Source organism: Thermomonospora sp. CIF 1, from assembly GCF_001896795.1.
GTDB lineage: Bacteria > Actinomycetota > Actinomycetes > Streptosporangiales > Streptosporangiaceae > Thermomonospora > Thermomonospora curvata.
Map to the genome: position 1 here is coordinate 115344 of NZ_MOYN02000007.1, position 227740 is coordinate 343083.

Consider the following 227740-nt stretch of genomic DNA (forward strand, 5'->3'; position numbering starts at 1 on the left):
TACGGCATGGAGCTGCAGCTCGATGTCGAGCGGGCCCGGGAGGTGCTGGGCGAGGATCACGTGCTGCTGATCCGCGGCCACATCAACGTGGTGGGGAACTTCTGCCCGCCCGATGACGACTTCGTCCGCAACGTGAGCACCTACCCCGACATCGCCGAGCTCTACCTGGTGTCCGACGTGCTGGTCACCGACTACTCGTCGGCGATGTTCGACTACGCCTGCACCGCCCGGCCGATCCTGTTCTTCACCTACGACCTGGAGCACTACCGCGACGAGCTGCGCGGCTTCTACTTCGATTTCGAGGCCGAGGCGCCCGGCCCCATGTGCATGACCTCCGATGAGCTGATCGATGCGCTTCGGGACGTCGGGAGCGTCTCCGCCCAGTACGAGCACCGCTATGAGGCTTTCCGGGAGAAGTTCTGCCCCTGGGACGACGGCGGCGCGGCGGCCCGCGCCGTGGACTGGCTGCTGCAGCAGTGAGCCCTTTCCCCTGGTGAGGTTTCCGCAGGGGATCTAAAAGCGCCTGGGGGACGCGGCGACCTCGGAGAGAACGATCTTGGAGCTCGCCGAGGTCGCCGCGTCCAGAGCCCGAGGCCGCGCACCGGAGAAGACTTCTGTGGGCTTTCTCGTTTCGTGGTTTCGGGGAGTCGGCGGGGTGCGCGCCTGCCGTGCCGGGCTTTGAGTCGCTGGCCGGAACCGGACACGGCTCAGCGGATGATCTTCGGTGAACCCTGACAACGGGTGGCTGGCGTCAGACGTCCCACATGCGGCGAGACCGGCTTATGTGAGCATTCAACTATTTGAAAACTGCCGGAGAAGGCCGCCGGGGTTCTCTTGAGGGGCATTCTCCGGGGCCTGCGAGAGGAGTTGCCCGAACTCGGCTCATCTGTGATGACCTGCCTCTTCGGCTCGGTCGGCGGACGATGCCGCGGCTTCGGCCTTGAAACGGCGGCGGGCGTGAGCCGGAGGTGATTTGCGTCCGCGAGGCGGGCGAGGTGCGTCCGTGTCACGAGAGCGTCTCGCACCCCTGCGCACCTTGTGACAAGTGAGGCTTATTCATATCCTCGCTCCGAAATTGGACACGGTGCGGCTCGGGTCGATCGGATCGGGACGCGCGCGTCCAGGCTGCTCGACTGAAAGTGGAAGATGTCGACCCCATCCATCGAGGAGACCCTCCGGCGTCCGGCCCCCGCTCAGGTCACCGGGGAGGCCGCACCCAGACGGCCGCGGGAAGGCCACCGGCCCGAGATCCAGGGGCTGCGCGCGGTCGCCGTGCTGCTGGTGGCGATCTACCACATCTGGCTGGGCCGGGTGTCCGGCGGGGTGGACGTCTTCTTGATGCTCACCGGTTTCCTCATCACCGGCTCCCTGCTGCGCATGGTGGAGCGGCGGGGACGGGTGGAGTACCGGGCCTTCTTCGCCCGGCTGGCGCGGCGGCTCTTCCCGCCCGCGGCGATCGCGCTGGCGGGGGTGCTGGCCGGGACATGGCTGTGGCTGCCGCAGGACCGCTGGCGCGACACCCTCGCCGAAGTGGCCGCCTCGGCGCTCTACTACGAGAACTGGCGGCTGGCGGTCACCGCCGTCGACTACCTGGCCGGCGGTGAGGGCGCCAGCCCCGTCCAGCACTTTTGGTCGCTGGCGATCCAGGGGCAGTTCTACCTCATCTGGGCGCTGCTGCTGACCGGCACGGTGGCGGCGGCGCTGGTCCGGCGGAGCCCGCGGGCGATCTTCACCGGCGTGCTGGTGGCCGTCTTCGCCGCCTCGCTGACCTACTCGGTGATCCGCACCGCCGTCGAGCAGCGCTGGGCCTACTTCGACACCGGGGCGCGGCTGTGGGAGCTGGCGCTGGGCGGCCTGCTGGCGCTCGCGCTCGCCCGCTGGGACAGCGCGCGGCTGCCGGTGCCGCTGCGGGTGGCGCTGGGCTGGGGCGGGCTGGCCGCCCTGGTGGCCTGCGGCCTGGTCCTGCAGGTCTCCACGGTGTTCCCCGGCTATGCCGCGCTGTGGCCGACCGGCGCGGCCGTCTTGGTCATCGTGGCGGGGACGACGGGCAGCCGGCTGGGCGCCGACCGGCTGCTGTCGGCCAGGCCGCTGACCTACGTCGGCGACATCTCCTATGCGCTGTACCTGTGGCACTGGCCGCTGTTCGTCTTCTACCTGGCCAAGACCGGCAACACCACCGCGAGCCTGGCCGCCGGATGCGCGATCCTGGCCGTCTCGTTCGTGCTGGCGGCCGCCACCACCTGGGTGTCGGACCGCTCGGTGGAGTGGGTGACGGCGCGGCGCGCCACCCGCACCTGGTCGCTGGTGCTGGGCGTGGTCTGCCTGACCCCGGTGGTCGGCGTCTCCTGGAGCGGGGTGGCCCACCTGGACGAGCAGGCCCGCATCCGCCAGGCGCAGGCCGCCGACCCGGCGAACTATCCGGGCGCGGCCGTGATGGTCGGGGCGCCGCCGCCGCCGAAGCTGCCGTACCGGCCCGACCTGCGGGACGCCAAGGAGGACCTTCCGCTGATTCACACCAACGGGTGCGTGGCGCCCTACAAGGCGACCGAGGTGAAGGTCTGTCAGTTCGGCGATCCGAACGGGCGCCGCACCATCGCGCTGGTGGGCAACTCGCACGCGGCCCACTGGTTCCCGGCCCTGCACAAGGTCGTCGACGAGACGGGCTGGCGGCTGATCACGATGGTCAAGTCCGGGTGCCCGCTGCTGGCGGGCGGGGCCCGCTACCCCGACACCGGGGCGCCGTACCCGGCCTGCGACGCCTGGGGGCGCGGCGTCATGCTGCAGTTGCGCGCCCTGCGCCCGGATCTGGTGATCACGATCGGCACCCGGACCGACCCCAAGGGGCGGCCGGAGGAGCTGGAGCGTCTGGCCGTTCCGCGCTGGCGGCAGCTGGGAGCCTACGGGATACGGGTGATGGCGATCCGGGACACCCCCCGCCTGACCTTCCCGCCGGCCGACTGCTTCACGCGGGTGAGCCTGCAGCAGTGCGCCGAGGCGCGCTACCGGAGCCTGGCCCCGGTCGCCCCCTACCGCAACCGCCGGGACCTGCCGCGCAACGTGCGCTTTGTGGATTTCACCCGCTATGTGTGCACGCCCGGAAGCTGCCCGATGATCATTGGGAACGTCCTGGTCACCCGGGACCGGGGGCACTTCACCGAGACCTATGCGCGCACGCTGGCCCCCATGATGGAGAGCGCGATCCGGCGGGTGACGGGCTGGCGGTGACCGGAACCGGTCACTTCGGGCGATAACGGATGTCCGGTCTTGGGGTTTGACAAGTGAGCTGACCGAATTGTCGCTCTTGGTGCCGCATTGGATGTGGTGTTCGGTTGAATGGTGGGCGAATCGGGCCGTTCATCCCTAGTCTGTACGGGTAAGAACCCCGACCGACGAGTGCTCATGCCACCCCGCCGAAGCAACGCACCGAACCTTCTTCGGCCCGCGGGCCGCCGCGCCGCCGGGCGCCCCGGACGGGCCGGAGCGGGTTCGCCGCTGAACCCCCTGGGGCTGTGACGTGACGGACGTGACCAGCGGGTCTGCGACGACGCGGTTAATACAACCGGACCGCGTGTACGTGGGCTGGCGCTATGCCCAGGTCCACCCCGACCCGGGGCCGCCGCCGCCACGTCCCGAGCCGATCGACGATCCCCCCGACGACCCGCTGCGCGATGTGCACGTGCGGGTGCGCAGCCCGATGCTCGACCGGCCGGTCAAGATCATCGCCACGGGCACCGGAGTGTTCGGCGGCCTGGTGCTCGCCTGCGGCCTGCTGGGCGTGCTGCCGTGGAAGTTCGCCGGGGTGGGGCTGCTGGCCTGCCTGGTCGTCCTGGGCATCACCGGCTACCAGAGCTGGCAGAGCGAACGGGCGCTGCGCGCCCGGCTGCGCCAGGAATGGGAGCGGATCGACCGCGAGCGCCAGGCCCGCGAACGCCGCCTGCTGGCCGCCCAGGCCGAGCACGCCGCCGCCTACCGGGAATGGGAGCGGCGCCGCCGCGCCTATGAGAACCAACGCGAGTGGTACCCGGTCGCGGTGCCGCCCGAGGCCGACCGGGTGGACATCGTCGGCGGCACGCTGGCCGGCTGGTCGGCGGCCGTCACCACGATGGGCGCGGCCCGCCTGGCGGCCGGCGCCCGGGTGACCGTGCTGGACTTCTCCGAGGGCGCGGTCGCCGGCGACCTGGTGCGGCTGGCCACCGCCCGGGGCGACGACCCGCTGGTGTGGGTGCTGCCGGGCGACCTGCCCCGGCTGGACCTGTCCAGCGGGCTGAGCGCCGATGCGCTGGCCGACGTGCTGTCCCTGGTCGTGGGGGCCGGCGAGGAGGAGACCTCCACCGGCGACCTGTCGCTGGACAACTCCATCCTGGAGCGCGTCATCTCCGGGGTGTTCGGCGGCAGCGCCACCATCCCCCAGCTCACCGCCGCGCTGCGCGCCCTGGCCCAGGTCGGCGACCCCCGCGACGACCTGCGGCGGGGCCTGATCACCGAAGAGCAGCTGGCGCGCGTCACCACCATGTACGGCCGCGGCGCCACCGACCGGATCGTCATCCGCCGCGCCTGGGCGCTGGAGGCCCAGCTGCGCAAGCTGGAACGCCTGGGCACCGAACCGGTGCTGCTGCCCCCGTCCCGGCTGCGCGTGGTGTCGCTGGACCGCGGGGCCGGGGTGCTGACCAACCGCATCCTGGGCACCTACGTGGCCACCGCGCTGACCCACCGGATCCGCAACTCCCCCTCGGCCACCCGCTGGGAGCACACCGTGTTCCTGTGCGGCGCCGAGAAACTGCGCGGAGACGTGCTGGACCGGCTGATCGACGCCTGCGAGGCCACCGGCACCGGCCTGGTGCTGCTCTACCGCTCCATCCCCCCGCACGTCCGCGAACGCCTGGGCCGCCGCGGACACGCCGCCGTCGGCTTCATGCGGCTGGGCAACGCCGAGGACGCCAAGATCGCCGCCGAGCACATCGGCACCGGCCGCCGCCTGCAGGTCGCCGAGCTCACCGACACCGCCGGAGCGGCGATCTCCACCGGCCCGTCCGGCTCCGCCGAGGCCTGCTACGCCAGCACCATCGCCTACGCCCGCGTCCGCGGCGACGCCCTCACCGACCCGGTGTGGGCCCCGCTGCCCGCCCCCGCCGCCGACGACTCCGTCCTGGTCGCCGGCATCAGCTCCGCCACCGCCTGGGGACGCACCCTGCCGGCCACCGGCAAGGCGGGCGGCTCCCGCGAACTGCTGGTCGAACCGCACGAGCTGCAGGAGCTGCCGCCCACCGCGATGATCTTCACCCACTCGGCCGCCACCGGCCGCCGCGTGCTGCTGGTGGACGCCAACCCGGGCATCATCACCCTGCCCACCACCCACTCCCAGCAACTGGAGGAAGTCCTCCAGCAGTGCCACCCGCCGGCGGAGGGCGGCCGGGACGCCCTGCCGCCCGGCGGCACCGAGAGCCCCTCCCCGGAGCGCGAGCCGTCCCCCGGACGCACGGACTTTCGCTCTGGAAGACCCTGACTGCGCGCGTGACGCCGTTCTCACCGGCCGCGCCGCAGAACGCGGTGACATGGCGCCGACCCGGTTGATAGGGATGGGCAGGTGACCAACTACCCCCCGGAAAGACCCGCCGTTCACTCCCTCGAAAGGCCGGTGGGCGACCCGCTGGCCGGCCCCTGGTACCGGATCGCGGCGATCCCGGCCGCGGACCGGGAACCGTCGGCCGAATGGGACTTTGTGACCGTGCTGCCGGCGGTGCTGTCGGCCCGGCAGCAGCAGCGGCCGTTCGTGGTGGGGTGGCTGTCGCGGGGCGGCGGCGCGCCCCTGGAACTGATCACCAACGCCGGGCCGATCGGGCCGGGCCAGGGGGCGCTGCTGTTCCCCAACGGGGCGCGCGGGGTGCCCATCGGCGACGAGTGGCTGCGCCTGGCCGGGCAGATGGTGTGGACGCGCTGCCCGGGCCGGCCGGCCCCGCCGGTGCACCGGGCCGGCCCGGCGGGCGGAGCCGGCCTGTTCGAGTCGACCCTGGTGACGCTGATGGACCGGCCGTTCGGCTGGCTGGTGATCGCCGACCCGGCCGACGAGCGGCTGATCGACGCCGAGATCGGCAACCTGCACCACGAGCTGCGGATGCTGCGCCGCGGCGAGGACGCCCAGTCCCGGCTGGAAGTGGCCCGGGCCGAGCAGCGCCTGGCCGAACTGGACACCTTCTACCAGGCGGGACTGTGGCAGGTGCGGGTGCTGGCCGGGGCCGCCTCCCCCGAGGAGCTGAGCCGGATCGCACCGGTGCTGGTGGGCTCCATGGAACTGAACCACCACCCCTACCGGCTGCGCGCCGGGTACGGCGCAGAGAGCCTGGCCGAGGCGCTTCACCCGATCGCCCCGCCGGCCCGGCTGCGGCAAAGCGGCGGGAACGACTCCAGCTTCCCCTTCCCGGCCACCGCGGGCGCCCTGGCGGCGCTGGCCGGGCTGCCGCGCCGGGAGGTGCCCGGGCTGCGGGTGCTGGAGGCCGGCTACTTCGACGTCACCTCCGAGACCGCCGCCGAACCGGCCGCCGAACCCGCCATCGAACTCGGCGCGATCCTGGACGGCCAGGACCGCCGGGTGGGCACGCTGGCCGTGCCGCGCTCGACCATCAACCGGCACGTGTTCGTCACCGGCGCCACCGGGGCGGGCAAGTCGCAGACCGTCCGGCACCTGCTGGAGCAGCTCACCCGGGCGGGCGTGCCATGGCTGGCGATCGAACCGGCCAAGTCCGAGTACGCCGCCATGGCCGGGCGCATCGAGGACCTGGGCGCCCGGGTCACCGTGATCAACCCCTCCGACCCCAAGTCGGTGCCGCTGTCGGTGAACCCGCTGGCGCCCGAACCCGGCTACCCCGTCCAGGCCCACATCGACATGGTGCGGGCGCTTTTCCAGGCCGCCTTCGACGCCGAAGAGCCGTTCCCGCAGATCATGTCGCAGGCGCTGCAGCGGGTCTATGAGGACAACGGCTGGGACGTGGTCACCGGCGCCGGCCGGCCCGGCTCGCTGGTGGAGCCGTCGGTGCCCACCCTGGAGCAGCTGCAGCGGGCCGCGCTGGCGGTGATCGGCGAGATCGGCTACGGCCGGGAGCTGATGGCCGACGTCAAGGGCTTTGTGGACGTGCGGCTGCGGTCGCTGCGCACCGGGTCGGCGGGCCGGTTCTTCGAAGGCGGGCACCCGGCCGACATCGGCGGGATGCTGCGCGAGAACGTTGTGCTGGCCATCGAGGACGTCGCCAACGACGAGGACAAGGCGTTCCTGATGGGAACGCTGATCATCCGGATCGTGGAGCATCTGCGGATGCGGGCCCGCAGCCGCACCCCCACCGACGGGCCCGGCGGGCTGCGGCATGTGATCGTCATCGAGGAGGCGCACCGGCTGCTGCGCAACCGCGGCCCCGAGCGCACCAGCTCGCACGCGGTGGAGCTGTTCGCCGGGATGCTGGCGGAGATCCGCGCCTACGGCGAGGGCATCATCGTGGCCGAGCAGATCCCCACCAAGCTGGTGCCGGACGTGGTCAAGAACACCGCGCTCAAGGTCGTCCACCGGCTGCCGGCCTTCGACGACCGCCAGCAGGTGGGCGCGGCGATGAACCTCGATGAGGACCAGTCCCGCGAGGTGGTGTCGCTGCGGCCCGGGGTGGCCGCGGTGTTCGCCGACGGGATGGACCGGCCGCTGCGGGTGCGCATCCCCTACGGGGAGGGGCAGGAGGGGGTGCGGCCCAGCCCGCCCCCGCCCATCGACGGCCGCCGCTCGGTCGCCTGCGGCCCCCAGTGCCGCTCCGGACGCGCCTGCACCCTCTATGAGCTGCGCGAGGCCGACCTGCAGGCCGGGCACGCCGACTGGGCCTGGCTGCGGGTGTGGGCCGATGTGCTGGTGCTGGCCCACGTGGTGGACCGGCCGCTGCCGGCGGTGCCGCCGGAGCTGGGCCGCGCCTGGTCCCGCCTGCCCGTGCGGCTGCGCGAGTGCATGCTGGCCACCGTGGTGGAACGCTGCGTGGCCCGGCGGGCCTGGGCGCTGCGGACGGCGTACGCGCCCGAAAGCCTCACCACCACCGTCGCCGAGGTCGCCCGGCGCCTGCTGGACGGCGAGCACGCCCTGGCCGGGACGCGACCGGGGCCGAACTGGGTGATCGGCCAGGTGCGCTGGCTGCACGAGATGGAGCGGATCTTCCCCTTCGGCCGGCCGCTGCCCGACAAGCACGCCCCGGTCCCGCCGCTGGAGTACCACCTGCCGGGGCTGCGCCAGGCACCCGGCGCCAAGGTCGGGCACCGGCTGCGGGCGCTGCGCCGCCACCCGCTGTCGATGGAGCTGCCGGCCAACCGGCCGATCGCGCTGACCGCCCTGTTCGGGGAGGACGACCATGCGGCCTTCGCCGACGATCTGGCGTTGGTGGCCATCGGGCTGGAGGCCGACGCCCAGTTCGCCGAGGTCGCCGAGGTCACGCGGACGGCCTCCTGGCTGGAGGCGGTGCTGAACTGGCCCGAGCGCTTCGTGCTGCCCTTTGAGGACCCCGACGCCGTGCTGCCGTTTCCCGCCCAGGAATAAGGGTCAGATGCTGCCGGAGTCGCGGGAGGGCAGGCCGTACTCGGAGGCGATCGCGTTCCAGTAGCCGACCACCTCGGACTTGGCCCGCGTGGCGCGGTTGTTGACCTCCTCGGCGGCCGAATCGCTCGGGCAGCCGGGGGCGTATCTCAGGTACAGCTCGTTGGACTCGATCGAGGCCCGCAGCGCCTCGGTCAGGGCGTTCTTGAGCGCATCCCCGTCGGGGAGGGCGTCGACCTGCAGCGTCTCGGCGGTGGCCAGCTGCTCCCGCCGCTGGTCCCGGACGCGTTCCAGGCCGGAGACATCGCACCCGGCCGACACCACCGCGCCCAGCTCGCTGCGGGTGCCGGCCATGTCGCGCAGCAGCGCGTCGATCTGCTCGGCCTGCCGCCGGCCGGCGTCGTCATCGGCGTCGGGGGTGGGGCTCTGCTCCTCGGCGCCGGTGGGCGGCGCCGACTGCCCGCCCTGCGTCTGCTCGAGGGCCTGCTGGCTCTGCTGGGGGAGGGTGTCGGGCTCCTGCTCCGGCTGCGGCCAGTAGATGATGGCCAGGGCGACTGCGGCCAGGACCCAGGCCGCCACCCCCGCCAGCACATACGGCAGCACCTTGTTGCGCTTCCGGGGCGGCGGGGGCTGCCACATGGGCGGGGAGCCGCTCCAGGCCTGCGGGTCGTTCCAGGGCTCGGGAGACAGCGAGGTGATCTCCTCGGTAGAGGAGCCGGGGGCGGCCTCCCGGCCGTGCTGCACGGTCCACGGCCCCGGCGACCAGGAGGCCGGGTCACCGGGGGGACTCGCCTCCGGCGCGGGCCGCCCCTGCCACGGCTGGTCCTGCCGGGTCAGGTCCTGCCGGGTCAGGTCCTGCCGGGTCAGGTCTCCTTGGGGCTGATCCTGCCGGGTCTGCTCTTCCTGCGGCGGCGCTGCGGGAGGAGAGGCCTGGGGAGTGGACGCAGAGTCCACGGCGGTGGCCTGATCGAGCTGCGCGTTGCAGTGCGAGCAGCGGGGCAGGTCGGGAGAGGTCTCACCGAGACACACCGGACACTGCATAGGCCCCCGCCTTATCCCGTGAATATTCCTTTACCAGGATAGAGACAGGCTCGGCGGGGCCGCGAGGTCGTGACCGTGTCGGAATGAACTTTGTTTCAGCGCGTGTCCTCAGGGCCTGGAAAAAGCCGCCGATGATGTGTGATCTGAGTCATATCAGCGGCTTTGACCTGCGGAAACGATCCTGCTGAAAAGGCGGGCGGGAACCGCTTTGTCAAAACTGGCTCTCGGTTCGGGTGGGCAGTCCCGTGCTCTGGGCGATCGGGTTCCACAACACGGTGAAGCGCCTCTTGGCCACCGTCGCCTGCGCCGACAAGGCGTTGCCCCGCGCGTAGTTGTCGTCCGGGCGGGGCCGCCCCTTGCACCCCTGCGCCGCCTGCGCCCAGGCCAAGAACGCCTGGTCGGTCTGCAGCGACAGCTGGAACGACTGCAGCAGCGCGGCCCGCAGCTGCTCGCCGTTCTTCAGCTTGTCGACCTTGAGGGCGTTGGTCCGCCTGATCTGGTTGTTGCGCCGCTGCGCCACCCGCTGGAACCCCTGGATGGCCACCGGCAGGTTCCGGCACTTGCTCGCGGCGTGCAGCGCCTGGCCGAGCTGGCCGCGCGTCTCGGCGCTGGCGGTCAGCAGCTTGTCGATCGCCCGCGCCTGCCGCCGGGCCGCCGGGCCGGGGCCGGGGGCCTTCTCGGGCGGCTTTTGCTGCGAGGCGTTGCGCGGGGTGGCCGAGGCGGTGGCACCGGCCACGGCCTGCTCGCCGCCGTCCGGCCGCAGCACCACCACGACGGCCGCCACCGCCACCATGACCAGCACCCCGACCGCGATGGCCAGCGACTTGTTGGACCGCCCGCTGGAGCGGGGGCTCGCCGGCGCGTACGCCCCATCGGGCGCCGGGTAGCCGCCATCGGCCGCATACGGGTCGACCGGCCCCGGGTACCCGGCGTTCGGGGGGTATCCGCCGGGCATCATCCCCGGGCCTTGCTGCATCTGCCACGCCTGGTCGCCGTAGCCGCCGGGCTGGGCCGCGGGGTATGCCGGCGCGCCCCATTCGGCCCCCGGCACCGCTCCCGGCTCAGGCGGCAGCTGCCGGGTCTGCTCGGCGGCGCTCTCGCCGGACGGCGAGCGCGGCTCGGCGAACCAGGAGTCCGGGACGATCGGCTCCGGCTTGCTCTCCGCCCGGGCCGGGGGCGCGGGAGGCCGCTCGGCGGCCGCGGCGGCCGGGGCCTTAGGCTCCTCCTCGTCTTCCGGCGGCATCGTCCACGCCTGCGTGGCCTCGGGATCGTCGTCCCTGGAGGCCGGTGCCGCCGGCGCCGGGGAATCAGCCGATGACGCGGACGCCGGGAACTGGGGGTCGGCGGCCGAGGGCGCCGCAGCCTGCGGGGAGACGGCCGGCGAGAACGGCGGGGGCGTCGACGGGCCGGAGGAGGCGGCCGGTGAGAACGGCGGCGGCGCCGGCAGCACGGACGGTGAGGAGTCCGCAGGCGAAGGCGCCGAGAACGGCGGCGTCGCAGGCCCCGGCGGGGAAGAGCCGTCCGTGGCGGCGGACGCGGCGAGCGGCGAGGAGTCCGAGGAACCGGCGAACGAGGAGGGCGGCGGACCCTCGGCGGACTGCGGCGATGCAAAGGCGCCGCCCTGCGACGCGGGCAGCCCCATGAAGTCCGCCCCGCCCAGCGACTCGGGCGAGGGCGTCTGCGTCGCCCAGGGCGCCGGGGGCGGCGCCGGCAGCGGAACGCCACCCGTCGGGGTGGAGGAGGGCACCGGCGAAAAGGCGTCGAGCATGGTGGCGTCAAGCACGCCCTGGCCCGCGCCGCCGTGCTGCCGACCCGGCGGAGCCTGCGGGTCTGGCCGCCGGTCCAGCGGCGCGCCGCAGCGCGCGCATCCGCTCGGCGTCCCAGGCGTGTACTCGCCGCACCGTGGGCACTGCATCGCTACTCGGACCTCGCCTTGTCACAGTTTTCCGACAACGTACTGGGAAACGCCGTCGGTGTGGGCGGGATCGGCGGTTATGAGCCGTCCGTCCCGGCCCGGCATGCCGCTCCAGGATGGCAGAATGCGCGGTTTCCCTCCGAATGTGACGCTGATCGCATCCCCCGTGCCTGCGGATGCCGAAAAGATCTTCGCAGGGGACGCGCCGACTCTCACGTCGGGGTGTCCTGCCCGGAATGAAACGCCAAGTCCCCTGCTGAGGCACTAGGCTCGCTTCAACGCCCCTTGTCAGCTGGCCGCGTCCAAGTTCCAGGCCAAACCGGAAGAGCAGGAGTCCATGAGCGATCTTCCGCTGCGCGCGCAGATGGCCGTAGCGCTCGGCCGCACCGCCGCGAAGGTGTCGCGGCTGACGGGCCGAGGCGACGGTTCGGTGATCGGAGGCCGGATCGGGCTCAAGCTCGACCCCGAGCTGCTGACCAGGCTGTCGAAGGACCGCAAGATCGTCCTGGTCAGCGCCACCAACGGCAAGACCACCACCACCCGGCTGATCGCCTCGGCGATGACGCCGCTCGGTGAGATCGCCACCAACGCCTTCGGCGCCAACATGCCGACCGGGCACGTCTCGGCGCTGGCCGCCGCCCCCAACGCCAAGTACGGCGTGCTGGAGTGCGACGAAAAGTACGTGCCGGCGGTGCTCAAGGAGACCAGGGCCGGCGTGGTGGCCCTGATGAACCTCAGCCGCGACCAGATGGACCGGGCCGCCGAGATCTGGCTGCTGGCCGGCAAGTGGCGGCGCGCCCTGGAGGAGGCGCCCGACACCCATGTGGTCGCCAACTGCGACGACCCGCTGGTCACCTGGGGCGCCTCCACCGCCAAGAGCGTGACCTGGGTGGCGGCCGGGCAGCACTGGCGCGAGGACTCCTGGTCGTGTCCCGAATGCGGCGGCCCGCTGGACCGCGAGGGCGTCAACTGGGGCTGCCGGGAGTGCTCCTTCGCCCGTCCCAAGCCCGAGTGGATCCTGCACGGGGAGCGGGTGACCACGCCCAGCGGCCAGACCTATGAGCTGACCGGGCTGCAGCTGCCGGGCCGGGCCAACCGCTCCAACGCCGCGATCGCGCTGGCGGTGGTCTCCCGCTTCGGGATCGAGCCGGAGACCGCGCTGCCGCTGCTGGCCCAGGTCAAGTCGGTGGCCGGCCGCTACACCACGGTCGAGCACGAGGGCCGCACCATCCGGCTGCTGCTGGCCAAGAACCCGGCCGGCTGGCTGGAGGCCTTCGATGTGCTGCAGCCGGCTCCCGGGCCGGTGGCGCTGTCGATCAACGCCCAGGTCCCCGACGGCCGGGACACCTCCTGGCTGTGGGATGTGGACTACCGCATCCTGCGCGGCCGCCCGGTGTGGGCGACCGGGGAGCGCCGGCTGGACCTGGCCGCCCGGCTGGAGGCCGCCGAGCTGGACTTCACCGTCGTGGACGACATCGACCAGGCGGTGATGGCGGTGCCGCCGGGCCACCTGGACGTGATCGCCAACTACACCGCCTTCCAGCAGATCCGAGCGAGGTACGGACGTGTCGTCTAGCGCCAGCATCAAGATCGTCTGGGTCTACCCCGACCTGCTCAGCACCTACGGCGACCAGGGCAACTGCATCGTTTTGGAGCGCCGGGCGGCGCTGCGCGGCATCCACACCCGTACCGTGCACGTGCGTTCGGACGAGACGGTCCCGGTGGACGGCGACATCTACCTGCTGGGCGGCGGCGAGGACCGGCCGCAGATCCTGGCCGCGCGGCGGCTGCGCAACGACGGCGGGCTGCACAAGGCCCGCGAGTTCGGGGCGGTGATCTTCGCGGTCTGCGCCGGCTACCAGCTGCTGGGCACCGAGTTCGGCGGTGAGGAGGGCCAGCCGGTCCAGGGGCTGGGCCTGCTGGACATCCGCAGCGGCCGGGGCGAGCGGCGGGCGGTCGGCGAGATCGTCGGTGACGTGGACCCGGCGCTGGGAGTGCCCCGCATCACCGGTTTCGAAAACCACCAGGGCGTCACCTATCTGGGGCCGGGCGCCAAGCCGCTGGCGCGCGTGGTGCACGGGGTCGGCAACGGCGACGGGACCGAGGGCGCCTACGCCGACCATGTGATCGGCACCTACATGCACGGCCCGGCCCTGGTCCGCAACCCCGGCCTGGCCGACCTGCTGCTGCGCTGGGCGATCAAGGACGAGCTGCCGCCGCTTCCGGAGTCCTGGGCGGACCGCCTGCGCGAGGAGCGCCTCAAGGCCGTCCTCGGCTGAAGGCCGGCCGGTCGGGAACGCGTGCCGAGGGGCGGGATTCCGCCCCTCGGCGTCCATCGGGCGGCCCGCCTGCCGGGACGGGCCGGTCGCGGTCGGCCACGCCGCGCAGCGCATCCTGTCGTTCGCGACCGCCTTGCGGCCCTGGGACGGCGAGGGGCGCGTGGCGGTCTTCTCAGCGCCTGGACAGGAGCGCCGCCCGCGCCCGGCCGGGCTGGTTTCGGCTACGTCCCCTGGTACGACGGCGTGTGGGTCTGCCCCGCCGGGCGGCCGAAGGAGCGCGGCAGATGGCCCCTCCCGCACCGCTCGTCCGGCACCGCTCCCACCGGGCGCCGCCCCGACGGCCGCTCACGGGCCGGACGTGCTGTCGCTCCGGCGGGCGGCCTCCTTCTGCTCGTCCCGCGGCTCCTTGCGGGGACGGACGGTGACGGCGACGGCGTGGGCCCGCTCCTCGGGGTGGGCGCGGACGCGCAGCAGGCTGGCCACCGTGGTGACGACCAGGACGCCCAGGATGACCAGCAGCGACAGCGGGGTGGGCACCTGCGGCACCGCGTGGGAGACGTCCTCGTGGGCGAAGTGCAGCAGCAGCTTGACGCCGATGAACGCCAAGATCGCCGACAGCCCGATCGCCAGGTAGACCAGCCGCTCCAGCAGCCCTTCGACCAGGAAGTACAGCGCCCGCAGGCCCAGCAGGGCGAAGGCGTTGGCGGTGAAGACGATGAACGGCTCGCTGGTGACCCCGAAGACCGCGGGGATGGAGTCCAGCGCGAACATCAGGTCGGTGCTGCCGATGGCGATGAACACCAGCAGCAGCGGGGTCACCACCGTGCGGCCCGCCTCCTTGGTCACCAGCCGCCCGCCGTGCAGGTCGTCGGTGACCGGCAGCACCTTGCGGGAGTGGCGGACCAGGAAGTTGTCGTCGACATCGGGTTCCTTGTCGCGGTTGCGGATCAGCTGCACCGCCGTCCACAGCAGGATCAGCCCGAAGAACAGGAACGTCCAGGAGAACATGCTGACGGCCGCCGCGCCGACCGCGATCAGCACGCTGCGCAGCAGCAGCGCCGCCCCGATCCCGAACAGCAGCGTCTTTTGCTGGTACTCCTCGGGCACCGCGAACCGCGCGAAAATGATCACGAAGACGAACAGGTTGTCCACCGACAGGCTTTTTTCGACCACCCAGCCGGCGAAGTACTCGGTGCCGGCCGTCGGGCCGGACACCGCCCACAGCACGAACCCGAACCCGACCGCGAGCGCCACGTAGAAGACCGACCAGAAGGTCGCCTCCCGCAAGTGCACCGCGTGCGGCCGGCGCACCGCCACCAGCAGGTCGAACACGAAAAGCGCGACGATGAAAACGATCGTCGCCGCCCACAGCCAGCCGGGGATCTCGATCATGTCGTGCACTCCCTCTGCCGCATGGGATCGGTATCTCCGCTCCGCAGGCGATCAACCCGGCGGTCCGGCGCGAGGCCGGTGAACCTTTCAGCACCCGCCCTCAGGCGTTTCGACCTGTGAAGACGGTGCTGAAAAGGGTCAGTAGACCAGCGCCTGGGCGCCCTCTGCCATGACCTCTTCGACGAACGTGGGGGCGCCGGCGATCCGCACCCCGGGGATCACATCGTCTGGGCCGATGTCGCGGCGGGCCGCGCACTGGCTGCACACCGTCACCGTTCCCCCGGCCAGCACGACCTCCAGCAGGTCCCGCAGCGGCGTGGCGTGCGGCAGCTCGAACTCCTCGGCCCTGCCCGGCAGGGCGTACCAGGCGGCCTCACCGGTCAGCCACAGCGACACCTTCGCGCCGGCCGCCACCCCCGCCGCGGCCACCGTGAACGCCTGGTTGCAGCGCTCCTTGGCGTCCGCGCCCGAGGTCGCCTTGATCACCAGTGATCTTCCCATGACCGGCACACTACCGCGCGCCGCGGAGCGTGCGCGGTGAAGTCGATCTCCCCCGCCCGCTACGCTCGGCCCATGGCCATGGTGAACGTGGTGGTCCTGGTCGCCGCGCTGGCGGTGACGGCGGTGCTGTCGCTGCTGCTGGTGGTCGCCCTGGCCCGGCTGCGCTGAGCGTCCTTGGCAGGGCGCGGCGGGCACTACGCTGACCGAGCATGAAGCCCGAGCTGCATCCCGACCTCAAGCCGCTGGAGTTCCTGCTGGGCGAGTGGGAGGGCGCCGGAGTCGGCGGTTACCCCACCATCGACAGCTTCCGTTTCGGACAGGAGATCTCCTTCACCCACAATGGCAAACCCTTTTTGATCTACTCCAGCCGCACCTGGCTGCTGGACGAGGACGGAAACCTGGGGCAGCCGCTGGCCGTCGAGACGGGCTACTGGCGGCCACAGCCCAACAATGAGGTGGAGGTGACGCTGGCGCACCCCACCGGGGTCGTGGAGATCTACATCGGCACCGTCGCCTTCAACCGGGTCGAGCTGCGCACCGACGTGGTCGCCCGCACCTCCAGCGCCAAGGAGGTCGCCGCCGGCCACCGGCTGTACGGGCTGATCGGGGAGGACCTCGGCTGGGCCTACGACATGGCGGCCATGGGACAGTCGCTGCAGTCCCACGTCTCCGCCCAGCTCAAGCGGGTCCGTTAGGAAAAAGAACGATCCCCGGGCCCTCCGCGCACGGCGGCGATGGACGGGACTTGATCCATCGGCCCGGGGATCGGGTGATTGCCTGGTATTCGCCAGCCGCCATCACGGCTGGAGAGTTCCCCGCGCGTGCGGGGAGTTCCAAGGCGGGACGGCGACTAGCGGACAGTCACCTCGCGAGTCCCAGAATCATGCATGTTCCGGACCACCTCCTTTCCCGCGTACCCGCACGCTATGCGACCGGTCCGGGACCGGGCAAGTGGATATTCGTCCGGTTCCCGCGGGCCGTCCCGCGGTGATCGGCGGACATAGACTCATGGCATGGCCGACACGTGGCAGGAGGAGCTGCGGGCCCGCGGGTACCGGGTCACCCCCCAGCGCCAGCTCGTGCTCGAGGCGGTCACCGAGCTTGAGCACGGCACCCCCGAGGAGATCTGCGCCCAGGTGCAGCGCACCGCACGCGGCGTCAACATCTCCACCGTCTACCGGACGCTGGAACTGCTGGAGGAACTCGGGCTGGTCAAGCACACCCACCTCGGCCACGGGCCGCCCACCTACCACCTGGCCGCCGAGGCCGAGCACCTGCACCTGGTGTGCCGGCACTGCGGCACGGCCCGCGACATCAGCCCCAAGGTCGCCGACGAGCTGGTGGAGACGCTGGCCCGCGACTACGGCTTCACCACGGACGTGCACCACCTGACCGTCTACGGGCGCTGCCGGGACTGCCGCTGAAAACTCATCCCCGGCAGGGCCGCATAGGCTGGGGACCATGAAGAGCCCGCTGCTGAGCCTGCCCGGCGCCGTCGCCGCCGACCGGCCCGACCAGGATGTCGCCGCCCACTACGGTGAGCCCGTCCACGAGCAACGCGCCCTGGAGGCCGGCACCGCCTTCGTGGACCGCGGCAACCGGGGCGTGATCCGGGTGTCCGGGCCCGACCGGCTCAAGTGGCTGCACAGCCTGCTCAGCCAGCACCTGGAGCACCTGGAGCCGCACCGGCCCACCCAGGCGCTGCTGCTGAGCCCGCACGGCCGCGTCGAACACCACCTGCACCTGGTGGACGACGGGGAGGCGGTATGGGCTCACGTGGAGGTGGGCACCGCGCCCGCGCTGGTGGAGTTCCTGGACCGCATGCGTTTTCTGCTGCGCGTGGAGGTCGCCGACCTCACCGACCGGTACGCGGTGGTGACCGGCGCGGTGGACGTCCCCGGCGCCCTGGAGTTCCCGGACGTGGCCGGCTCCAGCTGGATCATCGAACGCTCCGCCCTGCCGCGGTTGCCCGAGGCGGCGCGTCCGGCCGGGTTGTGGGCCTATGAGGCGCTGCGCATCGCCGCCCACCGGCCCAGGCTGGGACTGGACACCGACGAGCGCACCATTCCCCATGAGGCCGGCTGGATCGATGAGGCCGTCCACCTGAACAAGGGCTGCTACCGGGGCCAGGAGACCGTCGCCCGGGTGCACAACCTGGGCCGCCCGCCCCGCCGGCTGGTCATGCTGCACCTGGACGGCAGCGTCGACCACCTGCCCGCCCACGGCGACCCGGTGGAGCTGGGCGGCCGCCGCGTCGGGTTCGTCGGCACCGCCGCCCGCCACCACGAACTCGGCCCGATCGCGCTGGCCATGGTCAAGCGGACCGTCCCGGTGGACGCCGAGCTGCTGGCCGGGGGAGTGGCCGCCGCCCAGGAGGTGGTGGTCTCCCCGGACACCGGCGCCAACGCGCAGATCGCGCTGCGCCGCCGCCCGGCCGCCGGCCGCTGAGCGGGCGTCGAAACCACCCGAAGGCGGGCGCAGCGGGAAAGGATCACCCATCCTCGGAAACCGCGTGAAGCCTTGCCGGGGCGGGCACAATCGTCTGTCGTGGCCGCGCGCCCGGCCACCCATGAGCTCACAGTCGGTCCCGGCGGGAAAAGGTGGTCGCGAGGATGGTGGCGAATCCGGGCAGTCAGCCAGAAGAGGCGGGCTTCCCCGCAGCACCGCGCCTGGATCCGAACCAGACGGTCCCGGACATGCCGCGGCCGGACGGCGGCCGGCCCGCCCCGCGCCGCAGCGGCCCCGGGCGCCGGCGGCGGCCGGGACGGGAATCGGCGCTGGTGTGGTGGGCGGCCTTCGCGCTGCTGCTGGGCGCGGCCTGGTGGCTGCGCTCCTGGCGGCTGGCGCTGCTGACCCTGCTGCTGTGGTGCGGCTATGAGTTCCTGCTGGTGCCGACGATCTGCCGGGTCAGCACCCGGCAGGGCTTTTCCTGCCGGGAGCCGGTGCGCGGCCGGCTGTTCGCCTGCACCCCCGCCCACCAGGAGGTCAAGACCGACGCCCTGTGGCGCCTGGTGGGGCTGAGCAACCCGTTCCGCAAAAAGCGCGCACCCGACCCCAACCGCACCACCGGCAAGGTGGTCTTCAGCCCCAAGGTCCGCGGCCGGCTGGCCCAGGCCGACCGGGCGGTCATCCTGCTGGCCTGCGCGGGCACACTGGTCACCGTGGTCGGCATGGTCTACGGCTTCGGCCGCTGAAGCGGCCGGTCACACCTCCACGATCACGGTGACCGGGCCGTCGTTGACCAGCTCCACCTTCATGTCCGCGCCGAACACCCCGGTCTGCACCCGGGCGCCCAGCCGGCGCAGCTCGGCCACCACCTCCTCCACCAGCGGCTCGGCCACCGGGCCGGGGGCGGCCGCGATCCAGCTCGGGCGGCGCCCCTTGCGGGTGTCCCCGTACAGCGTGAACTGACTGACCACCAGCAGCGGGGCGGCCACGTCCGAGCAGGACTTCTCCCCGTCCAAGATCCGCAGCCCCCACAGCTTGCCGGCCAGCTTGCGGGCCCGCTCGACGGTGTCGTCGTGGGTCACCCCCACCAGGGCCAGCAGCCCCGGCTCCTCGATCGCGCCCACCACCGCGCCGTCCACGGTGACGCTCGCCCGGCTCACCCGCTGCACCACCGACCGCATGATCGCCTTTCCCCGGGGACCTTGTGACCCGCCTATTGTGCCGTCCCCGGCTCGCGGGCGAGGATGCCCTCATGGGAGCAACGACGCTCATCACCGTGGCCCCCACCGGGGCCGAGGCCGACAAGGCGAAGGTGCCGCAACTGCCGGTCACGCTCGAGGAACTCGTGCAGACCGCCAAGGACTGCGAGGCCGCCGGCGCGGGCGTGATCCACGTCCACATCCGCGACGAGCAGGCCCGGCCCACCTTGGACCCGGTCCGGCTGCGCGACACCGTCCAGGCGCTGCGGGAGAGCACCGGGCTGGTGATCCAGCTGTCCACCGGCGGCGCCGTCACCGACTCCTTCGACGACCGGCTGCGGGTGCTGGAGGCCGACCCGGACGCCTGCTCGCTGACCTGCGGCACGGTCAACTTCGGCGACGAGATCTTCGCCAACCCCTGGCCGTTCATGGCCGACCTGTACCAGCGCACCCAGGAGCTGCAGATCGTCCCGGAGTTCGAGCTGTTCGACCTGGGGCACATCGCCGCGCTGCACCGGCTGCTGGACGCCTACGGGGAGCCCTACGGCGGCCGCGTCCACTGCGACCTGGTCATGGGGGTGCCCGGCGGGATGCCCGGGGACACCCGCACCCTGGTCGCCGCGGTGCAGGCCCTGCCGGAGGGGGCCACCTGGTCGGCCACCGGCATCGGCCGCAGCGCGCTGCCGGTGATGTTCGCGGCGCTGTCGGCCGGCGGGCACCTGCGCGTCGGCATGGAGGACACCCTCAGCTACGCCAAAGGCGTGCCGGTCACCTCCAACACCGTCCTGGTCGAACGGGCCGCCGCGCTGGCCCGCTTCGCCCAGCGCCCGCCGATGACCGCTGAGGAGGCCCGCGCCTTCCTGGGAGTGCGTCCCCGCGCCTGAACCCCGCATGGGCGGGCCCGCCCGCCGGGTATGGGGGCGGGGGAGGATCCGTCGAGACCGGGTGGGGGAGTCCGTGGAGGCCAATCCGGTACTGATCGAGGTGGTGCGGTCGGGGTTCGTGGAGTCACGGCACCGCGGGGCGGCGGTGGGGCTGGGCGCCGACGGCGGTGCGGCGGTGCGGTTCGGCGCCGTCGAAGAGCCGATCTTCCCCCGGTCGGCCGTCAAGCCCATCCAGGCGGTGGCCATGCTGCGGCACGGGCTGGAGCTGGCCGATGAGCTGCTGGCACTGGCCGCCGCCAGCCACTCCGGGGAGGACTTCCACGTCGAGGGCACCGAGAAGATCCTGGCCGGGGCCGGCCTGAGCGCGCGGGCGCTGCGCTGCCCGGCGTCCTGGCCGCTGGAGCAGCCGGTCATGGTCGAGGTGGCCAGGTCCGGCGGCGCCCGCTCCCGGCTGCGGATGAACTGTTCGGGCAAGCACGCGGCGATGCTGGCCACCTGCGCGGTCAACGGCTGGCCGCTCGACTCCTACCGGGACTTCGACCACCCGCTGCAGCGGGCCGTGCGGGACACCCTGGCCGAGCTGGCCGGTGAGACTCCCGCCGCCGCCGGGGTGGACGGCTGCGGGGTGCCGACGTTCGCGATCTCCCTGAGCGGGCTGGCGCGGGCGGTGCGGGCGCTGACGCTGGCCCCGCCCGGCAGCCCGGAGCGGCGGGTGGCCGACGCGATGCGGGCCCACCCGGAGTGGACCTCCGGCATCCGCCGCCCGGAGCGCCGCCTGATGCAGGCGGTGCCGGGCCTGCTGGTCAAGTGCGGGGCCGAGGGCGTGGACGCGTTCGCGCTGCCGGACGGCCGGGCCGGAGCGGTCAAGATCGACGATGGGGCGGCGCGGGCGCGCACCCCGGTCACCGTGGCGTTGCTGCGCGCCCTGGGGGTGGCGGACTCGCCGCGGCTTCGGGAGCTGGCCACCGCCCCGGTGCACGGCGGTGAGGAGACGGTCGGCCAGGTCCGCCCGGCCCCTGCGCTCTGGGCCGCGCTGCCGTGCGGATGACCCTCACGAACGGGGTTCGAAGCTCTTTTCGTTGGCGTTGCGCTGGCCCGGGTCGCCCTCCATGATCCCGCCTTGGATGGGACCGCGATGCGGGGTGGACCCCTGCAGCTGCTCGGGATGCTGCGGCCGATGACGCGCCGCGCGCAAGGTCAGCATCAGCCAGATGATGAGCCCGAGGGCGATCAGCGCCGGGCCCAGCAGCAGCCAGTAGCCCGCCCCCAGCTGGACGGTCATGGTCGTCATGTCGATCCACCTCCGCTCCGGCCCCTACCCGGTGAAAGCGGATCGACTCCGGCGTTTGCCTGCATATCGCCCGATGCGGGCTCACAGGCTGCGGAACTGCCTGGTCTGGGAGATCGCGCCGGAGGCGGCCAGCGTGAAGGTGCGCATCGACTCGGCGAACTTCGACAGGTCCCACTCGGCCGGGCCCTCATACCAGTAGAGGTTGTCGGCGCCCTTGGCCTGCACGCCGGCGTCCTCGACGGTCTTGGCCCACTTGCCGACCACGTCGAACACCACCGCGTACGGCAGGTAGCGGGAGAACAGGGCGATGCGCTGCGGCCCCTCGACGCCCTCGGGGGCCTGGCCGCGCTCCAGGAACGCCCGGAAACCGATGGTGTGCGCCAGCACGGTGGAGCCGCGGGCGGTCTTGGCGGGCATGTACTGGCCGCCCACCGCCAGCGCCGCCCCACCGATGATCACCGACAGCCCGACCAGCGCCAGATCGGTGTAGATCGCCAAGATCACGGTGCCGAGCAGGCCCAGCACCGAGATCGCGATGCCCGCGGTGGTCCAGCGGCTGCGCACGGTGTCGGGGCGGCGGGCGAACCAGCCCTGGCGGACCACGTCGTCGTACATCGCCGAGCGGACCTTGGCCAGCTCGGCGGCGAAGGTGCCGCCCAGCTCCGACAGCTTGATCTCCTCGCGGTCCTTGAACAGGGCCTCCAGGAGCAGCCGCTCATACGGCAGCAGGTCGTCGACGGGACGCTGCAGCCGCCGCAGCGTCCAGTCGGTGCGGCCGGTGACCGCCCGGTCCTCCTCCTCGATCAGCAGGTAGGACCGCACCGCCAGATCGACGATGGTGGCGGTGACGTCGATGACGTCGGCCTGCTCGTCGATCAGGGTGCCGATCTGGCCGGGACGCACCCCGTCCGGCGGGGCGAACTCGGTGCCGACCACGGCCGGCCGGTCGCCCTCGGCGGCGTGCTTGCCGACGGCGCGCGCGTCCCGGCCGCGCAGCAGGTACAGCACGCCGAACCCGCCCAGCAGCAGCGCCAGCAGCACGCCCAGGGCGCTGAGGGTGACGGTGTTGACCGAGAACGCGGTGACCAGCGTGCGGCGCTGGGCGTACAGCGGCTGGGCGCCGGTGGCGCCCGCGGGGTAGCCCACCACCACGGTCAGGTGCTCGCCCGGCAGCAGGTTCTGCTGCTCGAACATGCCCCTGTCCTGGGTGTGGCTGGTGTAGAAGCGGCTGCAGCCGATCGCGCTGTGCAGCGGCCCGGCGAAGCAGTTGACGTTGCGGACCGGGGCCGTGCCGGCCACGGTGACCTTGGCCGAGTCGACCGGCACCCGCCAGCCGCCGATCGCCGGCCAGCGCAGCTCCTCCAGCTGCCCCAGCGGGGTGATCGTGCCGCGCACGTCGTATTCCAGCGTCACGGTGCGCCGGCCGCTCAGCGGCGCGTCCCCGCTGACGCGGATGTGCATCCGGTCGCCGCTGGTGGAGGCGCTCACGGCGGTCGGCCCGCCGTCGGGGCTGCCGGCCCGCACGCCGGTGACCTCGTAGATGCGGTCATGGGTGTCGCTGTCGCGGGTGCGGGTGACCAGGTAGCGGTCAAAGCCCCGCTCGCCGGCGAACTCGTAGACGATCGTCTCCCGGGCGTGCGCCACGCCGTCGCGGTCGATCGTCAAGGTGACCTCGTCGCTGATCACCCGGCCGGAGGCCGGTCCGTCGCTCCCGGGAGCGGCGTGCGCGGTCGCGGCCGGCAGCGCACCGGTCAGCGCCGCGACGAGCACAGACGTGACCAGCAGCCGCGAACGTCCCCACATGGGCGCAAATCGTAGCGCTTGCCGCTGCAAGCGGCCGTGACGTTGTGCTAACGGTGGGGCGCCAAGTGTCTGTCGCCCGGTCCTTTGCGGCATATCCGGGGCGTTTTCGCCATGAGTCCGGCATGAGATGATCCCGGCCATGGTGCGCCGAACCCCTGCCCCCGAGGTGCGGCGGCACGCGGCCGGATACCCGCAAGGACCGCCCCCCGCCCAGCGATACGCGCTGCCGCCGCGCAACCGGCGGCCGCGGCGGAGCGCGGGCGGCACGGCGGCGGGGATCCTCGGCGGGATCGCCGCGCTGCTGACGCTGGCGGCGCTGGGCATGGCGGCGTTCGCCGAGCCGGGGACGATGCCGGTGCGGATCGGCCGGGCCCCGGAGGTCCCCAGGCAGACGGCGACCGACAACCCCCTGTACCGGACCGGGCCGCTGACCCCCACCGGTTGCCGGCTGCCCCGCATCCAGGAGGGGGTGGACGAGTCCATGCGGCACTTCATGGAGACGCTCACCCAGTGCCTGGATCGTTCCTGGCAGCGGCAGTTCGCCGCGGCCGGAATGCCCTTCCGCAGGCCCGAGCGGGTCTTTTGGGACTCGCCCGGCCGCGGCCCCTGCGGCAGCTACCCCAGCCCCGGCACCGCCGCGTTCTACTGCCCGGAGAACAACACCATGTACGTGGGGCTGCGGCACATCGTGGAGACCGCCGGCGGCGAGCCGGTCTCGCACTATGCGGTGTACGCCCGGGTGATCGCCCACGAGTACGGCCATCACGTGCAGGAGCAGGCGGGCATCCTGGCCTACGGGCACCAGCGGATGGAGGCCGCCTCCGACGCCGACCGCGCCGAGATCAGCCGCCGCATCGAGCTGCAGGCCCAATGCCTGGCCGGCCTGTTCCTGGGGGCCGAGCGTCGCACGCTGCCCATGACGAGGGCCCAGTACGCGGCCATGATCGCCGATGTGCGGGGACGCGGCGACGACCGGCAAAGCGACGGCCAGCGCGACCACGGCTCCGGCCGCAACTACGCCGGCTGGGTCGTCAAGGGCTACCGCGGCGGTTCGGTGAGTGCTTGCAACACCTGGACCGTCCCCTCTGCCGACGTGGATTGAAACCGGGGGTCAAAGCCCGCGCGCCGGGAGTTCAAAACCCCCTTCTACCAGGGAGAACGCGCTTTTTCGCCATGGGCGTGCAGCGGGTGCGCGGTGTGTCCGAAGTCACGGTCAAGTGCTAGCAATAGTGCTTGCAATTGCAAGCACCCTGGCGCACCCTGAGGGTATGGCAGGTTCGAAGGTCGGCTCGATCGGCGAGTACATCCGGGAGCAGCGGCAGCGGGCGAAGATCTCGCTGCGGCAGCTGGCCGATGTGTCGGGCATCTCCAACCCGTACCTCAGCCAGATCGAGCGCGGGTTGCGCAAGCCGAGCGCGGAGATCCTCCAGCAGATCGCCAAGGGGCTGCGGATCTCCGCCGAGGCGCTGTACGTGCAGGCGGGGATCCTCGAGGACCGCGAGGCCGACACCGATGTGCAGACCGCCATCCGGGCCGACCTCAACCTGACGGAACGGCAAAAGCAGGTCCTGCTGGACATCTACGAGTCGTTCCGCAGGGAGAACGAGGCCGCCGCCACGGCGGCGGGCGGCCGTGCCCGCCCGAAGACCTCGGGCGCCGCCAAGAAGACGAAGCAGGCGAAACAGGCCGACCAGGACGAGACGTAGGGAAGAAGGAAAACGCCATGACGCTCGCCGCCAGACTCCGCGACAACCTCCGGGACAATCTCCGGGACAACAAGGCCCTCTACACCGTCGCCGGCGCCGGGGACCTGGCCGTGGAGAAGCTCCGCGAAGTGCCCGAGCAGGTCAGCCGGCTGCGCGAGAACGTGACCCGCTACCAGGACGAGGTCCGCGAGAACGTCACCCGCTACCAGGGGGAGGTCCGCCAGAACCTGACCAAGCTGCAGGGGGACTTCCGGGAGAACGTGCTGCGGCTGCAGGAGGAGGTGCGCGGCAACGTCACCCGGCTGCAGGAGCGGATCGAGGTCAGGGACCTGCCGGGGGCGGCACGGGCGTACATGGCCCACTTCAGCAGCCGCACCGCCGAGGTCCTCGACGAGCTGGCCGAGCGGGGCAGGAAGGTCGTGGCCCGGATCGAGCAGCAGGACTCCACCCGGGAGCTGCAGGCCGCCGCCAAGACCACCCGGCGCCGCGCCCGCTCCACCGTGACCGAGGCCAAGAAGACCGCCCGCGCCGCCTCCCGCGCCACCGGCGGGGCGAGCAAGAAGGTGGGCGACTGACCGCGCCTTCCGCAGCACCGCGAGCGGCAGGCCCGGCCGAACCGTCGGCCGGGCCTGCGCGCTTTTATCGTGGGGTCCGCGGCTTGAATAAGGTGGGGACGATCCTCTCGAGCGTCGGGCACGGTGCCGACCGGCTCAACGAAAGTGGTGGTCTGCGGTGGTGCAGGGACTGAACTACTTCTTCTGGCTCCTGGCGATCGTCGCCTTCGGGTTCGAGCTGTGGGCGCTGTTCGACGCGCTGCGGACCCCGGCGGGCGCCTATGCCGCCGCCGACAAGCAGAACAAGAACCTGTGGGTGATCCTCCTGGTGGTGGCCAACGTGGTGGGACTGGGCGGTGCGGTCAACTTCCTGCACCTGCTGTCCATCCTGCCCATCGCCGCGTTCCTGGTCGCCGCGATCTACCTGGCCGACGTGCGGCCGGCGGTGCAGCCCTACCGCGGCAAGCGCGGCGGCTCCTCCGGCGGGCCGTACGGCCCCTGGTGATCAGGGCCGTTTCGGATCGTCCCGCCCGGCGGGCGCGCCGGCCTCGGCGTGCTGCGGGGTCGGCCGCCGGGCGGGCACTCCCTGCATGGGGTGGTCCAGCCCGCGGGCGCGCAGGGCGGTGACGAGCCGGTCGGCGATGTAGCGGTTGCCCGCCGCGGTGGGGTGCGTGCCGTCCGGCAGGATGTACCGCTTGGCGTTGCCGGTTCCCTTGTGGACGTTCCCGGTGATCCAGCGCTCGGCCAGCGGGTCGATGAACGGCACCTTCAGCGTCGTCGCGGTGGTGCGCAGGGCGTCGCGCACCCGCAGCGCCCGCGGCGGGGGGTCGCCGCCCCACATCGGGCCCACCAGCACCACGTGGGTCTTGGGCCAGCGCACCGTGATCTCGGTGAGCAGCCGGTTGGCCGCCAGCGCCACCTGGTCCGGGGGGTGGCGGTCGTTGTGCCCGCCGGAGACCACGATCATGTCCGGGGCGGGCCGCCAGGCCAGCTGGGCGTCGTACAGGTCGGCGAAGTTCTTGCCGATCTTGCCGCGGGCCATGAAGCCGGTTCCGGCGTACCCGGCGATGACCACCTGCCAGCCCAGCCGGCGGGCGGTCTCGGCCGCGTAGGTCTTCTCCGGCGGCACGCTCTTGATCCCCGCGGTGTAGCTGTCGCCCAGCATGAACACCACCGGGACGTGCAGCCGGGGCGGCGCGGCGGAGGCCGGGTCCCCGGCGGGCTCGGCCGCCTGCGAGGTGCTGCAGCCGCACAGGAGCAACGCCACGAGGGCACACCAGACGAGTCGGGGCACCGCCGAACGCCCTCCATAGGTCGACCGCGAGTCATCGGGCCGGGCGGTGACCCGGCCTTGGGGTGACGAGTATGAGCACGCATCGCCGCGGGCGTACCGGCGACTCGGACTCGATGACCGATCGTCAATCCGACCGGACCTCCGGTGTCCTCGGGATGGGCCCGCAGGGATCATCCTCGACAGGTCGGCATTTTATCCACGGGCCGGCGAACGTCCGCCCGATCGCGTCATGTCGCAGAAAACCGCCGATCGGGTGATCGGCGGAAAGCGCCGGCCGTTCCGGGCGCTCAGGGGGCGGCCTTGTGCAGGGCCGGAATGGAGCCCAGGCCGCGCTCCATGATCATCAGGGCGCGGTCCAGGGCGGCGCGGGTGGTGCCGGGGTCCATGCCGTGCCGCCGGCAGTGGGTGAGCACCGCCTGCATGCAGCCGATCGCCAGCCCGGAGACGGCCATCGCGTCGATCTCGTCGATGTCCGGGCACAGCTCGCGCAGCCGGCCGGCCACCTCCAGCTGCGCCTCGTGCAGCCGCTGCAGGGCGCGGGCCTGCAGCGCGGGCCGCTCCAGCACCAGCCGCACCTGCACCGCCCCGTACTCGCCGTGCTCGGTGACCAGCGCCTCCAGCACGTTCAGCACGCTGTCGCGGATCGTCTCCAGCGGGGTCTCCCCGGGCGGGCGGCGGGCCAGCCGCTCGCGCACCTCGGCCAGCCGGTCGTCGATCTCGGCGAAGACCACGTCCTCCTTGCTGGGGAAGTAGGCGAAGAAGGTGCGGGGGGACACCTCGGCCGCGGCGGCGATGTCGGCGATGGTGGTCTCCTCATACCCCTGTTCGGCGAACAGCCGGAGGGCGGCGGTGGCGAGCGCCTGCCGGGTGCGCTGTTTCTTGCGTTCGCGCAGTCCCGCGGACTGGACGTGATGCATGTCACGGAGATTAACATGACTGCGAATTTGCACTAGTTGCAATTTTGCACCCGCACGATGTTTCATGACCGGCATGGCGGCTTTTCTGGACGCGCTCGGGCGCTGGTGCGTGCGGCGCCGGCGGACGGTCTTCGAGGTGTGGATCGTCGCGATCCTCGCCATCGGCGTGCTGGGCCTCACCCAGGGCGGGGTGTTCGTCCAGCAGTCCAGCCTGCCCGGCACCGAGACCCAGCGCGCCCTGGACCTGCTGCGGGAGGACTTCCCGGCCATGACCGGGCCCGCCACCACGGTGGTGTTCACCGCGCGGCAGGAGCCCGGCGCGCCCTCCCCCGGTGACTGGCGGGTGTCCCTGGCGGTCGGGGAGGCCATCGACAACATCGCCAAGCTGGACCGGGTCGGCTACATCGAGAACCCCTACGTCCAGGGCATGGGCGGGCTCAAGAACGACCGGGCCGTGGTCGTGCGCGTCTTCCTCAAGGGGACGATGGGCGACATCAGCACCGCCGACCTGGACAAGCTCGACCGCGCCGTGGAACCGGCCCGCATGGCCGGGCTGGAGGTGAAGTTCGGCGGCATCGTCGCCATGCTGCTCAACCAGCCCAAGGGCGGCCCCCAGGAGGCCGTCGGGCTGGTCATGGCCATGCTGGTGCTGCTGCTGGCGTTCGGCTCCTACCTGGCCGCCTGCATACCGATCGTGGTGTCGCTGTGCGCCCTGGCCGTCTCCTACTCCCTGATCCACTACGGGGCCTCGATCCTGGAGATCCACCCCACCGCGCCCATGGCCGCCGCCATGCTCGGGCTGGGAGCGGGAATCGACTACGCCCTGTTCATCGTCACCCGCTACCGGCAGCAGATCGCCCAAGGCGACGACGTGGAGACCGCGGTGGGCCGGGCGATGGCCCACTCCGGGCACGCGGTGCTCTTCGCCGGCGGCACCGTGGTGTTCGCCATCTGCGGGCTGTTCTTGTCGGGCATCGCCTTCGTCGGCCGCATCGGCATCGCCTCGGCGCTGGCGGTGATGGTCATGGTGGTGGCGGCGCTGACGCTGCTGCCGGCCGTCCTCGGCGCGGTCGGCCCCCGCATCGACCGCTACCGGCTGCCGCGGGTCCGCCCCGACAAGGCCAGCGACCGCTGGATGCGGTGGGGACGGCACGTGGACCGGCACGCCTGGCCGTATGCGATCATCGCCACCCTGGTGCTGCTGGTGTGCTCGGTGCCCACGCTGGATTTGAAGTTCGGCGTGATGGCCGACAGCACCGCCGCCTCCTCGATGTCCTCCCGGCAGGCCTACGACGTGGTGGCCCGCGAGTTCGGCGAGGGCCACTACAGCCCGTGGGTGATCGTCGCCAAGGCGCCCGCCCGTTCTTCCGGCGAGGAGGCCGACGCGAACTCCCGGACCGGTGACCAGGCCCCCGAAGTGGACGGCCCGGCCGGGCTGACCGGGCTGACCGTCCCGCAGGCCCCGCCGCAGGCCACCGCCGAGCCCCGGCGGGAGCAGGCCGTCGCCCCGGTGGTGCGCGGCGCCCCCGACCTGAGCAAGGAGCCCAACCCGCAGGCCGTGCTGCTGGGCCAGGAGATCAAGCGGGTCGTCGGCGAGGTCCCCGGCGTGGCGCACGTGGCCGACCCGATCGTGGCCGGCGACACCGCGGTGGTGTCGGTGATCCCCACCACCGCCCCGCACGTGGAGGCCACCACCGACCTGGTGCACCGGCTGCGCGCCCAGGAGATCCCCCAGGTGGCCGCCGCCCACCCCGGCTCCCAGATCTACCTGGGCGGGGAGAACCCGGCGATCATCGATCTGGCCGACACGGTGGGCGAGCGCATGCCGATCGTGGTGATCGCCGTGGTGCTCGTCGCCCTGCTGCTGCTGGTGATCGCCTTCCGCGCCATCGTGGTGCCGGTCAAGGCCGCGCTGATGAACCTGCTGTCCATCGGCGCCTCCTACGGCGTGGTCACCGCGGTCTTCCAGTGGGGCTGGGGGGTGAAGCTGTTCGGCATGGAGCAGGCCGTGCCGATCATCTCCTTCGTCCCGCTGTTCATGTTCGCCCTGATCTTCGGGCTGTCCATGGACTATGAGGTCTTCCTGCTGTCGCGGATCAAGGAGGAGTACGACCGCAGCGGCGACCCGCACGAGAGCGTGGTGATCGGCATCGGCGCCACCGCCCGGCTGATCACCTCGGCGGCGCTGATCATGATCTTCGTCTTCCTGAGCTTCGTGCCCCAGCCCGACCCCACCATCAAGATGATGGCGCTGGGCCTGGCGGTGGCCGTCGCCGTGGACGCCACCATCGTGCGCATGGTCCTGGTCCCCGCCCTGATGAGCCTGCTCGGCCACGCCAACTGGTGGTTTCCCGGCCAGGGCCGCCGCACTCCGCCGTCCCCGCCGGCGGACGGCCCGGAGTCCGGCGAGGTCTCCCCGGCCGAGAAGGAGCCCCGCACGCTCGCCCCAGTGGGGTGAGCGTGCCGCCTCACAGGCGGGTGGTGATCTGCAGGCTGTGGCCGGCGGGGTCGTCCAGGTACAGGCCCCGCCCGCCGCCCTGGGTGTCCAGCTCCCCGGCGCGGCGGCGATACGGGTCGGCCCAGTAGGTCAGGCCCTGCCGGCGGATCCGGGCGAAGATCGCATCGAAGTCGTCCTCGCCGACCAAGAAGGTGTAGCGCTGCCGGGGGAAGTCGCCGCCCGGCTGGGCGTAGTGCAGCGTGACCTCGCCCAGGTGCACGGCGGTGAAGACCCCGGCGGGCTCCGGCTCGTCCAACTCGAACAGGTCGGCGATGAAGCGGGCCGACTCGCGTCTGTCCCGGGCGAAGACGACGATACGGCGAAGCTGAATCGGCATGAACGTCCCCGCAGGTCAGGGCGCCGCGGGCGCTGCGGGCGGCGCGCTCGTGCTCCTCGGTCGGGAAGGTCCCTCGACCAGATCAACCTGCTCACTTGCGCCCGGAGTGAAACCCGCCCGCCCGGCCTCCGGCGGGAGGCTAGATGTGCTCGGAGACGATCACCGCGGTGGTGTCCGGCTCCAGGGCCTGGAAGATGTGCGGGATGTCGCCCGGGTAGGCGATGTAGTCGCCCGGGGCCAGCTCCACGGGTTCTGTGGTGGGCCCGGCCAGGGCCCGGCCGGTGCTGAGCACCAGGTGCTCGGTGGTGCCGGGCACGTGCGGGTCCGACAGGCGGGGCTCGCCGGGGCGGGCCTCGATGCGGTAGATGTCCCGCCGGGCGCCGGGCGGGCAGGACGCCAGCAGCGTGGCGATGTACCCGGCCTTCTCCGAGTGCACGGCCGGGCCTTCGCCGGCGCGGATGACGCGCACCCGGGGACGCGGCGGGTCCACCAGCCGGCTGAAGGGGACGCCCAGCGCGACGGCCAGCGCCCACAGCGTCTCCACGCTCGGGTTGCCGGAGCCCGACTCCAGCTGCGACAGCGTGGACTTGGCGATGCCCGCCCGTTTGGCCAGTTCGCTCAGTGACAGGCCGGCGCGCTCGCGTTCCCGGCGGATCGACGCGGCGATCTGCGCCAGCAGGGGTGCGGTGGGACGGCCCTCTGCCATCTGTTCACTCCAACGGTCGAATTGTTCGCCTTGACGAACAGAAAGCCTCATGTTCATTATGACAGACATGTGTTCGTTTTGGCGAACGATCGATCCGGGGACCCTCCGCGCCATCGGCCTGGTCTGCCTGGCCGACGCGATCGTCGGGGCCTCCTTCGGCGCGCTCGCGGTCTCCGGCGGGCTGGATCCCTGGCTGCCGGTCGCCATGTCCGTGCTGATCTTCGGCGGCGGCGCGCAGTTCGCCGCGGTCGGCGTGGTGCTCGCCGGCGGCGGCGCGCTCGCCGCGGTGGCCGCCGGCCTGGTGCTCAACGCCCGCCTGCTGCCGTTCGGATTCGCGGTGGCGGACGCGGCGGGGCGCTCGTGGCGGACGCGGCTGCCGGGCGCCCACCTGATCACCGACGAGACGGTGGCCTTCACGATGCGGCACCGCGACCCGCGGCTGCGGCGCGCCGTGTTCTGGACCTGCGGCCTGGCCCTGTTCACCTGCTGGAACGTCGCGGTCGCGGTCGGCGCGCTGGCCGGGCGAATCGTCGGCGACACCGGCGCCATCGGCCTGGACGCCGCCTTCCCCGCCGTGCTGCTGGCCCTGGTGCTGCCCTCGCTCACCGACCGCCGCCTGCGCGGCGCCGCGCTCTCCGGCGCCGCCGTGGCGGTGGCGACCACCCCGTTCCTGCCCCCCGGCCTGCCGGTGCTGCTGGCGTTGACCGGTCTCCTCCTGCCCGGGACCGGGCGCGGCGGCCCGGCCGAGGAGGCGCGCTGATGCCCTGGCTCGCCGTCGCGGCGCTGGCCGCCGGAACCTATCTCTTCCGCGTGACCGGCCCGGTGCTGGGGAACCGCGTGCGCCTCGCCGACGGGCTGCAGCGATCACTGACCGCCGCGGCCACCGTGCTGCTGGTCGCCTTGGCGGCCGTCGCCGCACTGACCGAGGGAACGGGCTGGGCGGGCTGGGCCAGGCCCGCCGGGGTGCTGGCCGGCGCGGCCCTGGCGCTCCGCCGCGCCCCGTTTCCGGTGGTGGTCATCGCCGCCGCGGCGACCACGGCGCTGCTGCGGCTGTGCGGGGTGCCGTGACCGGACCCGGAAGGGGCCGGGTGACGCCCGGTCGCGCCCTCTTGGGCCGTCCGCGGAGGAGCAGGAGACCGGGCGGCTGCTACCGCGCGGCGACGGTCTTGACGAACGCGGTCGCCGTGCGCGGCACCGCCGGGCCGGAGCGGACGCTTTCCAGGTGGGACGCGCCGACGATGCCGGCGGCGGCCGTGAGCAGGATGAAAGCGGCAAGGAGCAGGATGTTGCGTGGCAGCACGTGCTTCTCCTTTGGCGGGGGAAGGGAGGCCGTGGATGCCCGGTCGCCCGGCGGCGCCGCAAGCCTCCTCCGGCACGCCGGTTCCGCAGGTCGCATGCGGGGCCGTCACGGCCGGGGCCGTCCGCTCCCAAAGCCGTGGGGCCGCGTGCCGGGGAACGTGCCGGGGAAGGTTCGCCGACGTCGGGGAAGGGTCCGCCCTGCTACCCGGTGTTGACGGGGTTCGCCGCGCCTGCGGTCGTTTCAACGCAGACGCGATTCGCAGCGGGGTTCTCCACAGGTTGTGGGTATCTCAGGAGCCCTGTCAATGGGGAATCGAGCGTCCCGATTGGGAATCGGCACACTTTGAGTGCGGCAACAAAACCGTTCGGGCCGCAGAGTGCGCTCTCACAGAATCTGCGAACGGAGAGGGCTTGCCCGGCACTGAAAGCGTCCCGGCGATCCACGGCAAAGGACCGCCCTCGCAGGACGGCCCTTTGCCGGAAGCGGCCCGCCCGATGTGCGGGCCTGAGCGTGCCGGACTCTCAGTCTCGCACGCCGAGAATTTCCGGATTCAGGAAACTCTCCGCGACGGACGTTGCTGAAAGCGCATTGCGCACGCTTTTTGCGGCTGCCTCCCTACCACCTGTGCCACTTGTAGTAGTGCCGGTAGTGGTGCCTCTGGTGGTGCTTGCGGTGATGGTACTTACGGTGGTGGTACTTGCGGTGGTGGTGGCCCTTGTAGTGCCTCTTGTGGTGCCTCTTGTGCTTGCCGTGCTTGCCAGGAGGAGGATCGGAGACGTCCATAACCGAGACGGCGGTGCTGGGACTGGCCGGTTCCGCCAGGGCGGGCGGAGCCCCCAGCAGCGAGCCCGTCAGGGCGAAGGACGCGACGCCGATCGTGAACAGTCGTTTCCTCATCAGAGTCTCCTGTTCCGGGGTGGGGGAGCGCTCGTGATTACATAAGCCGCGGCGCATCGGGAACAGTGCGCGCTTTACGCGGCTTGCACGACCGGCGGCGAATGAAGTTGAACGTTCGCGGGGTGATGTCGCCTGTCGGCCGCTACAGTGCAAACGTGCGGGACATCTCGTTCGAGAATAGTCGAAATCGGCGTTCCGGGCGGGCGGAGCCGTTCAAAGTTCGTGACGCAGTTGGTCAGTTCCGGGCAATCTGTTCCCGGTGCGTCCCGCAGCGCCCCGGCGGCAAGGGATGAGGAGGTCCGGCCGCTCTCCGGGAGGACGGCGGCAGCGGTGTTTCCCCCCGCGATGCCCGGCGGTCGCGTCCCTGATCGGCGGGTGAGTCAAGTCAGATTCAGCAGAAAGTTGCAGGCCGGCTTTGTCAGCCTGCGACAGGCCCCGGCCCGGAGATTTTTGGAACGATATTCGGATTCTCGTCCGGGCGCTGGAGCCTTGGGGAGGGTGGAGGCATGGACGCTGAGGTGTCGCTGCGGGACGTCTCGGACACCGCGCTGGTGGCGGCGGTGGTGCGCGCCCGTGAGTCCGCGCGGCGCAGGCCGCTGTTCCGCGACCCGTACGCCGAGGCGCTGGCCGGTGAACGCGGCAAGCGCCTGGCCACCGGGATGCAGTTGCGGATCATCTCCTCCGGCGTGATCGCCCGGACCGCCGTCTACGACGAGCTGATCACCCGCCTGGTCCGCGACGAGGGGATCGGCTGCGTGCTGAACCTGGGCGCCGGCCTGGACACCCGCCCCTACCGGCTGGACCTGCCCCCCGACCTGCGGTGGGTCGAGGCCGACCTGCCCGGCATCCTGGACCACAAAGAGCGCGTGCTGGCGGGCGCCCGGCCCCGCTGCGCGCTGACGCGCACCCGGCTGGACCTGTCCGACCCCATCGCCCGCCGCAAGCTGCTGGATGAGCTCGAGCCGGACCGTCCCACCCTGGTGGTCTGCGAAGGGCTGATCGCCTACCTGACCGAAGAGGACGTCACCGGCCTGGCCCGCGACCTGGCCGAACGGCCGCAGCTGCGGTGGTGGGCGCTGGACATGATCGGCCCGCTGTTCGTCCAGGTCGCCAAGAAGATCGCCGGCCGCCGCATGGAGCGGGCCGATGCGACCTTGCGCTTTGTGCCCGCCGAGGGCGCGGAATTCTTCCGTCCCCTGGGCTGGGAACCTTGTGACGTGCGCTCTTCGTGGGTGGAACGCCGCCGGCTGCGCCGCGAACCCCCGTTGATGCGCCTGATCTGGACCTTCAGCCCGCCCCGCACCCGCGAGTTCTTCCGCCAGCAGGGCATGTTCGTCCTGCTCCGCCGCGGAGAGGAGGCCTAGCGCACCCGGCGCGGCCGCGGTGCGCAGCACTGGGTTGCGTAGTACTACCCACAGTGGTGACCTGCCGGCCCCCCGGTTACCCTGGATGCGTGAAAGGTCTGGGAGAGCTTGAACGCACGGTCATGGAGGTTCTGTGGGCCCGTCAGGAAGCCGGTGACGGGGCGGCCACCGCCCGCGACGTCAGCCGGGCCCTGGCCGGTGACCGGGACCTGGCCCACACCACCGTGATGACGGTCCTGGACCGGCTGACCAAGAAGGGCTTCCTGGTGCGCGAGCGCGACGGCCGCGCCTGGCGCTACCAGCCCGCCGCCAGCCGGGAAAGCTACGTCGCCGAGCTGATGCTGGGCGCGCTCAACCAGACCGGCGACCGGGACGCGGCGCTGACCCACTTCGTGCGCTCGGTGTCCCAGGACGAGATCGCCGTGCTCCGCCAGGCGCTGGAGGAGCTGACCGCGCAGGAGGCGCACGCCAGAGTGGAGCCGGGCGGATGACCGGCACCGCGCTGCTCGCACTGATCGCCCTGGGCACGGTCGGCGGCGCGCACCTGCTTTCCAAGGCACGCTGGACCTGGACGATGCCGCGGGCGGGCATCGCGCTGTGGCAGGCGCTCGGCCTGGCCTGGGGAGTGGCGACCATCGGGGCGCTGCTCGGCTACGCCCTGCTCCCCTACGGCCAGGGCATCACCGGCGGGATCCCGGCGGCCCTCGCCGACGGCGCCGCCCGCATGGAGGTCCACCACCTGGCCGCGCTGCTGTCCGGGGTGGGGCTGACCGTGGTGCTGCTGGCCGTGCTGGTGTACGCGCTGGTGCGCATGGAACGTGCCCGCCGCCGGCACCGCGCCCTGCTGGAACTGGTGGCCGGGCAGAACGCGGCGGTGCCCGGCACCCTGGTGCTGGACCACCCCGCGGCCGCCGCCTACTGCGTGCCGGGCGTGCGCTCGTCCAAGGTGGTGGTCAGCGCCGGGACGCTGGAGCTGCTGGACGCCGATGAGCTGGCCGCGGTGCTGGCCCACGAGCGCGCCCACGCCCGCGAGCGCCACGATTTGGTGCTGCTGCCGTTCGCCTCGCTGCGCCATGCGTTCCCGCAGATCCGGCTGGTGGACCGCTGCCTGGACGCGGTGGAGCTGCTGATCGAGATGGCCGCCGACGACCGCGCCCGCCGCCACCGCTCGCCCCGCGAGCTGGCCACCGCCCTGCTGCGGTTCGCCGCCGCCCGCCCGGTGGCCGCCCCCTCCGGCGCCCTGTCGGTCGCCGGCGACCAGCCCGCCGTGCTGGCCCGGGTGGACCGCCTGCTGCGCCCCACCCCGCCGCACCGCGGCATCCGCGCCGCCACCCTGATCGCCATCCCGCTGCTGGCGGTGGTCCCGTTCCTGCTCTACCACCTGCCCGTCTGACCTTCTGCTGCGCTTTCCCTTCGGGCCGGGCCCGTCCGGGACGCGCGAGGGCGCAAAGGCACGCCCCTCGCTTCCTGCTCCGGGGCCGGCCCGCCGGGCGTTTTTCAGGACTTTCAGGACGGGCCGAAGATGTCGGCGGCCTCGCCCGCGGTGTCGAGGGCGGGCAGCACGGCGCGCAGGATCTCCCGCAGCTGCAGCACCTGTTCCCGGGTGAGCCGGTCGAACAGGTGACGCCGCACGGCCGCGACGTGGCCGGGGGCGGCCTCCCGCAGCACGGTGAAGCCCTTGTCGGTCAGCACGGCCAGCGTGGTGCGGCGGTCGGTGGGGTGCGGGACGCGGCGGACGTGGCCGAGCCGCTCCAGCTTGGTGACGGCGTGGGAGAGCCGGCTGGGGGAGGAGCGGACGATGCGGGCCAGCTCGCTCATGGTCAGGCGGCGCTCGGGGGTCTCAGAGAGCATGGCCAAGATGACGTAGTAGGTGTGCGGCATCCCCGAGTCACGCTGGAGCTGACGGTCCAGTGCCTCGTTCAGCAAGCGGGAGGTCCACAGGAAGGCCCGCCAGGTCTGCTGTTCTTCCTCGTCCAGCCAGCGCGTCATGACGGCAGTCTAGTCATCATTGAATGTTCAATACTTGAAAGTTAAACTATACGTGCCTAGAATGCCCGGTATGAACCGGATGCCTGCGCTTTACCTCAGTCACGGCGCCCCGCCGCTGGCCGACGACCCGCTGTGGAGCCGCCAGCTGGCGGACTGGGCGGCGGCGCTGCCCCGGCCACGGGCGGTCCTCATGATTTCTGCGCACTGGGAGGAGGCCCCGCTGACGGTGGGGGCCACCGAAACGGTGCCGCTGGTGTACGACTTCTGGGGGTTTCCCCGGCGCTACTACCAGGTCACCTACGAGGCGCCCGGGGCCCCCTGGCTCGCCGAGCAGGTGCGCGCGCTGCTGGCCGGCGGCAAGTGGCCCGTCCGCCACGACCCGGCGCGGGGGCTGGACCACGGGGCGTACGTGCCACTGGCGGAGATGTACCCCGCGGCCGACGTCCCGGTGCTGCAGATCTCCCTGCCCACGCTGGACCCGGCGGAGCTGCTGGAGATCGGCCGGCGGCTGGCACCGCTGCGCGACCAGGGGGTGCTCATCGTCGGCAGCGGCTTCACCACGCACAACCTGAGCGCGTTCGACCCCAGCCGGGGCCCCGACGGCCCGCCGCCGAGCTGGTCGGCGGAGTTCGACCAGTGGGCCGACCAGACGGTGGCCGCCCGCGACATCGACGCCCTGCTGGACTTCCGCCGCAAGGCGCCGGCCGCCCTGATCGCCCACCCGCGCACCGAGCACTTCGCGCCGCTGTTCGTGGCGCTGGGCACGGACGTGGACCGGCCGGGGGAGACCCAGGCTGTGATCGACGGCTACTGGTACGGCCTGGCCAAGCGCTCCTTCCAGTTCGGCTGACCGGCCCTACAGGTGGGAAAAACCGGTGCGCCAGCTGGCGAACTTGGGCTTCCAGCCCAGCGCCCGGGCCTTGGCGTTGGAGATGGGACGCCCCGTGGCGGCGGCATGCCGGGGCAGTGACGGCACCGGCACGCCGATGGCCTCGCAGTACACCGGCATCCACTCGGTGGCCTGGGCCGGCTCGTCGTCGACGATGTTGACCGCCCCGGCCTCCCACTCCAGGGCGTCCACCGCGGCCGCCGCCGCGTCGTCGATGTGGACGAACGACGTCCAGGCCGGGGTCGGCTTCAGGTCGCCCGAGCGCACCCGCATGGCGATGGCGCCGTCGGGGGCGTACCAGGTGCCCGGGCCGTAGAACGCGCCATAGCGCAGCACCACCCCGTGCGGCATGCCGCCCACGGCCTCCTCCAGCGCCGCCACCCCCGGGTACGGCGGGGCCTTCGGGTCGAGCGGGTCGCTCTCCACGGCGGGAGTCTGGCCGGCCACGTACACCCAGGCGATGCTCTGGGCGATCATCTTCTCCACCCCGGCGGCCTTGGCGGCCTCCACCAGGTTGCGGGTGCCCTCGATGCGCAGCCGGTTGTTGGCGGCGAAGTTCTCCTCGGCCAGGTCGGTGAGCTGGTGGATGACCACGTCGGGACGCTCGGCCTCCAGCGCCCGGTGCAGCGCCTCGGCGTCCATGACGTCGACCAGCACCGGCCGTGCCCCCGCCTCCCGCAGGAACTGCGCTCGTTCGGCGCGCCGGGTGGTGCCCGCGACGTCGTGCCCGGCGGCCACCAGCAGGGGGACCAGGCGGCGTCCGATGACGCCGGCGGCTCCGGCGACGAAGATCTTCACAGTGGACCTCCAGGAAGAGCGGGGGATCCCTCTGTCACGTTAGGGCCTGTTCACCCCGTGTGCTGGTGCAACGCGCGGTGATTTAACGCCTATCACGATGTGGGTACTCATCGGGTTGCCGACCGCGGAGGCGGAAAGGCAGGCTGAAGTGATGGATATCACACTTGTGCACGGTGACATCACCGAGCAAGAGGTGGACGCGATCGTTAATGCGGCCAACTCCTCTTTGATGGGCGGCGGGGGTGTGGACGGCGCCATTCACCGGCGCGGCGGCCCCGCCATTTTGGACGAATGCCGCAAGCTGCGGGCCACGCGTTTCGGCGGCGGGCTCCCGACAGGATACGCGGTCGCCACCACCGCCGGGAATCTGCCGGCCCGCTGGGTGATCCACACCGTGGGCCCGGTCTACTCCCCCACCGAAGAGCGCTCGGGCCTGCTGGCCTCCTGCTACCGCGAGTCGCTGCGGGTGGCCGACGAGCTGGGTGCGCAGACGGTGGCGTTCCCGGCGGTGTCGGCCGGCATCTACGGCTGGCCGGCGCACGATGCGGCGCGGATCGCCATCGGCACGGTGCTGTCCACCCCCACCCAGGTGGCCGAGGCCCGGTTCGTGCTGTTCACCAAGGAGGTCTACGCGGCCTTCGAACAGGCGCTGGCCGCGGTCTGAGCGATCCGCGGCGGGCTCACGCCCGCTTCGCCGCGGGCGGACGGCCCGGGCCGGGCGGCCCCGCGAACGCCTGCATGATGTCCAGCCAGCGGTCGGCGTCGGGGCCCTCGGCGACCAGCGCCAGGTCCGCGCGGTGCCGTCGCCGCACCGCCAGCAGGCAGAAGTCCAGGGCCGGGCCGGACACCGACTGCCGCGCCTCGGGCGGGCCCCAGCTCCACTCCCGCCCGTCCGGCCCGGTCAGCTCGACGCGGAACTCCTCGGCGGGCGGGACGAGCCCGTTGACCTTGAAGGCGTAGTCGCGGGTCCGGACGCCCAGGTGCGCCACATGCCGCAACCTGGCGGTGGGCTCGACGGGCACCCCGAGGGCGTCGGCCACGTCCAGCCCGTGCGCCCAGGTCTCCATCAGCCGGGCGGTGGCCATGGACGCGGCGCCCATCGGCGGGCCGAACCAGGGGATCTTCGTCCCGGCGGGCACGCCCGACAGCGCCTCGGCCAGGCGGCGCCGGCCCGTCCGCCAGCGTTCCAGCAGCGCGGCGGGGTCCTCGCCGGCTCCCTCGGCCGCGCCCGCGTCCACCGCGTCCGGCGACATCTCCTCGCGGGCCGCGACGAAGGCGGCGGGGTCGGTGACGGCCAGCAGCGCCTGCCGGTCGGTCCAGGCCAGGTGGGAGATCTGGTGGGCGATGGTCCACCCCTCGGCGGGCGTCGGGGCCGCCCAGGCGGGCGGGTCGAGCCGGGCCACCAGGGCGTCCAGCACCGCCCCCTCGGCCTGGAGGTCGGCGATCAGGCTGTGCAGGTCCGGCATGGGCGTCCTCCTTTGGGCGCGTTTTGCGGTGATGCCGCCCGGTGTTCGGAATGCTCCCGAAAAAATAATTTTCGCCGTTCGGTTTTCGTACGCCTTTTTGTGCGGTCCCGGACGCCGAAAACCGGAGCGGGGCGCCCTCGGCCTCGGGGGCGTTGAGCGGGGCGGACGACCCGCGCGAAGCGAGGCTCGTCCGCCCCGAGGAGACCGCGGTCGCCTGCTCGACGATGGGGACCGTCAGCGCTCGGCCGCGACCGGCCGCCCCGCGGAGGCGGCCACGATGGCGCGGGCGGTGGCGTAGTCGGCCTTGCCGTTGGGCAGGCGCAGGCTCTCGGTGGTGCGCAGGAACGCCTTGGGGATCTTGTAGCCGGCCAGGTGGGCGGCGCAGCCGGCGCGCAGCTCGGCGTCGGTGGGCTCGGGGGTGACCGCCGGGTCCATCCGGATGACCGCGACCACCTCCTGGCCCCAGCGCTCGCTGGGCCGGCCCAGCACCAGCGCCTCGGCCACCCCGGGCAGGCCGCGCAGCACCACCTCCACCTCCTCGGCGTAGACCTTCTCCCCGCCGGAGTTGATGGTGGTGGCCTCCCGCCCGTAGACCTCGATGCGGCCGTCGGCCAGCAGCCGGGCCCGGTCCCCGGCCACCACCAGGCGGCGACCGTCGATGGTCACGAAGGTCTGCGCGGTCTTGTCGGGGTCGCCCAGGTAGGCCAGCGGGATGGCGCCGCCCTTGGCCAGCCAGCCGACCTCGTCCTCGCCGGGCGTCAGGATCCGGGTGCGGTCGTCGCTGACCACGGCGGTGCCCGGGGAGGGCAGGAACGGCTCGCTGCCGGCGGCCTGCCGGGCGACCTGGAAACCGGACTCCGAAGAGCCCAGCAGGTCCACGATCCGGGTGTGCGGCAGCTGCCGGAGCATCCGCTCCCGCACCCCGGGGCTGATCGCGGCGGCGGAGTTGATGATGGTGCGCAGCGCCGACAGGTCGTAGGTCCCCGGCTCGGCCCGCTCCAGCTCCTCCACCAGGGGGCGGGCGAAGGCGTCGCCGACCAGCGGCATCCGGGTGACGCGCTCGCGGGCGGCGCAGGCCAGCAGGCTGGGCGGGTCCAGCCGGTCCACCCGGTCGGGGATGACCACCACGCCGCCGCCGCACCAGGTGCTCAGCGACGTCCAGGTGCCGCCGCCGTGCATCAGCGGCGGCGCCACCAGCGCCCGCACCGGGGGCCGGGTGCGGGCGGACTCCACGGCCTCCTCGATGCTCGCAAAGGGCCTGCCGTCGCGGCGCAGCACGCCCAGCGGGCCGGTCATCAGGTCGCCGATGCGCCACAGCACGCCCTTGGGCATGCCGGTCGTCCCGCCGGTGTAGAGGATGTGCAGGTCGCTCGGGTCCGGTTGCACCGGCAGCGGGTCGGGGGAGGCGGCGGCCAGCGCGGCCTCATAATCCAGCGCACCCGGCAGCAGCTCGGCCCCGGACCCGTCGTCCACCTGCAGCAGCAGGGGGGTGCGGCCCATGCGCTCGACCACCGGTCCCAGCGTTTCGGCGAACCGGGCGTGGTAGATGATCGCGGCCGGCTTGGCGTCGCCGAACAGGTAGGCCAGCTCGTCGCCGACGTAGCGGTAGTTGACGTTGAACGGCGCGACGCGGGCCTTGTGGGCCGCCAGCAGCCCCTCCAGGTACTCCGGGCCGTTGTACAGGTACAGCGCCAGGTGGTCGTGCGGGGACTCCCACGGCTCGGTGGCCACGTCACGGCGTCCCAGCCCGTGGTCGTGCAGCACCCGGGCCAGGCGCCGGGTGCGGTCGGTGACCTGCTGCCAGGTGTACCTGCGGTCCCGCCAGACCAGGCACTCCCGGTCGGGCATGGCCGCCGCGATGGCCTCGTGCAGGGACGCAAGGTCGAGCGGGCTCATCGGCTCTCCTCGAGGATGCGGGAAGCGGTGATCGCGTGACCAGTTGTACCGAATCACATTCGGTATCAGTTGGACAAGTATCGTCACCACAGCTCACCCGCTTCACCGGCCCCCTCGGAAAACCGGGACAATCGACGGCATGGCCGTGCGCAAGGCGCCGGGCAAACCGGTGGGAGAGGTGACCCGGGGCACCACCGCCCCCAATCGGCTGCGCCGGGTGGACCTGTGGATCGCCGTCACCCAGACTCGGGCGCTGCGCGCCACCGACCGGCCGCTGGCCGTGGACCTGGGGTACGGCGCCTCACCCGTCACCACCGTCGAGATGTACAACCGGCTGCGCGTGGTCTCCCCCCGGCTCCAGGTCGTCGGCATCGAGATCGACCCGGAACGGGTGCGGGCCGGACAGGCCTTCCTGGAGGCGGTGCGCCCCGCCGGCGACTATGCGGACCTGTCGTTCCGGCACGGCGGATTCGAGCTTCCGGTGGACCGGCCGCCGGTGCTGGTGCGGGCCTTCAACGTGCTGCGCCAATACGACGAGGCGGCGGCCTGGCGGGCCTGGGAGGACCTGTGCCCCCGGCTGGACCCCCACGGCGTCCTGGTCGAGGGGACCTGCAGCGAGACCGGGCGGCGCGCGGTATGGGTGACGCTGGGTCCCGAAGGACCCCGCACCATCACCTTCGCCGCGCACCTGCCGTCCCTGCCGCGCCCCTCACAGCTGGCCGAGCGGCTGCCCAAGACGCTCATCCACCGCAACGTCCCCGGCGAACCGGTGCACCGGCTGCTGGCCGACTTCGACCGCTGCTGGGCGGTGGCCGCCCCGCAGTCGGTGTTCGGGCCCCGCGCCCGCTGGATCGAGGCGGTGCGGCTGCTGGCCCGCGACCACCCGGTGGTGACCCGCCCGCCGCTGGGCGGACGGGGCCGCTGGCGGCTGGGCGAGGTCACCTTGGACTGGTCGGCCGTCAGCGGTAGCGCTCGATGAGCGGGGTCTTGCGGCTCTTGCCCTGCAGCGCGCCCACGCTCAGCAGCGAGGTGGTCTTGGGCAGCCGGTCCAGGTCACCGAGCTGGACGTTGCCGGACCGGGCCGGGCCGTACACCTTGCGCCAGGCGCGGCCGTTCCAGTGCAGGTAGTAGGACTTGCGGATGCGCCGGCTGGCGTTGTTGTAGGGGATCACCCACGCGCCGCCCTTGCCGTCGTCCGACAGCGACAGCGCGATGTGCCCGGACGGCAGCGCCTTCTGGATCCAGCGCTTGCCGTTCCAGCGCAGCAGGGCCGGCGCCGTCGGGCCGCGCAGCGCCAGCACGTTGGTGGCCGACACCGGGTGGATGCGCACCACGCCCGAGGAGTCCCGCCCGGGGCCGCCGATGGCCGGCGGCAGCGCGATCTGCTTCCAGGTCTTGCCGTTCCAGCGCATGACCAGCGACCGGCCGCCGACCGCGCCCGCCACCCACACGTCCTTCTTGGTGCGGGCGCCGACGGCCGCCAGCGCGGCGCCCGCCGGCAGCGGGACCTTCACCTTCCGCCACCGCCCCGACCGCCAGCGCAGCACGGTGGAGCCCGTGGCGGACCCGCCGGCGGCCACCGCCCAGGCCGAGCCGTCGGAGCCGGCGGCCAGCGCGTTGATCGCCCCCGCCCCGGCGGGGATCGGCACCTTGCGCCAGGCACGGCCGTTCCAGTGCAGCGCCACCGGGCCGGACTTGGCCACGCCCGCCGTCCAGGCGGCCTTCGGCCCGGCGACGGCCACGTCGGTGGGCGCGAAGACCACCGGCGAGCGGTGCCGCAGCCAGCGGCTGCCGTTCCACCGGTAGAGCGCGGGAACCTGCTTGCCGTTCCTGCGCTCTGCGCCCACCGCCCAGGCCGCCTTCGCACTGGCCGCGTCCACCTGGCTCAGCGCGCCCGGGGCCGTCGGCGTGGGCGGGGCCAGCTTGCGCCAGCGCGCCGCGGCGGCGGTCTCGGCGGACGTCCGCTCCGCCGAGACGGGCCTGTCCTGAGTCACCACGACCGCCCCGGTCAAGGCGGCGCCGCACGCGGTCACTGCGAGCAGTGCGGTCACGGTTCGCCGGTTCACCATCGCACTTCCCGTCTGCCATGGCAGGTGCCCGCCACCGGGCACCGGCACAGTGCGGAGCGCCCGCCCGCCGTCGGGGCCGAAGGAGGACTCACCAAACGCACGCGCCCGAACGGCGGGTCAGGCCCGGACCGGCCCCACCGTATTGGATCCTGTGTCCAACGCGGAACCCGGATCGCTGAAATCGGCCTTTTTCCGCCCCTTCCCGGGACGGCCGGTCACACCCGGTGGATCTTGTAGGGGGTGGCCTGCACCCTGGGCTGGACGTCGATGCGGTCGATGTTGACGTGCGAGGGACGGGTCACCGCCCAGGCCACGCAGTCGGCCACGTCCTCGGCCACCAGCGGCTCGGGCACCCCCTCGTAGACCTTGGCCGCCCGCTCGGCGTCCCCCCGGAAGCGCACCAGGCTGAACTCCTCGGTGTGCACCATGCCGGGGGCGATCTCGGTGACCCGCACCGGCTTGTCCACCAGCTCCAGCCGCATCACCTCGTTGACCGCCACCGCCGCGTGCTTGGCCGCGTTGTAGCCGGCGCCCCCCTCATAGGGCACGTGCCCGGCCAGCGAGGTGATGTTGACCACATGCCCGTCCCCGCTGTCGATCAGCTTCGGCAGCAACGCCTTGGTGACCCGCAGCAGCCCCAGCACGTTGGTGTCGTACATCACCCGCCAGTCCTCGGGGTCGGCCTCGGCGACCGGCTCCATCCCGATCGCCCCGCCGGCGTTGTTGACCAGCACATGGCAGGCCGGCAGCCCCGCCGCCAGCGCGTCCACCGAATCCTGGGAGGTCACATCCAGCGTCACCGCGGCCAGCCGCCCGGCCCCGGGAACCTCCTTGCCGATCTGCTCGACCAGCGCATCCAGCCGCTCCCGCCGCCGCGCCGCCAGCACCACGTTGAAACCCTCGGCCGCCAGGCGGCGGGCCGTGGCCGCGCCGATCCCGCTGCTCGCTCCGGTCACTACCGCCGTCTTACGCACGCCGCCCATTGTCCCCGAGCCCGTCGCGCCCCCTCGGCGGGCCCGCCGATCTTCACGGGAGGTACAAGCGGGAACAGACCGGACGGTCGATAGGTTCTGCTAACGGAGGTGGTGCCCGTGTCGCTCCCAATAGCCCGGATTGCGACGATCAGTGTGCACACCTCGCCGCTCGACCAGCCGGGGACGGGCGACGCAGGTGGCATGAACGTCTACATCGTCGAGATCGCCAAGCGGCTGGCCGCCCGGGGCGTGGAGGTCGACATCTTCACCCGGGCGACCTCGCGGGAACTGCCGCCGGTGGCCGAGCTGGTTTCGGGCGTGCAGGTGCGGCACGTGGTCTCCGGTCCCTTCGAGGAGCTGGACAAGACCGAGCTGGCCGGCGAGCTGTGCGCCTTCACCTCCGGGGTGCTGCGCGCCGAGGCCGCCCACGACCCCGGCCACTATGACCTGCTGCACACCCACTACTGGCTGTCCGGCCAGGTCGGCTGGGTCGCCAAGCAGCGCTGGGGCGTCCCGCTGGTGCACTCCATGCACACCATGGCCAAGGTCAAGAACGCCGCGCTCGCCGAGGGCGACACCCCCGAACCCGCCATCCGGGTGCTGGGAGAGGAACAGGTCACCGCGGGCGCCGACCGGCTGGTGGCCAACACCGCCGAAGAGGCCCGCCAGCTCGTCGAGCTGTACGGCGCCGATCCGGACCGGGTCGGCGTCGTCACTCCCGGGGTGGACCTGTCGCTGTTCCGGCCGCGCAACGGGCTGCTGCGCGGCGGCGCCGACCAGGCCCGCCGCCGCCTCGGCCTGCCCCGCGACGCCTACCTGCTGCTGTTCGTCGGGCGCATCCAGCCGCTGAAGGCCCCCGACGTGCTGCTGCGCGCCGCCGCGCTGATGGTCGAGGCCGACCCGGCGCTGCGCGAGCACCTGGTGGTGGCCGTGGTGGGCGGCCCCAGCGGCAGCGGCCGGGCCCGCCCCGAAGGGCTGCAGAAACTCGCCACCGAACTGGGCATCGCCGACCTGGTCCGCTTCGAGCCGCCCTGCCCCCAGCCGCTGCTGGCCGAGTGGTACCGGGCCGCCGACGTCACCGTCGTCCCCTCCCACAACGAGTCCTTCGGCCTGGTGGCCGCCGAGTCCCAGGCCTGCGGCACCCCGGTGGTGGCCGCCGCGGTGGGCGGGCTGCGCACCGCCGTCCGCGACGGCGAATCCGGCGTGCTGATCGACGGCCACGACCCGGCCGACTACGCCGCGGTGCTGACCCGGCTGAGGGACGAGCCGCGCCGGCGCGAGCGCCTGGCCGCCGGCGCCGTCCGACACGCCCGCACACTCGGCTGGGACGCCACCGTGGACCGGCTGCTGGAGGTGTATACCGGGGCGAAGGACACCGTGAACGCCACCGCTGCGGGAGTGCTGCCCCGATGACCCCTGTCGAGATCATCGAACAGGCCCTCAAGGACGCCGAACTGGAGTACGAGCGGCCCAGCCAGAACGCCTTCTTCGTCAAGCTGCCCGGCGAACGCAAGCTCGCCACCATGACCTGGCTGATCGTCGGCGACCACAGCCTGCACGTCGAGGCGTTCTTCTGCCGCCGCCCCGATGAGAACCACGCCGAGTTCTACCGGTGGCTGCTGGAGAAGAACGGCCGCATGTACGGGGTCTCCTTCGCCCTGGACTCCATCGGCGACGTCTACCTGGTCGGCCGGCTGCCGCTGGCGTCGGTGTCGGCCGAGGAGATCGACCGGCTGCTGGGCTGCGTGCTCAGTTATTCGGACGAGAATTTCAACAAGGCCCTGGAACTGGGATTCAAGACCTCCATCCAGCGGGAATGGGCCTGGCGGGTCAAGCGCGGCGAGAGCCTTGCCAACCTGCGGGCCTTTGCGAAGTTCGCAGACCCCTCCCGGTAGGCTGGCCCCCATGGCGACGCTGGTTTTGCTGCGGCATGGCGAAAGCGTGTGGAACGCGGAGGGCCTGTTCACCGGGTGGGTGGACGTGGACCTGTCCGCCAAGGGCGAAAGCGAGGCGACCAACGGCGGCGACCTGCTGCTGGACGCCGACATCACCCCCGACGTGGTGCACACCTCGGTGCTCAAGCGGGCGATCCGCACCGCCAACATCGCCCTGGACGTCGCCGACCTGCTGTGGATCCCGGTGCGCCGGTCCTGGCGGCTCAACGAGCGGCACTACGGCGCCCTGCAGGGCAAGAACAAGGCCCAGACCCGCGAGAAGTACGGCGAGGAGCAGTTCAAGATCTGGCGGCGCTCCTATGACACCCCGCCCCCGCCGATCCCCGACGACGACCCGCTCTCGCAGGTCAACGACCTCAAGTACGCCCACCTGCCCTCGGAGCTGATCCCGCGCACCGAGTGCCTGGCCGACGTGGTGGACCGGCTGCTGCCCTACTGGTACGACGCGATCGTGCCGGACCTGGCCGCCGGCAAGACCGTGCTGGTCGTCGCGCACGGCAACTCGCTGCGCGCCCTGGTCAAGCACCTGGACGACATCTCCGACACCGACATCGCCGAGCTGAACATCCCCACCGGCATCCCGCTGGTCTACGAGCTCGACGACGACTTCGCCCCGCTCAAGCGCGGCGGCGAGTACCTGGACCCGGCCGCCGCCAAGGCCGCCATCGAGGCCGTCAAGAACCAGGGCGCCGCCCCCGCCGGCGACGGCGCCAAGGCCGACAAGAAGAACGACAAGAAGGCCGATAAGAAGGACGACAAGAAGGCCGGCCGCAGCGGCAAGAAGTAACGGCGCCCGCAGGCGGGCATGAGACGATCGAACGCCCGGCGGCCCTTCACCGGAGGGCCGCCGGGCGTTCGCGCTGCATCGCACGCCTAGGCGATCTCTTCTGGGCGCTGCCCGGTGACCAGGTAGACCATGTTCTCGGCGACGTGCACCGCATGGTCGGCGAAGCGCTCGAAGTAACGCCCCGCCAGCGTGATGTCCACCGCCGGCTCGACCCCGTGCCGCCACTTGGGCGACAGCAGGACGTCGAACAGCTTGCGGTGCAGCCGGTCCATGGCGTCGTCGTCGCCGTCCAGCTCCAGGGCCATCGCCACGTCCCGGGAGGCGATCACGCTGCCGGCCTTGGCGGCCATGCGCTCGGCGACATGCCCCATCTCCAGCACGATCACCGACACCTGCGGCGGCACCGCCGGGTCGGGGTGCCTTCGGCGGGCGGTCTTGGCGAGGTGCACCGCCAGATCGCCCATCCGCTCCAGGTCGCCGCTCATCCGCAGCGAGGTGATCAACGTCCGCAGATCGCCCGCCACCGGCTGCTGGCGGGCCATCAGATCGAAGACGGTCTCCTCGATCTCGGCGTCGAGCTGGTTGATCTGCTCGTCCCCGCTGATCACCTGTTCCGCCAGGGGCAGATCGGCGTCCAGCAGCGCCGTGGTCGCCCGGGTCATGGCCGAGCGGACCAGCCGGGTCATCTCCACCAGCTTGTCGGAGATGCCGTCGAGTTCTTCGTGGTAGACATCGCGCAATTGAGTAAGGTCCCCGCTTGCTGTCAAGAGGCGGAAAGGTCCAGCGCACAGGATGGGCGGCGGCGGTGAACGGTCCCGGATGAAGAGGTGAACTTTGGGCGAACGTGCCCTCCCATGACGGGCACCTGGTGCAAGAACGCCCCGATCGGGACCTACGATCCCAAATGTGGAGCTGGAATTCGTCGCCGCGGCGCTGGCCGCCCTGGCCGGCCTTGCGGTCGGCCTGGCCGCCGGGCTGGCCGTGCGGGCGAGCGAACGCGCCCGGCAGGCCGCGCCGCCGGCCGCCACACCGGGCCGGACGCTGCCGGCGGGCGTGGCCTCGGTGCTCAGCGTGCTGCGCTCGTCGGCGGTGGTGCTCGACGCCGAGGACCGGGTGCTGCGCGCCAGCTCCGCGGCCCGCGCCTTCGGCCTGGTCAGCGGCGACCGCCTGGAGGTGGAGGAGCTGCTGACGATGGCCCGCCTGGTGCGCCGGGACGGGGAGATCCGCGAGACCGAGATCCAGGTGCGTCCCTCACGCGGCCGGGCCCGCGCCGAGGGACGCTGGTTCGCCGTCCGGGTCGCCCCGCTGGGCACCCACGGGCTGGTGCTGGTGCTGGCCGAGGACCTCACCGAGGTGCGCCGGGTGGAGGCCATCCGCCGCGACTTCGTCGCCAACGTCAGCCACGAGCTGAAGACCCCCGTCGGCGCGCTGTCGCTGCTGGCCGAGACCGTGGAGAGCGCCGCCGACGACCCGGAGGCGGTGCGCCGCTTCTCGATCCGCATGCAGCACGAGTCGATGCGGCTGAGCAACCTGGTGCAGGACCTGATGACGCTGTCGCGGGTGCAGGGCGATGAGCCGCTGAGCGAGCTGCACCGGGTGGCGGTGGACGACGTGGTCGCCGAGGCCGTGGACCGCTGCCAGATCAAGGCCGAGGCCAAGGGCATCGAGCTGACCGTGGCCGGCCCCAGCGGGCTCAAGGTCCGCGGCGACGAGGAACTGCTGATCACCGCGCTGCGCAACCTCATCGACAACGCGGTGGCCTACAGCCCCGAGCGCACCCGGGTGGTGATCGCCACCCGCCAGGCCGACCCCGACCATGTCGAGATCAGCGTGACCGACCAGGGCATCGGCATCCCGCAGGCCGAGATCGAGCGGATCTTCGAACGCTTCTACCGGGTCGATCCGGCCCGCTCCCGGCAGACCGGGGGAACCGGACTGGGGCTGGCCATCGTCAAGCATGTGACCACCAAGCACGGCGGCGAGATCACCGTATGGAGCAAGGAGGGGTCCGGATCGACCTTCACACTGCGGCTGCCGCTGCTGCGCGGCGACAGCCGTCCCGACCAGTCCTCGATCGCCCCGCGCGATACCGCGGAGCCCGCAGCCGATTCACAGCGAAGCAACGCCCGGGAGGCCGCACCGTGACTCGTGTGCTCGTCGTGGAAGACGAAGAGTCGTTCAGCGACGCGCTGTCCTACAACCTCCGCAAGGAGGGCTTTGAGGTGGCGGTCGCCTCCACCGGCCCGGACGCGCTGGAGATCTTCGACCGCAACGGCGCCGACCTGGTGCTGCTGGACCTGATGCTGCCGGGCCTGCCGGGCACCGAGGTGTGCCGGGAGCTGCGCGCCCGCTCCAACGTGCCGGTGATCATGCTGACCGCCAAGGACAGCGAGGTGGACAAGGTGGTCGGCCTGGAGCTGGGCGCCGACGACTATGTCACCAAGCCCTTTTCCACCCGCGAGCTGATCGCCCGCATGCGCGCCGTGCTGCGCCGCCGCGGCGACGCCGAAGAGCCCCCGCCGTCCGTCCTGGAGGCCGGCCCCGTCCGCATGGACGTCGAGCGGCACGTGGTCACCGTCGACGGCGAGGCCGTCCAGCTGCCGTTGAAGGAGTTCGAGCTGCTGGAGGTCCTGCTGCGCAACGCCGGGCGGGTGCTGACCCGGATGCAGCTGATCGACCGGGTGTGGGGCGCCGACTACGTGGGCGACACCAAGACGCTGGACGTCCACATCAAGCGCCTGCGCGCCAAGATCGAGCCGGTTCCGTCCTCGCCGCGCTACATCGTCACCGTGCGCGGCCTGGGCTACAAGTTCGAGCCCTGAAAAAGCCTCAGCTCACCGAAAAGGCCGGTCACCGGCGAGGTGACCGGCCTTTTTCGAGGCTTGCGGCGTGCGCTCGCCCGTCAGCTCGGCGAGGCGCTCGGCACGGTCGGGGTCGCCTCCGGAGTCTCGGTGTCCGCCGTCGGCGACGCGGTGGCGGTCTCGGCCCCGGTGGGGGAGGGAGCGGGCGCGGTCGGCACGGGGGAGTAGGTGGCGAACTCCTGCTGCCAGGGCACCACCGGCACCGGCACCGTGATCGAGCCGGCCTGCTCAAAGCGCAACGTCAGCCGGATGGTCTCCCCGCCGATCAGCGGGCTGGTCAGCCCCTGCAGCACGACCGGCGGCATCTGCTGGCCCTCGGCGATCAACCGCACGGCCGTGCCGCCCTCGGGACCGGCGGCCGGCAGCGCGATGCCGCCACCGGCGATCTGGGCCTGGCGGAAGGCCGGCGAGCTCACCTCCACCAGCCGGTCGGCCTTCCCCTGCACCTGGTTGATCAAGGTGGCGTACAGCGGGACCGCCGAGCCCGCGGCCGCGGTCGAACCCGGCGCCGGGCCGAGCACGAACATGTTGCGGATATCGATCTGCGCCACCTTGGCGTCCTGGGGAACCGACACGTTCACGCCCTCGGTCAGCTGGGTGGGCATGGCCGTCTGCGGCGTGTGACCGGCCGCGCAGCCGGACAGCACCGGTGCAAGGGCGATGGCACCCGCGACGGTGAGCGCGAACACGCGGCGGCTGTTGCGGATCACAGCAACGATCTCCTTGCCAAAGGAACAGTGGAACGATGCGCGGGCTCTGGTCGGGCCTTGCCGCTCAAGGCGCGCGTCTTTCGCCAGAGGAAGAGTAGCGAGGGGGAGCCCAGGGCTGCCCACGGGGGTGCACCGAACCCCTTCCGGCGGCGTGGCCGGGGCTTGGCGCGGACCGCTCAGCGGTGTCGCGGTGGAGCCGGACGCGCCCGGCTCAGCCGGTGGGCGTGCGCCCGCCCGGGGAGGTGAGCCGGCCGATCCGGTCCATCAGCGCGGCGTCGGGCACCGGGTCGTGGATGACCTCCCCCACCACCCCGTCGGTGTGCACCAGCACCGCCGTCAGGCGTCCGCCGTCGGTGCCGGGGGGCGGGCCGTAGGCGGTGGCGAGCACCTGCTGGGGATCTTCGATCAGCTCCGGCGTGCCGTCGTGGGACTTGCCGGCCAGCTCCCGCAACTGCCGGAGGGACTGCGGGGCGGGGACGGTCGCCCGCCGCCGGTCGGCGACCAGCCAGAACCGGACCATGTGGGCGCGGGCGGCCCTGGCCAGCCCGGCCACCACCGCGCCGCAGTCGCACCCGGGCGGGACGATGCCGATCACCCCCGAGCGCAGCTGCAGCACCGGGATCTGCCGGCGCTCGGCCCCGGCGATCACGGTGACCGTGCCGGACGGCAGCACCCCGCCGACCCGGCCGGGCGCGGCGGAGGGGGCGGTGGCCACCGGGCCCACGGACGCCCGCGGCACGGGCCGGGGACCCAGGGTGGTCAGCAGGACCACGCTGAGCAGCGCCACGACCAGCGCCCCGGCCAGCAGGGGCGCGGCGATCCCGAAACGCCCCAGCGGCCCCAGCAGCCGGCGCAGCCTCTCCTGACGGCGTTTGCGGCGCATCTCCCGGCGGTAGGCGATCAGGTCGCGTTCCAGTTCCCGGGCGTCGTCGGGAATCACCACATCGATCCGGGGCAGGCCGTAATCGTCGTGCTCGGGATCGCCGTCTGGCCTCACGCCGCACCTCGCATTCCGCACCGCCGAGCACCGGGTCGGGGGTTGACGGGGGGTTCACCCGGCGGTCAGGCGGGCTCACCTTCCAGTATGACCCTGTACGTCCTGGAAAGGGATCCGCCCATCGCCGTGCGTTCGAAGTCGAGTGTCCCCGGGGCGTCCGGGAGTATGAGCTCCTGCCCCGGTATGGCGCGACACGCCCGTGATGGGGATCTGCTATGGGCTTGGAAGGGTTCGTTCCCGGCTTCGCTACCTGCCGAAAGAGCGCCTCCGACCCGGGAAAACGCGCTCCAAGAGGCTGTTCGGGGCGTTTGTCAAGACCCCAATTAGTGGGTTGACCTGCGGATTTGTCCGGAAGGTCGCTGCGCCCACCGCCGGTACCGTGATATCCTTGGGGATAGCGGAAGGGGTACTTGTCACATGACTTTCACGGTCGGCGACACCGTCGTCTACCCCCACCATGGGGCTGCTCGGATCGAAGCCATCGAGACTCGCACCATCAAAGGTGAGGATAAGACCTACCTGGTCTTGAAGGTCGACAAGGGCGACCTGACAGTGCGGGTGCCCGTCGAGAACGTCGAGGAAGTCGGCGTCCGCGACGTCGTGGGCCAGGAGGGTCTTGAGAAGGTGTTCGAGGTGCTGCGTGCACCCTACACCGAAGAGCCCACCAACTGGTCGCGGCGGTACAAGGCCAACCTTGAGAAGCTCGCCTCCGGCGACGTCAACAAGGTCGCCGAGGTGGTCCGCGACCTGTGGCGCCGCGACAAGGAACGCGGTCTGTCGGCGGGTGAGAAGCGGATGCTGGCCAAGGCCCGGCAGATCCTGGTCAGCGAGCTCGCCCTGGCCGAGAAGACCAACGAGGACAAGGCCGAGGCCCTCCTCGACGAGGTTCTCGCCGGCTGACTTTGGGCGTACGGCTACCACGGGTGGGCGTCGGGACCGACGTCCACCCGTTCGGTTCGGGACGTCCGCTGTGGGTGGCCGGTCTGCTCTGGCCCGATGAGGGCGATGGGCTGACCGGCCACTCCGACGGCGACGTGGCCGCGCACGCGGCCTGTGACGCCCTGCTGTCGGCCGCCGGGCTCGGTGACCTCGGCGCGGTCTTCGGCACCGCCGACCCGCGCTGGCGCGGCGCCTCGGGCACCGAGCTGCTCGCCGAGGTGGCGCGCCTGCTCACCGAACACGGCTACGCCATCGGCAACGTGGCCATCCAGGTGATCGGCAACCGCCCGAAGATCGGCCGCCGTCGCGCCGAGGCCGAGAAGGTCCTCAGCGAGGCCCTGGGCGGCGCCCCGGTCAGCCTGTCGGCCACCACCACCGACGGCCTCGGCCTGACCGGCCGCGGCGAGGGCCTGGCCGCCATCGCCACGGCCCTTGTCGTGCCCACCACCGCCTGACGCCTGCCCGGCACAAGGCGGTCCCGCCCGCGGTTCGTCGTGCCCTTGAGCAGGAATCCCGAGTAGACGAGGCGCGATAAGGCCTGCCCGGTGTGCCCACCGGCGGGCCTTTGACCCCTTCGGGCACGCGAACCGGCCTGTGCCGGGCCTGAATTGTCACGCCCGGCACCGGAGAGGGCGGCTCCCCTTGAGGCGGGCGGCTCAGCTCATCCACGTCTCCAGGGCGAGCAGGTCGCGCATCGACACCATGCCGACCATGCGGCCGCCCTCCCGCACCGGCAGGTGACGGATGCCCGCCTCCAGCATCCGCCGGGCCACCTGCTGGGAGTCCTCGTTGACGTCGGCGGTCTGCACCGTGTCGGTGGCGTACGAGGCGACGTCGGTGGCGTCCGGGTCGACGGCGTCGGCCATCGCGGTCACCAGGTCTCGTTCGGTGATGATCCCGATGACCCGGTCGCCGTCGAGCAGCGGCAGCGCCCCGACCTTCTCCTCGGCCATCCGCCGGGCCGCATCGGCCAGCCGCTCACCCGGCCGGCAGCCGATGACGGTCGGGCGGTAGATGTTGCCGATGCGCATGTGCCCTCCCCCTGTCCCTCGACCGGATCGGATCACCGAGGATCCTCCCCGGTCGAGGGGGAACTACTCCGCTTCGCTCCGTCCTGGGAGGGATGTCACGTCTCAGGCGTCCCGGCGGAACCCAGGATCGCCCCGGGGACCTCGGACGGGAAGGCCGGGGAGGGATGCACCGTCCCCGTCACCTCCCCCAGCGACAGCCGGCCGCCGCCGGCGGTGGGGGCGAAGGCGCGGATGGTGACGGTGTCCCCGTCCTCCAGGAAGGTGCGGCGGGTGCCGTCGGCCAGCTCGATCGGCTCGGTGCCGCCCCAGGTCAGCTCCAGCAGGCAGCCCCGCTGGTCGCGTTCGGGGCCGGACACCGTGCCGGAGGCGAACAGGTCACCGGTGCGCAGCGGAGCCCCGCCCACCGTGGCGTGCGCCAGCTGCTGGGGCGAGGTCCAGTACATCGACGCGAACGGCGGACGGGAGATCACCTGCCCGTTCAGCAGGATCTCCACGGTCACATCCAGCCCCCACGGCTCGTCGCAGCGCAGGTAGGGCAGCACCGGCGGGTCCTGGGTGGGCGGGGCGACGCGAGCGGCCTCCAGCGCGGCCACCGGCACCACCCAGGGAGAGATCGAGGTGGCGAACGACTTGCTCAAAAACGGCCCCAGCGGCTGGGACTCCCAGGCCTGGATGTCGCGGGCGCTCCAGTCGTTCACCAGGACGAACCCGAAGATGTGGTCCCGGAAGGCCGAGGTGGGCAGCGGGTGGCCGGGCGCGGACGGCATCCCGGCCACGAAACCGATCTCGGCCTCGAAGTCCAGCCGCCGCGAAGGACCATAGGAGGGCTCCTGCTCGGGCGTCTCCCGCCGCTGGCCCCAGGGCCGGTAGACCGGGGTGCCCGACACCTGCACCGTCCCGGCGCGGCCGTGGTAGCCGACCGGCAGGTGCCGCCAGTTGGGCGGCAGCGGGTCGGCGTGCGGCCGGAAGATCCGGCCGACGTTGGCCGCGTGGTGAATGGAGGAGTAGAAGTCCACATAGTCGGCCACGTCGAATGGCCGGGCCAGCTCGACCTGGTCGAGCGGGATCAGGTGGGGCTCCACCCGCTCCCGGTAGGTCTCGATGGTGAGCAGCTCGATGATCCGGGCGCGGTTGGCCTCCCAGGCGGCGCGGCCGGCGGCCATGAACCCGTTGAGCGACCCGGAGGCGAACCAGCGCCGGTCGTCCACCAGCCCTTCCGCGGCGAGCCCGGCCAGGTCCAGGACGTGGTTGCCGATGGCGACCCCCACCCGGGGAAGCTCTCCCGGCAGGGAGAACACCCCGTAGGGGAGGTTCTCGATGCCGAAACCGCTGCCGGCGGGGATCGAGACCCAGGGAACGTCGGTCATGCCACGGTATCTTCCCCCACCGGCCCGAATTTGATCAGCTCTGCGCGGGGCGTGTCGATGTCGCAGCAGCCGAAGGCGACAAACAGCCTCCGGACGGCACGCCCGTCCGCGCCCGCCGCCTCCGCCGCCAGCGCGGCCCTATCGGCCGAGGCCACCGCCTCGGCGACCGCGGTGGGATCGGACGGGTCACTGCGGGCCCGGCAGGCCGCCACCAGGAGGTTGAGGAACCCGTGACGGGCCGCCCCGGTCGCGGGATCCACCCGCCGGACGGTGTGATACTCCCCGGCCATGCACGTGAACGGCAGTCCCCGTTCGGCGCAGGCCGTCATGAACGCCGCCACCTGGGCCGGGGACGGCGCGTATTCTCCGTCGGCCTCCCCGCCGCCCGGGACGTCATCGCCCCATGGGCCGCCGACGCGGAACTCGGCGGCCAGGCGGGCGCCGCTGCCGCGGGCGGCGGCCAGCCGGTCCAGCGCCTCCCGCCAGCCGGGGGTCTGCCTGATCTGCACGATCAGGCAGGGCAGGTCGGCGGGCAGCCGGGCGACCGCCACCGCCGCGGCCCGCGCCTGGTCGGCGCCGGGGGCCAGGCCGACCCGCACCGACCGCAACCGCACCCGCGGCTCCCTTCTGGCGGCCTCCAGTGCCGCCGGCAGGTCTTCCAGGGCGGTGTCGGCGACGAGCCCCAGATCGAGCAGGTCTTCGGGGATCAGCAGCCGGCGCAGCTCCGCTATCCGGGACGCCGGGCACAGGAACCGTCCCACCACCGGGTGCCCGGCCGCCTCGCGGTAGGCCGCAAGCGCCGGCTCCATCGGTTTGCGGGCGGGTGGGAACAACGCCGCATCGTCGACGATCCGCTCAAGCAGGGGCCTCACACCCCGGTGCCTACCCGCTCCGGGACCGCCCCCACGCACCGCCGTTCACGCCTCTTCCCGGAGGAGCCGTCGCGAGCGCGCGTCCGGTCACTCCCGCGGCGGGGTCGGCGAGCTGCGGAGGTTGCCGGACGGCGGGGACGGTTCGGCATCGCCGCCGTCGGGGTCCTCGGCCCGGTCGGCCGGTGCGGACCCGGCCTCCTCACCGGTCTCGGCGGCGGCGGCCGCCAGCTCCTCCGCCGAGGGCATGACGATGTCGGGACGGGTGGTCGGGGCGGGCTTGACCTCCGGCTTCGGCCGGTTCCCGGAGCCGACCAGCTCCACGTCCGTGGGCAGCAGAGCGGGGGCGGGCTGCTCGCCGGGCGGAGTCGGGTCGTCGTCCACGTCCACCTCCCCGCCCTGCTCGGGCAGCGGCGGCCGCCAGTCCGGCTCGTCGTCGAAGGGCGGCGGCGAGTACAGGGGCGGGGCGTCTGCGGGGAACGATGCGGCGGGTTTGTCCAGGTTCAGCGGCGGGGCGGACTGCCGGGCCGGCTGGAAGGAGTCCGGCGCCGCATCGCCCTCGAAGTTCTGCGGAGTGTCCTGCGGCAGGGGGTGAGGGGCGGTGTGCTCCTCGTCCGCCCGCCGGTCGTCGTCGGCGCCGCCGAACAGCCAGGCCTCGTCGGAGCGGGCCGCCGCAAGCGCGAGCGGGGGAGCCGCCGCCTCCACCGGGGCGGTCTCCACCTCGGCGGTCTGCGTGGGAGCGGCCTCCACCGGCCCGGTGACCGGCTCGGCCGGCGGCGGGGCCGGGGCGGGCGGGGCCGTCCGGTGGATCTGCCGGAACATGGCCAGCCACAGCCAGACCACGACGATGAGCATCACGTAGGGGGCGACGGCCACTCCCGCTTTGAGCGCATCGTCCGGCAGCGGCTCATACCCCTTGACCGCCCGCTGCACGGCGGCCGCCGCCGCGCCCGCCACCACCGCCAGCAGCAGCGCCCACCGGATCCAGCGCGTCCACCAGCGGGCGTGCCGCGCCACCACCAGCGCCAGCACGGTGACCGTGATCAGCACGTCCACCAGCACCGGGTACAGCGGGGCCCAGCGCGGGGCGGCCCCGCCGGCCAGCGCCAGCACGCGCAGGTCGTCATAGGTGAGCACGAACGCCCCGCCGAGTGAGGCGATCACTCCCAGCCCGGCCAGCGCGGTCAGCACCCGTTGCGGTGTTCGCCCGCCGGGGGCGTTCGCTGGAGGGGACCCGGCTGCGCCGGAGGACGGAGCCGCGCTGCTGTGATCGGGGGCCATGGAACTCTTTTCAGGGTCTGTCGGGGTAACGGGCGGTCACTTTGGGCAATCATGACCTCATCTAGAGAAGGTCATTCCTATCTTGCTGGTGATCGTCGCCCCTACCTCCACGACACGCGAACTCCGGGCGGCGAAGGCCGTCTGCGATCGCCCCGGCCCGGGGCCTGCGGCGGGAGAGCGGGCGGAGGGCACGAGATCTGCGAGCGCCGCACCGGGAACACAACCGTGGACAGGCGTAACGTGGGTCACACACCCCAAAAGGGCGTTCCTGGCCAGGAGGCGACGATGCCGTATTACCGGGTCGTGGGGGAGATCCCCCGCAAGCGTCACGTGCAGTTCCGCAGGCCGGACGGCGGCCTGTACGCAGAGGAACTGATGGGGGAGGAGGGCTTCTCCTCGCACTCCTCCCTGCTGTACCACCGGCACGCTCCCACGGCGATCCTCAAGAGCGAAGAGATGCCCGAGGGCGCCGGCGAGGGGCCGCTGGAGCCGAACCATCCGCTGCGTCCCCGCGCCTACCGCACCCAGGACCTGCCGGTCGGCGGCGATCTGCTGCTGGGGCGGCAGCTGCTGGCGGGCAACGAGGACGTGCGGATCTCCTTCGCCGCGGTGGACCCGGCGAGCGGGCCCGGCGAGCTGTACCGCAACTCGGTGGGCGACGAGGTGGTCTACGTGCAGACCGGCGCGGCCCGGCTGGAGTCCACCTACGGGGCGCTGGAGGTCACCTCCGGCGACTACGTGGTCATCCCCACCGGCACCATTCACCGCTGGGTCCCCACCGGCGAGGAGACCTTGCGCGCCCTGGTGATCGAGGCGCGCGGGCACGTGCGGCCGCCCCGGCGCTACCTGTCGCAGTACGGGCAGTTCCTGGAGCACGCCCCCTACAGCGAACGGGACCTGCGCGCCCCCACCGAACCGCTGCTGGCCGACGGCGAGGAGGTCCCGGTGATCGTGCGCACCCGCGCCGGGCTCAGCCGCCTGACCTACCTGCACCACCCGTTCGACGTGGTGGGCTGGGACGGCTACCTGTACCCGTACGCCTTCAACATCGCCGACTTCGAACCGGTGGTGAAGAGCATCCACGCGCCGCCGCCGGTGCACCAGACCTTCGAAGGGCCGAACTTTGTGATCTGCTCGTTCTGCCCGCGTCCCCTGGACTTCCACGAGCAGGCGGTGCCGATCCCTTACAACCACCACAACGTCGACTCCGACGAGCTGATGTTCTATGTGGGCGGCGACTACTCGGCCCGCCGCGGCACGGGCATCGGCATCGGCTCGATCTCCCTGCACCCGGCCGGCTTCACCCACGGTCCGGCGCCCGGCGCGGTGGAGGCGGTCATCGAGGCGATGCGGGCCGGGCACACCGCCACCAGCGAGACCGCCGTCATGGTCGACACCTTCCGCCCCCTGCTGCTGGGCCCGGCGGCGGCCCGCTGCGAGGACCCCGAGTACGCCTGGAGCTGGGCGCGGCTGTCGTGACCGGCTGAACCCCGCCGGGCGGCGGTCTGGGGCGGGCCGTGCCCGAACCGCCGCCCGGTGACTGCGGTCACCACAGATCGAAAAGGGCCTGGTGGGGGATTCGTTCCAGACGGGCGGGGTAGGCGTTTTCCCGTGGCGTCTGCGCAGTTTCCCCGGCCTGTGCTCGATCTGGCCGAATCGCGGCGGCTGGGCGAGCCGGTCCGGTCGTTCGACGCCCGCCCGGAGTTCCGGAGGGCGGTCATCTGGCTGGCGCTGCTGGCGCCGCCGGGCGTGCTGCTGGTGCTGTCGGCCCTGTTCTACCTGGTCGAAGGGCCGCGCTGGATGGGCGTGGGCGGGGCGCTGCTGGCGGCCGCCTACCTGAGCGGCCTGTGGTGGATCGTGCGCGACGGCGCGCTGCGCGGCCGCGGGCAGGCGGTCTTCGTGTTCGAAGACGGCCTGGTGCGCCTGGCGCCGCGCCGCACCTGCGTCCACCGCTTCGACGAGCTGCGCAGCGTGACCGCGACGGCGCGGCCGGGCCGGGACGGGCGCCCCCGCTGGAGCTTCACCGTCGCCGACGGCGACGGCGAGTTCGTCTTGAGCGAGGTGCTGCCGGGAGTGCGCGAGCTCGGCGAGGTGATCATGGCCGAGATCGCCCAGCGGGAACTGCCCAGGGCCCGGGCCGAGTTCCAGGCGGGACGCCCGGTGCGGTTCGGCCCGTTCACCGTGGACCGGACCGGCGTGAGCAAGAACGGCAAGACGGCGCCGTGGGAGGCGATCGGGCAGGCCGGGCTCGGCCACGGCATGGTGTACGTGCAGCGCCTGGACACCGGCACGCGGCTGACCGCCGAGACCGGGCTCGTCCCCAACGCCCTGGTGTTCGTGGAGCTGTGCCGGTGGGCCAAGACCGCCCCCAAGGCCCCGCAGGGACGGTGAAACGCGCCGGGAGCACCCGGCCATCCAATAACCTTGACTGCGTGAGCCTGCACCTGTACGACACCGGCACCCGTACCGTCCGCCCGTTCGAGCCCCTGCACGAGGGCCGGGTGGGGATGTACGTGTGCGGCGCGACCCCGCAGGCCGAACCGCACATCGGGCACTTGCGCTCGGGCGTGATCTACGACGTGCTGCTGCGCTGGCTGCGGCACCTGGGCTATGAGGTGACGTTCGTCCGCAACGTCACCGACGTGGACGACAAGATCATCGCAGCGGCGGCCGAACGCGGCGTGCCCTGGTTCGCGCTGGCCGAGGCCAACCAGCGGATCTTCACCCGCGGCTATGAGCTGCTGGGCTGCCTGCCGCCCACCGTCGAGCCGCGCGCCACCGGCCACGTGCCGGAGATGATCGTGCTGATCCGCCGGCTGCTGGAGGCCGGGCACGCCTACACCGCCGCCGGGGACGTCTACTTCGACGTCAACTCCTGGGCCGAGCATTACGGCGAGCTGTCCCACCAGCGGCTGGAGCACATGCGCCCGGCCGGCGACACCCCCAACGAGGACGCCAAACGCGACCCCCGCGACTTCGCGCTGTGGAAGGGCGCCAAGCCCGGCGAGCCGAGCTGGGAGACCCCCTGGGGGGAGGGCCGGCCCGGCTGGCACCTGGAGTGCTCGGTGATGTCCACCAAGTACCTGGGGCCGACCTTCGACATCCACGGCGGCGGAGTGGACCTGATCTTCCCGCACCACGAGAACGAGCGGGCCCAGTCCCAGGCGGCCGGTGACGGTTTCGCCCGCTACTGGCTGCACAACGGGCTGCTCACCGTGGACGGGGTGAAGATGAGCAAGTCGATCGGCAACGTGGTGCTGCTGACCGACCTGCTGGAGAAGGCCCGTCCGGTGGAGGTGCGCTACTACCTGGCCTCGGCGCACTACCGGTCGCTGATGGACTACACCGACGGCTCCCTGGCCGAGGCCGTCACCGCCTACCAGCGCATCGAGGGCTTCGTCACCCGCGCCGCCGAGCTGGTGGGGGCCGGGGAGCCGGCCGCCGAGCTGCCGGAGGCGTTCACCGCCGCGATGAACGACGACCTGGGCGTGCCGCAGGCCCTGGCGGTGCTGCACGAGACCGTCCGGGACGGCAACAGCGCCCTGGCCTCCGGGGACCGGGCCGAGGTGGCCCGGCGCCTGGCGTCGGTGCGGGGGATGATGGGCGTGCTGGGGCTGGACCCGCTGGCCGAGCCGTGGGCCGACGACCGCGGCTCCGACCTGCGCCCGGTGGTGGACGCCCTGGTCAAGGTGGCGTTGGAGCAGCGTCAGGCGGCCCGCGCCCGCAAGGACTACGCCGCCGCCGACGAGATCCGCGACAGCCTGGCCGCCGCCGGCATCGTGGTGGAGGACACCCCGCACGGCCCGCGCTGGGAACTCAAGCGCGACTGACGTCTTGTCGCCCGGACGGGCGGAAGCCGTCCGGAGGGCGACGTTCGGGGCGGGCCGCATCGGTTCACCGTGGTGTGGCGGGAGGCCGTGCCGCTCGGCCGCGGCCGGAGCGATCGCCGAGGCCGCCTAGAATGAGGAGTTCGTTGCGGGGGCCGGGCCGCCAGTCGCCGCCCCGGGATTCCAGGGGATTTTCGGAGGATTTTCGGCATGGCCAAGCGCCGTAAGAAGGGGCCCAGCTTCACTCCCAAGGCCGAGGACCGGCACTGGTACGCCCGCCGGCAGGCCGCCCGGGCCGCCAAGAACGCCGCCCGCACCGGCACCCGCACCCTCGGGCCGCGCGCCCTGGCCCAGGGCGCCGAAAGCCCGGCCCGTCCGGCGGGCACCCGGCGGGCGAACGGGCCCGACGCCCCCGAACTGGTGGTGGGCCGCAACCCGGTGGTGGAGGCGCTGCGCGCGGGCGTGCCCGGCAAGGCGCTGTATGTGGTGTCCGACACCGACGAGCGGATCCGCGAGGCGGTCAAGATCGCCGGTGACCGGGGCATTCCCCTGCTGCAGGCCGGGCGCAGCGAACTGGACCGCCTCACCGACGGCGCCGTCCACCAGGGCATCGCCCTGCAGGTCCGCCCCTACCGGTACGCCGACCCCGAGGAGCTGCTTCAGCGCGGCACCCCGCCGCTGATCGTGGCCTGCGACGGCATCACCGACCCGCGCAACCTGGGCGCCATCGTGCGCTCGGCCGCGGCGTTCGGCGCCAACGGCGTGGTGATCCCCGAGCGCCGCTCGGCCGGGGTGACGGCCGGCACCTGGAAGTCCTCGGCGGGCACGTTGGCCAATCTGCCGGTCGCCCAGACCACCAACCTGACCCGCCAGCTGAAGGCCTACCAGCAGGCCGGCTGCTTCGTGGCCGGGTTGGACTCCCGCGGCGCCATCACCGTCGCCGACCTGGAGATCGCCGACGGCCCCCTGGTGCTGGTGGTGGGCTCCGAGGGCAAGGGCCTCAGCCGCCTGGTCGCCGAGACCTGCGACATGCTGGCCACCATCCCCATGCCCGGCCGGGCCGAGTCCCTCAACGCCGGCGTCGCCGCCGGCATCGCCCTCTACGAGATCGCCCGCCGCCGCGCCGCCTGACCGCCCGTCCTCAACGGCCGCGCCCGGTCTCGATCTCACACCACACGCTCAGGTGGTCCTGTAGCAGGACGCGGTATCCCCAGGCCCGGGCCAGGGCGTCCAGGATCGGCAGGCCACGACCGTGCTCGGCATCGGCGTCGTGGACGAAATGCGGCAGGGTGGCCCCGGCCCGGTTGGTGACCTCGATGTGAAGGGCGTCCGGCAACAGCGCCACGCTGCAGGTGACGGTGGGGCCGCTGCCGTAGCGGACGGCGTTGGTCAGCGTCTCCGACAGCAACAGCACCGCATCGTCGGTGATCTCACGAACGCAGGGGGAACGCCCGGCCAGCAAACCCGCCAGCCAGCGGCGAACCGGACGAACACACGCGGGATCCGCCGGAACGGTACGAGCCCCCAACGGAATCCAGCTCATTTGACGCCCACCAGCCGGGCGATGCGGGCCGCGGCGGCACGCAGGTCATCGGCACCGGTGACGCACGGCCCGAAGGCGAACATCCACGCCCCCCGGCATTCGACCGCCGCCACGCTCAGCCACCTGCCGGACTGCCCCGGGTAGAGCACCCGCAACACGGCCTCCCCCGGGATCGGCCACAGCAGCACGGACTCACATCCGCACTCCTGCAGCCGATAACACAGCCCGCACAGCAACCGAAACCGCACGACCTGCGGTGATGTCGCCTGCGGCATCGCTTGGCCCCTTCCCGACCTGACGAACCCACGACGAGGTTCTGCAATCACTCGAACACACCGCGTGATTGGCGCTATGTTCGCAGTGTGCATGAGCGAGCTCGTTCTGTAAACGCCATGAAGTGAACTCGCTCAAAAACTGTCCGTTCAGAAACGGATATTTCGTTCGGACGGGAGGTCGGAGTGACAAGACGGACCAGCCCCACGGTGCGCAGGAGGCGGCTTGCCGCAGAGATGCGCAAGCTGCGCAAGGAAGCCGGGAAGACCCGCGAGGAGGCGGCAAGATACGCCGATATCGCTCCGGCCACCGTCAGCCGAATCGAGGCGGCCGCTCACGCCCCGAAGGTCGCCGACATCATGGCGCTATGCCGGTTCTATGGACTTGATGAGGCGCACACCGAGATGCTGGTAACCCTCGCCCGGCAGAGCCGCCAGCGCGGCTGGTGGCAGAAAGTCGGAGAGGACGCCATCCCCACCTGGTTCGAAACCTATGTCGGCCTTGAAGAAGAGGTCGCCGAGATCCGCAGCTACCAGCCAGAAGTGATCTTCGGCTTGCTGCAGACCGAAGACTATGCCCGCGCCGTCCTCACGGCCGACGACACGGTCGGCCCCGCGGAAGGCGAACGCCGCCTAGAGGTCCGCATGCGGCGACAAAAGCTCCTGGAGGAGCCGGACCGCCCCAAACTGTGGATCATCCAGAACGAAGGCGCGCTGCGCCGCCACGTCGGCGGCGTCGCCACAATGCAACAGCAACTGAAACACCTGATCGACCTGTCCCGGCAACCCGGCATCACCATCCAGGTGCTCCCCTTCTCGGCGGGCGCCCATCCGTCGATGCACGGCGCCTTCGAGATTCTGTCCTTCCCGGAGCGCTACGACCCGGACGTCGTGTACATCGATTACCGGCGGGGCAGTATCTACTTGGAAAACCTTGATGAGGTCGATGACTACACCCAGCTCTTTGATCAACTGAGGGCAAGAGCCATCAGCCCTGACGAGTCACGGGCCCTGATCGGTCGCATAATTCAAGAAATGGATGCTTCGTAAGAAGCGGAGGTGGCCACGTGGACCTCTTCAACCTCCCCTGGCGCAAGGCGAGCGCCAGCGCCAACAACGGTTCGTGCGTCGAGGTCGCCCCAAGCGAGGCGATGGTGCTGGCCCGCGATTCCAAGAACCCCCACGGCCCGGTCCTCGCCTTCAGCCGGAATGAGTGGCGGGCATTCCTGTCCTCGATCAAGTCCGGACGACACGACCTGCGCTGATACGTCGGCGGCGGGCGCATCCCCCTCACTGACATCGCCTTCGGGGAGGACGCCCGCCGCCGCACTGCACCCTCCCGGCTCGCTATCGCCCGTCCTGCACGCGACAGATGCGCTGCACATCTTCATTCAGGGAGGGCTCGTGGCGGTGATTCGGTATCGAGAAATCGCCGACAACTTGCGCAAACGCATCCAGAACGGCGAATGGGCACCGGGCGAGAGGCTGCCCCGGCACGCCGACCTCGCCAGGGAGTACGGGGTCTCCCGCAACGCCGTGGCGCGAGCCATCAGCGTTCTGGAGGACGAAGGACGGCTGTGGGCGGTGCCGCGGCGTGGAACGGTCGTCCGGCCGGCCAAGCGCCGGGTGATCCTGCGCACCAACATCGTGCGCCGCAACACCCGGCATGTCGTGGACGGCAAGCCCGCCGCCGGCGGCTACAGCTTCCCGGCCGCGCAGGGCGACGAGCTGTGGATCCATCACATCGAGCCCACCGTCACCGAAGAGCCCCTGACGGACGCCCGGCTCGCCCACATGCTCAACGTCGAGGTCGGCGCCACCATCTGCTGCCGTCGCCGGGTCACCGGCCCGCCGGGCGAACCGCCCTTCCAGATCAGCACTACCTGGATCCATCCCCGAGGGGTTGCAGATGCCCCGCTGGTGAAGGACCCCTATGGCACCGGCCCGGGCGCCTGGATCGACCGCCTGGAAGAGGCCGGGCACGGCCCGATCGAGTGGCTGGAGCGCCGCCGCGCCCGGATGCCCGACCAGCAGGAGGCCGCCTTGCTGCAGATCCCGGTCTCCCTGCCGGTCTGGGAGATCGTCCGCATCGGCTATTCGGCCAAGGACGGAAACGCTCTGGAAGTCACCCAGGTGATCATCCCGTCCGACCGTATGGAAGAGGTCTCCCGCCTGGAACGCGACGAGTCGGCCAAGTGGCCCCACCCCGACCATGGACCCGACGGCCCGCCTGTAGCAGGCCGCCGCCGGGACGATCACTAACGGAAAGGGGGGCGGTATGAGTGAGGGGCGCGGGTCCGTAGTGGACTTCTCCCGCATTCAGTGGCGCAAGAGCAGCCGCAGCACCCAAGAAGGCAACTGCGTGGAGGTCGCCTCGGGCCGGGCGGTGGTGCCGGCGCGGGACTTCAGGAACCCGGACGGCCCGGTCCTCGGGTTCGGCCCGGACGAGTGGCGGGCGTTCATCTCCTCAGTCAAGACGGGACGGCACGACCTGCACTGATACGGGTCGGCAGGCGGCGTCCCTCTCCGGCGTTGCCTTTGGAGAGGTCGCTGCCGCCGTGCTGCGCTCTCCCGAATCAATCCCGTTCATCAGGCGTGCAACGGAAGCACCGCGCATGATCAGGGAGAGTTCGAGGCGGTGACCCGGTGTTGGGAGACCGCCCGCCGCCAGGCGCCGGGGTAAGGCGGTTCGAACACGTCAAGGGCTGCCGCTCTTCACCGGAGCGGCAGAGACTTCGTCCATGGACTTGAGGACGCTTCGCGATATGGCCGCCATCGCAGACCCGATTGAGAGGGCGCGGGCGATCACTCGGGCGATGACCGAGCAGCAGGGAATCGCCGAAGAGGCCGCACGGATCCGGCGCGGCGCCATCGCCGAGGCCAGGGAGGCCGGCTACACCCTCGAAGAGATCGCCAAGGCGCTCGGCGTCACGCCGGGCCGGGTTTCCCAGATGCGCAAGGGGCCGGCGGCCAAGGCTCCGGCGCCGCCGGTCGGTCAGCGACCGCCGGTGATCGTGCAGCGGGCGCTGCCCACCGATCCGGCCACCCGCGGTTCGGCCTCGTTGTTCCTGACGGAGGCCGAGAGGCAGGGCATCACGGCCGGACGCAAGATGCTTTATGTCGGCCTTGAGGAGGCCACCGAGCACGTCGCCGCCTGCCTGCGCATTCAGCCGGGGGACGAGGTCATCGCCCGCCGCAAGATGATGACCGCCAACGACGTGCCCGTCCGCATCGCCACGTCCTTCTTCCGCAACGACCTCTTCGGAGGGACTCGCATCGCCGAACCGGACTTCATCAAGCCCTCCTTGCAGTCGGCGATCCAGGCACTCGGCTATACCTTCGGGCACGCAGAGGAGACCCTGACCGCCCGTCCGGCCACCCGTTTTGAGGCCGACACTTTGCAACTCGATCCCGGCGAGTGGGTCGTCCAGATCCTCCGTGCGTCCTACTCCAGTGAGGGAACGCCGATCCACACCCTTGAGACGATCTGCTCGGCCAACCGCCACATCTTCACCATCGGCCAGGTCGGCGGCCTCGACGAGTTCTGAAACCGTTGATGGGCGAGGACGTGAGTGGCGCGGCGGACGGTCCGGGCAGTCCATCGCCAGTACCGTGGACGCGATACGGGCAGGTGGGGCTGCCTGTGGATCTCGGGCTGTGGACGTCCGGGGCGAGCCGCGCGGGGTGCAGATGCCGGTGCCCGCCTCCGCCTCCAGTGGCATAAGAGCGGCCGTTGAGGCAGCGATCGGGTGCGAACTCTTCTCCCCACCGACCCGGTACGTGTCGGCAGGTCGCTGGTGGCTCACAGGCAGTGAGAGGAAGCCCGCGATGGCCGTGCGACCGGATGGCTTCATCTCTGGCCACGGCCGTGCACCTGGGCCGGAGAAGAATCTGCGCGCCATCCGGGCCGCCTTGACGGTGCCCGAGGACCGCGAAGCGTTCGACGCCGGGCTCAAGGCGGTGCTCGGCGAGGTCCGCGTCGGCCTCGACCTCGGGGTGCTGGACGGCTTCGTGCGCCGCTGGTGGATCTCCGCTTGCGACTCGGTGCGAGATCCCGAAGGACGCCGGCAGATGCATGCCCGCGCCCGCCGGGTCACAGCCGAGGGGACCTCAGCCTCCCAGGGGAGACCCTGGCGAGAGGTCCTCGCCGAACGACGATCAGACCGCCCGGGGAGGCAGACGGTCAGGGGTGGTCGAGCAGGGCTGTGGCCATCTGCTGGATGGAGCGGGTGAAGCGGCGGGGATCCTCGGGGCGGGTTATGTGGCGGATCAGGTTGCCGTCGAAGGCGGCCAGGAGGGCGTGGGCCAGGAAGTCGGCGTCGCAGCCGGGGCGGCCTTCGGCGAGCAGGGTGCTCAGGTGGCGGTGCCAGAAGCGGTAGCTGGGGTCGTTGTATTTGTCCTCGGCGCAGGCCTGTTCGTGGGCGGACAGCAGGACGGCGTTGTGTTCGGCGATTTCGCCGAGGCGGTCCAGGAAGGCCAGCAGCCGTTGCCGGGCGGGGGCGCCGGGGCCCAGTGGGGGAGGGCCGCTGGTGATCGCTTCGCGCAGCTCGCGGGATTTCTCCTCCAACAGGGCCTGGAGCAGGCCGGCGCGGCTGCCGAAGCGGCGGAACACGGTGCCCTTGCCGACGCCGGCGAGGGCGGCGACGCGGTCCAGTGAGATGTGGTCGCCGCCGCCTTCGGCCAGGAGCCGTTCGGTGGCCTGCAGCACCGCGCGGCGGTTGCGGGCGGCGTCGGCGCGTTCGGTGCGCCGGACGGCCGTCATGAGCGCCTCCAAGAATGCGGACTGTTGGTCCGGATATGTTACCGTGCGCTATACGGACCGGCGGTCCGGATAGTTGCTCCGAGTACGGAGGAGTTCGCATGACCATGCGCGCGCTCATCGTCGATCCCGACGCCCCGACCGCCCTGCGCTTCGGCACGGTTCCCGAACCCGACCCCGCCCCCGGCCAGTTGGTGCTCGAAGTCCGGCACATCTCGCTCAACCGCGGTGAGGTGACCTTCGCCGCGCAGCGTCCGGCCGGAACCGTGCACGGCTACGACGCCGCCGGAATCGTCGTGCGGGCCGCGGCGGACGGCACCGGGCCGTCCGTGGGCGCCAGGGTCGCGGCGCTGGGCACCGGAGCGTGGGCCCAGCGGATGGCCGTGGACACCACCGCCGTCGCCGAGGTCCCCGATGGGGTCGATCTCGCCGACGCCGCCGCGCTGCCGGTGGCCGGCGTCACCGCGCTGCGGGCGCTGCGCACCCGCCCCATCCTGGGACGGCGGGTGCTGGTCACCGGCGCGGCCGGCGGGGTGGGGCGCTATGCGGTCCAGCTGGCGGCCCTGGGCGGCGCCCACGTCATCGCCTCGGTGGGCTCGGCGGCCCGCACCGCCGACCTGGCCGACCTGGGCGCCCGCCAGGTGGTGATCGGCCTGGACGGCATCGACCGTCCGGTCGACCTCATCCTCGACACCGTGGGCGGCCCGCAACTGGCCGCCGCCTGGCGGCTCCTCGCCCCGGGCGGGGACGTCCAGAGCATCGGCTGGGCGTCCGGTGAACCGGCGGTGTTCGAGCCGTACTCGCTGTACTCTCCCGGTCCGGCCAAGCACGTTCGGCGACGCCGACGAGCCCGGCCCCGACCTGGCCGTCCTGCTCGGCTTCGTCGCAGACGGCGGGCTTTCTCCGGAGATCGGCTGGCGGGGCTCCTGGGAGCGCTTCGACGAGGCGATCCAAGCCCTGCTGGAGCGGCGGGTGCCGGGCAAGGCCGTCCTGGATGTGGAACCGGACTCTCAGGACCGCTCGGCGTGAACGTGGGCGAGGCACCCGGTGCAGGCGGTCGCGCCTGGGCAACGGCAGCGGCTTCTCATGGCGGCCACCCCATCTCGTCCGGCAGGACGAACGGAGCGGCTCCCACGCCCTCGACGGTGATGGGGCCGCGGTATCTCATCGGCTCATCCTCCCCGCCGGTCCGGCGTGTTTCGGGACCGCTGCCCGGCCGGGTCTCGCCGGGACGCCAGCAGCTCGGCCAGGTGGACGCCGCGCCGATCGGCCAGTGCGGCGAGCTGGGTGCGGCAGGAGAAACCGTCGGCCAGCACGACGGCCTCCTCCCCGGCCCGGCGGACGGCGGGCAGCAGCGCGGTCTCGGCGACGGCCACGCTGACCTCGTAGTGGCCGCGTTCGACGCCGAAGTTGCCGGCCAGGCCGCAGCAGCCGCCGACCGCCTCGACCGCCGCCCCGGCCCGTTCCAGCAGCGCCCGGTCGGCGTCCCAGCCCATCACGGCATGGTGGTGGCAGTGCGGTTGCGCCACCGCGCGCACGCCCTCCAGCGACGGCGGCTCCCAGCCTTCCCGCTCCATCAGCAGCTCGGCCAGGGTCAGCACATGCGGCACGGCGACCGGCGACCGCCGGACGGCGCCGACGGACCGCGGGTCCTTCGGCCCCGAACCGGTGGACGCGCCCTGGCCCGGCGCCCCGGACGAATCACCGGGCACACGGGAGGATTCCGGGGCGTCCGGCCCGGCGGGCACGGAAGCAGAACCCGCCGTCGATGGGAGCCGCCGCAAAGGTTCGGGAGGCGTCTGACGGGCCGGAGCGCGCCCGCCGCCCAGCAGGTCGCGGGCGTCGGAGCGGAAGACGGCGACACAGGACGGCTCCAAGCCCACGATCGGGACACCCGCCTCGGCATGGGGAGCCAGGACGTCCACCGCGCGGCGCAGTAGACGGCGGGCCGTATCCAAGCGTCCGGTGGAGATATAGGTCAGGCCGCAGCACAGCCGCTTGTCGGGGATGCGCACCGAGAACCCGGCGTCCTCCAGCACCCGCACCGCCGCGATCCCGACCTGCGGAGTGAAGTGGTCGGTGAAGGTGTCCACCCACAGCAGCACCGGATCCCCGGGCGCGACCGGATGCCTGCGGAACCAGCTGCGGAACGTGCGGGGCGCGAACGACGGCAGGTCACGGCGGGCGTCCACCCCGGCCAGCCGCTTGCCCGGCCCCGCCAGCGGGCTGCCGAGCAGCCGGTTGGCCAGGCCGGGGGCCAGGGACGCCATCCGCGCCAGGCGGGGCAGGCCGCCCAGCACATAGTGCGAGAGGGGACGCGGGCGCCGCCGGTACGACTGGTAGAGCACCTCGGCCTTATACGTGGCCATGTCCACCCCGGTCGGGCAGTCGGAGGCGCACCCCTTGCAGGCCAGGCACAGCTCCAGCACCTGGTGCACCTCGGGGGCCCGCCAGCCGCGCACCAGCGACCCGTTGGCCATCTCCTGCAGCACCCTGGCCCGGCCCCGCGTGGAGTCCTTCTCATCCCGGGTGGCCAGATAGGACGGGCACATCACGCCGCCGGAGCCGGTCAGGTCGGCGCGGCACTTGCCCACCCCGGTGCAGCGGTGCACGGCGTTGGTGAAGTCCCCGCCGTCGTCGTCATAGGCGAACCCCAGCCCGCGCCGCAGCGGGACGGCGGCCGGCACCCGCAGGTCGGCGTCCAGCGGCCGGGGCCGCACCACCACCCCCGGGTTGAGCACGTCATCGGGGTCGAAGACCCCTTTGACCTCCTCGAACGCCCGCAGCGCCGCGGGGGAGTACATCAGCGGCAGCAGCTCGCTCCTGGCCCGTCCATCGCCGTGCTCCCCCGACATCGACCCACCGTAGGAGGCCACCAGGCGGGCCGCGTCGGTGAGGAAGTCGCGGAAGACCTTCACCCCGCCCGGCCGGTGCAGCGGGAAGTCGATGCGCACGTGCACGCACCCGTCGCCGAAATGCCCGTACGGCACCCCCGACAGGCCCCGCTCGGCCAGCAGCGCCTCGAACTCACGCAGGTAGGCGCCGAGCCGCTCGGGCGGCACGGCGGCGTCCTCCCAGCCGGCGTGCGACATGTGCCCGCCGACGGACCGGGCCGCCAGCCCCGCCCCGTCCTCGCGGATGCGCCACAGCATCGCCGCCTCCGCCGGATCGGTGACGACCCGGTGGTCCAGTGCGCCGGCGTCCCGGATCACCCCGGCCGGGTCGCTCTCGCCGGGCAGCTCCACCAGCAGCCAGCCGCCGCCCGAAGGCAACTGCGGCACGGCCGCCTCGCCGCGCAGCCGCCGCACCACGTCCACGATCCGCGCGTCCAGCCCCTCGGCGGCGATCGGGCGGTGCGGCAGGACGCCCGTCACCGCGTCGGCCGCATCGGCCATGTCGGGGTAGCCCAGCACCACCAGCACCGGACGGTCCGGCACCGGGACCAGCTCGACGGTGGCGCTCAGCAGCACCCCCCAGGTGCCCTCGCTGCCCACGAACGCCCGCGCCGTATCGAACCCCCGCTCCGGCAGCAGGTGCTCCAGCGAGTAACCGGAGATCTGCCGTCCGAACCGGCCCAGCTCGGTGCGGATCACCGCCAGGTGCGCGCCGACCGCCTTCTCCAGCGCGGCCAGCGTCGCCGAAGAGCCCGGACCGGCCCCCCGCCGCAGCACCAGATGCTCGCCGGTGCCGGTCAGCACCTCCAGCGCGGCGACGTTGTCGCTGGTGCGGCCGAACCCCAGGGCCCGCGACCCGCAGGCGTTGTTGCCGATCATCCCGCCGATCGTGCAGCGGTTGTGCGTGGACGGGTCGGGCCCGAACCGCAGCCCGTGCCCGGCGGCCGCCCGCTGCAGCTCATCCAGCACCACCCCGGGCTCGACCTCGGCGATGCGCGCGGCCGGGTCGATGCCGCGGATGCGGCGCAGGTGCCGGGAGAAGTCCAGCACCACGCCCGCGCCCACGGCGTTCCCGGCGATCGAGGTGCCCGCCCCGCGCGCCGTCAGCGGCACCCCCAGCGACCGGCACACCTCCAGCGCCGCCGCCACCTCCTCAGCGGCCCGGGGGAAGGCCACCACGCTCGGCACCACCCGGTACAGCGAGGCGTCGCTGGAGTACTCGGCCCGGCGGCGGGTGGAGACGTCCACCTCGGCAAGGCCCGCCCGGCGCAGCGCCGCGGCGATCTGTTCGGGTCTGGCAGAAGTCGGCATCCGGTTCCCGTCGTTCGCATCGGCCGGCCGCCACGCGCTGAAGACGGCCTCGTCGGGCCCTTCTTTAGCGCCCGTCCCGTCCGTCCGCCGTGGCGGAGATCACCACAGCGACAGCGAGCGGGTGAAGATCTGCTCCAGATCCTCCCCGCTCACCGGGCGCGGGGCGGTGGACAGCAGCCGTTGCTGCTTCAGCGCCCCGTCCACCAGGTCCGGCACGTCCGAGGCGGCGAAACCGACCGCGCCGACCCCGTTGGGGATGCCGATGTCCTGCATCACGCGCAGCAGCGCCGCCGGCAGGTACTCGGCCGGGTCGTCCGGGCGCTCCAGGCCGGGGTCGAGCAGCTCGGCGGCCCGCACGTGCCGGTCGGGGGCGGCGGGGAAGGTGAAGCGGAACGCCTCCGGCGCGGTCAGCGACACCGACATGCCGTGCGGCACCAGCGGCTCGTCGCCCGGGTAGCCGGGGGCGTGGTAGTCGCGCACCCGCCCGGCGATCGGGTAGGCGTTGGCGTGCGGGATGTGCACCCCGGCGTTGCCGAAGCCCAGCCCGGCCATGGTGGCCGCCAGCGCCATCTCGGTGCGCGCCTGCAGGTTCTCCGGGTCGCGCACGGCGGTGCGGAACGACCGCGACAGCAGCCGCAGCGCCTGCTCGGACCACATGTCGGAGATCGGGTTGGACCCGCAGTAAGGCACCCGCTGCTCGGGCGTCTTGCGCTCATAAGAGGTGTAGTGGCGGGCGGTGTAGCTCTCCAGTGCGTGGCAGAGGATGTCCATCCCGGCCGAGGCGGTCACCTCCGGCGGCTGGGTGACCGTCAGCAGCGGGTCCACCACCGCCATGGTGGGGCGCAGCCAGGCGTGGCTGATGCCGGTCTTGACCTTCAGCGACAGCACGTCCAGCACGCAGATGGTGGTGCTCTCGGCGCCGGTGCCGGTGGTGGTGGGCACCGCGACCAGCGGTTTGAGCGGCTTGGACGGCGGTTTGGCGGCGCCCACGGGGGCGTTGATGTAGTCCATCAGCTCCCCGGGGTTGGTGGTGAGCAGGTTGACGGCCTTGGCAGTGTCGATGCTGGAGCCGCCGCCGACCGCCACGAAGGCGTCCCAGGGGCCGCTGCCTTGGGCGTACTCGATCGCCTTGGTCATGCTGGTGTCGGTGGGCTCGATGTGGACGCCGTCGAAGACGTGGGCCTCGATGCCGTAGGCGGCCATCCGGTCGGCGATCCGCTGGGGGTGCCCGGTGGCGGCGATCTGGGGATCGGTTATCACCAGCACGCGGCGGACGCCGAGCCGGGACAGGTCGAAACCGATCTCCTCGGCGGCTCCGGCGCCGAACTTCAACGCCGGCGACCCGTAGGTGAAGACCGTCTCGGCGTGGGTGGGTTGGGTGTGCACTTTCCGGCCCTCCTCGATTGTCGTCCGCGGCCGGGACGGCTCGGCCGGGGACGGGAGCACGGTCCTGTCGCCGTCGAACTGTTTCCGGTGGCGGGCACCTGGGAGCCCTGCCCGTGCAAATCAGGGCCCTTCGGTGTGTACCCACCTAGAATCCGCCTATGACGGAGCTCCGCACGCGCGACGGGACGTGGACGTTCGACGGCGAAGTGCTGCGGATCCTCCCGGCGCTGGACCGCAAGGTGCACAGGGTGCGCAAGGCGCTGGGGGAGATCACGGTTCCGTTGGCGGCGATCTCCACCCTCACCTTCGAGGCCGGGCGCAAACGCGGCCGGCTGCGGCTGTGGCTGCGCAGCGGCGCCGACCCCTTCACCCAGGCGGTCGGGGGGAGACTGCCCGACGACGCCGACCCCTACCGGCTCACCGTGGACCCCGACGCGTCCGTCCTCGCCGAACTGCTCGTCGAGGAGGTGCACCGCAGCCGCGCGGTGGAGCAGATCCCCGCCGGACCCACCGACCGCTACCTGATGCCCGGACCGACCGTCCCGCTGAGCGCCTCGGTGGGGGACGGGACGGTGAGCTTCGACGGCGAGCAGGTGCACCTGGAGTGGGCTGCCACGGCCGACGGCGCCAAGCGGAGCGCCGGGCCGCGCCTGTTCCACATCTGGGAGCTGACGGGCGTGGAGTGGGAGCGCTCCACCTTCACCACCTACGGCTACCTGACTCGTCCGCAGTGCTCCGGCCTTCAGGCCGGGGGTGAAGCGGACCGTCCTGCGGTTCATCACCGGCGGTGCGCCTCAGGGGAGGCCCCCGGAGAAAGACCCCTCTTGCCTGGCCTGGCCCTTCGGCGACGGCGGAACCACCCCGCTGGTGGCGGCCGCGGTGACCGCCCGGCTGCCCCACCCTCATGCTCCGGCCGACGCCGGCACGCGCTCAAAGGCCGGTGGGGAGGCGGCCGGGCGGGATGTGGACGCGCTGCTGCGCCGCCTGCGGGAACTGGGTGAACTGCACCGCAGCGGGGTCTTGACCGACGAGGAGTTCGCCTTCGCCAAACAGGCCGTGCTGCGCCGCTTTTGACGCCGGCGGACGCCCGCCTTGGGAGAAGGCAAGGCGTTCGGCCGCCGACGTGAAGGGCCGAGCCGCCGGCCGCACGGAGCCTCTAGGGGCGAGAACACTCGGGAAACGCCGCCGGAACGCTTTCATGGCCCGGCCGGCGGGGTCTGGCGCTGTGCTCGTCGTGAACGGTTTTCCCCAGAAACCGCTTCGGACGCGCAGACCGCCCACGTCCTCATAAGGTGGGCGGGTGGCTGTCCCCGAGACCGACTCCGCGGTGAGCGAAGCGTCGCGAGTGCTCTCGCGCGTCTTCGGCTACGACTCCTTCCGCCCCGGCCAGCAGGAGATCATCGAGCATGTGATCGCCGGTGGGGATGCGCTGGTGCTGATGCCCACCGGCGGCGGCAAGTCGCTGTGCTACCAGATCCCCGCGCTGGTGCGCCGGGGAGTCGGCGTGGTGATCTCCCCGCTGATCGCGCTGATGCAGGACCAGGTGGACGCCCTGAACGCCACCGGGGTGCGGGCCGGGTTCCTCAACTCCACCCAGGACTACGACGAACGCCGCACCGTCGAGGCCGCCTTCCTGGCCGGCGAGCTGGACCTGCTGTACCTGGCGCCGGAGCGGCTGCGGGTGGAGTCCACCCTGCGGCTGCTGGACCGGGGCGAGATCGCGTTGTTCGCCATCGACGAGGCGCACTGCGTCTCCCAGTGGGGGCACGACTTCCGGCCCGACTACCTGGAGCTGTCCCAGCTGCACGAGCGCTGGCCCGACGTGCCGCGCATCGCGCTCACGGCCACCGCCACCAAGGCCACCCACGCCGAGATCGCCGAGCGGCTGAAACTGCAGGACGCCCGCCATTTCGTCGCCAGTTTCGACCGCCCCAACATCCAGTACCGGATCGTCCCCAAGGACAACCCCAAACGCCAGCTGCTGCAGTTCCTGTGCACCGAGCACCCGGGCGACTCCGGCATCGTCTACCGCCTGTCCCGGGCCGCGGTGGAGGAGACCGCCGCCTGGCTGGTCGAGCAGGGCATCGAGGCGCTGCCCTACCACGCGGGGATGGACGCCGCCACCCGCGCCGCCCACCAGGCCCGCTTCCTGCGCGAAGACGGCCTGGTCATGGTGGCGACCATCGCCTTCGGCATGGGCATCGACAAACCGGACGTGCGCTTCGTGGCCCACCTGGACCTGCCCAAGTCCATCGAGGGCTACTACCAGGAGACCGGCCGCGCCGGCCGCGACGGGCTGCCGTCCACCGCCTGGATGACCTACGGGCTGGCCGACGTCGTCCAGCAGCGGCGGCTGATCGACACCTCCGAAGGGGACGAGGCCCACCGCCGCCGCCTGAGCATCCACCTGGACGCCATGCTGGCGCTGTGCGAGACGGTCCAGTGCCGCCGGGTGCAGCTGCTGAACTACTTCGGTGAACGGGCCGAACCCTGCGGCAACTGCGACACCTGCCTGTCACCGCCGCAGGCCTGGGACGGGACGATCGCCGCGCAGAAGGTGCTCTCGGTCGTCCACAGGCTGTGGAGAGAGCGCGGCCAGCGGTTCGGCGCCGGTCACATCGTCGACATCCTGCTGGGCAGGACCACCCCCAAGGTCGCCCAATACCGGCACGACTCGCTCAAGTCGTTCGGGGTGGGGACCGAGCTCAAGGCGGGCGAGTGGCGCGGCGTCATCCGCCAGCTCCTCGCCCAGGGCCTGCTGTCGGTGGAGTCCGACTACGGCACCCTCGGCCTCACCCCCGCCAGCGCCGAGGTGCTGTTCCAAGGCCGCACGGTCCGGCTGCGCCGCGACCCCGAACGCGTCAAGACCGCCAAGGCCACGGCGGCCAAGGAACGCCGCGCCCCCGCCGAGCTCCCCGACCACGCCCGGCCGGTCTTCGAACGCCTCCGCGCCTGGCGCGCCGCCACCGCCAGGGAGCAGGGCGTGCCCGCCTATGTGGTCTTCCACGACGCCACGCTGCGCGACATCGCCCTGCGCCTCCCCGCCACCCTCCAGGAGCTCGGCGCCGTCTCCGGGGTGGGGGAGAGCAAGCTCGCCAGATACGGCCGGCAGGTCCTGGAGGTCCTCGCCGCCGGCGAAGGACCCGCCCCGGAGGCCGCTTCGAACACGCCGACGTGATCGTGCGGCGGGCCGCAGGGGGATGCGGGCGGCGCCCACCGGGCCGTGGAAGGAACGGGTCCTGAGCATGATCCCGGCCTGGTGGGCGCCGCGGCTCGTGGGCCCGACGCGTGCGGTCAGGCGCTCTCGGCGGCGGCGAAGCGGGTCGCGACGTCGGCCCAGTCGACCAGGTCCCACAGCTTGGCGACGTAGTCGGGGCGGACGTTGCGGTACTGCAGGTAGTAGGCGTGCTCCCAGGCGTCGAAGACCAGCAGCGGAACCGAGCCGACGCCGACGTTGCCGTGGTGGTCGTAGACCTGCTGCACGATCAGCTTCCGGCCGACCGGCTCCCAGGCCAGCACGCCCCAGCCGGAGCCCTGCACGGTGGTGGTGGCGGTGGTGAGCTGCCTCTTGAACGCTTCGAAGGAGCCGAAGTGCTCGTCGATGGCGGCGGCCAGCTCCCCGTCGGGACGGTCTCCGCCGTCGGGGGAGAGGTTCTTCCAGAAGATCGAGTGCAGGATGTGGCCGGAGAGGTTGAACGCCAGCGTCTTCTCCAGCCCGACCAGGCCCTCGTACTGCTCCTTGGCGCGGGCCTCCTCCAGCTTCTCCAGGGTCTCGTTGGCGCCCTTGACGTAGGCGGCGTGGTGCTTGGAGTGGTGCAGCTCCAGGATCTCCCCGGTGATCGCGGGCTCCAGGGCGGCGTAGTCGTAGGGCAGGTCCGGCAGTGAGTACGTCGTCATGCGGTCACTATTGCAAATAACTCGCAACTGCATCAACAATGCGATTGCATGCTGGACGCTCCCGGTGGAGGCGCAGAGGTGCGGATCGAGGTGGACCGGCTGGACGGACGGCGCGTCATGGCGATCGCCGACCGGATCGCCGCCCTGTACCGCTCGTGCTATCGCCGCCCGCCGTGGTCGGAGACCCCGGAGCAGATGGCCTCCTACGACGGCAAACTGGCCGAGGCCGCCGCCCGCCCCGGCTTCACCGCCCTGACCGCCGCCGCCGGGAACGGCCGGCGACGACTGCTGGGCGTCTGCTACGGCTGGCCCACGCCCGCTCTCTCCGAAGGCGACCGCGTCCATGACGCCGTGACCCGGGCGTTCGGAGCCGCCCGGGCCGCCGAGCTCATCGGCGGGGCCTTCGCCGTCGCCGAACTGTTCGTCCACCCCGACGCCCAGGGGCAGGGCATCGGCCGGCGGCTGGTGCAGGCCGTCGTGCGCGACCGCCCGGCCGCCTGGCTGATCACCTATGCCCGATCACCCGCCGCGCGCCTGTACCGCTCCCTGGGCTGGCGCGACCAGGGCCCGCTGCCGGCGGACCTGTATCCCCGGCTGCGCCTGTCGTTGTTCACCCTGCGCGCGCCCGCGGAGGCGTCCTCGACGCCCCCCTGAGGCGCCCCTCGGTGCAGGGGCGCCCGGTCGCCGGCCGCGGACCGGAGCGCCCCGGGCGCGAGGAGGCCGTCAGCGGTCGGGGCGGTTCTGGCTCTGCGCGGTGTGCCGGCCGGCCGGTGCGGGCTGGCGCCGCGGAGGCAGCAACAGGCCGAGCAGGACCATGCCGACGCCGAGCCCCAGATGCAGCCAGTTGTCGGCGTGGTTGACCGGGATGAAGTTGGCGCCGCTGCCGTGGTCGATGAACAGCCCGTACAGCCACAGCAGCAGATAGATCAGACCGCCGCCGACCAGGAAGGCGCGGGCTCCGGTGACCGTGCGCGCCAGCGCCAGCCCGATGATCCCGAACGCCCCGTGGACCAGGTTGTGCAGGACGGAGACCTGGAACAGGCCGAGCAGTTTCGCCCCCGACTCATGCCCGGCGAACTCCATCGAGCCGTAGTTGGTGGTGATGCCCGGGATGAATCCCAAGATCGCTATCAGCAGGAAAACAGCCCCGAGGATGTAGGCCGCCATCTGCACCGGCGTGGACTTCTTCACGGTCTGTGTCAAGTCGGATGGGGAGACGTGGGACATGACACCTCCTATTTGTCCTGCATTGAGCAGGTGAAGGCGCCTTACCCAGCAAAGTGAGACCTATCCACACCCGTGGCACGTCCCTAGGGCTCCCGCCCGGAGAGCCGGCCGTGCAGAGCCCGGTCCGGATGCCCGTGGCATTCGATGCCTTGTTCTAATCACAGAACGCATCCTTCCCTGCACGGGCGCGCCCGCCACGGCCCGGCGAACTCGGTTACGGAGACGGCGGCCATGACGACAGGTGATCTCCCCGCCGATCGGGCGGGAGCATGCCGCCGCGTGCCGAGATCGACCGTACCGTCGGCGGCCATGGCGAGCCGGTGCTGGTGACCGGGGAGGCGGGCTATCGGCGAGACCGCCCTGGTCACCGAGGCGGCCGTGGCGGCCTGCCGCGGCGCGCTGGTGCTGAGCGGATCGTGCCGGCAGTTCGGCGGTGCACCGGGTATCGGCCGTGAGCTCAGGCCGTCCGCGGGCTGCGCAGGTCCTGCACCGCCCGCGGAATGGGCCGAGGTCGGCGCGCTGATGGCCCGCACGGTCGGCCGCCGCCCCGATGACGCCCTGGTCGCCGAGGTGCATCGGCGCACCGGCGGCAATCCGTTCTTTGTGGAGCAGGCCGCCCGGCTGTGGCAGAGCGGCGGCCCGGTGGAGGCCATCGCCCCCGGGGTGCGCGATGCCGTGCAGCAGCGCCTGTCGTTGCTGCCGGAGGCGGCGGTGCCGGGCCGACGGTTCCACCGCCGACTGCCGGCGGCCGTCACCGCCGAACCGGTCTCCGGCGTGGACCGGCCGGCCGGGGAAGTGACCGTGCTCGCAGCCGCCCGGCCGGGAACGAACGCGACTCCTTGCCCTGCATCGAGTAGGTGAGGGCGCTCTGCCCGGCGGCAGACGACCCATCCCACATCCGCGCGTCCCTGCTTCCGCCTGCAGGTGAGGGAGCTGTGGCAGTTTCCTGCCGGGTCTCTCGCCGGCCGGTGCCGTCGAGGGTGCGGAGATCCAGGGAGCCTGCTGCGGGGAAACGCCGACGACACCGCAGGCGAGAAGATCTCCTGCCGCCATCGGAGGGACCAACGCCGATCGTGGAACCGCCGCCCTCATCGCTGTTGTTGCTCGATGCGCGCTGGAAAGGGCTGCGTGCCTACGCTGGTCTTGAAGCGAGCAGTCACTCCGACCCGAACCTCAAAGCAGGTGTTCCATTGACCTTGCACAAGAGCAACCCAGGTGGTGAGCAGGATTACCAGGCCATCGACCGCCATCTGCGAGGCTTCTGGCCCGGCGCCCACTTCCATGACTTCTCCTGGACCAAGGGCCCTATCCAGCAGGTTCTGCCGAGGTTCCGAGTGCGCCGGATCACTCCTGCCTCCGCGCAAGACGCCTGGGTGTATGTGACCAAGGGGGCGTTCGAGGCCGACGGCGGACAGCGTCTTGAGTTCATCATCGAGGCGCCGGCGGAGGATCCCATCCATGTGGAGTCGCTGGCGATGGTCACCTACCGCCACCTGACCGGACCTCCACTGGACCTCGGCCAGACCGTTGCCATCGGCCGCCCCTGGATCACCGGCTCGCCCCAAGACCACTTCATGGTGGACCTGCCGTACCCCTTCGGGCCGAAGTTGGAGTGGGCGGAGCTTCCCAACGGAGAGCCGGTGCGCTTCCTGTGGCTGGTCCCCATCACCGCCAGTGAAGCCGAATACGCGCGCACTCACGGTGCGGATGCCCTGGGAGACCTGCTCGAGCAGAACCAGGCCGACGTCCTCGACCCGCAACGCAGGTCAGTGGTCTGACCAGCAAAGACACTTCACGGCTCCGTCGCCCGGCGATGGAGCCGTTTCTGTTGTTTACAGAACAAAATAGATTAAGTCAGCCAACTTAGTTGAAGCCGGGCAAGATGGTCACTAAGCTATGCACTCGATCTTCGGGGTGACCGCCGGGGTGGACAGTGGGAAACGGCGAGCTCAGAGTCGATTCAGGCACGCTTCGACGCGCGGCCAGGGACTTGGATCAGGCCGTTGATCAGCTCGATGCGCATCTGACCGCATTGGAGAACGAGCTGGCGGGGTTCGGTGCGCCATGGGGCAGTGATGAGATCGGCATGCTGATCCAGGATGCTTACGAAAGCATCGTCGATATTGCGATGAACTGCTTCAACAGCAATATCGAGGAGCTGGAGTCCGTCCTGGCAGGGCTGGAGAACATGGCTGCTCAGTACGAAGCAGCTGAGCGGAATTCCGTTGTCGAGGTCAACCGGGTCCGGGAATTTCTCTGATGGGGCTCCAGCTTCCTGGGGAGCTGATCTCCCTTCTGGGCATGCTCGGCTTCACCTGGCCCGAGGCCGATGAGACCAAGCTGTTTGAGATGGGGCAGCGCTGGGTGTCCTTCTCGGGAACGCTGGAGTCGGACATTTCTGCGGCTGATGCGGCTGTCCAGCAAGTCTGGAGCGGTCACTCGGGACAGGGCATCGAGGCCTTTCAGAACGCGTGGTCCGGCAGCGATTCCGCTTCGGCGAACCTGCACACCGCGTCAGAGGGTGCAGTCCTCATCGGGGCGGGGCTGTTCGTCATGGGGGCGGTCGTACTCGCCCTCAAGATCAATGTGATCATTCAGTTGACCATACTCGCCTTCCAGATAGCTCAGGCCATCGCGACTGCCCCGGCGACCTTCGGAGCCTCTCTGCTGGAGATTCCCATCTTCAAAGAGATCACAAAAATGATCATCGATTTCCTGATCGACCAGGCCATACAGGTGCTGCTCGGTGGGTAAGGGAGATCGCCGCCGGCGGTCGGCGGAACGGCGTAGGGCAAAGAGCCGTAAGGGATCTCAAGGAGCTAAAGGCGTCTATCGGCTCTCCCGAACCGACAAGAGATTTAACGAGTCCCTTAAACGGTGGGGGCTCAGCCCCAACTATCCGGGCACTAATAAACCTCGTCCGACCAGGCCGACTGAGCCATACGACCGTACCAAGCACTACGGCGGTTCGCAGACCGACCATCCGGTCGGCGATAGGATTCGCCGTGAATTTGCGAATAAGCCGTGCCCATCGTGTAGAAGTAAGATGGTGCCCGGCAGTGATCATAGGCCGGTTCCTGAACATGATCCGCCGCTTGTCGTCCACTACTATGATCATGGCGGATTTGCCATGACTGACGAGGAGCGCCGCACCTACGCGCGTAGCGAGGAAGCATTCAACGGGGCATTTTGCCTGCAGTGTCAAAGAAAGCAGGGCCACGAGATGGCCAAGCTGTCACAGCGGTATAAGAAGAAATATGGCCTCTAAAAGCAACCCTGGCGGCGAGCACGACTACCATGCCATCGATCTGCATCTGCGCAATTTTTGGCCTGACCGCCCATTTGAGGAGTTCTCCTGGAATCTGGGCCCCATCCGGGATGTGCTGCCGAACTTCCGGGTGCGTCGAATCTCGCCGATAGCTGTAAATCAGCCCTGGATTTACGTGTCTGTGGGGGCGTTTGAGGTGGACTCCTTCCAGCGGGTTGAGTTCGTCCTTGAGGCTCCGGCGAAAAGTCCGATTCATGTGGAGTCGCTGGCGATGATCGCCCACTATCATGCGGTCGGAGACCACCCCTTCCACTTGGGGCGCACTGTCAACCTCGGCCGGCCATGGATAGATGGCGCTACCGCCACTGGGTTCATGCTGAACCTGCCTTATCCTTTCGGCCCTGACCTGGAGTGGATGGAACTCCCCAACGGTGAGCCGGTTCAATTCCTATGGCTGGTGCCGATCACTCGACGTGAGGCAATATATGCGATGGGCAATGGCACGGCGGCGTTGGAGGACCTCTTCGAGGAGAAGCAGGTTGACGTGCTGGATCCGTTCCGTAAGTCCGTGATCTAGATCCTGGAGAGATGGACTTATCCGCTTCTGTCGGCGCGCTGGCCCAGCTGCGTCATGGCATCCCGCAGTCCTTCGACGAACATGGTCATCTGCCTGAGTCCCTGGTCCTGCACTTCGGCGAGCCGCTGCGCCAAGACCTCTGGAGCGATCGCCGTCTCCGCTGTGGTCACTTGAGCGCGTAGCTCGCGCAAGGCTTGGTTGACCGCCTCGACAAGGTGTTCGGCCAGCTCTTGGGAGGACATCCGCATGACACGCGGGTCCAGTTCGATCGAGGTGATCTCACCTCCGGCGCCCGCCACGACCCTGATCCGGCCGTCTGCCGCCGAGCCCTGTCCCTCTACCGCTTCCTGGGAAGCACCGCCCTTCCCGGACCTCACCTGACTGAGCAGGCCCCTGGTTTCGGTGAGCATCCGGTCGAGCTCAGTCAGATTGACCACAACACCCCTTCTTTCCGATGGCGCACAGACTTCCTATGCAATCAGGATCTTGGATTTTGCTGCAGCAGGCAACCCATCGTGTGGGGTATGAATGATCACATGGGGACTACTGCAACGGACTACCTCTGGTTCGATGAGCAGTTCAGGGGCGACCTGGCCGAGGCTTATTGCTTCACCGTCGCCCTCAGGCTGACTCCCGAGGAGTATCTGCGTCGGTTGAGTGCGGAGATCACCGAACGGCGCCGGGGCGTCACCGGCCTTTACGATCTCGCCCTCAATCTGGAGGGCGATATAGACGACAACACGGACGGAAAGTTCAGTAGTACTCGGCTGCTCGTCGCCGCTACCTACTGCGAGGGAGCTGACGGTTCGGCGGTGCTGGCCGTGGAGCCCAACGGTTACCTGGGTGTGAGGGAGGATGTCATGTCCTCGGTGTCGAAAGGCACCAGGACGGTTTCCTGGTATCGCAACATCGAATGGCTCAGCGACTTCCTGTGGATGGAGGACGGCCAGAAGCAGCTCGGGTTCGATCCCTATCGGCCCTACGAACGTTGGGGCACGACGCCGGACGCCCTGGTCGCTCAGATGGAGGAAGTGGGCTTCGACCTCAACTCACAGGGCAAGGACGATGAAGAACGAGGGCCCTACAATGCGGCCGCTTTCGCTCTCGCCGAGCGTCTCACCGGTGTCCGCGTGACCCCCGAGCTCCTGAACGAATCCACCTTCCTGTGCGGAATCGCCCCCATCCCCTGAGCTCCCTGCCGAGGGTGGGGGCAGGAGTCTTCGAAGCGCACCCGCCCCTTTCCGGGTTCTCTCAACGTCCGTCGAGAGGGGCCGGGAGGGGGCTGTCGTCGTTGGACGGGTCCGTCCGGGGATGTGGATCTTCCTCGTTCGCATCGAAGCGGGAAGGTTCCACATCGGGGCGGGGAGAGCCGTCGACGCAGGTAAGGGCGGTCTGTGTCAAGTCGGATGGGGAGAGATGGGACATGACACCTCCTATTCGTCCTGCATTGAGCAGGTGAAGGTGCCTTGCCTGGCAAAGTGGGACCTACCCACGCCCGTGGCGCGTCCATAGGAGTCCTGCCCGGGAAACCGGCCGTGCAGAGCTCGGTCGAGATGTCGGTGGCATTCGATACCTTGTTCTAATCGCGGAACGCATCCTTCCCCCACACGGGCGCGCTCGCCACGGACCAGCGGGCTCGACGACGGAGACGGCGGCCATGACAACGGTGACCTCCCCGCTGATCGGGCGTGAACACGCCATCGAGACGCTGCACGCCGAGCTCTCCCGCGCCATCGACGGCCACGGCGGGCTGGTGCTGGTGACCGGGGAGGCCGGCATCGGCAAGACCGCCCTGGTCACCGAGGCGGCCGTGGCGGCCCGCCGGCGCGGCGCGCTGGTGCTGAGCGGGTCGTGCTGGCAGTCCGGCGGCGCACCGGGCTACTGGCCGTGGGTTCAGGTCGTCCGCGGGCTGCGCAGGTCCTGCACCGCCGGGGAATGGGCCGAGGTCGAGGACGCCGCCGGGGGCGTGCCGGCGGCACTGCTCGGCGAACGCCCGGAGGAACCCGGGGAGATCGGGGATTTCGTCCTCTACGACGGGGTGACCACCGCGCTGGTCACCGCGGCCCAGCGCCGCCCGCTCATGATCGTCCTGGACGATCTGCACTGGGCCGACCCCGCCTCGGTGCGGCTGCTGGAGTTCGCCGCCCGGCACACCTGGTTCGAGCGGCTGCTGCTGGTGGGCACCTACCGGGACGTGGAGGTCGAGCTGCCCGGCCATCCGCTGCGCCCGCTGATGTCGTCCCTGGCGATCCGGGCGACCACGGTGACGCTGACCGGGCTCGGCCGCGCCGAGGTCGGCGCGCTGATGGCCCGCACGGTCGGCCGCCGCCCCGATGACGCCCTGGTCGCCGAGGTGCATCGGCGCACCGGCGGCAATCCGTTCTTTGTGGAGCAGGCCGCCCGGCTGTGGCAGAGCGGCGGCCCGGTGGAGGCCATCGCCCCCGGGGTGCGCGATGCCGTGCAGCAGCGCCTGTCGTTGCTGCCGGAGGCGGCGGTGCGGCTGCTGACCGTGGCGGCGGTGCTGGGGCGGGAGTTCCACCGCCGGCTGCTGGCGGCCGTCGCCGCCGAACCGGCCGCCGCCGTGGACCGGCTGCTGGAGCAGGCGGTGGCCGCCCGGCTGGCGGTGACGCTCGGCGGGGGCCGTTTCGCCTTCGTGCACGACCTGGTCCGCGAGACCCTCTACGGCACGCTCACCGAAACACAGGCCGCGCAAAAACATGCGGCGGTCGTGCGCGCCCTGGAGCGCTTCCCCGATCTGGCCGAACACCTGCTGCCCGCCGAACTGGCCGCCCACGCCCATCGCGGACGCGGCGAGCTGGACCCGGCCGTGGTGGTCGACCACCTCATCGCGGCGGCCCGTCACGCCGGCGCCAGGATGGCCATCGACGAAAAACTCCAGCACCGCCGCCGCGCCCTGGACGTGGCCGCCGCGCTGGAGCCGCGGCGGCGGGCTCTGATCGCCTTGGACCTGGGCCGCGACCTGTACCACTACGGCGAGATCGGCCAGGCGCGGGCGATGCTGACGGACGCCGCCGCATGCGCCCGTCGGGCCGGCGACCCGGTGGTGACGGCACGGGTGGCGCTCACCCTGCACATCTACGCGGGGACCGGCGACGGCCCGTCCGATCCGGCGGAGGAGCTGCTGCGGGAGACCCACCGGGCGCTGGCCGGCGACATCGCGGGCCCGGTGCCGCTGGACCGGCTGGCCAGGGAGGTGACCGTGCTCGCGGCCGCCCGGGCCCGGGACGAACGCGACGACGACGCGCTGGCGTTCTTCCTGTGGACGCTGCACGACCTGATCTGGGGGCCCGGCACCGCCGCCGAGCGGGAGCGTCTCGCCCAGGAACTCTCGGAGCTGGGACGCCGCCTGTCCGACCCCGACATGACCTACTACGCCCTCTCGCTGCGCTGGGTGACGCTGCTGGAGCAGGGCGACCCCCGCTACCTGGACGCCCACGCGGAAATGCTCGCCATGAGCGAGCGCGAAGGGCTGCCCGGCCTGCGGATCGGCTCCCTGATCGACCGGAGCGTCATCGCGGGCATGCAGGGCCGGTTCGCCGAGGCCGAGGAACTGATCGCCGAGGCCGCCCGGCTCAGCGAGGCCCACGGCGGCGACCACTTCGGTTCGCTCCGCCACCTGCGGTGGATGCTGCACCACCTGCGGGGCCGCCCGGAGGAGGTGAAAGAGGCCGCCGCCTCGTGCCTGCCGGACGACGGCACGTACACCCGGCTGCTGAAAGCCCTCACGGCGGTGCAGCGGGAGGACCTGCCCACCGCGCGGCGCCACCTGGCGGAGCTCACCGCCCCCGGCAGGCAGGTCCAGGGCATGTTCATGCCGCTGCTGCTGCGGCTGCAGGCACAGGTCGCGGCGGCCACCGGCGATGCGGACCTGTGCGAGCGGACCCGCGCCGCGATCACCCCCCATCTCGGGCAGTGGGCGGTGGCCGTGTACGGGTGCGACGTCGGCGGCCCCTACCACCTGTGGCTGGCGATGGTGGACGCCGCCCAGCGGCGCTGGGAGGAGGCGATCGCCGGTTTCACCGCCGCCGTTTCCGCCGCCGACCGCCTCGGCGCCCGCCCCTGGTCGCTGCAGGCCCGCGTCGGCCTGGCCGAGACGCTGCTGGCCCGCGCCCACGCCACCGGCGACCGGGACGAGGAGGCCGAAAAACTCCTGGAGCAGGCCGAACGCGAGGCCGCCGAACTGGGCATGCGGCACCTGCTGCGCCGGATCCACCGCGCCCGCCGGACCCGCGGGCATCCCGCGGCGAAGACCGCCACCGGCGAGTTCCGCTTCGACGGACGGGTCTGGGCACTGGCCTACGCGGGCCGCCGCGTCCACATGCCCGACGCCAAGGGCCTGCGCGACCTGCACACGCTGCTGTCGTCCCCCGGCGCGGACGTCCCCGCCACCCGCCTGGCCAACCCCGAGGGCGGCCCGGCCGTGGCGGCCGCCCGCGCCCTGGGCGGCGATCCCGTCCTCGACGAGGAGGCCAAGGCCCGCTACAGACGCCGCCTGGCCCACCTGGACGAGGAGATCGAACGCGCCACCGCCGTCGGCGACGACGACCGCGCCGCCGCCTACGACCGCGAACGCGCCGCCCTGCTGGCCGAGCTGCACGCCGCCACCGCCCTGGCCGGCCGTCCCCGCCGTCTGGGCGATGAGGCCGAACGCGCCCGCAAGACCGTCACCGCCCGCATCCGCGACACCCTGCGCCGCCTGGACCGGCACCACCCCGAACTGGCCGCCCACCTGCGCCGCTCCGTCTCCACCGGCACCGCCTGCGCCTACCGCCCCGACCAGCAGGTCACCTGGCGCCTGTAGCGGATGCGGGCGGCGCAAGCCACCAGTCCGGCGGCATTCGGGGCACGCCGATTCGAGAGGTCCGTAGGGGGCCGGTCCTGGAAGCGGTCACGCGGGGTTCACCGAGGCACGGTGACGCTCGCAGTGCGCGGACCGCCCGGCAGGACGTCGCCGGATGCGGCCGGGCCGGCCGTTTCAGCTTGGCCGTCCGGATGTTTTCAGCGGACTTTGCCGGCCTGTTCTCGGCGGCTTGACTTGGAGTGCGCTCTAAGCGGAAGGCTGGACGCATGGACGAGGGGCTGACCATCGCCGAGGTCGCCGCGCGGACCGGTCTGAGCGCGCACACGCTGCGCTACTACGAGCGGGTGGGGCTGCTGAAGGCGCCGGCCCGCTCGGTCAACGGGCATCGCCGTTACCAGGCACGCGACCTGGAACGCATCCACCTGATCACCCGGTTGCGCGCCACCGGGATGCCGATCGCCGACATGCGGCGCTACTTCGCGCTGGTGGACATCGGCCCGCACACCGTGTCCGAGCGCAAGAGGCTGCTGCTGGAGCACCGGGCTCGGGTGGTGGAACAGATCAGGCAGCTGGACGCGGACCTCGCCCTCATCGATCAGAAGATCTCCAAGTACGAGCGACGCGAGGACGGCATGATGACGAGCACGCGCACGCTGGGCCGGGGGCTGGTCAGTTCGTCGCTGGGCCTGGGCTGCATGGGCATGAGCGACTTCTATGGGCCCGGCGACGAGAGCGAGGCGGTGGCGACCATCCACCGGGCGCTGGACCTGGGCATCACCCACCTGGACACCTCCGACATGTACGGGCCGTTCACCAACGAGCAACTGGTGGGCAAGGCCATCAAGGGACGCCGGGAGGAGGTGCTGCTGGCCACCAAGTTCGGCATCGAACGCCTGCCGGACGGCACGCGGGTCGGCGTCAACGGCCGTCCCGAATACGTGCGCAAATGCTGCGACGCCTCACTGCAGCGGCTGGGCGTGGACCACATCGACCTGTACTACCAGCACCGGGTGGACCCGTCGGTGCCCATCGAGGAGACCTGGGGCGCGCTGGCCGAACTGGTGCAGGCGGGCAAGGTGCGGCACCTGGGGATCTCCGAGGCGACCCCGCAGACGCTGCGCCGCGCCCACGCGGTGCACCCCATCACCGCCGGCCAGTACGAGTACTCGCTGTTCACCCGGGATCTGGAACAGGACGTCCTGCCGACGCTGCGGGAGCTGGGCATCGGCCTGGTGGCCTACAGCCCGCTGGGACGGGGCCTGCTGACCGGTGCGATCACCAGCCGGGACCAGCTGGCCGACGGCGACTTCCGCGCCGGCAACCCGCGCTTCCAGGAGGGCAACTTCGAACGGAACCTGGCGCTGGCCCAGCGGGTCCGGCAGATGGCCGAGGCCAAGGGCGTCACGGCGGCCCAGCTGGCGCTGGCGTGGGTGCTGGCCCGGGGCGAGGACATCGTCCCGATCCCCGGCACCAAGCGCCGCAGCCGCCTGGAGGAGAACGCCGCCGCCCGCGACATCGAACTGACCCGCGAGGACCTGGCCGCCCTGGAGGAGGCCGTCCCCGCCGACGCGGTGGCCGGCGACCGCTACCCCGACATGCGCACCGTCCGCCACTGACCGGCGGAGCCGTGGACGGCCACAGCAAAGAACGCCCGGCGTCCCCGCGGACGCCGGGCGTTCTCCGATCGGGCTACCTGCGGTTGTACAGCCGCATGGTCAGCGTCCCGAAGACCGCGGTCAGCACCCCGCCGGCGGCCAGGGTCCAGACGATCTCACCGCCGTCCACCCGGCCCGCCATCAGGCCGCGGACCGCCGCGACCAGGTGGGTGATGGGGTTGACGTCCACGAAGACCTGCAGCCAGCCGGGCATGGTCTGCGGGTCGACCAGGATGTTGGACAAAAAGGTCAGCGGGAACAGCACCAGCATGCTGACGCCCATCACCGCCTTGTCGGTGCGCAGCAGCAGCCCGAACATCGTCCACATCCACGACAGGGCGAAGGAGAAGGCCACCAGCAGCGCCATCCCGGCCAGCACCCCGGCGGGGCCGCCGCCGGGCCGGAAGCCCAGGATCAGCCCGAGCACGAGGATCACCGCCGCGCCCATGGAGTAGCGGAACATGTCGCCCAGCAGGTAGCCGACCATGGGCGCCGGGCGCCACATGGGGATGCTGCGGAAGCGGTCGAAGACGCCCTTGGAGACGTCGAGGTTGAGCGAGGTCCCGGTGTACATGGAGGTCATGACCACGCTCATCACCATGATCCCCGGCAGCAGGTACTGCAGGTACTCCCGCGGGGAGCCGGCCAGCGCGCCCCCGAACAGGTAGGTGAACATCAGCGTCATCATGATCGGGAACGCGGTGACGTCGAACAGCTGCTCGGGCACGTGCTTGATCTTCAGCATGGCCCGCCAGCCGAAGGTCAGCGAGGACGACAGCGCGCTGGGCCGGGGCGGGCGCGCGCCCCGCGACAGCACGGCGGCGATGGTCTCCGGCGCGGGGGAGTAATCCGGGGTCACGGCGGTGCCGGCGGTCACTCGGCCACCTCCTTGTCGGTCTGCTCGGCGGTGTCGGCGGGATGGCCGGTGAGGGCCAGGAACACCTCGTCCAGGCTGGGCTGGCCGAGGGAGAAGTCGTCCACGACGACGCCGGCGGCGTCCAGTTCCGCCAGCGCGCGGGACGCCTGCACCGAGGCGCGGGCGTCGCCGTTCATGATCCGGGCGGTCAGCGCCACCGGGTCGGCCTCCAGCTGCACCTCGGTCTCCAGCGCCCGCGCCAGCACCCGGCGGGCCTGCTCGCGCTGCCGGCGGTCGCGCAGCCGGACGTGCACCGAGCCGGCGCCCACCGACGACTTCAGCTCGCCCGGGGTGCCCTCGGCGATCACCTTGCCGCGGTCGATCACCGCGATCCGGTCGGCCAGCCGGTCGGCCTCCTCCAGGTACTGGGTGGTCAGCAGCACGGTGGTGCCGTGCGCCACCACCGCGCGCACGATGTCCCAGACCTGGTTGCGGCTGCGCGGGTCCAGCCCGGTGGTGGGCTCGTCCAAAAACAGCAGGTCGGGGGTGTTGAGGATGCTGGCGGCGATGTCCAGGCGGCGGCGCATCCCGCCGGAGTAGTGCTTGACCTGCCGGTCGGCGGCCTCGGTCAGCCCGAACGCCTCCAGCAGCGATGCCGCCCGCTCCCGCGCCGCCGCCTTGCGGTACCCCAGCAGCCGGCCCAGCAGCACCAGGTTCTCGGTGCCGGTCAGATCCTCGTCCACCGAGGCGTACTGGCCGGTCAGGCTGACGCGGGAGCGCACCGCGTCGGCCTCGCGCACCACGTCGTGGCCGAACACCCGGGCCGTTCCGCCGTCCGGGCGCAGCAGCGTGGCCAGCATCCGCACCGTGGTGGTCTTGCCCGCGCCGTTGGGCCCCAGCACGCCGTAGACGGTGCCGGCGGGCACCACCAGGTCGATGCCGTCCACCGCGCGGGTGCCGCCGAACGTCTTGACCAGGCGTGAGGTCTCGATCGCCGGCACGGCGGACCGCTCGCCCGCGGCCGTGGCGCCCTCCTGATGGGTGCTAGTCGTCATCGGGTCTTCCTCGTCTCGGGTTCAGCAGACATAGGGGCGCGCGGCCCGGGCCTCGCGCAGCGCCAGGCCCCACCACACGAGCTGGTCGAGCATGGCCGCGGCGTCGTGCTCCGGGCCGTTTCGAGCGGGATCGCCGCCGCGCAGGTCGATGTGCACGGCGCTGCACATCGACACCATGTGCAGCCCGGTGAAGACCGAACGCAGCTGTTCGGCGGCGTGCAGCCCGGCGGACCGGTAGCCGTAGGAGACCAGGCCGACCGGTTTGGCCAGCCACTCGTCGTACACGCAGTCGATCGCCTGTTTGAGGGAGGCGGGAAAACTGCGGTTGTACTCCGGTGTCACCACCACGAACCCCTCGGCCCGTCCGATCAGCTCGGCGAAGCCGGTCATCTGCGGGGTGGCCGCCCCGGGCAGGCGGGCGGGCAGATCGTGCTCGGCCAGATCGACCACCTGCACCGCGATGTCGGCGCGTCGCTCGGCCAGGCCGGTGAACCAGCGCCGGATGCCGTCCCCGATCCGGCCCTCCCGGGTGCTGCCCACGATGACCGCGACCCGCAGCGGACCGCCGCCTTCGTCCAGGACCATCGGGCTCGCCTCCTCACCGCTCGGGCCCCTCACCCCGAAGGCGCGAGATCCGGCCGCCCTCCCGCTAGATGCGATCTAGCGGCCCCTGCCCGCCCGCCGGATGCCGCCGTCCCGGGTTTGAGGACGCCATGCCCCGTACGGGGCGATGCACCCGGCTCTTCCCAGGCTTAAGGCCGCGCGGCGAGAAGCTCATTCGGCGCGCTGCCCGGGAACGACCGGCTCCTGGGCCTGGGCACCGGTCCCCCGATAGCGGACGACACCCACGAGATCGTCCGGCCCGAGTCGATGCCGCACGCGGTTCTGTCAGGTCGCCTCGGCGGCGGGGCGGAGGGTGTTGTCCGGTGCGTCCAGCCAGATCGCCTGGCCTTTGGGGGTGACGGTGATGCCGAAGCGGTCTCGGCCGGGGCGTCCCCACTCCAGCCAGCGGAAGAAGATGTCCTCGACCTCGCTCCACAGGGCGCGGGGGCCGTACTGCAGGACGGTCGTCTCTCCGCTGCGCTCACGGGTGATCTGCGCCCCGCAGTCGGTCGTCCACAGCCATGCCTTGAAGTCGCCCTCGGCCGTGGTGACCCTGCTCGCCCCAAGATCGGGAAGCAGCCCGGCGATGGCGATGTCCAGGCCGGCGGAGGCGTGGAAGATCCTGCGGGGGTCGACCTGCGCGGTGCCCTCTTGGATCTCGCTCTGCGGACCGCCGTCGTCGGGCGGTCGCTGTGACCGCAGCCGCATGTAGGCGCACCCGCCGTGGAAACGGCCGATCGCGGTGCCGTCACGTCCCACCGTCAACCGCACCTGGTGACCGCCCTCGTACCACGGCATCCAGGGGAAGACGATGACACCGCCCGGACGGGTCTGCCGCACCCATGCGTGCGGGACGGTGACCACTCCGCAGGTGACGTGGACGCAGTCGAAGGGAGCACCGTCCGGATCTCCCTCGGCGCCATCGCCGACCAGCACCCGCACGTCGCGTCCGGTGGCCTTCAGGTTCGCCGCCGCCCGCTCGGCGATCTGGGCGTCCACCTCGATCGTGGTGACCTGCACACCGGGACGGGAGGCCAGCAGCGCCGCGGTCCACCCCGTCCCGGTGCCGATCTCCAGGACGCGGTCACCGTCGAACGGGTCCAGCAGCTCCAGGAACGTGGTGACGATGCCGGGCGCCGACAACGACGAGGACGCGCTGCCCCGGCCCGTGCCCGGATCGGTGGCCCCGTCATCGGCCTGGGTGATGATCGGCTGGTCGGCATAGGCGGCCTCCCACCAGCCGTCCGGGTCGGCGGCCAGGTCGATGCGGCGGCCGGACCCGTCCGGACCCTGTGCCCATGCGACCGGCGGGACGAACAGGTGCCGCGGCACCGCGTGCAGAGCCTGCCGCCATACCGGGTCGCTGAGCTGCCCGGTCGCCTCGAGCAGATCGGCCAGCCGGTCGATCCGTTCGGCGAAGTCGATCATTTCTCCCGCTTCCCGCCGCCCTGGGTCTGGGCGTCCCCCTGTTCTCTGGTGGGAGGCTTCGGCTCGAAGGGCTTGTCCTTCTTCGGTCCGCCCTCATGCTTGCCCATCGTCTGTGCTCCCTTCGATGTATTCGGTCGGAGTCCTGCCGAGCACGGCCCACCGGCGCACTTGCCGGGGCGACCGCTCCGCGACCGGCACGTCCCAGTGGACGGGCTCTGCTTCGGCGGCGGCAATGCGCTGTGCGATCACGCCGTCCCCAGCGAGAACAGGACTTCGATCCGCCGCCGGATGCCGCGTCCGTCCCGGGCCGCCGCTCGCCGGGGAGGAGGGCTCGCCCACCGGCTGGAGCCGGGCGGCATGAGTCGAAGGCCTTCTTGCCGGCCGGGACCTCTGAGGGCGAATGGCGTGGAGTGCTCCCGTCGGTTGGACCGGGCGGTCGCATACCGGGGAGCCGGTGGGCCGCTCTCTCGTCCAGGGCTTCGAGAAGGGGAGACGACGGCGCAGGGTGGGGACGTCCACTCGGCCGCTGCACCGGCCCCGGCCTCATCCGGCACAGTGCGCAGGGGAGGCGGCGGCACCGCGTGGGAGATCATCTGCGGGCATCGGTCGGCGCCTTGGCGGACGAGCCCGTCCGCCGAGGCGCTTTGGAGCAGTTCGACGGCTCGCGCACCGCCCGGCATGGCCCACCAGTGCCCCGTCCTGCTGCCGTACCAGATCGTCACCCCGGGGAACCGGGCCTGCAGCGCCCGGAGCGGTTCTCGCACCGCCTCCGGAATCCGCGCAGGGTCCGATAGGTTCGTCATCAGCCACGCTCCGGTCGTGGTCAGGCCTCGGAGCACGGTGCGTCACCACCGTCCGGGGCCGCTTCATCTACAGATGCCATCTGCCGGGGCCATCGCGGGGAATCTTGCTGTCACCGCCCCGGCACTTTCAGTGAATCAATGCCGTATGGCACACCCCAGGGGCATCATGAAAAGCACATGGGAGCAGACCGGAGCAGGTCCCCCGGAGGTGTGCCATGCCCCAGGCCCGTCATCGGACGCTGGGTGCCCGGCTGCGGGCGGAGCGGGAGCGCCGCCGGTGGACCAAACCGGAGATGGCCCGCCGTTTGCGCGAGGCCATCCCCGATCAGCAGCGGCCCGACCTCGACACGGTGCTCTCCTACGTCAAGCGCTGGGAGGCGGGCAAGGTCAGCGTCAGCGAGCGCTACCGCTTCGCCTACGCCACCGCCTTCGACATGGACCTAGACGAGCTGTTCGGCCCCGGGCAGGGTGCTCGACCGGCCGTGCCGGGCGTTCCGGTCGATCCATTCGGCGTGATCTGCCTGCCCGCCGGGAGCAGACGGCCGGTCGACGCCCGCTATGTCGAGTCGCTCCGGCAGGCCAACCAGGCGCTGGTACGGCTCGACACGCTGCACGGCGGCAGCACCCTGCTCCCACATGCCGTCCGTGTCTTCCGAGAGGCGCACCACAAAGTCGGCGTCGGCGCCCGCGATTCCCGGATTGAGCGCGACCTGCTGGCGGCCGCCGGGGAGACCGGCGAGATCGCGGCGTGGATCGCCTACGACGCCGGCCGGCAGACGACCTCACGGCAGCTCATCAACGAGGCGCTGCTGCTGTCCCGCCAGGCCGGCGACCGCGCCATGGAGCTGTTCGAGCTGGGCCATCTGAGCATGCTGTCGCTGCGTGCACGCCGCCCCGCCGAGGCGCTGAGAATCGCCGATGACCTCGCTGATGACGGCCGCCTGCCCCCTCGCGTGGCGGCGCTTTTCGAGATCCGCCGCGGCCGGGCGCTGGCGCAGATGGGCCAGGAGCACCGCGCGATGGCCGCCCTCGACAAGGCCCAGACGATGATCTCGGCCGGGATCGGCGCCCGCGATCCTCGCTGGACCTGGTGGGTCGACGACATGGAGATCCTCCGGCAACGGGGCGCGGCCCTGGCCCAGTTGGGCCGGTGGCGGCAGGTGCTTCCCCTCCGCGAAGAGGTCGTCGCACGAATGCGCGAAGGCCCCACCTACGCCAGGCTCGACCTGGCCGAACTGCTGGAGGCCCTGGTCCACGTCCGCGACTGGCCGCGGACGGAGGAAATCATCGGCGAGGCCACCGACCTCGCGGCCGCCCTCAGCCCCTGCCGCACCACCAGCCTGCTGCAAGAGACCGCCACGAGGATCATCCGCTCCCCAGGCGCGCCGTCCACCGTCACCGACGCCGCCGAGCACATCCGGCACCTCCTCGGCGACGCCCGGCAGCGCCATCCCCTGTGACCACGCCGAAAGACGTGACGGCCGAAACCCACCGTCGACCGCACCGCTCGTCTGGCGCCCTACCGTGACGTGCCCGCCGTCCGGGACTTCCAGCGGCGTCACCCGGTGCGGTGACGGCTACTTGCGCTTGGCCTTGGGTTGTTTGGCCATGACGGGGACCATGCGCAGGGCCAGGGCGGGGCACATGGCGACGGCGCGTTGGGCGTCGGTCTCCATCCAGCCGGGGATTTCGGCGTCCAGGACGACGGGGAAGCCGTAGCGGTCGAGCTGGATGAGTTCGGGGACCAGGTAGGCGCACAGGCCGTGGCCCTCGCAGCGGCTCCAGTCGATGGCGAACTTCGACTCGCCGCCGCCGGGGACCGGCAGCGGCAGCACACCGAAGCACGGCTGGCCGCAGGTGCCGTTGAGCTGGTGGATCTCGATGTCGCGGGCGAAGGTGTTCAGCGCCGACAGCGCGAAACGGGCGGTGCCGTCGGGATGGGAGCAGGCGCCGCGGCCGCGGCCGATGCCGGCGGCGCGGCGCACCAGTTCGGGGCTGCCGGAGCCGTCCACCAGCGCCTCGAGGGAGCGGTACAGGTCGGGCAGGCCCAGCCGGCAGGGGCCGCACTGCCCGGCGGACTGGCCGGCCATGTAGGAGGCGATGCGGGCGACCTCCCGCAGCGGGCAGGTGCCCTCCGGCAGCGGCAGGATGATCCCGGCGCCCAGCGACCCGCCGACCGCCTGGAAACCGGCGCGGGAGACGATGGCGGTGCGGGCGGCCTCGGGGGTGATCCACTCGCCGTGGTAGCCGCCGACCAGGACGCCCTGGCCCGGCTGGACGCCGCACTGGGCGAAGACGCTCGCCAGCGGGGTGCCCAGCGGGCACTCCACGACGGTGGTGCCGCCGACGGTCAGCAAGGTGGTGCCCGGCTCGGAGTCGGTGCCGACCGAGGCGTACAGGTCGGGGCCGAGGGAGACCAGCACCGCAAGCTGGGCGAAGGTCTCGGTGTTGGACAGCAGGGTGGGACGGCCGTCCACGCCCGATTCGGCCGCCCGCACCTTGCGGCCCGGGGGGATGGGGGTCTCCCCGTTGATGGCGCGGATCACCGCGCCGCTCTCCCCGGAAATGAAGCGTTCGGGCAGCCGGACGACCTCGGCGGGCATCCGGCGTTCGGCGATGGCGGCGCGCATCGAGCGGGCGGCGGTCTCGTCCTCGATCGCGATCACGATGTCGCGGGTGCCCAGCGCGGTCGCGGCGATCTGCGCGCCGTCCAGCACCAGGTGGGGGTTGCGGGTCAGCAGCACCTTGTCCTTTTTGCTGCCGGGTTCGCCTTCGGAGCCGTTGACCACGACCACCGCCCGCTTCTGGCGCCGGCCGCGGTGGTCGTCCTCCTCGCCGGGCAGCAGGAAGTCATCGACGTCGCCGGGACGGCCGACCTGCTTGGCCACGGCCATCAGCTTGCGGGCGAACGGGAAGGCCGCCCCGCCCCGGCCCCGGATGTCCACCGCTTCGGTGATCTTCAGCAGCTCCTCCAGGGTCGGCACCGCCAAGGCGCCGTGCAGCGCCCGGTGCCGGTCCAGATCGATCCGGTCGAACCTGTCAAAGCCCATGGTCAGCCGGGGGCTGCCGATGGTCGCGATGCTCACGGCGGTCATGCCCGTCCTCCGATCGTCCCGCCCGTCCCGGGAGTCTGCGGTGGTGTCGAGGTCGGGCCGGTCACGAGCCCGTGCCGCTGCAGGAACTGCACCAGGCGCTGCCCCAGCGGGGTCAGCACCAGGCCGCCGCCCGCGCACGTCCGGCACGTCACGTACTCGGCCTCCAGCGGCCGGGCCCGTTCGTGCTCGTCGATCGCGCGTTCGATGGCCGCCATCACGGTGGGGGCGTCGCCGCCCGAATGCCCCGTTGCGTAGGCGCGGCGGCGGCGCGGCAGGTCGTCCGGCGCCCGCACCACGGCGCCGCTCGCATCCAGCCGCATGCCGGAGGCCCGCTGGGCGGCCAGCGCCACCCTGCCCAGTTCCTCGGCGCGCTCGTGCCAGGCCTGCCAGGCCTCGCTGCGCACCTGCCCGGTGCCCGAGCAGGCCGGGCAGGTGGTCTCCAGCGCGGCCAGGAAACCGAACCACTGATCGGCCGGCCCGTCCGGCATCGTCATCGGATCCGTGACCTCACCTCTGCCGCCATCGCCCCTCGGTCGTGCCGACCCGTCGGGGGGTGGTACGCGGCCCGGCCCGGTGCGAGTTCAACGCCGACCGGTCACCGGGGGCTTTTCCGAGAACGCTTGACCCTTCCGGGCCGTGTGCTGCGTACCTCCTGGCGGATCACCCACCGCCTGCGGCCACTGTGAAGGAGCCGAGATGTACCAGGACCCGTTTCCCGGCGCCTGCACCGGACGTCACGCCCGCGGCCGGGACCATGAAGCGCTTGGGACCGGCTGGACGGCCGGCGCCCGTGACGGGGCGGGTTCTGCGGGCATGAGGCCCGGCGACGGCCGCGCCGCCTGGGGCGGCGGTTCGTGGGCCAACGACGGCCGCACCGCCACCTTGCGGGTCGCCGGCGGCTCGTGGGGCGATGACGCCCGTACCGCCGCTTTTTGGACCGGCACGTCGCAGGTGGTGGACGCGCGTACCTGCGGGGCGTGGGCGGACGGCCCCCAGGGCCGGTCGCGGGCGTCCCGGCGGCGCAGGAGGCGCAGGTGGCCGCGGGTGATGGCGGGGACGCTGGCGGTCGCGCTGGCCGCCGGGGCGGGGGCGGCCGGGATGCATCTGGCGGACGGGCGGTCGGCGAGGCCCTCGCCGCGGGCCGTCCCGGCGGCGGCCGACGCGCCCGGCGATCTGGCCGCCACCGTCTCGCGGGTGCAGCGCAGCGTGGTGTCCCTGCAGGTGCGCCGGGCCGGGTCCCGCGCCACCGGGTCGGGCTTCGTGTTCGACCGCCAAGGGCATGTGCTCACCAACGCCCATGTGGTCGCCGGCGGCGTGAGCGTCGTGGTGGAGATGCCCGACCGGCGGCAGCGGCGGGCCCGGGTGGTCGGCGTGGACGACGCCAACGACATCGCCGTCTTGTCGATCGGCGCGGCGGGGCTGCCGCCGCTGCCGGTGGGGCGCGTCGACCAGGTGCGGGTGGGCGAGCCGGTGCTGGCGTTCGGCTCGCCGCTGGGGCTGGCCGGGACGGTCACCTCCGGCATCGTCAGCGCCCTGGACCGCCGGGTGAGCATCGGCGGCGGGCGGACGCTGCGGGTGCTGCAGACCGACGCCTCCATCAACCCCGGCAACTCCGGCGGCCCGCTGGTGAACGCCCGCGGCCAGGTCATCGGCGTCAACACCGCCATCGCCACGCTGGGCCAGGGCCGCGCCGGCTCGATCGGCATCGGTTTCGCCATCCCCATCGACCGGGCGATGGCCCTGGCCGCGCGGCTGCTGAACTGAGGCGTCCGCCCCTGGAAGGGGCCGGGGATATCGTCGCGGTCATGGGTTTGGGCCGCGCCGACGCCGGCGGGACGCCGCGCGATGAACGGAACCCGGTGGTTTTGACGCCGAAGGACTCCCCGGTCACGCTCTTTGAGATCGCCGTCGATCCCACGTCCTGGGACGATCGGGAGAAGACGGCCACGGCGATCCGGCATCTGGCCCGGGAGGACCCGTCCCTCCAGGTGCGCATCGACCACGAGACCGGCCGGGCCGTCATCGGCGGCGAAGACGCGCCGCGCCTGCAAGCCCTCATCGACCGGATGAGGAGAGAACACCGGGTCGACGCGGCGATCAGCGGGCCTCAGGTCGCCTACCGGCAGACCATCCGCCGCAAGGCCGGGCCGGTGGAGGTCACCTACAGCAAACAGACCGGAGGCGCGGCCCATTACGCCAGGGTGTGGCTCTCGGTGGAGCCGATCACGGACGGGACGGTCTATGAGTTCATCGACCGCCTCCCCGCCGGATGCGTCCCCGCCGAGTACGTCTCCGCGGTGGACGCCGGCTGCCGGGAGGCCATGCGGTTCAGCCCCCCGACCGGCCACCCGATGATCGGGGTGCGCGTCGCGCTGCTGGACGCCCGGGAGCATGAGATCGACTCCTGGGAGGGCTCCTTCCGGATCGCCGGGGCCCTGGCGTTCCGGAAGGCGGTGCGGCAGGCGGCCCCCGTGCTGCTCGAACCGGTGATGGCCGTCGAGCTCACCGTCCCCGCCGGACGCCTGGACGGCGTCACCGCCGGCATCGAGGGCCGCCGCGGCGAAGTCCGCGCCGTGCGGGAACGCCCCGGCGCCCGGGTCGTGGACGCCCTGGTGCCGCTGGCGGAGATGGGCGGCCGCCCCGCACCGGCCGGCGGCGCGATGCGCTTCGACCACTACGCCGAGGTCCCCGCCCGCATCGCCGAGAAGCTCACGGAGCAGGGCGCCGCCGGGTGACCCCGGCCGTGGCCCGGTGCGGGCCCCGGCCGGGGTCAGGCCGCTCAGCCGGCCTTGATCTGGTACTCCTTGGCCAGGTCCGAGACCTGGGGCTCGCGGACGATCTTCAGCCCGCCGACGGTCTCCTTGTCCGGCTTGAGGATGTGGGTCTCGCGGGACGGGGGCTCGTTGACGTCGGTGAAGTCCATCTTGGTGCCGAAGCCGCCGTCCCAGCCGGAGGTGGAGCGGTGGGCGGAGATGATGCCCTCGCGGGTCAGGTCCTTGGCCGCGCACGCCTTCTTCAGCGCGTCACTGGTGATCATCGCGGTGACGAACCCGGCCATCACCCCGTTGTCCAGGGTGTCCTTGGGGTACTTGGCCTTGTAGTCGGCGATCAGCTTCTTCATCACCGGCAGGTCGGCGCTCAGCGGGCTGGAGGCCTGCATGACGTAGAAGTCCTTCAGCAGCGCCGGGGCGGCCGGGGTGGCCAGCAGCTGCGGGGCGAAGGAGGAGTTGCTGCCGATGAACGGCACGTCCAGGCCCTGGGAGAGCGCGACGCCCACGAACGAGGCGGTCTGCTTGGGGCTGACCGACAGCACCACGGCCTTGACGCCGGCCTCCTTCATCACCGCGACCTGGGAGCTCATGTCGGCGTCGGTGGCCTTGACCTTCTGCTCGACGACCTGCAGGCCCAGCTTCCCGGCGGCGAACTTGGAGCCGGCCAGGGAGTCCTCGCCGTACTCGCCCTCGACATAGACGTGGCCGATCTTGGCGCCGGACTTCAGGCCCTTCTCCTTGACCAGGAAGTCCACCCCGTTGATCACGTCCACGGCGTAGGTGGTGCCGGTCATCTGGATGGCCTTGCTGCCCAGCAGGTTCGGCGCCCAGGCCAGCACCAGCGTCAGCGGGCCGCCGGCGTCCAGCCGCTGCCGCACCGCGCTGACCGTGGCCGACCCGATGAAGTGCGGCAGCGCCGCGACCTTCGACTCCAGCTCGGTGTAGGCGGCCACGCTCTTTTGCACGTCGTAGCCCATGTCGCGCACCAGCGGCTCGACCGTGCGGCCGCAGATGCCGCCGGCGGCGTTGAGCTGCTCGAAGTGCAGCTGGGCGCCCTGGGAGATGCTCTTGCCGAGCGCCGCGTACGGGCCGGTCAGGTCGGTGATCATCCCGACGGTGATCTTGTCGTCGGTCACGCCCGGGCCGTACTTGACGCCGTCGGGGCCGGTCTTGGCGTCCCCGCCGCCGGCTTTGTCGCTGGCGCAGGACGTGGCGGTCAGCGCCAGCAGCGCCGCCGCGGCCACGCCGATCCGGGTTCGGAACCTGCTCATCGAGCACTCCTTGACTTGGAGGGGTGGGGGAGCCTGCCGGACAGCGCGCGCCGTGCCCGCGCGGCGAGCCCCAGCAGGCCGCCCGGCAGGAACAGGACCACGGCGACGACCGCGATGCCGTACAGCACCCGGGACGCCTCCGCGGGAGAGAAACCGCCGCTGCCGGGCGCGGCCACCAGCGGCAGCGCTTCGCTGTAGCGGCCCAGCACCTCCGGCAGCAGCGAGACGAAGGCCGCGCCGATCACGGCCCCGCCGACCGACCCCAGACCGCCGATGACGATCATCGCCAGGTAGTCCAGGGAGCGCAGCATGTCGAAGTAGCTCGGCACGGTCTGCTGGAAGGTCAGCGCCAGCAGCACCCCGGCCAGCCCGCCGTACATCGACGACAGCACGAACACCCCGGCCCGGTAGCGGGCCACCGGCACGCCCATCACCCCGGCGGCGGTCTCGTGGTCGCGGATGGTGTTCATGGCCCGGCCGGGCCGGTCGGCCAGCACGCCGCGGGCGAACCAGGCGGCCAGTGCCAGCAGCGCGGCGGCCAGCAGCCACAGCTTCTCGGCGGCGCCGAACGGCACGCCCAGCAGCACCACCTGCGGGTCGTCGGCGAAGACGAACCCGAAGATCTCCAGCGGCGGCACCGGCCGTCCGTTGTAGCCGCCGGTGACCGGGCCGGCGTTGAACAGCACGTGCTGGCCCAGGAAGATCAGCGCCAGGGTGGCGATGCCCAGGTAGGCGCCTTTGAGCCGCCCGGCGATCGGGCTGAACAGCCCGCCGGCCGCCCCGGCCAGCGCGACCGCCAGCACCGCCGCCAGCGGGGTGGGCAGGCCCAGCCCGCCCAGCCCGCCCTCCGGTTCGGCGGCCAGGTAGACGTAGCCGTAGGCGCCGACCGCCAGGAAGAAGGCGTGCCCCATCGACAGCTGCCCGGTCGCGCCGGTCAGCAGGTTGATGCCGATGGCGCCGATGGCGGCGGCCATGGCGAACACCCCGGCGGTCAGCCAGAAGCTCTCCAGGTAGAAGGGCGCCACCACGGCGGCCACCGCCACGGCCGCCCAGACGATCGCTTTGAACGCGGGCATCTCAGACACGGGTCAGCTCCCGGGTGCCCAGCAGCCCGGCCGGGCGGACGAGCAGGATGACGATCATGACGAGGAAGGGCGCGACGTCCCCGATCCCGCGGCCCAGGAAGGACAGCTCGCTCTGGTAGCCGGTGGCCAGCGACTCGGTGACGCCCACGATCAGCCCGCCCACCAGGGCCCCGGTGGTGGAGTCCAGCCCGCCCAGGATCGCCGCGGGGAACGCCTTCATGGCGGCGGAGGCGGTGGTCCGGTCCAGTCCCGGGGTGGGGAAGACCGCCAGGAACAGCGCGGCGACCGCGGCCAGCGCCCCGGCGACCGCCCAGGCGCTCAGCGACACCCGGCTCAGCCGCACCCCCATCAGCGCGGCGGTCTCCCCGTCCTCGGCGGCGGCCCGCATGGCCACGCCCCAGCCGGTGTACTTGAACGCCAGCAGGAACGCGGTGATCAGCGCGGCCGCCACCACCAGGGCCACCACCCTGGTCTGCGCGATGGACACCGGCCCCAGGTGCACCACCCGGCTGCCCCACGGGTCGCCCATCGCCAGCACGTCGGTGCCGATCCGCCGGGTCAGCTCGGTGACCAGGACGATGTCGACGCCGATGGTGACGATCGCCAGCACGCTGTGCGAGGCGGCCTTGGAACGGCGGATCACGCAGAACTCGATCAGCGCGCCCAGCAGCGCCGCCGCGGCGATGCCCGCCGCCAGCGCCGCCCAGAACCCGATCCGCGGGTGCAGCTCGGCCACGATGAAGCCGCCGGCCAGCAGCAGCGAGGCGTGCGCGAAGTTCACCACCTCACTGGCCTTGAAGATGATCACGAACCCCAGGGCGATCAGCGCGTACACCGCCCCGATGGACACGCCGTTCAGCAGCAGTTCGGCGAAGGTTGTCACGTCCCCTCCTTGCGGAGCGCGGCGCCTTCGTCGCCGGCGGCGCCCAGGTAGGCGCGGATGACCTCGGGGTCGCGCTGGACCTCGGCGGGGGTGCCGTCGGCGATGCGGCGGCCGAAGTCCAGCACGGTGACCGCGTCGGCCAGCCGCATGACCATGCCCATGTCGTGCTCGACCAGCAGCACCGAGATGCCCAGGTCGCGCCGGACGGCGGAGATCAGCGCGGCCATCTTTCGCCGCTCGCCGCCGTTCATCCCGGCCACCGGCTCGTCCAGCAGCAGCAGCTTGGGCTCCATGCACAGGGCGCGGGCCAGCTCCACCCGCTTTTGCACCCCGTACGGCAGCAGCCCCACCGGCATCGGCAGGTATTCGCTCAGCCCGACGAAGGCGGCGATCTCGGCGACCCGGGCCGAGTGGGCGGCGGCCTCGCGGCGGGCGCGCGGCAGGCGCAGCCCGGCCGACAGGAACCCGGTGCGGGTCAGCCGGTGCCGGCCCAGCATCAGGTTGTCGGCCACCGACAGCAGCGGCGACAGCGCGATGTTCTGGAAGGTGCGGGCCACGCCGAGCGCGGCGATCTTGTGCGGGGGCAGCCCGGTCAGTTCGGTGCCGCCGAACTTCACGCTGCCAAAGGTGGCCTTGTAGACGCCCGACAGCACGTTGAAGCAGGTGGACTTGCCCGCTCCGTTGGGCCCGATGAGGGCGTGGATGCTGCCCGGACGCACGGTGAAGCTCACCGAGTCCAGGGCCACCAGCCCGGAGAACCGGACGGTGACGTCCCTGACCTGCAGCTCGGCAGGCGCGCTCATGGCGTCCACCTGCTCAGCGCCGGACGGGCGCTCTCCTCGGCCCGCTCCTCCTCGCCGGGGCCCGTCTCGCCCAGGTAGCGGCGGCGCACTTCGTCGCTGGCGGCCAGCTTTGCGGCCGGGCCGGACATGGTCACCTCGCCGACCTCCAGCACGTAGGCGTGGGAGGCCAGCGACAGCGCCAGCGCGGCGTTCTGCTCCACCAGCAGCACGGTGGTGCCCTGGGCGTTGATCTCGCGGATGGTGTCGGCGATGCGGGCGGCCATCAGCGGGGCCAGCCCGAGGGTGGGCTCGTCCAGCAGCAGCAGGGAGGGCCGGGCCATCAGCGCCCGCCCGATGGCGAGCATCTGCTGCTCACCGCCCGACAGCAGCCCGGCGCGCTGCCCGGCCCGCTCGGCCAGCACCGGGAACAGCTCCAGCACCCGCCTGCGGGCGGCGGCCGCCGCCTTGCGCCCGCGCACGCCCAGCGCCCCGGCGCGCAGGTTCTCCGCCACGGTCATCCGGGTGAAGATCCGCCGGCCCTCGGGCACCTGGGTCACGCCGCGGGCCACCACCGCCGCCGGGCTCAGCCCCGACAGCCGGCGGCCGGCGTATTCGATCTCGCCGGCGCTGATGGTGCCGCGGTGAAAGCGCAGGGTTCCCGAGATCGCGCGCAGCAGCGTCGATTTGCCCGCTCCGTTGGCGCCCAGCACGGCCACCACCGAGCCGGGCGGGGCCTGCAGCGACACTCCGCGCAGCGCCCGGACCGGCCCGTAGCCGACGTGCAGGCCGCTGATGCGCAGGCCGCCGGCGCCGTCGGGGGGCAGGGGCTCCTCGGCGTCCATCCAAGATCCTCCGTGGGGTGTGTGGTACGACACACAAACCCGCGGCCGAAAGGGGCGTCCAGACTCCGGCGGCAACTGGAGACCGATGCACATCCGCACGTCGGGAGGGGTTGCGGGGGACTGTGCGGATGCACAACGCTGGGATAACTTTTTCGGCCGAACGACATTCGGTTTGGGAGGGCCTCGTGCCGAGTCCGGTACTGACCCGAGCAGAGATCCGCACGGTGATGCGGACGGTGGCCGCCCGGCTGCTGGAGCAGGTTCCCCAACTGGCCGACCGGCTGCTGACCGAGCTGCGCTCCACCGAGAACGCCTACCGCCGGATCCCCGAGGCCGAGCACCGCCGGGACCTGGAGCAGGGGTTCCGCGCCGGCATCGGCGCGGTCATGCAGGCCTGGCCGGAGCGGCGCGACCTGTCCCACGCCATGGAGGTCGGCGCCCGCCGCGCCGAACAGGGCGTCCCGCTGGACTCACTGCTGCGCGGCTACCGGCTGGCCACCCAGATCACCTGGGAGGCCATGGTGGACGTGGTGACCGCCGAATACCCCGAGGCCGCCGCCGCGCTGCTGCGCGGGGCGGGACGGCTGTGGCACGGCGTCGACCGGCAGGCGGTGGTCGCCGCCGACGCCTACCGGCGCCGGGAGAGCGAGCTGCGCAGCCGCCGCGCCGAACGCGCCCAGGCCCTGCTGGACGCGCTGCTGGAGGGCCGCGCCGACACCGCGGTGGTGCGGGACGCCGCGGCCGCCCTGCAGGTGCCGCAGTTCGGCCGCTACCTGGTGGTGGCCACCCGCGCCGACGGCTGCGCCCGCCCCGAACTGTCCCGCCGTCCCGCCGAGGCGGCCGGGCTGCGGCTGCTGTGGCGCACCCGCCCCGACTGCGAGCTGGTGGTCGTCGCCCTGGCCGACCGGGACCCCGACAAGGCGCTGGCCGCGCTGCGGCCGGCGCTGCCCGGCCGGGCCGGGGTCAGCCCCGTGGTGGAGGGCCTGCCGGAGCTGAGCGAGGCCCGCCGCTACGCCGTCCTGGCGCTGCGCACCTGCCGGGAGGGCGAAGTCGTCCACCTGGACGAACGGCTCCCGGCGGTGCTCTCGGTCACCCAGCCCGACCTGGCCGAACGCCTGGTGAACGCGGTGCTGCGGCCCATCTTGGAACTCGACCCCCACGACCGGGACACCCTGCTGGCCACCCTGTCGTGCTGGCTGGAGTGCGAAGGGTCGGTGGCCCGCACCGCCGCGACCCTCTACTGCCACCGCAACACGGTCTTCAACCGCCTCCGCCGCATCGAGACGCTGACCGGCCGCTCCCCGGACCGCCCCCGCCAGGTGATGGAACTGACCCTCGCCCTCGACGCCTACCACATCCTCTCCACCCCTGAACGAGAGGCCGGCTGACACGGCCCCCGTTCGAACCGGCCCTCCGCAGGGAACAAGCCGTCAACGGCGTCCATGACCGCACAGCGGCGGCGGGACTTTCGAAACCGGTGCCTCGAAAGTCCCGCCGCCCCGTGACCTACGGCCCTACCGGGGCGGCGTCGGCGGTGATGACCTGGAATCGGGACGGCTCACTCAGGGGGCGAGATGAAACCTAAGCCGGTGAACGACACCCGCGGCGATACCGGACGGTTCGCCGAGGACGCCCGCTTCGCCGTCGAGGCCGCCCGGTGGGCCCCGTCGGTCTACAACACCCAGCCCTGGACGTTCGGGATCGGGGAGGGGCGCATCAGCCTGCGCGCCGACGCCGACCGCAGGCTGGATGTGGCCGACCCCGACGGCCGGGAGATGCTGATCAGCTGCGGCGCGGCGCTGTTCAACCTGGTCTTGGCGCTGCGCTACCGGGGGTATGCGCCGCGCGTGCGGCTGCTGCCCGAACCCGACCGGCCCCACCTGCTGGCCGATGTGGACGTGACCGAGCCCGCCGAAGGCCCCGCCGGCCCCGACGTGGTCCGGCTGTATGAGCAGGTGCGGGAGCGGCGCACCCACCGCGGCCCGTTCCGCCCCCACCAGGTGCCCGCCGGGCTGCTGGCCACGCTGCGGGAGGAGGCGCGGCGGGAGGGCGCTGCGCTGCACGTGATCACCGACGAGCACGCCCGGGCGGCGCTGGCCGCGCTGACCGGGGCGGCCGAGCACCTGGGCCGGGCCGACCCGGCCCGCAACGCCGAGATCATCCGGTGGGCGCCCCCGCCGCACAGCAGCCGGCCGGACGGCGTCCACGCCGAGGCCTACCCCCGCGAGCCCGAACGGGCCCGGCCGGACTTCCCCGGCCGGGACTTCGCCCGCGGACAGGGCTGGGGGAGCGATGCGCCCTCCGGCGACGCCGCCCGGGGAGCGGCCACCGGCGTGGTCGTCCTGCTCACCACGGCCGCAGACACCCCCGCGGACTGGCTGCGCGCCGGCCAGGCGATGCAGCGCGTCCTGCTGCGGGCCCACGCCGAGGAGGGCCTGTCGGCCGCCTTCCACACCCAGGCGCTGGAGTTCCCGGAGCTGCGGGAGGTCATCCGCACCCGGTTGTGCGACGGGGCGAACCCGCAGATGCTGCTGCGGCTGGGAGTGACCGACACCCGCTACCGGACCGTGCGCCGTCCCCTCGGCGAACTGCTCCACCAAGAGTGAGGAGCAGCGCGCGAGCCGCCGGAGGAGGGTCAGCGGGTCCGGCGGGGATTAAGCCTGGCCAAGGCGGCGTCCCACTCGGCGGCGCGCAGCCGGTCGGTGTGCTGGCGGACCAGCATGTAGGCGATCAGCAGCAGCAGCCCGGAGGCCAGCACGGCGCCGGCGGCCGTGGCGGCGGTTTCGAAGACGGTGCGCCGGTGCGAGCGGGGCGGATCGGCGGGCCGGCCCGAGTCGTCCACCCACACCCGCCTGGTCTCACCGGGGCGGATCTGCGGGCTCCACGCCGCGGCCGTCCCGGTGCGGGCCGAGCCGTCCGGCTCGGTCCAGCGCACCCGCACCACATACCGGGCCACGGCGTCGGGGCCGCCGGCTTCCGGGCGGCTCAGCGCGGTCGCCACGACCTGGTGCCGCACGGCCCGCTCCTGCCGCTCGGCCCGCACGCCGTCCTGGTAGACCGGCCCGGCGGCCAGCACCGCCACCGTGCTGCCGAGCACCACGAACAGCACCGTCAGCAGCAGCCCGGCCGACCACTGGAGCCGGTCGACGCCGCGCCGCAGCTCATTGCGATCGAAACCCAGCCGCCTGCGCAGGCGGTGCAGCCGTTCGATCGCGCCGGAAGCCCTCATGCTCTTCCTCCCCGCGTCCCCGCGCCCTCCTTGGCGTCCCCCCGACGCTAGGGCCGCAAGGACCTTCCAGGTCAGGGCCGGGTTTCCCGACACCAAGGGACCAAAGTCCCTTTGCCCCGTCTCGGGGACGGCTCACCGAAGACGCGAAAACGGCGTGCAAGTGATCTCGGCTCGGCTGCGCGCGGCGGCCCGTCCCCGCGCCCCGGCGATCTCCTCCTGCGCCGGCAGCGGCGTGACCAGCGGCGAGTCGAGCCCGGCGGTGACCGCCCGGCGCAGCGCCCCGGTGAAAGGCGGCCGGCCGTCCGGGCCGGGCCTGCGGCACCTCGGCGAGCATCTGGTCGTCGGCGGGGCGCGGCCGCCCGGTCGGGAACTCCCGCTCGCGGGGCTGCGGCCCGCCGCGCACCGGCTCGTGCAGCGGTGCGATCCCCTGCGCACCGGGCGCCGCCGTCCGCACCTGCCCGGCGATCGACAAGGCGGTGGACCGGGGCGACTTCGACGAGATCGCCGTGCACGGGCTGCCCGCCCACGACCTGTTCATCCAGGCGCTGCTGGACCTGGGATTCCGGTTCGAGAAGTCCGACACCGAGTTCGCCGAGTTCGAGCTCACCAAAGGGATGCACACCCTGCCGTGCTCCCAGCAGCTGGAATTCTTCTTCCCCGCGGGGTACGGCGGGTGGAGCCACCAGAACCTGGAAATAGGCGTCCTCACCGGAGCCGACTCATTCCACCTGATCATCGGCCCCTACGGTCCCTACCGGTTCGAGTACGAGGGACTGACCGAGGAATTCTTCCCCCAGTGGCTGGAGGAGCACTTCCGTTCCCAGTGGGGAGTGGGCGGGTAGCAGCCGCTGCGGCTTTTGAGCACGTCCACGAGGCCGACGACGACCTCGCCGGGAGCAAGACCGAAGCCACACGGCGGCCTTCTGGGCCGCGCCGGGGGCGGTGAGCCTTTTCAACACGCCGTCCCACAGGTTGCGTGCGGGGCGGTGAGGTCAGGGGCGACGCTGTGACCTGTATGTCATGACTTCGGACGCCGCCTGGGTCTCCGTCCCGGCCCGCACGTGTTGAAAAGGTTCACTGCCAGTAGTCGCGGCGGGGGAGCCGCAGCCACACATCGGGTGGGCCGGTGACCGCGCGGGCGTCGGTCAGCCGCAGGCCCGCGTAGGCGCACGCGTACCCCACCGCATCGTCCTGATAGAGGAAGGACAGCAGGACCTCCCGAGAGGAGGCGTCAGGGCCGGGAGGGGCGCCGGGAATCAGATCCCAGTCCTCCAGCACGCCGTCCCGGCAGATGCTGCCCTGATCGCCGCTCTTGGGATTGGCGTACATCCCGTAGCAGACGGTGCCCGCCGACAGCGCCTTCAGCACCCCGGGCATCTGCGGGGCGTACCCCCACGGCTGGGTGATGACGCACCCGCCGGACACGTCGGTGGCGCCCACGATGGTCAGGCCGTCCTCCCCGTCCAGCCGGTGGGACCACGGATCGGCCAGGAAGGAACCGGGACCGGTGTCGGTGATCGGCGTGGCCTGCAGCCGCCGCGCGGCCTCGGCCGCGTCGATACCGGCCACGCACGCCACGCCCATGCCGATGTAGTCGGAGACATCGCCCAGCACGGCGACCATGCGCCGGGCCTCGGCCACCGCGGCGGACTCGGCGGGCGACAGGCCGCTTCGCCCTTCCGGCAGGGGGAACAGGTCGGGGTTCGGGCCGGCCAGGGCGAGCCGTCCGGGCGGCCAGCCGGCCATCATCGGCCGCCACGGGTCGGCGCCCGCCTCGGCCAGCACGCGGGCGTTGCCGTAGCAGCGGGCGAAGACGGCCTCCCACAGCGCCGTGCGCCCCATGTACTCGGCGTCGATGTCACGGGCCCGCGCGGCCAGCTCGGCGACCGCCTCCGGGGACCCCAGCTCGGCCGCCACGTGCAGCACCGGCCGGCCGCCCCAGATCCGGGCGTCGGGATCGGCCCCCGCCTCCAGCCGGGCGCGGATGGTGTCCGGATCCTCCCAGTCCCACCGGGCCACTCCCGTCCAGTCGTTCTTCTCAGCGGCCATGGCGCCCCCTGGGGTCCACGCACCCGACAGCATGATCATTTTCAACCTACCGTTTCTTTGTGGCGGCGCGCGAGCACCTCACGGCCAGGGCTGCGGTGTTTCCTGAGGGGGCCTTAGGGAGACGGAAAAAGAACCCTTCGCGCATCGGGGCGGACCCCGGCGCTATTAATTCCGCCGACGTTCACCCGATGGATGGAGAATTCTGTCCAACACCCGTCCTCAAAACTCTGGGAGCAGAAGTCTTGAAAGCACGTCCTACCCGTAGGTGACCTGAGGAAACAGGGTGGTGAACGAGTTCGGCGGCGGAGAAGCGGCATGAGCGCCCGAAAGGAGGGGCCGCGGCGGGAAGGACGCGGCACGCGACGCCGCCGGACCGGGCCTGCGCTGCAGCATCAGTGAACCTTTTTCAACACGTGGTCTTGGGCGCCGCAGACGGGAGCCCTTGCGGCATCCAAGGTCACGACGTTGCAGGTCACGGCATTGCCGCCGGCTCCATCTGCGGGAACGTCGTGTTGAAAGAGGTTTGGTGACGACCGGCACCGGCTCGCCTTGGACGGCCTCCCCGCCGCCGCGTGAGGATCCCAGGGCGCGGCGGTCAGCGCTCGCGGACCAGCAGCGGCTGGGTGACCTCGCCGAGATAGCCGGTGAGGTCGCTCATGGTGGCGTGCGCGACGCCCAGCCCGTCGTCGGACAGGCGGGTGCGGGCGGCCATGTGCACCCACTCGCCCTCGGGAAGGCGCCCCAACGTGGCGGTCATGGTCGGCGGGATGGACAGCCACTGCCGCATCGGCAGCGCCAGGGATATCCCGTTGGCCGAGTCGGCGACGATCAGCGCCCGCGCCAGGCCGGTCGGCTTCTCCCCGGCGATCAGGGGGATGCGCACCCGCGTCCACACCTCCGCATGGCCGGAGGTCTCGCCGAGGCCGTGGGTGTGCCGCCACTCGATGGCCTGGCCATAGCCCCAGCCGTCCAGGTCGGGGTCGTGCCAGTCCTCCTGGGCCTCAGGCAGCGGCGGCGGCGGGTCGAACGGGGCGCCGGCGGCCGGGGGCGTCGGGCCGGTGGCGATGTGCCAGGCGCGGGCGATCACCGCCGGCCGGTCGTCGACGATCATCGTCGCCTCCGCCAGCGCGATCTGCCGTCCCGGACGCAGCGTGGACACCTCGATGCGCAGCCGGCGGCGCGGGATGGGGCCGAGGAAGTCCACCGAGATCCGGGCCAGCCGCATGCCGGGTGCGGCGGCGGCGTCCAGCTCGTGCGCCAGCAGCGCCGTGGGCGGCCCGCCGTGCTGGGCGTCGGGCGACCACGGGCTTTCGGTGGCGCGGGTGGGCTCGTAGCGGCCGTCCCCGAGGGGCAGATAGAAGGCTTCCGGCAGATCGCTCATGGGACGATTTTTGTGCATGCCGGAATCTGCGTTGACCGGCGGCCCCTCCTCGCGCCGTCCACGAAGGGCGCAGGTCAGCGCACCGCCGGGACGAGGGCGCGCTCCTTCAGCAGGGCCAGCGCCCCCTCCACGGCCTGCCGGACCCGCACCGGGTCGGTCTCGGTGACCACCACCCCGTAGACCATGCGCTGGGCCAGCAGCACGTCGTCGGCGGTGAGCGCGGGGTCCACCAGCCCGGCCGCCCGGGCGCGCGGCAGCGTCGCCTCCACCAGCGCCAGCAGCCGCCGGTCGTCCCCCCGGTCGGGCAGGGCGCGCCGGGCGTCCACGACCATCTCCACGAACGCCGACTCGGCGATGGTCATCTCCAGCAGCCGCGACCACAGCCGCCCGAAGGCCCCCTCGCCCGGGTCGGCGGCGATGGCCTCCAGCTCGGCGAAGTTCTCCTCGAACACCGCGAACGCCAGGTCCAGCCGGGTGGGGAAGTGCCGGTACAGCACCCCCTGGCCGACCCCGGCCTCCCGGGCGATCGTGCTCAGCGGCACCCGGTAGCCGCGTTCGGTGAACAGACGGCGGGCGGCGTCCAAGATCGCGCGGCGGTTGCCGGCGGCGGCGGCCGGACCTCGATTGCCCCTGCGTGACGTGGCGGGCACATCCGCAGCATACTCTTCCGGACAAAGGTGTCCGGTTAGGTGAAGGAGCGGCCGATGTCCCAACCCGGCAACCAGTCCTTTGATCACACCTATGACGTCGTGGTGGTCGGCAGCGGCGGCGCCGGATTCGCCACCGCCCTGGGCGCCGCCGACGAGGGCCTGAGCGTGGTGATCCTGGAGGGCACCGACAAATGGGGCGGCAGCACGGCGATGTCCGGCGGCGGCCTGTGGATGCCCAACAACCCCCTCATGCGGCGGGCCGGCGTCGCCGACTCCCGCGAAGAGGCCCTGGCCTACATGGAGGCCACGATCGGCGACGTGGGCCGCGCCACCTCCCGGGAACGCAAGGAGGCCTTCGTCGACGGGGTGGACGACTTCGTCACCACGGCCGAAAAGTACGGCATGCGCTTTGTGCGCGCCACCGACTACCCCGACTACTACCCCGAGCTGCCCGGCGGCAAGATCGGCCGTTCCATCGAGGTCGAGCCGTTCGACTCCAAGCGGATCGGCCACTGGTGGGACAGCTGCCGCGCGGCCCTCCCGGTGCCGATCAAGACCGATGACGTGTGGCTGCTGTCGCGGGCCTGGTCCACCCCGGGCGGCTTCGCACGCGGCGCCCGTTTCGTGTTCCGGGCGCTGGGCGGCGTGGCGCGCGGCCGGCGCCTGGTCGGCATCGGCGCCGGGCTGGCCTGCTCGTTCCTGGAGGCGGTGGTGCTGCGCCAGAGCGTGCCGCTGTGGCTGAACGCGCCGCTGGAGGAACTGCTGGTCGACGGCGACCGCGTGGTCGGCGTCCGCACCCGGCGGCACGGCCGCCAGATCACCGTCGGCGCCCGGCGCGGCGTCATGCTCGCCGCCGGCGGTTTTGAGCACAACGCCAAGTGGCGGCGCAAGTACCAGGGCATCGACGGCTCCCCCTCCGGCAACCCCGGCAACCTCGGCCGCGCCATCGAGCTGGCCCAGTCCGTCGGCGCCGCCCTGGAACTGATGGACGAGGCCTGGTGGGGCGCCTCGGTGGCCCCCGTCCCCGGCGGCACCCCCGCCTTCATCGTCGGCGAGCGCTCCCTGCCGTACTCGATCATGGTGGACGCCAAGGGCGACCGCTTCGCCAACGAGTCCGAGTCGTACGTCGATTTGGGCCACCACATGCTCGAACACGACAAGGACGGCCCCTACTGGCTCATCGCCGACGCCCGGCACGCCCGCCGCTACATGCGCAGCTTCGCCATGGACCCCCGGGTCAACAAGGCCATGGCCGAGGCCGGGATCATGGTGAAGGCCGCCACGCTGGGCGAGCTGGCCGTCCGGATCGGCGTGGAACCGGCCCGCCTGCAGGCCACCGTCGAACGCTTCAACGGCTTCGCCCGCTGCGGCATCGACGGCGACTTCGGCCGCGGCAACTCCGCCTACGACCGCTACTACGGCGACCCCACCGTCCGCCCCAACCCGTGCCTGGGGCCGCTGGAGAAGCCCCCGTTCACCGCGTTCAAGGTCGTCATCGGCGACCTGGGCACCAAGGGCGGCGTGGTCACCGACGCCGACGCCCGCGCCCTGCGCGAAGACGGCTCGGTCATCGAGGGCCTGTACGCGGCGGGCAACACCTCCGCCTCGGTCATGGGCCGCACCTACCCCGGCCCGGGCTCCACCATCGGCCCCGCCACCGTCTTCGGCCTCCGCGCCGCCCGCCACATGGCCCGCAACCGCACCTGACGAACCGCCCGCAAAGGCCATGAGTCTTTTTCAGCATGCCGTCCCCGCAGGTCACATGCGGGGACAGCGCAGTCAGGACGGAGCCGTGACCTGCGATGTCATGACCTTGAGGACCGCTTGGGCCTCCGTCCCGGCCCGCTGAGAGCGCATGTTGACAAGGCTCGCTGGACGGCCCCTCCCGTTCTCGGGGAGGGGCCGTCCAGCGTATGGGCTGGGAGAAGCACCTCGTTCGGAGCGCGGCGTCCTCGGCCGGCTGTCCGGGCTTCCGGCCTTCATGAGCCTTCCAGTACGGATGGGGGCACCTTGCCGGCGTAAAAGCGGATCTTGTTGCTGCGCGGCCGGTAGACCGTGACGGTCAGCCGGAAGGGCTTGCCGTCCTGGTCGTAGGCGGTGCGGGAGTGCTCGATCACGGCCAGGCTGTCGCGGGAGAGACCGAAGAACTCCGCCTCATCGCGGTGCGGGGGCCGGGCGTCGAACTCATCCAGGTAGCCGACCTGCACGAAACCGAGCTCGGCCAGGTAGGCCACATGCCCTTGCTCGATGTCCTCCCCGTTCAGCAGCAGGGGAGCTTTGAGGGCCAGTTCCAGGGTGAAGTAGGAGTACTGCAGGGAGTTGGGCTCCCCGTCGATGAAGCGCCGCTGCTTGCGCTGCACGATCTGCACCCGCTGGTCCGGGGGGAGCCCGAAGGCCTCCAGCTGCCAGGGCTCGGCCGGGCCGACGGTGACCTCCGGCAGGTCCCAGGTGGCCTGAAAGCCCTGGCGTTCGGCCTCCTGCCGAAACGCCCGGCCCTCCCCGCCGCCCATCCGGGATTCGGCCGGCACCTGCGGCATGTCCAGTTCCCGGTCGTTGAGGGTGATGGTCAGCGGTCTGCGGCGGGGCAGCACGAAGGTGCCCTCCCGGGGGCGGGTCTGGACCCGGCCGCTTTTGCGCAGCTCGCTGAGGGCGTCTTTGACCGTGCTCGTGGAGACCTTCCACCTGGCCGCCAGTTCGCTTTCGGTGGGCAGCCGGTCACCGGCCTTGAGCGTGCCTTCCTCGATCTGCCGTTGCAGGTCTTTGGCGATCTGGAGGTACTTGGGCAGGGCGTCCGCCATGATCGACTCTCATTCCCATCAGAGGCGCGGAACCCATCAGAGGGGTTGGTTCCTCTGTCGGGTTTTACCGCTCTTGCTTGGGAGGCATTCCTCGTCAAAAGACCTGAAGGGAAGTCCACAGGAGAGCTCGTGGAGAGGCGGGCCGGTGTGCTCACTCAATGCCCCGTGCCCTGCTCGGGCGACCCCACGCTGCCCAGGTCGGGAACCGGCTTCGGAGCACGCCCGTGAACTGCGGAAACGGTCTTCTGAAGAAGAGCGGGACCTTCTTTCCGAGTGCGGTGATCAGCCTTCGCCCCCGAGCGTCGGGGAGTCTTTTCAACAGGTGGCCCTGGAGGGCCGGGACGGGGCTTCGGCGGTGTCCGAGGCCACGGCATCGTCCCTGACTGCGATGTCTCCGTATGCGTCCTGCGGGAACGGTGCGTTGGAAACCAGCGCACACCGACAGTGGACGCTGTCCAGGGGAGGAGCAGGCCTGGGGAAGCGACACGCCCATCCGCTTGGAACCGCTGGATCTTGATCGGTGCGCAACAGGGTTTCACGACGGGACGGGGCACGCACCCATGTCGCACGGCCTTCCGGAGGCCTCTCGGCCCTGGCGGGCCGCCACCAGGGCTTCTGTTTTCCAGCGGCGCCGATCGCCGGGAAACGCCAACGTGCCGTGCGCGATGCCGAACTCGCCGGCATCACGCTGTGGTGAATGTTTCGCGGTGTTTTTGGCGGAGGAGTTCTTTTTGGACTTTGCCCATCGCATTGCGGGGGAGTTCCGCCTCGATGAAAACGCGCTTGGGCTGCTTGTAGCGGGCCAGTCTCCCGTTGAGGGCGTCGATGATCGAGTTCGGGTCGAGTTCGGCTCCCGGCAGGGGGGTGACGATCGCGATGACCCCTTCGCCGAAGTCGGGGTGCGGGACGCCGACCACGGCGCTCTCCTTGACGCCCGGCAGGGAGTCGATCTCTGTTTCGACCTCTTTGGGGTAGACGTTGTAGCCGCCGGAAATGATGAGGTCCTTGCTCCGGCCGACTATGTGGATCTGGCCTTCGGCGTCCAGCATGCCCAGGTCGCCGGTGATGAAGAAGCCGTCCGGGCGCATGTCCTGCGCGGTCTTGTCCGGGGCCCGCCAGTAGCCGTCGAAAAGGTTGGGGCCGCGCACCTCGATGACGCCGATCTCGCCGGCCGGCAGCACCTCGCCCGTCGCCGGGTCGGCTATCCGCACCTGGACGTCCGGCAGAGGGAAACCGACCGAACCGGGACGGCGCTCCCCGTGGTAAGGGTGCGAAGAGATCACCAGGGTCTCGGTCATGCCGTAGCGTTCCAGAATGGCGTGACCGGTCCGCTCTTTGAAACGCCGGTGGGTTTCGGGCAGCAAGGGCGCCGAACCCGACACGAACAGCCGCACGCCCTTCACCGCGGCCCGGTCCAGCTCCCGCCGTTCGAGAAGCCGCGTGTAAAAGGTCGGCACCCCCATCATCACCGTGCAGCGGGGCAGCCAGGCCATGACCTGGGCCGCGTCGAACTTCTTCAAAAAGACCATGGAGGCGCCCGCGGCGAGCACCGTGTTGGTCGAGATGAACAGGCCGTGGGCGTGGAAGATCGGCAGAGCGTGCAGCAGCACGTCCTCAGGGCCGAATTCCCAGATCCGGGCGAGGGCCGCCGCGTTCGAGGCGAGCACCCGGCGGCTGAGCACGGCCCCCTTCGGCCGTCCGGTGGTCCCGGAGGTGTACAGCATCGCGGCGGGGGCGTCCAGGTCGAACCGGGCCTGCTCGCGGTGGGGCGGGGCCGTGCGCGCGGCGGCCGAAAGCGTGCCGCCGTCCCCCAGCGTCTCGACCGGCACCCCGGGCGCCACGGCCTTGGGACGGTCGGCCTCCTGGTCCAGGACGAGCAGGGCGGGGTCTGCGTCCTGGAGGAAGTACTCCAGCTCGGCCGGGGTGTAGGCGGTGTTCAGCGGGGTGTAGATCGCGCCGATCCGCAGGCACGCCAGGCACAGCGCCAGCGCCTCGGGCGACTTGCCGGCCTGCACGACCACCCGGTCGGCCGCCTTGACGCCGGCCTGCCGCAGCGCCCCGCCGTAGCCGGCCACCAGCTCGTCGAAGTGGCCGTAGGTCAGGGCCGAGCCGTCCTCCAGCAGCAGGAACCTTCGGTCCGGGCTGCGATCGGCGTGCGTTGAGAGCCACTCGTCGGGCCCTTTGAGCATCGTGCTTCCTCCATCGCGCCCGTCATGACCTGGTCGGCTCCTATGATGATGGCTCGCCGATCAAGTCAACGAGAGGGAGTGCATGGCCACCAAGGTCGTCCTGGTCGACGACATCGACGGGCACGAAGGGGAGGACGTCGCCAAGCGGGATTTCGAGGTAGCCGGCGCCCAGTTCACCATCGACCTGGGGGACGCCAACTACAAGAAGCTCACCGAGGTGCTTGAGGCGCTCGCCCCCTACCTGGAGAAGGCGACCACCGTCAAGCGCGCCACCCGCGCCCGCAAGAGCGCCGACGCCGCTCCTCGGCTCCGGGGTTACTCCAACACCGATGTCCGCCAGTGGGCCCAGGCCCAGGGCATCGAGCTCAGCGAGCGGGGCAAGATCCCCGACGAGGTCTACGAGCAGTTCATCGCTGCTCACCCGGACGCCAAGCCCGAAGGGTGAATCTCACCGCCCGTTCCTGATCCGGCGGCCCTCTCTTCCTGACGCGCGGATCACGGGCACCCGCTGACGTCCTCCCCCGCCGTGGGGAGGACGTCAGCGGCGGCCGGTGCCGAGAGCGCCCGGCCGCGACGACGATCGACACGACCCGGCTGACGGAAAACCCACCCGGCCCCTTTTCGGTTTGAACGGACGTTCAGCACCGGCGGTGGTGCGCTCACCGGGCCGGACACAGCCGCATCCCCGGGACGGCAGGGCCTGGGACTGCTTCGGACGTCTCGTACCGAATCCGGCGATGCAGATCTGGCCCGGGCGGCCGGGACCGCCGCATGCGAAGGGGATGCATCCCACCGAACCTTTCCGCCGCACCGTCTCCGCAGGTCGAGACGGGGACGTCGCAGCGCCGGACACCTGCAAGACCCCGTCCGCGGCGTCTTGGGCCATGCGTTAAAAGGGGCCAGTGAACCTTTTTCAACACGTGGTCCAAGGCACCGGGGACGGGAGCCCCGATGGCCTCCACTGCCGCGACGTTGCAGGTCACGGCATCGTCCCAGACTGCGATGCCCCCGTCCCGACCTGCGGAGACGGCGTGTTGAAAAAGGTTCAGTGAAAAGGCTCACCGCAAGGCGCATGTCGGCCGGGCTTTCGGTGGACCCCGTATATGTTGAGCGGGTGTTCAAGGCGACCATAGACTGAGGCGCGAGCATGGAGGCGGTGGTGGAGTCGACCGGGAAACGACGGCGGTCCGCGGCCGCCTCATCGGGCAACAGCGTGGTGCTGCCCGGCGACGACCCCACCGCGGCCGCGATCCTGCAGGCGGCCGTGGAGGTGATGGCCCGGCACGGCTACCACGGCACCTCGGTGCGCGACCTGGCCGAGGCCGCCGGGGTCAGCCCGGGGCTGATCTACCACCACTTCGGCTCCAAGCACGACCTGCTGGTCACCATCCTGGACCGCTGCATGGACCGCCTGGTGGAGAGCACCGAGGAGGCCCTGTTCCACGCCGGGGACGACCCCGCCGACCGGCTGCGCGCCATCGTCGGCCAGCACGTGCTGGCCCACACCCGTTTCCGCCGCGAGAGCCTGCTGGGCAACACCGAGCTGCGCAGCCTCTCCCCCCAGGCCCGCCGCCTGATCGTCGCCAAACGCGACACCCAGCAGCGCATGTTCGACCGCGTCGTCCGCGACGGCGTCGTGCGCGGCGTGTTCACCACGCCCCACCCCAAGGAGGCCTCCCGCATGATCGTCACCGCCTGCACGGCCGTGGCGACCTGGTTCCGGGAGACCGGCCCCCAGACGCCGGAGGAGATCGCCGCCATCTACCAGCGCATGGCCCTCGATACGGTCGGCTACCGGGAGCCCCACGCCCTCTCCTGAACCGCCGACACGGGGCTTTTGAACGGCTGCCGTTCAAGCGGGGAGCAACGTTCACCGTCCGGCGAAGCGGGCCGGGAAACCCCCCTAGGGCCGGTGTGCGGCCTTCGAGGTGGGTGGCTGGAGGGGGCCGGAGTTTTCTGGGCTGCTGGCGCGGGGCCGCTGGACCGGCATGCGGCCGCCCCTGGGACCGGGAGCGGCGTTCAGCGTCCGGTGAAGCGGGGCTTGCGGCGCTCCAAGAACGCGGCGACGCCCTCGGCGCGCTCTTCGGGGGCGAAGCGCTCCTCCAGTGCCGCCCGTGTGGCCTGCAGGTGCTCGCGCAGGCCGGTCGCCGTCCCCTCCAGCACCAGCCGCTCGATCCGCCTCAGCGCGAACGCAGAGGATCCGGTGATCGCGGCGGCCAGTTCCCGGGCCGCCCGGGGCAGCTCCTCGGGCTCGACGACCCCGGTGACGAAGCCGGGCTCCAGCGCCTCCCGCACCTGCAGGTCGGCGCCGGTGTCCAGCAGCCGCAGAACCCGATCTGCCGGGGCGTCGGCCAAGTGCCCGCCCCGGTGTCGGACACCGGGCCGCGGTGGGCGAAGTTCCACCGGGAGCGCGCCCGGGTCGAGGCGATGCGCAGATCGGCCTGAGCGGCGAACTCGGTGCCCATGCCGTCCACGGCGGTGGTCACCGACTTCGGGCAGCCCATCAGCAGCGGCACCCCGGAGCGCCTCGATGCGTCCCCGGTCCGCGTGGGAGCGGGAGGCCAGGTCGATCCCGGTGCAGAAAGCGCCCGGCACACCCGTGACCAGCACGACGGCGACCTCGGGGGCGGCGCCGGCGCGGGCGATGCGGCCGCAGAACTCCTCCGGCATCGCATGCGTCATGGCGCCGGGCTGTCCGGACGGTCGATGGTCACGGCGGCGATGCGGTCGGCCGCCTCGTGGCGGATCCCTCTCCAGGGGCCCCTGCCCTCTTCCCCGGCGTCGGCGGCGGTGCCATGCTAACTGAACGATCGTTCAGGAGGGATTGTGGATTTCGAGCTTCCCGAGCGGCTGGTCCGGCTGCTGGCCGATCTCGACGACTTCATTGAGCGGGAGATCAAACCGCTGCAGGAACAGGACGACAACGAGCGCTTCTTCGACCATCGCCGCGAGTACGCCCGCACCGACTTCGACAACGGCGGCGTGCCGCGCCGGGAGTGGGAGGAGCTGCTGGAGGAGATGTTCCGGCGCGCCGACGCGGCCGGCTGGCTGCGCTACGGCCTGCCCAAGGAGGCCGGCGGCTCCGGCGGCAGCAACCTGGACATGGCGGTGATCCGCGAGCACCTGGCGCGCAAGGGCCTGGGCCTGCACAACGACCTGCAGAACGAGGCCTCGGTGGTGGGCAACTTCCCGTTCGCCCACATGCTGCTGGAGTTCGGCACGCCCGAGCAGATCGAGGAATTCCTGGAGCCGATGCTGGCCCGCAAAAAGCGCATCGGCTTCGGCCTCACCGAGCCCGACCACGGCAGCGACGCCACCTGGATGGAGACCACCGCGGTCCGCGACGGCGACGACTGGATCATCAACGGGGTCAAGCGCTTCAACTCCGGCATGCACTCGGCCACCCACGATGTGGTCTTCGCCAGGACCTCCGGCAAGCCCGGCGACGCCGGCGGCATCACCGCCTTCATCGTCCCCACCGACGCCCCCGGCCTGACCGTGGACTTCCACTGGTGGACGCTCAACATGCCCACCGACCACGCCGAGGTGACCTTGCGGGACGTGCGCGTGCCGAACTCGGCGATCCTCGGCGAAGAGGGCGAGGGCCTGGCGGTGGCCCAGGCGTTCGTGCACGAGAACCGCATCCGCCAGGCCGCCTCCAGCCTGGGCGCCGGCCAGTACTGCATCGACCGCAGCGTCGAGTACGCCCTGCAGCGCAAGACCTTCGGGCAGCCGCTGGCCACCCGGCAGGCCATCCAGTGGCCGCTGGTGGAGCTGCAGACCGAGGCGGAGATGCTGCGCTGGCTGATCCGCAAGACCGCCTGGGACCTGGACCGGGTGCCGCACCTGGAGATCAGCGACAAGGTCTCGATGTGCAACTACCGAGCCAACCGCTTCGTCTGCGAGGCGGCCGACCGCGCCATGCAGATCCACGGCGGGCTCGGCTACACCCGCCACACCCCCTTCGAGCACATCTACCGCCACCACCGCCGCTACCGGATCACCGAGGGCGCCGAGGAGATCCAGATGCGCAAGGTCGCCGGCTACCTGTTCGGCTTCGCCGGCCCGCGCAAGAGGGCCCGCTGAGCGCCGCCCGGCCCGGACGGGAGGTTCGCCCGTCCGGGCCGTTGTGAACGCTCCGGAGGATTTTTCCGCATTACGGGTGGGTATAGAGAGCAGAATGCGGGCCGAAAGAAACGGCACGGCCGAGTATTGACCGCGCCGCCCGGCGCGACTTAGTGTCGAACGACCGTTCAACCGGGAGATTTTCCCAGTCTCCGGAAGGGCTGAACCATGGTCAGTGCCGTTCCCACCCCCACCGCCCCGGCGGCGTGCCCCCGCGACCTCGGCAAGGAGCGGTCGGCATGACGACCGCAGAGCACCGGACCGCCGGCGGGCTGCGCGCAGAACTGATGGCCCGCCTCACCGCCCCGGGCGCGCCCTTCGAGATCGTCGAGCGGGAGATCAGAGGCGTCCCCATGCGGGTCTACTCCGGCGGCCCGCAGACCTGGCGGGACGTGCTGCTGGCCGGCCGGGGCTTCGCCGACCGGGACTGCCTGGTCTACGGCGACCAGCGCTGGACCTATGCCGAGCACCTGCGGCAGGTGGCCGGCCTGTCCCGCCTCCTGCTGGAGGAATACGGCCTGCGCAAGGGCGACCGGGTGGCGATCGCCATGCGCAACTACCCCGAATGGTCGGTGATCTTCTACGCCGTCCAGGCCGCGGGCCTGGTGGCGGTGCCGCTGAACGCCTGGTGGACCGGTGGCGAGCTGCACCACGCGCTGGAGGACTGCGGCGCCCGGCTCATCGTCGCCGACGCCGAACGCGCCGCACTGATCGCCCCCTACCTGGCCGGCCTCGGCGACGTCCCGCTGATCGAGGTGCGCGGCGGGGCCGAACCCGCGCCCGGAGCCCGGCGCTGGGAGGACGTGCTGGCCTCCCTCGACCCGGACGCCGCCCTGCCCGAGGTGGACATAGCGCCCGAGGACGACTCCACCATCCTCTACACCTCCGGCACCACCGGATGGCCCAAGGGCGCGGTGGGCACCCACCGCAACCACTGCACCAACCTGTTCAACATGCTGCTGGCGGTCACCGTCGGCGCGATGGTCGCCAACGGCGGGCAGCCCCCGGCGCTCGACCCTGACGCCCCTCAGCCCGGCACCCTGTGCACCTTCCCGTTCTTCCACATCGCCGGCATCAGCGTGCTGGGCTTTGCGTCCCTGACCGGCGCCAAGCTGGCCTCCCAGTACAAGTGGGACCTGGCGGAGGCGCGGGAGCTGATCCGCCGCGAGCAGCTCACCTCCGTGGCGGGCGTGCCCACCGTGATGCGCCAGATCGTCGAGGACGCCGCCGCCGACCCCGCCCCCTACACCACGCTGTCGGGCGTGACCATGGGCGGCACGTCGATCCCGCCCGACCTGATCAACCGCATCGACGCCAACTTCGCCTCCGCGGTCTCCCCGGGCGCCGGCTACGGCCTCACCGAGACCACCTCGACCGTGGTGTCCAACAGCGGCGCCGACTACGTGGCGCGTCCCGACAGCGTCGGACGCTGCATGCCCGGCACCGACGTGCGGGTGGTCGACCCGGAGACCGGGCGGGACCTGCCCGACGGGCGGATCGGGGAGCTGTGGTTCCGCGGCCCCAACATCGTCCGCGGCTACTGGAACAACCCCAAGGCCACGGCCGAGGCGTTCGTCGACGGCTGGTTCCGCAGCGGCGACCTGGGCAAGGTCGAGGACGGCTGGGTGTATGTGGTCGACCGCCTCAAGGACGTGATCATCCGCGGCGGGGAGAACATCTACTGCGCCGAGGTGGAGGCGGCGCTGTTCGAGCACCCCGACGTCAGCGACGCGGCCCTGGTGGGCGTGCCGCACGAGACGCTCGGCGAGGAGGCGGTGGCGGTCGTCCAGCTGCGCCCCGGCGTCCAGCCGGGCCCGCAGGCCGCCGAGGACCTGCGCCGCCATGTCGCCGCCCGGCTCGCCGCCTTCAAGGTGCCCGCGCACGTGGTCTTCCGGGACGAGCCCTTGCCGCGCACCCCCAGCGGGAAGGTCCTCAAACGCGACCTGCGCGGCCCGGTGGCCGAACAGGTCCGCTCGGGGAAGGCGAACTAGGGCGTGTCGCCGAAGTAGCCGCACGGAGCCCGGCGGGACGCCGTCGGACACGGCCGGGCCGGGCCGGTGCTTGCGGGACCTCGGCGACAGGTCGCAAAGCGGGCCCGCGGGAACGGGAAGCCGTGCCCGCGCCGGCCGTTCCACGTGGCCGGCCCGTCCCCGCTGCGGACGGGCCGGCCACGTCCGCCCGGGCGCATGGCCGGCGGCGGCCGTTGGGACCATGAGCACGCCGGGTACGGCCACCGGGCCCGACGACTGTGAGGAGATGGATGAGCACGTCTTTGTTCGACCTGTCCGGCCACACCGCCCTGATCACCGGGGGCAACTCCGGGATCGGCCTGGGCATGGCCCACGGCCTGGCCCAGTGCGGCGCCAACGTCTGCATCTGGGGCACCAACGTCGAACGCAACGAGGCCGCGGTCCGGGAATTGTCCAAGCACGGCACCCAGGTGGCGGCGATCCGCTGCGACGTCGGCGATGAGGACTCCGTCAACGCGGCCTTCGCCGAGACGCTGGAACGCTTCGGCCGGGTCGACTCCTGCTTCGCCAACGCGGGCGTGAGCGGCATCGGCACCCCGTTCATCAAGACCTCGCTGGAGGAGTTCCGCAGGGTCTTGCGCGTCAATCTGGACGGCGCCTTCCTCACCCTGCGCGCCGCCGCGGCCCACATGGTCGAACGCGGCGGCGGTGGCGTGCTGGTGGGCACCTCCAGCGTCTCCGCCATCCACGGCGCCCCCGCCAACCAGGCCTATGCCGCCAGCAAGGCCGGCCTGGCCGCGCTGATCAGGGGATGCGCGGTGGAGCTGGCCCGCTACGGCATCAACGCCCACGCGATCGTCGCGGGCTGGACCGAGACCCCCATGGCCGCTCCCGTCCTGCACAACCCCAAGTTCGAAAGCAACGTCATGAAGCGGATGCCGCAGCGCCGCTGGGGCCGTCCCGACGACTTCGCCCGCCTGGCGGTCTACCTGGCCGGCGGCGTCGGCGGCTTCCACACCGGCGACACCATCGTGGTGGACGGCGCCTACTCCATCTTCTGACGGGCGCGGCGCTCCCTGCGGCCGAAAAACGAGCGGCCCGGGTCAGGGGCGGGGACCCGGGCCGGGGCGAGACGGCTCAAGCGTAGAGGGACCTGCCGGTCTCCAGCAGGGACTTCAGGTCGCTGAGGACCTGGCTCCAGCCGCCGCCGGCGTCCGGGGCCGCGCCGGAGACCTGGGCGGCGGTCTTCGGCGCGCCGGTGACGTCGTGGGTGACGGTCAGCCGGCAGACGCCGCTGCCGTCGTCTTCGATCTCGTAGGTCAGCCGCGTGTAGTCCTCGCCGAGGAACAGCGGCCGCCAGGTCTGCACCAGCTTGCGCGGCGGGTCGGCCTCGATGACCTCCCCGTCGATGATCACCTCGGGGGCGCCGCCGGCCTTCATCTCCTCGCTGGCCAGCCCGCGGAACGCCCCGCCGGGCCGCAGCTCGTACTCCACGGGCGCGCGGTAGCCGAACCGCACGGCCCACTCGGGCTTGGTGATGGCCTCCCAGATGGCCTCCGCGGTGGCCCGGATGTACACCCGGTACACCTGCACGGTCCTGTCGGCGGTGTCGGTCGCGGTCATGTGCTGGGCCTCCAGTTCGTGCTTGAGGTCGGCGAGCGCGGACGCCCTCCGCTCGGTGTACTTGCCGATCCACCGGTCGTGGATCAGCCGGATCGGCACCGGGTTGAGGAAGTGGAGCTTCTCCCGGCCCGACCGCCGGGTGACCACCAGCCCCGCCTCCTCCAGCACCCGCAGGTGCTTGGCCACGCCGAACCGGCTCATGTCCACCTCCGACTCCAGCTCCGTGAGCGTCCGCCCGTCCCGCTGAAACAGCAGGTCGAGCAGGAACCGCCGGGTCGGATCGGCCAGCGCCTTGAACGTCGGCTCGTCGTCGGTCACACCCCCAGAATATGAGACCTTTTGGTCACATATCAACCGTGCTTGAGCCCGGCTTCACGTGAATGGCACGTAGTAGGCCCCAAGGCCCATGGGCCGCGATGCCTGTCCCACAGGTCCCACAGGTGAGCAGGCCCTGTCGTGGGCGGCAGCCGCAGTCAGGGGCGAGGCTGGGACCTGGAAGGCCCCGGAGACCGTCGAGCAGAAGGGCCGGCCGTGAGATCGCGCCGGCTCCTCATCGCACGCTGTCCCTGCTCGCCGATATCATCCCTGGTCACCGCCGATTGTCCGGAGATCGGTGGTGAACGGGTGGCGGATGGTGAGATGGAGGGGTCGTCCTGGACGCGCCTGCTTCCCGCGCGGAACTTGTCGCCGCATGGCGTAACAAACGCAACGCCAGGATTGCGGCGATCAAGTCCGGCAAAGGGGGTGGTGACCCCGTCACTCAGGGATGGGCCGCGCTGGGGGTCCGGGGTGAGGACACCATCAAAGAGCTGCGCCGGGTGCTCTCGGAGGTGCTCGAGCACAAGTCTCTTCCTCCCAACGCGCAGACCGTGGTCAAGCAGTCTCTCGACGGTGCGCCTGAGCCGGCCCTCCCCGAAGCCGTCAAGACGGTGCTCGCAGCTCTCGCCCCCGAGCACATCGTCCGCTACCTCGACGAGCTGCTCCAAGCCGGAATGCCCTGGATGACCGATGTGGGGCGCCGCCGGGTCCAGCTGCTCTCTCTTGAGCATCCGAAGGCCGGCAGCATCCGCCTGCCCGGTGAGGACGTGCTCGACGGCTCCGTCGACTGGCGGATCTATCTGGCGGCCCTCGGGCATCCAACACCTGTTTCCACGGCCGAAATCCTGCAGGTGGTACCGGATGTGCCGCTGTCGGTCGTGGACGATTTCATTGAGCTGGGGCTGCTCGGCAGCGACGACCGGCCCTGGCGCCTCCGCGATGACAAGAGCGAGCGCACCTACCTCAAGGCCCGCCTGGCCCCGAAGAAGATCGGGAGAGCGGACGCGGTTGCGCTCGGCTGGGACGAGATGGAGCGCCGCCACCGCTTCCTGGAAGGGGAGGACCTGGACGACGGGGACGACTTGTTCTCCCTCCTCGCCTCCTTCTGGCGCGGCGAACCGGACATCTCCCTGCGCACTCGCCTGCCTGTGGAGGCGCGTGTCATATACGACCAGATCATCGTCGGGGCGCAGGTCGGCAGGTGGCCCGAGCACATCACCACCGACCGGGGACTGTGGGCGCTGCTGGCAGCGCTCTGGGTACCAGGCGGCATCGTCAACCCCGAAAACAGCGAGTTTCATGTATGGCGAGCGCTCTATAACAGCTACCGCTGGATTCTGATGGGCTGGCTCGACAAGGCCCGGGTGCAGGTCCAGCACTTGCTGAAGGCCGCTGACAAGTCCGCCTCCGGAGAGGGGATCAAGATATCCGCCGACCTCTGTGCGGAGGCCTACAACATGGGCGCCTATCTGGCTCTGGAGAATGAGGAGCTGGAACTGGCGGTCAAGTTGCTGAGGCGGATACGGAAACAGAGCCCCGCCCTTACGGAGAATTTGAAGTACCTGCGCCGTCGCCGCGCCACCCTGATCAACGATCGTGACCATTGGGAGAATCCCTACCTCATGCTGGGGGTCCCGCACGGCGACCCCGACTGGGAGGACCAATGGCGTGCGCTGCGCAAGCAGTTGAATGGCGACATCGACAGGCTGACCCGGATCAACTCCGCCAAGCGGAGGCTGAGCCATGCCAAGCGGAATGGCGGCCAGTTCTATGTCCTCCCACTCGATGAGCGCGTACTGCTGACTCCCCGGAAACGTTCGGCGGTGCTGCTGCCGGAAGCCGAACCCCTGCAGCGCCGCACTCCACAAAGCGGCCCAGAGGAGCTGGCCGGGCTGCGGGCCGGGGCGATCCGGGCGCTGCTGGACGAATTCACCTCTCACCCCTCCATAGCCGAAGAAAGCAACTAATGAACCACCAGGACAAGGGAACCGGAAAGTCTGACCGCAAACAGCAGGGTTCCCGGCGGAAGCATGGGGCGAAGCCAGGGGGAATCGAAGACCACCGGGTGGCCATAGAGATCACCGAACAGCTGGATCGCGAGGTGGAACGCCGCCTCCTCGAATTGAGCAAGGAGCTGAAGAAGTTCATACGCAGTGAAGTGCGCAGCCGGCTCGAGCGCCTCGCCGTGCAGCCGAAGGAAGACGAGCCGGTTGAGCGAGAGGATTTGCGCCGGGAGCGAGCCGAGCTCGAGAAACGGCTGCGCAGTGAAATGGAGTCCCGCCTTCAAGTCATTGCCGAGCAGCGGGTTCAGCTCGACCTTAATCTCGTATTGCAGAGATTCGCCCAACGTGCTGCCGAACTCCTGGCCGAGGTCGATCCATCGGCTTCAAGAGGGCTGAGCGGGCAGGTGAGCGGTGTACTTCGCCAGGCCGTCCTAGAGGCATTTCGTAATCGCAAACAGCACCTGTCTCACCTGACAAAGATTGAACGCGTGGTTCGCGAAGGGGATTTGGATCGGCTTCCCCAGTTGCTTGACGAGTTCTTTGTCGAAGCGGGTGTGAAGAAAATCTCTGACCCCAAGCACGGCGCTCACTTCTTCAAGGCGGAAAACAGCCCCGAAGGCAAGCTCTACCTACAGGTCACAGAACCGGCCTATGTCGATGAGTTCACCGGGAAGATCATCCGAGCGGGACGCCTGAAGCACGTGGCCGAGCCGCCGTTCCTTGTGGGAAGTGGTGGTGAAGCGGGCGAGAGGAGCACTGAATCGTGACCACCGGAATCGACTTCGGCACCACCAACTCCGTGGTCGCGCAGTGGAACGGCGACGATGTCGAGGTGCTGGCACTCGACAGTGAGCATCTCGAGGACGAGTGGTTCTACCCCTCCTTTGAGTACCTCTTTCCCACCATCGCCGGGGAGAGTTCTCTTCGGCTGGGCACTCTGTTCGGCTGGGAGGCCAAGCTCCGGTCGAACCGGGTGATCGAGGCGTGCAAGCGGATGCTCGCCAGTGACGGCGGGGTCCAGTTGCGGGATAGGCGAGTGTCGGCGACCACGGTCGCGGCCGGTGTCTTCCGTGCCATGCGGGAGCGGGCCGTAAGCAACCTCACCACGATCGACAGCGCCGTCATCACGGTTCCGGCCAACGCCAAGGGAGGCGCCCGCTACCGCACGCGGGCCGCGGCCCGGGCCGCCGGGATCGCGGTCAAGACACTGCTCAATGAACCCACCGCCGCCGCGCTCTCCTACATGCACGACATCCAGGAAGAGGGCACCATCATGGTGTTCGACTGGGGCGGCGGCACCATCGACGTCACCGTCTTGGAGCACAAGGACGGCGTTTTCGAAGAACGGGCCTCACGCGGCGTCACCCAGCTGGGCGGGCTGGAGATCGATAAGAAACTCCGTGAGCTCATCGTCAGGAAGATCGGCAAAGAGCCGGAACTGTCGGCGGAGGAGAACCGGCAGTTCGAGCTCGCAGTGGAGCGGACCAAGATCCGGCTCTCCACGGAGGAGAGCGTCCTGACCAGGATTCCCGGCAGCAGCAAATTGATCGAGGTGACGCGGCCCGAGCTGGAGGAACAGATCAGGCACCTGGTCGAGGCCGCCCTGCAGCCGGCCCGCATGTGCCTCAATGACCTGGGCATGGACCCGACCGGAATCACCGACATCCTCATGATCGGTGGCACCAGCCAGATGCCGTGCGTGCGCCGCGCCGTGGAGCGGATGATGGACACCGAGACGGTGCCTGCCGAGATCTGCCACCCCATGACCGCCGTCGCCAGGGGCGCGGCCATCGCCGCTGCGATTATGGACGGGGAGCTCGACAGCATCCTGCAGGTGTCCTCCATGTACGCGCTGGGCACGACCGCCAAGCGGAACTCAGACGGGCGGAGGGTCTTCAGCGAGATCATCAAGCCGCGTTCCCCGCTGCCCACCCGCGAACACAAGAACTACACCCCTCTCAAGGACTACCAGCCCGAGCTGAAGATCGAGATCTGGGAAGCGGACCCGGCCAAGGAGCTCCACGATCCGGAGAACTTCCAACTGACCACCTTGCATGTGCGTTACCCGGAGCTGCTCCCCCGCAATGAGGCGTCCTTCACCCTGGAGTACACCTACAAGGACGACGGTTTGCTTCACGTGAAGGCGACCCTCGACCGGGACGGACGGGTCCTGGTCGACCAGGAGATCTCCGACTTCACCCACGGCCAGACGCTGAGCATCAAAGAGATCAAGCGGGAAATGGCGATACTGGACGGTCTTTCCCGCACTGCCTCTTCACCTGGCGTCCAGCCCAAACCCCCGGTGCCCAAACCCCCGAAAAGCAGGCCGCCGGCACCTGCCGCTGCTCCGGCGAAAGCCGTCGGCAGCGGTCGGCGGTTCGTGGTCGACGGCTCTAACATCGCCTGGCTCGGCAGGGATGCGAGAGCCGGCGACATGCCGAGTTTCGCCCGGCTTCTCAGCGCGGTCGAGGCGCTCAAGGCGCAGTACCCCGGTTCTCAGGTCGATGTGATCGTGGATGCCGCACTGGCCCACCAGGTCAGCCAGTCCGACCGCCGGGAGCTGGAAAAGAGCATCCGTGCGGGAGTCGTGGCCCAAGTTCCCGCCGGAACCGAGGGAAAGGCCGACCGTCTGGTGGTGATGCTCGCAGAGCGAAAGAACGCGATCATCGTCAGCAACGACAGCTTCAAGGAGCTTCAGTCCGAGTTCCCGTGGCTCCTCACCCCCGGTCGTATGCTCGGAGTCTCGAACGCAGGAGGCGAGTGGATCTTCTTGCAGCGAAAGCCCGTCCGGCCGCGAAGGCGGATATCCGGCAACACTTGATCAATCCTGAAGCGGGGTGCTGCGCCGCCACCACGTCGCCTCCCACCCACGGGCACTGAACCTTTTTCAACACGTGGCCTTGGAAGCCTGGGACGGGAGCCCGCACGCTGTCTGGGGGCATGACGTTGCAGGTCACGGCATCGCCCCGACTGTGACGTCCCTGCCTGCGGCCTGCGGAAACGGCGTGTCGAAAAAGGTTCGCTGAAGTACGGCCGTCAAGTTGAAGGCCTGGTGCGTCCTGCACAGGCGGCGTTGCCGCCCGTACATGGGCGGAGACCGCCGCAGAAGGGCGGCCGGGTGTTTCCGGCATCCGCCTGTGAAGGGACCATCCCTGACAGCGCGTCCGGCGGTGCTCAGGCGAGATCGGGGGCGGGCACGGGGACGGCCGACAGTCCGACCACGGGGCGGAAGGCACGGGCTCGGACGGCCTCCGCCGGGCCGCGGGGGCGGGGAGCCGGCCAAGACCCGGGAGACACTGGCTTCCATTGTCGGGGAACCGAGGCCGCCGAAGGGGGAGAGCCGATATCGCCGATCACCGCCATGGAGCTCAGGTGAGAGCTGCACAGGGCATCGGAGCCCGCACGGCGCGCAGTTGACCGAGCATGCGCAGCGCAGCAGCCCGCCGAGGTCCCCGGCGGGCCTGCCCGTGCTCGCCGCTGATCAACGTCCCACACGCCCGGTGCGGTTCCTCGCAGTCGTCCCACGCTGGGGACCGCGATGTCCGCCCACAGGTGAGCGGCATCCCGTCCCGCCCGGGGAGGCAGGTGCGCAACGGCCCTCAGGGCATGGCTCTGGGGGCGCGGGCCGGCTCGTCAGGGGCGCGCGGCGGCCGAACAGGGAACCCTTCGCCGCTGAGAAGCGCTCAGGAAGGAAGCCGGGGCAGCCGGTCGAGGCGGATGCCCAGTGCGCAAACCCCGTGCGGGCCGCCGGCGAACAGGGTGCCGTCACCGGCCAGGGCCAGGGCGTTCACCGGAAAGCCGAGGCGGACGATCAGTACCTGGTCGGTGGACGGGCGCCACAGCGCCAGAAAACCGTCCGCCCACCCGGCGGCGATCAGCGCGCCGTTCGCCCCGGGCGCGGCGGCGACGGCCGTGACCGGGCAGTCGCGCTGCAGCAGCGCGTCGCCGTCGACCCCTTCCTCGCCCGGGCTCCACAGCCGGACCGCCCCATCGGCGCCCCCGCTGATCACCAGATGCCCGCCCGGCCGCGTCCTGAGGCAGGTCACCGCGGTGACGGGACCGAGGTGGGGGGCCCAGGTGAGCGGTCCGGGATCGCCGGCGCCCGGACGCCACAGATGCAAAGTCCCGGAACGGTCGCCGGCCACGACGTGCCCGCGTCCACTCTCGTCGGCGGCCAGCGCTGACAGCGGGGCGGTCCGATGCCCGCTCACCAGCGCGCGGACCTGCTCGGCGGCCGAGCCTGCGCCGGGCCGGTCCTGGGCGTCCTGCACGCTCGTCAGCCCACCGTCTCCGTCCAGGCACAGCGCCGAGCCATCGGTGAAGGCGAGCAGTGCCCGGACCACGGGAATGCGCCGCGGCGAACGCCCCACCGGCCTTCCATCGACGGGGGACAGCAGCCGCAGCGTCCCGGTGCCCGCCACCTGCAGGCGGCTGCCGTCACCGGCGGGGGCGAACGCCATCGCATCTACCGGTCCCGCCCACTTCCCGGTGCCAAAGTCCCCGGGACGGGCGTCGGCCCATCGAGTGGTCCAGGGCGCCGCGGCTGCGTACCCGGCCAGCCGGCCGGCCAAGTCGGTCCCGCCGGTGCATCGTGCCGCCAGGTGCAGCATCGCTGCCCGTTCGGCGGGCTCGGAAGTCTCCAGCAGGGCCGGCCCGGCGAACTCCCAGGCGCGGGTGAGCGCCGCGGGGGCACGATCCCCCAGGTCCTCCAGGGCCGCCGTGACAGCGATGGGGTCGGCATGGACCACACAGCCCGGATCACCCAGCAGCCGCTCGGCGACACCGGTGGCGGCGGCGTGCCGGAGTATCTGCACGGCCGCGTACGGGTCGGCGCTCGGCCAGTCCACAGCGCCGCCGGCCACCGGCAATGTGTTGAACAGCGCGTGCCCGAGCAGCCCGGCCACCTGAGCGGCCGTCGCGGCGTCCCGCAAACCGCGGATTCGTTCCCGCAAGATGCGGCAGTCCAGTACGTACCGGTCGCCGATCCTGGTGGCCGGCGGCTCGGCGAGGGACAGCGCCGCCTGCCCGCGGGCGGCGTCCCCGGCGAGCGCGACGGTCCACGCCCGCCACACGTGCAGGCCGATCGGCGCGTACGCCCCCGCCAGAGCCTCCAAAGCGGGCCATGCCTGCGGGGGGACGGTGCGCAGCCAGCGCAGCGGGACGTCCTCACCGGGCCCGGCGCGCAGCGCCGGCTCGGCCAGACCCACATTGGGGTACAGCGTCGCAGCGGCCTCCACCACGGCCGGGTCGCTCACCCCTCGCCGGGCGGCGACCTGTCTCAGCCAGGCGGTGAAGCCCTGCCGGGTGGTCAGGGAGGGCGCGTCCAGGTCGATCGTCTCGGCCGGGTACAGGGTCAGCGGCTCCACGGTCGGGGGCCGGCCTTCGACCAGCAACCGGACGTGCGGCAGCTCCAGCAATGGCGACAGCAGCCGTTCGATGATCACGGCGGCCTCCGTGCCGTCCATCCGGACTCCGCACTCGTCCAGCTCGCCGAGGATCAGCGTGACCGGGCGGATGTCGGATACGACCCGCTCCACCAGGCTTTCCGGGCCGCCTCCGGGGAGGGCGAGTTGCTCGGCGACGGCCCAGGTCGCCGCCTGCAGGGTCATGCCGCGTGCACTGAAGATCGCATGCGCCCCGCCGGTGCGCAGCGAGTTCAGCGCCACCCAGGCGACCAGCGAGCTCTTGCCCGTCGCCGGGGATCCGGTTACCAGACACAGCCGGGGGCGCGACGGGTCCATCAGCCATGCCATGACGGCGGCGGCGGCCGGTTCCCGGCCTGCGCCGACGGTCGGGAGCGTCTCAGGGGGGACCGTCATGTTCAGCCCTGCTCGGCGGCTTCGCGCATAAGTTGCAGGAAGCCTTCTTCGCGCTCTTGCATTGTGGCGCCGTAGGGGTAGCTGTAGGAGATCTCGGCGTTGGGGAACATGGTCAGCCACATCGCGCAGTAGTTACCGGGCAGGAAGCACGGCTCCAGTTCGATGTAGATACGGCTGATCTGCTCTGGCCGCACCCCCGCGCCTCCAGCTTCGCCCACAGCATCTGCTCGGGGTGGGGGAGGCCCACCTGCGCCTGCTCGGTTTCGATGTGCTTGCGTCCGTCCGGCTCAACCACTTCGAACGCCGCCGAGAACGGGAAGCTCAGCGCGTGCCGGATCTGCTCTAGCACCCGAGGCCACCATGCCTCATCATCTTCGTGCGCCGCCGCGTCGATCTCCAGCAGCCGCCCGCGCATCTCCCGGAACACCTCGGCGGGGTTGCGCCGTCCCGGCGAGGCCAGCACCGGCAGGTACTCATCCAGTGTCAGCAGGCTCGCCGCGAACGCCTCCACGCCGCTGCTGACATGCATTGAGGGAGCGTCTGCCTGAACGAACACCGCCTGCACCCGCCCGGTGGCGTCCACGCAGATCTCCGCCCCCTCATCGGTGCCCAGTCGCAGCCGGCCGGCGGCCTGCTCGCCGGGTTCGGTTTCGGCCACATCGAAGCCGATCGAGGAGGCGTACGCTCCCAAGGCGATGGGGTGGGTCGGCCTCGGCGGCGGTGAAGTACGGCCCGACCCGCACGGGCATGCCGAGCTCGATGACTTGCGCCACGGCGGCGTCCGGGACATGCACCCCGGCCATCTCCCCGGCCGTGAACCTGCGTATCCCCTGCTCACCGAAATGAGCCTGTATCCGTTGAGCGAGCGCTGTCGTCATGGTCGCCTCACCGTCGGTGTTTCTCGCCGCCACCGTGCATTCAGCCCCGAATCGGGCCGCCGGTACTGCTGACTCTATTACGCCGCACATCTGATCTGGGGCATCAGCCCGCGTTGAGTCACTGAACCTTTTCAACGCGTGGCTCAGGGCGGCTGTGGACGGGATCGCCGATGGTGTCCGGTACCGCGATGTCCCTGTCTCGACCTGCTAAGACGGCGTGTTGAAGGTTCATCGGTATGGCGGATCAGGGCCAGGCGCCGGTGGAGACCTCTCCCAGACGGCTGTCCCAGATGTTCTCCGGACTCTCAAAGGCGATGGGGTCGGCCTTCACGAGTTTCTTGCGCATGAAGTCCGCCACATCGACCAAGAGATGGCCCAGGTAGTCGGTTGGCGCGTTCTTCGGGTAATTATTGACGTCGTATATGGGTTCGAAGTGGGAGAATACGTAGAGGAAATGAGCCAGGTTTGCGATTTTGGAGTTCAGTACCACCGGAGTGGTCTCGTCTATTTCGGAGACCAGGTAGACCGTGCCGGACGCTCCGTCTATGCCGACTGCGCCCACCACTGCCGCTTCCAGTTCGCCCAGCAGTAGGTAGTCCCGGCAGTCGGGCGGGCACTTGACATCGTCGAAGAATTCAGATTCCGGGAAGGGGCGCATCCCGGTGGTGAGGCGCTCATCCACCCACAGAATCCCCTGGGATTCTTCGTCGGGGAATCCCACTTCGGTGAGGAAGGGCGGGTCGGTTCGTGAGCGGGTGATGCGGAAAGACGGTCGGGCCGAACGGTCAACAGGCTTTCGGCGCCGAATATCTCGACCAATTGCTTACGTTTGATGATGTCGGGCATGGAGTCGTCTTTGAAAGGGCTGGCCGGTCAGAGCATGTCCATATCCGCCAGGACGCCCTCCCAGATGCCGTCCCCCCTTCCAGGGCGGCGGGGTCCGCTTGCCGGAGCACGTGGCGGATGCGTTCGCTGAGCAGCTCTTCGCGGTCGGCTCGGACGGCGCCGGGGGGAAGGAAGCGAGCAGGGTCGAAGTCCGGCTGGTGAGCGCGGTCCAGGATGTAGAGGAAGTAGGCCAGACAGGTGATGTCAGAATTCAGCAGTGCGGCCTCGTCTTCGTATTCCATCTCGGAGACGACGTAGACGGCGCCGGTTCGCGGGTTCAACCCGACCACTCCGAGTACCGCAGAGTTCCAGTCGCCCAGCAGCAGGAAATCGGCGCACATGGCAGGAAGCTCCCACCCTCCGTGCTCCCCGCTGCCGAAGTACTCGTGCTCGGACATGGGAGGTAGCCCGGCCGCGAACGCCTCGTCCACGTCGACCAGGCCACCTGCCGTGGAGTCGGGAAGGCCCACCGAGGTGAGGAAATCGCGGGTCGGTTGGTGGATGAGCAGGTCCGGCAGCCGGTCGGCGGGGATGGTCAGCAGATTCTCTTCCCCGTACGCCTCGGCGAGCTGCTCACGGGTCAGCCGTACGGTCATCCTACCTCCTTTCCGGGATCATATCCCTTCTTCCGATAGCAGGGCTTTGGCTTTGGCCTTGATTCTTTCGTTGGCCTTCTTCTTGTTCTCTGCGGTGTCGTACAGCTCATCATAGGTGATCTTGAAGTTGGGTTCGTGCTTCTGGAAGTACTCATAAAGTCAGGCGCCGCATTGCTGGGAGGTGATGTTGCAGGGCGATCGTTCGGTGTACACCTCGATGATCTTGAGAATGTTTTTTGCTTTCAATTGGTCCAGTAGGAAAGCTCCGCCCTGCTGCTCGGAGTGATAGGCGTACTGTCTGTATTTCCCGGGATTTTTTCGTCCTCTTTTCCGCCGCGGGCGACGAGGATTCTCTCATTCCCGTCCTTGTCGATGTACCGGTAGGCGGCGTAGTTTCCGCCGGTGTCCTTGTTGTGGCGCCGGGCGAGGTTGACGGCGTCCCGCAGGTCCTGCTGCGCGTCACCGGCCGGCTCATATTTGGCGACGGGTCGTTTTTCGCCTTTTTCAGGCGAGGAAGTCTGTAGCCGCGGGCGTGAACATGATTGCTTTTGATGGGCCGCAGGAAGTGTATGCGCTTGCCTGCCTTGTTCGGCAGCTCGAACAGCTCTTCCGCCGCTTTGCCGAAGATTCCCGCGCCTTTCGCCGCGATCTCCTCGCCGGCGCCCTTTTTGCTGCCGTTACCCAAGGAGCACCCCGATGGCCTGGTCGATGAGGAAGTCGATGATCATGCCGGTGATCATCTTGAAGACGGGGATCTCCAGCAGGGACGCGCCGAAGGTGGCTGGGGCGGTGGCGATGGCCTGGGCGATCTGGATGGCCAGGATGGTCAGCTGGATGATGATGTTGATCTTCAAAGCCAGCACGACGGCCGCGCAGAACATGAAGCAGCCGCCGACGGCCAGCGCGCCGGTGCCCGCCTTGCGCAGCACCGGGAGCGGGGCGTCCTCGGCCGACCAGGCGGACTGGAACGCCTTGATGTCGGCGCTGGTGTTGACGGACGGAACCTTCTGGGCGGCCCCCTCGGCGGTGGCGGCGATCTCGTTCAGGGCGCCGCTGAACCCCATCCACTGGGAGCCGAGCCGGAACAGCTTGCTCTCGTCGGCCTCCGGCCAGGTATAACCCAGCATGCCCAGCAGGGAGACCAGTTCACCGGGGAGTTGCAGTCCCACTGTGCGTCATCCGTTCCGATAGACCGTGGAAACGGCTTTGATGTTCTTCTCTTCGGCCTTCTGGTGGTTGTCGGCTGCCCGGCGCAGGCCCTCGGCCATGGCGCCCAGCTCCTCGGCGACGCCGGTCAGGCTCTCGTCGGCCTGCGCTTCGATGGCCTTGTAGCTCATCCCGATGAGCATTCCGATGTCGTCGGAGCCCCAGGGCTCGCCCATCCCCTGGACGGCGGCCAGCATCGCCTTCCACTGTTCCGCCAGCCGCTCCCCGGCGCGTTCCAGTTCGCTGGCCGCGGTGCGCATGCTCTGCGCCTGGATCCGGTAGTCGCTCATCGCATGCCGTCCAGCTTGGTCAGCAGCTCGTTGAACGCCTGGCCGATCTGCGCCATCTGCCGCACGCTCTGGTCCTGCAGCTCCTGCATGCTCGCGGCCAGGGCGTTCAGGTCCACGGACGCGGCGCCCACCGCCTGATTCGCCTTGGTGCGGAAGTCCTGCAAAGCCGCGTTCACCGCCGTCACGATGTGCTCGCCGATCTCCTCGGCGGGCAGGCGCAGCAGCCGTGGGTTCAGCTCGACGCTCTCCAGCAGGCCGCTGCTGTTCACGGTCACCGTCACGCGACCGTCCGCAGCCTCCCCGACGCCTTTGACCTCCTCCTCATCGGACGGCGCCGACCTTCCGGAACGCATCGCATCGAGCATCGACCTGGCCTCAGCCAGCATGCGGTCGAACTCGGCGCTTGCGAACTCTGCCAATGCCATCACCTTTCCGCCGGGCCGGCGCTGAACGGCCGCTCCCTGCGACCGGTGCGCCGGACCATAAGGAACAAGTGTGACAATACTATTGCTTAGTGCACTTTATGACTCTTTGTGCATTTTGAAGGCATATGGGGCTTTTTGTTCGATGTGGCACTAGGCTGCCACCCTGATGTTCATGTAGGTTAGAGGTGTATTTCTGGTTTTCCGGGCGAACACGTGCACTTTGTTCGCCGTGCGAGTCCTCCGGAATTTCCGCTGCCCCGCTGCTTTCTCGACAGAACGTCGTCTGCGGATGCGCCTTGCTCGCCGGAGCGGCAGCCCCTGGACACCGGGCGGCCCGCCGTGTCGACGGCGAAGGGCGAAGCGACGCAGGCCAGTGGGCTGGAGCATGGCAGCGGCGCGCCGGATGGGCGCACAGCCGGGACCGTGATGCTGTCGGGACTGATCAATCTGCCGGCGGTCCTGATCGTCGTCGTGCTGAAGGCGTCGCTGTCCCACTGATCGCCCGGTTCCCGGGGCTTTGGGAGGCGGGGTCCTGGCCATCTCTGCGGACAGGGGCGTCCATGAGCGGGGATGACCATGGCGCAGGAGGCGCCGGACCTTTTCAACACGCCGTTTCCGCAGGCCGAGACGGGGACATCGCAGTCAGGGGCAATGCCGTGACCTGGAAAGCCGCAGTACCGGACACCTTCGAGCCCTCGTCCACGGCGCCTTGGGCCACATGCTGAAAAAGGTTCAGTAGCGGGCGGCCCGTCACATGGCCGAAGACGGCTCCTTGCACGTCACAGAGGCTGAGAGCCCCCGGCCGGGTTCGAACCGGCGACCTGCCGCTTACAAGGCGGCTGCTCTGGCCAGCTGAGCTACAGGGGCGGGCGCATGTGCCGGTGGCCACAATACCGCTGCCGGCCGGCGGTTGGCCGCCCGGATTCCGAGGATGATCGCTCACGTGGCCTGAGTCACGTGGTGATACGGACGGGGCTTACTGGACGGTAGGGCATGCTGGGGCGGGTGAAGGTCAAGTCTTTGCTCGCCTTGTCAGGGGCGGCCGTGGGCACGGTCGCCGCCACCGTGGGGATCGTCGCCGTGCTCCTGGACGGCGGCGAGGGGACCGGCGACCGCGGCACCGTGCGTCCGGAGGCCAGCGCCACCGGGCCGGTCGGGGAGATCGCCGCGGTGCTGCGAAAGCACGGCGCGACCGAGTGCAAGGACGAGCGGGACCGGGTCGAATGCCGCTACCGGGACCGGTACGTGGCGGCCCAGATCCTCGACCCGAAGCTGGGGCTGACCTTGCGCTCGGTGCTGGCCGTCTGGAAGACCGGCGCGGCCCAGGCGGCCACCGGCGACCGGGCGCCGTTTGCGATCCTGGTCGGAGACGGGTGGCTGGTCACCGGTCCGGACGCCTTCGTCGAGGCCGTGCGGCCCGAGCTTTCCGGACGGATCATCTACTGCGATCGCCCTTACAGTACGTGTAAGTAGCGTTACAAGCGCCTTCGGGGTGTCGGAGCGGGCCCCTGCGGTCGTAAGGTGCCCAAGAACACATTGGTGGCTCGATGTCCCACGGTCGTCTCTGATGTGCCTGAGCGCCCGAGTCGATCAAGGGCCGCATGGCACAATGTTGGCCGCCCCAGGAGATGCCACGGGGGTGCGCTGGTCTCGGCCGGCCCGGGGCTCGATGTCCACCGTCGCGGTCCGTGCGACGCAGAAGTGAGCCGTCCGCACGTCGATCACGGCAGTGCGGGCCGGGAGGAGGGTGGTGCCGTGTCAGCCGACGGCCGACACCGACCCGTGCCGGACGAGCCTCCCCATCGGGAGGACCTCGGCGGGCCGGGCGGGCGGTTCACGGTCGTGCTGACCAGGGTCACCGCCACGCTGGCCTTCGTGACGCTGATCGCGGCCGCGGTCGTCCCCGTGGTGATGCTGCGGGAATCCGACGCCTCCCCCGCGGCCCGGCCCGGGCGCAGCGGGCCGCCCGCCGTGGGCGCGATGCAGGCCGCCGCCGCCACCGACCAGGTCCGCGGGCGGCAGTGGTACCTGAACGCGCTGCGCGTCCCCAAGGCCTGGCGCTGGGGCAAGGGCGAGGGCGTCACCGTCGCGGTGCTCGACACCGGAGTGGACGGCCGGCACCGGGACCTGATCGGCCAGGTCACCAACGGCCCCGACTACACCGGCCGCACCCGCCGTCCCGGAGGCAGGTACTGGGGCGGGCACGGCACCGCGATGGCCGGCATCATCGCCGGGCACGGCAACGGCCCGGCCGCATCGGCCGGGATCATGGGCATCGCCCCCCAGGCCAAGATCCTGTCCATCCGGGTGACCTGGGAGAACGACGATCCGCTGCGGCGCAGCGGCGCACTGGACGGCCGCAACCGCGACGCCGTCGCCCGGGGCATCAGGTACGCGGTGGACCAGGGCGCCGACATCATCAACATGTCGCTGGGCGGCGGCCGGTCCTACTACAACGGCAGCTCCAGCGAGGAGGCGGCGATCAAATACGCCCTCTCCAAGGGCGTCGTGCTGATCGCCTCGGCCGGCAACGACGGGACCGGCGCCAACCGCAAGAACTTCCCCGCCGCCTACCCCGGCGTGATCGCGGTCGGGGCGGTGGACCGGCGGCTGCAGACCTGGCCGGAGACCAACCGCAACTCCTATGTGTCGGTGTGCGCGCCCGGCGTGGACATCATCAGCACCGCCCCCGGCAACCGGTACGTGCTGGGCACCGGCACCAGCCCGTCGTCGGCCATCGTCGCGGGCGTGGCCGCGCTGATCCGCTCCCGCTACCCGCAGCTGACCCCCGAACAGGTCCGCCAGGCGCTGATCCGCGGCTCCATCCCGCGCGCCGGCACGGGCGTGTGCGCCAGGTCGCTGGACGCGGTGCGCGCCGTCTACGCCGCCCACCAGATCAACAAGACGGCGCACGGCGCCACCCCGGCCCCCACGGGCGACGCCACCTCCACCCCGGCTCCCGCCGCCGAGCCGGCATCGGCCGAGGAGCCCGGGGCCGTGCTGTGGAGCATCCTCGGCGGCGGCGCGCTGCTGGTCGTGGTCGGGGTGGTGCTCGGCTGGCGGCAGCGGCGCCGCCCGGAGGAGAGCGGCGCCGAGCCGTCCCGGGAACCGGCGATGGCCGTCGCGGGCGCGGCCCCGCCGGACGCCCCGGCGCGGCCGGCCGAGCCCTTGGCCGCCGGGTCCCCTCGCCCCGGTCGTTTCGCCCTGGAGCCGGAGCGGCCGGGCCGGGACGGCGGGCACGGCACCTTTGGCGCGCCCGCCGAGCCGCCGTGGGCGACCCCCGCGCCGGCGTCGTCCCCGGCGGAGGAGACGGGCGCCGCTGCAGGCTCCCTCACCCGCTCGTCCGCGCAGGACCCCCACCCGGCGACCGGGCCGTCCGGCAACGGCGGCCGGCACTCCCCGGACCTGGACGACCTTCGTCCCTTCTCTCCGAGCGGCGAGCGGACGCAGCCGGCCGCCTCCGGCGACTCCCCGCCCTTCGGCACGGGCCTGCCGCCCGAGCCGCCCGGTCGGGGCGCGTCCTTCGCCGCCCTGGACGAGGACCCGTTGAGCACCGGTTTCAGCGGCCGGTTCGGCACCAGGTCCGGCAACGGCGATCCGTCCGCCTCGTTCGCCTGGGAGGACTGGCGCAACCGGCCCGAAGAGCCCGCCGCTTCGGACGCCGACGCCGGACCCGCCTCGCACACTCCCCGCGCGGAGACCACCGGCTCCTTCCGGGAGAACTCCGCCGCGTCGGCGCCGTGGGAGGAGAAGCCCTCCGCTCGTTCCGTCCGGCCGGATAGCCCGGACCCTGAAGAGCGGCCGGCCGCCCCGGCGGACCTCCCCCAAGGAGATCCGGGCTCGCGCACCGCCCCGATCCCCAAGGTGGACCCGCAGCACCTGTCCTGGCTGCCGCCGGACGATGACGACTCCACCGGCAGGCCGGTCCCGCCGGAGGAGGAGCCCACCGGCGCGCTGCCGACCGTCTCCCCCTCGGCCGCCGATCTGCTGTCCGCCGGCCGGCCGGTCCCGCTGGAGGACGAGCCGACCAGCGCGCTGCCGGCCGTCTCCCTGACGGAGGCCGACGCGCCGGTCCCCTTGGAGGAGGCGGCCACCAGTGCGCTGCCGGTGGTCTCCGCGTCGGCCTCCGACGCGCCGGTCCCGTTGGAGGAGGCGGCGACCAGCACGTTGCCGAAGGTGCCCCCACGGGCCGCCGACCCCGGCGAGGGCGACGACCCTTGGCGCTCGTCAGAGGACGGGGAGCGGCGGCCGTCGTGGTGGTGACCGCCGGCGGTCAGGGCGCCGGGGCGATGCGCACCCGCGCTCCCGGCGGCAGCCCCAGGCGCTGTGCGGCGTTCCCGGTGTTGACCGCCAGCGCTATGCACCCCGCCGAGTCCGCGTAGGCGACCAGCTCCCCGGGCGTCACCGAGCCGAACGTCCGCCGGTAGGGCACCGTCAGGCGGCGCCTGCTCAGCGACAGCAGCATCGGCTCACCCGCCCGGACGCCCACCTGTTCCAGGTCGGCGGCGGTCACCGACAGCTGGACGTTCCCGAAGCGGTCCACGGTGAGCACCTCGCCCTCGGCCGCGCCGTCCCGGATGCGCCGCACCGGTGGCGGCAGCAGCATCAGGTCTTCCGGCGGCAGGGGCCGGCCCACCTCCTCCAGCGCGGTCCCGCCCGCCAGGTGCGCCGCCACCGGCATGAAGATGTCCCGCCCGTGGAAGGTGGCCGAGACCGGGTGCAGCCACAGCTCCTCGTTGGTCAGCTCGTGGGCGCGCACCGGCCCGTCGCCGGCCGCCTCCCGCACCGCCCAGGACAGCAGTCCGTTGTCGGGGCCCACGAACACGTGCTCCCCGGCGGCCACGGCCACGCCCCGCCGCGCGGTGCCCACCCCCGGGTCCACCACCGCCACGTGCACCCCGGGCGGCAGGTAGGGGATGGTCTGGGCGAGCACGATCGCCCCGCGCCGCACGTCGCCCGGCGGCACCAGGTGCGTGATGTCGATGATGCGGACGCCGGGCCGGATGCGGGCCGCCACGCCGTGGCACGCCGCGACGAACCCGTCCTCCAGGCCGTAGTCGGTGAGGAATGTCAGATACCGGTAACCCGCCACACGCCCACAGCGTACGTCGCCCGGTTCGCCGGGAACAGCCGGTGCACGTCGGCTCGGGCCGCTAGCATGAGGCCCCGCCCGAACCCGGACGACCGGGGATCAGCGACCACAGAGGGGAACGATCCGCGCGGCCGCGCGCCCGCGGGCTTCTCGCTCAGGAGGGCTCCCATGGACGACGGTTCAGCCCCAAGACCCGGCAACGACGACCTGGTGGACGACGTGGCGTTCCCGGCCGGCCTGCTGTCGGAACGCGACCGCAAAATCTTGGCCTTCGAACGGCAGTGGTGGCGGTACGCCGGCGCCAAGGAGCAGGCCATCCGCGAAGAGCTCGGCATCTCGGCCACCCGCTACTACCAGCTGCTCAACATCCTGATCGACCGTCCCGAGGCGCTGGAGCACGACCCCATGCTGGTCAAGCGCCTGCGCCGGATGCGCGCCCAGCGGCAGCGGCAGCGCGCCGCACGCCGGCTGGGCATCCGAACCTGACCTGTCCGACACTGGAGGAGTGAGCGCACCTTCACTCAACGCCCTGACGGACGCCGGCAACGACGGCCTGGCCGCATTGCGCAAAGCGCCCGGCGATGCCGTCCTGGGCCTGGATTTCGACGGAACGCTGGCGCCCATCGTCGAGGACCCCGCGCAGGCCCGCGCCCATCCCGGCGCGGCCGCCGCGCTGGGCCGCCTGGCCCCCCTGGTGGGCGCGATCGTGATCATCACCGGCCGGCCCGCCGCCGTCGCGGTCGACTACGGCGGGCTGGCCGACCTGCACGGCGTGGTGGTGCTGGGCCAGTACGGGCTGGAGCGCTGGGAGGACGGAAAGCTGACCACGCCCGAGCCGCCGCCGGGGGTGGCGCAGGTGCGCGCCGAGCTTCCCCGGCTGCTGGCCGAGGCGGGCGCGCCCGAGGGTACCCACGTGGAGGACAAGGGCCATGCGCTGGCCGTGCACACCCGCCGCTGTGCCGAGCCGCAGGCCGCCCTCGACCGGTTGCGCGACCCGCTGCACGCGCTGGCCGAGCGTACCGGGCTGCGGGTGGAGCCGGGCCGGTTCGTGCTCGAGCTGCGCCCGCCCGGCGTGGACAAGGGCGTGGCGTTGCGCAACTTCCTGGACGAACGCGCCCGGCCGGGCTTTCCCTCCGCCGTCCTGTACGCCGGGGACGATCTGGGGGACCTGGCGGCCTACGCGGCGGTGGAGGAGCTGCGCGCCCGCGGCGTGCCCGGTGTCAAGATCTGCAGCGGCTCCACCGAGGTCACCGCGCTGGCCGAGCGCGCCGACCTGGTCGTGGACGGGCCCGCCGGCGTGGTGGACCTGCTCGGCAGGCTGGCCGCCGCGCTGGCGTGAGCGGGGGAACCGACCGAAAGAAACGCGAGAACATCTCATCTTGTGTGCCCGGCTGAAGGGCGCCCCCATCGCTGTTTTGTTCCGGCCGCCTATTTCATCTCTGGCAAATTGCGACAAACTAGGGCGGATTACGAAAGGGCACCGGAGCGGAGAGCGATCATGCGTGAGGCAGCACCGCTGAGGCCGGAGGACCCCGAGTTTCTGGGGGGATTCCGCCTGACCGGACGCCGGGAAGCCGACGAGCGGGGCGTCTCCTACCTCGGCGAGGGACCCTCCGGCGAACCGGTGGTGGTCCGCACGCTCTCCGCCGATCTCCTCGGCGGGGGCCGGGGCGGCGCCACGGCCACCCGGGCGCCGGCCGTGGCGCGGCAGGCCGCGGCGCTTCGGCAGATTCCGGCCGCGCGGCGGGTCGACTCCCCCTGGACGGCGCGGGTCCTGGCCGCCGACCTGGAAGCCGAGCCCCCCTACGTGGTCAGCGAGCACGTCGCCGGGCCGACCCTGCGGCAGGTGGTCGAGCGCCACGGCCCGCGCACCGGCTCCTCCCTGCACCGCCTGGCGAACGGGACGATCCAGGGCCTGGCCGCCGTGCACCGCGCCGGGCTGGTGCACGGCGCCTTCGGCCCGGACCTGGTCGTGCTCGGCCAGGACGGCCCGCGCCTGGTGGACTTCGCCCTCGGCGCGGTGGCGGGCGGCCGGGAGAGGGGGCCGGCCTTCCAGGCCCCCGAACGGCTCGGCGGCGCGGAGGCGACCTTCGCCTCGGACGTGTTCGCCTGGGCGGCCACCATGGTCTTCGCCGCCGGCGGGCGTCCCCCCTTCGGCCCGGACGACGATCCGGCCACGGCGACCCGCGTCCTGCACCACCAGCCCGACCTGCGGGCGCTCCCGGAATATCTGCAGAAGATCGTCCTGCGCTGTCTGGCCAAGGACCCGCGGCGACGGCCGTCCGCGGCGGAAGTGGCCGCCTGGCTGCAGCACCCCGGCCGGGACGCACCGGCCGACGCGGCGCCGCCTGCGGAGAACCCTGCCGGCACCCCCGAGCCGCACCGGAGGGACAGCGGCCCCATGCCCGCGGTGGCCCCGGCGCCCTCCGCCAAACCCCGGACGCCCAAGTACTCCACGGTCTCGAGACGCTCCCCCGCTCCCGCCGCCGGCGGGCCGGAGGGACCCGGGCGGCCCGCTGCTCCGCCGGCCGCTCCCGGCCGTCCGCACACGGACCCGGTGACGCCCCCGCAGCCCGCCCACCGGACGAACCCCGCGGGTTCTTCCGGGACCGATCATGCGGCGTCCGCGGCCCCGGCGATGCCCGACCGCCCGGCGGGGCCCGAGGAGCCCGCCTCCGCTGACCGTGCGGGAGGTCCCGTCGGGTATGCCTCTCAGGCGGACCCTACGGGCCCGGCGCCCGGCCATGCGGCGGGGCCCGGGGAGCCCGCGTCCGCTGACCGTGCGGGAGGTCCCGTGGGGTATGCCTCTCAGGCGGACCCTGCGGGTTCGGCGCCCGGCCATGCGGCGGGGGCCGGGGAGCCCGCGTCCGCTGACCGCGTGACCGATCCCGCCGGATATGCCCCGCGGGCGAACGCCGCGGGCGCGGCAGAACCCGCTTCCCGAACCGCGGGATCGGCACCGGGCCCCCGGCTGTCGGTTCCTGAAGATCGGCTGGTGGCCTCCGCCGCCACCAGCGGCGGCGCGAGGATGCGGGTGCACGAGACCAGCGGGATCCAGGTCACGATCCGGGGGCGGGCCTCCGGGCGGCGGGACGCACCGCGGCGGACGGGCCGGCGCAACGGCCTGCTGGCCGGGCTGGTGGCCGTCGTCGTGCTGGCCGGCGGGGCGCTCGTGGCCTGGAAGAGCGGGCTGGTGGGCGGCTCGGCGGAGGCGCCGACGCAGGCCCAGGCGGCTCCGCACACCGGCCCGCCCGTGGAGATCTCCACCATCGACGGGCAGCGCTACCGGCTGGCGGCGATCGGCAGCGGCGTGAGCCCGGGGGCCGCCCCGACCGGGGGACCGTCAAAGGACGGGGAGGGGGCGGCGTACGTCTACGCCGAGTACCTGATCAGCAACCTGATGAACAAGCCGGTGCCGCTCGACCTGTACGCCGTGGACCTGTTCATCAAGCGCGACCTGCTGCCGGAGCGGTCGCGCGGGCTGTGCATGTGGCACAACGGCGTGCCCGAGGACATGTGCACTCCTCCGGCCAAGCCCCATGTGATGTTCCGGCTGGCGGGCGGCGCCCCGGTGAGCGGTGCGCAGGGGGGCCAGTACATGCCGCCCGGCGCCTCCTATGTGGTCAGGGTGACCTTGGACGTGCCGCTGCGGCGGGACCCGGGAGCCGGGGAGCTGGGGCTTTATGTCTGGAAGCAGATGTACATGACCAGCGCCCTCGCCCAGGAGGTGCCGTTTCCCCGCTGACGCCGCCCGCCGCGGGGGCGCTCATTCGGCCGCGGGGTCGTCGGCGAGGATGCCGTAGAGCTTGCGGCGGGTGTCGGCGATGAGCTCCAGCGCCCGGCTCCGCTGCTCGGTGCTGCCGGCGGCCATCACCTGCTGCAGGGCGTTCAGGAGCCGGCCGACCTCCTCACGGGTGTGCAGCACGCCCTCGTCGGGCTGCTCGGCGAACTCCCGCCAGGGCGCGTCGCCGTGCCGGGCGGCCTCCCGCCGGCCGGTGTCGGTCAGTGAGAACAGCCGCTTGCCGCCCTCCTCCCGGCTGGTGACCAGGCCCTCGTCCTCCAGCATCTGCAGGTTGGGGTAGACCGAGCCGGGGCTGGGCCGCCAGGCCCCCGAGGTCCGGTTCTCCAGCTCCTGGATCATCTCGTAGCCGTGCATGGGGCGCTCGGCCAGCAGCGCCAGCAGCGCGGCCCGGACGTTGCCGCGTTTCATGCGGCGGCCGTGCCGGCGGCCGTGGGGGCCGCCCCAAAGATCGGGACCCGGCGGGCCGAACGGCGCTCCCCAGGGGCCGAAGGCGCCCCGGCGCAGGCGGATCCGCGCCTCCTCGGGGGTCATGCCGGCGAACATGCGGTGCATCGTGTTCTCCTCTCCACACATGTCCGTACTGTCGCGATGTATTGACGATATATCGCTTACGAGTCACGAGGCAACCGTGCGCGGCCGGGAAGGGTTCGGGCCCCGAATACGCCGCCGCGGCCGTCCGGCGGAACGTGCGGACGGCCGCGGCGCGGTCGGCGAGCCGCTTTAAGGAGCGGCCAGCCTGAGGCTGTTGAGGATGTCGTTGGTGACCTTGCGGTCGTCGATCTCCTTCACCCGGATCCAGACCCCGAACTTGCCCGTCCGGTCGACCAGGCCGACCTCGGTGATGGACGGGGTGCCGGTGCTGCAGCCGGTGTAGCGGATGATCGTCCCGCTGAGGCTCTGGTCGGGGGTGGTGTACCTCTCCGGCTGCCCCTTGGTGCACTGGTCGTGCTCGGAGACCCCGGGCGGCGGCAGCCTGCCCTCGCCGACGTCGGTGGTCAGCCCGATGAAGACGCCGGGAGTCTTGGCGGTGCTGTCCAGGAACTGCTGGAAGCTCCCCGAGGTGGCGCGCAGCACCGGCCTGCTTTGGGTGTCGCCCGACAGGCCCACCGACGAGGGCTGCCAGGTCGTCGGCTCGGCCAGCTTGGGCCAGGCCTTGGGCACGAAGGCGCGGATCTTGCCGGAGGCGTCGCTGACCGCCACGAAGTCCTTCGGCGGCGTGGGGGAGGGGGCGGGCTTGGCGCCGCCGCCAGAGCCGATGGCGTTCAGCAGCAGCCCGCCGACGATCACGATGACCACCAGCCCGGCGCCGATCGACAGCGCGAGCAGCTGCCTGCGCCGCTTTTGCTCCGCCTCGCCCGCCGACGGGCGGGGGGCGGCCGTCGAACCGCCCGGACCGCCGGGACCCCAGGGCCCGCCGGGGCCGGGAGGCGGAGCCGGGGGAGGACCTTGGAACCCGCCCGGAGCGCCGCCTCCCTGCGGAGGCGGCGGCAGCACCGCCGTGGCGCCGTCGTCGCCGGGACGGCCCGGCCCGCCGGAGGTTCGGGCGGGCCCGAAGGGAACCTCGGGCGTTCCACCGTGCGGGCGGGCGGGGAACTGCTCGCGGGACATCGCCACCGTGCGCTCTTGGCCGATGTCTCCGGCGGGCGGACGAGCCTGCCCGGCCGCGTCGAACAGGCCCGGGTTGTCCACCACCGTCTGCTCCAGGCCGGACGGCATGGGCCTTTCGCCCGGGGAACCCGCGGCGCCTTCGCCGCCGGCCGGCTCCGGCCGCGCCTGCGCAGGCTCCGCGAAGGGCACATCCGGCGCGGTGGCCGGTTCCGGCCGCGCCCGTCCGCCCTCGGCGGGCGGTGCGGCGGCCTCAGACCCGGCGGGCGCCGCCTCCGCCGGTGGACGCCCTCCGCCCGTGGACTCGGCCTCCACCGAGGACCGCAGCGCCACCAGCGCCTGCGCGAACGCCTCCGCCGTGGGCCATCTCTTCTCCCGGTCGACTTCCATAGCGCGCAGGATCACACGGTCGAACTCCGGGGTAAGCTCCGCGCGCAGCTCGCTAGGCCGAGTTTTTACCGGCGCCGGACCCGGCGCTTTGCCGGTCAGCATGTGGTAGGTGAGCGCGCCCAGCCCGTACACATCGGCCCGCACGTCCAGCCCGCCGCCGAAACGGGCCTGCTCAGGAGACATGTAACCGGGCGTTCCCACCGGCAGCGTGAACGCCCCGGAGGCGTGCGCGATGGCCTTGGCCAGCCCCAGATCGGCGATCAGCAGCTTCTCCCCGCCGTCCGGAGTGGACTGAAACAGCACGTTGGACGGCTTGAGGTCGCGGTGGATCACTCCCAGCTGGTTGATGACCTGCACCCCGCGGGCGATCTCCTCGGCGAACGCCAGGGCCGTGGGGACCGGCAGCAGCCCACCGCGCATGCGATCGGCCAGCGTGCCGCGGTCGGCGTACGACATCACGAAATAGGGGCGGCCGTCCGGCAGCTCCCCGATGTCGTGCACCCTGACCAGCCGTTCGGAGTCGGCCCTGCGCAGGATGCGGGCCTCCTCCAGGAAACGGTTGCGCACGTCCAGATCGTCCAGCAGGCTTCCGGACAGTACCTTGATCGCTACAGGGACGGCCAGCGCGTCGTCGTGCCCCAGCCACACTGAGGCGAACGCCCCGGACCCCAGGACGCGATCGATTCGGTAACGGCCGACTGAAGACGGTATGGACACCCACGTATCATGCCCAACAAACGGGGGACACGGGGACACAGGCCGGAGGCAAAGAAATGGTCCGCATCGGGGAAGGCGCCGCAGGCGGCGGCCCGGGACCCGACCGGCACGAAGACAGAGGCGGCCATGGCTTTTGACGAACGGACCGAGGAACTGGCCGCTCAGGCAGCCCGTGGCGACCAGAACGCACTCAACGAACTGCTGCGCAGGATCGAACCGGAGGTGCTGCGGCAAAGCGCCCGGTTCCTGCCCTGTCGCCAGGACGCCGAGGAGGCCTGCCAGGACGCGCTGCTGCAGGTGGCGCGCAACATCCACCGTTTCGAGGGGCGCTCGAAGTTCAGCACCTGGCTGCATGTGGTGGTGGCCAACTCGGCGCGTTCCACCTACCGCTCGCTCAAGCGCCGTTCCCTGGAACAGGCCGGCGAGCTGCCGCAGCAGCGTCCCGACCCGCGCCGCACCAGCGTCATCGCCGGCTCCCGGGTGGACATCCTGGACGCGATGGAGGAGCTGGAGGCCCGCAAGCCCGACCTGATCCAGGCGCTGGTGCTGCGGGACATCTCCCAGCTGGAGTACTCCGAGATCGCCGAGCAGCTCGGCCTGCCCCTGGGCACCGTGAAATCCCGCATCCACGAGGCCCGCAAGCAGGTCCGCCAGACCCTCGGGGAGTCCTACACCTGACCGCGCGGCACCCGCGGCGGGCGCCTCGCCCCCGGGTCAAGACTCGGTAATGGGTCGGCCATCGTGACAGCAGGCCAGCGGCGGCTCATGCCCAAGCTGGCGCAGCATGAAGCGCATGGCTTCGCAATCTGATCGGCCCATCTTCGTCATCGGATGCCCACGGTCGGGGACGACTCTGCTGCAGCTGATGCTGCACTCCCACGAGCGGATCGCCATCCCGGCCGAGACCCGGTTCCTGCTGCAGGCCTACGCCTCCCGGCACCGCTTCGGGGACCTGCACGTGCCGGACAATCGCCGCGCGTTGGCGGAGTGGATCGTCAGGCGCCGGGAGACCAAGTTCCACGACCTGGGCCTGGACCCCGATGAGGTCATCGAGGAGATCGTCGCCGGCCCCCCGACCCTGGGCTCGGCGCTGGGCATCGTGTTCCGCGCCTACGCCCGCCGCTTCGGCAAGCCCCGCTGGGGCGACAAGCGGCCCAGCTACTTCAAGCACGTGGACGTGCTGCGCCGCATGTGGCCGGACGCCCAGTTCATCCACCTGATCCGCGACGGCCGGGACTGCGTGGCCTCCCTCAAGGAGATGCCCTGGTACAACCTCGGCTCCTACCACGCCATCTGCGCCTGGCGGGAGGCGATCGACTACGGCCGCCGCTACGCCCGCAAGCTCGGCCCCGACACCTACTACGAGCTGCAGTACGAGCACCTGGTCGCCGACCCCGCCGGCGAGCTGGCCAAGCTGTGCAAGTTCCTCGGCGAGGACTTCGACCCCCGCATGACCCGCCCCCAGGAGATCGCCAAGCTGACCGTGCCGCCCAACAAAAGGTGGCATGAACGCACCCAGAGCGACATCACCACCGGCCGGGTCGGCTCCTGGGCGCACCGCCTGGAGCCCTGGGAGATCGCCCTGGCCGAAAAGGCCCTGGGCTCGCGGCTGCGCGCCTACGGCTATGAGGTGAGCGGCAGTGAACGCCCGTCCATGACCCACGTGCTGCGCCTGGCCCGCGTGGCCGTCCGCCGCAAGACCACCCAGCGCCGGCGCGCCCTGCGCGACCGCCTGGCGCGCCGCAACGAGCCCGGCCCGGTCGAATGCCGCCTCAACCGCTCCGGCGACAGCGAACGCGCCACCGCCTGAGCGGCGGCTACAGGGCGGCCAGCTGGTCGGCGAACCAGCGCTGGGGCGGCAGCGCCGTCGCCGCGGCGGCCAGGCGGCGGCAGCGCTCGGCGCGCTCGCGCGGCGACATCAGCAGCGCCCGGTGCAGCGTCTCGGCGGTCTGCGACACATCGAACGGGTTGATCAGCAGCGCGTCCTCGCCCAGATCGGCGGCGGCGCCGGCCTCCCGCGACAGCACCAGCGCGCAGCCGTTGCGCGACAGCACCGGGCCTTCCTTGGCCACCAGGTTCATGCCGTCCCGGGTCGGGTTGACCAAAAGCACATCGGCCATCCGGTAGGCCGCCAGCGACCGCGGATAGTCGTCGTTGACCTGCAGGATCAGCGGCTGCCAGGTGGGGGTGGCGAACTCCTCCACGATCTGGTCGGCCAGCTTTCGCACCTGCTCGGTGTAGCGCCGGTACTCCGGCAGGTCGTGCCGCGACGGGTAGGCGAAGGCCAGGTGCACCACCCGTCCCCGCCATTCCGGATGGTTGGTCAGCAGCTCGCGGTAGGCCGCCAGGCCCCGCACGATGTTCTTCGACAGCTCGGTGCGGTCGATCCGCACGATCAGCTGCCGGTCGCCCACCTGCTCCCGCAGCGCCTGCTCGCGGGCCCGCACGTCCTCCCGGCGGGCGCGCTCGATCAGCTCGGCGCCGTCCACTCCCAGGCCGTGCACGCCGATCCGGGTCAGGTGCCCCCGGTAGGAGACGGTGCGGGCGGCCCGGTCGACCTTGGCGTGCAGCAGCGCCTCGCAGCAGTCCAGGAACGCCGCCGCCCAGCGCTCGGCCAGGAAACCGGCGTGGTCGGCGCCCAGGATGCCCTCCAGCACCTGCACGCCGATGTCGTCGGGCAGCATCCGGTAGTACTCCGGCGGCGCCCAGGGCGTGTGCGAGAAGTGGGCGATCTTCAGGTCGGGACGGCGCTCGCGCAGCATCCGGGGCGCCAGCGCCAGGTGGTAGTCCTGGATGGCGGTCTTGGCCCCGTGCGCGGCGTCCCGGGCGAGCGCGTCGGCGAACGCCGCGTTGTAGGCCTCATACGACTGCCAGTCGCGCCGGGCGCGGGCGTCGAAGTGCGGCGCGTTGGGGGTGTCGTAGAGCATGTGGTGGACGAACCACAGCGTGGAGTTGGCCACTCCGTTGTAGGCGCGCTGGAAGGTGGCCGCCGGGATGTCGAGCATCCGCACGCTGGCCCCGCCGGTGTCGTGCCCGGCCTTGTCGAGCCGTCCGTCGGGGGCCTGCCGGGCCGCCAGCCGGTCGGCGTCCGACAGGGCGGCGCATACCCAGACGATCTCCGGTCCGCCTTCTCCGTGGGGGCCGCTCTTGGCGGCCACCGCGGCCAGTCCGGAGACCAGGCCGCCACCGCCGCGGCGCATCGTCAGCGCGCCGTCCTCAGACAGCGAAAAGGACACCGGGCCCCGGTTCGAGGCCACCAGGACCTGACCGTCGGTGACCCCGCCCTGTGAGTCGTTCATGTTCGGCAGTTTGACATGTCTGCGTAAAACCTCTTCTGTACGGCCCCTGTATGTCCTGCTTCCGGCGGGGCTCACAACGGGGGACGTGGCGAGTGTCACACCGGGGCCATAAGGCCGCCCGGTTCGGGCGTTAATGATCATCAAGAGGGCTTTTCGGGCGGTGTGTGCGCGGCCGGTGCGGTGTTTTCGAACCGTCCCGACTCATCTCTGCGTCCCGGTGGGAACATCTCACTAACTGAGACGCTGGTGTCTCAGATGTGGGCAAATCGGGTAAAGTCCCGCACGGAACTCCACTGAACCTTCGGGGAACGAGAGGAATCTCGGGATTCCGGTAGGGTGGCAGTCACGCTGCGTGTCCACTCAGTGGAGACATAACTGAATACGCAACTGAAGAACGCTCATCCAGAGGGGTGGAGGGACCGGCCCTGTGAAGCCCCGGCAACCCTCCCGGTGCTGACGCTCTCGCGACCTGCGAGGCCGGCCGGGACAGGGTGCCAATTCCGGCCCGCGACCAAGGTGGCGCGGGACAGATGAGGAGAAAGGCCTCGCTCCATGGCACTTGATGCTGCCGATCTCGGACCTGCCACGTCCCTGACCTGCCGCGAGTGCGGACAATCCTACGAACTCGGTCCCCGCTACGCCTGCGAGCAGTGTTTCGGCCCGCTGGAGATCGCCTACGACTTCGCCGGCGTCACCCGGGAGTCCATCGAATCCGGCCCGCGCAACATCTGGCGCTACCGCGGCCTGCTGCCCGTCCCGGCGAACGTGGAGAGCACCCCCAACACCGAGCCCGGCTTCACCCGCCTGGTGCGCGCCGACCACCTGGCCGAGTCGCTGGGCATGCAGAAGCTGTGGGTCAAGGACGACAGCGGCAACCCCACCCACTCCTTCAAGGACCGGGTGGTGGCGGTCGCCCTGGCCGCCGCCCGTGAACTGGGCTTCAAGGTGCTGGCCTGCCCGTCCACCGGCAACCTGGCCAACGCGGTGGCCGCCGCCGCGGCCCGCGCCGGCATCCGCAGCGCCGTGTTCGTGCCCGCCGACCTGGAGCAGCAGAAGATCATCACCACCGCGGTCTACGGCGGCACCTTCGTCACCGTCCGCGGCAACTACGACGACGTCAACCGCCTGGCCTCGGAGATCGCCGGCGAGCAGGAGGACTGGGCGTTCGTCAACGTCAACGTCCGCCCCTACTACGCCGAGGGCTCCAAGACGCTGGGGTATGAGATCGCCGAGCAGCTCGGCTGGCGGCTGCCGGACCAGATCGTGATCCCGGTGGCCTCCGGCTCCCAGCTCACCAAGATCGACAAGGCCTTCCAGGAGTTCATCAAGCTGGGCCTGGTGGAGGACAAGCCGTACAAGGTCTTCGGCGCCCAGGCCACCGGCTGCTCCCCGGTCGCCGCCGCCTTCAAGGCCGGCCACGACGTGGTCCGCCCGGTCAAGCCCGACACCATCGCCAAGTCGCTGGCCATCGGCAACCCCGCCGACGGCCCGTACGTCCTGGACGTGGTGCGCCGCACCGGCGGCGCGGTCGAGGACGTCTCCGACCCCGAGGTCGTCGAAGGCATCCGGCTGCTGGCCGCCACCGAGGGGATCTTCGCCGAGACCGCCGGCGGCGTCACCGTGGCCTGCCTGCGCAAACTCATCGCCTCCGGGGCGCTGGACCCCGAGGCCGAGACCGTCATCATCAACTCCGGCGACGGGCTGAAGACCCTGGACGCCGTGGCGCCGGTGGCCCGCCCGTCCGCCGAGATCGCCCCCACCCTGGAGGACTTCCGCGCCTCCGGCCTGGCCTGAGCCCTCCCCGGTCCGGTCACCGCAGTCCCGAACTTTCGAGTGGAAAGACGCCCATGAGCACGGTTTCCGTACGCATTCCGACGATCCTGCGCACCTACACCGGCGGCGAGGCCGAGGTCAAGGCCACCGGCGCCACCCTGCGGGAGGTCATCGCCGACCTCGACGCCAACTACAGCGGAATCGCCGCCCGCGTCCTGGACGACAACGGCAAGATCCGCCGCTTCGTCAACGTCTATGTCGGCGACGAGGACGTCCGATTCGCCGACGGCCTGGACACCGCCACCCCCGACGGCACCCTGGTCTCCATCATCCCGGCCGTCGCCGGAGGCTGACCCGGCATCATGCGGGATGCCCGCTCGGGCATCCCGCTCTTTTGTTTCTCCCCACCCCTCTTGACCGACTTTTCGGTTCTTATCGGACGGGGCGGGCGCTACGGCCGATCAGGGGATGTTCGGGATTGTTCCGGCGGGATTTTCGTTTCCCCGTCCGCCGCCCCTGCGACTGCGTAATATTCCCGGTGACCATAACCGGCCGTCCCACAGCCTCCCACAACCGGTGTCACGTCGATAGGGTCGCTCCCGAATCATCACCCCGGTTCCGCGGTGACAGGGGCGGGACCGGAGAAAGACCCCCGCGTCCCGCAGCGGCCGCGGGCGCGGCGACAGGGTTGGCATGGCGCAAGGCACCGTCAAGTGGTTCAACGCCGAAAAGGGCTACGGCTTCATCGCGGTCGACGGCGGCAGGGACGTCTTCGTCCACTACTCCGCGATCCTCATGGACGGCTACCGCACCCTTGAGCAGGGTCAACGCGTCGAATTCGAGATCGCCCACAGCGAGCGCGGCCCGCAGGCCGAATCGGTCCGCACTCTGTGAGCGCGGGCATCGCCCGGCCGCCGGCCGCCTCCCTGCGCGGCTTCCCTCCGTGACCCAAGGCCCGTCCAGACGATGCGGACGGACGGGCCGCGAGCCGGCCGAGGCATCGACGCCGGTCTCCCGCCGGATGCTCCGGGCGGCTGCGTTCAACACGCCGGCTTCACAGCCCCAGACGGAGACGTCGCAGCCGGCGGCGGACACCCCGGGCTCCCGTCCCCGGCACCTTGGACCATGCGCCTGAAAAAGACCGGTGATTGAAAGGCCGCGAGCGGGGCAGAACTTCGCAGCACGGACTTCGGCTCGCAGGCGCCCTCTCGACGATCATGGACGAGAGCCCGCGACGCGCCGCCCGCCCCGGCGGCCCGGCGCTCGGCCAGGTCCGGGATCGGCGATGTTTTCGCAGGTCAGAGCGGGTGCCGACGGGCTGGTGAACACTTCGTCGGAGGCGGGTCCATCGCTTGCACTCGGCAGGGTAGAGTGCTAAAAAACGGTTGGCACTCTACTGTGGAGAGTGACAATCCCACAGTCTAGGGGTCGGGGCGATGAGGCCTCACTCCGGCGGCTGAAGGGGTGCCGTCGGGTGGGTCGTCCGTCGCGGGCGTCGGCTCGATCCGTGATAGCCACCTCGTTCCGGGAGGACTGGAGCCTATGGCTGCAAAGATGATCGCGTTCGACGAGGAGGCCCGCCGGGGTCTTGAGCGCGGGATGAACCAGCTTGCCGACGCGGTCAAGGTGACGCTGGGTCCCAAGGGCCGCAACGTGGTGCTGGAGAAGAAGTGGGGCGCTCCCACGATCACCAACGACGGCGTGTCGATCGCCAAGGAGATCGAGCTGGAGGACCCCTGGGAGAAGATCGGCGCCGAGCTGGTCAAGGAGGTCGCCAAGAAGACCGACGATGTGGCCGGTGACGGCACCACCACGGCCACCGTGCTGGCGCAGGCGCTGGTGCGTGAGGGTCTGCGGAACGTGGCCGCCGGGGCGAACCCGATGGCGCTCAAGCGCGGTATCGAGGCGGCGGTGGAGCGGGTCAGCGAGGAGCTGTCCAAGCTGGCCAAGGATGTGGAGACCAAGGAGCAGATCGCTTCGACCGCCTCGATCTCGGCCGGTGACACCCGGATCGGGGAGATCATCGCCGAGGCGATGGACAAGGTGACCAAGGACGGTGTGATCACCGTTGAGGAGAGCAACACCTTCGGTCTGGAGCTGGAGCTGACCGAGGGTATGCGCTTCGACAAGGGCTACATCTCGCCCTACTTCGTCACCGACCCCGAGCGGATGGAGGCCGTCCTCGACGACCCCTACATCCTGATCGTCCAGGGCAAGGTCTCGGCCAACAAGGACCTGCTGCCGGTCCTGGAGGCCGTGATGCAGGCCGGCAAGCCGCTGCTGATCATCGCCGAGGACGTCGAGGGCGAGGCCCTGGCCACCCTGGTGGTCAACAAGATCCGCGGCATCTTCAAGTCCATCGCGGTCAAGGCCCCCGGCTTCGGTGACCGCCGCAAGGCCATGCTGGGCGACATCGCCACCCTGACCGGCGGCCAGGTCATCTCCGAGGAGATCGGCCTGAAGGTGGAGAACACCACCCTCGACATGCTGGGCAAGGCCCGCAAGGTCGTGGTGACCAAGGACGAGACCACCATCGTGGACGGCGCCGGTGACGCCGCCGAGATCGAGGGCCGGATCAACCAGATCCGCACCGAGATCGAGAACACCGACTCCGACTACGACCGGGAGAAGCTGCAGGAGCGGCTGGCCAAGCTGCGCGGCGGCGTGGCGGTGATCCGGGCCGGTGCGGCCACCGAGGTGGAGCTGAAGGAGCGCAAGCACCGCATCGAGGACGCCGTCCGCAACGCCCAGGCCGCCGTGGAGGAGGGCATCGTCCCCGGCGGTGGCGTGGCCCTGCTGCAGGCCAGCGCCAAGGCCTTCGACAAGCTGGAGCTGACCGGCGACGAGGCCACCGGTGCGGCGATCGTCAAGCGCGCTCTGGAGGAGCCGATCAAGCAGATCGCCGTGAACGCCGGCCTGGAGGGCGGCGTGGTGGTCGAGAAGGTCCGCAACCTGCCTCCGGGCCAGGGTCTGGACGCGGCCACCGGCGAGTACGTGGACATGTTCGAAAAGGGCATCATCGACCCGGCCAAGGTGACCCGCTCGGCCCTGCAGAACGCCGCCTCCATCGCGGCGCTGTTCCTGACCACCGAGGCGGTCATCGCCGAGAAGCCGGAGAAGGAGAAGGCCCCGGCCGCGCCGGGCGGCGGCGACATGGACTTCTGATCCCGCCCATCGCATAGCACGGCGACACACGAGGGCGGCCCCGGACTCCCGGGGCCGCCCTTCGCCGTCCGGGCCCGGCCGGCGAGTCCACGGGCGGGCACACAAGACGGCGAGAATTGGCCATACTGCGGAATGTGACGGAACTGTTCAACCTCCCCTCGCTGCGGGTGGAACAGCCACGCAAAGTGATCGCCACCCGCAACCAGTACGACTACTTCGACCCTCAGGGCACCAAGGTCGCCTCGGCGCTGGAGACCAGCGAACGGACCAAGCTCACGGCCGTGCGGGCCGCCCTGCCCGGCAGCGTCCTGGCCGGCGCCCGGACGCTGCTGCTGCGCGACGCCGCCGAAAAACCCCTGCTCATCATCGAGAAACACGCCTCCAACCGCTACACCCGCATCCGCCGCCCCAACCTGGACGCCCAAGGCGACGCCATGTTCGAAGGCGAGGTGGTCGGCACCATCCAGGCCGCCCGGACCACCCGCCACTACACCCTCACCGACGCCGAAGAGAAGACGATCGGCAAGGCCACCGGGGACCTGGGGCTGAAGAAGTTCGCCGTGACCGACGCCGACGACCGGCACGTCGCCCAGGTCGACAAGAAGTGGGCCGGGCTGCGGGCGGAGCTGTTCACCCACGCCGACCGCTACACGATCGACTTCGTGGCCAACCGGATCGACGAGAGGCTGCGCACCCTCATCCTCACCCTCCCGGTCGTCCTCGACCTCACCCTGCACGAAAGCAAAGACATCCTCTAAGAAGCCGCCGGCCGTGGGCGCGGCCGGCAGCCCACGCCGCGCACGGTCTCGACGCGGGGAGGCGCCCAGCTTGCGCCGCGGGCAACGGATGCAGACGTCCACGATGCCGGAGACGGGGCCGAAGTCGAAGCCCCGCACGTGACTGAGCGGCTGCTCACGGGTCAGCACCTGGTCGGGATGCCGGCAGAACATCTCGGCCAGGGCGAACTCCCGGGCGCTCGGATCGGCCGTGCGTGCGGCCACCCGGGCCCGCGGATCCGAACTCAGATCCCGCCGGTTCGAGCATCGTCCTCCTGCCCGGGAGCGCCCGGCCGCTCTCCACATCCGGCCCAAAGGAAGCAGCGCCCTCGGCAGTCCGCCCGTTCGTCCCCTCTGGCCAGGGACCAGGCGGCAGAACCAAGGTCCCCTCCGGCCCGCCGCCTCCGTACGCCGACCGCGACGGCAGACCCAGGACGAACCGTGCGCCGTCTTCCAACACGTTGTCCACATAGGCCGTCCCGCCGTGCGCCTTGGCGATGGACGCCACGATGACCAGCCCCGGTCCGCGCTTGTCTCGCTTCCTCCCGCACCGGCAGGGCCGCAGACGTCGCTTCAGGACCCGCACCCGCACGTATCTGGACAGTGAGGGGTGCATGCCGGAGCAGAAACTTTCCGGTGCCCGGGGAGTCACCGACAAGCAGCGCATACGCTACGACGCCGCTCATCGGGCGGGACTCACCGACGAGGCCATGCGCTTCCTGGAGGACGGCCTGCCCACCGCGTACCGGATGAACTCACCGGACGTCCTGGTCCCCACGGCGACCACCGGCTGTTTGCGCGCCACGTTCGTGCCAACCCCGACGCCGAGCCGGGTGATCTTCGACGCCGGCCTCGCCTGCGTCCGCAAGAGGCGGTCGGTGGCCGCGGACCCCGCCGGGTATCGGTGGAGTCGAAGACCGGCCACGCCGACGCCCCGGTGGACCGGCTGTTGCCGCAGCCTCGGGGTTCATCCGGTGAGTATCGGCAAGTACCGCCTGGCCGTGGCTGTCCTCTATCCCCGCGGGCCAATCCCCGGCGCCCGGTGCTGCGCCGCTATTTCGGCGGCCAGGACCGGGGAGGCCCTTGGGACCGCATGCCCTCCGAACGCGTGCGCTGAGCGGCTGTGCGACGCGGTGTTCTCTGACGAAGCGGAAACGGCGGCCGGAGCGGGGAATCCTCATCCACGGTGGCGGGAGCGCCGAAATTCTGGCCCAGGTTTCGTCGATTCTTTGCCGCCCCTACGGGATTTCCCGAAGAGGAAACCTCGATGGTTCCTTGTGATATTTCATTTTCGCAGGCTGCAGGGGGCATTGCAGGCAATGATGAGGTCGTGCTCCGGGCCGGGACGGTGAGACTTTCCGAGAACGTGGCCAAGGAGCCGGGACAGGAGCCCTGCTGGTGTCCGGTGTCGCAACGTCCCAGGTCACAGCGTCGTCCCTGAGTGGGAAATCCTTACTCTCGACCTGCGGGGAGGGCATGTTGGAAAAGGTTCGGCAGTGAGGTACCCACGCTTGGGTTCCGGGGAGCAGAGGCTGGAGGGGGATGTGGCCTCCCCCGCCGGATCGGGCCGCGCCACCGGATTTGCAGCGGAAAGATCTTCAGAACCTTTCCCGAAGCGTCTGCCGGCGGTACGTTCCTCATGTGCGGGCCATGCCGGGAGACATCGACGGGTGGTGGGTCTCGCCCGCCGTCCCGATGATCGCTGACTGCGCTCTCGCCGCGCTGTGGGCCTTCACCGCCGTCGGCGGCTGGGGGGAGAAGGCGTTCTGTGAGATCTCCGGCCGTCTCGACCCGAGCTGCACCGACGGGTTCGCCACCGCCGTGCTGGCCTCCCTGCTCGTGGCCGTCCCGGCGGCCCTCGCCGTCCTGCTGGCCTGGGCGCTGCCCGCGGTGCGGCGCCGTCCCGGGCGGCTGGTCGGGACGCTGACCTTCGCCGCCGCCCTGTGGGCGCTCGCCGAGGGGGTCGTCTTCGTCGGCGGAACCCTGGCTCAGCCGTAGCGGGCCGGCCGGTTCCCGCAAGACCCGTCGCAGGTGGTCTCGGTCGGGATGTTTACGCAGGTGGTGCCCTGGGAAGGAGGAGGAGTCCACAGCCCGCAGGGGGAACGAAGGGCAACGGGGGACTCCCGGGCCGCGTGTGTCGGTTTGACGTAAGGCGGCCAGGGGCATAACGTTCTCTTCGCCCCACGGGGAGCGGGACGCCGAGCAGGCGGCCGGCCCAGGGGAACCACCAGCGGACTGACAGGGCATGGCTCGCCGTGCCCGGGCAGCGATGGTGGGTCGGAGAGGCCGGGTCCTTGGATCCAAGCCGATCCGATGTGCGACCACCGCCTTGAAGAGCGTGTCTTCGGGCATGCCCGGAAAGGCGAATCAGAAAAGTCGGCGAATTTGACTCGCCGGACGGATCTGATAACCTGAAATTGGTCGCCCCGGGAAAAGGGGTTCGCAAGAATCCCGGACCTGGTGGGTGTCCGTTTCTTGAGAACTCAACAGTGTGTCAAAAGCCAGTGCCTTGTGTCAGCCTCTGCCTGGTGTGGGTGGGGGTTGTGGTTCCTCGTCAGAGGATGATGTTGTTGGGATCGTTTGATCTCGTCTGAAGGTTTGGCTCACCTGGTGTGTTTGTGCCGGGTGGGTGTGTGGCCTTTGGTGGAGAGTTTGATCCTGGCTCAGGACGAACGCTGGCGGCGTGCTTAACACATGCAAGTCGAGCGGAAAGGCCCCTTCGGGGGTACTCGAGCGGCGAACGGGTGAGTAACACGTGAGTAACCTGCCCTCGACTCTGGGATAAGCCTGGGAAACTGGGTCTAATACCGGATATTCACCTTCTGTCGCATGGTGGGGGGTGGAAAGTTCCCTCTTTTTGGGGGTTCGGTCGGGGATGGGCTCGCGGCCTATCAGCTTGTTGGTGGGGTGACGGCCTACCAAGGCGACGACGGGTAGCCGGCCTGAGAGGGCGACCGGCCACACTGGGACTGAGACACGGCCCAGACTCCTACGGGAGGCAGCAGTGGGGAATCTTGCGCAATGGGCGAAAGCCTGACGCAGCGACGCCGCGTGGGGGATGAAGGCCTTCGGGTTGTAAACCCCTTTCAGCACCGACGAAGTTTGGACGGTAGGTGCAGAAGAAGCGCCGGCTAACTACGTGCCAGCAGCCGCGGTAATACGTAGGGCGCGAGCGTTGTCCGGAATTATTGGGCGTAAAGAGCTCGTAGGCGGCTTGTCGCGTCTGTCGTGAAAGCCCACGGCTTAACCGTGGGTTTGCGGTGGATACGGGCAGGCTAGAGGCAGGTAGGGGAGCATGGAATTCCCGGTGTAGCGGTGAAATGCGCAGATATCGGGAGGAACACCGGTGGCGAAGGCGGTGCTCTGGGCCTGTTCTGACGCTGAGGAGCGAAAGCGTGGGGAGCGAACAGGATTAGATACCCTGGTAGTCCACGCCGTAAACGTTGGGCGCTAGGTGTGGGGTTCTTCCACGGATTCCGCGCCGTAGCTAACGCATTAAGCGCCCCGCCTGGGGAGTACGGCCGCAAGGCTAAAACTCAAAGGAATTGACGGGGGCCCGCACAAGCGGCGGAGCATGTTGCTTAATTCGACGCAACGCGAAGAACCTTACCAAGGCTTGACATCACCCGAAAACCTGCAGAGATGCAGGGTCCCTTCGGGGGCGGGTGACAGGTGGTGCATGGCTGTCGTCAGCTCGTGTCGTGAGATGTTGGGTTAAGTCCCGCAACGAGCGCAACCCTCGTTCCATGTTGCCAGCGGGTTATGCCGGGGACTCATGGAAGACCGCCGGGGTCAACTCGGAGGAAGGTGGGGACGACGTCAAGTCATCATGCCCCTTATGTCTTGGGCTGCAAACATGCTACAATGGCCGGTACAGAGGGCTGCGATACCGTGAGGTGGAGCGAATCCCTAAAAGCCGGTCTCAGTTCGGATCGAAGTCTGCAACTCGACTTCGTGAAGTCGGAGTCGCTAGTAATCGCAGATCAGCAACGCTGCGGTGAATACGTTCCCGGGCCTTGTACACACCGCCCGTCACGTCACGAAAGTCGGCAACACCCGAAGCCCGTGGCCTAACCCGTAAGGGGGGGAGCGGTCGAAGGTGGGGCTGGCGATTGGGACGAAGTCGTAACAAGGTAGCCGTACCGGAAGGTGCGGCTGGATCACCTCCTTTCTAAGGAGCACTTGTCCAACCTGCCGGCACTTGTGTGGTGTTGGTGTGGTTCAGGGTTTCGGTCTACGGGGCCGTGGGTGCCTCGGACCGGTGCTCGCAAATCGTGGAACACTGGCTAGTCAACCTGCCTGGGTTGCTGCCCGGTCAGTACTACCCGCATCCGACGGTGTCGGATGGCTCCTCTTGACTGAGGGGTCGGAGCCTTGCTTCTCCCTGTGCGGGGGGTGGGGTTCGGGGTGTGGAACCTCCGGTGTCGGGGGCTTGGGTGGGTTGGGCACACTGTTGGGTCCTGAGGAAACGGGCCTCTTTGGGGGTTGGTTTTCTCGGACTGTTCGGGGCCACGTGCCTGGCGCTCTGCCTGGTGGTGGGGTGTGTGGGTGTGGTTGTCCGGTTGTTTTTTGTGAACTGCATAGTGGACGCGAGCATCTGTTGATTGCCCGACCACCTGTTTCCTCCCTTTTTTGTGGAGGGGTTGGTGTTGGTAAGTTGGTAAGGGCATACGGTGGATGCCTTGGCACCAGGAGCCGATGAAGGACGTGGGAGCCTGCGATATGCCTCGGGGAGCCGGCAACCAGGCTGTGATCCGGGGATTTCCGAATGGGGTAACCTGGCACCTGTCATGGGGTGTCGCCGCCGTCTGAATGTATAGGGCGGTTGGTGGGAACGCGGGGAAGTGAAACATCTCAGTACCCGCTGGAAGAGAAAACAAATTGTGATTCCGTGAGTAGTGGTGAGCGAAAGCGGAGGAGCCTAAACCGTGCGCGTGTGATACCCGGCGGGGGTTGCGTGTGCGGGGTTGTGGGAGCGCCCAGCTGGGTCCGCCGGCCTGGCGGGGAGTGAGAAACCGTGTGTGTAGCCGAACGATCTGGGATGGTCGACCGTAGACGGTGAGAGTCCGGTAGGCGAAACGCATGCGGCTCCCGGGCGTTGTCCCGAGTAGCACGGGGCCCGTGGAATCCCGTGTGAATCTGCCACGACCACGTGGTAAGGCTAAATACTTCCTGGTGACCGATAGCGGACTAGTACCGTGAGGGAATGGTGAAAAGTGCCCCGGTGAGGGGTGGTGAAAGAGTACCTGAAACCGTATGCCTACAAGCCGTCAGAGCCGTTGGCCCTGCCTTTGGTGGGGTTGGTGATGGCGTGCCTTTTGAAGAATGAGCCTGCGAGTCATGGTGTGTGGCGAGGTTAACCCGTGTGGGGTAGCCGTAGCGAAAGCGAGTCTGAAGAGGGCGTTTGAGTCGCATGCTGTGGACCCGAAGCGGGGTGATCTAGCCATGGGCAGGGTGAAGCGCCGGTAAGACGGTGTGGAGGCCCGAACCCACCAGGGTTGAAAACCTGGGGGATGACCTGTGGCTAGGGGTGAAAGGCCAATCAAACTCCGTGATAGCTGGTTCTCCCCGAAATGCATTTAGGTGCAGCGTCGCGTGGTGCTTGCCGGAGGTAGAGCTACTGGATGGCCTAGGGGCCTTACCGGGTTACCGAAGTCAGCCAAACTCCGAATGCCGGTAAGTTGAGCGCGGCAGTGAGACTGCGGGGGATAAGCTTCGTGGTCGAGAGGGAAACAGCCCAGATCATCGGCTAAGGCCCCGAAGCGTGTGCTAAGTGGTAAAGGATGTGGAGTTGCCGTGACAACCAGGAGGTTGGCTTAGAAGCAGCCATCCTTGAAAGAGTGCGTAATAGCTCACTGGTCAAGTGATTCCGCGCCGACAATGTAGCGGGGCTCAAGCACACCGCCGAAGCCGTGGCATCTCGTGTTCTCCTTGGGAGGGCGCGGGGTGGGTAGGGGAGCGTCCTGTAGCCGGTGAAGCCGCCGAGGGATCGAGTGGTGGAGGCTGCGGGAGTGAGAATGCAGGCATGAGTAGCGAGTCACACGTGAGAATCGTGTGCGCCGGATGACTAAGGGTTCCTGGGGCAGGCTGTTCCGCCCAGGGTAAGTCGGGACCTAAGGCGAGGCCGTGAGGCGTAGTCGATGGGCAACGGGTTGATATTCCCGTACCCGCTGGTATGCGCCCATATCGAACCTCCGGATGCTAACCACCCGAACCGCCCCTGCGACCTTCGGGTCGTGGGTGTTTGCGGGGAGGCTGGGACCCGACGGGGTAGTAGGTAAGCGATGGGGTGACGCAGGAGGGTAGCTCAGCCCAGGCGGTGGTTGTCCTGGGGTAAGCATGTGGCCCGCGCGGTAGGCAAATCCGCCGCGCATTGAGGGTGAGGTGCGATGCCGAGCCGTTTTAGGCGAAGTGAGTGATCCCATGCTGCCGAGAAAAGCCTCTAGCGAGCATGCCGGCGGCCCGTACCCTAAACCGACTCAGGTGGTCAGGTAGAGAATACCGAGGCGTTCGGGTGAACTGTGGTTAAGGAACTCGGCAAATTGCCCCCGTAACTTTGGGAGAAGGGGGGCCCTGTCTGGTGAACCCACGTGCTGGGGGAGCTGGGTGGGGTCGCAGTGGCCAGGGGGAAGCGACTGTTTACTAAAAACACAGGTCCGTGCGAAGTCGTAAGACGCTGTATACGGACTGACGCCTGCCCGGTGCCGGAACGTTAAGAGGACCGCTTAACCCCTTCGGGGGTGAAGGTGAGAATCTAAGCGCCGGTAAACGGCGGTGGTAACTATAACCATCCTAAGGTAGCGAAATTCCTTGTCGGGTAAGTTCCGACCTGCACGAATGGCGTAACGACTTCCCCGCTGTCTCAACCACAGGCCCGGCGAAATTGCAGTACGAGTAAAGATGCTCGTTTCGCGCAGCAGGACGGAAAGACCCCGGGACCTTCACTACAGCTTGGTATTGGCGTTTGAGGTGGCTTGTGTAGGATAGGTGGGAGACTGTGAAGCCTGGACGCTAGTTCGGGTGGAGTCGTTGGTGAAATACCACTCTGGTCATTTCGAGCGTCTAACCCGCGCCCGTGGATCCGGGTGGGGGACAGTGCCTGGTGGGTAGTTTAACTGGGGCGGTTGCCTCCTAAAGGGTAACGGAGGCGCCCAAAGGTTCCCTCAGCCTGGTTGGTCATCAGGTGGTGAGTGCAAGGGCACAAGGGAGCTTGACTGTGAGACGGACGTGTCGAGCAGGTGCGAAAGCAGGGCCTAGTGATCCGGCATCTCCGTGTGGAAGGGGTGTCGCTCAACGGCTAAAAGGTACCCCGGGGATAACAGGCTGATCTTCCCCAAGAGTCCATATCGACGGGATGGTTTGGCACCTCGATGTCGGCTCGTCGCATCCTGGGGCTGGAGTAGGTCCCAAGGGTTGGGCTGTTCGCCCATTAAAGCGGCACGCGAGCTGGGTTTAGAACGTCGCGAGACAGTTCGGTCCCTATCCGCTGCGCGCGTAGGAGACTTGATGGGGGGCTGTCCCTAGTACGAGAGGACCGGGACGGACGAACCTCTGGTGTGCCAGTTGTCCCGCCAGGGGCATGGCTGGTTGGCTACGTTCGGGAGGGATAACCGCTGAAAGCATCTAAGCGGGAAGCCTGCCCCGAGATGAGGTCTCCCTCCCCGCCCTTCGGGGTGGGGGTAAGGCTCCCAGGAGATGACTGGGTTGATAGGCCGGGCATGGAAGCCCTGTGAGGGGTGGAGTGGACCGGTACTAATAAGCCGAGTGGCTTGCCTACACCGTTGGGTGGTTGGGCAGTCAACAGGTGTTCGTGTCCCTGTGTGGTTCACAGGAAACAACCCCGCACCCGCAAGGGGTGGGTGTGGTCCTGGTTGATAAGTGAACAGCGTGAGCGAGTGTTCCCACTGTTCCCGCCCTGTTTTGTAGTGTGGGGTGGGGGGAGCGTCCATGATGGGTTTCCTCACCGGCCCGCCGGTGGGTCTGGCCCCTTCCCCGGGGAGTGGGGAGGGTGTGGTCGGCCTCTTGGGGGGTTGGGGTGGGGGTTGGGCGTTCCGGTGGTTATGGCGGAGGGGAAACACCCGGTCCCATTCCGAACCCGGTAGTTAAGCCCTCCAGCGCCGATGGTACTGCATGGGAGACTGTGTGGGAGAGTAGGTCACCGCCGGAACACACACGTCGAAAAAGGGCCTGTCCCCCTTTTTGGAGGGTGAAAACCCTCGAGGGGGGCGGGTCCTTTTTTTGTTTTTCGTGGGAGGGGGTCTGGTCCTATGGGTGGTGGGGCGGGGTCTCCTCTTTTTTGTTGTTGTCGTGTTTGCGGGTTGGTTTTTCTTGCTGGTTTCGGGTGGGGTTTCCCCTTCCGGGGTTTGTTTCGGCACGGGCCCGGGCGCTCGATGATCGTCTGCTCCTCCAAGCCACGGGCAGAGCTTCGGGAATGGTCATGGCCCCTGGAGCATGGCACTATGAACGAGAGAGCGTTTTGTTGTTTCCGTGCAGATCGACGCCGTCGTTGCGGCGAACACCGGTGGTCACCGCGAGGGGGAAGGCCATGCAGGACCAGGAACGCGCCCACCAGTCTCCTTTGATCGACCTGTCGGGGCTGACGTTGATTCACCTCCAGAAGCTGGACGACGGGCAAGGTGACTCACCCTTCTTCGCAGAGCTTCGGGAGGCCCTCGCCCTAACGTCGTCGGTGGTCTCGTCAGCGGGCTTCGACTCAGTCATGGAACCTGAGCACCCTCACACCGCCTCCTGAGACTTGATCAACGGCGTCTCCTTGCGCACGAAGGACGCGCCGCCTTCTGCGTAGAAGATGCCCCTGATCCGGGTATGTCCCCTGTGCGCGGCCGCCGGATAGACCGTCACCGCCAGTGGCGACACGGGACATGGATGACCGACGAGTGCTTGCGGCGGCCCACTCTCTTGATCATGCTATGGCCAAGGGCAAGGCCGCCGATGGCACTGGAATTCTCGGCGTCCGGAAGCCGGAAACCACCGCCAAGGCTTCAGCCTCGAACCCTACGCGCAGCCGTGCTCTACGGTTGGTCGTGACTGGCGCCGCAACACCACCAAGAACTACCGGCACTCCCCTGCAGGCACAGTGAAGGCTTTCTCAACGAAAGTCACCGCCAGACGTTGTTCAAGACCAGTGCGGCTTGGACGATGGCGCCGATCCGGCTCGGGGCAAGGTGACCTGACACAGGGCACGCCGGCGTTGCTTGAGGCGCGCGGCGGCCGTTCGCCCCGGACGCGCAGGCCGCGCACAGCCGGTTAGCGGAGCACGGGCCTGCCCCGGCAGCCGGTTCGGCCTCTCTGCTCGAAGCCGGTGGCCGGTGGGAGTGGGTCGGTGCGAGCCGCACTCGGCTCAAGACAACCGGTGGCAACCGGCTCGGAGGTTCCGTTCAAAGGCCGGCGCTCGGCCGGAACGAGCCGTTGCGCTCCGCACCCGGCTCAGGTCACCGGCAATCTCCTTCGGGGACTCTGCTTGAAGCGGCGTCCACTGGAGCGAGCCTGGCGCAAGGCGCCGCTCTCAACCGGCGTGGCGGCTTCGCCGGGAACCGATGTTCGGCCGGAACGGGTCTTCGTGCACCGCGCCCGGCTTTGATGTCGCCGGCGGCCGGAAGGGGCGGGGTCAGATGTCCTCGCCGGCCAGGACGGCCTCGGCGTCGACGATGCGGTAGGCGTAGCCCTGTTCGGCCAGGAAACGCTGGCGGTGGGCGGCGTACTCCTGGTCGAGGGTGTCGCGGGCGACGACGGCGTAGAATCGGGCGCCCTTGCCGGAGGACTTGGGACGCAGCACCCGGCCCAGGCGCTGCGCCTCCTCCTGGCGGGAGCCGTAGGCGCCGGAGACCTGGATGGCCACGGACGCCTCGGGCAGGTCGATGGAGAAGTTGGCGACCTTGGAGACCACCAGCACCGGCAGCTCCCCGGAGCGGAAGGACGCAAAGAGACGCTCGCGTTCCCGGATGCGGGTGTCGCCCTTGACGACGGGGGCGTCCAGCAGCGCCGACAGCTCGTCCAGCTGGTCGATGTACTGGCCGATGACCAGGATCTGCTCGCCGCGGTGCCGCGCCACCAGGGACTCGATGACGCGGGTCTTGGTGTGGGCGGTGGCGCACAGGCGGTAGCGGTCCTCCGGCTCGGCGGTCGCGTACGCCAGCCGCTCGGACTCGGTCAGCGTCACCCGGACCTCGACGCAGTCGGCGGGGGCGATCCAGCCCTGGGCCTCCATCTCCTTCCACGGCGCGTCGTAGCGCTTGGGGCCGATGAGGGAGAACACATCGTCCTCCCGGCCGTCCTCGCGCACCAGGGTGGCGGTCAGGCCGAGGCGGCGGCGGGCCTGCAGCTCGGCGGTCATCCGGAAGATCGGCGCGGGCAGCAGGTGCACCTCGTCGTAGATCACCAGGCCCCAGTCGCGGGCGTCCAGCAGCTCCAGATGCGGGTAGGCGCCTTTGCGGCGGGTGGTCATGATCTGGTAGGTGGCGATGGTGACCGGGCGGATCTCCTTGCGGGCGCCGCTGTATTCGCCGATCTCGTCCTCGGTCAGGGACGTGCGGCGCAGCAGCTCCTGCTTCCACTGGTGGGCGGAGACGGTGTTGGTCACCAGGATCAGCGTGGTGGCCCGGGCGCGGGCCATGGCGGCGGCGCCGACGATGGTCTTGCCCGCCCCGCAGGGCAGCACCACCACGCCCGAGCCGCCGTGCCAGAACGCGTCGGCCGCCTCCCGCTGGTAGGGGCGCAGCGCCCAGCCGTCCTCGACCAGCGTCACCGGGTGGGCCTCGCCGTCGACGTACCCGGCCAGGTCCTCGGCGGGCCAGCCCAGCTTCAGCAGCGCCTGCTTGAGGTGGCCGCGCTGGCTGGGGTGGACGATGACGGTGTCCTCGTCGATGCGCGCCCCCAGCATCGGCTTGACCTTCTTGGAGCGCAGCACCTCCTCCAGGACCGACCGGTCGGTGGAGGTCAGCACCAGGCCGTGCGCCGGGTCCTTCTCCAGCCGCAGCCGCCCGTAGCGGGACATGGTGTCGGCGACGTCGACCAGCAGCGCGTGCGGCACCGGGTAGCGCGAGTAGCGCAGCAGCACGTCCACGACCTGCTCGGCGTCGTGGCCGGCGGCGCGGGCGTTCCACAGCGCCAGCGGGGTGATCCGGTAGGTGTGGACGTGCTCGGGCGCCCGTTCCAGTTCGGCGAACGGGGCGATGTCCCGGCGGCAGTCGTCGGCCTGCTCGTGGCCGACTTCCAGCAGCAGGGTCTTGTCGGACTGGACGATGAGCGGACCGTCGGTCACGGGCAACCTCGTAGCGGCTGGTCGGGCGGAGTGCGTTCAGTGTGCAACAAGCTTGAGCGGACGGTGTCTTCCCTCCGGTCAGACACTGCCGGAAGGAGCGTCGTCGTTTTCGAAGAAGCCCTGCTCCACCAGGAAGATGAGGGCGATGACCTGCAGGGCGACGGACGCGATGAGGATCGCCCAGCTCCATTTCGCCAGGTTCTGGGATTCCTCGGGGTCGGTGTGCGCGCTGCCCAGCGCCAGGGCCGCGGTGACGATGCCGCCGATGCACAGCACGTTGCAGCAGATCAGCGTGGCGATGCCGTTGCAGACCAGCGCCGTGAGGGGGAGGGAGTGGTCGACGGGCACCCGCGGCACGCCCGGCGGGCCGTAGCCGTAGTCGTGGCCGGGTGTTTCGTGTGCGGGCGGCTGCCGGGGGGACAGGGGAGCCCAGTCCCGCTTCGGCTGTGTCGGGAGATCCTGGCCGCCTCGGGGGAGGTGCGGGGCGGGCCGGCCCTCCGGTGACTCGTTCCCGTGGCCACTCATGCGGGTCCTCCTGTGCGGCGGCGCCGACGGGGCTGATCCAGCCGTTTCCCGTCTCTGGTCCGCCACCGTATCCGGAAGTTTCGCCGTCGCCGGCCACTGGACGATCCGCAGGGCCCGGGCGTGCTCGGCACGCCTCTTTCAACGCGCCGTCTTCGCAGGTCGAGGCGGGCGCATCGCGGCCTGAGCCCTGAGACCTCGGGCCATGCGCCCGCCTTGGGCGCTGAAGAGCGCGTGCCGAAGGAGGGTCAGCCGGCCGGCGGTGCTTCGGCGAGCATCTGCCGCAGCCGTTTGCGGTCGGTCTTGAAGACGCTGGTCATCGGGATCGCGTCGATCACGTGGACCTCCCGGGGGTACTTGATCTTGCCGATCCGGTCGCGGGTCCAGGCGATCAGCTCCTGCGGGGTGGCCGTCGCACCGGGGACCAGGGAGACGAAGGCGACGACCTCCTCGCCGAGGCGGGGGTCGGGGCGGCCGACCACGCCGGCCTTGGCGACCGCCGGGTGCTCCATCAGGGCGTCCTCCACATCGCGGGGGAACACGTTGAAACCGCCCCGGATGATCAGGTCCTTCTTGCGGTCCACGATGAACAGGAAGCCGTCGGAGTCCAGGTGGCCGATGTCGCCGGTGCGCAGCTCGCCGTCGATCAGGGCGCCGGCCGTGGCCTCTGCCGCCCGCCAGTAGCCCTTCATCAGGCACCCGGCCCGCACGCAGATCTCGCCGTCGCGGCCGGGCGGCAGCGCGTTGCCGTCCTCGTCGCGGATGGTGATCTCATAGCCGGGCAGCGGGCGGCCCACGCTGCCGGCCTTCCTGGCCCCGGGCCGGTTGACCGCGCAGACCGCGCTGGTCTCGGTCATCCCGTAGCCCTCCATGATCTGCACGCCGGGCACCCGCCGTTCGAACTCCTCCAGGGATTCGCGGGGCAGCGGGGCCGAACCGCAGGTGATGTAGCGCAGGTCCGGCAGCGGGGTGGCCTCCAGGGCGGGTTCGGCCAGCAGCATGCCGATCATGGCGGGGACCAGCGGGGCGAGCTGGGCGCGGTGCGCGGAGGCCAGGCGCAGCCACTCCTTGGCGTCGAACCAGCGCAGCAGCACGGTGCTGCGGGGCACCTGCGACTGCAGCCCGATCAGCGTCACGATCATCCCGTAGGCGTGTGAGAGCGGCAGCGGGACGATCACCCGGTTCACGTGCTGGGCGGTGCTGGCCTCCCAGGAGGCCAGGGAGGCGGCGTACAGGCCGGCGTGGGTGAGCATGACGCCCTTGGCGCGGCCGGTGGTGCCGCCGGTGTACATCAGCGCCGCCAGGTCTTGTTCGTCCCGGTCGATCAGCGGCAGCTCGTCGGCCCGCGCCAGCTCCTCATAAGGGACGGTGCCCTCTGCCGTCGTCTCGCCGACCAGGACGATCTGCACGTCCAGGTCGTGGGCGGCCTTTTGGACGGTGGGCAGCACCTCGGCGGTGGTCACGACGACCCGGGCGCCGCTGTCGGTGAGGATGTGCCGCAGCTCCTCGGGCGAGACCAGGAACACCACCGGGGTGACCACGGCTCCGGCCCGCCACAGCGCCTGGTAGGTGATCCCCACCTCCGGGCAGTTGGCCATCATCACCACGACCCGGTCGCCGGGCCGCACGCCCAGGTCGGTCAGTCCCCCGGCCACCCGGCGGGTCCGCTCGGCCAGTTCCCGGCTGCGGTACCAGCGGCCCTCGAAGAACAGCGCGTCATAGTCGTCGAACCGCTCCCAGGCCCGCTCGGACAGCCTGCCGAGAGTCCGCTCCATCCGGTGCCCCTTTCACCGCGTGACCACCGGACCTGCGCCACGCCCGCACCGCGTGACCTGCGCCGGGGCCGGGTGCGGGCCGTGTTGGCAAGATCCCCTCCGGTTCAGAGGACCGTTTTCCGGTGCGGGCGTCAATATCGCCGCCCCCAATGCGGCGTCCCCGGCGTTGGGCCGTGATCACAACCGGGTCTTTTCGGTGCATCCTCCCCCAAGCGCCCCGGCCAGAGCGTGCCCCGCCCGCGCACCGCACGCCACCGGCGCGAACACATGTGCGAAATGTCCGATTGCGGCCGGAGTGGCGCTGCATGCGGGTACGTCGCAGTCTGGACGGTCCCATGGTCTGGGACGCCACGCACGGAGCGCCGTCGCGGCTTCCGTCCCCGAGCCTTCGGGGCATCCGTTGGGGAAGACGCGGGCGCGCCCGTCTCCGGCGGGGCGCCGCCGGAGACGGGCTGCTTCAAAACGGCCAGTCGGCCTTCTGGCCGCGCTCCAGGAGGGGGATCATCGCGAACGCGGCGTCCGACAGGCCGCCGAAGGTGTGCCGGGTGCCGGTGCCGGACGGGCCGTGGCCGTACTGGTAGCCCACCAGGTTCCAGGTGTAGACCGGGACCTGCTCGGGCACCGCGGCGGTGGGCTCGGCGCCGTGCGGGCCCGCCCAGGCCTGCTCGTCGGTCACGATGACCACCCGGTCGTGGCCGCGGTAGTGGGCGCGCACCGCCTCGGCGGTGTCGGTGCCGCCCAGCCAGTCGAACCGCTCGACCACCTTGAGCACCGGCTCGCCGCGCCGGAAGGGCACCGCCTGGTGCGTGGTGCCGAACTGCACCAGGTCGGCGTGCTCGGCGCGCAGCGCCAGGGCGGTGCCGAAGACGGCGGCGGCGTCGGCCTGGGTGATCTTGCTGCGTGCCGACATCGGCGTGAACATCGAACCCGACCGGTCCACCAGCACCAGCGTGCGGCCCGGCAGGCGCGGCACGTTCGCCAGCGAGGCGTCCAGCGCCCGCTGCAGCGGCCACGCCCAGCGCGGCGACGGCGCCTGCCGGCAGGCGGCCAGGAACCGGATCGGCAGCAGCTTGGAGCGGCGGACCTGCGCGGGGTCGGCCAGCCGGGCGGCGACCGCCTCGGCGGCCTGCTCGCCGATGCCCGCCCGGTCGAAGTTGCGCAGGTTGCGCAGCAGGGCGAAGAGGCCCATGGACGGGATGATCGCCTCCCAGAAGCGCGCGGTCAGCGGGCCCTGCACCCAGCCGGCCAGCGACTCCCAGGTCATCCCGGCCGCCGCCAGCACCTGCGGGGCGTCCGGCCGCTCCAGCAGCGCGCGCCGCTCGCCCACCGGCAGCGCCAGCAGCTCGGCGCGGGCCCGCAGCACGGTCAGCGAGCGGGGGATGTCCCGGCCGCGGCCGTGCCGCCGGTCGATGGCGTGCTTGAACAGGTCGCCCTGCCAGGGCGCCACCGGCGCCGGGTGGGTCAGCTCCAGGACGTCGCCGAAACGGACCTCGCCGCTGTCGTACTTGATCAGCGACCGCTCGTCGTAAAGCCGGCGGACCGCGTCGGCGATGCCGCGCTTGACCGGCTGCGGCAGCGCCCGCCCGTACCGGCCGTGCCAGTAGGCGATCAGCTCACCGGGCTCGTCGGCGCGCTGCAGCGCCGCGTCGATGAGCCGCCGGTTGCCGCCGGCGGCCGACGCGCACAGCCGGGACATCACGCCCTCGGCCGCGGCCACCACGCTCGCCGAGCGCATGCCGGCCTCGTTGCGCAGCCAGCCGATCATGCGGGTCAGCCAGCCCGGGTCGTGCAGCGCCACCTCGCCGACCAGGGTGCGGAAGCGGGCGTCCCGCGCCGAGGCGCCCTCGTAGAAGGTCTGCTCGCCGACCATGTTCGACACCGCGAGCAGGAAGAGCTCGCTCTTGGTGTCCCGCAGGTGGCCCGGCGCGCCCTCGTGGGTGCGGCCGGTCGCGCGGTCGGCGGTCTTGATCGGGCTGGTGGCGCCCTTGCGGCGCACGCGGTTGAACTTCGCCATCTGTCGCTGCCCTCCTGGGGCGGTGGCCTCCCGAGGTCGAGCCGTCCGAAGTGTTTTCAGTCCCTGTGCGGGACCGTTTCAGGAGTCGAACCCGATATCCACCGAAGTAACTCCGGACTGCGCACCGGGAGGGGATTTTCGAGGCGCCCGAGATTAAATCGGCTGCGGTGCAAAGTGCTCTGACCACTGAGCTACCGCCCGGGGAGTCGGGCGGATGGGAATCGAACCCATGACCTCTCCGTTATAAGCGGAAGTAACCGCTGCCTGCGCATCGGGCGCGCATTCGGATGCTTCCTCCCGAGCTTTGGGGTCCGCTCTTTCAGGTGAGCTGAAAGACCGGGCCCGTGGCGGGGGCGTCGGGAGGTGAGAATCGGGTTGAGCCTTTTTGGGGTCTGGGGCGGGCATCCGTCGCCGGGCCGTCCAGGTCACCGGTCCTGACCTGGGGAGATGGTGTTCTGGTGCGTCGGGCGCCGAGGTCGGGTGCGGCGGGGGTGAACCGAATCCGTCAGGATGGGGAAGTAACCCTCGCCTGCGCACCGGCGCCCGGACGATCGTCGCAGGGGCCCTTTTCCGGCCGGCGGGACGTCCGCCGTGCCGTGCGGGGCGGTGCACCTTTTTCACCACATGGCCCATGGCCTGCGCGGCGAGCCGCCTGCCGAAGGGGACGCCGCGAGGAGGCGAGGCGGATGCGGAAAAAGGCTCAAAGTCTGCGCCGTCCCGGCTCCGCTGGTCGGAGAACACAGCGGCCGCCGTGCGTGCGGCGGGTATTTCGCCGCGGTGGAGCCGGCATGGTGTCCTCCTTTCCGTCAGCGGGGCCGTGCGGACGGCTTCCACTGTGCCGTGTCCGGGAAAACGGCGCAACGCTATTTATTCGCCGTCTTCGAGCTCGGCGACGCCGGTGATGCGGTGCAGCGCGAAACGGTGCACCGCGGCCCTGGTGGCGTCGTATCCGGTCAGGAAACCGCCGTCGACGCTGATCGGCTCCACGATGCGGCTGGAGGCCCGGCCTTCCTGGTCGAGGTAGCCGATCCACACGCGAACGCCCCGCTTGGCGGCCTGCCGCAGCTCCTCCACCGTGGTCATGGACGGGGAGCGCGGCGGCTCGCCCGCGGGTGCGCTGAGGCGGGCCGCCGCGTCGCCGGCGCGCAACGCCCGCACCGCGGCGTCGATCACCGCCGGGTCGCACTCGTCCGCCGCAAAGGTGCGGACCGGGCCGGCGTCGGCGGGGGTGTCGGCCCGGTAGGAGTCGGGCCGGGTGATGACCACGCCGCCCTCGGGGGATTCGGCGACCGGCGACAGCCCCAGCCCGCGCAGCGCCTCCAGCAGCTCGGCCCGCGGCAGCGGAGAGGCCAGCACGGTCGGGGCCAGCCGGTGCAGCGGCAGCGCCTGGGCCCGCCGGTCGGCCAGCACCTCCTCCAGCAGGGCCGGGTCGTCGGCGCGCACATAAGAGCTCATGGCGCCCACCCGCAGCCGGCCGTGCCGCCGCGCCACGTCCTCGATCAGATAGGTCAGCGGCTGCGGCAGCGGGGTGGCCGAGTGCCGGGTCAGCAGTTCGATCAGCTCGGCGGCCGAGCGTCCGGCGTCCAGGGCGCGGCGCACCGACGCCTCGGTGAAGCGGTAGACGGTGGCGCCGCCGGTGGACTCCACGTCGGCGGTCAGCGCCAGCTCCCGGGCCAGTTCCGGAACCAGCGGCCCGGGCGCCACGGCGGTCAGATCGGCCTGGATGAGGATCTCCGCCACCGGCGTGGGCAGGTGCTCGGCCAGCGCGGCGGCCACCTCGGGAAGGCCGGCGCCCTCCAGCAGCGGGCGGGCATGGGGGGCCGGGGCGCCGAAGGCGGTCAGGCCCAGCAGCTCGGCCTCCCGCAGCGTCCAGTCCACCAGCCGGTCGCGCAGCGCGCCGCGGCGGCGGGGCTGCTCCCAGGCCAGCCGGTCACGGATCTGCTCGGCCGGCAGCGCCCCGCCGGCCTGCACCAGCACCGCCAGCACCGCCCGGCGGATCTGCGGGGCGGCCGGGCGCACCGGCTCTGCGCCCAGCGCGTTGATCACCCGGTCGCGTTCGTCGCGCTCGCCGACCAGGCCCGCCACCCGGTCGCTGTGCAGCCAGGCGGCGGCCAGCTCGCTCCAGCGGTCGGCGTTCTCGCGCAGCCGCCACAGGTCGAAGGCGCGGGTGGGCAGCCACTCGCCGTCCACCCCCTGGTCGCTGGAGCGTGCCAGCAGCCCGGCACTGTGAGCGGTCTCGATGAGCAGCGCGGCCTGCCATTCGGCCACGTCCAGCGCCTCGGCGGCGGCGCGCAGGTCCCGGACTCCCAGCCCGCCGCTGCGCAGCACGGCCGGCGGTCGCAGGCCCCACCGCTCCAGCAGGTCCTCGGTCAGCCGCACGACGGTCAGCGCCTGGCCGGCGGCGGTGCGGGCCACCAGCTCCGCCGGGTGCGGCATCGCCGCCCGCGTCGCCGGCGGGCGTGCGGTGAGGTCCCGGAACAGCCTGCCGCCGCGCAGGTACAAGGCGACCTCGCGGGGCAGCGTGACGGTGTGGTCGTCGGTGGCGGCCAGCAGCCCGCGGGCCAGCAGGTGCTCGATGGGGGTCTGGGCGGTGGCGGCGCGCACGGCGCGGCGGGCCTCGGCGACCCGTCCCACCGGCGGTCCCCAGGCCAGCTGCTCCAGCGCGGCGCGCGCCTGCGGCCCGGCCTGCTCGAGCAGCTCGCCCGGGTCGGTCAGCCGCGCGACCAGCGTCTCGATCAGGGCGGCGGTGTCGGGGAAGCCGCGCGGGCCGTGGCCGCCGGTGTCGGCGACCAGCTCCAAGAGCCGTTCCAAGGGGTAGGCGGCCAGCAGCTCGGCGGCGGGCGGGCCGAGCCCGGCCGGGTGCGGCAGTGCCCGGCGCAGGCCGGGGGCGGTGCGCAGCGGGCCGTCGGCGTCGCCGTCGTCCCAGACCAGGCCGCAGGTGCGCAGCCGCTCCAGCACTTCGGTGACGTCGTCGGCGGTGGCGTCGGTGCAGGCGGTCAGCTCCCGCACGACCGCCTCCCGCGGGGCCGGCTGGGGGAGGACCAGCAGCGTCTCCAGCACCGCCAGGGCGAAGCGGTCCAGGCGGTCCAGCGCCCGGGCGATGGCCGCGGGCGTGGCCGCCCGTGCGCCGAGGGCGGTCAGATCCGCCGGTACGGGGGTGATCAGCTCAGGCCGTGCGGCGAGCAGCGCGCGCAGTTGTGCGTCGTCGCGGGCGCGCAGCCAGTCGGCGTAGCTGTCCATCTCTCCCACCGTAGTGGGAGGCGCCGAGGGGGCCGGGCGCCGCCGGACGGGTCAGGCGGGGCTGCGCTCGTTGGTGACCAGGCCGAGCGCCAGGCGGGCCCAGGCCTCGACGAAGCGGCTCTCATCGACGCGGGTGGGTGACTCGTGCAGCGACTCGGTCGACAGCCAGTAGTTGACCACCGCGCCGCCGAGCACCGTGGCGATCGCCGGCCAGTCGGCGTCCGCATCGGCGTACTCCGGCTGGGCCGACAGCCAGGTGGCGATGCTGTCGTACAGCGGCTTGACCAGGCCCTCGCGCATCTCGGCGATCAGGTTGGGGAACTGGTCCAGGTCGCGGAACAGCACCCGGATCAGGTCCTGTTCCTCGCGCATTTTGGCCAGCCCCGTCTTGCAGGCCATCTTCAGCCGGGTCTCCAGCGGCAGATCGGAGTGCTCGGCGGCGATCTCCATGACGGTGGCGATCTGCTCGCGGGTACGGGTGATGTGCTCGCGGATCGCGGCGGCCAGCACCTCTTCCTTGGAACGGAAGTGGCGGTACAGGCCGCCCGCGCCCGGAGACAGCCCGGCCGCGGCCTCGATCTCGGCAACAGATGTCGCGGCGTAACCGCGGTCGGCGAAAAGCCGAAGCGATTCGGCCACGATCCGCTCGCGCGTGGATAGCGTCATGTGAGTCCTCCGCCAGAACAGTAGGGCATCGAGGCGGGGCGCGTGCACGCACTCGGGCGCTGCACGTCCGAAAAAGTGATGGCGCCCACCTTCCCGGCCCGGCGCACTAGGCTGCGGGAACACGCTGCGGCAAGGAGGCCGTGATCGCGCCTGGAACGTCTATGGAAGGGGTCGAGGTGGCCTTCGTGCCCGATGACTTCGTCGTGCCCACCCTGGTCGCCGGGCAGCGCTTCCGGATCCGCCCGATCGGCGTGCACGATGTGGTCAAGGACTACGACGCGGTCATGAGCAGCCGGGAGCGGCTGTGGGAGCGCTTCGGCGCCCACTTCGGCTGGCCGGCCCCCGGCTACGACTTCGAGCAGGCCCTGGTGGATCTGGGCTGGCTGCAGAAGGAGGGCCAGCTGCGGCGGTCGTTCACCTTCGCGGTGCTGACCGCCGATGAGGAGCGGCTGCTGGGCCGGGTGCACATCGCCCCGCCGCCCCGTTCGCTGCCGGAGGTGGACGCCGGCGTGGTGTTCTGGGTGCGTTCGGATGAGGCCGGCACCGGCCTGGAGCGGGAACTGGCCGAGTTCGTCCATGAATGGGCCACGGTGACCTGGCCGTTCAAGAATGTGCGGTATCCCGGCCAGGACATCTCCTGGGAGGAGTGGTGCGCCGGCTGACCGGGCGCTCCAAGGTCTTCGTTTGCACCGCTCAAGCCCATGTGATTGAAAAAGCGCATTTGGCCGGGCCGGGACGGGCATGGTTGAGCGGTGGGGCGGCGGGTATGGACGCCGATGCCGAACGCTGGTTTCGGACGTACGGAACACCTGATTGCGGGCGGTTGACATTTCGCACAGCTCCCGCGCCCTCCCGCTCGGATCCCGTCGCATCGCCACTACCGGGAGGGCGCGGGCTTGCGGACGCCGGCGCCCGGCGGATCGACCCGCCCTTTGCATACGCTGGGGATGTGCCGGATCTCCACCTGCCTGTGACCGCCCCGCTGACCGTCGGGTTCGACCTTGACCTGACCCTGGCCGACACCCGGGAGGGCATCGCCGCCACCTACCGGGCGCTGGCGGCCGAGACGGGGGTGTTCATCGACGTCCCCACCGTGATCGCCCGCCTGGGCCCGCCGCTGGAGCGGGAGCTGGCGCACTGGTTCCCGCCCGCGCAGATCCCCGCCGCCGCGGCGCGCTACCGGCAGCTGTACGGCGACATCGCGGTGCCCGTCAGCACCCCGATGCCCGGGGCGCTGCAGGCGGTGCAGGCGGTGCGGGAGCACTCCGGGCGTGCGATCGTGGTGACCGCCAAGAGCCAGCGGCATGCCGAGGCGACCGTGGCGGCCCTGGGCCTGCCGGTCGATGCGGTCATCGGCGGTCTGTTCGGCACCGAGAAGGGAGAGGCGCTGCGTGAGCACGGCGCAGGCGTCTATGTCGGCGACCACCTGGCGGACGTGGACGCGGCCCGCGCCGCCGGGGCGCGCAGCGTGGCGGTCGCCACCGGCCCCTTCGACGCCGCGGCACTGCGCGCCCACGGCGCCGACGTGGTGCTGGAGGATCTGGCCGCATTCCCCGCCTGGCTCGCCGGGACGGTCCCCGCCGCCCGGTGACCTGGGCCGCTCGATCGCGGCCACCGGTATATGTGTTCACCCGTTTGCGGTGAGGCATTACTCTTGAGCCCAATTCGTAGCGAGAGCTGGATGAGGTCACCTGTGCCCACTGGCAAGGTCAAGTGGTACGACGCCGGTAAAGGATTCGGCTTCCTCACCCGCGACGACGGCGGTGAGGTCTTCGTGCATTCCTCCGCATTGCCGAGCGGCGTCACCTCGCTGAAAACCGGCCAGCGCGTGGAGTTCGGAGTGGTCGAGGGCCGGCGGGGGCAGCAGGCGCTGTCGGTGCGGACGCTCGATCCCCTGCCCTCGGTGGAGCGGTCGGTGGCCAAGGCCCGGCGCAAGAAGCCCGACGAGATGGTGCCGATCATCGAGGACCTGATCAAGCTGCTGGACGGCATCTCCAACACCTACCGGCGGGGCAAGCACCCCTCCCCGGCCGAGTCCAAGAAGATCGCCACGGTGCTGCGCGCCCTCGCCGACGATCTGCATCCCTGAGCCCTCCCGCACGCCGCACCCGCCCGTCCCCGGGCCTTGGGGCCGCGCGGCGGGGAAGGTTCGTTGACACCGGGTCCCGTCGGTCCTCCGGGTGGGGGCCGACGGGCGCTTCCGGCTTTTCGGGACGCATGACGCCATGGGCCGTCCGGCTCTGATGGTCGCTTGAACGCCCAGGTCATCGGGGTTTGCGGGACCTTGCCCGCCGCGGGGGCGGGCCGGGTGCGCCGCCGGTGGGGACCGACGGCGCCGCCGCCGTCCTTGACGATCCGGGATGCCGGGCCATACCGGCTGATGGGAGAGAATCGAGGGGTGAGCCCTCTGCGTCAACCCAGATCGACCTCGACCGGTGCGACGCGTTCGCGCCGGACCCGTACCCCCGCCGTCGACCCTGCGTGCGCGGAGGCGGTGGATCTCGCCCGCCGGGCCGCCGAGGAGACCGCCCACCCCACTCCCGTGGGCGAGCACCTGGGGATGCAGGCCGAGGGCGACCGAGTGCTCACCCACTACTTCGCCTGCCTGGACCCCGCCTACAAGGGATGGCGGTGGGCGGTCACCGTGGTCCGCGCGGCCCGCGCCAAGGTGGTGACGGTCAACGAGTGCGTGCTGGTCCCCGGCGAGGGGGCGCTGATGCCGCCGCCGTGGGTGCCGTGGATCGAACGGCTGCGCCCCGGCGACCTGGGCCCCGGCGACCTGCTGCCCACCCCCGCCGACGACCCCCGGCTGGCCCCCGGCTACACCGAGACCTCCGATGAGGCCGAACGGCAGGTGCAGTGGGAGCTGGGGCTGGGACGGGTCCGGGTGCTGTCGGCCGAGGGACGCGCCCAGGCCGCCGCCCGCTGGTATGAGGGGACGGCCGGGCCGCGCACCCCGATCGCCGCCTCCGCCCCCGCCCAGTGCTCCACCTGCGGGTTCTACGTGCCGCTGTCGGGGGAGCTGCGGCAGATGTTCGGGGTGTGCGCCAACGAGTACGCCCCCGACGACGGCCGGGTGGTCTCCGCCGACCACGGCTGCGGAGCCCACTCGGAGGCGGTGGTGGTGCCGCCCGCCTCCGAGGCGCCGCCGCCGATCGTCGACGAGATGGGTTATGACCTGATGCCGGTGTCCGCGCTGACCGAGGAGACGGACGAGCAGGCGGGCGATGAGGCGGCCGGCGAAGGGGCCGCCGAGCGCCGTTGAACGGCGCGCCGGCCCCCGGCCCCGCCGATGATCCCTACGGCACGGCGGAGATCCGGCGGCGGGTGCTGCAGGCCTGGGAGTCCTCCCCGGCCCGCTTCCGGGAGGACGCCAACGCCGAGGAGGACCACGCCCTCGGCGGCTACCGCGACCGGGTGATCGTCGAGCTGGCGCAGAACGCCGCCGACGCCGCGCTGCGCGCCGGCGTCGGCGGCCGGCTGCGGCTGCGCCTGTCGGGAGGCGTGCTGACGGCCGCCAACACCGGGGCGCCGCTGGATGCCGCCGGGGTCGAGGCGCTGTCGACGCTGCGGGCCTCGGCCAAACGGGACGAGCCCGGCGCGGTGGGACGGTTCGGCGTGGGGTTCGCCGCCGTGGCCGCGGTCAGCGACGAGCCGTGCATCGGCCCCGCCGCCGGCGGGCCCGCGGTGGCCTGGTCGGCGCGGCGCACCCGGGAACTGGTGGCGGGCGTCCCGGCGCTGGCCGGCGAACTGGACCGCCGCGGCGGCCATGTGCCGCTGCTGCGGCTGCCGTTCCCGGCCCGCCTGCCCGAGCCCGAGGCCGGCTTCGACACCGTGGTGCGCCTGCCGCTGCGCGACGCCGCGGCCGAGGCCCTGGTGCGACGGCAGCTGGAAGAGGTGGGGCCGGCGCTGATGCTGGCGCTGCCCAGCCTGCGGGCGGTGGAGATCGACCTGGAGGGGGCCACTCGGACGATCACCGCCGAGCACCGGCCGGACGGCACCGTGGACATCGACGGCGTGCGGTGGCGGACGGTCCTGGCGGAGGGGACGCTCGATGCCGCCCTGCTGGCCGACCGGCCCACCGAGGAACGCGCCCGGCCCTTTTGGCAGGTCCGCTGGGCCGTCCCCGACCCGGCGGAGCCGCAGCAGGGGGCGGGCGCCCCGGCCCTGGACCTCCTCGGCCCCCACCGGGGGGCGGGGTCGCCGCGGCTGCCCGAGGACGTGCCCCAGGTGCTGCACGCACCAACCCCCAGCGACGAGCGGCTGAGCGTTCCCGCGCTGCTGATCGCCACATTCCCGCTGGCCCCCGACCGGCGGCACGTGGCCTCCGGGCCGCTGACCGACTTCCTGATCGAACAGGCCGCTGCGGCCTATGTCCGGCTGCTGCGCGCGCTGCCCGCCACCCCCCGCCTGCTGTCGCTGGTCCCCGGCGGGCTGCCGGCCGGGGAGCTGGACGCGCGGCTGCGCCGGGAGATCGCAAAGCGGCTGCCGCAGGCCCCGCTGCTGCCCGTGGCCGCGCCCGGCCCCGCCGGTGAGGCGGAAGAGCCGGTGCGCGCCCGCGGCCGGGACGTGGTGGCCGTGGACGGCACCGCCGGGCTGCTGGACCTGCTCGCCGAGGTGCTGCCCGGCCTGCTGCCGGCCGGCTGGCCCGCCGGGCATCCGGCGCTGCAGACGCTGGGCGTGCGGCACCTGCCCCTGGCCGACGTGGTCGACCTGCTGGCCGGCCTGGAGCGGGAACCGGCCTGGTGGCGGCGGCTGTATGCGGAGCTGGCCGCGGCGCGCTGCGACGCCGACGCGCTGGGGGCGCTGCCGGTGCCGCTGGCCGACGGCCGCACGGTGCGCGGCCCCCGCGGCCTGCTGATCGCCTCCGCCGACCTGGACCCCGAGCCGCTGCAGGTGCTGGGGCTGCGGTTCGTCCACCCCGAGGCCGTCCACCCGCTGCTGGTGCGGCTGGGGGCGGTGGAGGCCGGGCCGCGCCGGGTGCTCGCCGAGCCGGCGGTGCGGGCGGCGGTGGCCGGCTCCTTCGACGCCGACGACCCCGAGCCGATCGCCGAGGCCGTCTTGGGGCTGGTGGCGGCGGCCGGGCTGCGGGCGGGGGAGGAGCCCTGGCTGGCGGAGCTGACGCTGACCGGCGCGGACGGGGAGTTCTACCCGGCCGGGGAGCTGCTGCTGCCCGGCAGCCCGCTGCACCAGATCATGGCCGCCGACGCCCCGTTCGGCACCGTCGCCCCCGGCCTGGTCGAACGCTGGGGGGAGCAGACCTTGGAGGCGGCCGGGGTGCTGCGCGGCTTCGCCGTGGCCCGCGCCGAGGACGTCGATGTGGCGGCCCTGGCCGACGAACCGCTGCTGGAGCTGGACGGCGAGGAGGAGTGGGCCCGCTACGTGCTGGACCTGCTCGGCCCGCAGGAGCTGCCGCCGCAGCTGCCGGAACTGGTGGCCGTCCGCGACCTGGAACTGGTGGAGGACTGGCCGGCGGCGCTGCGGCTGCTGGCCGAGCCCCCGCTGCGGGCGGCCGTGGTCGATCCCGCGCATGTGGTGCTCGGCGACGGACGCCGGGTGGCGGTGCCCTCCTACACGGCCTGGTGGCTGCGGGGGCGGCCGGTCCTGGGCGGGCGGCGCCCCGGCGAGCTGCGCGCCCGCGAGGCCGGCGAGCTGGCCGGGCTGTACGATCCGGCGCCCGCCGGGCTGGACCCGCGGCTGGCGCGGGCGCTGGGCGTGCGGGGCTCGCTGGAGGAGCTGCTGGCCGAGCCCGGCGGCGCCGCCGACCTGCTGGACCGGCTGGCCGACCCGGCCCGCGCGGTGCCTCGCCCCCTGCTGCGCCGGCTGTGGGCGGCGCTGGCGGAGTGGGCGGCCCGAGGGGACGCACCGCTCGCCGAGCCGCCCGAGCGGGTCCGGGCCTTGGTGGCGGGCGTGCCGGAGGTCGTGCCGGCCGAGGACGCCATGGTCGTGGACACCCCCGCGCTGCTCCCGCTGGTCGCCGACCAGCCCCTGGTGATCGCCCCTTACGACCGGGCGGTGGCGCTGGCCGAGGCGCTGGAGCTGGCCCTGGCCAGTGAGGAGATGCCCGCCGCGGTGGAGTCGGCGGGCACGCCGCGCAAGGTCCCGCCGGAGGTCTGGGAGGTCTGGGGGGAGGCGGACCTTCCCGAGGAGTACCTGGCCCACGACCCGCTGGTCGTCTCCGGCCGTCCGGTGCCGTGGTGGTATGAGGAGGACACCGGCATCGTGCACGCCTCCGGTCCCGCCGGGCTGGCCCGCGCACTGGCCTGGGCCGCCGGACGCTGGCGGGACCGCCTGCTGCTGGAGGCGGTGCTGCGCGACCCCGCGGCCCTCCCCGTCGTCCTGGCCGAACGGGACCTGGAGCCCTGACCGCCGGTGGGGGACGCTCAGGCCCGGTCCTCGGGCGCCCGGTGGGCGGCGGCCCGGGACGCCTCGGTGGCCCCGGGAGGGGCGGCGGGCACGGCCCGGCCCTGGCCCTCCCTGAGTGCGCGGCGTTCGAGGGCGGCGGCGCGGGCGCGGTGCAGGCGGGGCAGGTACCAGTAGCCGAAGATCCCCGTGGCGACGCCGACCACGCACACCCAAAGCCACCAGCGGGCGTCCTCCGGCAAGTCCACGATCAGCAGCACCACCAGGGCGATCGCCCAGGCCACGGTGCCCACCGCCGCCACCAGCCGGTCGTCGGTCCGCAGCGGAGGGGGATCCGGACGCCGTGGACGTGTCATGAAGCTCAGGCTACGAGATGCGCGGTGGTCGTTTCCCGAGTGGGAGCATGGTTTGCGTCCCAGCAGACCACGGGTGAGCGGGGAGGGAAGCCGAAGTCACATTCCCGGCCGGCGCGCGGGCGGAATAGCCGGCCGCCCATAGTCGTTAGCCGAGGTAATGACTTCTGCTAATGAACATGAACACGCACCAGGACCCACAGCCCGTCGAGCCGCCTCCCGGACTGGCCGAGGAGCTGCGCATCTCCATCGCGCGCCTGTCGCGAAGACTGCGCTCGGTGAGCGCCACCGAAGGGACCGGCCCGCACGGCTCGCCCCGGCAGCCCCGGCTCACGATCTCCCAGCACGCCGCGCTGGCGGCGCTGGAGCGGCACCGGGCCATGACCCCGCGCGAGCTCGCCGACCACGAGAAGGTGCAGCCCCCTTCCATGACCCGGGTGATCGCCGCCCTGGAGGAGCAGGGGCTGGTGGAACGCAGCCCGCACCCGACCGACGGCCGCCAGGTGGTGCTGCGCGTGACCCAGCGGGGAGTGGACCTGCTGCGGGAGGAACGCCGCCGCAAGGAGGCCTGGCTGTCGCGGCGCCTGAGCGAACTGACCCCCCGGGAGCGGGAGATCCTGCGCCAGGCGGCGCCGATCCTGGACCGGCTCAGCAAGTCCTGACGCCCCCGGCCGGGCGCACCCGCCAGAAGATCCCCCCTGAACCGGACGAACCGGAACAGGACGGGGAGCGGGGCGGGATGTTCCGCTCGCTGCGCGTCCGCAACTACCGGCTGTTCGCCTCCGGACAGGTCGTCTCCAACACCGGCACCTGGATGCAGCGGGTCGCCCAGGACTGGCTGGTGCTGGAACTCACCCACGGCAGCGGCACCGCCCTGGGCATCACCACCGGCCTGCAGTTCTTGCCGCTGCTGCTGTTCGGGCTGTGGGGCGGGGTGCTGGCCGACCGCTACCCCAAGCGGCGCATCCTGCTGGCCACCCAGGCCGCCATGGGCCTGCTGGCGCTGGTGCTGGGGGTGCTGGCGCTCACCGGCACCGCCCAGGTGTGGCACGTGTACGCGCTGGCCTTCGGGCTGGGCATGGCCACCGTGATCGACAACCCGGCCCGCCAGTCGTTCGTGATCGAGATGGTGGGACGGCGGGACCTGCCCAACGCGATCGCCCTCAACAGCGCCACCTTCAACGGCGCCCGCGTGGTGGGCCCCGCGGCGGCCGGGGTGCTGATCGCCTGGATCGGCACCGGCCCGGTGTTCTTGCTCAACGCCCTGTCCTTCGGGGCGGTGATCTTCGGGCTGCTGGCGATGCGCACCGCCGAGCTGCACCCGGCCGAGCAGGTGCCGCGCGCCAAGGGCCAGCTGCGCGAGGGCCTGCGCTATGTGCGCGGGCGCCGGGACCTGCTGCTGGTGCTGGTGCTGATCGGGTTCGTGGCCACCTTCGGCATGAACTTCCAGGTCACCATGGCCCTGGTCACCCGCGAGGTGTTCGGCGTCGGCGCCTCCTCCTTCGGGCTGGCCTCGACGATGCTGGCGGTCGGCTCGGTCACCGGCGCGCTGCTGGCCGCCCGCCGCACCCGGCCCCGGATGCGGCTGCTGCTGTCGGCGGCGCTGCTGTTCGGGCTGCTGGAGATCGCCACCGGGCTGATGCCGACCTACTGGTCGTTCCTGATCCTGCTGGTGCCCACCGGCCTGGCCCTGATGACGGTCACCACCACCGCCAACGCCACCATGCAGCTGAACGTGGCGCCGGAGATGCGCGGCCGGGTGATGGGCCTGTACATGTTCGTCTTCCTGGGCACCAACCCGCTGGGCGCCCCGCTGATCGGGTGGCTGGCCGAGCACTTCGGCCCGCGCATGGGCATCGTCGCCGGCGGCGTCGTGGCGCTCCTGGCCGCCCTGGCGGTGACCGTCCTGGCCGTCCCGCGCGGCAGGCTCCGGGACGAGGTCAAAGCCGGCCTCGAGCGCTCCCTGTGGAGGAACCTCCGCAGGAGCACGGCCTGAAACCCGGGCGCCGGTCCCCGCCCGGTGGCCGCATCCGGCCGGGCGGTGCCTCGCTCGAAGGGGAACCGAAAGCCCAGACCTGCCGTTGACTGGAATAGACGCGGCCGAGCCGTTCGGCTTCCGCGCGAGCACGGCCCGCCCGCGGTGGTCCCATGCGGCGCGGCGTCCGGGCGAGCGGAGACGACCGGTTCGGGACGGTGAATCCGGATGGCGAAATCCGGATGACGAATCCGGGTGACAGCGACCGGCGCAGGCTGACAGGCTTGGACTGCCCTCCCCGTCCGGGGCGCCGGTCGGGACCGCGAGGGTGGGACCGGACGGCGGAGCAAGAAGCGAGGAGGCGACGGGCGTGACCGTCTCGATGGTGAAGGGCCAGCGGATCTCACTGGAGAAGCCCGGGGGCACACTGAGCATGGTCCGGATGGGCCTGGGCTGGGACGCGGTCAAAAAGCGGGGCTTCTTCGGCTCCCGCGAACGGGAGATCGACCTGGACGCCTCCTGCCTGCTGTTCGCCGACGGCCAGCTGGCGGACGTGGTCTACTTCGGCAAGCTCACCAGCAGCGACGGGTCGGTGCGGCACACCGGTGACAACCTCACCGGCGTCGGCGACGGCGACGACGAGTCGGTGATCGTGGACCTGACCAGGGTGCCGGTGCACGTGACCTCGCTGGTGTTCACCGTCAGCTCCTTCAACGGGCAGACCTTCAACGAGGTGGAGAACGCCTTCTGCCGGCTGGTGGACGAGACCACCGGCGCCGAGCTGGCCCGCTACACCCTCACCGGCGGCGGCGCCCACACCGGCATGGTGATGGCCAAGCTGTACCGGCACGGGGGCGGCTGGAAGATGAACGCCATCGGCGAGCCCGCCCAGGGCCGCACCTTCCAGGACATGCTCCCGGCCATCGCCGCCCACGCTTAAGACGCATGACGGAACTGCCGCGCGGGGCCAACGCACCCCTGCCCGCCCGCCGGGTCACCGCCACCGTCTCCTGCGCGGTGCCGGTCGACGTCAGCGCCCTGACCGTGGACGCCGACCTGCAGGCGCGCTCCGACGCCGACCTGGTGTTCTACAACGCCCCCGAGGGCGCCGGAGTGCGCTGGTCGCAGGTCGGCGGCGGGCAGCGCATCGAGCTGGACCTGGAGGCGGTGCCGGCCGACGCGCAGGCGGTCGTCATCGTGGTGAGCCTGACCGGCCGGACCTCCTTCGGCGCGGTGCCGCCGCCGCGGCTGCAGCTCACCGCCGCCGACGGCACCCCGCTGGCGGGCTTCACCGTCACGGACCTGGGCCCCGAGCGGGCCATCTTGGGCCTGGAGGTGTACCGGCGCGGCACCGGCTGGAAGGTGCGGGCGCTCGGGCAGGGGTACACCGGCGGCCTGGCCGAGCTGCTGACCGCCCACGGCATCGAGGTCGACGACCCCGGCGAGGACCAGCCGGCCGCCGCCCCGCCGCCCGAGCCGGCCATGGGCGTCCCGCCTCCCCGGCCCGCCGAGCCGGCGCCCCCCGCCGAGCCCGGCCCGCAGCCGGCGGCGGGGCCCTCCCGCTCGGAGGTGGGGTACGTCGAACGATGCTGGCTGGTGTGGGAGGACGCCAGCCGCTCCCTGGCCGCCTACCGGGCGGCCACCGAGCACGCCCTGCGGCTGCGCGACGACGAGCTCGCCGGACGGGCGCCCGCCGGGCGCCATCAGGAGCTGATGGCCGCCGCGGCCGACCGGCTGAGCGCCGACGCCGCCCAGCTGGCCGGGGAGCTGGCCGGGGTGGAACCCCACGTCGGCGCCGAGGCCGCGAGCTTCGCCGCGGCGACCTGGCTGACCTGGCAGCCCCGGTCGGACGTCGCCGAGGGCATCCTGCTCGGCACGCTGACCGCCGCCGAGCTGCCCGGCCTGCGCATCCCGCTGGTGCTGCGGATGCCCTGGCGGCGCGGGGTGTGGATCTCCCGCGGCGCGCTGCCCGGCGACTCGGCCGCCTACGCCTGGTCGCTGATCACCCGTTTCCTGGCCGCGGTCCCGCCCGGCCTGGTGGGCCTGGAGGTCATCGACGCCTCCGGGCTGTCGGGGGCGTCCTGGCTGAGCGGCTTCGACCCGCTCACCGTGCAGACCCTGCTCGGCGGCGGGGTGGCCACCGGCCCGGCCGCCGGCGAGCGGCTGCGCCGCCTGCTGGACCTGGTCGACCTGCGCGGGATCGGCGGCGACGCCGAACTGCCCCCTGGGCTGGCCCCCGGCCCCCCGGTGCGGCTGGTGGTGGTCATGGACGCCGGTGCCGCCCTGGACGGCGAGGACGCCCACCGCCTGATGCGCCTGGTCGAGGACGGCCCCCTGGTGGGCGTGCCGGTGCTGCTGGTGGAGACCGACACCCCCGCCGCCGAATCGGTGCGGGCGCTGCGCGTCCGCCAAAGCTGCAACAACCTGCCGTCGGCGGAGGGCGCCATCGCCGACTCGTGGGTGGGCGCCGACTGGACGCTGACCCCGGACGTGCTGCCCGACGCCGGGGACGGCACCCGCCCGCCCAGCCTGTTCGCCCACGTGCTCGGCGCGCACGCCCGGGCGATCGCCTCATACGGCTGACGACCCGGCAGGAGATCCGCCCATGAGACTGTTCGTGGCACTGATCCCGCCGTCGGCCGTCCTGGACGAGCTCGACCGGCTGCTGGTGCCCTACCGGGCGGACTGGCCGGACCTGAAGTGGGTCGCCCGCGACAAGATGCACATCACGCTGGCCTTCCTGGGGGAGACCGACGAGCGCGCCCTGGAACGCCTGCTGCCCCGCCTGGAGCGCGCCGCCGGCCGCCACCCCAGGATCGAGCTGTCCTTCGCCGGGGCCGGGGCGTTCCCCGGCGGCGGCGCCCACGCCCGCGTCCTGTGGACGGGCGTGTACGGCGACCGCGGCGTGCTGGCCCGGCTGGCCGCCTCGGTGAACGCCGCCGGACGCCGCGCCGGGATCGCGGTGGGCGAGCACAGGGCCTTCCGCCCCCACCTGACCTTGGCCCGCAGCCGCCGCCCCACCGACATGCGCCCGCTGATCGAAGGGCTGTCGGCCTATGCCGGGACGACCTGGACGGCCGACACCGTCCACCTGGTCCGCAGCCACCTGCCGGGCAAGGGCCGGCCCGGCCTCCGCTATGAGACCATCCGCGACTGGCCCCTGCGCTGAAGCCGGACGCCGCACGGCCGCCGCCTGCGGGCCGCTTTTTGTCACCCCCTCCTGCCAGGCTGGTGGATCTGTCGGCATCGCAGCCCGGGGGAGGATGACATGGCCACCTGGCAGGAGGTCACCGAATCGGCGCCCGAGTTCGCCCGGCGGGTGCGCGAACTGATGGACGCCCACAAGCACAAGACCATCGCCACGCTGCGCAGCGACGGCGCACCGCGCATCAGCGGCATCGAGGCCGACTTCGCCTGCGGCCAGCTGTGGTTCGGCTCCATGCCCGGCGCCCGCAAGGCCCGCGACCTGCAACGCGACCCCAGATTCGCGCTGCACAGCGCCTCGGTCGTCCCCAATGAGGACGACCCGTCCTCCTGGCCCGGCGACGCCAAGTTCTCCGGCCGCGCCATCGAGGTCACCGACCCCGGCGAACTGCGCGCCTACTTCCGGGAGCGGGGCCTGAACGCATCCGACTTCGGCGGCGCCCACTTCTTCAAGGCCGACATCACCGAGGTCGTCCTCACCCGCGTCAACGGCGACCACCTGGAGATCGACCTCTGGCGCCCCGCCGAGGGCCTGCGCCGCTTCGAACGCAAGTGACGCGAGCAAACCCCGCGTGTCCCGTCGCCTTGGGCCGCCGTACCGGTCCTGGGCATCGCCCCACCGAGCCTTTTCAACACGCCGTTCCCACAGGTCACATGTGGGGACGGCGCGGTTGAGACAGTGCCGTGCCCTGCAAGCCATGGCCTCGAAGACCGCCCGGCTTCTGTCTCGGCCCGCCAAGCGCGCGGCCCGGTGAATCTCCGCCGGGAAACCGGGCGGCCTCTCGCCGAGTGCCATAGGCGTACACCAGATGGTCAGGCACGCTCCTGCCCATCCGTCTCGGAGGCGCCCTCCTCGTCGGCGAGTTCGGCCAGCAGGTCCGCGCGAGTGACCCGTTCGGCACCGGGTGGCATTTCACCGCGGGCAAGGTGCTCGGAGGCTTCACGCATCCGCCGCTCGATCTCGGCGCGGCGCAGCCGTTGCAGCTCTTCGTAGGCGCTGTACGGCATGACCACAACGGGATCACCGCCATGGCGGGTGATCCGGGTGACGACACCGGCATGGGAGGCGGCCAAGCAGATTTTGCCAAGGCGGTTGCGCGCTTCGCGGAGTGGAACGGACTCCATGGGCAGCCCCTATCTCAATTGTGCACATTGTGTACACAATTTGTGAGATCCGTAGTGACGGGGCGGTCACAGCTCCGGGGGCGGCAGGGCCCGGCGGTCGGCGTCCGGGGGACCCCAGGGCAGGCCGTAGCGTTCGCAGGCGCGGCGCAGCTCGGCCAGGTCGGGCGGGAAGGAGAGGCGGCGCAGGACGCGGCCGGCGGGGCTCCAGACCACCAGGCGGGGGGCCTGGTCGGTGGAGTCGTCGATGCCGACGCCGCCCACGGTGCCGCGGGCCAGGTTCCAGGCGACCTTGCCGCGCCGGCTGACCACGGCGATGCCGGCGGGGGAGATGTGCAGCTGGTCGCGGTTGCGGTCATACAGCCAGTAGCCGACCAGGCCGGTCAGCAGCCCGGCGGGGACCGCCCACAGCAGGGTCTGCCGGGCGCCGCCCAGGGCGTCGCCCAGCCACAGGGCGCCCAGCACCGCGGCGGTCTCGCACATCACCATGCTCGCCAGGTAGGTGCTGATCCGGGAGCGCCGGGTGGCGTCCACCGTCACCACCGGGCCGTCCTCGGGCGGGGGCGCCGCGTCGGCCTCCGGCTCGGACAGGGCCGCCACGGCGCTGTGAAAGGCGGCCGACAGGTAGGCGTCGTACTCGGCGTCGGAGACCGGCAGGCCGGCTTTGCGGGCCTGCTCGCGCAGATCGGTGCGGGAGATCCGGAGCACCGCCAGCGGGGCGGCGAAGAACTCCTCGCCGTCGGAGCCGTGCAGCCGCAGCCAGGCCCGCCCGTCGATGGTCAGCAGCTCGATCCCGCCGATGCGGTCGGCCGGCATCCGCAGCACCACGTCCCCGGCCGCATCCGCCCAGCCCAGCCCGTCGTCGGTGACCACCAGCCGGCCCCCGGGCACCTGGGCGAAGACCTCCGGCAGCCCGTCCAGCCCGTAGACGGAGGGGCGGGGGGTGTTCGCCCCCGGCGTGATCACCCGCCAGCCGTGTTCGTGCAGCTCGTGGACCAGCTGGAACTCATCCAGCCCATCGGCCGGCAGCCGGGCCAGCAGCCCCATCCGGTGGTCGAAGGCCAGCACCGACAGCCGGCAGGGGCCGGGCCGGCCGCTGATCGGGTCCACCCGCACGCCGGGGCCGACCACCAGCGCGGCGGTGTCCCCGGCGTGCACCCGCAGCTCCCGGGACCGGCGCCGCCGGCCGCGCCCGCGGCGCACCACCAGCCGCCCGGTGGTGATCGTCCAGCGGACCGGCCGTTCGCGCAGCAGCCTGCGGTGCACCGCGTGCAGGGCCGCCTGGCCGACCAGCACCCACCCGGCGGCCGCCATCCGCGACAGCAGCGGGACGAGGTCGGGGAACTGCACCGCCATCCGGGCCACCATCAGCGCGCCGAGCAGGGCGACCAGCGCCCCCAGCGCCAAGACGCGCAGCCGCCCGGGGTTTTCGGCCGGGGCGCTCAGCCGGGCCGGCTCGCGGCGTTCGGCCGGCAGCGGGCGGGGCTCGTGCGCGGCGGCCAGCAGCTCGGCCTCCTGCGCCAGCAGCCGCGCCTCGGCGGTGTGGTCGGGCACCGGCCGTCCCGGAGGCGCCAGCCCGCCGTCCGACAGCCGCCCGACGTCGCCGTCCAGCACCCGCATCGGCAGCCCCAGCCGCCGCGCGGTCACATAGAACGCCAGCGGCTCAAAGCCCATCCACGACAGCTCACCCACCGGGGCGCGGCCGAACTTGTGGAAGACCGTCAGGTAGCCGTCCTCGGCGGTGAGCGCCAGCTCCTCGATGCGCTCGCGCGCATACCCGGTGATGACCCGCCCGTCCGGGCCGATCTGCTGCAGGCCGTCCGCCGACAGCCGCCAATAGGGGTGGGGGCGGCGCGGCCGCAGCACGCCGATCAGCCAGGGCATCGCCACGGCGACGGCGATCAGGGCCGCCCACAGCCAGGCGGGGCGGATCGGCAGCAGCGCCACCACCAAGGCCGCCAGTGTGAACGGCACGCCGCCGACCGGGCGCCGCCGTCCCGCGGCCCCCGTCCAGGACTGGCCGACGAGCTCTGGTTGCACAGTCCCCGATCCTGACATGTGTGACGCCGCTCCCGCCGCTGACTCGGTGGTCGAATACCTCACTGGCCCGCCGGTCAGGACCGCCGGCGCAGGATGCCGTAGCCGACCGCCAGCGCGATCCCGACCGCCAGGACCACGCCCACGTTGCGGTCGTCCGGCTCCCGCCGCTGCGACTCCCGCCGCCCGGACTCGGTGGGGGCGGGGGTGGGGTCGGGCCGGACCCGCTCGGGCAGCGGCACCCGCCATATCGGCTGGGCGACGCCCTCCGAACCGGCCAGCAGCGCCCGCCCGTCGGGCGTGTAGGTGATCGACTCGCCCTGCTCCTGGCGCGGCAGCCGGATGCTGCGCAGCGGTTTGATCTTCTCCTCGGCGTTCTCATCGAAGGAGTAGATACGGGCGGACGAGTAGGTGCGGATCACCAGCGACCGCCCGTCGGGCGCGAACGCCCCGTCGGTGGCCAGCAGCGGCGCCCTGCCGACCTTGCGCAGGATGTTGTAGCCGTCGGTGCGCAGCCGGGCCGGGGCCTCATACAGCCCGCCGGAGAGCTGCTTGCTGGCGATGTAGATCCGGTTGGTCCGCGGGTTGATCATGAAGGTCTCGGCGTTGCGCGGCCCGTCGGCGTACCGGAAGCGGAACGCGGTCGCCCGCAGCGTCTGGCTGCGCAGCTCGGACGGCTCGGGGATGCGGTAGACGGTGACGTGCGGCCAGATCCCGCCGTGGTTGTCGCCGATGTCGGCGACGAACAGCGCCGGCCGGCCCTGCTCGTCCTTCCCGATCGCCATGCCCTCCCAGTCGCGGGCACCGGCGCCCGCCAGCGTGAGCGTGGCCAGCGTCCGCCCGTCGGGGCCGATCGCGAAGATCTGGGGGGCGCCGCCGGAGTCGTTGTGGGTGTAGAGCACCCCCGGATGCCGTCTGCTGGCCGCCAGCCCGCTGGATTCGGAGATCCGCGGGTCGCGGATCGTCAGCAGGCGGGTGGCCTCCTCGTCCCGGGCACTTCCCTCGGCCGCTCCGGCCCAGGCGCACGCCAGCAGGCAGGCGAGCGGAATCGCCGCGGCCCGTATGCGCAAACTCGTCCTCCCGTTTCCCTCGGCATCGATCATCGCCGATCGCCGGCGGGAGGGCATCCTCCGCGGGGACGAGCCCGGCGCCGCCGCAAGGCCGGATGACCCTGGCCGGCACGCCTCCCCGGGAGCGCGGCGTCCGGAGGCCGGGGACCGCATCGCCCCGTCGGCTCCGTCCCGGCCCGCCAGGAGGTGACATGCCGGGAAGGGAACGAAAAGGCGGCGGGCGGCCCGGCCGGGCGGGTCAGCCGATCAGCGAACCGATGATCACGATGAGGACCAGCACGGTCAGGACGGTCGGCAGCAGCCATCGGGGCGAACGGTTCACTTTTGCAAGCCTATTTGCCCTCCGATGGTGCCGCGCCCCGGGGATCGGCGCCTCCGATGAACCGCGGGCGCCGCGGCGGCGTCTCAACTGGCATGTGCGGACTGTTCGGGCTGCTGCGCTCCCCTGCCGCGGCGCACCCTGAAAAGGCCTCCGACGCCTTCGTGGTGCTCGGCATGCTGGCCGAGGAACGGGGCGACGACTCCGCCGGAGTGGCGTTGTTCACCGGGCGGCCGGTGACCCGCGACGCCCCCGTGCCCCTGGAGGCCGGTGACATCAGCGTCGACGGCTGCCGGATCGTCAAGGGACGGGGCCGGTTCAGCCGGGTGTGGCGCCCGGACCTGCTGCTGCCGCTGCTGGACTGCGCCCCCGTGGCGATCGGCCACACCCGCCGGGCCACCCAGGGCGGACGGGAGCGGCTGGCCGACGCCGGCCCGCTGGCGGTGCCCGGCCCCGGCGCGGGGATCGTGGGCGCCCACAACGGGGACGTCGAGGCCGCCGCGCTGCGCGAGCGCTTCGCCCTGCCGCGGGGACGGGGCGGCAGCGACAGTGAGGCGATCTTGCAGGCGCTGGCCGGCCGGCGGGAGGTGGCCGCGGTCGTCGAGGTGCTGCAGGCGCTGGTCGGCCGGGCCGCGCTGGCGTGGGTGGACCGGGCCCGTCCCGACCGGGTGCACCTGGCCCGCGCCGCGCTGAGCCCGCTGGTGGTGGCGATCGACACCGAGCAGAACATGTACTGGGCCTCCAACCCCCGCTGGTTCCGCGAGGTGCGGCGGTGCACCAGCGTGGAGTTCGCCTCCGCGGTCATGCTGCGCGAGGGCACCTACCTGGAGATCTCGTGCACCCCCGTCCCGCACATCAGCGCCCGCGCCGAGTTCGTGCCCACCGCGCGGCCCTGCGACCTGGAGGAGGGGGTCTGGGAGGGGTTCACCGCGGCCGACCGCGACCGGGACCGCGCCGAGCTGCGGCACGCCGTGCGCAAAAGCGGCACCGGAGGCTTTCCCGCCCTGAGGTGACCTCCCCGTGGACCGGGGGCGGTACCGGACGGGCCGCCCCCACGGACGCCTGAGGGCCGCAGGATGCGGCCCCTGCGGCCCTCAGGTTCACCCGGGCGTCTTGCGCGCCTTGAGGACGCCTACAGGCGCTCGACCACGTAATCGATGCAGGCGGTCAGCGCCTCGACGTCGGCCGGGTCGACGGCCGGGAACATGCCGATGCGCAGCTGGTTGCGGCCCAGCTTGCGGTAGGGCTCGGTGTCGACGATGCCGTTGGCCCGCAGCGTCTTGGCCACCGCGGCGGCGTCCACGGAGTCGACGAAGTCGATGGTGCCCACCACCTGGGAGCGCTGCGCCGGGTCGGCCACGAACGGGGTGGCGTAAGAGGACTTCTCCGCCCACGTGTACAGCCGCTGCGCCGAGTCGGCGGTGCGCGCGGTGGTCCAGGCCAGGCCGCCCTGGGCGTTCATCCACTCGATCTGCTCGGCGAACAGCAGCAGCGTGGCCACCGCGGGCGTGTTGTAGGTCTGGTCCTTGGCGGAGTTGTCGATGACCGTCTTGAGGTTGAAGAACTCCGGGATGTAGCGGTCGGAGGAGGCGATCTGCTCGATCCGCTCCAGCGCGGCCGGGGAGACCAGCGCCACCCACAGCCCGCCGTCGGAGGCGAAGCACTTTTGCGGCGCGAAGTAGTAGACGTCGGCCTGGGTGATGTCCACCGGCAGGCCGCCGGCCCCGGAGGTGGCGTCCACCAGCACCAGCGAGTCCTCCCCGCCCACCCGCTGAATGGGCATCGCCACGCCGGTGGAGGTCTCGTTGTGGGTCAGCGCGTAGACGTCCACGCCGTCCTCGGCCCGCGGCAGCGGGTGGGAGCCGGGCTCGGCGGAGATCAGCGACGGCTCCTCCAGCCACGGGGCCGCCTTGGCGACCTTGGCGAACTTGCTGGAGAACTCCCCGAAGGTCAGGTGCTGGGACTTGCGGCGGATCAACCCGAAGGCGGCGGCGTCCCAGAAGGCGGTGGTGCCGCCGTTGCTGAGCAGCACCCGGTAGCCCTCCGGCAGGGAGAACAGCTCCGCCAGTCCCTCGCGGACCCGGCGCACCAGCGACTTGACCGGCGCCTGCCGGTGCGAGGTGCCCAGGTAGGCGGCACCCGACTCGGCGAGCGCGCGCAACTGCTCGGGACGGACCTTGGACGGGCCGCATCCGAAACGGCCGTCGGCTGGCTTGAGGTCTGCGGGGATGACGATTTCAGTCACGTGAACACCTTAGATGAGCTGGGAGATCGAACTCGCAGCCGTCCAGATCCTGAGATGAACCTCTCATCTGCGGCGCAGCGCGCGGATTCCCACCGCCAGCAGCCAGACCAGCCCGAGCGCCGCCGCGACGGCCACCGCGGCGTGCTCGCCCCACGGGTCGCCGGCGGAGACCGCCCGCCGCAGCGCCCGGACCGAGTCGTGCAGCAGCAGCGCCAGCGCCGCCGCCACGATCCAGCCGACCACCTTGCGCGAGACCGCGTCCCGGCGGCGCCGCCTGGCCCGGCGTTCGGCCTCCTGCCGCCGCAGCTCCTCCAGCACCGCCTGGGGGCGCGCTGCCTCCGGCTCGTCGAACTCCTCTAGCTCGTCGAAGTCGCCGGCGGAGCGCGGGGCCGGCTCCCGGCTCCCGGCGCGTTCACCGGGGGCGGCGAGGCCGTCGGCGTCGTGGGGGCGGGAGTGCGTCACACGCCCCATGATGACAAACCCGGCCCGATGGCCGTGAGGTCCTTTGGGACCGGCCGGACGGGAGGGGCAACCTGGCCGAAATCGGCTCCGTGGCCTGGATCACGTGATAAAAAACACGTGGAGAAAGAAGCGGCCCGCCGGAGCGCGCTCCGGCGGGCTCCTATGAGCCGAAGCTCACTGGGCTGGGCCGAAGGTCACTCGGCGTTGCGCTTGAGAGCGGCGTCGGCACCGGCGACCTCGGTGATGGGACGCGGGCCGGGCCCCACGTACCGGGCGCTGGGGCGGACCAGGCGGCCGGTGCGCTTTTGCTCCAGGACGTGCGCCGCCCACCCGGCGGTGCGGGCGCAGGTGAACATGGCGGGCATCATCGCGGGAGGAACCTCGGCGAAGTCCAAGATCACCGCGGCCCAGAACTCGACGTTGGTCTCGATGGCGCGGTCGGGACGGCGCTCGCGCAGGATCGACAGGGCTGCGTCCTCCAACGCCTTGGCCGCCTCGTAGCGGGGGGCACCCAGCTCCTTGGCGGTGCGGCGGAGCACCCGGGCGCGCGGGTCCTCGGCCCGGTAGACCCGGTGGCCGAAGCCCATCAGGCGCTCCCCGGCGTCCAGGATGTCGGTGACGACCTTGCGGGCGTCCCCGATCTGCTCCACCTTCTGGATCATCGGCAGCACCCGGGCGGGGGCGCCGCCGTGCAGCGGACCGGACATGGCGCCGATCGCTCCGGCGAAGCTGGCCGCCACGTCGGCGCCGGTGGAGGCGATGACGCGGGCGGTGAAGGTGGAGGCGTTCATGCCGTGCTCGGCGGCCGAGACCCAGTAGGCGTCGATGGCCTTGACGTGGCGGGGGTCGGGCTCACCGCGCCACTGGATCATGAAACGCTCGGTGATGTTGCGTCCCTCGTCGATGCGGCGCTGTGGGACCATGGGCAGGCCGGCGCCGCGGGCCGACTGGGCCGCGAACGACAGCACCAGCGCCGATACTCGGGCCAGGTCGGCACGGGCCTCCTCGTCGCTGATGTCCAGCAGCGGACGCATCCCGTAGGCGGTGGCCAGGGCCGGCAGCGCGCCCTGCACGTCCACGCGGACGTCGCCGGAGCGGTGCGGCAGGACGTGCGGCTCGGCCGGAGCCAGGCCCGGGTCGAAGCTGTTGTCCACCAGCAGGCCCCAGGCGTCGCCGAAGGAGACGCGGCCGACGAGATCTTCGATGTCGACGCCCCGGTACCGCAGGGCGCCGCCCTCCTTGTCCGGTTCGGCGATCTCGGTCTCGAAGGCCACGACCCCCTCAAGACCGGGTTTGAAGTCGGACATGTTCGTCCTGCCTTTCGTCCCCAAGAGTGATAAGGCGGTGAAGGTTCATTGAACCCTGTCGCTGTTACCGCTTAGTACCCAGGTCCCCACATGACGCATTCCGCCCAGGTGAGAGGCTCAGGCACTGTGCGACAACACCCTGATCCGGCCCGGCTCCGCAGCGCGTACGAAAGCGACGGGACGGTGCGCTCCTCCTTCCCGGACGACCTTCCCCGCGACCCGGTCGACCTGTTCGCCGCCTGGTTCACCGACGCGCTGGCGTCCGGACTGCCCGAACCCAACGCGATGGTGCTGGCCACCGCCTCGCCCGAGGGGGTGCCCAGCGCGCGGACCGTTCTCCTCAAAGGGTACGGAACCGATGGATTCAGGTTCTTCACCAACCACACTTCGCGAAAGGGGCGAGAGCTGGCGGCCAACCCGGTGGCCGCACTGGTGTTCCCCTGGCACGCCATCCACCGCCAGGTCCGGATCTGCGGGCCGGTGCGGCGGCTGCCGGAGGAGGAGTCGGCCGCCTACTTCCGCAGCCGGCCCCACGGCTCGCAGATCGGCGCCTGGGCCAGCCGCCAGTCCTCGGTGATCGGCTCGCGGGAGGAACTGGACGCCCGGTACGCCGAGCTGGCCGCGCGCTGGCCGGACCCCGATGAGGTGCCGGGCGCCCCAAAGGTGCCGGTGCCGCCCTTCTGGGGCGGCTACCTGGTGGTCCCCCAGGAGATCGAGTTCTGGCAGGGCCGGCCCAACCGCATGCACGACCGCATCCGCTACCGCCGCGTGCCGCCCCTTGGGACCGGCGATGCGGAGGGGACCGCCGAAGCGCGCGAGTGGGTCATCGAGAGACTGTGCCCGTGACAACGGAACAGCACTCCAAACCCTCCGAGACGGCCGCATCCTCCCGGCGGCGGCTGACGATCGACACCCGGCCGCTGGCGCATCCGGCCTTCCGCCGGCTGTGGCTCGGCCAGAGCGTGTCCTTCCTGGGCTTTCAGGTGACCGCCGTGGCGGTGCCGGTGCAGGTCTACGACATGACCCGCGCCTCGCTGTGGGTGGGGGTGCTCGGCCTGGTCAACCTGGTGCCGCTGATCGCCTTCGGCCTGTGGGGCGGCGCCGTGGCCGACCACATGGACCGGCGCAGGCTGCTGTTCCTGGCCTCCTGCGTGATGTGGGTCTCCACCCTGCTGCTGCTGGTGCAGGCGCTGCTGGAGCTGGACAGCCTGGCGCTGATCATGGCCCTGGTGGCGGTGCAGGCCTCCGGGTTCGCGGTGGCCTCGCCCACCCGCGGCGCGATCATCCCCCGCCTGCTGGAGAAACGGCTGGTGCCCGCCGCCAACACCCTCAACTTCACCGCCAGCCAGGTGGGGATGATGGCCGGGCCGCTGCTGGCCGGGTTCGTGCTGGCCCGCTGGGACTACGCCGTCGCCTACGCCCTGGACGCGGTGCTGTTCACCGCCGTGCTGTATGCGGCGCTGCGGCTGCCGCCCATCCCGCCGCTGGGCGAGCGCACCGGCAGCCCCGGCCTGCGCTCGGTGGCCGAGGGCCTGCGGTACCTGGCCACCCAGCCGGTGCTGCTGATGTCGTTCGTGGTGGACATCATCGCGATGAGCATCGCCATGCCCCGGGCGCTGTTCCCCGAGCTGGCCGAGACCCGCTTCGGCGGCGAGGAGGCGGTGGGCTGGCTGTTCGGCGCCATCTCCATCGGCGCGGTGCTGGGCGGGCTGCTGTCGGGGTGGATGGAGCGCGTCCACCGCCAGGGCGTGGCGCTGGTGGTCTCGATCGCGGTGTGGGGCCTGGCGGTGGCCGCCGCCGGGCTGGCCCACAGCCTGTGGCCGGCGGTGGTGCTGCTGGCCGTCGGCGGGGCCGCCGACCTGGTGTCGGCGGTGTTCCGGCAGACGATCCTGCAGACCTACGCCCCCGACGAGATGCGCGGGCGCATGCAGGGCGTCTTCGTCGTCGTGGTCGCCGGCGGGCCCCGCCTCGGCGACCTGCGCGCCGGGGCCACCGCGGCGGTCACCGGGGCCACCGCCTCCTGGGTGGGCGGGGGCCTGGCCTGCGCGGTCTTGGTGGTGGTTGTGTCGCTGTGCGTGCCGGCCTTCCTGCGCTACGACACCCGCCGCCAGGGGCCGGTGCCCGAGCACCTGCCAAAGCCCCAGGACGTTCCGGAGCCCAAGACGGACGAGTGATCCGGCGGGCCGGGCCGCCCGCCGTCGTGGCGCGCGGGTGGGGGCCACCGTCATGGGAAGGTCCGAGGCTCATCATGCGTTGTCGTTATCCCGTGCGGCATTCGTTACTTCGGGAATGCGCACGGTCACGTCAACGCACGCCTGTGCCGGGCCCCGACGAAGTAGACTTGGAGCTTCAAGAGCGGAGGGAGCCTTGACCTCACATGGCCTGATCGACACGACGGAGATGTATCTCCGTACGGTGTTCGAGCTCGAAGAGGAGGGGATCGTTCCCCTGCGCGCGCGGATCGCCGAGCGCCTGTCCCAAAGCGGCCCGACGGTGAGCCAGACGGTCGCCCGGATGGAGCGCGACGGCCTGCTGCGGGTCGAGGGAGACCGGCACCTTGAGCTCACCCCGTCCGGCCGGGGACTGGCCACCCGGGTGATGCGCAAGCACCGGCTCGCCGAGTGCCTGCTGGTGAACATCATCGGGCTGCCCTGGGAGGACGTCCACATCGAGGCGTGCCGCTGGGAGCACGTGATGAGCGAGCAGGTCGAGCGGCGCCTGGTGGTGCTGCTGGGGTACCCCACCCACTGCCCGCACGGCAACCCCATCCCCGGTCTGGAGGAGCTCGGCGTCACCGAGGAGGGCGAGGAGACCGGCCCGCTGAACGTGATGACCGAGGTCGCCACCCCGGAGGGCACCCCCGCGGTGGTCCGGCGGATCAGCGAGCAGGTGCAAAACGACAGCGACCTGATGCTCATCCTCAAGCGGCTGGGCATCCAACCGGGACGCGAGGTGATGCTGGAGAGCAGTCCGGACGGCGTTCGGGTGAGCTGTGAGGGCGAGCCGGACGGCACCGCCGAGCTGCCGCGCCGCCTGGCCGAGCACGTGTTCGTCACCAAGCGCTGAATATCTTGCCGGTGACCTCCCCGCCCTGTACCGAAGATCTCCTCAGTGAGAAGCTGTACCCGCGTATCCGGAACGTGTTTTTGTCGTTCAATACCAAGGAGGCGTGTACGGCGTCCATGAGGGGGCAGGTCGTGCTCGCTGCTGTAACCGGGGAAGCAGAGGTCCGATGAAGCGGTGGGGTGAGTCCTCCTTCGAGGCGCAACTGCCGCCGCAGACCGTCCTCGACCAGATGGAGATGGCGGTCATCGTCTGCGACCGCTTCAGCAACATCATCTACAGCAACGAGTACGCCCAGCGGCTGTTCGGCTTCCGGGGCGAGGAGTCCATCGGGCGGTCGGTGCTGGATCTGGGCATCGCCGAGGAGGACCGCGACCAGGCCACCGAGCTGGCCCGGCACGTTCTCAAGGGCGGTGTGTGGGAGGGCACCTTCTGCAACATCCGGGCTGATGGGACCACCTTCTACACCCGCGCTCAGGCCGTCCCGCTGCGCCATCCCTCCGGCTCGGTGGACGGGACCGTCATCTTCGCCCGCGAGGCCTTCCGCAGCAACCAGCGCGACCGGGAGCGCTTCGGGCTGCTGGAGCGCATCGGCGAGCGGCTGGCCGGGTCGCTGGAGCTGGCCACCACGCTGCGGCAGATGGCCGACACGCTGGTCCCGCAGTTCGCCGACCACTGCTTCATCGACCTGTTCAGCGGCGACCGGCTGATCCGCCGCGTCTCCCGCCACACCGGGGGCTGGACCCCGCCGCCGGGCACCTGGGCCCAGGTCGGCGAGCCGGTGTCCTACCCTCCCGACCACTTCTGCAGCAAGGCCATGGCCCGCCGGGAGGCGGTGCTGGTGGAGGACCTGATGCAGCACCGGTTCTCCGCCCCCAGCACCGCCAGCATGAACCTCAGCCGGGAGGTGGGCGTCACCTCGGTGATCGCCGCCCCGCTGCTGGCCCGCGGCGAGCTGCTGGGCGTGATGAGCCTGGCGTTGTCGGGCCTGGGGAACCGGCCCGACCCGCACTACGACGGCTTCGACCGCGACCTGGTCGGCGCCATCGCCGGCCGGGTGGCGCTGGCGGTCGACAACGCGATGCTGTTCGAGGCCGAGCGCGAGACCGCGCTGGCCTTCCAAAAGGACCTGCTGCCCGGCGACATCCCGCCCCGGCTGGACGGGCTGCAGATCGCCTGGCGCTATGAGCCGGCCCGGCCGCTGGAATCCCACGGGCACGGCATCCAGACCCAGGTCGGCGGCGACTGGTACGACGTGATCCCGCTGTCGGCGGGCCGGGTGGGCCTGGTGATCGGGGACGTGGAGGGCCGGGGCGCCCGCTCGGCCGCGGTCATGGGGCAGCTGCGCGCCGCGCTGCGGGCCTTCGCCCAAGACGACAAGCCGCCCGCGGAGATCCTGCGCAAGCTGGATGAGTGGACCCGGGCGATGAGCAAGTCCCGGCGGCCCCGGCCCGGCGAGGAGCAGCCGCGTCCGACGCTGGTGTCGTGCACCTACTTCGTCTACGACGCCTGGTCGCGGGTGCTGTCGTTCGCCAACGCCGGGCACGATCCGCCGCTGCTGATCCAAGACGGCAAGGTCGGTGAGCTGGAGTTCGACAGCAAGGGCGCCATGCTCGGGGTGCGCGGCTCCGGGGTGGGCGGGGAGATCCTGTTCAACGAGGAGAGCTGCGAGCTCAAGCCCGGCTCCACGCTGGTGCTCTACACCGACGGCCTGATCGACCGGCGGCCCCGCGAGGACGGGACGTACTACAGCCGTGAGGAGTCCCGCCGGATGCTGCGCGAGGCGGTGGCCGCGGTCGCCCACGAGGATGTGGAGACGATCGCCAACGCCGCCTATGAGGCGGTGCCGGGCGACATCGACGACGATGTGGCGATCGTGGTGATCCGCACCTCCGATGAGGAGCTGGCGGTCGAGCAGCGCGTCTTCGCGGCCGAGCCGATCATGGTCTCCGAGGCGCGGCGCATGGCCGCCGACACCTTCGCCGCCTGGGGCGTGGACCCCGAGCAGGCCGAGCTGGCCTGCCTGCTGGTCTCCGAGGTGGTCACCAACGTGGTGCTGCACGCCGCCAGCGCCCCGGCGCCGCGCCGGGAGCCGGTGATGCCCCAGGTGGGCGGGTTGGGCGCGGGGAGCGATGCGCTGCCGTCGCTGGAAGAGGAGCTGTGGGACCTGGGCGTGGAGCTGGGCCGCCGGGAGCCGGCGACCAAGGAGTTCCGGTTGCGGCTGCGCCGCGGCGCCCGTTCGCTGTGGGTGGAGGTCTTCGACTCCGACCTGCGGCTGCCGCGCATCCGCAGCGCCGGGGAGACCGACGAGGGCGGCCGCGGCCTGTACCTGGTGGATCAGCTGGCCACCCGGTGGGGCGCCCGGCCGACCGCCGACGGCAAGGCCGTCTGGTTCGAGCTGCCTTTGGAGCCCGGAGGCCCGGTGGGGGCCTGACCGGAAAGGGGGCCGTGGCCTTCAGCGGCCGTGGGGTTCGGCGGCCAGGTGCGCCCAGGTGTGGGTGACCCACAGCTCGCCGCCGATGACGCGGGGCCGGGCCCCGGTGCACGGCCCGCCGTCCACCTCCTCCAGCAGCGCCTGCCGGATGGCCTCGGCGCACTGGGGGTCCGCGGCGGCCTCCAGCCAGGGCTCCAGGGGCCGTTCCACGTTGAGCCGGTCCAGGCGGCGCACCCGGGCGCCCGCCTGCGTCAGCAGCGTGATGAGCTTCTCCAGCGAGGGCAGGCCCCGGTGTCCGGGGTCGCGCAGCCGCTCCAGCCGGTCGCGCTCGGAGGCGTGCCGGGCGGGCCGCACCTGCTCGGCGATGATCACTTTGCCGCCGCCGCGGCAGACCCGCACCATCTCGCACAGCACCCGCGCCGGGTCATCCAGCCGCTGGATCGAAAAATGCGAGATGACCAGTGTGAAAGCGCCGTCCTGGTAGGGCAGCGCCCCGGCGCCGGCCGCCGTTGGGGCGGCACCCGGCCGCCGGCGGTCGAACAGCACGGTGGGGGTGCGTCCTGCGGGGGCGGCGGCCGGTTGCGGTCCGGTGCCGCCGGAAGCCGGATGCGCCGGGTCGAAGGGGGTGAAGCGCCGGACCAGCGGTTCCAGCGCGGCCGGGAGCGGCCCGTCCCCATGGCAGAGGCCGAGGCAGTCGTCGGCCGATGAGGGCTCGGCGAAGTCCACGAACCGGCCCACGTGCGGGGAGACCGTGCTCCTTGGGGGGCGGGCCTTGGCCGGAGTGGGTGGCACGTCGTCGTCTCCCTTGCCGCGCGGGGAAGCAGCTTTCTCAGCTGAGACGCCGCGGCCGGGGGAGAAGTTCGGACATTGCCCCTATGGAGCTTTTTCACCCCGCGCGCGTCCGGCGGGGTGCGGGATCACAGAGATCTTCCCCACACCGCCAGGACCGCGATCATGACGACGATGATGACCCCGCTGTAGCTGGGGACGGACCAGCGCAGCCGCGCGGCGACGAAGCGCACCAGGTAGGCGCACAGCACCGCGATGAAGAACAGGAGGATGAATCCCGTCATGCGGTCACCTCGGTGATTCAAGGGGCTGTCAGCAGCCTAAGCGTTTGCGGGGCGGTTCGCTCAGGCGCCCGGCGGATCTTTGTTCGACCTGGTGTCGAATACAAGTCGGCGGGGGGATACGCTCCCGCTTGTGACAGATGTGAACGAAGAGCAGCGGCGAGACCGCCTCGACGACCTGATGGTGCGCTTGGCGTACGGCAGGCTGGCGCTGGGGGTGACCTCGTTTCTGGCGCCGGCGGTGGGCGCCCGCCTGATGGGCGCCGGCGGCGGCAGGGACGCCGGACGCGACCTGGTGACCAGGATCTTCGCCTCCCGGGAGATCGCGCTGGGGGCCGGCTACCTGCTGAGCGGCGCCAAGGGCCGGGTGATGTGGGCTCGGCTGGGCCTGATGGTGGACACGCTGGATGCGGTGGCCGGGGTGAAGGCCGGCGTCAAGCGCGACGGCGTCCGCGGGGTCCCGCTGTGGGCGGCGAGCATGTTCACCTCCGTCGCCGCCACGGCCGCCGGCCTCGGCGCCGCCAAGGTCGTCAAGGACCTGACCGGCTGACCCGGTCGCGGTGGCGTGCCGGGCGGTGGAACCCGGTTCGGCGGTGATCCGATGACCAATGGGTATGCCCTGAAATGACGGCCCTTTGCAAACCGGGGGGCCACCGCCCGCGACGCGGCGGGCGGCACCATGTAACCTCGTACTGACGAGTACCGAATCCCGCTCGGTTTCGGTTCCGGGACGGAACCCCTACGCAAAGATCTGGAGGCGTCGTGGCCGAGGCGTACATCGTCGGCGCGGTCCGTACCCCCGTGGGCACCAAGAAGGGTGCCCTCAAGGACGTGCACTCCGCCGACCTCGGGGCCCATGTGCTCAAGGAGCTGATGAACCGCACGGGGGTCGACCCGGCCGCCGTGGAAGACGTGATCATGGGCTGCGTCATGCAGGTCGGCGCGCAGACCCTGGACATCGCCCGTACCGCCTGGCTGTCGGCGGGCCTGCCCGAGCACGTGCCGGGTGTCACCATCGACCGGCAGTGCGGCTCCTCCCAGCAGGCCGTGCACTTCGCCGCCCAGGCCGTGATGTCGGGCACCCAGGACCTGGTGGTCGCGGCCGGCGTGGAGAACATGGCCATGGTGCCGATGGGCTCCTCGGTCCCGATGGGCCCCGAGGGCCCGACCGCCGGCCTCCCGTGGGGCCCGGCCTGGGGCGAGCGGTACGGCCAGCAGGAGATCTCGCAGTTCCGCGGCGCGCAGCTGATGTGCGAGAAGTGGGGCTTCAAGCGCGGTGACCTGGAGCAGTTCGCGCTGGAGAGCCACCGCCGGGCGGCCAACGCCCTGGAGAAGGGCTACTTCGAGCGGGAGATCGCCCCGCTGAACGGGCTGACCCAGGACGAGGGCGTGCGCCCGGACACCACGCTGGAGAAGATGGCCACCCTCAAGCCGCTGCGCGAGGGCTGGGAGCTCACCGCCGCGGTCTCCTCGCAGATCTCGGTGGGCGCCTCGGCCCTGCTGATCGCCTCCGAGGAGGCCGTCAAGCGGCACAACCTCACCCCGCGGGCCCGCATCCACACCCTGGCGGTGGTCGGCTCGGACCCGGTGATCATGCTGGACGGCCCGATCCCGGCCACCCGCAAGGCGCTGGAGAAGAGCGGCCTGAGCATCGACGACATCGACGTCACCGAGATCAACGAGGCGTTCGCCCCGGTCGTGCTGGCCTGGCTGAAGGAGATCGGCGCCGACCCGGCCAAGACCAACCCCAACGGCGGCGCCATCGCGCTGGGCCACCCGCTGGGCGCCACCGGCGGCATCCTGATGGCCAAGCTGCTGCACGAGCTCGAGCGCACCGGCGGCCGCTACGGCCTGCAGACGATGTGCGAGGGCGGCGGCCAGGCCAACGCCACCATCATCGAGCGCCTGTGACCTGGTAGCTCGACCGCCGGCGAGGGCGGGACCCGCATGCGGGTCCCGCCCTCGTTCGTTTTCCGCCCCGGATGTTTAAAACTCTGGATGCAGGGAATCTCCAAATCGAGTTGGAAGTTATCTCTAAGCGAAGAGGCAAGTAGTCCACGGAGAGGGAGGTTCCCGGCCATGCTGCTGACGTCCATCGACCCCTTCGTCCAGGAGTTCGAGCGCCAGTTCGACCGGCTGACCCGCCAGTTCACCGGCCAGGCCGAGGCCGTGATGCCGATGGACGGCATCCGCCGCCCCGATGAGGTGCTGCTGCGCTTCGACCTGCCGGGCATCGACCCCGACTCCATCGAGGTCACCGTCGACCGCGGCGTGCTGACCGTCAGCGCCCGCCGCGAGGAGGAGTACGCCGACGACGACCGGGTGTTCGTGCGCGAACGGCCGATGGGCGCCTTCACCCGCCGCGTCTACCTGTCGGAGCACCTGGACGCCGACGGCATCCAGGCCGCCTACGACAACGGCGTCCTGGCCGTGCGGATCCCGGTGCTGGAGCGGGCCCGGCCGCGCAAGGTCGAAGTCCAGCGGCCCAAGGGACGCAAGTCCCTCACCGCCTGACCGCCCGCCGGCCTGCGGCCCGGCGAACGCGGAACCCAGGGTGCGGCGAGCGACGGCCTCGCCGCACCCTGGTGTGTGCGCCGCCGGGCCGTCCCCGTGGACGACGCGGTCGGCGATCTGCCGGAAGAGTGGCCGGATGATGATTGGCTTGAGCCATGAGTTCGCCGTCCGACGATGCCAGGCTGCCGGTGGACGACGCCCACGCCCCCCTGTACTCGGTCGGCCAGGTCGCCTCCATGCTGCGCGTCCAGCAGGCGTTCCTGCGCCGCCTGGACGAGTTCGGGGTCGTCAGCCCCGGCCGCACCCCCGGCGGCCAGCGCCGCTACTCCCGGGTCGAGATCCGCCGCGTCCAGTACGTGGTGGAGCTGGTCAGCGAGGGCATGACGCTGACCGCCATCCGCCGCATCCTGGAGCTGGAGCAGCAGGTCCAGCACCTGCAGGCGGAACTGGAGGCCGCCCGCCGCCGCATCCGCGACCTGGAGTCCGGACGCGGTTAGCCCGCCGGACCCCTTGCCCGCGGCGGGACGCCCGCAAGGCCCGGAACGCGCAGAGCTCATGGAGGCGGCCTGGAACCGCGGCCGTCCCGCAAAGACCGATAACTCCCCGTGGGGGGACGCACCGGCACACGGCCCGAGGCTCTCGCCGATCCCGGCGCCGCCGGGATCGGCGAGAGCGGTCTTCGCGAACCGATCAGGGAATCTTGCGGTGCACGTCCTCGGCCTTGCTGGGGCCGGGGGTGGTGTCGGCGATCCACGGGCCCGGGATGGACGGGTCCAGCACGCCCTCCTCCAGCCAGGTGAACTCACCGGCCATGATCCGCCGGGCGAGCCTGGAGTCCCTGGCGTCGGTGTTGCGCCACAGGGCGTCAAAGAGCGCCTCCACCCGCAGCCGGGCCTGGTCGCAGAACGCACCGGCCAGCTCGTAGGCGCCGGCGCCGGCCGGACCCCGGGCGTCCCTCCTGGCGCGGACGCACACCGCGGTCATCGCGAACAGCTCGGCGCCGATGTCGACCATCCGGCCCAAAAAGCCCTGCTTGCGCTCCAGCGCGCCCTGCCAGCGGGCGGCGGCGTAGAAGACCGACCGGGCCAGCCTGCGCGAGCAGCGTTCCACATAGCGCAGGTGCGGCGCCAGCGGGCCGAACTCGCCGTAGGAGCCGTCGGAGCGGCCGGGCACGCTGACCAGCGTCGGCAGCCAGCGGGCGTAAAAGCCCCCGGCGCGGGCGGCGGCCCGGGCCTTGGCGGCCGGCGTGGCCTCCGGGTCGATGATGTCCCCGGCGACCGCCAGGTGGGCGTCCACCGCCTCCCGGGCGATCAGCAGGTGCATGATCTCGGTGGAGCCCTCGAAGATCCGGTTGATGCGCAGGTCGCGCAGCAGCTGCTCGGCCGGCACCCCCCGTTCGCCCCGGGCGGCCAGCGACTCGGCGGTCTCATAGCCCCGGCCGCCGCGCAGCTGGACCAGCTCGTCGGCGATCCGCCAGGACATCTCCGAGCCGTACAGCTTGGCCAGGGCCGCCTCGATGCGGATGTCGTTGCGCTCGTCGTCGGCCAGCAGGGCGGCCAGATCCACCATCGCCTCCAGGGCGTAGGTGGTCGCGGTGATGAAGGCCAGCTTGCCGGCGATGGCCTCGTGCTCGCCGATCGGCCGGCCCCACTGCACCCGTTCGCGGCACCACTCGCGGGCGATCTTGGCGGCCCACTTGCCGCCGCCCGCGCACAATGCCGGCAGCGACAGCCGGCCGGTGTTGAGCGTGGTCAGCGCGATCTTCAGCCCGGCGCCCTCCCGGCCGATCAGGTTGCGCGCCGGCACCCGCACGTCATGGAAGCGGGTGACGCCGTTCTCGATGCCGCGCAGCCCCATGAACGCGTTGCGGTTCTCCACCGTGATGCCGGGGGAGTCCGCCTCCACCACGAACGCCGAGATGCCGCCGCGGTGCCCCGGGGACTCCGGCACCCGGGCCATCACCACCAGCAGGTCGGCGACCACCCCGTTGGTCGTCCACAGCTTGACCCCGTTGAGCACGTACTCCTCGCCGTCCGGGGTGGGCACCGCCGTGGCGCGCAGCCGGGCCGGGTCGGAGCCCACGTCCGGCTCGGTGAGCAGGAACGCGCTGATTTCGTTGACGCAGCGCGGCAGCCACGTTTCCTTTTGCTCGTCGGTGCCGAACAGCATGACCGGTTGCGGGACGCCGATGGACTGGTGCGCCGATAGCAGCGCCCCCAGCGCCGGGCTGACCGACCCCACCAGCATGAGCGCCCGGCCGTAATAGAACTGGCTCAGCCCCAATCCGCCGTACTTTTCGGGGATCTTCATGCCGAGCGCGCCGATTTCCCGCAGCCCGGCCACCACCTCATCGGGGATGCGGGCCTCGCGCTCGATGCGGACCGGGTCGACCTGCTCGGCGCAGAACTCGCGCAGCTTGGCCAAGAACGCCTCGCCGCGTTCGGTGTCCTGCGCGGAAGGACGCGGATGCGGGTGGACCAGGTCCAGCCGCAATCGCCCCATGAACAGCTGCTTTCCGAAACTGGGCAGCCGCCACTCGGTCTCGCGGGCGGCCTCGGCGACCTTGCGGGCGGTGCGCTCGTCCACCGCGACGGGGGCCTGGGCGGTCATGGTGGAGGTCGGCTCGCGGTTCGCTTCGCTCATCTCGGCTCCTTCGCGCGGTCTGCACTCCGGCCGCCGGACGGCGACCGGATGGGGACCTTTGCCTCCTACCCGGTCCGGCCGCCGGGAGACCGGGCCGCGCCGCCGCCGCCCGAGAAAAGGAGCGTTCCATTTCACTTGTATGCCAAAGAGAATTCAGCGGAATCGTTATACCGGCCGCCGGAAAGGTGATGCAATCGCGGAGGCAGCGGCAAAGTTCTTGACTGGCCGGGTCAGAAAGGGTTCGCTGCCGGTAATGGACGAGACACGGAAACCCACGCTCATCGCCTCGGTGCAGCGGGCACTGCGTCTCATGGAAGCGGTGGCCGTGCACCCCAACGGCGCGCCGGCCAAGCAGCTGGCCCGGGAGGCGCGGCTACCCCTGGCGACCACCTACCACTTGCTGCGCACGCTGGCCCACGAGGGCTACGCCAGGCGCCTGCCCCCCGGGGTGTGGGTGCTGGGCGACCGGGTGCAGGCGCTGCAGGGCCAAAGCCGCCTCCAGCAGGTGCTGAGCCGCATCCGGCCCGCCCTGGCGGCGCTGCGCGACGAACTCGGCGCCGCTTCCTACTTCGGCATGCACATCGACGGTGAAATCCGCGTCATGGACATCGCCGACAGTCCCCGGGCCCCCCGCGTGAACCTGTGGGTGGGGTTCGAGGACGCGGCGCACGCCACCGCGATCGGCAAGTGCGTGCTGCGGCAGCTGGACGAGGAGGCCCGGCTGGACTACCTGGCACGGCACCCCCTCGCCGAGCTGACCCCCAACACCATCACCGACCGCCGGGAATTGCTGCGCGTTCTGCGCGCCCTCGGCGAGCTGTCCTTCGACCGCGAGGAGTACGCCCTGGGCACCGACTGCCTGGCCGTGCCGGTCACCGACGCCGGCGGCACCGTGGCGGGCGCCCTGGCGATCTCCTGCCGCGCCGGCGACCTGCCCCGGCTGCAGACCGCCGTCCCCCGCCTGCGCGCCACCGCCGCCCTCATCCAGCGGGCCTTCACCCTCACCGGGTGAAACCCCGCCTTGTGCCCGGCCGTCCGGAAGTGCGAGAAGTTTCATCCAGTGCCGCGCCCGTTTCCCGGTGCGCCTGTGGATAGACTGAACCGGTCTTCAAAGCCCGAGATCGGCCCGCCTCGGAGCCGCCCGTGCGGCGGCCCTTTCCGCCGATCCGGCGAGAACCGACAAACGAATGCGAGCAGCACATCGGTGGCGGGCCGGGTGGTGCGACCAGCGAGCGGAAACCGATGCAGTCAGCCAAGCAGCGAAAGTCCATTGCCGGCACTCTCGTGAAGCTGCTGGGGAGCAGGCCCCGGCCGGCACCGCCCGTTCCGGGCGAAGGGGAGATCGTCCAGCCCGCGGCCGGAGAGGGCGCTCTGGAGAACCACCTGGGCGGCGACGAGGCCCGCAACTACCGCAAATACGAGTACGACATGGTGGCCCCGCACGTGGGCCGCTCCATGCTGGAGGTGGGCTCGGGCCTGGGCCACTTCTCCGAGCAGTTCGTCGGCCGCCTGGACTACCTGGTGGTCAGCGACAGCGACCCCTACTGCGTGGAGCAGCTGCGCAAACGCCACGCCGGCAACCCCGATGTGGAGGTCATCGAGCTGGCGCTGCCGGCCGCCATCAAGATCAGGCAGCGGGTCGACACCGTCGTCATGATGAACGTCCTGGAGCACATCAAAGACGACGTGCAGGCCCTCAAGGACCTGGCGGCGGTGACCGAGCCCGGCGGCCGCATCATCATCTGGGTGCCCGGCTACATGCAGCTGTACGGCGACTTCGACCGCAAGGTCGGGCACGTCACCCGCTACACCCCGGCCACCTTGACCCGCTCGGTGCGCGCGGCCGGGCTCATCCCCGAGGTGTGCAAGCCGATCAACTTCCTGGGCGGCATCGCCTGGTGGGTGGCGGTGCGCCGGGGCGGCGCCGGCTACCCCGACCCGCGGCTGGTCAAGATCTACGACCGCACGGTCGTCCCGGCCACCCGGCTGATCGAGAAGGTGATCCGCCCGCCGTTCGGGCAGACCGTCTTCTGCGTCGCCCGCGTCCCGCACCGGCCTTAAGGCCGGATCAGTCCGCCAGGCCCAGGCGGTGGGCGGTGGCGGCGGCCTCGCCCCGGGTGGGGACCTGGAGCTTGGCCAGGATGTTGGAGACGTGGACGCTGACGGTCTTGGCCGAAATGAACAGGACCTCGGCGATCTCGCGGTTGGTGCGGCCCTGGGCGACCAGGCGCAGCACCTCCAGTTCGCGGGGGGTCAGCCCGTAAGGGGACCGTGCGGCGGACGGCGCCGTGCCGTTCAGGCGGCCCCGGCGGGCCGTCTCCTCCAGACGCCGCACCAGCGGGGCGGCCCGCAGCCGTCCGGCCAGGGCCTCGGCCTCCTGCAGCCGGCGGGCGGCCAGGTCGCGCTCGCCGCCGGCCAAGGCCGCCTCGGCGGCCTCGGCCAGCGCGCGGGCCCGCGCGAACGGCTGGCCGATGCGCTCCCAGGCGGCGGCCGCGGCGTCCCAGGCGGCGAGATCCCGCCGGCCGTGGGCCCGGGCCAGCTGCGCCTCGAAGGTCAGGCGGTGCGCCTCCTGCAAGGGCCCCTGCACGGCCAGCTCGGCCGCCCGTTTCTCGATGCGTTCCAGCATGGCCGCCGCGGCGGCGCGGTCGGACCACTCGCCGCAGGCCCGGGCGCCGATCACCAGCACCGGCCAGGCGTACCGGGCGTCGTCCGACAGGCCCGGGCACTCCAGCACGTTCTCCACCGCCGCCAGCGCCTCGCCGATGCGGCCCTGCGCCAGCCGCAGCGCCGACTCCAGGCGCAGCATCGCGAAGTAGTCCTGGGCCTCGCGCCACTTGATGTCGCCGGCCGGACCCAGGTGCGCCTCGGCCTCGGCCAGATCGCCGCGCGCCAGCGCCACCTCACCGGCCAACACGTGCAGCGAGGTGCGGACCACGGCCATCGGGTCCTGGTCCAGGGCCTGTTTGAGGCAGCTGAGCGCCTCATCCCAGCGGCCCAGCGACACCAACGGCTCGGCCAGGTTGACCGACAGCCACGCGCCGTGAGTGCGCGACAGGCCCACCTCGCGGGCCAGTTCCACCCCCTGGCGGGCCACCTCGGCGGCCTCGGCGTGCCGTCCGGCGCCCTCCAGGAAATGCGAGCGCAGCACCGCCACCCGCAGCAGCGGATGCCGTTCGCCCGACCGCTGGACGATCCGCTCGACCTCCTCCAGCTCCGCCAGGCCGCCGCTGTAGTCGATGCCCACGCAAAACAGCGTGAGCAACGCGTTGATCTCGGCGGCGGTGTCGCCGATCCGGCGGGCCAGGGCCAGCGATTCGCGGGCCGCGGCGAGGGCCTCGCCGTCGTTGTTGCGCGGCCGCGCGTAGTGGGCCAAGGAGGCCAGTGCGCGGGCGCGCACCGCGCTGGGCGGATCGGCGGGCAGCCGGGCGGCGGCCGCCCGCAGGTCGTCGATGTATTCCGGCCGTCCCAGCTCATAGGACATCCGGCCGCGCTGCTCCAGCAGGGCGGCGCAGCGGGCGTCGTCGCCCGCCGCCTCGGCCTCGCGCAGCGCGGCGGTGGCGAGCTTGACGCCGCGTTCGTGCTCGCCGGCCAGCTCGGCCGCCAGCGTGGCCTGCTCCAGCACCTCGACATGGCGGGCGCCGATCCGCGCGGCGGCGTCGGGCACCTTGTACCACAGCTCCAGGACGCGTGAGAGCATCGCCAGCTGCTCGGCGTAGGCGGCGGCCTTGCGGGCGTCGTTGGCCGCCCGCCAAGCGCTCACCAGCGCCCAGGTCGGCTCGTGCGCCGAGTACCAGTGGTGCGACAGCAGCACCCACAGCCGCCCCGAGGGCACCAGCGCCGGATCGCGTTCCAAGGCCTCGGCGTAGCGGGCGTGCAGCTGGGTGTGCTCGCCGGGCAGCAGGTCGTCGTGCACGGCCTCGCGGATCAGCGCATGCCGGAAGGCGTACCCGTCGCCGTCCACCACCAGGACGTTGGCCTCCACCGCCGGCCGCAGCACCCGGGCCAGTGCGGCATCGTCCAGCCCGGAGACCGCCGCCAGCAGCGCGTGCTCGATGCGGGTGCCGCCGGCGCTGGCCACCCGCAGCGTCTCGCGGGTCTCCTCGGGCAGTTTCTGGACGGCCGCCAGCAGCAGGTCCCGCAGCGACTCCGGCAGGGCGCGCTCGCCGTCGTCGGCCAGCAGCGCCTCCACGAACAACGGGTTGCCCTCGCTGCGCTCATACACCCGCTCCACCAGCCCGGCCGGCGGCTCGCCCTCCAGCAGCCCGCGCACCAGCTCGCCGACCTCGCCGCGGCTCAGCCGGGTCAGCTCCATGCGGCGCACGCGCTCCACCCGGGTCAGCTCGGCCAGCAGCGGGCGCAGCGGATGGGTGCGGTGCAGCTCGTCGGTGCGGTAGGTCGCCACCACCAGCAGCGGGGCGGCACTGACGTTGCGCGCCAGGAACGCCAGCAGGTCGCGGGTGGAGCGGTCGGCCCAGTGCACGTCCTCGATCACCAGCACGGTGGGGGCGCGCTCGGCCAGCCGTTCCAGCAGGGTGAGCACCAGTTCGAACAGCCGGGCGCGTTCCTCGCCGGAGGCGGTGTCGCTCTCCGGCTCGCCGAACTCCGGCAGCAGCCGGGCCAGCCCGGCGGTGGCCGAGCGCGGCAGCAGCCCCGCCACCCCGTCGATGCCGATCCGGCGCACCAGGGCGCGCAGCACCGCGGTGAACGGGGCGAACGGCAACCCCCCGGCGCCCAGCTCCAGGCAGCCGCCCACCAGCACCTGCGCCCCGCCGGCGCCCGCCCGCTCGGCGAACTCCCGCAGCAGCCGGGTCTTGCCGACCCCGGCCTCCCCGCCGATCAGCATCGCCCCCGGGGCCTCGGCGAGCGCCTCCTGCAGCCGTTCCAGCTCGGTGGATCTGCCGACGAGGACGGGGCTGACCGAACACGCGCTCACACCCCCAGCATGCCACTCGGCCCCGGCCGGATTCGCCTGATTTTTCGGCCCTGCCGCGGGGTGGGACGGAGGCTTGCCGGGCCGTCCCCGAGCGGGCTTTCGCCGGGGACTTCAGGGCACGCGGGCCACGGCGCCCAGCTCGATCCACTCGCTGGACTGCGGCCCGGGGACGTCACCGGGGTCGGGACGCCAGGCGGAGACCTCCACCAGGCCCGGTTCCACCAGCTCCAGCCCCTCCAGCCAGGAGGCGATCTCCTCGGGCCGGCGGACCCGTCCCCAGTTGCCGCCGGTGACGCCGTCCAGGAAGTCCGTCAGCCGCCGCCGCGCCCGCTCGTCCTCGGAGACCAGGTGGCTGAGGACCACCAGGCTGCCCGGGGCCAGCCGGTCGACCACCCGGCGGATGATCCCGGGCGGGTCCCCGGAGTCGGGCACGCAGTGCAGCACCGACACGAACAGGGCGGCGACCGGTTCGGAGAAGTCGATCAGCCGTTTGACGTCCGGATGGTCCAGCACCTGCTCGATCCGCCGCACATCGGCGGTGATCATGGCGGTCTGGGGGCCGTCGGCCAGCAGCGCCCGGCCGTGCGCCAGCACCACCGGGTCGTTGTCGATGTAGACCACGTGGGCGGACGGGTCGTGGCGCTGGGCGATCTGGTGGACGTTGTCGGCGGTGGGCAGGCCCGAACCGTGGTCGAGGAACTGGCGGACGCCCTCCTGCTCCACCGCATGCCGAACGGCACGTTCCAGAAAACGGCGGTTGGCCACGGCCAGCTCCCGGGTGCCCGGGGCCATGGCCAGCAGATGCTCGGCGGCCTGCCGGTCGGCGGCGTAGTTCTCCCGCCCGCCCAGCAGGTAGTTGTACATCCGCGCCACGTTGGCGGTGTGCAGGGGAGATGAGGGGGCCGAGCCTGCCGACGACACCACCGCTCCTACGGACGTCCGTTGTCTGTCGCTTGATCGTACTTGCCGGGGTGAACGTCCCGGGCAGAACGCCACGGCATGGACGGGTGCGCGTTTTGTGCCGCCGCAGGGCATGGGAGATCCTTGGCGGGTGTCGACGGAGACTGCGATGGACGCGCCCGGCAGCAACGCCGAGCTGCGCGCTTTCCTGCACGGACTGCCCGGGGTCGACCAGGTGGGGGCCGAGGAACGGGCCGCCCGGCTGGCCGCCCGTTCGATCAAGACCACCGCCAAGGCCCGCGCCATCGACCTGGCGATCTCCATGGTCGACCTGACCACCCTGGAGGGCGCCGACACCCCCGGCAAGGTCCGCGCCCTGTGCGCCAAGGCGGTGCGGCCCGACCCGGCCGACCCGTCGGTGCCCAAGGTCGCGGCCGTGTGCGTGTACCCCGACCTGGCCGGGGTGGCGGCGGGGGCGCTGGCCGGCTCGGGGGTGGCGGTGGCCAGCGTGGCGACCGCCTTCCCCTCCGGCCGGGCGCCGCTGGAGGCCAAACTGGCCGACACGCGGGCCGCGGTGGCGGCGGGCGCCACCGAGATCGACATGGTGATCGACCGGGGCGCCTTCCTGGCCGGTGACTACCTGGCGGTGTTCGAGGAGATCGCCGAGGTCAAGCGGGCCTGCGGCGAGGCGCACCTGAAGGTGATCTTGGAGACCGGGGAGCTGGCCACCTACGACAACGTGCGCCGCGCCTCCTGGCTGGCGATGCGGGCCGGTGCCGACTTCATCAAGACCTCCACCGGCAAGGTCTCCCCGGCGGCCACACCCGCGGTGACGCTGGTGATGCTGGAGGCGGTCCGCGACTTCCACGCCGCCACCGGCCGGCGGGTCGGCGTCAAACCCGCCGGCGGCATCCGCACCACCAAGGACGCCATCAGGTACCTGGTGCTGGTCAACGAGGTCGCCGGGCCGGACTGGCTCACCCCCCGCCACTTCCGCATCGGCGCCTCCAGCCTGCTCAACGACCTGCTGATGCAGCGGCAGAAGCTGACCACCGGCGCCTATGCGGGCCCCGACTACTTCAGCCTGGACTAGGACGGCGATGAGCGACCAGATCTTTTCGTACGCGCCGGCGCCGGAGTCGGCGTCCATCGCCCGCATCAGGCCCTCCTACGGCCTGTTCATCGACGGGGAGTGGACCGACGGTGCCGCCGAGCGCACCTTCAAGACCGTCAACCCCGCCACCGAGGAGGTGCTGGCGGAGGTCACCGAGGCGACCGAGGAGGACGTGGACCGGGCGGTGCGCGCCGCCCGGGACGCCTACGAGCGGGTGTGGGGCCCGATGCCCGGCCGCGAGCGGGCCAAGTACCTGTTCCGCATCGCCCGGCTGCTGCAGGAGCGCTCCCGCGAGCTGGCCGTGCTGGAGACCCTCGACAACGGCAAGCCGATCCGCGAGTCCCGGGATGTGGACCTGCCGCTGGTGGCCGCGCACTTCTTCTACCACGCCGGCTGGGCCGACAAGCTGCCGTACGCCGGATTCGGGCCCGACCCACGGCCGCTGGGGGTGGCCGCGCAGGTGATCCCGTGGAACTTCCCGCTGCTGATGCTGGCCTGGAAGATCGCCCCCGCGCTGGCCTGCGGCAACACCGTCGTCCTCAAACCGGCCGAGACCACCCCGCTGACCGCCTTGACGTTCGCGGAGATCTGCCGGCAGGCCGAGCTGCCGCCGGGCGTGGTCAACATCGTCACCGGGGCGGCCCGGACCGGGCAGGCGCTGGTGCGGCACCCGGGCGTGGACAAGGTCGCCTTCACCGGCTCCACCGAGGTCGGCAGGCAGATCGCCCGCGCCGTGGCCGGCACCCGCAAAAGGCTCACGCTGGAGCTGGGCGGCAAGGCCGCCAACGTGATCTTCGAGGACGCCCCGCTGGACCAGGCCGTCGAGGGCGCGATCAACGGGATCTTCTTCAACCAGGGGCAGGTGTGCTGCGCCGGGTCCCGGCTGCTGGTGCAGGAGTCGATCGCAGGGGAGCTGCTGGAGCGGCTCAAGGCCCGGATGGCCACGCTGCGGGTCGGGGACCCGCTGGACAAGAACACCGACGTCGGCGCGATCAACTCCGCCGGGCAGCTGGAGAAGATCCGCACCCTGGCGCAGGCCGGCGAACAGGAAGGCGCCACCCGCTGGTCGGCGCCGTGCGAGCTGCCGGAGCGCGGCTACTGGTTCGCCCCGACCGTCTTCACCGGCGTGGCCGCCTCGCACCGCATCGCCCGTGAGGAGATCTTCGGCCCGGTGCTGTCGGTGCTGACCTTCCGCACCCCCGCCGAGGCCGTGGAGAAGGCCAACAACACCCCGTATGGGCTGTCGGCGGGGATCTGGACCGAGAAGGGCTCACGCGTGCTGTGGATGGCCCAGCGGCTGCGCGCCGGGGTGGTGTGGGCCAACACCTTCAACAAGTTCGACCCGGCCGCCCCGTTCGGCGGCTACAAGGAGTCGGGTTTCGGCCGCGAGGGCGGCCGTCACGGACTGGAGGCCTACCTCGATGTCTGAACCGGCGCGGCTGGCGGTGCGCAAGACCTACAAGCTGTTCATCGGGGGCGCCTTCCCCCGTTCGGAGTCGGGCAGGACGTACGTGGTCACCGATGCCGGCGGCGAGTTCCTGGCCAACGCCTGCCAGGCCTCCCGCAAGGACGCCCGGGACGCCGTCAGCGCCGCGCGCAAGGCGTTCCCCGGCTGGTCGGCGCGCACCCCCTACAACCGCGGGCAGATCCTCTACCGGATCGCCGAGATGCTGGAGGGGCGGCGCGCCCAGTTCATCGCCGAGCTGCGCCAGGCCGGGCTGGCGGAAGACGCCGCCGTCGCCGAGGTGGACGCCGCCATCGACCGGTGGGTCTGGTATGCGGGCTGGGCCGACAAGCTCGCCGCCGTCACCGGGTCGGTCAACCCCGTCGCCGGGCCGTTCTTCAGCTTCTCCGCCCCCGACCCCACCGGGGTGGTGGCGATCGTGGCGCCGGACTCGCCGCTGCTGGGGCTGGTGTCGGTGATCGCCCCGGTGATCGTGTCCGGCAACACCTGCGTGGTGGTCGCCTCCGAGCCCGCCCCGCTGCCGGCGATCACGTTCGCCGAGGTGCTGGCCACCAGTGACCTGCCCGGCGGCGTGGTCAACGTGCTCACCGGCCGGCGCGCCGAGCTGGCGCCCTGCCTGGCCGCGCACATGGACGTCAACGCCATCGACCTGACGGGGGCGCCGCCGGAGCAGGCGGGGCCGCTGGAGGAGGCCGCCGCCGGGAATCTCAAGCGCGTGCTGCGTCCGGACGCCGGGGAGACCGACTGGCACGCCGATCCGGGAACGGCCCGGATGACCGCCTTCCTGGAGACCAAGACGGTCTGGCACCCGCTCGGCATGTGAGCGTCCCGTTAGGCCGCGGCCGGCCGTGGAATGGAACCCTGCGGCTCACGGCCGTCGGGGACGGCCGGCCGCGGTGGGGCGGCCGGCGCCGCCGGCGGCCCCGGCAGTGGGGGAAGAACATGGACGAGCGGGAGATCCTGGCGCGGATCGGCGATTTCGTGGACGAGGAGCGCCGGCTGCGCGAGATGTACGAGCGGGGCGAGCTGAGCCAGGCCCAGGAGCAGCGGCGCCTGCGGCAACTGGAGGTCGCCCTCGACCAGTGCTGGGACCTGCTGCGGCAGCGGCGGGCCAAGGCCAGGGCCGGGGAGAACCCCGACGAGGCCGGCATCCGGCCCGCCGGCCAGGTCGAGGGCTACATCCAGTGAGCCCGGCCCGGGTGCCGGAGGTTTCCGGTTCCGCCTTGTTCGGACGCGGGGCGTCTCAGGGCGGGGGCGGCAGGTCGCGTCCGGCCTCCTGCTCCGGCGGGGCGGGCGGCTCCTGCTCCGGCCTGGTCTCCCGGTCGCTCTTGTCGCCGTGGCGCCACCCGAAGCGGGAGGTGCGCGTGGCGGCGATCTGGTCGCGGATCCGCTCCACGATGCGCCCGGCGGCCAGGTCCTGGGCCAGCAGGCAGGCCGAGGTGATCGCGCGGGCCTGGGAGGCGCCGTGGGCGATGACCACGGTGCCGTTCAGCCCCAGCAGCACCCCGCCGCCGTAGGTTTCGGAGTCCAGCCGGGCCTTGAGCGCCTGCAGGCGGCGGCGCTGCAGCAGGGCGCCCAGCTTGGCGGTGGCGGAGGAGCGGATGGTCTGCTGCAGCTCGGCCATGGCCATGCGGACCGCGCCCTCCATGGTCTTCAGCGCCACGTTGCCGGTGAAGCCGTCGCACACCACCACGTCCACCGCGCCGGTCAGCAGGTCGCCGCCTTCGATGTTGCCGGCGAACTCGATGCCGTGGTGGCCGGAGGACAGCAGCTCATAGGCGCGCCGGACGGCCTTGTTGCCCTTGCCCGGCTCCGATCCGATGTTCAGCAGCCCCACCCGGGGCCGCGGCACGCCGAGCGCGACCTGGGCGTACGCGGTGCCCAGCGCGGCGAACTGCACCAGCACCTCGGGTTTGACGTCCACGCTGGCCCCGGAGTCCAGCAGCACGGTGGGGCGGGGCCGGGTCGGCAGCAGCACCGCGATGGCCGGGCGCAGCACCCCCTGCTGGGCCTTGAGCCGCAGCCGGGCGGTGGCCACCACCCCGGCGGTGGTGCCGGCCGACACCAGCGCCGAGGCCCGCCCGGTCTTGATCAGATGGCAGGCCACCGCCACCGAGGAGCGGGGCTTGCGCCAGCTGGCCAGCGCGCCCTCGTCCATCGCCAGCGCCTCCTCGGCGTGCACGATGGGGATCTCGCCGGTCACGCCGTGGCGTTCCAGCTCGGCGCGCACCCGGGGGGCCTGCCCGACCAGCACCAGCCGGACGCCGTGCTCGCGCACCGCGGCCACCGCACCGGCGACGATCTCTTCGGGCGCGTGATCGCCGCCCATGGTGTCGATCACCACGGGACGGGGGCGCCCGCCCGTGTCATCGCGGGTCATCAACACGGGCTCCAAGGTCGATCGCCGCGGAAGGCGGCGGGGGAGTGGGGGTGACTCACCGAAAGAGGCTCACCGCATGTTAGGTCACCGCGCGCGGTGCCTGAGCACGTGGGGCCGGGCCGTTGCGCCCGGGACGGCCCGGCCCGCGCCGTTCTCAGCCGCCGGCACGGCAGTCGGCGCCCAGGCACGGCGCGTTCTGCACCAGCGGGCGTCCGTCGATCAGGATGGTGAAGTACTCCCGGGCCGCGGCGTGCTCGACCGCCCCGATCACCTGCACCGGCTTGCGGGCGGCGGTGGTGCCCGAGCAGCGCACCCGCAGCTTGTGCTTGTTCCAGCCGGGCAGGTCGGTGCACGTCAGCGGGCCGCTGAGGGGGTGTCCCCGGGCCTGCAGCTCGGCGGCGGCCATGACGGGCAGGGCGGAGCGCAGCGCCGCCTGGGTCTCATAGCGCGGCTTGGGGCCGTCGAAGAACGCGAAATAGGCGGTCACGCCCGCCGCGCCGAGGACGATCGCGGCGGTGACCGCACCTATGAGCACTTTCACACTGGGTAAGATCACCCGCCGGATCTCCGATCATCCGCCGCGGCATGCGGGCTTTCCTGGGAATTGGCCGTCGCCATGCCGGCGCCCGCCTTTGCTCACGCCGGCTGCCCGGCCCGCTCCAGGGCGCCGGTGACGATGCCGGTGACGGCCTCGGCGATGGCGTCGGGCCGGTCGAGCTGCACCAGGTGCAGGGAGTCCGGCAGGTCCAGCTGCCGCCCGTGGGGGCTCATCGCGGCCAGTTCCCGGTGGCCGGCGCTCCAGCTCGCCGCCTTCTGCGGGTCGGTGATGTCGGCCAGCGCGGTCAGCACCACCAGCGGGATCGGCGGGAACGGCAGCCGTTTGCGCAGCGCCAGCACGTCGGCGGCCATCTCGCGGTAGGCGGCGTTCTCGGCCAGCAGGGTGCCCAGCACCGTGCCGCGCCCGTACACCGCGCGCACCGTCCCGTCCGGCACCGGGGGTTTGCGGCGGCTGGTGAACCGCAGCAGCGAGCGGCGGACGTGCGGGGCGGCCAGCCAGGGGATGCCGGTGAGCCCGAAGGCCCGCCCGGCCAGGTAGAGGGCCGGCTGCACCGCCGCGGCGATCCGCACGTCCGACCAGGTGGAGTCCTCGTAGCTGGGGTCGGCCAGCACCAGCCCGCGCACCAGCTCGGGGTGGATGCGCGCCAGCGCCTCGGCCTGGAACCCGGCCATGGAGTGGGCCACCACCGTCACCGGCGGCCCGGCCCAGTCGGCCAGCGCCGCCAGCAGCCGGACCTCGCGGCGCAGGCTGGGACGGCTGAGGGCGGGCGGGCTCAGCCCCGTTCCGGGGCGGTCGAAGCACACCACCCGGTAGCCGGCCAGTTCCTCGATCACCGGCTGCCAGTCGAACCAGGCGCCGCCCAGCCCGGAGGTCAGCAGCACCACGGGGGCGCCGGGCGGGCCGGACTGCACCAGGTGGAGCCGCTCGCCGGACAGATCGACGAACGTCCCGCCCTCCAGCGCGTCCCGGTCCATCGGCCCCCCACTCGGCGATGGTGCGGATCTTTCCGGTGCTCAGGATAGGAAGGCCGGCTCGCGCTCCGGTGGGGTTTCGGCGGCGTGACCACAGAGCGTCACGAACAGCTTGTTAACCGGTTTATACCTATAAGTACCGGTATGTTCAGGAAGTTCAGTATCTTTGCGTGAAGGGGAGGGTATCTATACCCCGATAACGGGGGAGCAAATTCCCGTGCTCTCTCCCCCACGATCACAAGGAGTACAGCCACGTGACCTTGGTCAATGACGCGGCGCCACCTGCTGTGCGATCCACCGGCCGCAAGTTCCGCGCCTACACCGCCAAGCACCTGGACGAGCTCACCGCGCGTGCCGGGCTGTCGGCGGACCAGCGCCTGGCGATCCGGGCGGTCGCCACAGTGCTGCCGTTCCGGACCAACAGCTACGTGGTCGAAGAGCTCATCGACTGGTCCGCCGCTCCCGACGATCCGATCTACCGCCTGGTCTTCCCGCAGGAGGACATGCTCCCGGCCGACGATGTCGCGCACATCGCCGGCCTGCTGCGCCGCCAGGCCCCGCGCCAGGAGATCGAGGCCGCCGCGCACCGGGTGCGGATGCGGCTGAACCCGCACCCGGCCGGTCAGCTGGAGCTCAACGTCCCTAGCTTCGGAGACGGCGTGGTACCGGGGATGCAGCACAAGTACGACGAGACCGTGCTCTACTTCCCCAAACAGGGCCAGACCTGCCACGCCTACTGCACCTACTGTTTCCGCTGGGCCCAGTTCGTCGGGGAGCCGGACCTGAAGCTGGCCGGCGACGACGCCCTGCAGCTGCGCGACTACCTGGTCGCCCACCCCCGCGTGACCAACGTGCTGTTCACCGGCGGGGACGCGATGATCATGGGCGAGCCGGTGCTGCGCCGCTACGTGGAGCCGCTGCTGGAACTGGAGCAGATCGAGTCCATCCGGATCGGCACCAAGTCGCTGGCCTACTGGCCGCAGAAGTTCGTCACCGACCCCGACGCCGACGCCATGCTGCGCCTGTTCGAGCAGGTCGTCAACGCCGGCAAGAGCCTGGCGTTCATGGCGCACTTCTCCCACCCGCGCGAGCTGGAGCCGGCGATGGTGCGCGAGGCGGTGCGCCGCATCCGCGGCACCGGCGCGGTGATCCGCACCCAGGCCCCGCTGATCCGCTCCATCAACGACGACCCCAAGGTCTGGGAGACCATGTGGCGCACCCAGACCCGGATGGGCATGGTGCCCTACTACATGTTCGTCGAGCGCGACACCGGCCCCCGCGACTACTTCGCGGTGCCGCTGGGGCGGGCCTATGAGATCTTCCGCGACGCCTACCGGCACGTCTCCGGCCTGGCGCGCACCGTGCGCGGGCCGTCGATGTCGGCCACCCCCGGCAAGGTCTGCGTGGACGGCGTGCTGGAGCTCGCCGGGGAGAAGGTCTTCGCGCTGCACTTCATCCAGTGCCGCGACTCCGACCTGGTGGGCCGGCCGTTCTTCGCCAAGTACGACCCGGCGGCGGTGTGGCTGGACGACCTCAAGCCCGCCTTCGCCGACCGCTTCCCCTTCGAGGACATGGCCGTGCCCGACCGCCGCTGAAAACGGCTCGGCCCCGCCGCGCTCGGCGCGGCGGGGCCGCACGGGCGCGCCTCTTTACGGCGCGCCCTGGGAGCCTTCCAGACCGCTCAGGACGACTCGTAGATCGGCACGATGGACGCCCGCGCCAGGGTGTGCGCGGTGATGTTGAAGCCCACCGCCCCCGGCATCATGTCCGAGTCGATGCCCAGCGACTCCACGTCCAGGGCGTGCACGGTGAACACGTACCGGTGCGGGGTGCCGGGCGGCGGGGCCGCGCCGCCGTAGGCCTTGATCCCGTAGTCGTTGCGGGACTGGACGCCGAACTTGGAGTCGGCGGCCCCCGCGCCCGAAGGCAGCTCGGTCACGTTCGCCGGGATGTCGAACATCAGCCAGTGCCAGAACCCGCTGCCGGTCGGGGCGTCGGGGTCATAGCAGGTCACCGCGAAGCTCTTGGTCTCCTCCGGGAAGCCCTCCCAGCGCAGGTGCGGGGAGACGTTGCCCCCGGAGAAACCCCAGTCGTTGAAGACGTGCTTGTCGTCCAGCCGCTCGCCGTCGGCGATGTCGTCGCTGGTCACGGTGAACGACGGCACCTGTGGCAAGTACTCGTGCGGAAGCGGCGGCTTCCCGGGCATACGGACCTCCTGTAGCTGGGCGCGTCGGTACTCGGGCCTCCTCCGGCACAGGGCCTTGCACGCCGGGGTGCGGGCGGTGCCCGATCCTGTGCCGCATCAGGTCACAGCATCGTCCCCGACCGCGACCCGCCCGTCCCGGCGCGCGGGGACGGCGTGTCGGAAAAGGCCCACTGCTTATTTACCAATCGCCTCGTTGTAGGCGGCGATGACTTCCTTGGGGTCGCCGTCCATGCGGATCTTGCCCTCGTCCAGCCAGATCACCCGGTTGCAGGTCTCCTCGACCTGGTCGAGGTTGTGGGCGACCAGGAACACCGCGCCGGCGTCCCGCCGCAGCTCGTTGATCTTGGCCTTGCTGCGCTTGCGGAACTTGGCGTCCCCGGTGGCCAGCGCCTCGTCGATGAGGAGCACATCGTGGGTGCGGGCGGCGGCGATGGCAAAGCGCAGCCGGGCGCCCATGCCCGAGGAGTAGGCCGACATCGGGTAGTGGATGAAGCCGGGCTTGAGATCGGCGAACTTGACGATCTCGTCGTACTTGGCCCGCGTCTCCTCCGGGCTCAGCCCCATCGCCAGGCAGCCCAGGATGATGTTGCGCTCGCCCGACAGGTCCCGCATCAGGGCGGCGTTGACGCCCAGCAGGGACGGCCGGCCCTGAGTGTAGACGGCGCCGCGGGCCGGGGGCAGCAGCCCGGCGATCGCCTTCAGCAGGGTGGACTTGCCCGAGCCGTTGGTGCCGATCACGCCGATCGCATCGCCCCGGTAGGCCACGAAGGACACCCCGCGGACGGCGTGGACCTCCTTCATCTGCGGGCGGTTCTGACGCCGCAGAATCCGCATCAGCGCGGTCGCGGCGGTGCCCTTGCCGCCTCCACCGCCGTAGACCCGGTAGATGACGTGCAGGTTGTCCACCACCACGATCGGCTCGCGGGTGTAGTCGATGACCACCGGGGGTGGGGATTCGGTCACCCGAGTCATCTCCTTGACCTTAGCCACGGCCGTACCTCGCCTCCGCGCGGTAGAAGTACCAAAAGCCCCCGATGAAGGCGACCAGCGCCCACGCCAGTGCGTACCACCACAGATGGGCGTATCCCCAGCCGTAGGCGGCCAGGTCCCCCCGGTAGCTGTCGATCAGGGCGATGCGCACCAGCTCGATGTACACCGACGCCGGGTTGGCCTGCAGCAGGTCGCCCACCCACGGGTAGTCCCGCAGGGTGTCGCGCTCGGCCAGGCTCGCCGTCATGAAGAAGATGCCCGAGAAGTACAGCCACGCCCGCGTGATGAACGGCAGCAGCTGCTGAATGTCGCGGACGAAGGCGCCCACCCGCGCGATCGCCAGGCTGATCCCCATGTTGAAGATCAGCTGCAGCGCCAGCGCCGGCACCAGCAGCAGCCAGCGCCAGGTGATCGGCTCGCCGGTGGCCAGCACGATCACCGCCAGCACGGCCATGGAGATCAGCAGCTGCTGCAGCTCCACCAGCACGTGCGCGAACGGCAGCGAGGCGCGCGGGAAGTGCAGCGCGCGGATCAGCGACAGGTTGTTGCCGATCGACCGGGCCCCGGCGGTCAGCGACCGCTGGGTGAAGGTGAAGACGAACACCCCGGTGATCAGGAAGGCCGTGTAGTTGGTGACGCCCTTGTTGACGCCCAGCAGCAGGCCGAAGACCAGGTAGTAGACGGCCGCGTTCAGCAGCGGCGTCAGCACCTGCCACACCTGTCCCAGCCGGGACGAGGTGTACATCGACATGCTCTTGGCGGAGGCGAAGGTCCAGATGAACGTGCGCCGCTGCCACAACTCCCGCACGTAGGTGCGCAGCGGGGGGCGCGCCGCGCTCTGCGTCAGTCCGTGGCGGGCGGCGAATTCGGCCAGGGACTCGGCGCTCTTTCCAGCCAAGGCAGGGGGCTCCGCGATCGTGTCTACCGACTCGCCACCCGGGGGACCGACCCGATCCGGGTGACTCATGGGCCGAAGCCTATTGCAGACGCCGAGGAGGAGTGGACTTTCACCCCCAGGTGACCACTGATTCGTGATCTCTGACGATTCCGCCCCGCTCGTGCCGGTTCCGCGGGGATGCCGCTCCTTTGGGCGTCCGCCCCGGTGACCGCGCCCGGGCCGCCGGCCGGCCGCCTTCATGTGCGTCCGGGACGTTTGCCCACCGGCAGGTGGGTAGGGGTGTTTTGCAATCCAGTCGGTGTTCCGGTGAGGGAGGCTCCATGGCGATAGGCGTCGAACCCGCGGCGCTCAGCGAAGCCGATCTGATGCGCGAGCTGGGCAGGCTCTACATCACGCGGATGGACACGCTGCGGCACGGCTCCGACCACGCGCTGGCCGAGCACACCCGGCGCACGGCCGAGCTGGAGGCCGAGTACATCCGCCGCCACCCCGGCCGCGAGATCCATCCCGAGCGGCTGCGTTCCGGCGCGCGGGCCAGGACCCTGTCCTCATGACGCGGCCCGGCCGGGCTCTTTCGACTTCCACGCCCAGGTCCCGCCCCGTCCCCCGCAGGGCCGGACCGTCAACCGAGGGGGACACGGCTCATGCCCCGTGACAGCGCCAAGCATGGCCCGCATGCAGACGAGGAACTCAAGCACGAGACCGAGGGAATGGTCCGCGGCGGCGGCTCCACTCACGCCGAGGAGTGGAAGCAGCCCGAACCGGCCGACACGCCCCGCGGGTCGGCCCAGATGCCGCCCGAGCGCCGCGGCGGCGCTCCTGACATGACCGCCCGCGAGGTGGAGTGGCGCTCGGAGATCGCCCAGGTGCTGGCGCCTCTGGAGTACCCCACCGACCGGGGCCGGATCCTGACGTTCCTGGAGCGCAACCACGCCCCCGACAACATGATCGTCGCGATGACCGGCCTGCCCAAGGACCGCCAGTTCCACAACGTCGGCGAGATCGCCCGAGCCATCGGCATCCACACCGAACAGCGCCGCATCTGAGCCCGCGAAGGGCCGGGCACGGCCGGATCAGGGCGCAGTGGCGGCGTCCGCGCCTGCGGCGGGGCGGGAAGTGAGTACCCTCGTCTGCGTGAGTCGTGAAGGTGTGACGCCGCAGAGCGAGGATTTCTCCGCCTGGTACAACGAGGTCGTCGTCAAGGCGCAGCTCGTGGACCGCGGACCGGTGCGCGGGACGATGGTCATCCGCCCCTACGGGTACCGGATCTGGGAGCTGCTCCAGGCCGACCTGGACCGGCGGATCAAGGAGGCCGGGCACGACAACGCCTGCTTCCCGATGTTCATCCCCGAGTCGTACCTGCGGCGCGAGGCCGAGCACGTCGAGGGCTTCTCTCCCGAGCTGGCCGTGGTCACCGTCGCCGGCGGCAAGGAGCTGGAGGAGCCGCTGGTGGTGCGGCCCACCTCCGAGACGGTCATCGGCGAGTACATGGCCAAGTGGATCGACTCCCACCGCGACCTGCCGCTGCTGCTCAACCAGTGGGCCAACGTGGTGCGCTGGGAGCTGCGGCCGCGGATGTTCCTGCGCACCACCGAGTTCCTGTGGCAGGAGGGCCACACCGCCCACATCGACGAGGCCGACGCCATGCGCGAGACCGAGTGGGCGCTGGACACCTACGCCGCGGTGGCGCGGGAGCTGGCGGCCATGCCGGTGGTGGCGGGGGAGAAGACCCCCGGCGAGCGCTTCGCCGGCGCCGTGCGCACCTTCACGATCGAGGCCATGATGCGCGACGGCCGCGCCCTGCAGGCCGGCACGTCCCACTACCTGGGCACCAACTTCGCCAAGGCGTTCGAGATCCAGTACCAGGACGAGGAGGGGCGGCTCCAGCTCGCCCACACCACGTCCTGGGGCATGAGCACCCGCATG

206 protein-coding genes, 2 tRNA genes, 3 rRNA genes, 2 pseudogenes and 1 riboswitch (2 of these 214 only partly in view) are annotated in these 227740 nt (G+C 71.5%); of the genes and pseudogenes, 119 read left to right on the top strand and 94 right to left on the bottom strand.

Translation table 11 applies throughout. The features are described from left to right. The 4 genes from BUE48_RS03225 to BUE48_RS03240 all read left to right on the top strand — a co-directional run. Window positions 1–480, top strand: partial view of a bifunctional glycosyltransferase/CDP-glycerol:glycerophosphate glycerophosphotransferase gene (locus BUE48_RS03225; protein ID WP_286988773.1) — the end only. It extends 2994 nt beyond the left edge of the window; only the last 480 of its 3474 coding nucleotides appear in the window; its start codon lies off the left edge, out of view; the stop codon is at window positions 478–480. 666 nt (window positions 481–1146) lie between these two features. After that, window positions 1147–3225 (top strand): acyltransferase family protein, encoded by a 2079-nt coding sequence (locus tag BUE48_RS03230; protein WP_286988775.1) that lies wholly within the window; start codon window positions 1147–1149, stop codon window positions 3223–3225. Window positions 3226–3568: 343 nt separating this feature from the next. Beyond that, window positions 3569–5503, top strand: a complete 1935-nt coding sequence (locus tag BUE48_RS03235; protein WP_286988776.1) for a hypothetical protein — start codon at window positions 3569–3571, stop codon at window positions 5501–5503. 81 nt (window positions 5504–5584) lie between these two features. Then, window positions 5585–8554: an ATP-binding protein gene (locus BUE48_RS03240; RefSeq protein WP_286988778.1), complete on the top strand. Its 2970-nt coding sequence runs from the start codon at window positions 5585–5587 to the stop codon at window positions 8552–8554. Between the two features lie 3 nt (window positions 8555–8557). On the opposite strand, the gene BUE48_RS03245 is transcribed toward BUE48_RS03240, so the two are convergent. Next, a complete protein-coding gene (locus tag BUE48_RS03245; RefSeq protein ID WP_286988780.1) occupies window positions 8558–9580 on the bottom strand; it encodes a hypothetical protein in 1023 nt (340 codons plus the stop codon). A 223-nt stretch (window positions 9581–9803) separates the two neighbouring features. After that, complete coding sequence (locus tag BUE48_RS03250) at window positions 9804–11375, bottom strand: hypothetical protein (RefSeq protein WP_148232913.1); 1572 nt, start codon at window positions 11373–11375, stop codon at window positions 9804–9806. A gap of 469 nt (window positions 11376–11844) precedes the next feature. Here BUE48_RS03250 and BUE48_RS03255 point away from each other — a divergent pair, with 469 nt between their 5' ends. Further along, window positions 11845–13083 carry a Mur ligase family protein gene (locus tag BUE48_RS03255; protein WP_012851027.1) on the top strand — a complete coding sequence of 413 codons (1239 nt, stop codon included), beginning with the start codon at window positions 11845–11847 and terminating at the stop codon, window positions 13081–13083. After that, window positions 13073–13786 carry a type 1 glutamine amidotransferase gene (locus BUE48_RS03260; protein ID WP_012851028.1) on the top strand — a complete coding sequence of 238 codons (714 nt, stop codon included), beginning with the start codon at window positions 13073–13075 and terminating at the stop codon, window positions 13784–13786. Before BUE48_RS03255 ends, BUE48_RS03260 begins: the two co-directional genes overlap by 11 nt. Before the next feature lie 345 nt (window positions 13787–14131). On the opposite strand, the gene BUE48_RS03265 is transcribed toward BUE48_RS03260, so the two are convergent. Next, entirely contained in the window at window positions 14132–15178 is a 1047-nt protein-coding gene (locus BUE48_RS03265; RefSeq protein ID WP_286988782.1) for a TerC family protein, read from the bottom strand. Between the two features lie 138 nt (window positions 15179–15316). After that, window positions 15317–15679 (bottom strand): DsrE family protein, encoded by a 363-nt coding sequence (locus BUE48_RS03270; protein WP_012851030.1) that lies wholly within the window; start codon window positions 15677–15679, stop codon window positions 15317–15319. 209 nt (window positions 15680–15888) lie between these two features. Here BUE48_RS03270 and BUE48_RS03275 point away from each other — a divergent pair, with 209 nt between their 5' ends. From BUE48_RS03275 to BUE48_RS03290, 4 genes are all read left to right on the top strand, one after another. Beyond that, window positions 15889–16374, top strand: a complete 486-nt coding sequence (locus BUE48_RS03275; RefSeq protein ID WP_012851032.1) for a heme-binding beta-barrel domain-containing protein — start codon at window positions 15889–15891, stop codon at window positions 16372–16374. A 318-nt stretch (window positions 16375–16692) separates the two neighbouring features. Beyond that, on the top strand, window positions 16693–17103 hold the full coding sequence (locus BUE48_RS03280) for a Fur family transcriptional regulator (protein WP_012851033.1): 411 nt from the start codon (window positions 16693–16695) through the stop codon (window positions 17101–17103). A 37-nt stretch (window positions 17104–17140) separates the two neighbouring features. After that, window positions 17141–18127, top strand: coding sequence for a CAF17-like 4Fe-4S cluster assembly/insertion protein YgfZ (gene ygfZ, locus BUE48_RS03285; RefSeq protein ID WP_012851034.1), 987 nt, complete (start codon window positions 17141–17143; stop codon window positions 18125–18127). Window positions 18128–18375: 248 nt separating this feature from the next. Further along, the gene (locus BUE48_RS03290) at window positions 18376–18873 is read left to right on the top strand and encodes a hypothetical protein (RefSeq protein WP_041439277.1); all 498 of its coding nucleotides are present in this window, start codon (window positions 18376–18378) and stop codon (window positions 18871–18873) included. Between the two features lie 9 nt (window positions 18874–18882). Here the strand turns inward: BUE48_RS03290 and dtd are convergent, their stop codons facing one another. Next, a complete protein-coding gene (gene dtd / locus BUE48_RS03295) occupies window positions 18883–19308 on the bottom strand; it encodes a D-aminoacyl-tRNA deacylase (RefSeq protein WP_012851036.1) in 426 nt (141 codons plus the stop codon). Window positions 19309–19379: 71 nt separating this feature from the next. On the opposite strand from dtd, the gene BUE48_RS03300 reads away from it, so the two are divergent. Both BUE48_RS03300 and BUE48_RS03305 read left to right on the top strand, forming a co-directional pair. Further along, on the top strand, window positions 19380–20210 hold the full coding sequence (locus BUE48_RS03300; RefSeq protein ID WP_286988787.1) for a beta-keto acid cleavage family enzyme: 831 nt from the start codon (window positions 19380–19382) through the stop codon (window positions 20208–20210). A 61-nt stretch (window positions 20211–20271) separates the two neighbouring features. After that, window positions 20272–21258: an asparaginase gene (locus BUE48_RS03305; protein ID WP_012851038.1), complete on the top strand. Its 987-nt coding sequence runs from the start codon at window positions 20272–20274 to the stop codon at window positions 21256–21258. A 3-nt stretch (window positions 21259–21261) separates the two neighbouring features. On the opposite strand, the gene BUE48_RS03310 is transcribed toward BUE48_RS03305, so the two are convergent. After that, window positions 21262–21501, bottom strand: coding sequence for a hypothetical protein (locus tag BUE48_RS03310; protein ID WP_012851039.1), 240 nt, complete (start codon window positions 21499–21501; stop codon window positions 21262–21264). 81 nt (window positions 21502–21582) lie between these two features. Beyond that, complete coding sequence (locus BUE48_RS03315) at window positions 21583–23304, bottom strand: DUF2207 domain-containing protein (RefSeq protein WP_012851040.1); 1722 nt, start codon at window positions 23302–23304, stop codon at window positions 21583–21585. Window positions 23305–23443: 139 nt separating this feature from the next. Here BUE48_RS03315 and BUE48_RS03320 point away from each other — a divergent pair, with 139 nt between their 5' ends. The 4 genes from BUE48_RS03320 (at window position 23444) to BUE48_RS03335 (ending at window position 26069) form a co-directional block, all read left to right on the top strand. Beyond that, complete coding sequence (locus BUE48_RS03320) at window positions 23444–24406, top strand: neutral zinc metallopeptidase (protein ID WP_286988790.1); 963 nt, start codon at window positions 23444–23446, stop codon at window positions 24404–24406. A gap of 166 nt (window positions 24407–24572) precedes the next feature. Continuing rightward, window positions 24573–25010, top strand: a complete 438-nt coding sequence (locus BUE48_RS03325; protein ID WP_012851042.1) for a helix-turn-helix domain-containing protein — start codon at window positions 24573–24575, stop codon at window positions 25008–25010. A 17-nt stretch (window positions 25011–25027) separates the two neighbouring features. Continuing rightward, entirely contained in the window at window positions 25028–25585 is a 558-nt protein-coding gene (locus BUE48_RS03330; RefSeq protein WP_012851043.1) for a hypothetical protein, read from the top strand. 157 nt (window positions 25586–25742) lie between these two features. Beyond that, a complete protein-coding gene (locus tag BUE48_RS03335; protein WP_012851044.1) occupies window positions 25743–26069 on the top strand; it encodes a DUF2516 family protein in 327 nt (108 codons plus the stop codon). On the opposite strand, the gene BUE48_RS03340 is transcribed toward BUE48_RS03335, so the two are convergent. Together BUE48_RS03340 and BUE48_RS03345 are read right to left on the bottom strand one after the other, a co-directional pair. Beyond that, on the bottom strand, window positions 26070–26831 hold the full coding sequence (locus BUE48_RS03340) for an SGNH/GDSL hydrolase family protein (RefSeq protein ID WP_245536963.1): 762 nt from the start codon (window positions 26829–26831) through the stop codon (window positions 26070–26072). 314 nt (window positions 26832–27145) lie between these two features. Beyond that, window positions 27146–27775, bottom strand: coding sequence for a TetR family transcriptional regulator (locus BUE48_RS03345; RefSeq protein WP_012851046.1), 630 nt, complete (start codon window positions 27773–27775; stop codon window positions 27146–27148). 73 nt (window positions 27776–27848) lie between these two features. On the opposite strand from BUE48_RS03345, the gene BUE48_RS03350 reads away from it, so the two are divergent. Continuing rightward, entirely contained in the window at window positions 27849–30233 is a 2385-nt protein-coding gene (locus BUE48_RS03350) for an MMPL family transporter (protein ID WP_286988794.1), read from the top strand. A gap of 10 nt (window positions 30234–30243) precedes the next feature. On the opposite strand, the gene BUE48_RS03355 is transcribed toward BUE48_RS03350, so the two are convergent. Both BUE48_RS03355 and BUE48_RS03360 read right to left on the bottom strand, forming a co-directional pair. Further along, a complete protein-coding gene (locus BUE48_RS03355) occupies window positions 30244–30609 on the bottom strand; it encodes a VOC family protein (protein ID WP_012851054.1) in 366 nt (121 codons plus the stop codon). Between the two features lie 139 nt (window positions 30610–30748). Continuing rightward, window positions 30749–31315, bottom strand: a complete 567-nt coding sequence (locus tag BUE48_RS03360) for a helix-turn-helix domain-containing protein (protein WP_012851055.1) — start codon at window positions 31313–31315, stop codon at window positions 30749–30751. 67 nt (window positions 31316–31382) lie between these two features. On the opposite strand from BUE48_RS03360, the gene BUE48_RS03365 reads away from it, so the two are divergent. Then, the gene (locus BUE48_RS03365; protein ID WP_286988796.1) at window positions 31383–32075 is read left to right on the top strand and encodes an AzlC family ABC transporter permease; all 693 of its coding nucleotides are present in this window, start codon (window positions 31383–31385) and stop codon (window positions 32073–32075) included. Next, window positions 32075–32383 carry an AzlD domain-containing protein gene (locus tag BUE48_RS03370; RefSeq protein WP_012851057.1) on the top strand — a complete coding sequence of 103 codons (309 nt, stop codon included), beginning with the start codon at window positions 32075–32077 and terminating at the stop codon, window positions 32381–32383. Before BUE48_RS03365 ends, BUE48_RS03370 begins: the two co-directional genes overlap by 1 nt. A 79-nt stretch (window positions 32384–32462) precedes the next feature. Here BUE48_RS03370 and BUE48_RS03375 read toward each other — a convergent pair whose 3' ends face one another. Continuing rightward, window positions 32463–32615, bottom strand: a complete 153-nt coding sequence (locus BUE48_RS03375; protein ID WP_012851058.1) for a hypothetical protein — start codon at window positions 32613–32615, stop codon at window positions 32463–32465. 615 nt (window positions 32616–33230) lie between these two features. Continuing rightward, on the bottom strand, window positions 33231–33512 hold the full coding sequence (locus BUE48_RS03380) for a hypothetical protein (RefSeq protein ID WP_012851059.1): 282 nt from the start codon (window positions 33510–33512) through the stop codon (window positions 33231–33233). Window positions 33513–34018: 506 nt separating this feature from the next. Between BUE48_RS03380 and BUE48_RS03385 the strand changes: the two genes are divergently transcribed. The 3 genes from BUE48_RS03385 (at window position 34019) to BUE48_RS03395 (ending at window position 36269) form a co-directional block, all read left to right on the top strand. Beyond that, window positions 34019–34876, top strand: coding sequence for a class I SAM-dependent methyltransferase (locus BUE48_RS03385; RefSeq protein ID WP_286988799.1), 858 nt, complete (start codon window positions 34019–34021; stop codon window positions 34874–34876). A gap of 89 nt (window positions 34877–34965) precedes the next feature. Next, window positions 34966–35367, top strand: a complete 402-nt coding sequence (locus BUE48_RS03390; protein WP_012851061.1) for a BlaI/MecI/CopY family transcriptional regulator — start codon at window positions 34966–34968, stop codon at window positions 35365–35367. Continuing rightward, on the top strand, window positions 35364–36269 hold the full coding sequence (locus BUE48_RS03395; RefSeq protein ID WP_012851062.1) for a M56 family metallopeptidase: 906 nt from the start codon (window positions 35364–35366) through the stop codon (window positions 36267–36269). The genes BUE48_RS03390 and BUE48_RS03395 overlap by 4 nt, the downstream gene beginning before the upstream one ends. A gap of 113 nt (window positions 36270–36382) precedes the next feature. Here BUE48_RS03395 and BUE48_RS03400 read toward each other — a convergent pair whose 3' ends face one another. Further along, window positions 36383–36865 carry a MarR family winged helix-turn-helix transcriptional regulator gene (locus BUE48_RS03400; RefSeq protein ID WP_012851063.1) on the bottom strand — a complete coding sequence of 161 codons (483 nt, stop codon included), beginning with the start codon at window positions 36863–36865 and terminating at the stop codon, window positions 36383–36385. A gap of 70 nt (window positions 36866–36935) precedes the next feature. Between BUE48_RS03400 and BUE48_RS03405 the strand changes: the two genes are divergently transcribed. Continuing rightward, on the top strand, window positions 36936–37715 hold the full coding sequence (locus tag BUE48_RS03405) for a dioxygenase family protein (RefSeq protein WP_012851064.1): 780 nt from the start codon (window positions 36936–36938) through the stop codon (window positions 37713–37715). A 6-nt stretch (window positions 37716–37721) separates the two neighbouring features. Here BUE48_RS03405 and BUE48_RS03410 read toward each other — a convergent pair whose 3' ends face one another. Continuing rightward, complete coding sequence (locus BUE48_RS03410; RefSeq protein WP_012851065.1) at window positions 37722–38552, bottom strand: NAD-dependent epimerase/dehydratase family protein; 831 nt, start codon at window positions 38550–38552, stop codon at window positions 37722–37724. Window positions 38553–38703: 151 nt separating this feature from the next. Here BUE48_RS03410 and BUE48_RS03415 point away from each other — a divergent pair, with 151 nt between their 5' ends. Then, entirely contained in the window at window positions 38704–39216 is a 513-nt protein-coding gene (locus tag BUE48_RS03415; protein ID WP_012851066.1) for an O-acetyl-ADP-ribose deacetylase, read from the top strand. A 16-nt stretch (window positions 39217–39232) separates the two neighbouring features. Here BUE48_RS03415 and BUE48_RS03420 read toward each other — a convergent pair whose 3' ends face one another. Beyond that, the gene (locus BUE48_RS03420) at window positions 39233–40018 is read right to left on the bottom strand and encodes a TIGR03084 family metal-binding protein (RefSeq protein WP_012851067.1); all 786 of its coding nucleotides are present in this window, start codon (window positions 40016–40018) and stop codon (window positions 39233–39235) included. A 234-nt stretch (window positions 40019–40252) separates the two neighbouring features. Continuing rightward, window positions 40253–41914, bottom strand: coding sequence for an AMP-binding protein (locus BUE48_RS03425; RefSeq protein ID WP_012851068.1), 1662 nt, complete (start codon window positions 41912–41914; stop codon window positions 40253–40255). Window positions 41915–42053: 139 nt separating this feature from the next. On the opposite strand from BUE48_RS03425, the gene BUE48_RS03430 reads away from it, so the two are divergent. Further along, window positions 42054–42893, top strand: coding sequence for a class I SAM-dependent methyltransferase (locus BUE48_RS03430; RefSeq protein WP_286988803.1), 840 nt, complete (start codon window positions 42054–42056; stop codon window positions 42891–42893). On the opposite strand, the gene BUE48_RS03435 is transcribed toward BUE48_RS03430, so the two are convergent. Further along, window positions 42874–43965: a hypothetical protein gene (locus tag BUE48_RS03435; protein WP_286988805.1), complete on the bottom strand. Its 1092-nt coding sequence runs from the start codon at window positions 43963–43965 to the stop codon at window positions 42874–42876. The genes BUE48_RS03430 and BUE48_RS03435 overlap by 20 nt on opposite strands. A 233-nt stretch (window positions 43966–44198) precedes the next feature. Then, window positions 44199–44957: an SDR family NAD(P)-dependent oxidoreductase gene (locus tag BUE48_RS03440; RefSeq protein WP_174315320.1), complete on the bottom strand. Its 759-nt coding sequence runs from the start codon at window positions 44955–44957 to the stop codon at window positions 44199–44201. 117 nt (window positions 44958–45074) lie between these two features. Between BUE48_RS03440 and mshA the strand changes: the two genes are divergently transcribed. Genes mshA through BUE48_RS03455 form a run of 3 tightly spaced genes read left to right on the top strand, consistent with a single transcriptional unit; the run spans window position 45075 to window position 47699 of the window. Continuing rightward, on the top strand, window positions 45075–46370 hold the full coding sequence (gene mshA / locus BUE48_RS03445) for a D-inositol-3-phosphate glycosyltransferase (protein ID WP_012851072.1): 1296 nt from the start codon (window positions 45075–45077) through the stop codon (window positions 46368–46370). Next, complete coding sequence (locus tag BUE48_RS03450; RefSeq protein WP_012851073.1) at window positions 46367–46852, top strand: type III secretion system chaperone family protein; 486 nt, start codon at window positions 46367–46369, stop codon at window positions 46850–46852. The genes mshA and BUE48_RS03450 overlap by 4 nt, the downstream gene beginning before the upstream one ends. A 10-nt stretch (window positions 46853–46862) precedes the next feature. Continuing rightward, entirely contained in the window at window positions 46863–47699 is an 837-nt protein-coding gene (locus BUE48_RS03455; RefSeq protein WP_286988806.1) for a phosphoglyceromutase, read from the top strand. Window positions 47700–47785: 86 nt separating this feature from the next. Here BUE48_RS03455 and phoU read toward each other — a convergent pair whose 3' ends face one another. Continuing rightward, on the bottom strand, window positions 47786–48439 hold the full coding sequence (gene phoU, locus BUE48_RS03460) for a phosphate signaling complex protein PhoU (RefSeq protein WP_012851075.1): 654 nt from the start codon (window positions 48437–48439) through the stop codon (window positions 47786–47788). A gap of 166 nt (window positions 48440–48605) precedes the next feature. On the opposite strand from phoU, the gene BUE48_RS03465 reads away from it, so the two are divergent. Beyond that, complete coding sequence (locus BUE48_RS03465) at window positions 48606–49844, top strand: sensor histidine kinase (protein ID WP_012851076.1); 1239 nt, start codon at window positions 48606–48608, stop codon at window positions 49842–49844. 5 nt (window positions 49845–49849) lie between these two features. After that, window positions 49850–50521 (top strand): winged helix-turn-helix domain-containing protein, encoded by a 672-nt coding sequence (locus BUE48_RS03470; protein WP_483754779.1) that lies wholly within the window; start codon window positions 49850–49852, stop codon window positions 50519–50521. 80 nt (window positions 50522–50601) lie between these two features. Here the strand turns inward: BUE48_RS03470 and BUE48_RS03475 are convergent, their stop codons facing one another. Both BUE48_RS03475 and BUE48_RS03480 read right to left on the bottom strand, forming a co-directional pair. Next, window positions 50602–51270 (bottom strand): copper chaperone PCu(A)C, encoded by a 669-nt coding sequence (locus BUE48_RS03475; protein WP_012851078.1) that lies wholly within the window; start codon window positions 51268–51270, stop codon window positions 50602–50604. A gap of 211 nt (window positions 51271–51481) precedes the next feature. Continuing rightward, window positions 51482–52267, bottom strand: coding sequence for a hypothetical protein (locus tag BUE48_RS03480; protein ID WP_012851079.1), 786 nt, complete (start codon window positions 52265–52267; stop codon window positions 51482–51484). Window positions 52268–52684: 417 nt separating this feature from the next. Between BUE48_RS03480 and BUE48_RS03485 the strand changes: the two genes are divergently transcribed. Together BUE48_RS03485 and ispF are read left to right on the top strand one after the other, a co-directional pair. Next, entirely contained in the window at window positions 52685–53167 is a 483-nt protein-coding gene (locus BUE48_RS03485; protein ID WP_012851080.1) for a CarD family transcriptional regulator, read from the top strand. Between the two features lie 23 nt (window positions 53168–53190). Continuing rightward, window positions 53191–53661 (top strand): 2-C-methyl-D-erythritol 2,4-cyclodiphosphate synthase, encoded by a 471-nt coding sequence (gene ispF, locus BUE48_RS03490; protein WP_012851081.1) that lies wholly within the window; start codon window positions 53191–53193, stop codon window positions 53659–53661. A gap of 201 nt (window positions 53662–53862) precedes the next feature. Here ispF and BUE48_RS03495 read toward each other — a convergent pair whose 3' ends face one another. The 4 genes from BUE48_RS03495 to BUE48_RS03510 all read right to left on the bottom strand — a co-directional run bounded on the left by BUE48_RS03495 (window position 53863) and on the right by BUE48_RS03510 (window position 57664). Next, complete coding sequence (locus BUE48_RS03495; RefSeq protein ID WP_012851082.1) at window positions 53863–54237, bottom strand: CBS domain-containing protein; 375 nt, start codon at window positions 54235–54237, stop codon at window positions 53863–53865. A 95-nt stretch (window positions 54238–54332) separates the two neighbouring features. Then, window positions 54333–55604, bottom strand: coding sequence for a fumarylacetoacetase (gene fahA, locus BUE48_RS03500; RefSeq protein WP_012851083.1), 1272 nt, complete (start codon window positions 55602–55604; stop codon window positions 54333–54335). Then, on the bottom strand, window positions 55601–56476 hold the full coding sequence (locus BUE48_RS03505) for a hypothetical protein (RefSeq protein WP_286988809.1): 876 nt from the start codon (window positions 56474–56476) through the stop codon (window positions 55601–55603). Before BUE48_RS03505 ends, fahA begins: the two co-directional genes overlap by 4 nt. An 87-nt stretch (window positions 56477–56563) precedes the next feature. After that, window positions 56564–57664: a DUF2637 domain-containing protein gene (locus BUE48_RS03510; protein ID WP_286988811.1), complete on the bottom strand. Its 1101-nt coding sequence runs from the start codon at window positions 57662–57664 to the stop codon at window positions 56564–56566. 375 nt (window positions 57665–58039) lie between these two features. Here BUE48_RS03510 and BUE48_RS03515 point away from each other — a divergent pair, with 375 nt between their 5' ends. The 4 genes from BUE48_RS03515 (at window position 58040) to rlmB (ending at window position 62712) form a co-directional block, all read left to right on the top strand. Then, complete coding sequence (locus BUE48_RS03515) at window positions 58040–59233, top strand: homogentisate 1,2-dioxygenase (protein ID WP_012851086.1); 1194 nt, start codon at window positions 58040–58042, stop codon at window positions 59231–59233. Between the two features lie 132 nt (window positions 59234–59365). Continuing rightward, on the top strand, window positions 59366–60145 hold the full coding sequence (locus BUE48_RS03520) for a DUF6585 family protein (protein WP_286988813.1): 780 nt from the start codon (window positions 59366–59368) through the stop codon (window positions 60143–60145). Window positions 60146–60186: 41 nt separating this feature from the next. Then, window positions 60187–61584 carry a cysteine--tRNA ligase gene (gene cysS, locus BUE48_RS03525; RefSeq protein ID WP_286988815.1) on the top strand — a complete coding sequence of 466 codons (1398 nt, stop codon included), beginning with the start codon at window positions 60187–60189 and terminating at the stop codon, window positions 61582–61584. 207 nt (window positions 61585–61791) lie between these two features. Then, window positions 61792–62712 carry a 23S rRNA (guanosine(2251)-2'-O)-methyltransferase RlmB gene (gene rlmB / locus BUE48_RS03530; protein WP_012851089.1) on the top strand — a complete coding sequence of 307 codons (921 nt, stop codon included), beginning with the start codon at window positions 61792–61794 and terminating at the stop codon, window positions 62710–62712. A gap of 10 nt (window positions 62713–62722) precedes the next feature. On the opposite strand, the gene BUE48_RS03535 is transcribed toward rlmB, so the two are convergent. Together BUE48_RS03535 and BUE48_RS03540 are read right to left on the bottom strand one after the other, a co-directional pair. After that, complete coding sequence (locus tag BUE48_RS03535) at window positions 62723–63124, bottom strand: ATP-binding protein (protein ID WP_012851090.1); 402 nt, start codon at window positions 63122–63124, stop codon at window positions 62723–62725. Continuing rightward, window positions 63121–63399 carry a hypothetical protein gene (locus BUE48_RS03540; RefSeq protein WP_286988819.1) on the bottom strand — a complete coding sequence of 93 codons (279 nt, stop codon included), beginning with the start codon at window positions 63397–63399 and terminating at the stop codon, window positions 63121–63123. Before BUE48_RS03540 ends, BUE48_RS03535 begins: the two co-directional genes overlap by 4 nt. Window positions 63400–63606: 207 nt before the next feature. Between BUE48_RS03540 and BUE48_RS03545 the strand changes: the two genes are divergently transcribed. The 6 genes from BUE48_RS03545 (at window position 63607) to BUE48_RS03570 (ending at window position 67629) form a co-directional block, all read left to right on the top strand. Continuing rightward, entirely contained in the window at window positions 63607–64446 is an 840-nt protein-coding gene (locus tag BUE48_RS03545; protein WP_286988962.1) for a helix-turn-helix domain-containing protein, read from the top strand. Window positions 64447–64463: 17 nt separating this feature from the next. Next, on the top strand, window positions 64464–64661 hold the full coding sequence (locus tag BUE48_RS03550) for a DUF397 domain-containing protein (RefSeq protein ID WP_012851093.1): 198 nt from the start codon (window positions 64464–64466) through the stop codon (window positions 64659–64661). A gap of 139 nt (window positions 64662–64800) precedes the next feature. After that, window positions 64801–65658, top strand: coding sequence for a GntR family transcriptional regulator (locus BUE48_RS03555; protein WP_286988821.1), 858 nt, complete (start codon window positions 64801–64803; stop codon window positions 65656–65658). 16 nt (window positions 65659–65674) lie between these two features. After that, the gene (locus BUE48_RS03560) at window positions 65675–65896 is read left to right on the top strand and encodes a DUF397 domain-containing protein (protein WP_012851095.1); all 222 of its coding nucleotides are present in this window, start codon (window positions 65675–65677) and stop codon (window positions 65894–65896) included. 316 nt (window positions 65897–66212) lie between these two features. Beyond that, window positions 66213–66944 carry a UTRA domain-containing protein gene (locus BUE48_RS03565; protein WP_245536966.1) on the top strand — a complete coding sequence of 244 codons (732 nt, stop codon included), beginning with the start codon at window positions 66213–66215 and terminating at the stop codon, window positions 66942–66944. Between the two features lie 280 nt (window positions 66945–67224). Further along, window positions 67225–67629 (top strand): DUF6247 family protein, encoded by a 405-nt coding sequence (locus BUE48_RS03570; protein WP_286988823.1) that lies wholly within the window; start codon window positions 67225–67227, stop codon window positions 67627–67629. On the opposite strand, the gene BUE48_RS03575 is transcribed toward BUE48_RS03570, so the two are convergent. Beyond that, complete coding sequence (locus BUE48_RS03575; protein ID WP_286988824.1) at window positions 67580–68158, bottom strand: TetR/AcrR family transcriptional regulator; 579 nt, start codon at window positions 68156–68158, stop codon at window positions 67580–67582. The genes BUE48_RS03570 and BUE48_RS03575 overlap by 50 nt on opposite strands. A 374-nt stretch (window positions 68159–68532) precedes the next feature. On the opposite strand from BUE48_RS03575, the pseudogene BUE48_RS03580 reads away from it, so the two are divergent. Together BUE48_RS03580 and BUE48_RS03585 are read left to right on the top strand one after the other, a co-directional pair. Further along, a pseudogene (locus BUE48_RS03580) lies at window positions 68533–68901 on the top strand (zinc-binding dehydrogenase); the annotation flags it as partial. Between the two features lie 28 nt (window positions 68902–68929). After that, a complete protein-coding gene (locus BUE48_RS03585) occupies window positions 68930–69184 on the top strand; it encodes a hypothetical protein (RefSeq protein ID WP_286988826.1) in 255 nt (84 codons plus the stop codon). A gap of 143 nt (window positions 69185–69327) precedes the next feature. Here BUE48_RS03585 and BUE48_RS03590 read toward each other — a convergent pair whose 3' ends face one another. Next, entirely contained in the window at window positions 69328–72360 is a 3033-nt protein-coding gene (locus BUE48_RS03590) for an FAD-binding and (Fe-S)-binding domain-containing protein (RefSeq protein WP_286988827.1), read from the bottom strand. 99 nt (window positions 72361–72459) lie between these two features. Next, on the bottom strand, window positions 72460–73746 hold the full coding sequence (locus BUE48_RS03595) for a hydroxyacid-oxoacid transhydrogenase (RefSeq protein WP_012851106.1): 1287 nt from the start codon (window positions 73744–73746) through the stop codon (window positions 72460–72462). A 158-nt stretch (window positions 73747–73904) separates the two neighbouring features. Between BUE48_RS03595 and BUE48_RS03600 the strand changes: the two genes are divergently transcribed. From BUE48_RS03600 to recQ, 3 genes are all read left to right on the top strand, one after another. Then, the gene (locus tag BUE48_RS03600) at window positions 73905–74747 is read left to right on the top strand and encodes a DUF4429 domain-containing protein (protein ID WP_286988828.1); all 843 of its coding nucleotides are present in this window, start codon (window positions 73905–73907) and stop codon (window positions 74745–74747) included. Next, complete coding sequence (locus BUE48_RS03605; RefSeq protein ID WP_286988830.1) at window positions 74710–74820, top strand: SHOCT domain-containing protein; 111 nt, start codon at window positions 74710–74712, stop codon at window positions 74818–74820. Before BUE48_RS03600 ends, BUE48_RS03605 begins: the two co-directional genes overlap by 38 nt. Window positions 74821–75046: 226 nt before the next feature. After that, complete coding sequence (gene recQ, locus BUE48_RS03610; protein WP_286988831.1) at window positions 75047–76924, top strand: DNA helicase RecQ; 1878 nt, start codon at window positions 75047–75049, stop codon at window positions 76922–76924. A gap of 116 nt (window positions 76925–77040) precedes the next feature. On the opposite strand, the gene BUE48_RS03615 is transcribed toward recQ, so the two are convergent. After that, window positions 77041–77643, bottom strand: coding sequence for a superoxide dismutase (locus BUE48_RS03615; protein ID WP_012851109.1), 603 nt, complete (start codon window positions 77641–77643; stop codon window positions 77041–77043). Between the two features lie 48 nt (window positions 77644–77691). Here BUE48_RS03615 and BUE48_RS03620 point away from each other — a divergent pair, with 48 nt between their 5' ends. After that, on the top strand, window positions 77692–78297 hold the full coding sequence (locus tag BUE48_RS03620) for a GNAT family N-acetyltransferase (RefSeq protein ID WP_286988833.1): 606 nt from the start codon (window positions 77692–77694) through the stop codon (window positions 78295–78297). A gap of 69 nt (window positions 78298–78366) precedes the next feature. On the opposite strand, the gene BUE48_RS03625 is transcribed toward BUE48_RS03620, so the two are convergent. Beyond that, a complete protein-coding gene (locus BUE48_RS03625; RefSeq protein ID WP_012851111.1) occupies window positions 78367–78870 on the bottom strand; it encodes a DUF4383 domain-containing protein in 504 nt (167 codons plus the stop codon). 522 nt (window positions 78871–79392) lie between these two features. Here BUE48_RS03625 and BUE48_RS03630 point away from each other — a divergent pair. The 5 genes from BUE48_RS03630 (at window position 79393) to BUE48_RS03650 (ending at window position 82715) form a co-directional block, all read left to right on the top strand. Continuing rightward, window positions 79393–79731 (top strand): hypothetical protein, encoded by a 339-nt coding sequence (locus BUE48_RS03630; RefSeq protein WP_012851112.1) that lies wholly within the window; start codon window positions 79393–79395, stop codon window positions 79729–79731. 212 nt (window positions 79732–79943) lie between these two features. Beyond that, on the top strand, window positions 79944–80648 hold the full coding sequence (locus BUE48_RS03635) for a suppressor of fused domain protein (protein WP_245536967.1): 705 nt from the start codon (window positions 79944–79946) through the stop codon (window positions 80646–80648). A gap of 155 nt (window positions 80649–80803) precedes the next feature. Next, a complete protein-coding gene (locus BUE48_RS03640; RefSeq protein ID WP_083789761.1) occupies window positions 80804–81130 on the top strand; it encodes a WXG100 family type VII secretion target in 327 nt (108 codons plus the stop codon). After that, window positions 81130–81624, top strand: a complete 495-nt coding sequence (locus BUE48_RS03645) for a WXG100-like domain-containing protein (RefSeq protein ID WP_012851115.1) — start codon at window positions 81130–81132, stop codon at window positions 81622–81624. The genes BUE48_RS03640 and BUE48_RS03645 overlap by 1 nt, the downstream gene beginning before the upstream one ends. A gap of 503 nt (window positions 81625–82127) precedes the next feature. Continuing rightward, window positions 82128–82715: a suppressor of fused domain protein gene (locus BUE48_RS03650; RefSeq protein ID WP_012851117.1), complete on the top strand. Its 588-nt coding sequence runs from the start codon at window positions 82128–82130 to the stop codon at window positions 82713–82715. A gap of 17 nt (window positions 82716–82732) precedes the next feature. Here the strand turns inward: BUE48_RS03650 and BUE48_RS03655 are convergent, their stop codons facing one another. Beyond that, window positions 82733–83152, bottom strand: a complete 420-nt coding sequence (locus tag BUE48_RS03655) for a YbaB/EbfC family nucleoid-associated protein (protein WP_012851118.1) — start codon at window positions 83150–83152, stop codon at window positions 82733–82735. Window positions 83153–83251: 99 nt separating this feature from the next. On the opposite strand from BUE48_RS03655, the gene BUE48_RS03660 reads away from it, so the two are divergent. The 3 genes from BUE48_RS03660 (at window position 83252) to BUE48_RS03675 (ending at window position 89153) form a co-directional block, all read left to right on the top strand. Further along, window positions 83252–83905, top strand: a complete 654-nt coding sequence (locus BUE48_RS03660; RefSeq protein ID WP_052305400.1) for a DUF6461 domain-containing protein — start codon at window positions 83252–83254, stop codon at window positions 83903–83905. Window positions 83906–84372: 467 nt separating this feature from the next. Beyond that, a complete protein-coding gene (locus tag BUE48_RS03665; RefSeq protein ID WP_286988834.1) occupies window positions 84373–87537 on the top strand; it encodes an ATP-binding protein in 3165 nt (1054 codons plus the stop codon). A 266-nt stretch (window positions 87538–87803) separates the two neighbouring features. After that, window positions 87804–89153: an aldo/keto reductase gene (locus tag BUE48_RS03675; RefSeq protein WP_012851122.1), complete on the top strand. Its 1350-nt coding sequence runs from the start codon at window positions 87804–87806 to the stop codon at window positions 89151–89153. 73 nt (window positions 89154–89226) lie between these two features. Here BUE48_RS03675 and BUE48_RS03680 read toward each other — a convergent pair whose 3' ends face one another. The 4 genes from BUE48_RS03680 to BUE48_RS03695 all read right to left on the bottom strand — a co-directional run bounded on the left by BUE48_RS03680 (window position 89227) and on the right by BUE48_RS03695 (window position 93134). Next, window positions 89227–90069, bottom strand: coding sequence for an ABC transporter permease (locus BUE48_RS03680; protein ID WP_012851123.1), 843 nt, complete (start codon window positions 90067–90069; stop codon window positions 89227–89229). Further along, a complete protein-coding gene (locus tag BUE48_RS03685) occupies window positions 90066–91103 on the bottom strand; it encodes a daunorubicin/doxorubicin resistance ABC transporter ATP-binding protein DrrA (RefSeq protein ID WP_012851124.1) in 1038 nt (345 codons plus the stop codon). The genes BUE48_RS03680 and BUE48_RS03685 overlap by 4 nt, the downstream gene beginning before the upstream one ends. 21 nt (window positions 91104–91124) lie before the next feature. Then, window positions 91125–91688, bottom strand: coding sequence for an NADPH-dependent FMN reductase (locus tag BUE48_RS03690; RefSeq protein WP_012851125.1), 564 nt, complete (start codon window positions 91686–91688; stop codon window positions 91125–91127). 303 nt (window positions 91689–91991) lie between these two features. Further along, window positions 91992–93134: a methyltransferase domain-containing protein gene (locus tag BUE48_RS03695; RefSeq protein ID WP_012851126.1), complete on the bottom strand. Its 1143-nt coding sequence runs from the start codon at window positions 93132–93134 to the stop codon at window positions 91992–91994. 1018 nt (window positions 93135–94152) lie between these two features. Here BUE48_RS03695 and BUE48_RS03700 point away from each other — a divergent pair. Next, window positions 94153–95397 (top strand): NsdA family TPR-like regulatory protein, encoded by a 1245-nt coding sequence (locus tag BUE48_RS03700; RefSeq protein ID WP_012851128.1) that lies wholly within the window; start codon window positions 94153–94155, stop codon window positions 95395–95397. Between the two features lie 117 nt (window positions 95398–95514). Here the strand turns inward: BUE48_RS03700 and BUE48_RS03705 are convergent, their stop codons facing one another. Both BUE48_RS03705 and BUE48_RS03710 read right to left on the bottom strand, forming a co-directional pair. Then, a complete protein-coding gene (locus BUE48_RS03705; RefSeq protein ID WP_286988835.1) occupies window positions 95515–97032 on the bottom strand; it encodes an NADH-quinone oxidoreductase subunit NuoF family protein in 1518 nt (505 codons plus the stop codon). Beyond that, complete coding sequence (locus BUE48_RS03710) at window positions 97029–97526, bottom strand: hypothetical protein (protein ID WP_148232916.1); 498 nt, start codon at window positions 97524–97526, stop codon at window positions 97029–97031. The genes BUE48_RS03705 and BUE48_RS03710 overlap by 4 nt, the downstream gene beginning before the upstream one ends. A gap of 319 nt (window positions 97527–97845) precedes the next feature. On the opposite strand from BUE48_RS03710, the gene BUE48_RS03715 reads away from it, so the two are divergent. Together BUE48_RS03715 and BUE48_RS03720 are read left to right on the top strand one after the other, a co-directional pair. Further along, window positions 97846–98796 (top strand): S1C family serine protease, encoded by a 951-nt coding sequence (locus BUE48_RS03715; protein WP_083789962.1) that lies wholly within the window; start codon window positions 97846–97848, stop codon window positions 98794–98796. A gap of 41 nt (window positions 98797–98837) precedes the next feature. Beyond that, the gene (locus BUE48_RS03720) at window positions 98838–99767 is read left to right on the top strand and encodes a translation factor GTPase family protein (protein ID WP_286988836.1); all 930 of its coding nucleotides are present in this window, start codon (window positions 98838–98840) and stop codon (window positions 99765–99767) included. Between the two features lie 44 nt (window positions 99768–99811). On the opposite strand, the gene BUE48_RS03725 is transcribed toward BUE48_RS03720, so the two are convergent. The 5 genes from BUE48_RS03725 to BUE48_RS03745 are packed head-to-tail and all read right to left on the bottom strand — an operon-like array spanning window position 99812 to window position 104666. After that, window positions 99812–101074 (bottom strand): ABC transporter substrate-binding protein, encoded by a 1263-nt coding sequence (locus BUE48_RS03725; RefSeq protein WP_012851132.1) that lies wholly within the window; start codon window positions 101072–101074, stop codon window positions 99812–99814. Beyond that, window positions 101071–102150, bottom strand: coding sequence for a branched-chain amino acid ABC transporter permease (locus BUE48_RS03730; protein WP_041439290.1), 1080 nt, complete (start codon window positions 102148–102150; stop codon window positions 101071–101073). The genes BUE48_RS03725 and BUE48_RS03730 overlap by 4 nt, the downstream gene beginning before the upstream one ends. A gap of 1 nt (window position 102151) precedes the next feature. Next, the gene (locus tag BUE48_RS03735) at window positions 102152–103042 is read right to left on the bottom strand and encodes a branched-chain amino acid ABC transporter permease (protein WP_286988838.1); all 891 of its coding nucleotides are present in this window, start codon (window positions 103040–103042) and stop codon (window positions 102152–102154) included. Next, window positions 103039–103845, bottom strand: a complete 807-nt coding sequence (locus BUE48_RS03740) for an ABC transporter ATP-binding protein (protein WP_012851135.1) — start codon at window positions 103843–103845, stop codon at window positions 103039–103041. Before BUE48_RS03740 ends, BUE48_RS03735 begins: the two co-directional genes overlap by 4 nt. Beyond that, window positions 103842–104666, bottom strand: coding sequence for an ABC transporter ATP-binding protein (locus tag BUE48_RS03745; RefSeq protein ID WP_286988839.1), 825 nt, complete (start codon window positions 104664–104666; stop codon window positions 103842–103844). Before BUE48_RS03745 ends, BUE48_RS03740 begins: the two co-directional genes overlap by 4 nt. 185 nt (window positions 104667–104851) lie before the next feature. Here BUE48_RS03745 and BUE48_RS03750 point away from each other — a divergent pair, with 185 nt between their 5' ends. Continuing rightward, window positions 104852–106054, top strand: a complete 1203-nt coding sequence (locus BUE48_RS03750; protein ID WP_286988840.1) for a PucR family transcriptional regulator — start codon at window positions 104852–104854, stop codon at window positions 106052–106054. Between the two features lie 201 nt (window positions 106055–106255). Next, window positions 106256–107272: an Acg family FMN-binding oxidoreductase gene (locus tag BUE48_RS03755; protein ID WP_041439291.1), complete on the top strand. Its 1017-nt coding sequence runs from the start codon at window positions 106256–106258 to the stop codon at window positions 107270–107272. Window positions 107273–107301: 29 nt separating this feature from the next. On the opposite strand, the gene BUE48_RS03760 is transcribed toward BUE48_RS03755, so the two are convergent. After that, window positions 107302–107895, bottom strand: coding sequence for an Rv1733c family protein (locus BUE48_RS03760; RefSeq protein WP_012851139.1), 594 nt, complete (start codon window positions 107893–107895; stop codon window positions 107302–107304). Between the two features lie 422 nt (window positions 107896–108317). Between BUE48_RS03760 and BUE48_RS03765 the strand changes: the two genes are divergently transcribed. Then, the gene (locus tag BUE48_RS03765; protein ID WP_286988966.1) at window positions 108318–108737 is read left to right on the top strand and encodes a sporulation protein; all 420 of its coding nucleotides are present in this window, start codon (window positions 108318–108320) and stop codon (window positions 108735–108737) included. A gap of 232 nt (window positions 108738–108969) precedes the next feature. On the opposite strand, the gene BUE48_RS03770 is transcribed toward BUE48_RS03765, so the two are convergent. From BUE48_RS03770 to BUE48_RS03780, 3 genes are all read right to left on the bottom strand, one after another. Next, window positions 108970–109944 carry an ankyrin repeat domain-containing protein gene (locus BUE48_RS03770; protein ID WP_286988841.1) on the bottom strand — a complete coding sequence of 325 codons (975 nt, stop codon included), beginning with the start codon at window positions 109942–109944 and terminating at the stop codon, window positions 108970–108972. Between the two features lie 595 nt (window positions 109945–110539). Next, the gene (locus tag BUE48_RS03775) at window positions 110540–111325 is read right to left on the bottom strand and encodes a thioesterase family protein (RefSeq protein WP_286988842.1); all 786 of its coding nucleotides are present in this window, start codon (window positions 111323–111325) and stop codon (window positions 110540–110542) included. A 74-nt stretch (window positions 111326–111399) separates the two neighbouring features. Then, the gene (locus tag BUE48_RS03780; RefSeq protein WP_012851143.1) at window positions 111400–111975 is read right to left on the bottom strand and encodes a TetR family transcriptional regulator; all 576 of its coding nucleotides are present in this window, start codon (window positions 111973–111975) and stop codon (window positions 111400–111402) included. Window positions 111976–112029: 54 nt separating this feature from the next. Here BUE48_RS03780 and BUE48_RS03785 point away from each other — a divergent pair, with 54 nt between their 5' ends. Further along, window positions 112030–113682 carry an FAD-binding protein gene (locus BUE48_RS03785; protein ID WP_012851144.1) on the top strand — a complete coding sequence of 551 codons (1653 nt, stop codon included), beginning with the start codon at window positions 112030–112032 and terminating at the stop codon, window positions 113680–113682. A gap of 272 nt (window positions 113683–113954) precedes the next feature. On the opposite strand, the gene BUE48_RS03790 is transcribed toward BUE48_RS03785, so the two are convergent. Both BUE48_RS03790 and BUE48_RS03795 read right to left on the bottom strand, forming a co-directional pair. Further along, the gene (locus tag BUE48_RS03790; protein ID WP_012851145.1) at window positions 113955–114773 is read right to left on the bottom strand and encodes a GntR family transcriptional regulator; all 819 of its coding nucleotides are present in this window, start codon (window positions 114771–114773) and stop codon (window positions 113955–113957) included. Window positions 114774–115456: 683 nt separating this feature from the next. After that, window positions 115457–116962, bottom strand: coding sequence for a malonate--CoA ligase (locus BUE48_RS03795; RefSeq protein ID WP_286988847.1), 1506 nt, complete (start codon window positions 116960–116962; stop codon window positions 115457–115459). An 82-nt stretch (window positions 116963–117044) separates the two neighbouring features. Between BUE48_RS03795 and BUE48_RS03800 the strand changes: the two genes are divergently transcribed. Next, the gene (locus BUE48_RS03800; protein ID WP_012851147.1) at window positions 117045–117407 is read left to right on the top strand and encodes a histone-like nucleoid-structuring protein Lsr2; all 363 of its coding nucleotides are present in this window, start codon (window positions 117045–117047) and stop codon (window positions 117405–117407) included. Between the two features lie 714 nt (window positions 117408–118121). Beyond that, window positions 118122–118781, top strand: coding sequence for a TetR/AcrR family transcriptional regulator (locus BUE48_RS03805; protein ID WP_286988849.1), 660 nt, complete (start codon window positions 118122–118124; stop codon window positions 118779–118781). Window positions 118782–118981: 200 nt separating this feature from the next. Here BUE48_RS03805 and BUE48_RS03810 read toward each other — a convergent pair whose 3' ends face one another. Then, on the bottom strand, window positions 118982–119317 hold the full coding sequence (locus tag BUE48_RS03810; RefSeq protein WP_286988851.1) for an enoyl-CoA hydratase/isomerase family protein: 336 nt from the start codon (window positions 119315–119317) through the stop codon (window positions 118982–118984). Window positions 119318–119788: 471 nt separating this feature from the next. Between BUE48_RS03810 and BUE48_RS03815 the strand changes: the two genes are divergently transcribed. From BUE48_RS03815 to BUE48_RS03825, 3 genes are all read left to right on the top strand, one after another. Beyond that, window positions 119789–121048 (top strand): acyl-CoA dehydrogenase family protein, encoded by a 1260-nt coding sequence (locus tag BUE48_RS03815; protein WP_012851150.1) that lies wholly within the window; start codon window positions 119789–119791, stop codon window positions 121046–121048. 278 nt (window positions 121049–121326) lie between these two features. Next, the gene (locus tag BUE48_RS03820; RefSeq protein ID WP_012851151.1) at window positions 121327–123078 is read left to right on the top strand and encodes a class I adenylate-forming enzyme family protein; all 1752 of its coding nucleotides are present in this window, start codon (window positions 121327–121329) and stop codon (window positions 123076–123078) included. Between the two features lie 269 nt (window positions 123079–123347). Then, complete coding sequence (locus BUE48_RS03825) at window positions 123348–124118, top strand: SDR family NAD(P)-dependent oxidoreductase (RefSeq protein WP_012851152.1); 771 nt, start codon at window positions 123348–123350, stop codon at window positions 124116–124118. Window positions 124119–124194: 76 nt separating this feature from the next. Here BUE48_RS03825 and BUE48_RS03830 read toward each other — a convergent pair whose 3' ends face one another. Beyond that, window positions 124195–124998, bottom strand: coding sequence for an ArsR/SmtB family transcription factor (locus tag BUE48_RS03830; protein WP_012851153.1), 804 nt, complete (start codon window positions 124996–124998; stop codon window positions 124195–124197). Between the two features lie 512 nt (window positions 124999–125510). Here BUE48_RS03830 and BUE48_RS03835 point away from each other — a divergent pair. Genes BUE48_RS03835 through BUE48_RS03845 form a run of 3 tightly spaced genes read left to right on the top strand, consistent with a single transcriptional unit; the run spans window position 125511 to window position 129822 of the window. Next, the gene (locus BUE48_RS03835; RefSeq protein WP_286988855.1) at window positions 125511–126965 is read left to right on the top strand and encodes a hypothetical protein; all 1455 of its coding nucleotides are present in this window, start codon (window positions 125511–125513) and stop codon (window positions 126963–126965) included. Then, window positions 126965–127768 carry a hypothetical protein gene (locus tag BUE48_RS03840; RefSeq protein WP_012851155.1) on the top strand — a complete coding sequence of 268 codons (804 nt, stop codon included), beginning with the start codon at window positions 126965–126967 and terminating at the stop codon, window positions 127766–127768. The genes BUE48_RS03835 and BUE48_RS03840 overlap by 1 nt, the downstream gene beginning before the upstream one ends. Then, window positions 127765–129822 (top strand): Hsp70 family protein, encoded by a 2058-nt coding sequence (locus tag BUE48_RS03845; RefSeq protein ID WP_012851156.1) that lies wholly within the window; start codon window positions 127765–127767, stop codon window positions 129820–129822. Before BUE48_RS03840 ends, BUE48_RS03845 begins: the two co-directional genes overlap by 4 nt. A gap of 862 nt (window positions 129823–130684) precedes the next feature. Here BUE48_RS03845 and BUE48_RS03850 read toward each other — a convergent pair. The 9 genes from BUE48_RS03850 to BUE48_RS03890 all read right to left on the bottom strand — a co-directional run bounded on the left by BUE48_RS03850 (window position 130685) and on the right by BUE48_RS03890 (window position 137094). Beyond that, window positions 130685–132820, bottom strand: coding sequence for a hypothetical protein (locus BUE48_RS03850; protein WP_286988861.1), 2136 nt, complete (start codon window positions 132818–132820; stop codon window positions 130685–130687). A gap of 2 nt (window positions 132821–132822) precedes the next feature. After that, entirely contained in the window at window positions 132823–133014 is a 192-nt protein-coding gene (locus BUE48_RS03855) for a nucleic acid/nucleotide deaminase domain-containing protein (RefSeq protein WP_169312991.1), read from the bottom strand. Next, entirely contained in the window at window positions 132933–133511 is a 579-nt protein-coding gene (locus BUE48_RS03860) for an SUKH-4 family immunity protein (protein WP_041439295.1), read from the bottom strand. The genes BUE48_RS03855 and BUE48_RS03860 overlap by 82 nt, the downstream gene beginning before the upstream one ends. Before the next feature lie 431 nt (window positions 133512–133942). Then, window positions 133943–134419 (bottom strand): SUKH-4 family immunity protein, encoded by a 477-nt coding sequence (locus BUE48_RS03865; RefSeq protein WP_286988864.1) that lies wholly within the window; start codon window positions 134417–134419, stop codon window positions 133943–133945. A 64-nt stretch (window positions 134420–134483) separates the two neighbouring features. Then, entirely contained in the window at window positions 134484–135179 is a 696-nt protein-coding gene (locus BUE48_RS03870) for an SUKH-4 family immunity protein (RefSeq protein ID WP_286988866.1), read from the bottom strand. 151 nt (window positions 135180–135330) lie between these two features. Further along, window positions 135331–135864 carry a hypothetical protein gene (locus tag BUE48_RS03875; RefSeq protein WP_286988868.1) on the bottom strand — a complete coding sequence of 178 codons (534 nt, stop codon included), beginning with the start codon at window positions 135862–135864 and terminating at the stop codon, window positions 135331–135333. Then, a complete protein-coding gene (locus BUE48_RS03880) occupies window positions 135857–136348 on the bottom strand; it encodes a WXG100-like domain-containing protein (RefSeq protein ID WP_286988870.1) in 492 nt (163 codons plus the stop codon). The genes BUE48_RS03875 and BUE48_RS03880 overlap by 8 nt, the downstream gene beginning before the upstream one ends. A gap of 6 nt (window positions 136349–136354) precedes the next feature. Continuing rightward, window positions 136355–136675, bottom strand: coding sequence for a WXG100 family type VII secretion target (locus BUE48_RS03885; RefSeq protein WP_012851162.1), 321 nt, complete (start codon window positions 136673–136675; stop codon window positions 136355–136357). Further along, complete coding sequence (locus BUE48_RS03890; protein ID WP_169312992.1) at window positions 136672–137094, bottom strand: YbaB/EbfC family nucleoid-associated protein; 423 nt, start codon at window positions 137092–137094, stop codon at window positions 136672–136674. Before BUE48_RS03890 ends, BUE48_RS03885 begins: the two co-directional genes overlap by 4 nt. A gap of 345 nt (window positions 137095–137439) precedes the next feature. On the opposite strand from BUE48_RS03890, the gene BUE48_RS03895 reads away from it, so the two are divergent. Beyond that, the gene (locus BUE48_RS03895; RefSeq protein WP_012851164.1) at window positions 137440–137598 is read left to right on the top strand and encodes a hypothetical protein; all 159 of its coding nucleotides are present in this window, start codon (window positions 137440–137442) and stop codon (window positions 137596–137598) included. 295 nt (window positions 137599–137893) lie between these two features. On the opposite strand, the gene BUE48_RS03900 is transcribed toward BUE48_RS03895, so the two are convergent. Then, window positions 137894–137967 (bottom strand) — tRNA-Thr (locus BUE48_RS03900). 138 nt (window positions 137968–138105) lie between these two features. Between BUE48_RS03900 and BUE48_RS03905 the strand changes: the two genes are divergently transcribed. Then, window positions 138106–138573, top strand: a complete 468-nt coding sequence (locus tag BUE48_RS03905) for a hypothetical protein (RefSeq protein ID WP_286988872.1) — start codon at window positions 138106–138108, stop codon at window positions 138571–138573. A gap of 309 nt (window positions 138574–138882) precedes the next feature. Then, window positions 138883–141363, top strand: coding sequence for a S8 family serine peptidase (locus BUE48_RS03910; protein WP_286988874.1), 2481 nt, complete (start codon window positions 138883–138885; stop codon window positions 141361–141363). Window positions 141364–141373: 10 nt separating this feature from the next. Here BUE48_RS03910 and BUE48_RS03915 read toward each other — a convergent pair whose 3' ends face one another. Further along, window positions 141374–142192 carry an SAM hydrolase/SAM-dependent halogenase family protein gene (locus BUE48_RS03915; protein ID WP_012851167.1) on the bottom strand — a complete coding sequence of 273 codons (819 nt, stop codon included), beginning with the start codon at window positions 142190–142192 and terminating at the stop codon, window positions 141374–141376. Between the two features lie 168 nt (window positions 142193–142360). On the opposite strand from BUE48_RS03915, the gene BUE48_RS03920 reads away from it, so the two are divergent. The 3 genes from BUE48_RS03920 (at window position 142361) to BUE48_RS03930 (ending at window position 145937) form a co-directional block, all read left to right on the top strand. Next, window positions 142361–142678, top strand: coding sequence for a DUF3263 domain-containing protein (locus BUE48_RS03920; protein WP_012851168.1), 318 nt, complete (start codon window positions 142361–142363; stop codon window positions 142676–142678). A gap of 19 nt (window positions 142679–142697) precedes the next feature. Continuing rightward, window positions 142698–143531, top strand: a complete 834-nt coding sequence (gene otsB, locus BUE48_RS03925; RefSeq protein ID WP_286988877.1) for a trehalose-phosphatase — start codon at window positions 142698–142700, stop codon at window positions 143529–143531. A gap of 159 nt (window positions 143532–143690) precedes the next feature. Beyond that, entirely contained in the window at window positions 143691–145937 is a 2247-nt protein-coding gene (locus BUE48_RS03930) for a serine/threonine protein kinase (protein ID WP_286988878.1), read from the top strand. 21 nt (window positions 145938–145958) lie between these two features. On the opposite strand, the gene BUE48_RS03935 is transcribed toward BUE48_RS03930, so the two are convergent. Further along, window positions 145959–146546 carry a PadR family transcriptional regulator gene (locus BUE48_RS03935; protein WP_012851171.1) on the bottom strand — a complete coding sequence of 196 codons (588 nt, stop codon included), beginning with the start codon at window positions 146544–146546 and terminating at the stop codon, window positions 145959–145961. 168 nt (window positions 146547–146714) lie between these two features. Continuing rightward, complete coding sequence (locus tag BUE48_RS03940; protein WP_286988879.1) at window positions 146715–148706, bottom strand: serine/threonine-protein kinase; 1992 nt, start codon at window positions 148704–148706, stop codon at window positions 146715–146717. A gap of 126 nt (window positions 148707–148832) precedes the next feature. Between BUE48_RS03940 and BUE48_RS03945 the strand changes: the two genes are divergently transcribed. Continuing rightward, complete coding sequence (locus tag BUE48_RS03945) at window positions 148833–149384, top strand: RNA polymerase sigma factor (RefSeq protein WP_012851173.1); 552 nt, start codon at window positions 148833–148835, stop codon at window positions 149382–149384. A gap of 115 nt (window positions 149385–149499) precedes the next feature. Further along, window positions 149500–150516, top strand: a complete 1017-nt coding sequence (locus BUE48_RS03950; RefSeq protein ID WP_286988881.1) for a sulfotransferase family protein — start codon at window positions 149500–149502, stop codon at window positions 150514–150516. Between the two features lie 7 nt (window positions 150517–150523). Here BUE48_RS03950 and BUE48_RS03955 read toward each other — a convergent pair whose 3' ends face one another. Continuing rightward, window positions 150524–152005 carry an alpha,alpha-trehalose-phosphate synthase (UDP-forming) gene (locus tag BUE48_RS03955; RefSeq protein ID WP_286988883.1) on the bottom strand — a complete coding sequence of 494 codons (1482 nt, stop codon included), beginning with the start codon at window positions 152003–152005 and terminating at the stop codon, window positions 150524–150526. 395 nt (window positions 152006–152400) lie between these two features. Then, window positions 152401–152542: riboswitch (SAM riboswitch) on the top strand. Window positions 152543–152557: 15 nt separating this feature from the next. On the opposite strand from BUE48_RS03955, the gene thrC reads away from it, so the two are divergent. The 5 genes from thrC (at window position 152558) to BUE48_RS03980 (ending at window position 157701) form a co-directional block, all read left to right on the top strand. Then, on the top strand, window positions 152558–153799 hold the full coding sequence (thrC, locus tag BUE48_RS03960) for a threonine synthase (RefSeq protein WP_012851176.1): 1242 nt from the start codon (window positions 152558–152560) through the stop codon (window positions 153797–153799). 53 nt (window positions 153800–153852) lie between these two features. Beyond that, window positions 153853–154131 carry a MoaD/ThiS family protein gene (locus BUE48_RS03965; protein ID WP_012851177.1) on the top strand — a complete coding sequence of 93 codons (279 nt, stop codon included), beginning with the start codon at window positions 153853–153855 and terminating at the stop codon, window positions 154129–154131. A gap of 340 nt (window positions 154132–154471) precedes the next feature. Beyond that, on the top strand, window positions 154472–154672 hold the full coding sequence (locus tag BUE48_RS03970) for a cold-shock protein (RefSeq protein ID WP_012851178.1): 201 nt from the start codon (window positions 154472–154474) through the stop codon (window positions 154670–154672). A gap of 648 nt (window positions 154673–155320) precedes the next feature. Then, window positions 155321–156943: a chaperonin GroEL gene (groL, locus tag BUE48_RS03975; RefSeq protein ID WP_012851179.1), complete on the top strand. Its 1623-nt coding sequence runs from the start codon at window positions 155321–155323 to the stop codon at window positions 156941–156943. A gap of 134 nt (window positions 156944–157077) precedes the next feature. Further along, on the top strand, window positions 157078–157701 hold the full coding sequence (locus BUE48_RS03980) for an LURP-one-related family protein (protein WP_286988886.1): 624 nt from the start codon (window positions 157078–157080) through the stop codon (window positions 157699–157701). A gap of 60 nt (window positions 157702–157761) precedes the next feature. On the opposite strand, the pseudogene BUE48_RS24450 reads toward BUE48_RS03980, so the two are convergent. Further along, window positions 157762–158190, bottom strand: a pseudogene (locus BUE48_RS24450) (winged helix-turn-helix domain-containing protein); the annotation flags it as partial. A gap of 38 nt (window positions 158191–158228) precedes the next feature. On the opposite strand from BUE48_RS24450, the gene BUE48_RS24455 reads away from it, so the two are divergent. From BUE48_RS24455 to rrf, 5 genes are all read left to right on the top strand, one after another. Then, window positions 158229–159071, top strand: coding sequence for a VTC domain-containing protein (locus BUE48_RS24455; protein WP_353745269.1), 843 nt, complete (start codon window positions 158229–158231; stop codon window positions 159069–159071). Window positions 159072–159369: 298 nt separating this feature from the next. After that, the gene (locus tag BUE48_RS03990; protein WP_041439299.1) at window positions 159370–159717 is read left to right on the top strand and encodes a hypothetical protein; all 348 of its coding nucleotides are present in this window, start codon (window positions 159370–159372) and stop codon (window positions 159715–159717) included. Between the two features lie 642 nt (window positions 159718–160359). After that, window positions 160360–161890: ribosomal RNA gene (locus BUE48_RS03995) — 16S ribosomal RNA — on the top strand. A gap of 479 nt (window positions 161891–162369) precedes the next feature. After that, window positions 162370–165496 (top strand): 23S ribosomal RNA (locus tag BUE48_RS04000). Between the two features lie 273 nt (window positions 165497–165769). Further along, window positions 165770–165886: ribosomal RNA gene (rrf, locus tag BUE48_RS04005) — 5S ribosomal RNA — on the top strand. Together the 16S, 23S and 5S rRNA genes form the textbook arrangement of a ribosomal RNA operon. Window positions 165887–166455: 569 nt before the next feature. Here rrf and BUE48_RS04010 read toward each other — a convergent pair. The 8 genes from BUE48_RS04010 to BUE48_RS04045 form a co-directional block, all read right to left on the bottom strand. Then, complete coding sequence (locus tag BUE48_RS04010) at window positions 166456–166596, bottom strand: hypothetical protein (RefSeq protein ID WP_286988888.1); 141 nt, start codon at window positions 166594–166596, stop codon at window positions 166456–166458. Between the two features lie 751 nt (window positions 166597–167347). Continuing rightward, complete coding sequence (locus BUE48_RS04015) at window positions 167348–169000, bottom strand: DNA repair helicase XPB (protein WP_286988889.1); 1653 nt, start codon at window positions 168998–169000, stop codon at window positions 167348–167350. Between the two features lie 78 nt (window positions 169001–169078). Beyond that, window positions 169079–169525, bottom strand: a complete 447-nt coding sequence (locus BUE48_RS04020; RefSeq protein ID WP_012851185.1) for a hypothetical protein — start codon at window positions 169523–169525, stop codon at window positions 169079–169081. A 245-nt stretch (window positions 169526–169770) separates the two neighbouring features. Continuing rightward, on the bottom strand, window positions 169771–171297 hold the full coding sequence (locus BUE48_RS04025) for a class I adenylate-forming enzyme family protein (RefSeq protein ID WP_286988891.1): 1527 nt from the start codon (window positions 171295–171297) through the stop codon (window positions 169771–169773). Window positions 171298–171754: 457 nt separating this feature from the next. Next, window positions 171755–173311: a vWA domain-containing protein gene (locus BUE48_RS04030; RefSeq protein ID WP_286988893.1), complete on the bottom strand. Its 1557-nt coding sequence runs from the start codon at window positions 173309–173311 to the stop codon at window positions 171755–171757. Between the two features lie 206 nt (window positions 173312–173517). Beyond that, window positions 173518–173578 (bottom strand) — tRNA-Ser (locus BUE48_RS04035). Window positions 173579–174178: 600 nt separating this feature from the next. Further along, window positions 174179–176551 (bottom strand): helicase-associated domain-containing protein, encoded by a 2373-nt coding sequence (locus tag BUE48_RS04040; protein ID WP_286988894.1) that lies wholly within the window; start codon window positions 176549–176551, stop codon window positions 174179–174181. 51 nt (window positions 176552–176602) lie between these two features. Then, window positions 176603–177217: a TetR/AcrR family transcriptional regulator gene (locus BUE48_RS04045; protein WP_012851189.1), complete on the bottom strand. Its 615-nt coding sequence runs from the start codon at window positions 177215–177217 to the stop codon at window positions 176603–176605. Between the two features lie 161 nt (window positions 177218–177378). On the opposite strand from BUE48_RS04045, the gene BUE48_RS04050 reads away from it, so the two are divergent. The 5 genes from BUE48_RS04050 to BUE48_RS04070 all read left to right on the top strand — a co-directional run bounded on the left by BUE48_RS04050 (window position 177379) and on the right by BUE48_RS04070 (window position 183583). Continuing rightward, entirely contained in the window at window positions 177379–177879 is a 501-nt protein-coding gene (locus tag BUE48_RS04050) for a GNAT family N-acetyltransferase (protein WP_286988896.1), read from the top strand. Between the two features lie 287 nt (window positions 177880–178166). Continuing rightward, window positions 178167–178808 (top strand): HAD family hydrolase, encoded by a 642-nt coding sequence (locus BUE48_RS04055; RefSeq protein WP_041439302.1) that lies wholly within the window; start codon window positions 178167–178169, stop codon window positions 178806–178808. Window positions 178809–178910: 102 nt separating this feature from the next. After that, complete coding sequence (locus BUE48_RS04060) at window positions 178911–179306, top strand: cold-shock protein (RefSeq protein ID WP_041439303.1); 396 nt, start codon at window positions 178911–178913, stop codon at window positions 179304–179306. Window positions 179307–179711: 405 nt separating this feature from the next. Then, window positions 179712–180482 carry a DUF3027 domain-containing protein gene (locus BUE48_RS04065; RefSeq protein ID WP_012851193.1) on the top strand — a complete coding sequence of 257 codons (771 nt, stop codon included), beginning with the start codon at window positions 179712–179714 and terminating at the stop codon, window positions 180480–180482. Further along, the gene (locus BUE48_RS04070) at window positions 180479–183583 is read left to right on the top strand and encodes a sacsin N-terminal ATP-binding-like domain-containing protein (RefSeq protein ID WP_286988899.1); all 3105 of its coding nucleotides are present in this window, start codon (window positions 180479–180481) and stop codon (window positions 183581–183583) included. The genes BUE48_RS04065 and BUE48_RS04070 overlap by 4 nt, the downstream gene beginning before the upstream one ends. Before the next feature lie 17 nt (window positions 183584–183600). On the opposite strand, the gene BUE48_RS04075 is transcribed toward BUE48_RS04070, so the two are convergent. Then, window positions 183601–183936, bottom strand: coding sequence for a DUF2530 domain-containing protein (locus BUE48_RS04075; RefSeq protein ID WP_286988900.1), 336 nt, complete (start codon window positions 183934–183936; stop codon window positions 183601–183603). Window positions 183937–184106: 170 nt separating this feature from the next. On the opposite strand from BUE48_RS04075, the gene BUE48_RS04080 reads away from it, so the two are divergent. The 6 genes from BUE48_RS04080 (at window position 184107) to BUE48_RS04105 (ending at window position 189668) form a co-directional block, all read left to right on the top strand. Further along, a complete protein-coding gene (locus BUE48_RS04080; RefSeq protein WP_012851196.1) occupies window positions 184107–184595 on the top strand; it encodes a MarR family winged helix-turn-helix transcriptional regulator in 489 nt (162 codons plus the stop codon). Window positions 184596–184672: 77 nt separating this feature from the next. After that, window positions 184673–185929, top strand: a complete 1257-nt coding sequence (locus tag BUE48_RS04085) for an MFS transporter (RefSeq protein WP_012851197.1) — start codon at window positions 184673–184675, stop codon at window positions 185927–185929. A gap of 349 nt (window positions 185930–186278) precedes the next feature. Next, window positions 186279–186848, top strand: coding sequence for a TerD family protein (locus BUE48_RS04090; protein WP_012851198.1), 570 nt, complete (start codon window positions 186279–186281; stop codon window positions 186846–186848). A gap of 5 nt (window positions 186849–186853) precedes the next feature. Then, window positions 186854–188491, top strand: coding sequence for a TerD family protein (locus BUE48_RS04095; protein WP_286988904.1), 1638 nt, complete (start codon window positions 186854–186856; stop codon window positions 188489–188491). A 22-nt stretch (window positions 188492–188513) separates the two neighbouring features. Continuing rightward, on the top strand, window positions 188514–189077 hold the full coding sequence (thpR, locus tag BUE48_RS04100; RefSeq protein WP_286988906.1) for an RNA 2',3'-cyclic phosphodiesterase: 564 nt from the start codon (window positions 188514–188516) through the stop codon (window positions 189075–189077). A gap of 99 nt (window positions 189078–189176) precedes the next feature. Then, the gene (locus tag BUE48_RS04105; protein ID WP_012851201.1) at window positions 189177–189668 is read left to right on the top strand and encodes a pyridoxamine 5'-phosphate oxidase family protein; all 492 of its coding nucleotides are present in this window, start codon (window positions 189177–189179) and stop codon (window positions 189666–189668) included. Window positions 189669–189925: 257 nt separating this feature from the next. Here the strand turns inward: BUE48_RS04105 and BUE48_RS04110 are convergent, their stop codons facing one another. The 3 genes from BUE48_RS04110 to BUE48_RS04120 form a co-directional block, all read right to left on the bottom strand. After that, window positions 189926–190237 carry a type II toxin-antitoxin system Phd/YefM family antitoxin gene (locus tag BUE48_RS04110; RefSeq protein WP_286988908.1) on the bottom strand — a complete coding sequence of 104 codons (312 nt, stop codon included), beginning with the start codon at window positions 190235–190237 and terminating at the stop codon, window positions 189926–189928. 66 nt (window positions 190238–190303) lie between these two features. After that, a complete protein-coding gene (locus BUE48_RS04115; RefSeq protein ID WP_286988909.1) occupies window positions 190304–192274 on the bottom strand; it encodes a hypothetical protein in 1971 nt (656 codons plus the stop codon). A 74-nt stretch (window positions 192275–192348) separates the two neighbouring features. Continuing rightward, window positions 192349–193341: an esterase-like activity of phytase family protein gene (locus BUE48_RS04120; RefSeq protein ID WP_012851204.1), complete on the bottom strand. Its 993-nt coding sequence runs from the start codon at window positions 193339–193341 to the stop codon at window positions 192349–192351. 414 nt (window positions 193342–193755) lie between these two features. Here BUE48_RS04120 and BUE48_RS04125 point away from each other — a divergent pair, with 414 nt between their 5' ends. Beyond that, a complete protein-coding gene (locus BUE48_RS04125) occupies window positions 193756–194673 on the top strand; it encodes a hypothetical protein (RefSeq protein WP_286988912.1) in 918 nt (305 codons plus the stop codon). A 119-nt stretch (window positions 194674–194792) separates the two neighbouring features. On the opposite strand, the gene serC is transcribed toward BUE48_RS04125, so the two are convergent. From serC to BUE48_RS04140, 3 genes are all read right to left on the bottom strand, one after another. Continuing rightward, on the bottom strand, window positions 194793–195905 hold the full coding sequence (serC, locus tag BUE48_RS04130; protein ID WP_012851206.1) for a phosphoserine transaminase: 1113 nt from the start codon (window positions 195903–195905) through the stop codon (window positions 194793–194795). 63 nt (window positions 195906–195968) lie between these two features. After that, complete coding sequence (locus BUE48_RS04135; protein ID WP_286988914.1) at window positions 195969–196367, bottom strand: hypothetical protein; 399 nt, start codon at window positions 196365–196367, stop codon at window positions 195969–195971. A 194-nt stretch (window positions 196368–196561) separates the two neighbouring features. Continuing rightward, window positions 196562–197674, bottom strand: coding sequence for a citrate synthase 2 (locus BUE48_RS04140; RefSeq protein WP_286988915.1), 1113 nt, complete (start codon window positions 197672–197674; stop codon window positions 196562–196564). 90 nt (window positions 197675–197764) lie between these two features. On the opposite strand from BUE48_RS04140, the gene pdxH reads away from it, so the two are divergent. The 4 genes from pdxH to BUE48_RS04160 all read left to right on the top strand — a co-directional run bounded on the left by pdxH (window position 197765) and on the right by BUE48_RS04160 (window position 203171). After that, complete coding sequence (gene pdxH, locus BUE48_RS04145) at window positions 197765–198520, top strand: pyridoxamine 5'-phosphate oxidase (protein ID WP_502694591.1); 756 nt, start codon at window positions 197765–197767, stop codon at window positions 198518–198520. Then, window positions 198517–199848 carry an MFS transporter gene (locus tag BUE48_RS04150; protein WP_286988918.1) on the top strand — a complete coding sequence of 444 codons (1332 nt, stop codon included), beginning with the start codon at window positions 198517–198519 and terminating at the stop codon, window positions 199846–199848. The genes pdxH and BUE48_RS04150 overlap by 4 nt, the downstream gene beginning before the upstream one ends. Window positions 199849–200041: 193 nt before the next feature. Then, entirely contained in the window at window positions 200042–200740 is a 699-nt protein-coding gene (locus BUE48_RS04155) for an iron-dependent transcriptional repressor DtxR (RefSeq protein WP_012851211.1), read from the top strand. Window positions 200741–200906: 166 nt separating this feature from the next. Continuing rightward, window positions 200907–203171: a SpoIIE family protein phosphatase gene (locus tag BUE48_RS04160; RefSeq protein WP_286988919.1), complete on the top strand. Its 2265-nt coding sequence runs from the start codon at window positions 200907–200909 to the stop codon at window positions 203169–203171. 21 nt (window positions 203172–203192) lie between these two features. On the opposite strand, the gene BUE48_RS04165 is transcribed toward BUE48_RS04160, so the two are convergent. Beyond that, on the bottom strand, window positions 203193–203963 hold the full coding sequence (locus BUE48_RS04165) for a class I SAM-dependent methyltransferase (protein ID WP_286988921.1): 771 nt from the start codon (window positions 203961–203963) through the stop codon (window positions 203193–203195). Between the two features lie 125 nt (window positions 203964–204088). Continuing rightward, window positions 204089–204244, bottom strand: coding sequence for a hypothetical protein (locus BUE48_RS04170; RefSeq protein ID WP_012851214.1), 156 nt, complete (start codon window positions 204242–204244; stop codon window positions 204089–204091). A gap of 130 nt (window positions 204245–204374) precedes the next feature. On the opposite strand from BUE48_RS04170, the gene BUE48_RS04175 reads away from it, so the two are divergent. The 4 genes from BUE48_RS04175 (at window position 204375) to BUE48_RS04190 (ending at window position 207252) form a co-directional block, all read left to right on the top strand. Then, entirely contained in the window at window positions 204375–204791 is a 417-nt protein-coding gene (locus BUE48_RS04175) for a hypothetical protein (RefSeq protein ID WP_286988922.1), read from the top strand. A 212-nt stretch (window positions 204792–205003) separates the two neighbouring features. Further along, entirely contained in the window at window positions 205004–206152 is a 1149-nt protein-coding gene (locus tag BUE48_RS04180) for an acetyl-CoA C-acetyltransferase (RefSeq protein ID WP_286988923.1), read from the top strand. Window positions 206153–206320: 168 nt separating this feature from the next. After that, window positions 206321–206755: an Hsp20/alpha crystallin family protein gene (locus tag BUE48_RS04185; protein WP_012851217.1), complete on the top strand. Its 435-nt coding sequence runs from the start codon at window positions 206321–206323 to the stop codon at window positions 206753–206755. 155 nt (window positions 206756–206910) lie between these two features. Then, window positions 206911–207252, top strand: a complete 342-nt coding sequence (locus BUE48_RS04190) for a MerR family transcriptional regulator (RefSeq protein WP_012851218.1) — start codon at window positions 206911–206913, stop codon at window positions 207250–207252. Between the two features lie 193 nt (window positions 207253–207445). On the opposite strand, the gene BUE48_RS04195 is transcribed toward BUE48_RS04190, so the two are convergent. Further along, window positions 207446–209398 carry an acyl-CoA dehydrogenase family protein gene (locus BUE48_RS04195; protein WP_012851219.1) on the bottom strand — a complete coding sequence of 651 codons (1953 nt, stop codon included), beginning with the start codon at window positions 209396–209398 and terminating at the stop codon, window positions 207446–207448. Between the two features lie 253 nt (window positions 209399–209651). Here BUE48_RS04195 and BUE48_RS04200 point away from each other — a divergent pair, with 253 nt between their 5' ends. Next, a complete protein-coding gene (locus tag BUE48_RS04200) occupies window positions 209652–210410 on the top strand; it encodes an IclR family transcriptional regulator (protein ID WP_012851220.1) in 759 nt (252 codons plus the stop codon). Window positions 210411–210682: 272 nt separating this feature from the next. Beyond that, window positions 210683–211459 carry a class I SAM-dependent methyltransferase gene (locus tag BUE48_RS04205; RefSeq protein WP_245536970.1) on the top strand — a complete coding sequence of 259 codons (777 nt, stop codon included), beginning with the start codon at window positions 210683–210685 and terminating at the stop codon, window positions 211457–211459. A 7-nt stretch (window positions 211460–211466) separates the two neighbouring features. On the opposite strand, the gene BUE48_RS04210 is transcribed toward BUE48_RS04205, so the two are convergent. Both BUE48_RS04210 and BUE48_RS04215 read right to left on the bottom strand, forming a co-directional pair. Beyond that, window positions 211467–214331, bottom strand: a complete 2865-nt coding sequence (locus tag BUE48_RS04210; protein WP_286988927.1) for a helix-turn-helix transcriptional regulator — start codon at window positions 214329–214331, stop codon at window positions 211467–211469. 111 nt (window positions 214332–214442) lie between these two features. Further along, window positions 214443–215252 carry an SAM-dependent methyltransferase gene (locus BUE48_RS04215; protein ID WP_012851223.1) on the bottom strand — a complete coding sequence of 270 codons (810 nt, stop codon included), beginning with the start codon at window positions 215250–215252 and terminating at the stop codon, window positions 214443–214445. A 148-nt stretch (window positions 215253–215400) separates the two neighbouring features. On the opposite strand from BUE48_RS04215, the gene deoC reads away from it, so the two are divergent. From deoC to BUE48_RS04235, 4 genes are all read left to right on the top strand, one after another. After that, window positions 215401–216324 (top strand): deoxyribose-phosphate aldolase, encoded by a 924-nt coding sequence (deoC, locus tag BUE48_RS04220; protein WP_012851224.1) that lies wholly within the window; start codon window positions 215401–215403, stop codon window positions 216322–216324. A gap of 7 nt (window positions 216325–216331) precedes the next feature. Then, a complete protein-coding gene (locus BUE48_RS04225) occupies window positions 216332–217774 on the top strand; it encodes an aldehyde dehydrogenase family protein (protein WP_286988928.1) in 1443 nt (480 codons plus the stop codon). Then, window positions 217767–218633, top strand: a complete 867-nt coding sequence (locus tag BUE48_RS04230; RefSeq protein WP_012851226.1) for an aldehyde dehydrogenase family protein — start codon at window positions 217767–217769, stop codon at window positions 218631–218633. The genes BUE48_RS04225 and BUE48_RS04230 overlap by 8 nt, the downstream gene beginning before the upstream one ends. Before the next feature lie 119 nt (window positions 218634–218752). Continuing rightward, entirely contained in the window at window positions 218753–218998 is a 246-nt protein-coding gene (locus tag BUE48_RS04235) for a DUF2630 family protein (RefSeq protein WP_012851227.1), read from the top strand. A 55-nt stretch (window positions 218999–219053) separates the two neighbouring features. Here the strand turns inward: BUE48_RS04235 and plsX are convergent, their stop codons facing one another. The 3 genes from plsX to BUE48_RS04250 form a co-directional block, all read right to left on the bottom strand. Further along, window positions 219054–220190, bottom strand: a complete 1137-nt coding sequence (gene plsX / locus BUE48_RS04240; protein WP_286988931.1) for a phosphate acyltransferase PlsX — start codon at window positions 220188–220190, stop codon at window positions 219054–219056. Between the two features lie 154 nt (window positions 220191–220344). After that, window positions 220345–220731, bottom strand: coding sequence for a hypothetical protein (locus BUE48_RS04245; protein ID WP_148232923.1), 387 nt, complete (start codon window positions 220729–220731; stop codon window positions 220345–220347). 95 nt (window positions 220732–220826) lie between these two features. Beyond that, complete coding sequence (locus BUE48_RS04250; RefSeq protein ID WP_012851230.1) at window positions 220827–221723, bottom strand: alpha/beta fold hydrolase; 897 nt, start codon at window positions 221721–221723, stop codon at window positions 220827–220829. A gap of 251 nt (window positions 221724–221974) precedes the next feature. On the opposite strand from BUE48_RS04250, the gene BUE48_RS04255 reads away from it, so the two are divergent. Further along, on the top strand, window positions 221975–223315 hold the full coding sequence (locus BUE48_RS04255; protein WP_012851231.1) for a KamA family radical SAM protein: 1341 nt from the start codon (window positions 221975–221977) through the stop codon (window positions 223313–223315). Between the two features lie 86 nt (window positions 223316–223401). Here the strand turns inward: BUE48_RS04255 and BUE48_RS04260 are convergent, their stop codons facing one another. The 3 genes from BUE48_RS04260 to BUE48_RS04270 form a co-directional block, all read right to left on the bottom strand. Continuing rightward, a complete protein-coding gene (locus BUE48_RS04260; protein ID WP_012851232.1) occupies window positions 223402–223926 on the bottom strand; it encodes a YbhB/YbcL family Raf kinase inhibitor-like protein in 525 nt (174 codons plus the stop codon). A gap of 174 nt (window positions 223927–224100) precedes the next feature. Next, window positions 224101–224898: an ABC transporter ATP-binding protein gene (locus BUE48_RS04265; RefSeq protein WP_174315322.1), complete on the bottom strand. Its 798-nt coding sequence runs from the start codon at window positions 224896–224898 to the stop codon at window positions 224101–224103. 10 nt (window positions 224899–224908) lie between these two features. Beyond that, a complete protein-coding gene (locus tag BUE48_RS04270; protein WP_012851234.1) occupies window positions 224909–225883 on the bottom strand; it encodes an ABC transporter permease in 975 nt (324 codons plus the stop codon). A gap of 251 nt (window positions 225884–226134) precedes the next feature. On the opposite strand from BUE48_RS04270, the gene BUE48_RS04275 reads away from it, so the two are divergent. The 3 genes from BUE48_RS04275 to proS all read left to right on the top strand — a co-directional run. Next, a complete protein-coding gene (locus BUE48_RS04275) occupies window positions 226135–226368 on the top strand; it encodes a DUF6158 family protein (RefSeq protein ID WP_012851235.1) in 234 nt (77 codons plus the stop codon). Window positions 226369–226458: 90 nt separating this feature from the next. After that, window positions 226459–226860, top strand: a complete 402-nt coding sequence (locus BUE48_RS04280) for a DUF2795 domain-containing protein (protein WP_286988935.1) — start codon at window positions 226459–226461, stop codon at window positions 226858–226860. Window positions 226861–226948: 88 nt separating this feature from the next. Further along, window positions 226949–227740, top strand: partial view of a proline--tRNA ligase gene (gene proS, locus BUE48_RS04285; RefSeq protein WP_286988937.1) — the 5' portion only. 657 nt of this gene lie beyond the right edge of the window; only the first 792 of its 1449 coding nucleotides appear in the window; its start codon is at window positions 226949–226951; its stop codon lies off the right edge, out of view.

What these genes read in the sequence shown, in the direction of transcription:
- BUE48_RS03770 (WP_286988841.1), bottom strand. Translation starts at nt 109,944, where the DNA reads ATGGCCGCTGAGAAGAACGACTGGACGGGAGTGGCCCGGTGGGACTGG.
- BUE48_RS04260 (WP_012851232.1), bottom strand. Translation starts at nt 223,926, where the DNA reads ATGCCCGGGAAGCCGCCGCTTCCGCACGAGTACTTGCCACAGGTGCCG.
- plsX (WP_286988931.1), bottom strand. Translation starts at nt 220,190, where the DNA reads ATGACCCGCGATGACACGGGCGGGCGCCCCCGTCCCGTGGTGATCGAC.
- BUE48_RS03290 (WP_041439277.1), top strand. Translation starts at nt 18,376, where the DNA reads ATGCCGCGGCCGGACGGCGGCCGGCCCGCCCCGCGCCGCAGCGGCCCC.
- BUE48_RS03365 (WP_286988796.1), top strand. Translation starts at nt 31,383, where the DNA reads ATGTGTTCGTTTTGGCGAACGATCGATCCGGGGACCCTCCGCGCCATC.
- BUE48_RS03425 (WP_012851068.1), bottom strand. Translation starts at nt 41,914, where the DNA reads ATGAGCCCGCTCGACCTTGCGTCCCTGCACGAGGCCATCGCGGCGGCC.
- BUE48_RS04110 (WP_286988908.1), bottom strand. Translation starts at nt 190,237, where the DNA reads ATGGAGTCCGTTCCACTCCGCGAAGCGCGCAACCGCCTTGGCAAAATC.
- BUE48_RS03840 (WP_012851155.1), top strand. Translation starts at nt 126,965, where the DNA reads ATGAACCACCAGGACAAGGGAACCGGAAAGTCTGACCGCAAACAGCAG.
- BUE48_RS03515 (WP_012851086.1), top strand. Translation starts at nt 58,040, where the DNA reads ATGCCGTATTACCGGGTCGTGGGGGAGATCCCCCGCAAGCGTCACGTG.
- BUE48_RS03955 (WP_286988883.1), bottom strand. Translation starts at nt 152,005, where the DNA reads ATGAACGACTCACAGGGCGGGGTCACCGACGGTCAGGTCCTGGTGGCC.
- BUE48_RS03710 (WP_148232916.1), bottom strand. Translation starts at nt 97,526, where the DNA reads ATGACGATGCCGGACGGGCCGGCCGATCAGTGGTTCGGTTTCCTGGCC.
- BUE48_RS03450 (WP_012851073.1), top strand. Translation starts at nt 46,367, where the DNA reads ATGACCCCTGTCGAGATCATCGAACAGGCCCTCAAGGACGCCGAACTG.
- BUE48_RS04235 (WP_012851227.1), top strand. Translation starts at nt 218,753, where the DNA reads ATGGACGAGCGGGAGATCCTGGCGCGGATCGGCGATTTCGTGGACGAG.
- BUE48_RS04160 (WP_286988919.1), top strand. Translation starts at nt 200,907, where the DNA reads ATGAAGCGGTGGGGTGAGTCCTCCTTCGAGGCGCAACTGCCGCCGCAG.
- BUE48_RS03565 (WP_245536966.1), top strand. Translation starts at nt 66,213, where the DNA reads ATGACCGAGCAGCAGGGAATCGCCGAAGAGGCCGCACGGATCCGGCGC.
- BUE48_RS03420 (WP_012851067.1), bottom strand. Translation starts at nt 40,018, where the DNA reads ATGCCGGACCTGCACAGCCTGATCGCCGACCTCCAGGCCGAGGGGGCG.
- BUE48_RS03695 (WP_012851126.1), bottom strand. Translation starts at nt 93,134, where the DNA reads ATGATCGACTTCGCCGAACGGATCGACCGGCTGGCCGATCTGCTCGAG.
- BUE48_RS03870 (WP_286988866.1), bottom strand. Translation starts at nt 135,179, where the DNA reads ATGACCGTACGGCTGACCCGTGAGCAGCTCGCCGAGGCGTACGGGGAA.
- BUE48_RS03720 (WP_286988836.1), top strand. Translation starts at nt 98,838, where the DNA reads ATGGGTTTGGGCCGCGCCGACGCCGGCGGGACGCCGCGCGATGAACGG.
- BUE48_RS04225 (WP_286988928.1), top strand. Translation starts at nt 216,332, where the DNA reads ATGAGCGACCAGATCTTTTCGTACGCGCCGGCGCCGGAGTCGGCGTCC.
- BUE48_RS03650 (WP_012851117.1), top strand. Translation starts at nt 82,128, where the DNA reads ATGGCCTCTAAAAGCAACCCTGGCGGCGAGCACGACTACCATGCCATC.
- BUE48_RS04170 (WP_012851214.1), bottom strand. Translation starts at nt 204,244, where the DNA reads ATGACGGGATTCATCCTCCTGTTCTTCATCGCGGTGCTGTGCGCCTAC.
- BUE48_RS03590 (WP_286988827.1), bottom strand. Translation starts at nt 72,360, where the DNA reads ATGCCGACTTCTGCCAGACCCGAACAGATCGCCGCGGCGCTGCGCCGG.
- BUE48_RS03930 (WP_286988878.1), top strand. Translation starts at nt 143,691, where the DNA reads ATGCGTGAGGCAGCACCGCTGAGGCCGGAGGACCCCGAGTTTCTGGGG.
- BUE48_RS04025 (WP_286988891.1), bottom strand. Translation starts at nt 171,297, where the DNA reads ATGGAGCGGACTCTCGGCAGGCTGTCCGAGCGGGCCTGGGAGCGGTTC.
- BUE48_RS03715 (WP_083789962.1), top strand. Translation starts at nt 97,846, where the DNA reads ATGAGGCCCGGCGACGGCCGCGCCGCCTGGGGCGGCGGTTCGTGGGCC.
- BUE48_RS04040 (WP_286988894.1), bottom strand. Translation starts at nt 176,551, where the DNA reads ATGGACAGCTACGCCGACTGGCTGCGCGCCCGCGACGACGCACAACTG.
- BUE48_RS03740 (WP_012851135.1), bottom strand. Translation starts at nt 103,845, where the DNA reads ATGAGCGCGCCTGCCGAGCTGCAGGTCAGGGACGTCACCGTCCGGTTC.
- BUE48_RS03395 (WP_012851062.1), top strand. Translation starts at nt 35,364, where the DNA reads ATGACCGGCACCGCGCTGCTCGCACTGATCGCCCTGGGCACGGTCGGC.
- BUE48_RS03310 (WP_012851039.1), bottom strand. Translation starts at nt 21,501, where the DNA reads ATGACGACCATGACCGTCCAGCTGGGGGCGGGCTACTGGCTGCTGCTG.
- BUE48_RS03675 (WP_012851122.1), top strand. Translation starts at nt 87,804, where the DNA reads ATGGACGAGGGGCTGACCATCGCCGAGGTCGCCGCGCGGACCGGTCTG.
- BUE48_RS03360 (WP_012851055.1), bottom strand. Translation starts at nt 31,315, where the DNA reads ATGGCAGAGGGCCGTCCCACCGCACCCCTGCTGGCGCAGATCGCCGCG.
- BUE48_RS04230 (WP_012851226.1), top strand. Translation starts at nt 217,767, where the DNA reads ATGTCTGAACCGGCGCGGCTGGCGGTGCGCAAGACCTACAAGCTGTTC.
- BUE48_RS03690 (WP_012851125.1), bottom strand. Translation starts at nt 91,688, where the DNA reads ATGGTCCTGGACGAAGGCGGCGGTCCGCTGCGGGTCGCGGTCATCGTG.
- BUE48_RS03700 (WP_012851128.1), top strand. Translation starts at nt 94,153, where the DNA reads ATGCCCCAGGCCCGTCATCGGACGCTGGGTGCCCGGCTGCGGGCGGAG.
- BUE48_RS04045 (WP_012851189.1), bottom strand. Translation starts at nt 177,217, where the DNA reads ATGACGCTATCCACGCGCGAGCGGATCGTGGCCGAATCGCTTCGGCTT.
- BUE48_RS04250 (WP_012851230.1), bottom strand. Translation starts at nt 221,723, where the DNA reads ATGGACCGGGACGCGCTGGAGGGCGGGACGTTCGTCGATCTGTCCGGC.
- BUE48_RS04125 (WP_286988912.1), top strand. Translation starts at nt 193,756, where the DNA reads ATGTGCGGACTGTTCGGGCTGCTGCGCTCCCCTGCCGCGGCGCACCCT.
- BUE48_RS03725 (WP_012851132.1), bottom strand. Translation starts at nt 101,074, where the DNA reads ATGAGCAGGTTCCGAACCCGGATCGGCGTGGCCGCGGCGGCGCTGCTG.
- BUE48_RS03270 (WP_012851030.1), bottom strand. Translation starts at nt 15,679, where the DNA reads ATGGGAAGATCACTGGTGATCAAGGCGACCTCGGGCGCGGACGCCAAG.
- BUE48_RS04020 (WP_012851185.1), bottom strand. Translation starts at nt 169,525, where the DNA reads ATGAGTGGCCACGGGAACGAGTCACCGGAGGGCCGGCCCGCCCCGCAC.
- pdxH (WP_502694591.1), top strand. Translation starts at nt 197,765, where the DNA reads ATGACGCATTCCGCCCAGGTGAGAGGCTCAGGCACTGTGCGACAACAC.
- BUE48_RS03705 (WP_286988835.1), bottom strand. Translation starts at nt 97,032, where the DNA reads ATGACCGCCGTGAGCATCGCGACCATCGGCAGCCCCCGGCTGACCATG.
- deoC (WP_012851224.1), top strand. Translation starts at nt 215,401, where the DNA reads ATGGACGCGCCCGGCAGCAACGCCGAGCTGCGCGCTTTCCTGCACGGA.
- BUE48_RS03825 (WP_012851152.1), top strand. Translation starts at nt 123,348, where the DNA reads ATGAGCACGTCTTTGTTCGACCTGTCCGGCCACACCGCCCTGATCACC.
- BUE48_RS03795 (WP_286988847.1), bottom strand. Translation starts at nt 116,962, where the DNA reads ATGCTCAAAGGGCCCGACGAGTGGCTCTCAACGCACGCCGATCGCAGC.
- BUE48_RS04195 (WP_012851219.1), bottom strand. Translation starts at nt 209,398, where the DNA reads ATGAGCGAAGCGAACCGCGAGCCGACCTCCACCATGACCGCCCAGGCC.
- BUE48_RS03560 (WP_012851095.1), top strand. Translation starts at nt 65,675, where the DNA reads ATGAGTGAGGGGCGCGGGTCCGTAGTGGACTTCTCCCGCATTCAGTGG.
- BUE48_RS03775 (WP_286988842.1), bottom strand. Translation starts at nt 111,325, where the DNA reads ATGAGCGATCTGCCGGAAGCCTTCTATCTGCCCCTCGGGGACGGCCGC.
- BUE48_RS03745 (WP_286988839.1), bottom strand. Translation starts at nt 104,666, where the DNA reads ATGGACGCCGAGGAGCCCCTGCCCCCCGACGGCGCCGGCGGCCTGCGC.
- BUE48_RS03790 (WP_012851145.1), bottom strand. Translation starts at nt 114,773, where the DNA reads ATGGCGGACGCCCTGCCCAAGTACCTCCAGATCGCCAAAGACCTGCAA.
- BUE48_RS03965 (WP_012851177.1), top strand. Translation starts at nt 153,853, where the DNA reads ATGAGCACGGTTTCCGTACGCATTCCGACGATCCTGCGCACCTACACC.
- thpR (WP_286988906.1), top strand. Translation starts at nt 188,514, where the DNA reads ATGAGACTGTTCGTGGCACTGATCCCGCCGTCGGCCGTCCTGGACGAG.
- BUE48_RS03345 (WP_012851046.1), bottom strand. Translation starts at nt 27,775, where the DNA reads ATGCATCACGTCCAGTCCGCGGGACTGCGCGAACGCAAGAAACAGCGC.
- BUE48_RS03315 (WP_012851040.1), bottom strand. Translation starts at nt 23,304, where the DNA reads ATGTGGGGACGTTCGCGGCTGCTGGTCACGTCTGTGCTCGTCGCGGCG.
- BUE48_RS03330 (WP_012851043.1), top strand. Translation starts at nt 25,028, where the DNA reads ATGACGCTCGCCGCCAGACTCCGCGACAACCTCCGGGACAATCTCCGG.
- dtd (WP_012851036.1), bottom strand. Translation starts at nt 19,308, where the DNA reads ATGCGGTCGGTGGTGCAGCGGGTGAGCCGGGCGAGCGTCACCGTGGAC.
- fahA (WP_012851083.1), bottom strand. Translation starts at nt 55,604, where the DNA reads ATGACCGACGTTCCCTGGGTCTCGATCCCCGCCGGCAGCGGTTTCGGC.
- BUE48_RS03615 (WP_012851109.1), bottom strand. Translation starts at nt 77,643, where the DNA reads ATGACGACGTACTCACTGCCGGACCTGCCCTACGACTACGCCGCCCTG.
- BUE48_RS04075 (WP_286988900.1), bottom strand. Translation starts at nt 183,936, where the DNA reads ATGACACGTCCACGGCGTCCGGATCCCCCTCCGCTGCGGACCGACGAC.
- BUE48_RS04190 (WP_012851218.1), top strand. Translation starts at nt 206,911, where the DNA reads ATGAGTTCGCCGTCCGACGATGCCAGGCTGCCGGTGGACGACGCCCAC.
- BUE48_RS03760 (WP_012851139.1), bottom strand. Translation starts at nt 107,895, where the DNA reads ATGAGGGCTTCCGGCGCGATCGAACGGCTGCACCGCCTGCGCAGGCGG.
- BUE48_RS03620 (WP_286988833.1), top strand. Translation starts at nt 77,692, where the DNA reads ATGCTGGACGCTCCCGGTGGAGGCGCAGAGGTGCGGATCGAGGTGGAC.
- BUE48_RS03645 (WP_012851115.1), top strand. Translation starts at nt 81,130, where the DNA reads ATGGGGCTCCAGCTTCCTGGGGAGCTGATCTCCCTTCTGGGCATGCTC.
- BUE48_RS03355 (WP_012851054.1), bottom strand. Translation starts at nt 30,609, where the DNA reads ATGCCGATTCAGCTTCGCCGTATCGTCGTCTTCGCCCGGGACAGACGC.
- BUE48_RS04200 (WP_012851220.1), top strand. Translation starts at nt 209,652, where the DNA reads ATGGACGAGACACGGAAACCCACGCTCATCGCCTCGGTGCAGCGGGCA.
- BUE48_RS04030 (WP_286988893.1), bottom strand. Translation starts at nt 173,311, where the DNA reads ATGGCGAAGTTCAACCGCGTGCGCCGCAAGGGCGCCACCAGCCCGATC.
- BUE48_RS03485 (WP_012851080.1), top strand. Translation starts at nt 52,685, where the DNA reads ATGACTTTCACGGTCGGCGACACCGTCGTCTACCCCCACCATGGGGCT.
- BUE48_RS03380 (WP_012851059.1), bottom strand. Translation starts at nt 33,512, where the DNA reads ATGAGGAAACGACTGTTCACGATCGGCGTCGCGTCCTTCGCCCTGACG.
- BUE48_RS03625 (WP_012851111.1), bottom strand. Translation starts at nt 78,870, where the DNA reads ATGTCCCACGTCTCCCCATCCGACTTGACACAGACCGTGAAGAAGTCC.
- BUE48_RS04140 (WP_286988915.1), bottom strand. Translation starts at nt 197,674, where the DNA reads ATGTCCGACTTCAAACCCGGTCTTGAGGGGGTCGTGGCCTTCGAGACC.
- BUE48_RS03920 (WP_012851168.1), top strand. Translation starts at nt 142,361, where the DNA reads ATGGACGACGGTTCAGCCCCAAGACCCGGCAACGACGACCTGGTGGAC.
- BUE48_RS03300 (WP_286988787.1), top strand. Translation starts at nt 19,380, where the DNA reads ATGGGAGCAACGACGCTCATCACCGTGGCCCCCACCGGGGCCGAGGCC.
- BUE48_RS03820 (WP_012851151.1), top strand. Translation starts at nt 121,327, where the DNA reads ATGACGACCGCAGAGCACCGGACCGCCGGCGGGCTGCGCGCAGAACTG.
- BUE48_RS03275 (WP_012851032.1), top strand. Translation starts at nt 15,889, where the DNA reads ATGAAGCCCGAGCTGCATCCCGACCTCAAGCCGCTGGAGTTCCTGCTG.
- BUE48_RS03885 (WP_012851162.1), bottom strand. Translation starts at nt 136,675, where the DNA reads ATGAGCGACTACCGGATCCAGGCGCAGAGCATGCGCACCGCGGCCAGC.
- BUE48_RS03370 (WP_012851057.1), top strand. Translation starts at nt 32,075, where the DNA reads ATGCCCTGGCTCGCCGTCGCGGCGCTGGCCGCCGGAACCTATCTCTTC.
- BUE48_RS03990 (WP_041439299.1), top strand. Translation starts at nt 159,370, where the DNA reads ATGCCGGGAGACATCGACGGGTGGTGGGTCTCGCCCGCCGTCCCGATG.
- BUE48_RS04105 (WP_012851201.1), top strand. Translation starts at nt 189,177, where the DNA reads ATGGCCACCTGGCAGGAGGTCACCGAATCGGCGCCCGAGTTCGCCCGG.
- BUE48_RS03630 (WP_012851112.1), top strand. Translation starts at nt 79,393, where the DNA reads ATGGCCCGCACGGTCGGCCGCCGCCCCGATGACGCCCTGGTCGCCGAG.
- BUE48_RS04095 (WP_286988904.1), top strand. Translation starts at nt 186,854, where the DNA reads ATGACGGAACTGCCGCGCGGGGCCAACGCACCCCTGCCCGCCCGCCGG.
- BUE48_RS03415 (WP_012851066.1), top strand. Translation starts at nt 38,704, where the DNA reads ATGGATATCACACTTGTGCACGGTGACATCACCGAGCAAGAGGTGGAC.
- BUE48_RS03405 (WP_012851064.1), top strand. Translation starts at nt 36,936, where the DNA reads ATGAACCGGATGCCTGCGCTTTACCTCAGTCACGGCGCCCCGCCGCTG.
- BUE48_RS03950 (WP_286988881.1), top strand. Translation starts at nt 149,500, where the DNA reads ATGGCTTCGCAATCTGATCGGCCCATCTTCGTCATCGGATGCCCACGG.
- BUE48_RS03570 (WP_286988823.1), top strand. Translation starts at nt 67,225, where the DNA reads ATGGCCGTGCGACCGGATGGCTTCATCTCTGGCCACGGCCGTGCACCT.
- BUE48_RS03430 (WP_286988803.1), top strand. Translation starts at nt 42,054, where the DNA reads ATGGCCGTGCGCAAGGCGCCGGGCAAACCGGTGGGAGAGGTGACCCGG.
- BUE48_RS04185 (WP_012851217.1), top strand. Translation starts at nt 206,321, where the DNA reads ATGCTGCTGACGTCCATCGACCCCTTCGTCCAGGAGTTCGAGCGCCAG.
- BUE48_RS04270 (WP_012851234.1), bottom strand. Translation starts at nt 225,883, where the DNA reads ATGAGTCACCCGGATCGGGTCGGTCCCCCGGGTGGCGAGTCGGTAGAC.
- BUE48_RS04265 (WP_174315322.1), bottom strand. Translation starts at nt 224,898, where the DNA reads ATGACTCGGGTGACCGAATCCCCACCCCCGGTGGTCATCGACTACACC.
- groL (WP_012851179.1), top strand. Translation starts at nt 155,321, where the DNA reads ATGGCTGCAAAGATGATCGCGTTCGACGAGGAGGCCCGCCGGGGTCTT.
- BUE48_RS03970 (WP_012851178.1), top strand. Translation starts at nt 154,472, where the DNA reads ATGGCGCAAGGCACCGTCAAGTGGTTCAACGCCGAAAAGGGCTACGGC.
- BUE48_RS03945 (WP_012851173.1), top strand. Translation starts at nt 148,833, where the DNA reads ATGGCTTTTGACGAACGGACCGAGGAACTGGCCGCTCAGGCAGCCCGT.
- BUE48_RS04280 (WP_286988935.1), top strand. Translation starts at nt 226,459, where the DNA reads ATGCCCCGTGACAGCGCCAAGCATGGCCCGCATGCAGACGAGGAACTC.
- BUE48_RS03535 (WP_012851090.1), bottom strand. Translation starts at nt 63,124, where the DNA reads ATGAGCTGGATTCCGTTGGGGGCTCGTACCGTTCCGGCGGATCCCGCG.
- BUE48_RS03455 (WP_286988806.1), top strand. Translation starts at nt 46,863, where the DNA reads ATGGCGACGCTGGTTTTGCTGCGGCATGGCGAAAGCGTGTGGAACGCG.
- BUE48_RS03325 (WP_012851042.1), top strand. Translation starts at nt 24,573, where the DNA reads ATGGCAGGTTCGAAGGTCGGCTCGATCGGCGAGTACATCCGGGAGCAG.
- BUE48_RS03850 (WP_286988861.1), bottom strand. Translation starts at nt 132,820, where the DNA reads ATGACGGTCCCCCCTGAGACGCTCCCGACCGTCGGCGCAGGCCGGGAA.
- BUE48_RS03935 (WP_012851171.1), bottom strand. Translation starts at nt 146,546, where the DNA reads ATGCACCGCATGTTCGCCGGCATGACCCCCGAGGAGGCGCGGATCCGC.
- BUE48_RS03665 (WP_286988834.1), top strand. Translation starts at nt 84,373, where the DNA reads ATGACAACGGTGACCTCCCCGCTGATCGGGCGTGAACACGCCATCGAG.
- ygfZ (WP_012851034.1), top strand. Translation starts at nt 17,141, where the DNA reads ATGAAGAGCCCGCTGCTGAGCCTGCCCGGCGCCGTCGCCGCCGACCGG.
- BUE48_RS03280 (WP_012851033.1), top strand. Translation starts at nt 16,693, where the DNA reads ATGGCCGACACGTGGCAGGAGGAGCTGCGGGCCCGCGGGTACCGGGTC.
- BUE48_RS04080 (WP_012851196.1), top strand. Translation starts at nt 184,107, where the DNA reads ATGAACATGAACACGCACCAGGACCCACAGCCCGTCGAGCCGCCTCCC.
- rlmB (WP_012851089.1), top strand. Translation starts at nt 61,792, where the DNA reads ATGGCCAAGCGCCGTAAGAAGGGGCCCAGCTTCACTCCCAAGGCCGAG.
- BUE48_RS03730 (WP_041439290.1), bottom strand. Translation starts at nt 102,150, where the DNA reads ATGCCCGCGTTCAAAGCGATCGTCTGGGCGGCCGTGGCGGTGGCCGCC.
- BUE48_RS03255 (WP_012851027.1), top strand. Translation starts at nt 11,845, where the DNA reads ATGAGCGATCTTCCGCTGCGCGCGCAGATGGCCGTAGCGCTCGGCCGC.
- BUE48_RS03495 (WP_012851082.1), bottom strand. Translation starts at nt 54,237, where the DNA reads ATGCGCATCGGCAACATCTACCGCCCGACCGTCATCGGCTGCCGGCCG.
- BUE48_RS03685 (WP_012851124.1), bottom strand. Translation starts at nt 91,103, where the DNA reads ATGACGACTAGCACCCATCAGGAGGGCGCCACGGCCGCGGGCGAGCGG.
- BUE48_RS03660 (WP_052305400.1), top strand. Translation starts at nt 83,252, where the DNA reads ATGGGGACTACTGCAACGGACTACCTCTGGTTCGATGAGCAGTTCAGG.
- BUE48_RS04085 (WP_012851197.1), top strand. Translation starts at nt 184,673, where the DNA reads ATGTTCCGCTCGCTGCGCGTCCGCAACTACCGGCTGTTCGCCTCCGGA.
- BUE48_RS03265 (WP_286988782.1), bottom strand. Translation starts at nt 15,178, where the DNA reads ATGATCGAGATCCCCGGCTGGCTGTGGGCGGCGACGATCGTTTTCATC.
- BUE48_RS04050 (WP_286988896.1), top strand. Translation starts at nt 177,379, where the DNA reads ATGGAAGGGGTCGAGGTGGCCTTCGTGCCCGATGACTTCGTCGTGCCC.
- BUE48_RS03385 (WP_286988799.1), top strand. Translation starts at nt 34,019, where the DNA reads ATGGACGCTGAGGTGTCGCTGCGGGACGTCTCGGACACCGCGCTGGTG.
- BUE48_RS03575 (WP_286988824.1), bottom strand. Translation starts at nt 68,158, where the DNA reads ATGACGGCCGTCCGGCGCACCGAACGCGCCGACGCCGCCCGCAACCGC.
- BUE48_RS03320 (WP_286988790.1), top strand. Translation starts at nt 23,444, where the DNA reads ATGGTGCGCCGAACCCCTGCCCCCGAGGTGCGGCGGCACGCGGCCGGA.
- BUE48_RS03785 (WP_012851144.1), top strand. Translation starts at nt 112,030, where the DNA reads ATGTCCCAACCCGGCAACCAGTCCTTTGATCACACCTATGACGTCGTG.
- BUE48_RS03540 (WP_286988819.1), bottom strand. Translation starts at nt 63,399, where the DNA reads ATGCCGCAGGCGACATCACCGCAGGTCGTGCGGTTTCGGTTGCTGTGC.
- BUE48_RS04275 (WP_012851235.1), top strand. Translation starts at nt 226,135, where the DNA reads ATGGCGATAGGCGTCGAACCCGCGGCGCTCAGCGAAGCCGATCTGATG.
- BUE48_RS03230 (WP_286988775.1), top strand. Translation starts at nt 1,147, where the DNA reads ATGTCGACCCCATCCATCGAGGAGACCCTCCGGCGTCCGGCCCCCGCT.
- BUE48_RS03400 (WP_012851063.1), bottom strand. Translation starts at nt 36,865, where the DNA reads ATGACGCGCTGGCTGGACGAGGAAGAACAGCAGACCTGGCGGGCCTTC.
- BUE48_RS03800 (WP_012851147.1), top strand. Translation starts at nt 117,045, where the DNA reads ATGGCCACCAAGGTCGTCCTGGTCGACGACATCGACGGGCACGAAGGG.
- BUE48_RS24455 (WP_353745269.1), top strand. Translation starts at nt 158,229, where the DNA reads ATGACCAGCCCCGGTCCGCGCTTGTCTCGCTTCCTCCCGCACCGGCAG.
- thrC (WP_012851176.1), top strand. Translation starts at nt 152,558, where the DNA reads ATGGCACTTGATGCTGCCGATCTCGGACCTGCCACGTCCCTGACCTGC.
- BUE48_RS03600 (WP_286988828.1), top strand. Translation starts at nt 73,905, where the DNA reads ATGACGGAGCTCCGCACGCGCGACGGGACGTGGACGTTCGACGGCGAA.
- BUE48_RS03350 (WP_286988794.1), top strand. Translation starts at nt 27,849, where the DNA reads ATGGCGGCTTTTCTGGACGCGCTCGGGCGCTGGTGCGTGCGGCGCCGG.